The 220,010-nt window shown below is 73.7% G+C and carries 226 protein-coding genes, 6 tRNA genes, 2 pseudogenes and 1 riboswitch (2 of these 235 cut by a window edge); of the genes and pseudogenes, 125 read left to right on the top strand and 109 right to left on the bottom strand.

Annotated features, from left to right (window positions below; translation table 11 throughout):
* Positions 1 to 3,061 carry the 5' portion of an HAD-IC family P-type ATPase gene (locus ABZS80_RS05010; RefSeq protein WP_355054497.1) on the bottom strand. Its footprint begins 1,502 nt before the window's first position, so only the first 3,061 of its 4,563 coding nucleotides appear in the window; the start codon lies at positions 3,059 to 3,061; its stop codon lies beyond the left edge, outside the window.
* Positions 3,062 to 3,235: 174 nt separating this feature from the next.
* On the opposite strand from ABZS80_RS05010, the gene ABZS80_RS05005 reads away from it, so the two are divergent.
* The 6 genes from ABZS80_RS05005 (at position 3,236) to ABZS80_RS04980 (ending at position 7,268) form a co-directional block, all read left to right on the top strand.
* Positions 3,236 to 3,541, top strand: coding sequence for a hypothetical protein (locus ABZS80_RS05005; RefSeq protein ID WP_355054496.1), 306 nt, complete (start codon positions 3,236 to 3,238; stop codon positions 3,539 to 3,541).
* 55 nt (positions 3,542 to 3,596) lie between these two features.
* Positions 3,597 to 4,970 carry an MFS transporter gene (locus ABZS80_RS05000; protein WP_355054495.1) on the top strand — a complete coding sequence of 458 codons (1,374 nt, stop codon included), beginning with the start codon at positions 3,597 to 3,599 and terminating at the stop codon, positions 4,968 to 4,970.
* 51 nt (positions 4,971 to 5,021) lie between these two features.
* Positions 5,022 to 5,687, top strand: a complete 666-nt coding sequence (locus ABZS80_RS04995; RefSeq protein WP_355054494.1) for a GAP family protein — start codon at positions 5,022 to 5,024, stop codon at positions 5,685 to 5,687.
* Positions 5,688 to 5,697: 10 nt separating this feature from the next.
* Complete coding sequence (locus tag ABZS80_RS04990) at positions 5,698 to 6,405, top strand: NAD(P)H-binding protein (RefSeq protein WP_355054493.1); 708 nt, start codon at positions 5,698 to 5,700, stop codon at positions 6,403 to 6,405.
* Positions 6,406 to 6,442: 37 nt separating this feature from the next.
* Entirely contained in the window at positions 6,443 to 6,637 is a 195-nt protein-coding gene (locus ABZS80_RS04985; RefSeq protein ID WP_262284969.1) for a hypothetical protein, read from the top strand.
* Positions 6,638 to 6,719: 82 nt separating this feature from the next.
* Complete coding sequence (locus ABZS80_RS04980; protein WP_355054671.1) at positions 6,720 to 7,268, top strand: YbaK/EbsC family protein; 549 nt, start codon at positions 6,720 to 6,722, stop codon at positions 7,266 to 7,268.
* Positions 7,269 to 7,304: 36 nt separating this feature from the next.
* Here the strand turns inward: ABZS80_RS04980 and ABZS80_RS04975 are convergent, their stop codons facing one another.
* The 4 genes from ABZS80_RS04975 to ABZS80_RS04960 all read right to left on the bottom strand — a co-directional run bounded on the left by ABZS80_RS04975 (position 7,305) and on the right by ABZS80_RS04960 (position 10,726).
* Positions 7,305 to 7,937: a DsbA family oxidoreductase gene (locus tag ABZS80_RS04975; RefSeq protein WP_355054492.1), complete on the bottom strand. Its 633-nt coding sequence runs from the start codon at positions 7,935 to 7,937 to the stop codon at positions 7,305 to 7,307.
* Between the two features lie 20 nt (positions 7,938 to 7,957).
* Positions 7,958 to 8,383, bottom strand: coding sequence for a SufE family protein (locus ABZS80_RS04970; RefSeq protein ID WP_355054491.1), 426 nt, complete (start codon positions 8,381 to 8,383; stop codon positions 7,958 to 7,960).
* A 98-nt stretch (positions 8,384 to 8,481) separates the two neighbouring features.
* Entirely contained in the window at positions 8,482 to 8,901 is a 420-nt protein-coding gene (locus ABZS80_RS04965; RefSeq protein WP_151460556.1) for a CBS domain-containing protein, read from the bottom strand.
* 55 nt (positions 8,902 to 8,956) lie between these two features.
* On the bottom strand, positions 8,957 to 10,726 hold the full coding sequence (locus ABZS80_RS04960; RefSeq protein ID WP_355054490.1) for a proline--tRNA ligase: 1,770 nt from the start codon (positions 10,724 to 10,726) through the stop codon (positions 8,957 to 8,959).
* Between the two features lie 68 nt (positions 10,727 to 10,794).
* On the opposite strand from ABZS80_RS04960, the gene ABZS80_RS04955 reads away from it, so the two are divergent.
* Together ABZS80_RS04955 and ABZS80_RS04950 are read left to right on the top strand one after the other, a co-directional pair.
* Complete coding sequence (locus ABZS80_RS04955; protein ID WP_355054489.1) at positions 10,795 to 11,169, top strand: VOC family protein; 375 nt, start codon at positions 10,795 to 10,797, stop codon at positions 11,167 to 11,169.
* 28 nt (positions 11,170 to 11,197) lie between these two features.
* A complete protein-coding gene (locus tag ABZS80_RS04950) occupies positions 11,198 to 11,965 on the top strand; it encodes a class I SAM-dependent methyltransferase (protein ID WP_355054488.1) in 768 nt (255 codons plus the stop codon).
* A 251-nt stretch (positions 11,966 to 12,216) separates the two neighbouring features.
* On the opposite strand, the gene ABZS80_RS04945 is transcribed toward ABZS80_RS04950, so the two are convergent.
* Complete coding sequence (locus ABZS80_RS04945; RefSeq protein ID WP_355054487.1) at positions 12,217 to 12,399, bottom strand: DUF397 domain-containing protein; 183 nt, start codon at positions 12,397 to 12,399, stop codon at positions 12,217 to 12,219.
* Positions 12,390 to 12,488: pseudogene (locus ABZS80_RS04940) on the bottom strand (DNA-binding protein); the annotation flags it as partial. The pseudogene ABZS80_RS04940 and the gene ABZS80_RS04945, both read right to left, overlap by 10 nt.
* Positions 12,489 to 12,643: 155 nt before the next feature.
* Between ABZS80_RS04940 and ABZS80_RS04935 the strand changes: the two are divergent.
* Complete coding sequence (locus tag ABZS80_RS04935; protein ID WP_355054486.1) at positions 12,644 to 12,970, top strand: hypothetical protein; 327 nt, start codon at positions 12,644 to 12,646, stop codon at positions 12,968 to 12,970.
* A 55-nt stretch (positions 12,971 to 13,025) separates the two neighbouring features.
* Here ABZS80_RS04935 and ABZS80_RS04930 read toward each other — a convergent pair whose 3' ends face one another.
* Together ABZS80_RS04930 and ABZS80_RS04925 are read right to left on the bottom strand one after the other, a co-directional pair.
* Positions 13,026 to 14,660, bottom strand: coding sequence for a PQQ-binding-like beta-propeller repeat protein (locus ABZS80_RS04930; RefSeq protein ID WP_355054485.1), 1,635 nt, complete (start codon positions 14,658 to 14,660; stop codon positions 13,026 to 13,028).
* Positions 14,661 to 14,682: 22 nt separating this feature from the next.
* Positions 14,683 to 16,221 carry a hypothetical protein gene (locus ABZS80_RS04925; protein WP_355054484.1) on the bottom strand — a complete coding sequence of 513 codons (1,539 nt, stop codon included), beginning with the start codon at positions 16,219 to 16,221 and terminating at the stop codon, positions 14,683 to 14,685.
* Positions 16,222 to 16,457: 236 nt separating this feature from the next.
* Here ABZS80_RS04925 and ABZS80_RS04920 point away from each other — a divergent pair, with 236 nt between their 5' ends.
* The 3 genes from ABZS80_RS04920 to ABZS80_RS04910 all read left to right on the top strand — a co-directional run bounded on the left by ABZS80_RS04920 (position 16,458) and on the right by ABZS80_RS04910 (position 18,645).
* Complete coding sequence (locus ABZS80_RS04920; protein WP_355054483.1) at positions 16,458 to 17,228, top strand: SGNH/GDSL hydrolase family protein; 771 nt, start codon at positions 16,458 to 16,460, stop codon at positions 17,226 to 17,228.
* 2 nt (positions 17,229 to 17,230) lie between these two features.
* A complete protein-coding gene (locus tag ABZS80_RS04915; RefSeq protein ID WP_355054482.1) occupies positions 17,231 to 17,677 on the top strand; it encodes a hypothetical protein in 447 nt (148 codons plus the stop codon).
* A gap of 65 nt (positions 17,678 to 17,742) precedes the next feature.
* Positions 17,743 to 18,645, top strand: a complete 903-nt coding sequence (locus ABZS80_RS04910) for a sulfurtransferase (protein WP_355054481.1) — start codon at positions 17,743 to 17,745, stop codon at positions 18,643 to 18,645.
* Here ABZS80_RS04910 and ABZS80_RS04905 read toward each other — a convergent pair.
* The gene (locus tag ABZS80_RS04905; RefSeq protein ID WP_355054480.1) at positions 18,642 to 19,214 is read right to left on the bottom strand and encodes a TetR family transcriptional regulator; all 573 of its coding nucleotides are present in this window, start codon (positions 19,212 to 19,214) and stop codon (positions 18,642 to 18,644) included. The genes ABZS80_RS04910 and ABZS80_RS04905 overlap by 4 nt on opposite strands.
* A gap of 103 nt (positions 19,215 to 19,317) precedes the next feature.
* Here ABZS80_RS04905 and ABZS80_RS04900 point away from each other — a divergent pair, with 103 nt between their 5' ends.
* Positions 19,318 to 20,472 carry an FAD-dependent monooxygenase gene (locus ABZS80_RS04900; protein WP_355054479.1) on the top strand — a complete coding sequence of 385 codons (1,155 nt, stop codon included), beginning with the start codon at positions 19,318 to 19,320 and terminating at the stop codon, positions 20,470 to 20,472.
* A gap of 6 nt (positions 20,473 to 20,478) precedes the next feature.
* On the opposite strand, the gene ABZS80_RS04895 is transcribed toward ABZS80_RS04900, so the two are convergent.
* Complete coding sequence (locus ABZS80_RS04895; RefSeq protein ID WP_355054478.1) at positions 20,479 to 21,678, bottom strand: MFS transporter; 1,200 nt, start codon at positions 21,676 to 21,678, stop codon at positions 20,479 to 20,481.
* 112 nt (positions 21,679 to 21,790) lie between these two features.
* Between ABZS80_RS04895 and ABZS80_RS04890 the strand changes: the two genes are divergently transcribed.
* The 6 genes from ABZS80_RS04890 to ABZS80_RS04865 all read left to right on the top strand — a co-directional run bounded on the left by ABZS80_RS04890 (position 21,791) and on the right by ABZS80_RS04865 (position 30,675).
* The gene (locus ABZS80_RS04890) at positions 21,791 to 22,417 is read left to right on the top strand and encodes a TetR/AcrR family transcriptional regulator (RefSeq protein ID WP_151460546.1); all 627 of its coding nucleotides are present in this window, start codon (positions 21,791 to 21,793) and stop codon (positions 22,415 to 22,417) included.
* Between the two features lie 96 nt (positions 22,418 to 22,513).
* A complete protein-coding gene (locus ABZS80_RS04885; RefSeq protein WP_355054477.1) occupies positions 22,514 to 23,851 on the top strand; it encodes a biotin carboxylase N-terminal domain-containing protein in 1,338 nt (445 codons plus the stop codon).
* 75 nt (positions 23,852 to 23,926) lie between these two features.
* The gene (locus tag ABZS80_RS04880; RefSeq protein ID WP_355054476.1) at positions 23,927 to 24,847 is read left to right on the top strand and encodes a hydroxymethylglutaryl-CoA lyase; all 921 of its coding nucleotides are present in this window, start codon (positions 23,927 to 23,929) and stop codon (positions 24,845 to 24,847) included.
* Positions 24,848 to 25,138: 291 nt separating this feature from the next.
* Positions 25,139 to 26,671, top strand: coding sequence for an acyl-CoA carboxylase subunit beta (locus tag ABZS80_RS04875; RefSeq protein ID WP_151465673.1), 1,533 nt, complete (start codon positions 25,139 to 25,141; stop codon positions 26,669 to 26,671).
* Between the two features lie 82 nt (positions 26,672 to 26,753).
* Complete coding sequence (locus tag ABZS80_RS04870; protein WP_355054475.1) at positions 26,754 to 27,902, top strand: acyl-CoA dehydrogenase family protein; 1,149 nt, start codon at positions 26,754 to 26,756, stop codon at positions 27,900 to 27,902.
* A gap of 124 nt (positions 27,903 to 28,026) precedes the next feature.
* Positions 28,027 to 30,675 carry a helix-turn-helix domain-containing protein gene (locus ABZS80_RS04865; protein WP_355054474.1) on the top strand — a complete coding sequence of 883 codons (2,649 nt, stop codon included), beginning with the start codon at positions 28,027 to 28,029 and terminating at the stop codon, positions 30,673 to 30,675.
* A 227-nt stretch (positions 30,676 to 30,902) separates the two neighbouring features.
* Here the strand turns inward: ABZS80_RS04865 and ABZS80_RS04860 are convergent, their stop codons facing one another.
* Positions 30,903 to 31,394 carry a MarR family transcriptional regulator gene (locus ABZS80_RS04860; protein WP_355054473.1) on the bottom strand — a complete coding sequence of 164 codons (492 nt, stop codon included), beginning with the start codon at positions 31,392 to 31,394 and terminating at the stop codon, positions 30,903 to 30,905.
* A gap of 101 nt (positions 31,395 to 31,495) precedes the next feature.
* On the opposite strand from ABZS80_RS04860, the gene ABZS80_RS04855 reads away from it, so the two are divergent.
* Positions 31,496 to 32,077, top strand: coding sequence for a YceI family protein (locus ABZS80_RS04855; protein ID WP_355054472.1), 582 nt, complete (start codon positions 31,496 to 31,498; stop codon positions 32,075 to 32,077).
* A 255-nt stretch (positions 32,078 to 32,332) separates the two neighbouring features.
* Complete coding sequence (locus ABZS80_RS04850) at positions 32,333 to 33,811, top strand: glutamate--cysteine ligase (RefSeq protein WP_355054471.1); 1,479 nt, start codon at positions 32,333 to 32,335, stop codon at positions 33,809 to 33,811.
* Between the two features lie 750 nt (positions 33,812 to 34,561).
* Here the strand turns inward: ABZS80_RS04850 and ABZS80_RS04845 are convergent.
* A pseudogene (locus tag ABZS80_RS04845) lies at positions 34,562 to 35,425 on the bottom strand (hypothetical protein); the annotation flags it as partial.
* A 94-nt stretch (positions 35,426 to 35,519) separates the two neighbouring features.
* Between ABZS80_RS04845 and ABZS80_RS04840 the strand changes: the two are divergent.
* Together ABZS80_RS04840 and ABZS80_RS04835 are read left to right on the top strand one after the other, a co-directional pair.
* Complete coding sequence (locus tag ABZS80_RS04840) at positions 35,520 to 36,230, top strand: PASTA domain-containing protein (protein WP_355054470.1); 711 nt, start codon at positions 35,520 to 35,522, stop codon at positions 36,228 to 36,230.
* 101 nt (positions 36,231 to 36,331) lie between these two features.
* Entirely contained in the window at positions 36,332 to 37,267 is a 936-nt protein-coding gene (locus ABZS80_RS04835; RefSeq protein WP_355054469.1) for a PASTA domain-containing protein, read from the top strand.
* 3 nt (positions 37,268 to 37,270) lie between these two features.
* Here ABZS80_RS04835 and ABZS80_RS04830 read toward each other — a convergent pair whose 3' ends face one another.
* Both ABZS80_RS04830 and ABZS80_RS04825 read right to left on the bottom strand, forming a co-directional pair.
* Positions 37,271 to 37,720: a hypothetical protein gene (locus tag ABZS80_RS04830; RefSeq protein ID WP_355054468.1), complete on the bottom strand. Its 450-nt coding sequence runs from the start codon at positions 37,718 to 37,720 to the stop codon at positions 37,271 to 37,273.
* Between the two features lie 99 nt (positions 37,721 to 37,819).
* A complete protein-coding gene (locus ABZS80_RS04825) occupies positions 37,820 to 38,107 on the bottom strand; it encodes a hypothetical protein (RefSeq protein WP_151464085.1) in 288 nt (95 codons plus the stop codon).
* Between the two features lie 628 nt (positions 38,108 to 38,735).
* Between ABZS80_RS04825 and ABZS80_RS04820 the strand changes: the two genes are divergently transcribed.
* From ABZS80_RS04820 to ABZS80_RS04810, 3 genes are all read left to right on the top strand, one after another.
* On the top strand, positions 38,736 to 39,617 hold the full coding sequence (locus ABZS80_RS04820; protein ID WP_355054467.1) for a helix-turn-helix transcriptional regulator: 882 nt from the start codon (positions 38,736 to 38,738) through the stop codon (positions 39,615 to 39,617).
* A complete protein-coding gene (locus ABZS80_RS04815) occupies positions 39,587 to 39,808 on the top strand; it encodes a DUF397 domain-containing protein (RefSeq protein ID WP_151464083.1) in 222 nt (73 codons plus the stop codon). The genes ABZS80_RS04820 and ABZS80_RS04815 overlap by 31 nt, the downstream gene beginning before the upstream one ends.
* A 156-nt stretch (positions 39,809 to 39,964) precedes the next feature.
* Positions 39,965 to 40,363: a hypothetical protein gene (locus ABZS80_RS04810; protein WP_355054466.1), complete on the top strand. Its 399-nt coding sequence runs from the start codon at positions 39,965 to 39,967 to the stop codon at positions 40,361 to 40,363.
* Here the strand turns inward: ABZS80_RS04810 and ABZS80_RS04805 are convergent.
* The 4 genes from ABZS80_RS04805 to ABZS80_RS04790 all read right to left on the bottom strand — a co-directional run bounded on the left by ABZS80_RS04805 (position 40,331) and on the right by ABZS80_RS04790 (position 43,239).
* Positions 40,331 to 40,933, bottom strand: a complete 603-nt coding sequence (locus tag ABZS80_RS04805) for a hypothetical protein (RefSeq protein WP_355054465.1) — start codon at positions 40,931 to 40,933, stop codon at positions 40,331 to 40,333. The two genes, ABZS80_RS04810 and ABZS80_RS04805, sit on opposite strands and share 33 nt — an antisense overlap.
* A 236-nt stretch (positions 40,934 to 41,169) precedes the next feature.
* Positions 41,170 to 41,976: a WecB/TagA/CpsF family glycosyltransferase gene (locus ABZS80_RS04800; RefSeq protein WP_151464080.1), complete on the bottom strand. Its 807-nt coding sequence runs from the start codon at positions 41,974 to 41,976 to the stop codon at positions 41,170 to 41,172.
* On the bottom strand, positions 41,973 to 43,082 hold the full coding sequence (locus ABZS80_RS04795) for an NAD-dependent epimerase/dehydratase family protein (RefSeq protein ID WP_355054464.1): 1,110 nt from the start codon (positions 43,080 to 43,082) through the stop codon (positions 41,973 to 41,975). Before ABZS80_RS04795 ends, ABZS80_RS04800 begins: the two co-directional genes overlap by 4 nt.
* 71 nt (positions 43,083 to 43,153) lie before the next feature.
* A tRNA-Leu gene (locus ABZS80_RS04790) sits at positions 43,154 to 43,239 on the bottom strand.
* Between the two features lie 209 nt (positions 43,240 to 43,448).
* Here ABZS80_RS04790 and ABZS80_RS04785 point away from each other — a divergent pair.
* Genes ABZS80_RS04785 through pknB form a run of 7 tightly spaced genes read left to right on the top strand, consistent with a single transcriptional unit; the run spans position 43,449 to position 52,351 of the window.
* The gene (locus ABZS80_RS04785; RefSeq protein ID WP_151464078.1) at positions 43,449 to 44,237 is read left to right on the top strand and encodes a DUF3662 and FHA domain-containing protein; all 789 of its coding nucleotides are present in this window, start codon (positions 43,449 to 43,451) and stop codon (positions 44,235 to 44,237) included.
* 6 nt (positions 44,238 to 44,243) lie between these two features.
* Positions 44,244 to 44,729 carry an FHA domain-containing protein gene (locus ABZS80_RS04780; protein WP_088959602.1) on the top strand — a complete coding sequence of 162 codons (486 nt, stop codon included), beginning with the start codon at positions 44,244 to 44,246 and terminating at the stop codon, positions 44,727 to 44,729.
* Positions 44,726 to 46,165: a PP2C family serine/threonine-protein phosphatase gene (locus tag ABZS80_RS04775; RefSeq protein WP_355054463.1), complete on the top strand. Its 1,440-nt coding sequence runs from the start codon at positions 44,726 to 44,728 to the stop codon at positions 46,163 to 46,165. The genes ABZS80_RS04780 and ABZS80_RS04775 overlap by 4 nt, the downstream gene beginning before the upstream one ends.
* A 28-nt stretch (positions 46,166 to 46,193) precedes the next feature.
* A complete protein-coding gene (locus ABZS80_RS04770; protein WP_355054462.1) occupies positions 46,194 to 47,687 on the top strand; it encodes an FtsW/RodA/SpoVE family cell cycle protein in 1,494 nt (497 codons plus the stop codon).
* Positions 47,684 to 49,186 carry a penicillin-binding transpeptidase domain-containing protein gene (locus ABZS80_RS04765; RefSeq protein WP_355054461.1) on the top strand — a complete coding sequence of 501 codons (1,503 nt, stop codon included), beginning with the start codon at positions 47,684 to 47,686 and terminating at the stop codon, positions 49,184 to 49,186. The genes ABZS80_RS04770 and ABZS80_RS04765 overlap by 4 nt, the downstream gene beginning before the upstream one ends.
* A gap of 1 nt (position 49,187) precedes the next feature.
* Positions 49,188 to 50,534: a protein kinase gene (locus ABZS80_RS04760; protein ID WP_355054460.1), complete on the top strand. Its 1,347-nt coding sequence runs from the start codon at positions 49,188 to 49,190 to the stop codon at positions 50,532 to 50,534.
* Positions 50,531 to 52,351, top strand: coding sequence for a Stk1 family PASTA domain-containing Ser/Thr kinase (gene pknB / locus ABZS80_RS04755; protein ID WP_355054459.1), 1,821 nt, complete (start codon positions 50,531 to 50,533; stop codon positions 52,349 to 52,351). Before ABZS80_RS04760 ends, pknB begins: the two co-directional genes overlap by 4 nt.
* An 83-nt stretch (positions 52,352 to 52,434) precedes the next feature.
* Here pknB and ABZS80_RS04750 read toward each other — a convergent pair whose 3' ends face one another.
* From ABZS80_RS04750 to ABZS80_RS04735, 4 genes are read right to left on the bottom strand one after another with little or no spacing between them, the layout of a single operon-like run.
* A complete protein-coding gene (locus ABZS80_RS04750) occupies positions 52,435 to 53,085 on the bottom strand; it encodes an aminodeoxychorismate/anthranilate synthase component II (RefSeq protein WP_355054458.1) in 651 nt (216 codons plus the stop codon).
* Positions 53,086 to 53,090: 5 nt separating this feature from the next.
* Positions 53,091 to 53,369 carry a hypothetical protein gene (locus ABZS80_RS04745; RefSeq protein ID WP_355054457.1) on the bottom strand — a complete coding sequence of 93 codons (279 nt, stop codon included), beginning with the start codon at positions 53,367 to 53,369 and terminating at the stop codon, positions 53,091 to 53,093.
* 2 nt (positions 53,370 to 53,371) lie between these two features.
* Positions 53,372 to 54,802 (bottom strand): class E sortase, encoded by a 1,431-nt coding sequence (locus ABZS80_RS04740; RefSeq protein WP_355054456.1) that lies wholly within the window; start codon positions 54,800 to 54,802, stop codon positions 53,372 to 53,374.
* Positions 54,799 to 55,605 (bottom strand): DUF881 domain-containing protein, encoded by an 807-nt coding sequence (locus ABZS80_RS04735; RefSeq protein WP_151462592.1) that lies wholly within the window; start codon positions 55,603 to 55,605, stop codon positions 54,799 to 54,801. The genes ABZS80_RS04740 and ABZS80_RS04735 overlap by 4 nt, the downstream gene beginning before the upstream one ends.
* A gap of 231 nt (positions 55,606 to 55,836) precedes the next feature.
* On the opposite strand from ABZS80_RS04735, the gene ABZS80_RS04730 reads away from it, so the two are divergent.
* The gene (locus ABZS80_RS04730; RefSeq protein ID WP_151462593.1) at positions 55,837 to 56,100 is read left to right on the top strand and encodes a cell division protein CrgA; all 264 of its coding nucleotides are present in this window, start codon (positions 55,837 to 55,839) and stop codon (positions 56,098 to 56,100) included.
* 190 nt (positions 56,101 to 56,290) lie between these two features.
* Complete coding sequence (locus ABZS80_RS04725) at positions 56,291 to 58,489, top strand: (Fe-S)-binding protein (RefSeq protein ID WP_355054455.1); 2,199 nt, start codon at positions 56,291 to 56,293, stop codon at positions 58,487 to 58,489.
* A 68-nt stretch (positions 58,490 to 58,557) separates the two neighbouring features.
* Here the strand turns inward: ABZS80_RS04725 and ABZS80_RS04720 are convergent, their stop codons facing one another.
* A complete protein-coding gene (locus ABZS80_RS04720; RefSeq protein ID WP_355054454.1) occupies positions 58,558 to 59,235 on the bottom strand; it encodes a GPP34 family phosphoprotein in 678 nt (225 codons plus the stop codon).
* A gap of 107 nt (positions 59,236 to 59,342) precedes the next feature.
* On the opposite strand from ABZS80_RS04720, the gene ABZS80_RS04715 reads away from it, so the two are divergent.
* The 3 genes from ABZS80_RS04715 to ABZS80_RS04705 all read left to right on the top strand — a co-directional run bounded on the left by ABZS80_RS04715 (position 59,343) and on the right by ABZS80_RS04705 (position 62,828).
* On the top strand, positions 59,343 to 60,650 hold the full coding sequence (locus ABZS80_RS04715) for a hemolysin family protein (protein WP_355054453.1): 1,308 nt from the start codon (positions 59,343 to 59,345) through the stop codon (positions 60,648 to 60,650).
* Complete coding sequence (locus ABZS80_RS04710; RefSeq protein WP_355054452.1) at positions 60,643 to 61,647, top strand: hemolysin family protein; 1,005 nt, start codon at positions 60,643 to 60,645, stop codon at positions 61,645 to 61,647. The genes ABZS80_RS04715 and ABZS80_RS04710 overlap by 8 nt, the downstream gene beginning before the upstream one ends.
* Before the next feature lie 164 nt (positions 61,648 to 61,811).
* Positions 61,812 to 62,828, top strand: a complete 1,017-nt coding sequence (locus tag ABZS80_RS04705) for an NlpC/P60 family protein (RefSeq protein WP_355054451.1) — start codon at positions 61,812 to 61,814, stop codon at positions 62,826 to 62,828.
* A 73-nt stretch (positions 62,829 to 62,901) separates the two neighbouring features.
* Here the strand turns inward: ABZS80_RS04705 and ABZS80_RS04700 are convergent, their stop codons facing one another.
* Entirely contained in the window at positions 62,902 to 64,899 is a 1,998-nt protein-coding gene (locus ABZS80_RS04700; protein WP_355054450.1) for a peptidoglycan recognition family protein, read from the bottom strand.
* Between the two features lie 241 nt (positions 64,900 to 65,140).
* Positions 65,141 to 65,276, top strand: a riboswitch (cyclic di-AMP (ydaO/yuaA leader).
* A 13-nt stretch (positions 65,277 to 65,289) separates the two neighbouring features.
* Here ABZS80_RS04700 and ABZS80_RS04695 point away from each other — a divergent pair.
* Positions 65,290 to 66,327, top strand: a complete 1,038-nt coding sequence (locus tag ABZS80_RS04695) for an NlpC/P60 family protein (protein ID WP_355054449.1) — start codon at positions 65,290 to 65,292, stop codon at positions 66,325 to 66,327.
* 71 nt (positions 66,328 to 66,398) lie between these two features.
* On the opposite strand, the gene dcd is transcribed toward ABZS80_RS04695, so the two are convergent.
* A complete protein-coding gene (dcd, locus tag ABZS80_RS04690) occupies positions 66,399 to 66,977 on the bottom strand; it encodes a dCTP deaminase (RefSeq protein WP_355054448.1) in 579 nt (192 codons plus the stop codon).
* 78 nt (positions 66,978 to 67,055) lie between these two features.
* Here dcd and ABZS80_RS04685 point away from each other — a divergent pair, with 78 nt between their 5' ends.
* Positions 67,056 to 67,601, top strand: coding sequence for a pyridoxamine 5'-phosphate oxidase family protein (locus ABZS80_RS04685; RefSeq protein ID WP_355054447.1), 546 nt, complete (start codon positions 67,056 to 67,058; stop codon positions 67,599 to 67,601).
* Positions 67,602 to 67,689: 88 nt separating this feature from the next.
* Here the strand turns inward: ABZS80_RS04685 and ABZS80_RS04680 are convergent, their stop codons facing one another.
* Entirely contained in the window at positions 67,690 to 68,673 is a 984-nt protein-coding gene (locus ABZS80_RS04680; RefSeq protein ID WP_355054446.1) for a zinc metalloprotease, read from the bottom strand.
* Positions 68,674 to 68,897: 224 nt separating this feature from the next.
* Between ABZS80_RS04680 and ABZS80_RS04675 the strand changes: the two genes are divergently transcribed.
* From ABZS80_RS04675 to ABZS80_RS04665, 3 genes are all read left to right on the top strand, one after another.
* Positions 68,898 to 68,971 (top strand) — tRNA-Gly (locus tag ABZS80_RS04675).
* 293 nt (positions 68,972 to 69,264) lie between these two features.
* Positions 69,265 to 69,840 (top strand): winged helix-turn-helix domain-containing protein, encoded by a 576-nt coding sequence (locus tag ABZS80_RS04670; protein ID WP_355054445.1) that lies wholly within the window; start codon positions 69,265 to 69,267, stop codon positions 69,838 to 69,840.
* Positions 69,840 to 71,147 carry an MFS transporter gene (locus ABZS80_RS04665; RefSeq protein WP_355054444.1) on the top strand — a complete coding sequence of 436 codons (1,308 nt, stop codon included), beginning with the start codon at positions 69,840 to 69,842 and terminating at the stop codon, positions 71,145 to 71,147. Before ABZS80_RS04670 ends, ABZS80_RS04665 begins: the two co-directional genes overlap by 1 nt.
* Before the next feature lie 165 nt (positions 71,148 to 71,312).
* On the opposite strand, the gene ABZS80_RS04660 is transcribed toward ABZS80_RS04665, so the two are convergent.
* Positions 71,313 to 72,920 carry an alpha/beta hydrolase fold domain-containing protein gene (locus tag ABZS80_RS04660; RefSeq protein ID WP_355054443.1) on the bottom strand — a complete coding sequence of 536 codons (1,608 nt, stop codon included), beginning with the start codon at positions 72,918 to 72,920 and terminating at the stop codon, positions 71,313 to 71,315.
* 268 nt (positions 72,921 to 73,188) lie between these two features.
* Between ABZS80_RS04660 and ABZS80_RS04655 the strand changes: the two genes are divergently transcribed.
* From ABZS80_RS04655 to ABZS80_RS04645, 3 genes are read left to right on the top strand one after another with little or no spacing between them, the layout of a single operon-like run.
* Positions 73,189 to 74,112: a phosphotransferase gene (locus ABZS80_RS04655; protein WP_355054670.1), complete on the top strand. Its 924-nt coding sequence runs from the start codon at positions 73,189 to 73,191 to the stop codon at positions 74,110 to 74,112.
* Positions 74,109 to 74,396, top strand: a complete 288-nt coding sequence (locus ABZS80_RS04650; RefSeq protein ID WP_355054442.1) for a hypothetical protein — start codon at positions 74,109 to 74,111, stop codon at positions 74,394 to 74,396. Before ABZS80_RS04655 ends, ABZS80_RS04650 begins: the two co-directional genes overlap by 4 nt.
* Positions 74,397 to 74,404: 8 nt before the next feature.
* Positions 74,405 to 75,010 carry a hypothetical protein gene (locus ABZS80_RS04645; protein WP_355054441.1) on the top strand — a complete coding sequence of 202 codons (606 nt, stop codon included), beginning with the start codon at positions 74,405 to 74,407 and terminating at the stop codon, positions 75,008 to 75,010.
* Between the two features lie 42 nt (positions 75,011 to 75,052).
* On the opposite strand, the gene ABZS80_RS04640 is transcribed toward ABZS80_RS04645, so the two are convergent.
* The 5 genes from ABZS80_RS04640 to ABZS80_RS04620 all read right to left on the bottom strand — a co-directional run bounded on the left by ABZS80_RS04640 (position 75,053) and on the right by ABZS80_RS04620 (position 78,165).
* On the bottom strand, positions 75,053 to 75,829 hold the full coding sequence (locus tag ABZS80_RS04640) for a nucleotidyltransferase domain-containing protein (RefSeq protein ID WP_355054440.1): 777 nt from the start codon (positions 75,827 to 75,829) through the stop codon (positions 75,053 to 75,055).
* A gap of 42 nt (positions 75,830 to 75,871) precedes the next feature.
* Positions 75,872 to 76,360, bottom strand: coding sequence for a GNAT family N-acetyltransferase (locus ABZS80_RS04635; RefSeq protein ID WP_355054439.1), 489 nt, complete (start codon positions 76,358 to 76,360; stop codon positions 75,872 to 75,874).
* Positions 76,360 to 77,358 (bottom strand): aldo/keto reductase, encoded by a 999-nt coding sequence (locus tag ABZS80_RS04630; protein WP_355054438.1) that lies wholly within the window; start codon positions 77,356 to 77,358, stop codon positions 76,360 to 76,362. Before ABZS80_RS04630 ends, ABZS80_RS04635 begins: the two co-directional genes overlap by 1 nt.
* Positions 77,359 to 77,425: 67 nt before the next feature.
* Positions 77,426 to 77,812, bottom strand: a complete 387-nt coding sequence (locus tag ABZS80_RS04625; protein ID WP_355054437.1) for a VOC family protein — start codon at positions 77,810 to 77,812, stop codon at positions 77,426 to 77,428.
* Positions 77,809 to 78,165 carry a DUF1801 domain-containing protein gene (locus ABZS80_RS04620; protein ID WP_355054436.1) on the bottom strand — a complete coding sequence of 119 codons (357 nt, stop codon included), beginning with the start codon at positions 78,163 to 78,165 and terminating at the stop codon, positions 77,809 to 77,811. Before ABZS80_RS04620 ends, ABZS80_RS04625 begins: the two co-directional genes overlap by 4 nt.
* A 113-nt stretch (positions 78,166 to 78,278) precedes the next feature.
* Between ABZS80_RS04620 and ABZS80_RS04615 the strand changes: the two genes are divergently transcribed.
* Both ABZS80_RS04615 and ABZS80_RS04610 read left to right on the top strand, forming a co-directional pair.
* A complete protein-coding gene (locus ABZS80_RS04615; protein WP_355054435.1) occupies positions 78,279 to 79,172 on the top strand; it encodes a LysR family transcriptional regulator in 894 nt (297 codons plus the stop codon).
* Positions 79,173 to 79,203: 31 nt separating this feature from the next.
* Positions 79,204 to 79,806, top strand: coding sequence for an NUDIX domain-containing protein (locus tag ABZS80_RS04610; protein WP_355054434.1), 603 nt, complete (start codon positions 79,204 to 79,206; stop codon positions 79,804 to 79,806).
* On the opposite strand, the gene ABZS80_RS04605 is transcribed toward ABZS80_RS04610, so the two are convergent.
* A complete protein-coding gene (locus ABZS80_RS04605) occupies positions 79,751 to 80,047 on the bottom strand; it encodes a hypothetical protein (RefSeq protein ID WP_355054433.1) in 297 nt (98 codons plus the stop codon). The genes ABZS80_RS04610 and ABZS80_RS04605 overlap by 56 nt on opposite strands.
* A gap of 186 nt (positions 80,048 to 80,233) precedes the next feature.
* On the opposite strand from ABZS80_RS04605, the gene ABZS80_RS04600 reads away from it, so the two are divergent.
* Together ABZS80_RS04600 and ABZS80_RS04595 are read left to right on the top strand one after the other, a co-directional pair.
* The gene (locus ABZS80_RS04600) at positions 80,234 to 81,286 is read left to right on the top strand and encodes a MerR family transcriptional regulator (RefSeq protein ID WP_355054432.1); all 1,053 of its coding nucleotides are present in this window, start codon (positions 80,234 to 80,236) and stop codon (positions 81,284 to 81,286) included.
* A gap of 30 nt (positions 81,287 to 81,316) precedes the next feature.
* Positions 81,317 to 82,195, top strand: a complete 879-nt coding sequence (locus ABZS80_RS04595) for an LLM class flavin-dependent oxidoreductase (RefSeq protein ID WP_355054431.1) — start codon at positions 81,317 to 81,319, stop codon at positions 82,193 to 82,195.
* A gap of 4 nt (positions 82,196 to 82,199) precedes the next feature.
* On the opposite strand, the gene ABZS80_RS04590 is transcribed toward ABZS80_RS04595, so the two are convergent.
* The 3 genes from ABZS80_RS04590 to ABZS80_RS04580 form a co-directional block, all read right to left on the bottom strand.
* Entirely contained in the window at positions 82,200 to 82,634 is a 435-nt protein-coding gene (locus ABZS80_RS04590) for an ASCH domain-containing protein (protein WP_313723723.1), read from the bottom strand.
* Between the two features lie 92 nt (positions 82,635 to 82,726).
* Positions 82,727 to 83,746, bottom strand: coding sequence for a hypothetical protein (locus tag ABZS80_RS04585; RefSeq protein ID WP_355054430.1), 1,020 nt, complete (start codon positions 83,744 to 83,746; stop codon positions 82,727 to 82,729).
* Between the two features lie 40 nt (positions 83,747 to 83,786).
* On the bottom strand, positions 83,787 to 84,326 hold the full coding sequence (locus ABZS80_RS04580) for a phosphoribosyltransferase (protein WP_355054429.1): 540 nt from the start codon (positions 84,324 to 84,326) through the stop codon (positions 83,787 to 83,789).
* A 205-nt stretch (positions 84,327 to 84,531) separates the two neighbouring features.
* Between ABZS80_RS04580 and ABZS80_RS04575 the strand changes: the two genes are divergently transcribed.
* The 4 genes from ABZS80_RS04575 (at position 84,532) to ABZS80_RS04560 (ending at position 88,812) form a co-directional block, all read left to right on the top strand.
* On the top strand, positions 84,532 to 85,149 hold the full coding sequence (locus tag ABZS80_RS04575) for a septal ring lytic transglycosylase RlpA family protein (protein ID WP_355054428.1): 618 nt from the start codon (positions 84,532 to 84,534) through the stop codon (positions 85,147 to 85,149).
* A 100-nt stretch (positions 85,150 to 85,249) separates the two neighbouring features.
* Complete coding sequence (locus tag ABZS80_RS04570) at positions 85,250 to 86,377, top strand: PP2C family protein-serine/threonine phosphatase (protein ID WP_151462620.1); 1,128 nt, start codon at positions 85,250 to 85,252, stop codon at positions 86,375 to 86,377.
* A 138-nt stretch (positions 86,378 to 86,515) separates the two neighbouring features.
* Complete coding sequence (locus ABZS80_RS04565) at positions 86,516 to 88,372, top strand: acyl-CoA dehydrogenase (RefSeq protein ID WP_355054427.1); 1,857 nt, start codon at positions 86,516 to 86,518, stop codon at positions 88,370 to 88,372.
* A gap of 170 nt (positions 88,373 to 88,542) precedes the next feature.
* Positions 88,543 to 88,812, top strand: a complete 270-nt coding sequence (locus ABZS80_RS04560; RefSeq protein ID WP_088969138.1) for a DUF6458 family protein — start codon at positions 88,543 to 88,545, stop codon at positions 88,810 to 88,812.
* Positions 88,813 to 88,838: 26 nt separating this feature from the next.
* Here the strand turns inward: ABZS80_RS04560 and ABZS80_RS04555 are convergent, their stop codons facing one another.
* Positions 88,839 to 89,375 carry a histidine phosphatase family protein gene (locus ABZS80_RS04555; protein ID WP_355054426.1) on the bottom strand — a complete coding sequence of 179 codons (537 nt, stop codon included), beginning with the start codon at positions 89,373 to 89,375 and terminating at the stop codon, positions 88,839 to 88,841.
* A gap of 116 nt (positions 89,376 to 89,491) precedes the next feature.
* Here ABZS80_RS04555 and ABZS80_RS04550 point away from each other — a divergent pair, with 116 nt between their 5' ends.
* Positions 89,492 to 89,782 (top strand): DUF6458 family protein, encoded by a 291-nt coding sequence (locus ABZS80_RS04550; protein WP_151465410.1) that lies wholly within the window; start codon positions 89,492 to 89,494, stop codon positions 89,780 to 89,782.
* Between the two features lie 73 nt (positions 89,783 to 89,855).
* Here ABZS80_RS04550 and ABZS80_RS04545 read toward each other — a convergent pair whose 3' ends face one another.
* On the bottom strand, positions 89,856 to 90,533 hold the full coding sequence (locus ABZS80_RS04545; protein ID WP_355054425.1) for a hemolysin III family protein: 678 nt from the start codon (positions 90,531 to 90,533) through the stop codon (positions 89,856 to 89,858).
* Positions 90,534 to 90,609: 76 nt separating this feature from the next.
* On the opposite strand from ABZS80_RS04545, the gene ABZS80_RS04540 reads away from it, so the two are divergent.
* Genes ABZS80_RS04540 through ABZS80_RS04530 form a run of 3 tightly spaced genes read left to right on the top strand, consistent with a single transcriptional unit; the run spans position 90,610 to position 92,874 of the window.
* Entirely contained in the window at positions 90,610 to 91,221 is a 612-nt protein-coding gene (locus tag ABZS80_RS04540) for an allophanate hydrolase subunit 1 (protein WP_355054424.1), read from the top strand.
* Positions 91,218 to 92,141, top strand: a complete 924-nt coding sequence (locus tag ABZS80_RS04535; protein WP_355054423.1) for a biotin-dependent carboxyltransferase family protein — start codon at positions 91,218 to 91,220, stop codon at positions 92,139 to 92,141. Before ABZS80_RS04540 ends, ABZS80_RS04535 begins: the two co-directional genes overlap by 4 nt.
* Positions 92,125 to 92,874 carry a 5-oxoprolinase subunit PxpA gene (locus ABZS80_RS04530; RefSeq protein ID WP_355054422.1) on the top strand — a complete coding sequence of 250 codons (750 nt, stop codon included), beginning with the start codon at positions 92,125 to 92,127 and terminating at the stop codon, positions 92,872 to 92,874. Before ABZS80_RS04535 ends, ABZS80_RS04530 begins: the two co-directional genes overlap by 17 nt.
* A gap of 67 nt (positions 92,875 to 92,941) precedes the next feature.
* Here ABZS80_RS04530 and ABZS80_RS04525 read toward each other — a convergent pair whose 3' ends face one another.
* A complete protein-coding gene (locus ABZS80_RS04525; protein ID WP_355054421.1) occupies positions 92,942 to 94,774 on the bottom strand; it encodes an NHL domain-containing thioredoxin family protein in 1,833 nt (610 codons plus the stop codon).
* A 62-nt stretch (positions 94,775 to 94,836) separates the two neighbouring features.
* The gene (locus ABZS80_RS04520) at positions 94,837 to 95,487 is read right to left on the bottom strand and encodes a TetR/AcrR family transcriptional regulator (protein WP_355054420.1); all 651 of its coding nucleotides are present in this window, start codon (positions 95,485 to 95,487) and stop codon (positions 94,837 to 94,839) included.
* 87 nt (positions 95,488 to 95,574) lie between these two features.
* Here ABZS80_RS04520 and ABZS80_RS04515 point away from each other — a divergent pair, with 87 nt between their 5' ends.
* Positions 95,575 to 96,153 (top strand): TIGR03086 family metal-binding protein, encoded by a 579-nt coding sequence (locus tag ABZS80_RS04515; RefSeq protein ID WP_151465417.1) that lies wholly within the window; start codon positions 95,575 to 95,577, stop codon positions 96,151 to 96,153.
* A 50-nt stretch (positions 96,154 to 96,203) separates the two neighbouring features.
* Here ABZS80_RS04515 and ABZS80_RS04510 read toward each other — a convergent pair whose 3' ends face one another.
* The 5 genes from ABZS80_RS04510 to pdhA form a co-directional block, all read right to left on the bottom strand.
* Complete coding sequence (locus ABZS80_RS04510) at positions 96,204 to 98,948, bottom strand: hypothetical protein (RefSeq protein ID WP_355054419.1); 2,745 nt, start codon at positions 98,946 to 98,948, stop codon at positions 96,204 to 96,206.
* Positions 98,949 to 99,296: 348 nt separating this feature from the next.
* Positions 99,297 to 99,434 carry a hypothetical protein gene (locus tag ABZS80_RS04505; protein WP_165823299.1) on the bottom strand — a complete coding sequence of 46 codons (138 nt, stop codon included), beginning with the start codon at positions 99,432 to 99,434 and terminating at the stop codon, positions 99,297 to 99,299.
* A gap of 222 nt (positions 99,435 to 99,656) precedes the next feature.
* Positions 99,657 to 101,105 carry a dihydrolipoamide acetyltransferase family protein gene (locus ABZS80_RS04500; protein ID WP_355054669.1) on the bottom strand — a complete coding sequence of 483 codons (1,449 nt, stop codon included), beginning with the start codon at positions 101,103 to 101,105 and terminating at the stop codon, positions 99,657 to 99,659.
* 5 nt (positions 101,106 to 101,110) lie between these two features.
* Positions 101,111 to 102,100 (bottom strand): alpha-ketoacid dehydrogenase subunit beta, encoded by a 990-nt coding sequence (locus ABZS80_RS04495; protein WP_355054418.1) that lies wholly within the window; start codon positions 102,098 to 102,100, stop codon positions 101,111 to 101,113.
* A complete protein-coding gene (pdhA, locus tag ABZS80_RS04490) occupies positions 102,100 to 103,278 on the bottom strand; it encodes a pyruvate dehydrogenase (acetyl-transferring) E1 component subunit alpha (protein ID WP_355054417.1) in 1,179 nt (392 codons plus the stop codon). Before pdhA ends, ABZS80_RS04495 begins: the two co-directional genes overlap by 1 nt.
* A gap of 486 nt (positions 103,279 to 103,764) precedes the next feature.
* Between pdhA and ABZS80_RS04485 the strand changes: the two genes are divergently transcribed.
* Positions 103,765 to 104,538: a hypothetical protein gene (locus tag ABZS80_RS04485; RefSeq protein WP_355054416.1), complete on the top strand. Its 774-nt coding sequence runs from the start codon at positions 103,765 to 103,767 to the stop codon at positions 104,536 to 104,538.
* 34 nt (positions 104,539 to 104,572) lie between these two features.
* Here the strand turns inward: ABZS80_RS04485 and ABZS80_RS04480 are convergent, their stop codons facing one another.
* From ABZS80_RS04480 to ABZS80_RS04470, 3 genes are all read right to left on the bottom strand, one after another.
* Positions 104,573 to 105,793 carry a hypothetical protein gene (locus ABZS80_RS04480; RefSeq protein ID WP_355054415.1) on the bottom strand — a complete coding sequence of 407 codons (1,221 nt, stop codon included), beginning with the start codon at positions 105,791 to 105,793 and terminating at the stop codon, positions 104,573 to 104,575.
* A 67-nt stretch (positions 105,794 to 105,860) separates the two neighbouring features.
* Positions 105,861 to 107,519: a GTPase gene (locus ABZS80_RS04475; RefSeq protein ID WP_355054668.1), complete on the bottom strand. Its 1,659-nt coding sequence runs from the start codon at positions 107,517 to 107,519 to the stop codon at positions 105,861 to 105,863.
* 17 nt (positions 107,520 to 107,536) lie between these two features.
* Positions 107,537 to 109,378: a GTPase domain-containing protein gene (locus ABZS80_RS04470; RefSeq protein WP_355054414.1), complete on the bottom strand. Its 1,842-nt coding sequence runs from the start codon at positions 109,376 to 109,378 to the stop codon at positions 107,537 to 107,539.
* Positions 109,379 to 109,586: 208 nt separating this feature from the next.
* On the opposite strand from ABZS80_RS04470, the gene dnaK reads away from it, so the two are divergent.
* The 5 genes from dnaK to ABZS80_RS04445 all read left to right on the top strand — a co-directional run bounded on the left by dnaK (position 109,587) and on the right by ABZS80_RS04445 (position 114,366).
* Entirely contained in the window at positions 109,587 to 111,446 is a 1,860-nt protein-coding gene (dnaK, locus tag ABZS80_RS04465) for a molecular chaperone DnaK (RefSeq protein ID WP_355054413.1), read from the top strand.
* A gap of 49 nt (positions 111,447 to 111,495) precedes the next feature.
* Positions 111,496 to 112,254, top strand: a complete 759-nt coding sequence (gene grpE / locus ABZS80_RS04460) for a nucleotide exchange factor GrpE (protein WP_355054412.1) — start codon at positions 111,496 to 111,498, stop codon at positions 112,252 to 112,254.
* 79 nt (positions 112,255 to 112,333) lie between these two features.
* Positions 112,334 to 113,515, top strand: a complete 1,182-nt coding sequence (gene dnaJ, locus ABZS80_RS04455) for a molecular chaperone DnaJ (RefSeq protein ID WP_355054411.1) — start codon at positions 112,334 to 112,336, stop codon at positions 113,513 to 113,515.
* A gap of 31 nt (positions 113,516 to 113,546) precedes the next feature.
* Complete coding sequence (locus ABZS80_RS04450) at positions 113,547 to 113,987, top strand: MerR family transcriptional regulator (protein ID WP_355054410.1); 441 nt, start codon at positions 113,547 to 113,549, stop codon at positions 113,985 to 113,987.
* A 169-nt stretch (positions 113,988 to 114,156) separates the two neighbouring features.
* Positions 114,157 to 114,366 carry a hypothetical protein gene (locus ABZS80_RS04445; protein WP_355054409.1) on the top strand — a complete coding sequence of 70 codons (210 nt, stop codon included), beginning with the start codon at positions 114,157 to 114,159 and terminating at the stop codon, positions 114,364 to 114,366.
* A 122-nt stretch (positions 114,367 to 114,488) separates the two neighbouring features.
* Here the strand turns inward: ABZS80_RS04445 and ABZS80_RS04440 are convergent, their stop codons facing one another.
* From ABZS80_RS04440 to ABZS80_RS04430, 3 genes are all read right to left on the bottom strand, one after another.
* A complete protein-coding gene (locus ABZS80_RS04440) occupies positions 114,489 to 114,917 on the bottom strand; it encodes a hypothetical protein (protein ID WP_151465805.1) in 429 nt (142 codons plus the stop codon).
* A 170-nt stretch (positions 114,918 to 115,087) separates the two neighbouring features.
* On the bottom strand, positions 115,088 to 116,296 hold the full coding sequence (locus ABZS80_RS04435) for a cation:proton antiporter (RefSeq protein WP_355054408.1): 1,209 nt from the start codon (positions 116,294 to 116,296) through the stop codon (positions 115,088 to 115,090).
* 7 nt (positions 116,297 to 116,303) lie between these two features.
* A complete protein-coding gene (locus tag ABZS80_RS04430) occupies positions 116,304 to 116,804 on the bottom strand; it encodes a cation:proton antiporter regulatory subunit (protein ID WP_355054407.1) in 501 nt (166 codons plus the stop codon).
* Between the two features lie 33 nt (positions 116,805 to 116,837).
* Between ABZS80_RS04430 and ABZS80_RS04425 the strand changes: the two genes are divergently transcribed.
* The 15 genes from ABZS80_RS04425 (at position 116,838) to ABZS80_RS04355 (ending at position 130,234) form a co-directional block, all read left to right on the top strand.
* Positions 116,838 to 117,953, top strand: coding sequence for a hypothetical protein (locus ABZS80_RS04425; RefSeq protein WP_355054406.1), 1,116 nt, complete (start codon positions 116,838 to 116,840; stop codon positions 117,951 to 117,953).
* Between the two features lie 85 nt (positions 117,954 to 118,038).
* On the top strand, positions 118,039 to 120,630 hold the full coding sequence (gene clpB / locus ABZS80_RS04420; RefSeq protein WP_355054405.1) for an ATP-dependent chaperone ClpB: 2,592 nt from the start codon (positions 118,039 to 118,041) through the stop codon (positions 120,628 to 120,630).
* 104 nt (positions 120,631 to 120,734) lie between these two features.
* The gene (locus ABZS80_RS04415) at positions 120,735 to 121,115 is read left to right on the top strand and encodes a hypothetical protein (protein WP_355054404.1); all 381 of its coding nucleotides are present in this window, start codon (positions 120,735 to 120,737) and stop codon (positions 121,113 to 121,115) included.
* Positions 121,116 to 121,208: 93 nt separating this feature from the next.
* A complete protein-coding gene (locus ABZS80_RS04410) occupies positions 121,209 to 121,841 on the top strand; it encodes a DUF4178 domain-containing protein (protein WP_355054403.1) in 633 nt (210 codons plus the stop codon).
* A 3-nt stretch (positions 121,842 to 121,844) separates the two neighbouring features.
* On the top strand, positions 121,845 to 122,336 hold the full coding sequence (locus ABZS80_RS04405) for a DUF2617 family protein (RefSeq protein WP_355054402.1): 492 nt from the start codon (positions 121,845 to 121,847) through the stop codon (positions 122,334 to 122,336).
* The gene (locus tag ABZS80_RS04400) at positions 122,333 to 122,758 is read left to right on the top strand and encodes a DUF4247 domain-containing protein (protein ID WP_355054401.1); all 426 of its coding nucleotides are present in this window, start codon (positions 122,333 to 122,335) and stop codon (positions 122,756 to 122,758) included. The genes ABZS80_RS04405 and ABZS80_RS04400 overlap by 4 nt, the downstream gene beginning before the upstream one ends.
* Positions 122,759 to 122,786: 28 nt before the next feature.
* Positions 122,787 to 123,209 (top strand): DUF350 domain-containing protein, encoded by a 423-nt coding sequence (locus ABZS80_RS04395; protein WP_355054400.1) that lies wholly within the window; start codon positions 122,787 to 122,789, stop codon positions 123,207 to 123,209.
* On the top strand, positions 123,209 to 123,985 hold the full coding sequence (locus ABZS80_RS04390) for a hypothetical protein (protein ID WP_355054399.1): 777 nt from the start codon (positions 123,209 to 123,211) through the stop codon (positions 123,983 to 123,985). The genes ABZS80_RS04395 and ABZS80_RS04390 overlap by 1 nt, the downstream gene beginning before the upstream one ends.
* The gene (locus ABZS80_RS04385; RefSeq protein ID WP_355054398.1) at positions 123,982 to 125,550 is read left to right on the top strand and encodes a polyamine aminopropyltransferase; all 1,569 of its coding nucleotides are present in this window, start codon (positions 123,982 to 123,984) and stop codon (positions 125,548 to 125,550) included. The genes ABZS80_RS04390 and ABZS80_RS04385 overlap by 4 nt, the downstream gene beginning before the upstream one ends.
* A gap of 10 nt (positions 125,551 to 125,560) precedes the next feature.
* Entirely contained in the window at positions 125,561 to 126,589 is a 1,029-nt protein-coding gene (locus ABZS80_RS04380) for a hypothetical protein (RefSeq protein ID WP_355054397.1), read from the top strand.
* A gap of 69 nt (positions 126,590 to 126,658) precedes the next feature.
* A complete protein-coding gene (locus ABZS80_RS04375) occupies positions 126,659 to 127,399 on the top strand; it encodes a hypothetical protein (RefSeq protein ID WP_355054396.1) in 741 nt (246 codons plus the stop codon).
* A gap of 72 nt (positions 127,400 to 127,471) precedes the next feature.
* Positions 127,472 to 128,287: a hypothetical protein gene (locus ABZS80_RS04370; RefSeq protein WP_355054395.1), complete on the top strand. Its 816-nt coding sequence runs from the start codon at positions 127,472 to 127,474 to the stop codon at positions 128,285 to 128,287.
* A complete protein-coding gene (locus tag ABZS80_RS04365) occupies positions 128,284 to 129,093 on the top strand; it encodes an SDR family oxidoreductase (RefSeq protein WP_355054394.1) in 810 nt (269 codons plus the stop codon). Before ABZS80_RS04370 ends, ABZS80_RS04365 begins: the two co-directional genes overlap by 4 nt.
* A gap of 166 nt (positions 129,094 to 129,259) precedes the next feature.
* Positions 129,260 to 129,799 (top strand): orotate phosphoribosyltransferase, encoded by a 540-nt coding sequence (pyrE, locus tag ABZS80_RS04360; protein ID WP_355054393.1) that lies wholly within the window; start codon positions 129,260 to 129,262, stop codon positions 129,797 to 129,799.
* Positions 129,800 to 129,856: 57 nt separating this feature from the next.
* A complete protein-coding gene (locus ABZS80_RS04355) occupies positions 129,857 to 130,234 on the top strand; it encodes a metalloregulator ArsR/SmtB family transcription factor (protein WP_076468717.1) in 378 nt (125 codons plus the stop codon).
* Positions 130,235 to 130,439: 205 nt separating this feature from the next.
* Here ABZS80_RS04355 and ABZS80_RS04350 read toward each other — a convergent pair whose 3' ends face one another.
* Positions 130,440 to 131,228: a DedA family protein gene (locus ABZS80_RS04350; RefSeq protein WP_355054667.1), complete on the bottom strand. Its 789-nt coding sequence runs from the start codon at positions 131,226 to 131,228 to the stop codon at positions 130,440 to 130,442.
* Positions 131,229 to 131,386: 158 nt separating this feature from the next.
* On the bottom strand, positions 131,387 to 132,967 hold the full coding sequence (locus tag ABZS80_RS04345) for an LPXTG cell wall anchor domain-containing protein (RefSeq protein ID WP_355054392.1): 1,581 nt from the start codon (positions 132,965 to 132,967) through the stop codon (positions 131,387 to 131,389).
* Between the two features lie 181 nt (positions 132,968 to 133,148).
* On the opposite strand from ABZS80_RS04345, the gene ABZS80_RS04340 reads away from it, so the two are divergent.
* Entirely contained in the window at positions 133,149 to 133,631 is a 483-nt protein-coding gene (locus ABZS80_RS04340; protein ID WP_355054391.1) for a SigE family RNA polymerase sigma factor, read from the top strand.
* Positions 133,631 to 134,686 carry an LCP family protein gene (locus ABZS80_RS04335; protein WP_355054390.1) on the top strand — a complete coding sequence of 352 codons (1,056 nt, stop codon included), beginning with the start codon at positions 133,631 to 133,633 and terminating at the stop codon, positions 134,684 to 134,686. The genes ABZS80_RS04340 and ABZS80_RS04335 overlap by 1 nt, the downstream gene beginning before the upstream one ends.
* A 33-nt stretch (positions 134,687 to 134,719) precedes the next feature.
* Here the strand turns inward: ABZS80_RS04335 and ABZS80_RS04330 are convergent, their stop codons facing one another.
* On the bottom strand, positions 134,720 to 134,932 hold the full coding sequence (locus ABZS80_RS04330) for a hypothetical protein (protein WP_355054666.1): 213 nt from the start codon (positions 134,930 to 134,932) through the stop codon (positions 134,720 to 134,722).
* Positions 134,933 to 135,069: 137 nt separating this feature from the next.
* Between ABZS80_RS04330 and ABZS80_RS04325 the strand changes: the two genes are divergently transcribed.
* Together ABZS80_RS04325 and fbaA are read left to right on the top strand one after the other, a co-directional pair.
* Positions 135,070 to 135,453 (top strand): phage holin family protein, encoded by a 384-nt coding sequence (locus ABZS80_RS04325; protein WP_355054389.1) that lies wholly within the window; start codon positions 135,070 to 135,072, stop codon positions 135,451 to 135,453.
* A 162-nt stretch (positions 135,454 to 135,615) separates the two neighbouring features.
* Positions 135,616 to 136,638 (top strand): class II fructose-bisphosphate aldolase, encoded by a 1,023-nt coding sequence (fbaA, locus tag ABZS80_RS04320; protein WP_355054388.1) that lies wholly within the window; start codon positions 135,616 to 135,618, stop codon positions 136,636 to 136,638.
* Positions 136,639 to 136,692: 54 nt separating this feature from the next.
* Here the strand turns inward: fbaA and ABZS80_RS04315 are convergent, their stop codons facing one another.
* The gene (locus ABZS80_RS04315; RefSeq protein ID WP_355054387.1) at positions 136,693 to 137,907 is read right to left on the bottom strand and encodes a hypothetical protein; all 1,215 of its coding nucleotides are present in this window, start codon (positions 137,905 to 137,907) and stop codon (positions 136,693 to 136,695) included.
* 262 nt (positions 137,908 to 138,169) lie between these two features.
* On the opposite strand from ABZS80_RS04315, the gene ABZS80_RS04310 reads away from it, so the two are divergent.
* Positions 138,170 to 138,598, top strand: coding sequence for a DUF3151 domain-containing protein (locus tag ABZS80_RS04310; RefSeq protein ID WP_355054386.1), 429 nt, complete (start codon positions 138,170 to 138,172; stop codon positions 138,596 to 138,598).
* A gap of 48 nt (positions 138,599 to 138,646) precedes the next feature.
* Here the strand turns inward: ABZS80_RS04310 and ABZS80_RS04305 are convergent, their stop codons facing one another.
* Positions 138,647 to 141,010 (bottom strand): chromosome partitioning protein, encoded by a 2,364-nt coding sequence (locus ABZS80_RS04305; RefSeq protein ID WP_355054385.1) that lies wholly within the window; start codon positions 141,008 to 141,010, stop codon positions 138,647 to 138,649.
* Positions 141,011 to 141,086: 76 nt separating this feature from the next.
* The gene (locus tag ABZS80_RS04300) at positions 141,087 to 142,085 is read right to left on the bottom strand and encodes a diacylglycerol kinase family protein (protein WP_355054384.1); all 999 of its coding nucleotides are present in this window, start codon (positions 142,083 to 142,085) and stop codon (positions 141,087 to 141,089) included.
* A gap of 122 nt (positions 142,086 to 142,207) precedes the next feature.
* On the opposite strand from ABZS80_RS04300, the gene ABZS80_RS04295 reads away from it, so the two are divergent.
* From ABZS80_RS04295 to ABZS80_RS04275, 5 genes are all read left to right on the top strand, one after another.
* Positions 142,208 to 143,497 (top strand): adenylosuccinate synthase, encoded by a 1,290-nt coding sequence (locus tag ABZS80_RS04295; protein ID WP_355054383.1) that lies wholly within the window; start codon positions 142,208 to 142,210, stop codon positions 143,495 to 143,497.
* 192 nt (positions 143,498 to 143,689) lie between these two features.
* Positions 143,690 to 144,637: a type IV toxin-antitoxin system AbiEi family antitoxin domain-containing protein gene (locus ABZS80_RS04290; protein ID WP_355054382.1), complete on the top strand. Its 948-nt coding sequence runs from the start codon at positions 143,690 to 143,692 to the stop codon at positions 144,635 to 144,637.
* 40 nt (positions 144,638 to 144,677) lie between these two features.
* Entirely contained in the window at positions 144,678 to 145,925 is a 1,248-nt protein-coding gene (gene purD / locus ABZS80_RS04285; RefSeq protein ID WP_355054381.1) for a phosphoribosylamine--glycine ligase, read from the top strand.
* A 50-nt stretch (positions 145,926 to 145,975) separates the two neighbouring features.
* Entirely contained in the window at positions 145,976 to 146,503 is a 528-nt protein-coding gene (locus ABZS80_RS04280; RefSeq protein WP_355054380.1) for a SigE family RNA polymerase sigma factor, read from the top strand.
* Positions 146,496 to 147,326: a hypothetical protein gene (locus ABZS80_RS04275; RefSeq protein ID WP_355054379.1), complete on the top strand. Its 831-nt coding sequence runs from the start codon at positions 146,496 to 146,498 to the stop codon at positions 147,324 to 147,326. The genes ABZS80_RS04280 and ABZS80_RS04275 overlap by 8 nt, the downstream gene beginning before the upstream one ends.
* Positions 147,327 to 147,369: 43 nt before the next feature.
* Here the strand turns inward: ABZS80_RS04275 and ABZS80_RS04270 are convergent, their stop codons facing one another.
* The 3 genes from ABZS80_RS04270 to ABZS80_RS04260 form a co-directional block, all read right to left on the bottom strand.
* On the bottom strand, positions 147,370 to 148,935 hold the full coding sequence (locus ABZS80_RS04270) for an AMP-binding protein (RefSeq protein ID WP_355054378.1): 1,566 nt from the start codon (positions 148,933 to 148,935) through the stop codon (positions 147,370 to 147,372).
* Positions 148,936 to 149,116: 181 nt separating this feature from the next.
* Complete coding sequence (locus ABZS80_RS04265; protein WP_151465473.1) at positions 149,117 to 150,331, bottom strand: acyl-CoA dehydrogenase family protein; 1,215 nt, start codon at positions 150,329 to 150,331, stop codon at positions 149,117 to 149,119.
* 1 nt (position 150,332) lies between these two features.
* On the bottom strand, positions 150,333 to 150,785 hold the full coding sequence (locus ABZS80_RS04260; protein WP_355054377.1) for an SCP2 sterol-binding domain-containing protein: 453 nt from the start codon (positions 150,783 to 150,785) through the stop codon (positions 150,333 to 150,335).
* A 77-nt stretch (positions 150,786 to 150,862) separates the two neighbouring features.
* Here ABZS80_RS04260 and ABZS80_RS04255 point away from each other — a divergent pair, with 77 nt between their 5' ends.
* Positions 150,863 to 151,501 (top strand): TetR/AcrR family transcriptional regulator, encoded by a 639-nt coding sequence (locus tag ABZS80_RS04255; RefSeq protein WP_355054376.1) that lies wholly within the window; start codon positions 150,863 to 150,865, stop codon positions 151,499 to 151,501.
* Here the strand turns inward: ABZS80_RS04255 and ABZS80_RS04250 are convergent.
* Positions 151,476 to 152,141, bottom strand: a complete 666-nt coding sequence (locus ABZS80_RS04250; RefSeq protein WP_355054375.1) for a DedA family protein — start codon at positions 152,139 to 152,141, stop codon at positions 151,476 to 151,478. The genes ABZS80_RS04255 and ABZS80_RS04250 overlap by 26 nt on opposite strands.
* Before the next feature lie 160 nt (positions 152,142 to 152,301).
* On the opposite strand from ABZS80_RS04250, the gene ABZS80_RS04245 reads away from it, so the two are divergent.
* Together ABZS80_RS04245 and ABZS80_RS04240 are read left to right on the top strand one after the other, a co-directional pair.
* On the top strand, positions 152,302 to 153,546 hold the full coding sequence (locus ABZS80_RS04245; RefSeq protein ID WP_355054374.1) for a histidine kinase: 1,245 nt from the start codon (positions 152,302 to 152,304) through the stop codon (positions 153,544 to 153,546).
* A complete protein-coding gene (locus ABZS80_RS04240; protein ID WP_355054373.1) occupies positions 153,452 to 154,099 on the top strand; it encodes a response regulator transcription factor in 648 nt (215 codons plus the stop codon). Before ABZS80_RS04245 ends, ABZS80_RS04240 begins: the two co-directional genes overlap by 95 nt.
* An 8-nt stretch (positions 154,100 to 154,107) precedes the next feature.
* Here the strand turns inward: ABZS80_RS04240 and ABZS80_RS04235 are convergent, their stop codons facing one another.
* From ABZS80_RS04235 to ABZS80_RS04220, 4 genes are all read right to left on the bottom strand, one after another.
* On the bottom strand, positions 154,108 to 154,725 hold the full coding sequence (locus ABZS80_RS04235) for a DedA family protein (RefSeq protein ID WP_355054372.1): 618 nt from the start codon (positions 154,723 to 154,725) through the stop codon (positions 154,108 to 154,110).
* Positions 154,726 to 154,749: 24 nt separating this feature from the next.
* The gene (locus tag ABZS80_RS04230) at positions 154,750 to 155,049 is read right to left on the bottom strand and encodes a hypothetical protein (RefSeq protein WP_355054371.1); all 300 of its coding nucleotides are present in this window, start codon (positions 155,047 to 155,049) and stop codon (positions 154,750 to 154,752) included.
* 13 nt (positions 155,050 to 155,062) lie between these two features.
* Positions 155,063 to 155,953 carry a MaoC/PaaZ C-terminal domain-containing protein gene (locus tag ABZS80_RS04225; protein WP_355054665.1) on the bottom strand — a complete coding sequence of 297 codons (891 nt, stop codon included), beginning with the start codon at positions 155,951 to 155,953 and terminating at the stop codon, positions 155,063 to 155,065.
* A gap of 293 nt (positions 155,954 to 156,246) precedes the next feature.
* On the bottom strand, positions 156,247 to 157,605 hold the full coding sequence (locus ABZS80_RS04220) for a 3-oxoacyl-ACP reductase (protein ID WP_355054370.1): 1,359 nt from the start codon (positions 157,603 to 157,605) through the stop codon (positions 156,247 to 156,249).
* A 54-nt stretch (positions 157,606 to 157,659) separates the two neighbouring features.
* On the opposite strand from ABZS80_RS04220, the gene ABZS80_RS04215 reads away from it, so the two are divergent.
* From ABZS80_RS04215 to purB, 3 genes are all read left to right on the top strand, one after another.
* A complete protein-coding gene (locus ABZS80_RS04215) occupies positions 157,660 to 158,952 on the top strand; it encodes an acetyl-CoA C-acetyltransferase (RefSeq protein ID WP_355054369.1) in 1,293 nt (430 codons plus the stop codon).
* Between the two features lie 37 nt (positions 158,953 to 158,989).
* Positions 158,990 to 159,139, top strand: coding sequence for a hypothetical protein (locus ABZS80_RS04210; protein ID WP_355054368.1), 150 nt, complete (start codon positions 158,990 to 158,992; stop codon positions 159,137 to 159,139).
* 67 nt (positions 159,140 to 159,206) lie between these two features.
* Positions 159,207 to 160,640, top strand: a complete 1,434-nt coding sequence (gene purB / locus ABZS80_RS04205; RefSeq protein WP_355054367.1) for an adenylosuccinate lyase — start codon at positions 159,207 to 159,209, stop codon at positions 160,638 to 160,640.
* 7 nt (positions 160,641 to 160,647) lie between these two features.
* Here the strand turns inward: purB and ABZS80_RS04200 are convergent, their stop codons facing one another.
* On the bottom strand, positions 160,648 to 161,169 hold the full coding sequence (locus ABZS80_RS04200; protein ID WP_355054664.1) for a YbjQ family protein: 522 nt from the start codon (positions 161,167 to 161,169) through the stop codon (positions 160,648 to 160,650).
* A gap of 69 nt (positions 161,170 to 161,238) precedes the next feature.
* Positions 161,239 to 161,922: a DUF1986 domain-containing protein gene (locus tag ABZS80_RS04195; protein WP_355054366.1), complete on the bottom strand. Its 684-nt coding sequence runs from the start codon at positions 161,920 to 161,922 to the stop codon at positions 161,239 to 161,241.
* 165 nt (positions 161,923 to 162,087) lie between these two features.
* Here ABZS80_RS04195 and ABZS80_RS04190 point away from each other — a divergent pair, with 165 nt between their 5' ends.
* The 5 genes from ABZS80_RS04190 (at position 162,088) to ABZS80_RS04170 (ending at position 166,893) form a co-directional block, all read left to right on the top strand.
* Complete coding sequence (locus tag ABZS80_RS04190; RefSeq protein ID WP_355054365.1) at positions 162,088 to 162,288, top strand: hypothetical protein; 201 nt, start codon at positions 162,088 to 162,090, stop codon at positions 162,286 to 162,288.
* 104 nt (positions 162,289 to 162,392) lie between these two features.
* On the top strand, positions 162,393 to 162,656 hold the full coding sequence (gene purS / locus ABZS80_RS04185) for a phosphoribosylformylglycinamidine synthase subunit PurS (RefSeq protein ID WP_252417098.1): 264 nt from the start codon (positions 162,393 to 162,395) through the stop codon (positions 162,654 to 162,656).
* Positions 162,653 to 163,336, top strand: a complete 684-nt coding sequence (gene purQ / locus ABZS80_RS04180) for a phosphoribosylformylglycinamidine synthase subunit PurQ (RefSeq protein WP_355054364.1) — start codon at positions 162,653 to 162,655, stop codon at positions 163,334 to 163,336. The genes purS and purQ overlap by 4 nt, the downstream gene beginning before the upstream one ends.
* 19 nt (positions 163,337 to 163,355) lie before the next feature.
* Positions 163,356 to 166,130: a phosphoribosylformylglycinamidine synthase subunit PurL gene (purL, locus tag ABZS80_RS04175; RefSeq protein WP_355054363.1), complete on the top strand. Its 2,775-nt coding sequence runs from the start codon at positions 163,356 to 163,358 to the stop codon at positions 166,128 to 166,130.
* Positions 166,131 to 166,140: 10 nt separating this feature from the next.
* Positions 166,141 to 166,893, top strand: coding sequence for a 2-phosphosulfolactate phosphatase (locus ABZS80_RS04170; protein WP_355054663.1), 753 nt, complete (start codon positions 166,141 to 166,143; stop codon positions 166,891 to 166,893).
* A 120-nt stretch (positions 166,894 to 167,013) separates the two neighbouring features.
* On the opposite strand, the gene ABZS80_RS04165 is transcribed toward ABZS80_RS04170, so the two are convergent.
* Positions 167,014 to 169,047, bottom strand: a complete 2,034-nt coding sequence (locus ABZS80_RS04165) for a carboxypeptidase-like regulatory domain-containing protein (RefSeq protein ID WP_355054362.1) — start codon at positions 169,045 to 169,047, stop codon at positions 167,014 to 167,016.
* Positions 169,048 to 169,205: 158 nt separating this feature from the next.
* Between ABZS80_RS04165 and ABZS80_RS04160 the strand changes: the two genes are divergently transcribed.
* The 5 genes from ABZS80_RS04160 to amcA all read left to right on the top strand — a co-directional run bounded on the left by ABZS80_RS04160 (position 169,206) and on the right by amcA (position 173,961).
* Entirely contained in the window at positions 169,206 to 169,559 is a 354-nt protein-coding gene (locus tag ABZS80_RS04160; RefSeq protein WP_151461161.1) for a sterol carrier family protein, read from the top strand.
* Between the two features lie 170 nt (positions 169,560 to 169,729).
* Positions 169,730 to 171,316: an amidophosphoribosyltransferase gene (purF, locus tag ABZS80_RS04155; RefSeq protein WP_355054361.1), complete on the top strand. Its 1,587-nt coding sequence runs from the start codon at positions 169,730 to 169,732 to the stop codon at positions 171,314 to 171,316.
* A 58-nt stretch (positions 171,317 to 171,374) separates the two neighbouring features.
* The gene (gene purM, locus ABZS80_RS04150) at positions 171,375 to 172,529 is read left to right on the top strand and encodes a phosphoribosylformylglycinamidine cyclo-ligase (RefSeq protein WP_355054360.1); all 1,155 of its coding nucleotides are present in this window, start codon (positions 171,375 to 171,377) and stop codon (positions 172,527 to 172,529) included.
* 123 nt (positions 172,530 to 172,652) lie between these two features.
* A complete protein-coding gene (amcB, locus tag ABZS80_RS04145; RefSeq protein ID WP_355054662.1) occupies positions 172,653 to 173,756 on the top strand; it encodes a cyclophane-forming radical SAM peptide maturase AmcB in 1,104 nt (367 codons plus the stop codon).
* Positions 173,725 to 173,961: a multiple cyclophane-containing RiPP AmcA gene (gene amcA, locus ABZS80_RS04140; protein WP_151461157.1), complete on the top strand. Its 237-nt coding sequence runs from the start codon at positions 173,725 to 173,727 to the stop codon at positions 173,959 to 173,961. Before amcB ends, amcA begins: the two co-directional genes overlap by 32 nt.
* Positions 173,962 to 174,103: 142 nt before the next feature.
* On the opposite strand, the gene ABZS80_RS04135 is transcribed toward amcA, so the two are convergent.
* On the bottom strand, positions 174,104 to 174,322 hold the full coding sequence (locus tag ABZS80_RS04135) for a DUF3073 domain-containing protein (protein ID WP_091668151.1): 219 nt from the start codon (positions 174,320 to 174,322) through the stop codon (positions 174,104 to 174,106).
* Between the two features lie 303 nt (positions 174,323 to 174,625).
* Positions 174,626 to 175,708, bottom strand: a complete 1,083-nt coding sequence (locus tag ABZS80_RS04130; RefSeq protein WP_355054359.1) for a Glu/Leu/Phe/Val dehydrogenase — start codon at positions 175,706 to 175,708, stop codon at positions 174,626 to 174,628.
* 174 nt (positions 175,709 to 175,882) lie between these two features.
* Here ABZS80_RS04130 and ABZS80_RS04125 point away from each other — a divergent pair, with 174 nt between their 5' ends.
* Positions 175,883 to 176,722 (top strand): hypothetical protein, encoded by an 840-nt coding sequence (locus ABZS80_RS04125; RefSeq protein WP_355054358.1) that lies wholly within the window; start codon positions 175,883 to 175,885, stop codon positions 176,720 to 176,722.
* 255 nt (positions 176,723 to 176,977) lie between these two features.
* Positions 176,978 to 177,187 carry a BldC family transcriptional regulator gene (locus ABZS80_RS04120; RefSeq protein WP_007073996.1) on the top strand — a complete coding sequence of 70 codons (210 nt, stop codon included), beginning with the start codon at positions 176,978 to 176,980 and terminating at the stop codon, positions 177,185 to 177,187.
* A 91-nt stretch (positions 177,188 to 177,278) separates the two neighbouring features.
* Here ABZS80_RS04120 and ABZS80_RS04115 read toward each other — a convergent pair whose 3' ends face one another.
* Positions 177,279 to 177,656 (bottom strand): PPOX class F420-dependent oxidoreductase, encoded by a 378-nt coding sequence (locus ABZS80_RS04115; protein WP_355054357.1) that lies wholly within the window; start codon positions 177,654 to 177,656, stop codon positions 177,279 to 177,281.
* Positions 177,657 to 177,716: 60 nt separating this feature from the next.
* Here ABZS80_RS04115 and ABZS80_RS04110 point away from each other — a divergent pair, with 60 nt between their 5' ends.
* Entirely contained in the window at positions 177,717 to 178,496 is a 780-nt protein-coding gene (locus ABZS80_RS04110) for a class I SAM-dependent methyltransferase (RefSeq protein WP_355054661.1), read from the top strand.
* 50 nt (positions 178,497 to 178,546) lie between these two features.
* On the opposite strand, the gene ABZS80_RS04105 is transcribed toward ABZS80_RS04110, so the two are convergent.
* Positions 178,547 to 178,834, bottom strand: a complete 288-nt coding sequence (locus tag ABZS80_RS04105) for a hypothetical protein (RefSeq protein ID WP_355054356.1) — start codon at positions 178,832 to 178,834, stop codon at positions 178,547 to 178,549.
* 156 nt (positions 178,835 to 178,990) lie between these two features.
* Here ABZS80_RS04105 and ABZS80_RS04100 point away from each other — a divergent pair, with 156 nt between their 5' ends.
* Both ABZS80_RS04100 and ABZS80_RS04095 read left to right on the top strand, forming a co-directional pair.
* Positions 178,991 to 179,848: a 3-hydroxyacyl-CoA dehydrogenase family protein gene (locus ABZS80_RS04100; RefSeq protein WP_355054355.1), complete on the top strand. Its 858-nt coding sequence runs from the start codon at positions 178,991 to 178,993 to the stop codon at positions 179,846 to 179,848.
* A gap of 52 nt (positions 179,849 to 179,900) precedes the next feature.
* Entirely contained in the window at positions 179,901 to 180,644 is a 744-nt protein-coding gene (locus ABZS80_RS04095; RefSeq protein ID WP_355054354.1) for an enoyl-CoA hydratase/isomerase family protein, read from the top strand.
* A gap of 55 nt (positions 180,645 to 180,699) precedes the next feature.
* Here the strand turns inward: ABZS80_RS04095 and ABZS80_RS04090 are convergent, their stop codons facing one another.
* Positions 180,700 to 182,049: an ABC transporter substrate-binding protein gene (locus tag ABZS80_RS04090; RefSeq protein WP_355054353.1), complete on the bottom strand. Its 1,350-nt coding sequence runs from the start codon at positions 182,047 to 182,049 to the stop codon at positions 180,700 to 180,702.
* A 166-nt stretch (positions 182,050 to 182,215) separates the two neighbouring features.
* Here ABZS80_RS04090 and ABZS80_RS04085 point away from each other — a divergent pair, with 166 nt between their 5' ends.
* Positions 182,216 to 182,605, top strand: a complete 390-nt coding sequence (locus ABZS80_RS04085) for a hypothetical protein (RefSeq protein WP_151461150.1) — start codon at positions 182,216 to 182,218, stop codon at positions 182,603 to 182,605.
* A 38-nt stretch (positions 182,606 to 182,643) separates the two neighbouring features.
* Entirely contained in the window at positions 182,644 to 183,351 is a 708-nt protein-coding gene (locus tag ABZS80_RS04080) for a DUF2786 domain-containing protein (RefSeq protein ID WP_355054352.1), read from the top strand.
* Positions 183,352 to 183,402: 51 nt separating this feature from the next.
* Here ABZS80_RS04080 and ABZS80_RS04075 read toward each other — a convergent pair whose 3' ends face one another.
* The gene (locus ABZS80_RS04075) at positions 183,403 to 183,918 is read right to left on the bottom strand and encodes an SRPBCC family protein (RefSeq protein ID WP_355054351.1); all 516 of its coding nucleotides are present in this window, start codon (positions 183,916 to 183,918) and stop codon (positions 183,403 to 183,405) included.
* A gap of 207 nt (positions 183,919 to 184,125) precedes the next feature.
* On the opposite strand from ABZS80_RS04075, the gene ABZS80_RS04070 reads away from it, so the two are divergent.
* Entirely contained in the window at positions 184,126 to 185,196 is a 1,071-nt protein-coding gene (locus ABZS80_RS04070) for a hypothetical protein (RefSeq protein ID WP_355054350.1), read from the top strand.
* A gap of 11 nt (positions 185,197 to 185,207) precedes the next feature.
* On the opposite strand, the gene ABZS80_RS04065 is transcribed toward ABZS80_RS04070, so the two are convergent.
* A complete protein-coding gene (locus ABZS80_RS04065) occupies positions 185,208 to 185,525 on the bottom strand; it encodes a hypothetical protein (RefSeq protein WP_355054349.1) in 318 nt (105 codons plus the stop codon).
* A 136-nt stretch (positions 185,526 to 185,661) separates the two neighbouring features.
* Between ABZS80_RS04065 and ABZS80_RS04060 the strand changes: the two genes are divergently transcribed.
* Positions 185,662 to 186,156, top strand: a complete 495-nt coding sequence (locus tag ABZS80_RS04060) for an NUDIX domain-containing protein (protein WP_355054348.1) — start codon at positions 185,662 to 185,664, stop codon at positions 186,154 to 186,156.
* A 170-nt stretch (positions 186,157 to 186,326) separates the two neighbouring features.
* On the opposite strand, the gene ABZS80_RS04055 is transcribed toward ABZS80_RS04060, so the two are convergent.
* The 9 genes from ABZS80_RS04055 to ABZS80_RS04015 form a co-directional block, all read right to left on the bottom strand.
* Positions 186,327 to 186,488: a hypothetical protein gene (locus tag ABZS80_RS04055; protein ID WP_355054347.1), complete on the bottom strand. Its 162-nt coding sequence runs from the start codon at positions 186,486 to 186,488 to the stop codon at positions 186,327 to 186,329.
* A gap of 260 nt (positions 186,489 to 186,748) precedes the next feature.
* Positions 186,749 to 186,822, bottom strand: a tRNA-Phe gene (locus tag ABZS80_RS04050).
* Between the two features lie 73 nt (positions 186,823 to 186,895).
* Positions 186,896 to 186,969, bottom strand: a tRNA-Asp gene (locus ABZS80_RS04045).
* Positions 186,970 to 187,002: 33 nt separating this feature from the next.
* Positions 187,003 to 187,075, bottom strand: a tRNA-Glu gene (locus ABZS80_RS04040).
* Between the two features lie 155 nt (positions 187,076 to 187,230).
* On the bottom strand, positions 187,231 to 188,025 hold the full coding sequence (locus tag ABZS80_RS04035; RefSeq protein ID WP_355054346.1) for a polysaccharide deacetylase family protein: 795 nt from the start codon (positions 188,023 to 188,025) through the stop codon (positions 187,231 to 187,233).
* A gap of 84 nt (positions 188,026 to 188,109) precedes the next feature.
* Positions 188,110 to 189,045 carry a MerR family transcriptional regulator gene (locus ABZS80_RS04030; protein ID WP_355054345.1) on the bottom strand — a complete coding sequence of 312 codons (936 nt, stop codon included), beginning with the start codon at positions 189,043 to 189,045 and terminating at the stop codon, positions 188,110 to 188,112.
* Positions 189,035 to 189,640 carry an isopentenyl-diphosphate Delta-isomerase gene (idi, locus tag ABZS80_RS04025; protein ID WP_355054344.1) on the bottom strand — a complete coding sequence of 202 codons (606 nt, stop codon included), beginning with the start codon at positions 189,638 to 189,640 and terminating at the stop codon, positions 189,035 to 189,037. The genes ABZS80_RS04030 and idi overlap by 11 nt, the downstream gene beginning before the upstream one ends.
* Positions 189,637 to 191,118, bottom strand: a complete 1,482-nt coding sequence (crtI, locus tag ABZS80_RS04020) for a phytoene desaturase family protein (RefSeq protein WP_355054343.1) — start codon at positions 191,116 to 191,118, stop codon at positions 189,637 to 189,639. The genes idi and crtI overlap by 4 nt, the downstream gene beginning before the upstream one ends.
* A 29-nt stretch (positions 191,119 to 191,147) precedes the next feature.
* Positions 191,148 to 192,305, bottom strand: coding sequence for a polyprenyl synthetase family protein (locus ABZS80_RS04015; protein WP_355054342.1), 1,158 nt, complete (start codon positions 192,303 to 192,305; stop codon positions 191,148 to 191,150).
* Between the two features lie 64 nt (positions 192,306 to 192,369).
* Between ABZS80_RS04015 and ABZS80_RS04010 the strand changes: the two genes are divergently transcribed.
* Together ABZS80_RS04010 and ABZS80_RS04005 are read left to right on the top strand one after the other, a co-directional pair.
* A complete protein-coding gene (locus tag ABZS80_RS04010) occupies positions 192,370 to 193,296 on the top strand; it encodes a phytoene/squalene synthase family protein (protein WP_355054341.1) in 927 nt (308 codons plus the stop codon).
* The gene (locus tag ABZS80_RS04005) at positions 193,293 to 194,615 is read left to right on the top strand and encodes a deoxyribodipyrimidine photo-lyase (protein WP_355054340.1); all 1,323 of its coding nucleotides are present in this window, start codon (positions 193,293 to 193,295) and stop codon (positions 194,613 to 194,615) included. The genes ABZS80_RS04010 and ABZS80_RS04005 overlap by 4 nt, the downstream gene beginning before the upstream one ends.
* A 4-nt stretch (positions 194,616 to 194,619) precedes the next feature.
* Here the strand turns inward: ABZS80_RS04005 and ABZS80_RS04000 are convergent, their stop codons facing one another.
* Both ABZS80_RS04000 and ABZS80_RS03995 read right to left on the bottom strand, forming a co-directional pair.
* Positions 194,620 to 195,399 (bottom strand): hypothetical protein, encoded by a 780-nt coding sequence (locus ABZS80_RS04000; RefSeq protein ID WP_355054339.1) that lies wholly within the window; start codon positions 195,397 to 195,399, stop codon positions 194,620 to 194,622.
* A gap of 72 nt (positions 195,400 to 195,471) precedes the next feature.
* Positions 195,472 to 196,572: a serine hydrolase domain-containing protein gene (locus tag ABZS80_RS03995; protein WP_355054338.1), complete on the bottom strand. Its 1,101-nt coding sequence runs from the start codon at positions 196,570 to 196,572 to the stop codon at positions 195,472 to 195,474.
* A 92-nt stretch (positions 196,573 to 196,664) separates the two neighbouring features.
* On the opposite strand from ABZS80_RS03995, the gene ABZS80_RS03990 reads away from it, so the two are divergent.
* Entirely contained in the window at positions 196,665 to 198,149 is a 1,485-nt protein-coding gene (locus ABZS80_RS03990; protein WP_355054337.1) for an FAD-dependent oxidoreductase, read from the top strand.
* 3 nt (positions 198,150 to 198,152) lie between these two features.
* On the opposite strand, the gene ABZS80_RS03985 is transcribed toward ABZS80_RS03990, so the two are convergent.
* The 3 genes from ABZS80_RS03985 to ABZS80_RS03975 all read right to left on the bottom strand — a co-directional run bounded on the left by ABZS80_RS03985 (position 198,153) and on the right by ABZS80_RS03975 (position 200,305).
* Positions 198,153 to 198,917, bottom strand: a complete 765-nt coding sequence (locus tag ABZS80_RS03985; RefSeq protein ID WP_355054336.1) for a crotonase/enoyl-CoA hydratase family protein — start codon at positions 198,915 to 198,917, stop codon at positions 198,153 to 198,155.
* Positions 198,918 to 198,961: 44 nt separating this feature from the next.
* The gene (locus ABZS80_RS03980; protein ID WP_355054335.1) at positions 198,962 to 199,381 is read right to left on the bottom strand and encodes a hypothetical protein; all 420 of its coding nucleotides are present in this window, start codon (positions 199,379 to 199,381) and stop codon (positions 198,962 to 198,964) included.
* Between the two features lie 84 nt (positions 199,382 to 199,465).
* Positions 199,466 to 200,305: an NAD(P)H-binding protein gene (locus ABZS80_RS03975; RefSeq protein ID WP_355054334.1), complete on the bottom strand. Its 840-nt coding sequence runs from the start codon at positions 200,303 to 200,305 to the stop codon at positions 199,466 to 199,468.
* Positions 200,306 to 200,398: 93 nt separating this feature from the next.
* Between ABZS80_RS03975 and soxR the strand changes: the two genes are divergently transcribed.
* The 3 genes from soxR (at position 200,399) to ABZS80_RS03960 (ending at position 202,442) form a co-directional block, all read left to right on the top strand.
* The gene (gene soxR, locus ABZS80_RS03970) at positions 200,399 to 200,767 is read left to right on the top strand and encodes a redox-sensitive transcriptional activator SoxR (RefSeq protein ID WP_355054333.1); all 369 of its coding nucleotides are present in this window, start codon (positions 200,399 to 200,401) and stop codon (positions 200,765 to 200,767) included.
* Between the two features lie 130 nt (positions 200,768 to 200,897).
* Positions 200,898 to 201,539: a 5,6-dimethylbenzimidazole synthase gene (gene bluB, locus ABZS80_RS03965; RefSeq protein ID WP_355054332.1), complete on the top strand. Its 642-nt coding sequence runs from the start codon at positions 200,898 to 200,900 to the stop codon at positions 201,537 to 201,539.
* Positions 201,540 to 201,590: 51 nt separating this feature from the next.
* Positions 201,591 to 202,442 (top strand): DUF2231 domain-containing protein, encoded by an 852-nt coding sequence (locus ABZS80_RS03960; protein ID WP_355054331.1) that lies wholly within the window; start codon positions 201,591 to 201,593, stop codon positions 202,440 to 202,442.
* A gap of 67 nt (positions 202,443 to 202,509) precedes the next feature.
* Here ABZS80_RS03960 and ABZS80_RS03955 read toward each other — a convergent pair whose 3' ends face one another.
* The 12 genes from ABZS80_RS03955 to ABZS80_RS03900 form a co-directional block, all read right to left on the bottom strand.
* A complete protein-coding gene (locus ABZS80_RS03955; RefSeq protein ID WP_355054330.1) occupies positions 202,510 to 203,556 on the bottom strand; it encodes a LysM domain-containing protein in 1,047 nt (348 codons plus the stop codon).
* A gap of 15 nt (positions 203,557 to 203,571) precedes the next feature.
* Entirely contained in the window at positions 203,572 to 204,003 is a 432-nt protein-coding gene (locus ABZS80_RS03950) for a pilus assembly protein TadG-related protein (RefSeq protein ID WP_151461130.1), read from the bottom strand.
* Entirely contained in the window at positions 204,000 to 204,461 is a 462-nt protein-coding gene (locus ABZS80_RS03945; RefSeq protein ID WP_355054329.1) for a TadE/TadG family type IV pilus assembly protein, read from the bottom strand. Before ABZS80_RS03945 ends, ABZS80_RS03950 begins: the two co-directional genes overlap by 4 nt.
* A 5-nt stretch (positions 204,462 to 204,466) precedes the next feature.
* The gene (locus tag ABZS80_RS03940) at positions 204,467 to 204,958 is read right to left on the bottom strand and encodes a TadE family protein (protein ID WP_355054328.1); all 492 of its coding nucleotides are present in this window, start codon (positions 204,956 to 204,958) and stop codon (positions 204,467 to 204,469) included.
* Positions 204,958 to 205,167 (bottom strand): hypothetical protein, encoded by a 210-nt coding sequence (locus ABZS80_RS03935; protein WP_151461127.1) that lies wholly within the window; start codon positions 205,165 to 205,167, stop codon positions 204,958 to 204,960. The genes ABZS80_RS03940 and ABZS80_RS03935 overlap by 1 nt, the downstream gene beginning before the upstream one ends.
* 24 nt (positions 205,168 to 205,191) lie before the next feature.
* Positions 205,192 to 206,052: a type II secretion system F family protein gene (locus ABZS80_RS03930; protein ID WP_355054660.1), complete on the bottom strand. Its 861-nt coding sequence runs from the start codon at positions 206,050 to 206,052 to the stop codon at positions 205,192 to 205,194.
* The gene (locus tag ABZS80_RS03925) at positions 206,052 to 206,951 is read right to left on the bottom strand and encodes a type II secretion system F family protein (RefSeq protein ID WP_355054327.1); all 900 of its coding nucleotides are present in this window, start codon (positions 206,949 to 206,951) and stop codon (positions 206,052 to 206,054) included. The genes ABZS80_RS03930 and ABZS80_RS03925 overlap by 1 nt, the downstream gene beginning before the upstream one ends.
* A gap of 66 nt (positions 206,952 to 207,017) precedes the next feature.
* Positions 207,018 to 208,538: a CpaF/VirB11 family protein gene (locus tag ABZS80_RS03920; RefSeq protein WP_355054326.1), complete on the bottom strand. Its 1,521-nt coding sequence runs from the start codon at positions 208,536 to 208,538 to the stop codon at positions 207,018 to 207,020.
* Entirely contained in the window at positions 208,528 to 209,361 is an 834-nt protein-coding gene (locus ABZS80_RS03915; RefSeq protein ID WP_355054325.1) for a ParA family protein, read from the bottom strand. Before ABZS80_RS03915 ends, ABZS80_RS03920 begins: the two co-directional genes overlap by 11 nt.
* Positions 209,361 to 210,023, bottom strand: a complete 663-nt coding sequence (locus ABZS80_RS03910; protein WP_355054324.1) for an SAF domain-containing protein — start codon at positions 210,021 to 210,023, stop codon at positions 209,361 to 209,363. The genes ABZS80_RS03915 and ABZS80_RS03910 overlap by 1 nt, the downstream gene beginning before the upstream one ends.
* A complete protein-coding gene (locus ABZS80_RS03905) occupies positions 210,020 to 210,991 on the bottom strand; it encodes a hypothetical protein (RefSeq protein WP_355054323.1) in 972 nt (323 codons plus the stop codon). The genes ABZS80_RS03910 and ABZS80_RS03905 overlap by 4 nt, the downstream gene beginning before the upstream one ends.
* Complete coding sequence (locus ABZS80_RS03900) at positions 210,985 to 211,551, bottom strand: hypothetical protein (RefSeq protein ID WP_355054322.1); 567 nt, start codon at positions 211,549 to 211,551, stop codon at positions 210,985 to 210,987. Before ABZS80_RS03900 ends, ABZS80_RS03905 begins: the two co-directional genes overlap by 7 nt.
* A 590-nt stretch (positions 211,552 to 212,141) precedes the next feature.
* Between ABZS80_RS03900 and ABZS80_RS03895 the strand changes: the two genes are divergently transcribed.
* Positions 212,142 to 212,915 carry a prepilin peptidase gene (locus ABZS80_RS03895; RefSeq protein ID WP_355054321.1) on the top strand — a complete coding sequence of 258 codons (774 nt, stop codon included), beginning with the start codon at positions 212,142 to 212,144 and terminating at the stop codon, positions 212,913 to 212,915.
* 15 nt (positions 212,916 to 212,930) lie between these two features.
* Here ABZS80_RS03895 and ABZS80_RS03890 read toward each other — a convergent pair whose 3' ends face one another.
* From ABZS80_RS03890 to ABZS80_RS03865, 6 genes are all read right to left on the bottom strand, one after another.
* A complete protein-coding gene (locus ABZS80_RS03890; protein ID WP_355054320.1) occupies positions 212,931 to 213,560 on the bottom strand; it encodes a phosphatase PAP2 family protein in 630 nt (209 codons plus the stop codon).
* 161 nt (positions 213,561 to 213,721) lie between these two features.
* On the bottom strand, positions 213,722 to 214,198 hold the full coding sequence (locus ABZS80_RS03885) for a hypothetical protein (protein WP_151461117.1): 477 nt from the start codon (positions 214,196 to 214,198) through the stop codon (positions 213,722 to 213,724).
* A 55-nt stretch (positions 214,199 to 214,253) separates the two neighbouring features.
* A complete protein-coding gene (locus tag ABZS80_RS03880; protein ID WP_225853615.1) occupies positions 214,254 to 214,838 on the bottom strand; it encodes an FHA domain-containing protein in 585 nt (194 codons plus the stop codon).
* Positions 214,835 to 216,643 carry a serine/threonine-protein kinase gene (locus ABZS80_RS03875; protein WP_355054319.1) on the bottom strand — a complete coding sequence of 603 codons (1,809 nt, stop codon included), beginning with the start codon at positions 216,641 to 216,643 and terminating at the stop codon, positions 214,835 to 214,837. The genes ABZS80_RS03880 and ABZS80_RS03875 overlap by 4 nt, the downstream gene beginning before the upstream one ends.
* Before the next feature lie 161 nt (positions 216,644 to 216,804).
* Positions 216,805 to 217,227, bottom strand: coding sequence for a hypothetical protein (locus ABZS80_RS03870; protein WP_355054318.1), 423 nt, complete (start codon positions 217,225 to 217,227; stop codon positions 216,805 to 216,807).
* A gap of 39 nt (positions 217,228 to 217,266) precedes the next feature.
* Positions 217,267 to 217,695, bottom strand: a complete 429-nt coding sequence (locus ABZS80_RS03865) for a hypothetical protein (RefSeq protein ID WP_355054317.1) — start codon at positions 217,693 to 217,695, stop codon at positions 217,267 to 217,269.
* Between the two features lie 299 nt (positions 217,696 to 217,994).
* Between ABZS80_RS03865 and ABZS80_RS03860 the strand changes: the two genes are divergently transcribed.
* The gene (locus tag ABZS80_RS03860; RefSeq protein ID WP_355054316.1) at positions 217,995 to 218,888 is read left to right on the top strand and encodes a hypothetical protein; all 894 of its coding nucleotides are present in this window, start codon (positions 217,995 to 217,997) and stop codon (positions 218,886 to 218,888) included.
* Between the two features lie 104 nt (positions 218,889 to 218,992).
* On the opposite strand, the gene ABZS80_RS03855 is transcribed toward ABZS80_RS03860, so the two are convergent.
* Positions 218,993 to 219,064, bottom strand: a tRNA-Lys gene (locus tag ABZS80_RS03855).
* A gap of 122 nt (positions 219,065 to 219,186) precedes the next feature.
* Here ABZS80_RS03855 and ABZS80_RS03850 point away from each other — a divergent pair.
* Both ABZS80_RS03850 and ABZS80_RS03845 read left to right on the top strand, forming a co-directional pair.
* On the top strand, positions 219,187 to 219,486 hold the full coding sequence (locus tag ABZS80_RS03850; RefSeq protein WP_355054315.1) for a hypothetical protein: 300 nt from the start codon (positions 219,187 to 219,189) through the stop codon (positions 219,484 to 219,486).
* 36 nt (positions 219,487 to 219,522) lie between these two features.
* On the top strand, positions 219,523 to 220,010 hold the beginning of the coding sequence (locus tag ABZS80_RS03845) for an NAD-dependent epimerase/dehydratase family protein (protein WP_355054314.1). It continues 595 nt past the right edge of the window; the window shows 488 of its 1,083 coding nt (coding positions 1–488); its start codon is at positions 219,523 to 219,525; the stop codon falls past the right edge of the window.

Genomic DNA, 220,010 nt, shown 5'->3' with positions numbered 1-220,010 from the left:
GGTCGGCCGCCGGCGGGGTGGCCCGCAGCGCGGCGGCCAGGGTCTGCCGCAGCGGACCGTCCAGCCGGTCCGGCGGGGCGTACCGGTCGTGGCCGCCACCCACCCCGGCCAGCAGCAGCTTGCCCTCGGTGAGGGTGCCGGTCTTGTCGAAGCAGAGCACGTCGACCCGGCCCAGCGCCTCGATGGTCCGCGGGTTGCGCACCAGCGCGCCGTGCTCGGCCAGCCGCCGCGCCGCCGCCAGCTGCGCCGCGCTGACCAGGAACGGCAGGCCCTCGGGCACCGAGGCCACGGCCAGGTTCGCGGCGGTCGCCGCCGTCTCCACCAGGGGTACGCCCCGGAGCAGCCCTGCCCCGGCCACCGCGACGGCCGAGCCGGCGGCCAGCGGCAGGGCGGCGCTGGTCAGCTTCCCGAGCCGGGTCTCCACCCCGCTGGCCGGGGGCGCCTGCCGGGCCAGCGCGAGACTGCGCCCCGCCTCGGTCTCCTCACCGGTGGCCACCACCACGGCGGTGCCGCGGCCCGCGGCGACCGTGGTGCCCTCGTAGAGCATCGAGTGCCGCTCGGCGACCGCGGCGGCCACCACCGGCTCGGCGCTCTTGCCCACCGGCAGTGATTCCCCGGTCAGCGACGACTCGTCGGCCTCCAGCCCGTCGCTGGTCAGCACCCGGCAGTCGGCCGGGACGGCGTCGCCGGACCCCAGCGCGACCACGTCCCCGGCAACCAGTTCCTCGGCGGCCACCACCCGCTCGGCGCCGTCGCGCAGCACCCGGGCGGTCACCGCCGAGCGGGACAGCAGCTCGGCCAGGGACCGTTCGGTGTTGCGCTGATGCACCGCGCCGATCAGCGCCGAGCCACCCACCACGCCGCCGACCAGGGCGGCGTCGACCAGCGAGCCGAACGTCGCGGAGAGCACGGCCCCGGCGGCGAGCACCGGGGTGAGCGGGTTCGACAGCTCGTCCACGAAGGCGCGGAGCAGCCCGGCCGACCCGTGCCCGTCCCCGGTCACGGCGCGCCGGCGGCGGGCCGCCTCTTCGCCGGTCAGCCCCTCGGCGTGGGTGCCGAGCTGGTCGAGGACGGTCTCCACCGGCATCAGGTGCCAGGCGGTGAGCGCGGGCACCGGCGTGCGCGTCCGGTCCGGCAGCCGGTGGGCCCGCCAGACGCCGTGGGCGAAGGCGAGCGCGGCGGCGCCGTTCACCGCGGCGAGGGCGCGGGCGGGCAGCCGCTCCCGCTCGGCGGTGAACGCGCCCAGCGCCCCCAGCCCGGTGCCGGCCATCGCGATCCGGATGTTCTGCCCGGTCATCCGCCGGGCCACCCCGGTCGCGTCGATGAGCAGGGCGGGGATCCGCAGGTCTTCGCCGACCAGCAGATGCGCGCCCCAGGGCGGCAGGTCGTCCGGTGCGGAGACGCCCAGCCCGCAGTCGGCGGCGCCGAGCGCGGCCCGGTCGCCGGAGACCACCATCACCACCGCGCCCTCGCGTTGCAGGTCGCGGACCGAATCGGCGAGCCGGCCGCCGCCGGGCACGAGGGCGTCGGCGAAGTCGAACCGGCCGTCGTCGTCCCCGGCGACCACGAGCCGCAGGCCGGCGTGGCGGGCGGCGGTCGCCAGGGCGTCCACCCCCGGAACGGGCTCCGGCTCGACCCGCAGCACGGCGGCGAGCCGCCCGCCCTCGGCCAGCCCGAGCAGCCGGCCGCCCTCCCCGCGTAGCCGTGCGCTGTCCGGGGTGTCCCCGGGGTCGTGGGCGTCCAGCCGGTCCAACGGGCCGAGCCGCCAGCCGCCCGCGTTCCGGACGGCCTCCGGGGCGGCCGGGTCGAACAGGGCGAACGCCCGGCCGGCCACCTGACCGGTGTCCGCGCCGGGCAGCGGCGCCAGGTCGGCCAGCACGCCCCGGTCGGAGCCGAGGATCGCGGCGTCCAGCACCACCGTGTCGATCCGGTCCAGCTCGCGCAGCACGCTGCGGTCCATGGCGATCACCCCGCGCCGGGCGAGCATCGAACCGAGCTGAGCGGCGTACCCCTCGCGGCCGCTGCCCGGCGCCTTGGGCAGCGACGACAGGGCCAGCGCGGCGGCCCGCTTCCCGCCGGCCACCGGCAGCGCCGCCGCCCCGGCCGCCGCCCCCGCCGCGAGCATCCGGCTCACGTAGCGCTCGGCCGGGCCGTCCGGGACCGGGCACGGCCGTTCGCCGTCCGGCACCCGGGCGACCGCGCGGTCCGGATCGCCGGTCAGCCTCGGTTCGGCCTTCGCCCACGCGGCGAGCTGGGCCCGCGCCTCACCCCACTGCACCACCCGCTGCGCGCCGTCGAGCACGATGGCGGCCCAGCCGCCCGTGAGCCCCTGGACCACCGCCTCGGCGAGCGGGAAGATCAGGTCGGCGCGGGGGTCGGCGCGCAGGCCCCGGTCGGCGAGCGCGTGCAGCTTCGGGTGCAGGTCGACCGCGGCGAGGAAGCCGGCCACCTCACCGGGGACCGGGGCGAACGGCAGGATCCGGGTGGCCGCCGAGATGGTCAGGCCGAGCGCGTCCGAGGCCAGCGCGCCCATCGTCCGGGGCGTGCGCGGTCCCTCCTCGGGAGGGCGCGGCGGCGGGATGTCCGGGTCCGGCTCGTGCGGGCAGACCCGCTCGGTTCGCGACACGGTGGCGATCAGGTCGCGCAGCCTCGGCTTCGGCTCCTCGACCGCCACGACCACCCGGCCGGACGGGGCGTTGACCCGGGCCCACGTCACGCCGGGCATCGCCTCCAGCGCCGCCTCGACCTGCCGGGCCAGCCGGTCCCCGCCGTCCTGGCAGACGCCGTGCACCTCGATGTGGTGCCGGCCGTCGCGCGACCAGACCCGGCGCCGGGTCAGCCCGGCGAGGCGGGCCAGCCGGGCCGCCGCCGCGCCCACGGTCCCCGCCGCGTCGGCGACGCTGTCCGGCACGGCGTTCCTGGCCGTCTCCGGCAGGGCGGACCCGACGGTACGGGCGGTGTCCGGCACCGCGGTGGCGACGGTACGCGCGACCCGGGCCACCGCGTCGGGGACGGCGGCCGGCGACAGCAGGAGACCGGCGACGCGGCCCAGCGAGGTCATCGAGGCGTACGGCCGGGTTGCCGGCCCCGCTTCCCGGTGCTCCCGTCGCCGTACGCCATCTCGCCTCCCGCACCTCGTCCCGGCGAGCCCGACTTCCCGCCGCAGCGTCCGTTATGCCCCTCAGGGAGGGGAAGTTTCCGCCCTGCCCGGGGCATGGACGGGGAGGCCGGTGGAATGCCGCCAGAGATCGTTATCGTCGTCGGAACCGGGGAGGCGCGAATGAGCACGCTGACACGACATCTCAGCGGGTCGCGAGAGATGATCAACACCTACTGCCGGCGGGTGGAGATCCCGATGCTGGGCGAGGTGGCGGTGCCGCCGCCCGACAAGCTGGCCTACTACGCGGGGCTGGGCGTGCTCGCCGCGCTCCAGGTCATCGAGTGGCCGATGGCCCTGGTCATCACCGCCGGGCACGTCCTGGCCGACCAGCACTATTCGGGACTGGTGAAGGGGGTGGGTGAGGCCCTGGAGTCGGCCTGACGAGACGGGGCTCACGGTTGACCTCAATCCCGGTTGAGGTCCGAGGCTAGAGCCCATGCCGACCGTCACCGCCGCACCGCCGGCCCCGCCCGTACACCTCTGGTCGCCGCGGCTGCGGGCGATGACCGTGGGCAGCGTCGCCCTGGTGTCGCTGCTCGCCTTCGAAGCCCTCGCGGTGGGCACGGCCATGCCGACGGTCGCCCGCACCCTGGACGGGCTCGGCCTCTACGCGCTCGCCTTCGGCGGCCCGTTCGCCTCCGGCGTGATCGCCATGGTCGCCTCCGGCATCTGGTGCGACGCCCGGGGGCCGCGTCCGGCCATGTGGCACGGGGTCGCCTGGTTCGTGGCGGGTCTCGTGGTGGCGGGCGCCGCGCCCACCATGGAGGTACTGGTCGTCGGGCGGGTCGTGCAGGGTTTCGGCTCCGGGCTGCTCTCCGTCGCGCTCTACGTGATCGTCGGGCAGGCGTACCCGGAGGAACTGCGGCGGCGGGTGTTCGCGGCGTTCGCCGCGGCCTGGGTGGTCCCGTCGCTGGTCGGTCCGGCGCTGGCCGGGCTGATCGTCGAGCACCTGGGCTGGCGCTGGGTGTTCCTCGCGGTCCCGGCGGTCGCATTGCCGGCGGTGCTGCTGGTCCAGCCGGGCCTGCGGGCGCTGGGCGCGGCCGTGCCGACCCGGCCGCCGGCCGGTGCGCTGGCCCGGATCGCCTGGGCCTGCGGGGCGGGGGCGAGCGCCGCACTGCTGCACTACGGGGGGCAGCAGCGCGGCGCTCTCGCCGCCGGGCTGATCGGCGCGGCGCTGGTCGGGCTGCTGGTGTGCGTACCACGGTTGCTGCCGGCGGGGTTCCTGCGGGCCGCGCGGGGGCTCCCCACCGTGATCGGCCTGCGTGGCCTGGCCTCGGCGGCGTTCGCCGGGGCGGAGGTGGTGATCCCGCTGATGCTGTCCCGGGAGCGGGGCTTCACGCCGACCGCGGCCGGGCTGGTGCTGACCGTCGGCGCGCTCTCCTGGTCGGTGGGCTCCTGGATCCAGGGCCGGATCGCCGCGCCGCGGTCCGCCGCCACGCTGCCCCGGATCGGGCTGGCCTGCATCGCCGCCGGCACGGCCGGCGTCACGCTGGCCCTCCTGCCGGCCGTGCCGGTGGCGCTCGCGGTGCTCGCCTGGGCGGTCGCCGGCCTCGGCATGGGCCTGCTCTACCCGTCCCTGTCGGTGCTCACCCTCGACCTGTCGGCGCCGGCCGAGCAGGGCCGGAACAGCTCGGCGCTGCAACTGGGCGACTCGCTCTCCGCGGCCACCGTGCTGGCGCTGACCGGGGCCGTTCTGGCCGCCGGTTCGGCGCCGGGCCCGGCGAGCTACGCGACGACACTGGCGGTGGCGGCCGGCTGCGGGCTGCTCGGCGTGCTGCTCGCCGGCCGCGTGGTGCTCGCCCGCCGGTGATCCGCGCAAAGCGGCCCGGGCCGGAGGACGGGCCGGGAGGATGGGCGGGCGATGAACTTCCTGACCATCCTGCCGCTGGCCGTGGTGATGGTGGCCGGGACGCAGGTGGTCGCGGCGGTGCTCCTCGCGTCGGCCGAGCGGCCCCGGGCCGCCTCGCTCGGGTATCTCACCGGGGCGGGTGCGGTGGTCGTCGCCGGGGTGACGCTGAGCTGGCTGCTCACCAGGGTGCTCCGCGGTCCGGAGGCGAGAGCGGAGACCGACGTCGCCCGGTTCGAACGGACCGCGATCTGGATCGACTGGGCCGTGCTGGCGCTGCTGGTGATCCTCGCGGTGGTCGTCTGGCTGCGCCGGCACCGGACCGGGCCGCCCCGCTGGATGGAGCCGCTCCGCCGGGCCGGGCCGGGCTACGCCCTGCGGCTCGGGGTGGTGCTCTTCGCGACCGCCCCGAGCGACGACCTCACCATGGCGGCGGTCGGCGCCAGCGTCGCCCGGCACAACCTGGCGTGGTGGCACCTGCTGCCGTTCGTCCTGCTGACCCTCGGGCTGCTCGCTGTGCCCCTGCTCATCCTGCTGCTGGCCCGTGGTCGGGCCGCGACGGCGCTGCCCCGGCTCCGGCGCTGGGCCGACCGGCACGGCTGGGTGGTCAGCGAGGTGGTGATCGCGTTCTTCGCGCTGGTGACCGTGCTCGACCTGCTCGAGTCGAGCCGCCGCGGGTGAGTCGCCGCGGGTGAGTCGCCGCACAGCCGGTCACCTCGGGTCGGCCGTCGCCGGAGTGGAGTGGGTGGCGGCCGACCTGGCCACCGGCGCGGGGCTCGCGGCGGCCGTCGACGGGATGGAGGCCATGCTGCACCTGGCCTCCTCGCCGACCCGGCGCACCCACGAGATCGACGTGCTGGGCACCCGCCGGCTGGCCCTGGCCGCCGGGCACGCCGGGGTGGACCACCTGGTCTACATCTCGATCGTCGGCGTCGACCGGGTGCCGTTCGGCTACTACCGGCACAAGCTCGCCGCCGAGCAGGTGGTGGCGGCCGGGCCGGTGCCGTGGAGCGTGCTGCGGGCGACCCAGTTCCCGGAGTTCCTGGAGGAGCTGCTGCGGGGCGCGAGCCGGCTCGGGCCGGTGCTCGGGGACCCGAGGGTGCTCGCCCAGCCGGTGGACCCCGGCGAGGTCGCGGGCCGCCTCGCCGCCATGCTGGCCGCCGGGCCGTCCGGGCGGATCGAGGAGTTCGGCGGCCCGGAGGTGCTCCGCTACGACGAGGCGGCCCGCGCCTGGCGGAAGGCCCGGCGATCACACCGTCCGCTGCTGCCGGTGCGGATCCCGGGGCGGCTCGGCCGGGAGCTGCGTGCCGGCGGCCTCACCACCGCCGCCACCCCGACCGGCACCCGCACCTGGGCCGACCACCTCGCGGACACGTACGGGGGAACCGGCGGGAGATGAAACCTCTTGCGGTTCCGGGCCGCCCTACCGTGGCCGCATGCTGGTCTTCCTCACCACCGTGATCCTGTACGTCTTCGGCTTCGTCTTCCTCTACGGCGTGATCCGGCTCGGGGTCCGGCACGGCATCGAGGACGTGGAGACCCACCGCGCCCAGGCCCTGCGGGCCGAGGAGCTGGCGGCCCACCAGGACCGGACGTTCGCCCGCGAGAACGCCTTCCTCACCGGCAGTTGACCCCGTCACCTCGTCCGGCATACGGACCGGTCGGGACGTCGGCGAGCGGAGCCGTCCGGCGGGTGCGAGGATCGCAGCCGTGATGGGGACGCTGAAGACCGAGCCCGCCCGTACCCGACTGGACCTGCTGGCCGCGCCCGTGGCCGCCGCGATCGAGCGGTGGCCGGACGAGGCTCCGGTGGACGTGGACGACGTGCTGGTCGCCCCGATCGACGCCGAGCTGGCCGACACGGCGGCGTTCTGCGCGGCGTACGAGGTGGGGCTGGACGAGTCGGCCAACTGCGTCGTGGTCGCCGGCAAGCGGGGCGGCGAGACGCGCTACGCGGCCTGCATCGTGCTCGCCACCACCCGGGCCGACGTGAACGGCGTGGTCCGCCGCATGCTCGACGTGCGCAAGGCGAGCTTCGCGCCGATGGCCGAGGCGGTCGAGCTGACCGGGATGGAGTACGGCGGGATCACCCCGATCGGGCTCCCGGAGGACTGGCCGATCCTGGTCGACTCGCGCGTGATCGCCACGCCGCACGTGATCATCGGTTCCGGCGTACGGCACAGCAAGATCGCGTTGCCCGGGCCGGCGCTCGGCGCGCTGCCCGGGGCAACGGTCGTGGAGGACCTGGCCCGACCGGCCTAGGTCGTCACCCGCATCGATCTTGTTCCACGTGAAACATCACGCGGACGCCTCGCGCTGCGCCACCTCGTGCAGGGCGGCCAGCAGGGTTTCCGGCTCCTGGGCGCCGGTCACGGCGTACTTCCCGGCCAGCACGAACGTCGGCACGCTGGAGACGCCGAGCTGGTGCGCCTCGCTCAGGTCGGCGGCCACCTCCCGGCGGCCGAGGTTCGACTCCAGGTAGTCCCGGGCCTCGGTCTCGTCCAGGCCCACCTCGGCGGCCAGCTTGACCAGCGCGTCGGTCGACCCGACGTCGATGCCGTCGGAGAAGTGCGCCCGGTAGAGCCGCTCGACCAGCTCGGCGGCGCGGCCCCGCTCGGTGGCGAACCGGACCAGCCGGTGCGCCTCGAAGGTGTTCGCGGCCACGGCGCGGTCGAAGTGCATCTCGATCCCGGCGCCCTCGGCGATCCGGGTGACGTGGGCGGCCATGCCCTCGGCCTTGTCCCGGCCACCGAACTTCGCGCCCAGCGCCTCGATGAGCGGCTTCGGCTCGGTCACCGGCGTCGGGTCCAGCTGGAACGGCCGGAACCGGACGGTCACCTCGCCGTCGTACCGCTCCAGGGCCTGCTCCAGGCGGCGCTTGCCGATCCAGCACCAGGGGCAGACGACGTCGGCGTAGATCTCGATCTCCATGACCAGCGACAACCCGTCGATCAGGAGATCTGTTCCCGGACCTGGCGCTTCAGCCGGGCCAGGATGGCGGTGCCGCCGCGGATCCGCAGCGGGCTGATGGCCTGGGCCAGGCCCATCCGCTGGTAGAGGTCGTCCGGCACGGCCAGCACGTCCTCGGCGCTCGCCCCGGCCAGCCCCTCGGCGAGGATGCCGGCGAACGCCCGGGTGGTCGGCGCCTCCGGCGGGCAGTCGAAGATGGTGCTCACCGTCTTGTCCGGGTTGACCTCGGCGCGCAGGAAGAAGGCGGTCTGGCATTCGGGGACCTGCTCCAGGTCGCCGCGGTCCACGCCCTCGGGCAGCTGCGGGATCACGTCGGAGAACTCCAGCAGCATCTCCAGCACCACGTCGCGCGGGGCGGCGGCGAACTCGTCGACGATCTCGGCCAGCTTGCTCGGCATCTCGGACATCCCCCGAGGCTATCCCCGGCGGCCCGCCCCTCTCCGCGCCGACCCGGTTAGGAAGGGGCCCCTTCTCTACCGCAGGCGTTAAGAAGGGGCCCTTCCTTTCACACGTTCGGGGCGGCCTCGCTGATGTCGCTCAGCGCGGAGTTCGGGTCGAGCTGCATGGCCAGGTCGCCGAGGGAGACGATGCCGACCAGCTTGCGGTCGCTGTCGCAAACCAGCACCCGCCGGATGTTGCGCTCGCGCATCAGCGCGGCCGCCTCGCCCGCCGTGCAGTGCTGCTCGATCATCACCACCTCGCGGGTGACGATCGAACCGATCGTGGTGCTCCCCGGGTCGGCCCGCTCGGCGACGGCCCGCACCACGATGTCGCGGTCGGTCAGCACGCCGGCCAGGGTGGCTCCGTCGGTGACCACGACATCGCCGATGTCCGACTCCTTCATCACCCTGGCCGCCTCGTCCAGGGGAGTCTCCGCGGGCAGGTAGACCACCTGCTTGGTCATCACGTCACTGACCCGGTACATGAGAGCCTCCGAAACGCCTTGGTCGATCCGTCTGCGGTACCCCGTGGCGCGTCCGCTACACCCCGTCGCGACGCGCCCCACGCGCCTCGTCGAGCAGGCGCTCGACCAGGCCGTCCACTGGCAACTCGATCCGCTCGCCGGAGGACCGGTCGCGCAGCTCGACGTACCCCTCGGCGAGCCGGCGGCCGACCACGACGGCGCGCGGGATGCCGATCAGCTCGGCGTCGGTGAACTTCACCCCGGCCGAGACGTGGGTGCGGTCGTCGACCAGCACCCGCAGGCCCGCGGCGGAGAGGCGCCCGCCGAGCTCCAGCGCCGCGTCGAGCTGCGGCCCCTTCCCGGCCGCCACCACGTGTACGTCGCACGGCGCGACCTCGGCCGGCCAGACCAGCCCCCGGTCGTCGTGGTGCTGCTCGGCCACCGACGCGACCGCTCGCGACACACCGATGCCGTAGCAGCCCATGGTCGGCCGGACCGGCTTGCCCTCCCGGCCGAGGACATCGACGGCGAAGGCGTCGGTGTACCGGCGGCCGAGCTGGAAGATGTGCCCCACCTCGATGCCCCGGCGCGTGGTCAGCTGGCCGTCGCCGCAGGCCGGGCAGGGGTCGCCCGGGCGCACCTCGGCGGCCTCGATGATGCCGTCCGGAACGAAGTCCCGCCCGCACACCACGTCGGTGGCGTGCCGGCCCGGCTCGTTGGCGCCGGTCAGCCAGGTGGTGCCGGTGACCACCCGGGGGTCGACCAGGTAGCGGACGCCGTGCTTGGCCAGGATCTGCGGCCCGATGTAGCCCCGGACCAGTTCCCGGTGTGCCGCCCAGTCGTCGAAGACCGCGACGGTGGCCGGGGCGAGCGCCGCCTCGACCCGCTTCAGGTCCACCTCGCGGTCGCCGGGCAGGCCGATCACCAGCAGCTCCGCCTGCTCGGCACCGGGACGGCGGACGGCCAGCACCACGTTCTTCAGCGTGTCACCGGCGGTCCAGTCGGTCCGGCCGGCCAGCGCGCGAGCGTTGGCCAGGTCGACCAGGGACGCGATGGTCGGCGTCTCCGGGGTGTCGTGCACCTCCGTGGCCGGGTGCGCGTCCGGGTCGCCGGCCGCCGGCGCGCGCGTCACCACGGCCTCGGTGTTGGCCGCGTAGTCGCAGGCGGTGCAGCCGACGTAGGTGTCCTCACCGACCGGCGTGGCGGCCAGGAACTCCTCCGACGCCGAGCCGCCCATCGCCCCGGACATCGCGTGCACCACGGTGAAGTCCAGCCCGAGCCGGGTGAAGATCCGTCGGTACGCCTCGCGATGCCGGTCGTAGGCCGCCTGGAGCCCCGCCTCGTCCAGGTCGAACGAGTAGGCGTCCTTCATGAGGAACTCGCGCCCGCGCAGCAGGCCGGCCCGCGGCCGGGCCTCGTCCCGGAACTTGGTCTGGACCTGGAACAGCGTCACCGGGAAGTCCCGGTAGGAGCTGAACAGGTCCTTCACCAGCAGCGCGGCCATCTCCTCGTGGGTCGGGGCGAGCAGGTGCGCGGCGCCCTTGCGGTCTTCGAGGGTGAAGATATCGTCGCCGTACTCCGTCCACCGCCCGCTGGTCCGGTAGGGCTCTGCCGGCAGCAGCGCCGGGAAGTGCACCTCCTGGTCGCCGATCGCCGCCATCTCCGAGCGGACGATCTCGGTGACCCGTTCCAGCACCAGCTTGCCCAGCGGCAGCCAGGTGTAGCCGCCCGGTGCGGCGCGGCGGACGTAGCCGGCGCGGAGCAGGAGCCGGTGGCTCGGCACCTCCGCGTCGGCCGGATCCTCGCGCAGGGTCCGGAGCAGCAGGGTCGACATGCGCAGCAGCATTGAGGCAGCGTACGGCGACTGGGATCGGCAAGCGATCGTATTCGCCGCCGTGTGGGTAGTAGAGGGGGATGGATGAGAGGCCTCTGCTGACGATGACGACGACCGTGCTGGACGCGCCCGACGCGCGGGAACTGGCCGGGTTCTACGAACGGCTGCTCGGGTGGGCACGGGAAGAGGACGAGCCGGACTGGGTCGTCCTGGTCGCATCCGGGGGCGGCGCCGGGCTGGCGTTCCAGACCGAGCCCGCGTACGTGCGCCCGGTCTGGCCCGCGGGCCCCGGCGAGCCGCAGATGATGGCGCACCTCGACATCAAGGTCGACGACCTCGATGCGGCGTCGGCGTTCGCGGTGTCCCTGGGCGCCACGGTCGCGGACTTCCAACCCCAGGACGACGTCCGGGTGCACCTGGACCCGGCCGGCCACCCGTTCTGCCTGTACCTCTGAGCCGGCGCGAGCGGCCTACGCTGCGGTCATGACCATGACGCCGTCGGCCCGCGCGGTCAGCCAGTACGCGACGACGACCGGCAACCTCACGGCCCGGATCGCGCTGCACGACCACGGCACGAACCCGCAGGGCTGGTTCGCCTGGCTCGACGAGCGGTTGCCGCTGGCCGGCGACGTCCTCGAAGTGGGCGCCGGCACGGGGAAGCTGTGGAGCCAGGTGGACCACCGTGGCCGACGGCTGCGGCTCACCCTGACCGATTTCTCGGCGGCGATGTGCGCGCGGCTCCGCGACGTCCCCGGCGCACGCGTCGAGCGGTGCGACGCCAGCCGGCTGCCGTTCGCCGACGCCAGCTTCGACACCGTCGTCGCCAACCACATGCTCTACCACCTGGACGATCCCGCCACCGCGCTGCGCGAGTTCGCCCGGGTCCTCCGCCCCGGCGGACGCCTGGCCGCCGCCGTCAACGGCAGCGACCACCTTGCGGAACTCAACGCCCTCGCGGTAGCCGTCGGCCGCCCCGATCTGGCGCTTCCCTTCCACCAGAACGACTTCACGGCCGAGACCGGATCGGGGTACGTGGCTCGCACCTTCACCGGCGTCACGGTCGAACGCTATCCGTGCGACCTGGAGGTTCCCGCCGTGGAGCCCGTCCTCGCCTACCTCGCCAGCATGGCCGAGGAGCCACTCACGCCTGCGCAGCAGTCAGCCGCGCGCGACTTGGTCCAGGCCCGGATCGACGCCGAAGGCAGCTTCCGCGTGCGCAAGCACACGGTGCTCATCACCGCTGCACGCTGACAGGTCTGGGGACGCCGGGCCCTCCTCCGCTGAACACCTCGTCCATGCGGCTCGAGCGGTCGGCTGGTCGCAGCGCAGCTTCCAACCGACGGTCGATCGCCGGCTCCGGCGCGCTCCTCCGATGGTCGGCCGGACAGGGTGAGCTCGCGAGGCCCTTTGGAGCTGATGTCACAAACGACTCAGGCCATCACCGGCCGACTACTCGGTAGGGCATCGCGACCATGCCCTCGCGCGGTGGTTGGGCGGAGGGGTCAGGGGCGCTTGGTCTGGGTGATGAAGGCGCGCCAGGTGTCGGGGGTGAAGGTGAGGACCGGGCCGGACGGGTCCTTGCTGTCGCGGACACCGACCAGGCCGGGCAGGTTGTCGGCCACCTCGACGCACTCGCTCTGCCCGCTGCGGGTGGACTTGCGCCAGACAGCGCCGATCAGATCCATGACGTGATCACATCCTTCATCAGCTCGATCGACTGGCGGCGAGGAAGTGCCTCACTTCGGACGCTCTCCCACCTCGACAGCAGGAACGCCGCCACGGACCGCCTCGACGGCTTCCGAGCGTAGCGGTGTCCTCAGCAGACTGTCACGCAGTGAGCCGTCTCCCGTCCGGCCCGCTGCGGGGCCGCCCCCGAATCCCCCGATCGCCGGGGGCGGCCCCACCCCCGTGATGGAGAAGGAAGTCACCGTGAGCCTCCCCGTGCCGCGCCTCGGGCCGTACCCCGATCGGCCACGCCCCTATCCGCCGGACCGGCCGGCGCACCTGCCGATCCGGCCGCTCTGGGTGTGCCGGGCCTGCGGGCTGCCGTGGCCGTGCGCCCAGGCGCGCCTGCTGCTCAAGGCCGAGTACGACGACCACCCTGTCGACCTGGCCGTCTACCTGTCCGGGCTCTATCACGAGGCGACCCACGACCTGTTCCGGCTGAACCCGCAGGACGGTCCGAGCCCGCGCGAACTGTTCGACCGGTTCGTGGCCTGGGGTCCGTACCGGCGGGGGATCGTCGAGGATCGGTGACCGTACGCCGAGGGGCGGCCCACCCACTGGTGGCCCGCCCCTCCCGTGGTCCCGGTCAGCGCAGCACGGTGATCGCCCGGTCCGCGACGACGTGCTTCCAGGGCACGATCACCACGACCCCGTCCCGCTCCATGACCTTGGCGTCCTCGCCCTCGAAGCCGGCCGACGACGGTCCCTCGGCCACCGGGCTGACCGTGCCGGTCCCGGCATCGATGCGGACCAGGCGCGGCGGCACCTTCCGCCGGTCGCCGGTCTCCCAGGCCAGCAGCCCCTGCTCGTCCCGGCGGATCAGCTCGACCTTGCTGGGGCTGTGCCCGGACGAGATCCAGCGCTGCTTCCCGGTGGCCAGGTCGATGGCGATGATCTGGTTGGCCGCCCGCCCGGCGCCGGGCACGTTCTTCGGGAATGTCGGGTAGTAGAGCGTGTCGTCGTCGGCGAGGAACTGGTAGACGGCCGGACCGTCGATGGCGTTGGACCGGTTCGGCGGCACGTCCCACAGTTCGGTGCCGTCGATCGGGTCGGTGAACGACCCGGTTTCCCGGCCGGTCTTCGGGTCCCGCACCGTGTAGCTCTCGTGCCCCAGCCCGGGCAGGCCGATCAGCGGCTGCACGCTCAGCACGCCGTCGGTGACCTTCGCCTCCGGCAGCCGCTGCCGCCAGCGCACTTTGCCGGTGGCCGGATCCACGGCGTCCACCTCACCGCCGACGGAGCAGCCGTAGGTGACCACCACCAGGTCGGCGGCGGCCCGCATGTCCTTGAATCCGCAGCCCCGGCCGGGCAGCAGCTTCTCCCCGGTGGTGCGCCACAACTGCTTCCCGTCGGCGAGGGAGAACCCGATCATGGTGTCGTCGGAGCGGACGATCACCTGCTGGCCGGCGACGGAGAGGTCCGGCGCGGCCAGCGCGTCCCGGCCCTCGCGGGCCGGCGCCGGGAACTTCGCCTGCCAGGTCAGCTTGCCGCTGGTGAGGTCGAAGCCGGCGACGGTGTTGCAGGACTGTTCGGGCCCGACCGCCACCGCGCCCCGGCCCTCGGTCACCGCCTGGGCGGCGACGCAGAGCGAGGTGCCCTCCGGCGCGGGCGCGCCCCACGCCTGCCCGCCGTCGGAGAGCCGGTAGGCCAGCAGCCCGTCCCCCTGCGCCCGGACCACCGTCTCACCGGCCAGCCAGGCGCCGAACATGTCCTGCTGGTCGTAGGTGGTCAGGCCGGTGTCCTGCCGTTCGGGGAAGTCCAGCACCCAGGCGGTCTTCAGCTCGTCGTCGCCGCCCGAGCCGCCGCCGACCAGCCGGGAGACGCCCCAGGCGGTGCCGGCGCCGACGGCCAGCACGGCCACCAGCCCGCCGGCGATCAGCAGCGCCAGGCGCCCGCGCCGCCTGGGCGCCGGCGGGGTCGGGGCGGCCCCCGGCCAACCCGCCGGCGGGTACGCCGGCTGTCCGGCCACGGGGTACGCCGGCTGTCCGGCCTGCGGCCAGCCCGGGTGCCCGCCCTGCCCCGGCGGGGCCTGCGGCGGCTGCGGCCAGCCCGGCTGCGGAGCCGGTGGCGCCCCTCTGGCCGGGGCCTGTGGCGCGGCCGGCGGCGGGACCTGCGCCCCGGGCTGTGGCGGCGCGTGCGGCGGATACTGCGGCTGCGGCGGGACCGGCAAACCGCCCGGTGCTCCGGGCTGCGGCTGCCAGGGGGACTGCGGGTTGGTCATCGTTCGCTCCTCGGGTTCCCGCTCAACGCGCCTGTGCCCGCACGTACGCCGCCCAGCCCGTCTGGAACTGGGCCAGCGGGACGCCGAGCACCTGCCGGCTGGCCTGGTCGGCGGTGGCGCCCTGGTAGCGGGCGGTCACGAACTGGAACAGCTTCTGCTCGCCGTACTTCTCCGCGAGGTGGGTCATGGCCGCGTGCCCGAGCCAGTAGTGGAAGCTGGTCCGCCCCGAGAGGTCCCAGGCGGCGTTGCCCGGCAGCGTGCCCTCCCAGTCGCCGGAGCGGACGATCGACCGTGCCTGCGGGGTGCGGCCGCTGGACCGCAGCGGCTCACCCCGGTGGGCCAGGTACTCGGCGAAGCCCTCCACGATCCAGTTCTCGATGCCATCGAAGAAGTCCTGCTTGTCGGCGTCCTCCAGGCTGGCGACCAGGGAGTGGCCCACCTCGTGCCGGAAGATCTCCCGGGGCCCCCGCGTGTTGCCGGCGGCGAAGAACGACCGGTCGGCCACGTCGATGACGATCCGGCTGCCGCCGATGTCGATGTCCTGCTTCCGGTCGGCGGAGACCATGCCGATCGAGACGCCGGCCTCGGTGGTCTTCTCCTTGTTGATCCGGTAGAGCGAGCCCAGGTCCTGCTTCCCCTTGACCAGGCTGATGACGAAGCCCTTCGGGATGTCCGCGGTGACCCCGCCGGCCTGCCAGGCGGCGAAGTCGTCGGCCACCGCCGCTTCGGCGGCCGGTGCGTGCCGCTTCGCCTCGGCGGCCAGCGCGGCGTCGGTGATGACCAGGGTGTGCGCCGTGCGCTCGACGTGGATGTCGCGCCATTTGTCCCAGGGGCCGGGGTAGTAGACGGTCTTCGAGCTGCCCAGCGCGGCGGGCGCGCCGGTGACCGCGGTGACCTTGAGCGGGGCGCCCTGGCTCTCCCGGACGACCGTCCAGCGGTACCACTCGGCGACCGGCGTGAGGTCGTACCCCTCGAACTGGTGCACGAAGGACACGTCGAGCTGGAAGCTGACCCCGCGGCCGAAGCTGTCGGTGGTCCGCCCCTGCTGCGCGACGGTCCGGTACTGGCCGACCGCCAGCGGCAGCTTGCCCAGGTTGGTGAAGAGCCGGGTCTGGCCGCCGACCAGATCCTTCTTGGCCGGGTCGAAGGGGGCCAGGTAGCCCTTCAGATCCTTGTCGGCGAGGGCCTTGCTGTGCCGGGCCAGCAGGTCGTCCAGCTCCTGCTGCGTGACGGTCACCCCGTTGGCCGCGGCGGCGGCCTTCGGGGCCGCGTCCTCGCCGCGCTTGCTCAGCCCGACGCCCACGCCGATCGCCGTGCCGGCACAGAGGGTCAGCGCCAGCGCCCCGGCGCCCAGCCCGATCCAGAGGCCGCGCCGCGACTTCGGCGGCGGCGGGGCCGGCGGGTACGGCCCGAATCCCGGCTGCCCCGGCCCGCTCGGGTACGCCCCGGGCGGCCCGTAGCCGGGCGGGGCGGGGAAGCCCGGTGGCGGGGCCGGGTACGCCTGGCCCGGCGGGTGCGGCTGACCGTCGGCCGGGAAAGCGGCCGGGTGTCCCTGGGTCATGCGTTCCTCGTTCGCGCCGTCGGGAACCGGCCGCAGCGGCGGGCGCCTCACACCCCGGGCCGGATGACGGGCCACATCATCCCCGGTCCGGCGGACGGATTCTGCCCCGGATCCACCAAGCGGGACATTTGTCCCGATGACCTCCGCCACGTCGCGCGCGGGGGTCGGGCGGCGGCCGTCCGGTCGGTGCGAGACTGGCCGACGCAGCTCTGCCGGGTCAGTCAGAGGGAGGCGCAGTGCGCTGGCGCAACTTCGTGGCGGTGGGCGACAGCTTCACCGAGGGTATGGACGACGCGTATCCGGACGGCACCTACCGGGGCTGGGCGGACCTCGTCGCCACCCGGCTCGCCGCCGAGGCCGGTCCCGACTTCGGTTACGCCAACCTCGCCATCCGGGGCCGGCTGTTCCCGAGCATCGTGGCCGAGCAGGTGCCGGCCGCCCTGGCCATGAAGCCCGACCTGATCAGCTTCGCGGCCGGCGGCAACGACGTGTTGCGCCGTACCTTCGATCCGGACTCCTTCGTGCCCCGCTTCGACGAGGTGATCAGCCGGCTGCGCGCCGGGGGCGCCGACGTGGTGCTGTTCCGGTTCGCCGACGTGATGGCCCGGCTGCCCGGCCAGCGGCTGGTGGCCCCCCGGGTGACCCTGCTCAACCGGGTGGTCGGCGAGGTCGCCGCGCGGCACGGCGCCATCCTGGTCGACCTGTACGCCGACGACACCTACCTCAACCCGATGCTCTGGAGCACCGACCGGCTGCACCTGTCGGCGGCCGGGCACCGGAGGGTGGCCGGGCAGGTGCTCGCCGCGCTCGGCGTGGCCTGCGACGAGGAGTGGCTCATGGTGCCGCCGCACCCGGCGCCCACCCCCTGGCTGGCCGCCCGGGCCGCCGACCTGCGCTGGGCCGGCCGGCACCTGGCCCCGTGGATCAAGCGCCGGTTGACCGGCCGCTCCTCCGGTGACCTTGTCACGGCCAAGCGGCCGGTGCTCGGGCCGGTCACCCTCGACTGACCGTGCGGACCCTGCACGCCGCGCCCCTGCTGCGGCTCACCCTCGACGACGAGCCCCGGTCGGGTCACGCCGTGCTCGTGGGCGGCGACCGCGTCGAGGCCGTCGGGACGTTGGACGAGCTGGCCGGGGCGTACCCGGGGGTGCGGGTGCGGCGGTGGGCCGGCGCCCTCGGGCCGGCGCTGGTGCACGACGGGCCGCTGCCGCCCGCGCCGACCCCGCGCGAGCGGGTGCATGCCCTGTTCCGGCTCGGGGCCGCCGCGGTGCTCGCCGACCACGTCACCGACCCTGCGTTGCGGGCCGCCGCAGCGCGCAACGAGGTGGCGGTGCTCGCCACCGCCCGGCCGCCCGCGCTGGAGGTCGGCGGCCGGGCCGACCTGGCGGTGTTCGCGGTCGACGGCTCCTGCCTGGCCACGGTGGTGGCCGGACGGCTGGTGCACCGCCGCGCCTGACCGGTGTCGAGCCACCACACGGGATGGCCGGTCGCGGTCCGGTGATCCGGCGTACCTTGGGGATCATGCCTGTGCCGAGCGATCCGAATCCGCACCTCCAGTCGTACGCCGACCCGCAGCGCCTGGTCACCACGGAGTGGCTGGCCGAGCACCTGGGCGACGAGGGCCTCGTGGTGGTCGAGTCCGACGAGGATGTGCTCCTCTACGACACCGGCCACATACCCGGCGCCGTGAAGGTCGACTGGCACACCGAGCTGAACGACCAGGTGACCCGGGACTACCTCGACGCCGGGAGCTTCGCCGAGCTGTGCGCGGCCAAGGGCATCGGCCGCAACGACACGGTGGTCTTCTACGGCGACAACTTCAACTGGTGGGCCGCGTACGCCCTCTGGGTGTTCGCGCTGTTCGGCCACGCCGACGTCCGGCTGCTCGACGGTGGCCGGATGAAGTGGGTGGCCGAGGGGCGCGAGATGTCGAAGGACACGGTGACCCGGCCGCGCGCCGACTACCCGGTGCCGGAGCGGAACGACGCGCCGATCCGGGCGTTCCGCGACGAGGTGATGGCGCACGTGACCGCCGGCCGGCCGCTGGTCGACGTGCGGTCGCCGGGTGAGTACACCGGCGAGATGCTGCACATGGCGGCCTACCCCCAGGAGGGCGCGCTGCGCGGCGGGCACATCCCCGGCGCGGTGAGCAAGCCGTGGAAGGCCGCCGCGAACGAGGACGGCACCTTCAAGCCGGTGGACGAGCTGCGCGCGATCTACGTCGACCAGCTCGGGCTGAGCCCGTCGGACGACGTGGTGGCCTACTGCCGGATCGGCGAGCGGTCCAGCCACACCTGGTTCGTGCTGCACCACCTGCTCGGGTTCCCGCAGGTCCGCAACTACGACGGCTCGTGGACCGAGTGGGGCAACCTGGTCCGGGCCCCCGTCGTGCGGGGCGAGGAGCCGGGCAGCTTCGCCGGCTAGGCCGGCCGGCCGGTCAGGTAGCGCTGGAGGGTCGGGGCAACCCAGGCGACCACGTCCTCCGGTGCCATCTCCACCACCGGCGGCAGCCGGACGATGTACCGGGTGAAGGCCAGCCCGAGGATCTGGCTGGCCACCAGGCCGGCGCGGCGGCCGGTGGTCGCCGGATCGGTGTCGAAGTCGGCCACGGCCGCGGCGAGCTGGTCGGCGAAGAGCAGGCGCATCCGCTCGGCCGCTCCCGGGTTGGTGCTGGCGGCGCGGAGCAGCGCCGCGAGGGTCTCGTCCCCCTCCCAGCGGCTGAGGAAGTGGCGGACCAGCGTCTCGCCGAGCCGGTCGGGTGGCACGGCGGCCAGGTCCGGCAGGCGCAGGTCGAACTCGGCCGCCGCGGCGAAGAGCCCTTCCTTGCTGCCGTAGTAGCGCATGACCATCGACGGGTCGATGCGGGCGTCGGCGGCGATGGCCCGGATGGTGGCCCGCTCGTAGCCGTCGGCGGCGAAGCGCTCGCGGGCCGCGCGCAGGATGGCCGCCCGGGTGGCGTCCGAGCGGCGGGCGCGGGGTGCCGTGTCGGTCATGCCCACAACTGTAGGCCAACAAGCGTTGACATCGAAACCGGGACGCGCCTACCGTTGTCAACAAGTGTTGGCAAACAGTTGTGGGCAACCCTGGAGGTGGGCCATGCTGCCCGAGCGCACCGACGTCCTCGTGGTGGGGGCCGGACCGACCGGCCTGGCCGCCGCCGTCACCCTGGCCGGGCACGGGATGACCGCCACCGTGGTGGACCGGCTGCCCACCCCGCCGCTCACCTCGCGGGCGGCCGTGGTGCACGCCGGCACACTCGAAGTGCTGGACCGGATCGGCGTCGCCGCCCCGCTGGCCGCACGCGGGCTGCCGTCGACCCGGTTCACCGTCCGCGACCGGGACCGGGTGCTGCTCACCGTCCCCTTCGACCGCCTGCCGTCCCGCTACCCGTACGCGCTGCTCGTCTCCCAGGCCGAGACCGAGGCGGTGCTCGCCGACCGGCTCACCGGGCTCGGGGGGCGGGTGCTCAGGCCGTACGAACTGACCGGCCTCGACCTCGACGGCGCCGGCGCCACCGCGACCTTCGCGGGCGGCGAGACGGTCCGTGCCCGCTGGGTGGTCGGCGCCGACGGCATGCGCAGCCGGGTCCGCGAGCTGGCCGGCATCGGCTTCGGCGGGCCGGCCGACCCCGGCGAGTCGTTCCTGCTCGCGGACCTGCGGGTGGACAGCGCGCTGCCCCGCGACCAGGTCAACCTCTTCCTGGCCCGGCAGGGTCCCCTGGTCTGGGCGCCGCTGCCCGGCGGGCCGGTCCGGCTGGTCGCGGCGGTGGACGACGCGCCGCGTGAGCCCGAGGCACGGCACTTCCAGGCCCTGCTGGACGAGCGGGGCCCCGCCCGGCGCCCGGACCGGGTCACCGACGTGCTCTGGAGTTCCCGGTTCCGGATCCACCACCGGATCGCGAGCAGCTACCGGTCCGGCCCCGTGCTGCTCGCCGGGGACGCGGCGCACGTGCACAGCCCGGCCGGTGGGCAGGGCATGAACCTCGGCCTCCGCGACGCGGTCGCCCTGGGCGACGCCCTCGCCGCGGTGCTCGCCGGGGGTCCCGACACCCTCCTCGACGCGTACGCCGCCGCCCGCCGCCCGCTCGCCGAGGAGGTGCTCGGCTTCGCCGCCGGGCTCACCCGGCTCACCGCCGTCCCGCCGGCCGCCCGCCCGCTGCGCGACCTGGTGCTCCGGGCCGCCTCCGGGCTGGCCCCGGTCCGGCGGCGGCTCGCCGTGCGCCTGGCCGGGTTCGAGCCGACCGGCCGCTGACCCCGATCACCCGGTCCCGCGCAGCGTTCCCCACGCGCCGGCGGTGACCAGGGCGAACACGCCCGCCGCCGCAGCGATCACCGGCCCCACCCCGTACGCCTCGCCGGCCAACCCGGCCAGCGCCGCCCCGAGCGGTGCGGCGGCCAGGCCGAGCACCCGCTGCGCCGCGCCGACCCGCCCGAGCAGTTCCGCCGGCACGTGCCCCTGCCCGTACGCGGACCAGAGGCTGTTCCAGATCGTGGTGCCAGCGGCGAACGCGGCCAGCGCCACGCCCCCGGCCAGCGGGTCGCGGGCCAGGGCGAACCCGGCCAGCGCCACGGTCTGCCCGAGCAGCACCGCGCGCAGCGCGGGCAGGGTGCCGAACCGGGCCGCCACCCGCCCGGCGACGAGTGCCCCGAGCAGTCCACCGGCGACCACTCCCGCCGCGAACAGCCCGTACGCCTGCGCCGGCACCCGCAGCGCCCCGAGCGCGTAGAGCACCAGCACCGCCATCACGCCGCTGATCGCCAGGTTCGACCCGGCCGAGGCGAGGGCGATTCCCCACAGCACCCGGTCCCGGCGCACCCACCGCATTCCGGCCCACGCCTCCCGCCACACCCCGGTGCCGCCCGGCCGGGGCGGTGCCGCCGGCAGCGGGCGGAGGGCGACGACGAGGGCGGCCGCGAGGGCGAAGGTGAGCGCGTCCACGGCGAAGGGGAGCGCCGCGGCCAGGGCGAAGAGGACGCCGGCCAGCGGGGTGCCGAGGAGCCCGCCGGCCACCGCCGTGCCGGCCTGGAGCCGGCCGTTGGCGGTGGGCAGCGCGGCCGGCGACACCAGCGACGGCAGCAGCGCGAAGGCGGACGCGTCGAAGAGCGTGCCCAGGGTGGCGAGCAGGAACGCCGCGACGGCCAGCGCGACGATCCCGGCCCGGCCGGTGGCGACCAGCCCGGCGAGCGCGGCCACCACCACGGCCCGGGCCCCGTCCACCGCCGCCATCGTGCGGCGCCGGTCCCACCGGTCGGCGTACGCGCCGCCGAGCAGCCCGAACAGCAGCGGCGGGAGCTGCCCGGCCACGGTCACCGCGGCGATGGCCCGGGGGTCGCGGGTGAGCGCGGCGGCCAGCAGGGCCAGGGCGGGCGTACGCAGGGCGTCGCCGAACCGGGACGAGACGGCGGCGGACCAGAGCAGCCGGTAGTCGCGGCCGAGCATGGTGGCGGTAGCGGTCATGCCGATGGACCCTGCGACCTGAACCGGGTCGAGGGTCAAGCGGCGGGGGTGTGAGGCGACCGACGGGTAACCGAGGCTCCACCAGCTTGGGTGCGCGGTCTAGGCTGGCCCGGTGGCGGTGGAACAGCAGGCGCGGGGCGCGGCGAGCGGCGCGACGGGTGCGGGTCGGCGCCGGTCCCGGCGCGACGAGATCCTGGAGATCGCGGTCGGGCTCTTCGCGGCGCGGGGTTACCACGGTGTGTCGATGGACGACATCGGCGCCGCCGCCGGTGTCACCGGCCCGGCGCTCTACCACCATTTCGCCGGCAAGGAGGCCATGCTGGTCGCCGCGCTGATCCCGGTCAGCGAGGGGCTGCTGGCGGGTGGCCGGGAACGGGCCGCCGGGCACCCCGACGACCCGCGCGGCACGCTGGAGTCGCTGATCGACTTCCACGTCGACTTCGCGCTGGCCAACCCGGCGGTGATCGCCCTGCACCTGCACGAGCTGGACCGCCTCCCGGACGAGCCGCGCCGCCGGATCCGCCGGCTCCAGCGGATGTACGTCGAGGAGTGGGTGACCGTGCTGACCGCGCTGCACCCGGGGCTGCCGGACGGCGAGGCGCGGGTGCTCGCGCACGCCGCGTTCGGCCTCATGAACTCCACCCCGTTCCTCGGTGGTGAGGTGGACCGCCGCCGCCGTGCCGAGCTGCTGCGGGGCGCCACGCTGGCCGCGCTGCTCGCTCCCACGGATCCCGCCTGACGCCCGGCGCGCCTTAACGCCCGTTAAGCGCGCGCGTCGTCGGCGTGTTAAGAAGGGGCCCCTGCTATGCAAGAGGCGTTAAGAAGGGACCCTTCCTTGTTCGAATCGCTGTTGGTGGCCAACCGGGGCGAGATCGCGCGCCGGATCATCCGCACCGCGAAGAGGCTCGGGATCCGTGCGATCGCGGTGCACTCGGAGGCCGACGCCGGCCTGCCGTTCGTGACCGAGGCCGACCATGCGGTCTGCGTCGGCCCGGCCAATCCCGCGCTCAGCTACCGCAACGTCGAGGCGATCCTCGCCGCCGCGAAGGACACCGGCGCCCAGGCGATCCACCCCGGCTACGGCTTCCTGTCGGAGAACGCGGACTTCGCCCGTACCGTCGCGGCCAGCGGCCTCAGCTGGGTCGGGCCCGGCGCGGACGCGATCACCGCGATGGGCGACAAGATCAACGCCCGGAACCTGATGGCGGCGGCCGGGGTGCCGGTCGCGCCGGGCACCACCGAGCCGGCGGCCGACCTGGATGCGGCGGTCACCGCCGCCGCGGAGATCGGCTACCCGGTGATGGTCAAGGCCGCGGCCGGCGGCGGCGGCATGGGCATGGGCGTGGCGACCGACGAGGCCGCGCTGCGCACCGAGTACGACAAGGTCCGCTCGTTCGCCGAGCGGATGTTCGGCGACGGCTCGGTGCTGATCGAGCGGTACTTCCCCCGGGTACGCCACGTCGAGGTGCAGATCCTCGGCCTGGCCGACGGCCGGGTGGTGGCGCTCGGCGAGCGCGAGTGCTCGGTGCAGCGGCGCAACCAGAAGCTGGTCGAGGAATCGCCGTCCCCGGCGGTCTCGCCCGAGCTGCGGGAGCGGTTCCTGGCGGCGGCCGTGCGCGCCGGCGAGGCGGTCAACTACCGCAACGCCGGCACCGTGGAGTGCCTGCTCGATCCGGCCACCAACGAGTTCTTCTTCCTGGAGATGAACACCCGGCTCCAGGTCGAGCACCCGGTCACCGAGTACGTCTACGGCGTCGACCTGGTCGAGGAGCAGTTGCGGGTGGCCGCCGGCCTGGCCCCGACCTTCGACCCGGACGCGCTCGCACCGCGCGGGCACGCCATCGAGCTGCGGATCAACGCCGAGGACCCGAAGCGGTTCCTGCCCGGCCCGGGCGCGATCAGCACCTGGAACGAGCCGGCCGGCGAGGGCGTACGCATCGATTCCGGCTACGTCGCCGGCAACACGGTGACCCCGTTCTACGACAGCCTGCTGGCCAAGCTGATCGTCAGCGGCGCCACCCGGGACGAGGCGGTCGCGCGGGCGAGGGCCGCGGTGGCCCAGTTCGAGATCGCCGGCCCGAAGAACAACCTCCCCTTCTTCGCCGAGCTGCTGGAGAACCGGGAGTTCCTCTCCGGCGACTACGACACCGGCATCGTCTCCCGCATGCGCTGACGATCGGACCCCCATCGGCACAGGTGGGATGCTGGAGGAACCCAGCATCCCACCGTCACAGTGAGGTGACCCCTTATGGCGGAACTGCCGGACTTCGTCTCCATCCGGGAAGTCGGCCCTCGGGACGGGCTCCAGAACGAGGAGCCGATCCCCACCGACGCCAAGGTGCGGCTGCTCGACGTGCTCTCCGGCACCGGCGTGCGGCGGATCGAGGCCGTCTCCTTCGTGCACCCCAGGGCGATCCCGCAGATGGCCGACGCCGACGAGGTGTGGCAGCGGGCCGCCAAGGCCGACGGGGTGCGCTACTCGGCGCTGGTGCCGAACACCCGGGGCGCGCAGCGCGCCCTGGCCGCCGGCTTCAGCGAGATCGAGGTGGTGGTCTCGGCCAGCGACACCCACAACCGGCGCAACGTCAACCGGTCCACCGAGGAGTCGCTCGACGACATCGCCGAGCTGATCGACCTGCTGCACAGTGCGGGCGCGACCGCCGAGGTGATCGTGGCGACCAGCTTCGGCTGCCCGTACGAGGGTGACGTCGACCCGAAGCGGGTGGCCGGCATCGTCGACCGGGTCGTCCGGGACGGCGCGGACCGGGTCGCCTTCGGCGACACCACCGGCATGGGTACGCCCCGCCGCGTCCGCGAGCTGGTCACCGCCGTTCGCGACCGCAACGCCCACGTGCCGGTGCTGCTGCACTTCCACAACACCCGGGGCACCGCGCTGGCCAACATGCTCACCGCCATGGAGCTGGGCATCACCGAGTTCGACGCCAGCGTCGGCGGCCTCGGCGGCTGCCCGTACGCCCCCGGCGCCAGCGGCAACCTCGCCACCGAGGAGGCCGTGCACATGCTGCACGACATGGGCATCGACACGGGCATCGACCTGGCCGCCCTCATCGAGGCGGCCGAGCTGGCCGAGGAGTTCGTCGGCAAGAAGCTCCCGTCCGGCGTCCTCCGGGCCGGCCCCCGCACCCGCCTGACCCCGATCCCCTCCTGACCGGCCCACGCCGAACCGCCCACCCCAACCCCACCCCGGCCGGCAGCGTTGATCATGAAGTTATTGCCACGACACGCCGCGGCTGAGGGCAATAACTTCATGATCATCGGGGCGGCGCTCGGGCCGGCGGTGAGGGGCGGCGGTGAGGGGCGGCGGTGAGGGGCGGCGGTGAGGGGCGGCGGGGTGTGGCCGGGCGGGCAGGTCGCCGGAGGGGGTGGGAATGCGCTAGCCTAACGATCGTTCAGGTCGGTCGGCGCGCTCACGAGGCGCCCGGTGGCAATGGGAGTCGGCGTGACGCTCGACGGTGAGGCTCTGGAGCAGCTGCGCAAGCGCGCCAGGGCCGGCGGTGCGGACAAGTACCACGCGGCGAACGCCGCGAAGGGCAAGCTCTTCGCCCGCGAGCGGGTCGCGTACCTGGTCGACGAGGGCTCCTTCGTCGAGGACGGGCTCTACGCCAACGCGATGGCCGAGGGGCTTCCCGCCGACGGCGTGGTCACCGGCACGGCCACCATCGACGGCCGGCCGGTCTGCCTCATGGCGAACGACTCGACGGTGAAGGCCGGCAGTTGGGGCGCCCGGACCGTCGAGAAGATCATCCGGATCATCGAGCGGGCCTACTCGACCAGCGTGCCCATGGTCTACCTGGTCGACTCGGCCGGGGCCCGGATCACCGACCAGGTCGACCTCTTCCCCGGCCGGCGCGGCGCCGGCAAGATCTTCTGGAACCAGGTTCGCGCCTCGGGCGCCATCCCGCAGGTCTGCGCCCTGTTCGGGCCGAGCGCGGCGGGTGGGGCCTACATCCCGGCGTTCTGCGACGTGGTCGCCATGGTCGAGGGCAACGCCAGCATGTACCTGGGCTCCGACCGGATGGTCGAGATGGTGACCGGTGAGAAGACCACGCTGGAGGCGATGGGCGGGGCCAAGGTGCACTGCGCCGAGTCCGGCGTCGGTCACTTCCTCTGCAAGACCGAGAACGACGCCCTCGACGTGGTCAGGACGTACCTGTCCTACCTGCCGTCGAACTGGAAGCAGGAGCCGCCGGCCGCCGAGGCCGTGGACGCGCCGGAGAAGGCCGACCTGGCCGCGCTGGTCCCGGTGAGCGAGCGGCAGGCGTTCGACATGCGCCGGTACGTCAAGGGCCTGCTCGACGAGGGCAGCTTCTTCGAGATCCAGGCGCTCTGGGCCAAGGAGCTGACCATCGGCTTCGGCCGGTTGAACGGCGAGGTCGTCGGCGTGGTCGGCAACAACTCGATGTTCAAGGGCGGCGTGCTCTTCGTCGACTCGGCCGACAAGGCGACCCGGTTCGTGCAGCTCTGCGACGCGTTCAACGTGCCGCTGCTGTTCCTGTCCGACGTGCCCGGGTTCATGGTCGGCAGCGCGGTGGAGAAGCAGGGCATCATCCGGCACGGCGCCAAGATGATCACCGCGATCTCCGAGGCGACCGTACCCAAGATCTGCGTGGTGGTCCGCAAGGCCTACGGCGCCGGCCTCTACGCGATGGCCGGCCCCGGTTTCGAGCCGGACGCGACGATCGCGCTGCCCACCGCGAAGATCGCGGTGATGGGTGCGGAGGCCGCGGTCAACGCCGTCTACGCCAACAAGATCGCCGCGATCGAGGACGAGGCCGAGCGGGCCGCGTTCGTCGCCGCGAAGCGCGAGGAGTACGAGCGCGACATCGACATCGTCCGCCTCGCCAGCGAGCTGGTGGTGGACGCCATCGTCGAGCCGCACGAGCTGCGCGCCGACCTGGTCCGCCGGTTCGCCGCCGCGCGCGGCAAGGAGCGGCACTTCGCGAAGCGCCGGCACGGCGTGACCCCGGTCTGACCCGCACCGACCCGCACGACCCGACCCGGCGCCACGAGCGCCCGGCGGCCCGTCCACAGAGGCATCCCATCAGGAGGATCAGATGGACTTCCGGCTCAGCGAGGAACAAGAGGCGCTGCGGGAGAGCGTGCGGGACTTCGCCCGCGAGGTGGTCGCCCCGGCCATCGCCGAGCACTACGAGCAGCACACCTTCCCGTACGAGATCATCCGTCAGATGGGCAAGATGGGCCTGTTCGGCCTGCCGTTCCCCGAGGAGCACGGCGGCATGGGCGGCGACTACTTCGCGCTCTGCCTGGCCCTGGAGGAACTGGCCCGGGTCGACTCCAGCGTGGCCATCACCCTGGAGGCGGCGGTCTCGCTCGGCGCGATGCCGATCCACCGGTTCGGGACCGACGAGCAGAAGGCCCGGTGGCTGCCGAAGCTGCTCAGTGGTGAGGCCCTCGCGAGCTTCGGGCTGACCGAGCCGGGCACCGGCTCCGACGCGGGCGGCACGCAGACGAGGGCGGTGCTGGACGGCGACGAGTGGGTGATCAACGGTTCGAAGGCGTTCATCACCAACTCGGGCACCGACATCACCGCGCTGGTCACGGTCACCGCGGTCACCGGTGTCAGGCCGGACGGCTCGAAGGAGCTCTCGACCATCATCGTCCCGTCCGGCACGCCGGGCTTCACCGTGGCGCCCGGCTACTCGAAGGTCGGCTGGACCGCCTCCGACACGCACGAGCTGACCTTCGACGACTGCCGGGTGCCGGCGAGCAACCTGCTCGGCGAGCGCGGCCGGGGCTTCGCCCAGTTCCTGCGCATCCTCGACGAGGGGCGCATCGCCATCGCGGCCCTGGCCGTCGGCCTGGCTCAGGGCTGCCTCGACGAGTCGCTCAGGTACGCGAAGGAGCGCGAGGCGTTCGGCCAGCCGATCGGCAACTACCAGGCGATCCAGTTCAAGATCGCCGACATGGAGATGAAGGCGCACACCGCCCGGCTCGCCTACTACGACGCGGCCGCCCGGATGCTGGCCGGCGAGCCGTTCAAGCGGCAGGCGGCCATCGCCAAGCTGCACGCCAGCACCATCGCCGTGGACAACGCCCGCGAGGCCACCCAGATCCACGGTGGCTACGGCTTCATGAACGAGTACCCGGTGGCCCGCTTCTGGCGCGACTCCAAGATCCTTGAGATCGGGGAGGGCACCAGCGAGGTGCAGCGCATGGTCATCGCCCGCGATCTCGGCATGTGAGCGGCGCCCGCCCGGGCCGGTCGGGCCCGGGCGGGTCCACCGTCTGTCGGATATCGGCAGTGGACGGTCGGCTGCCCGACGATGGGCTGTGGAGCGTCCGACCCGATCCGTACTCTTCGTGCCCATGACTCCCGATCATGATCGTTCGCGGAGCCCGGGCGGTCGTACCCCGCTGCCCGACCTGTTGCGCGGGCATCGGCTCGCCGCCAGCCTCACCCAGGCCGAGCTGGCCAGCCGGGCCGGCGTCGGCGTGCGGACCGTCCGTGACCTGGAGCGGGGTCGCGCCACCCGGCCCCAGCGCACCACCGTCGACCTCCTCGCCGACGCCCTGGGCCTGACCGGTCCGGCCCGGCAGGCGTTCCTCACGGCCGCCCGTCCGGTCCAGGCCGTCGCGCCCGACCTGCCGGCCGGCGGTCCCGATGCCGCCGCGCCGCAGCCGCCGGCCAGCGGTTCCGACGCCGCCGCGCGGCGTCCGGCCGCGCGGCATCTTCCGGTCACCGGCTCCGCCGCCACCGATTCGGGTACGCCGATCGCGCTGCCCCAGCCGGTCCCGCTGCTCGGCCGGGACCGCGACGTCAACGAGGTGGCCGCCCTGCTCGCCGAGCGACCGGTGGTCAGCCTGGTCGGGCTGGCCGGTGTCGGCAAGACCGCGCTCGCCCTCACCGTCGCCTACGCGGCGGCCGCCGACCATCCGGCCGGCGTGGCCGGGGTGCTGGTCGGCGAGGGCTCCGACGCCGCGGACGTGCTCGCCGCCTCCGTCGCGGTGCTCGGCGTGAACCGGCTGGCCGACCTTCCCTGCCGGCTCGGCGTTCGGCCCGCGCTGCTGCTGGTGGACGCGGTGGAGCGGGCGCCCGGCCCGGTGGCCGAGGCCCTGCGCGCCCTGGTCGCGGCGGCGCCGACGCTGCGGGTGCTGGTCACCGGCCGGCGTCCGGTGGGGCTCCCCGGCGAACTGGTCCGGCCGGTCGCGCCGCTCGACGTGCCGCCGGCCGGTCAGGAGCCGGCCGACGTGGCGGAGCTGGCCCGCTGGCCGGCAGCGACCCTGTTCATCGCCCGGCTGGCCCAGGCACGCAGCGAGCCGCCCACCCGGGCCGAGCTGCCGGCGCTCGCCGCGCTGGTGCGCCGCCTCGGCGGGCTGCCACTGGCCATCGAGCTGATGGCCGCGCGCGGCCGGATCCTCGACGTCACCGAACTGCTCGACCGCTACGGGGATCGGGTCCTCGACCTGGCGGGCGGGCGCCCCGGCTGGGAGGCCGCCGACCTCGCCGCCGGCACGGTGACCCTGCGCGAGGCGGTGGCGACCAGCTATCACCTACTGGCGCCCGCGGAACGGGCGGCGCTGCGCCGGCTCTCCGCGTTCCGCAACCGCTGGTCGGTGGAGCTGGCCGAGGACCTGCTCGCCGACGGCGAGGAGCGGCGGGACGCCGTTCCCCTGCTGGACCGGCTGCGGGAGCTCGGGCTGCTCAGCGTCCGGGGCGCCGGCCCGTTCCGGTTCCGCCTGCTGGACGCCGTCCGCGACTTCGCCACCGAGCAGGCGGCCGTCGAAGGGGAGCTGACCGGGATCCGGCGCCGGCACGCCGTGGTGGTTGCCGGGCTCGTACGGCGTACCGCCCCGAACCTGGTCGGCGCGGAGCTGCCCGCCGCCGTCCACCTGCTCGACGAGGCGACCAGTGACATCACTGCCGCCCTGGCGCACGCCGCCGAGGACGATCCGGCGACCGCGCTGCTCCTGGCGGCGGCACTGCCCCGCTGGTGGCGGCTGCGCGGGCGGGACGTCTCCGGGCGCCGCTGGCTGCGCCGGCTGCTGGCCGACCCGCGGACCGCGGACGCGTCGCCGGTGCTGCGGGCCTGGGCCCTGCTCGGGACGGCCCGGCTCGCCGCCGAGCACGGCGCCGGCGGTGTGGAGCTGCCGGCCGCCCGCAACGCGCTGGCGATCTTCCGGGCGGCCGGGGACGTGACCGGGGAGCTGTCCGCCCGGTCGGTGCTGTGTGTGCTGCTCAGCGCCGCCGGCACGCAGGGGCAGGCCCGGGAGCAGGCCGAGGCGGCGCTGGAGCTGGCCACCCGGCACGGCCGGGTTCGCGAGATGGCCGTCGCCCACCAGCACCTCACCTGGCACGACGTACGGGCGGCGGACCTGGCCGGCGCGCGGCGCCGGCTGGCCACCGTCGACCGGCTGGCCACCCAGTGCGGGGAGCAGCGGCTCCGCCTGCTGGCCCGGGCCGATCTGGCCGAGGTGACCCGGCTGGAGGGCCGGTACGTCGACGCCGTCGAGCAGGGGTGGCGGGTGGCGGGCGGGCTCGTGGAGCTGGGCGAACCGGGGCGGTGGCGGCGGGTGGTCGGCACGGTCGGGCTCGCACTCGCCCTCGAAGGGCGGGCGGCGGAGGCGCTGGAGGTGGTGGCCGAGCTGCGGCCGGCGCACCCGATGCCGGGGCAGCGCCGGCCGCGGGGCGTGGAGACCCTCGACCCGGAGCGCCGGGACGTCCCGCCGGAGGGGGTGGTCTGCGCGTTGATCGAGGGCCATCTCGCCCTGCACCGGGGCGACCGGGAGCTGGCGGCGGAGTGGTTCAGCGCGGCGGCTGACTCGGCGGCCGGCGGTGGCGAGCGGCGGGACCTGGTGGAGGCGCTGGTGGGGCTGGCGGCGAGCACCACCGACGTGGCGGTGCTGGACCGGCTGGACCGGGCCTGCCGGACCACCGGGATCAGGCTGGTGCCCCGGGAGGAGGCCCTGCTCTACGCACTGGTGGCCCGCCGGGAACGCGCCGACCGGGCCGACTGAACCGGGCAGAGAAGAAGGCGCGGGGGTGGCGCGAGCGAAAAAGCCCCCTGGTGCTGCCCCTCGCTCATCGCTCGCGCCGGCACCCCCCGGTGCCCCCCCGCTGCCCGGAAGACTATCCAGCCTGCGCGGGTGATTTAGCCGTTATTGCGCTGGTACGCCCCGGCGTCCCGGCGGTTCTGCCGGTCTTTCTGCCGGTGACTCGCCGGTACGCCGGGCCCGTCCGCCGGTCAGCAGTCGGCGGGCGCTGGCTCGGTGCTGCCGGCGGTCGCCCCCGGGTGCACCGCGTCGCGCACCCGGCGCAGGCCGTCTAGGAGCGCCTCCAGCTGAGGCGGGGCGAGCTGGCCGGTGAACCACTCCTCGATGATCCGCAGGTGCCCGGGGAGGGTGTCGTCCAGCCGGCTCAGGCCGGCCGCGGTGACCACCGCGTACGAGCTGCGCCGGTCGGACGGGCAGGCCCGGCGGCGGAGGAGGCCGTCGCGCTCCATCCGGTCGACCACACGGGTGACCCCGCTGGTGGACAGGGAGGTCTGCGCCGCGAGGTCGGTCATCCGCAGCTGGTGACCCGGCGACCGGGTGAGCCGCATCAGCACCTCGAACTCGACCGGGGAGAGGCCGTGCTCCTCGAACTGGGCGGCGAACCGGGCCGACAGCCCGGCGCTGGCCTCGAAGAGGAGGCCGATGGCGGTGATCCGGGGATCGTCGAACACGTTCTGGTCCACGCTGCCATCCTAGCAGTCCTTGACACGGGGAATATTGCTATGCCTATAGTTGCTCAGTCAGTCGTTGGGCTACTAAACAATCTCCCCTGGAGGACACCAGCATGACCAGCAGCATCGAAGCGGTTACCCGCGACTGGGAGGGTCTCACCATCCCGACCGCCGGCACCTACCTGCTGGACGCGGCTCACAAGCGCGTCGGGTTCGTCGCCCGGCACATGATGGTCAGCAAGGTACGCGGTGAGTTCGCCGAGGCCAGCGCCACCATCACCGTGGCCGAGGACCCCACGCAGTCGTCGGTGACCGCCACCATCCAGGCGGCCAGCATCAACACCGCCCAGACCGACCGCGACGCGCACCTGCGCAGCGCGGAGTTCCTCGACGCCGAGCAGTTCCCCACCCTGGAGTTCCGCAGCACCGGCGTCAAGTCCCGCGACGGCAACGAGTTCGTGCTCTCCGGTGAGCTCACCGTCAAGGGCGTGACCCGCCCGGTCGACCTGGACGTCGAGTTCGAGGGCGTCGGCCGCAGCCCGTTCGGCCAGGACATCTTCGGCTTCTCGGCGTCCACCGAGATCGACCGTGAGGAGTTCGGCCTGACCTGGAACGTCGCCCTGGAGACCGGCGGCGTCCTGGTCGGCAAGAAGATCAAGATCGAGATCGAGGGCGAGGCCGTCCGCCAGGCCTGATCCTCCGCGTACGCCCTGAACGGGCCCGCACCGTCACCCGACGGCGCGGGCCCGTTCGTCGTACGCAGGGGGTGCGAATTGTCACGTGTTGTTCGCAGGTTGACCGCGGTGCCGCGGCCCCCGGCTGGGTAGGAGTCCAGACCTGCGCCCAGCCGCCCATCCGACGGCCCCGGGCGCACTTACGCACTCAACGTGAATGGTTCACAATGCGTTGCGGAACCGTACGGTTCCGTGGCGCCGGCGCCGGGAGGACAGATGGGCAGAGACGTCGAGCAGGGCGCCTTCTCCCGGGAGGACCGGGTCCGCTACCGGCAGAAGGTCCGGCGGTGCCTGGACGTCTTCGCCCTGATGCTGGACGACTTCGGGTTCGACGCCGACCGGCCGATGACCGGGTTGGAGATCGAGCTGAACCTGGTCGACGCCGCCGCCGAGCCGGCCATGCGCAACGACCAGATCCTGGCCGACATCGCCGACCCGCTCTTCCAGACCGAGCTGGGGCAGTTCAACCTGGAGCTGAACGCCTCACCCCGGCTCATCGAGGGCGCCGGCTTCGCCGACTACGCGCACGACCTGCGCAGCAGCCTGAGCCGCGCCGACGAGCGGGCCGCCAAGTCCGACGCGAAGATCGTGATGGTCGGCATCCTGCCCACCCTCACCGAGCGGCACCTGGTCGCCGACAACCTGTCCACCGACGAGCGCTACCGGGTGCTCAACGACCAGATCGTCGGGGCCCGGGGCGAGGACATCGAGCTGGACATCCGCGGCGTCGAGCGGCTGCGCACGCACACCGACTCGATCGCGCCCGAGGCCGCCTGCACCAGCCTCCAGTTCCACCTCCAGGTCGCGCCGGACAGCTTCGCGGACTACTGGAACGCCTCCCAGGCCATCGCGGGCGTGCAGGTGGCGATCGGCGCCAACTCGCCGTTCCTCTACGGCCGGCAGCTCTGGGCGGAGACCCGGATCGCCCTGTTCGAGCAGGCCACCGACACCCGCCCGGACGAGCTGAAGGCCCAGGGCGTACGCCCCCGGGTGTGGTTCGGCGAGCGTTGGATCACGTCGATCTTCGACCTGTTCGAGGAGAACGTCCGCTACTTCCCGCCCCTGCTGCCCATCTGCGAGGACGAGGACCCGGTCGAGGTGCTGCACGCCGGCGGCGTGCCCCAGCTCGGCGAGCTGCGCCTGCACAACGGCACCGTCTACCGCTGGAACCGCCCGGTCTACGACATCATGGGCGGCCGCCCGCACCTGCGCGTGGAGAACCGGGTGCTGCCGGCCGGGCCGACCGTGGTGGACATGCTCGCCAACGCGGCCTTCTACTTCGGCCTCGCCCGCGGCCTGGCCGAGGCGGAGCGGCCGATCTGGAGCCAGCTCACCTTCAGCTCCGCTGAGGAGAACTTCCACGCCGCCGCCCGGCGCGGCATCAACGCCGTGCTGCACTGGCCCGGGCTCGGCGACGTGCCGGTCACCACGCTCGTCCTCGACACGCTGCTGCCCACCGCCGCGGAAGGGCTGGACCGGTTCGGCGTCGCCCCGGCCGAGCGTGACCGCCTCCTCGGCGTGATCGAGGAGCGCTGCCGCACCGGCCGCAACGGCGCGGTCTGGCAGACCGAGACGGTGTGGGCGGCCGAGCGCCACCGCGGCCTGGACCGGAAAGCCGCCCTGCACCACATGGTCCAGCGGTACGCCGAGCTGCAACGCGGCAACGAACCCGTCCACACCTGGCCCGTCGACTGACCGATGCCGCTGGCCGCTTGATCGACTCCAGGTCGCGGGAGGTGGCGGTATCGGGCACCCGTCGACACCGCCAGATCGGCGATACGGCTTCGCCCTTGACGGTCAGCGGCTGCGGCGACGGGCCTTCGGTCCGGTGGTGGGGGCGGTCGCGCCGCTCTCCGCCGCGCTGTCACCCGCCCGCTCCGCCGTCGCGGATCCGGCCGGTTGCGGCTCGTCTCCGGTGGATTCCGGCCGGACCGGGTCGGTGCCCGCTCGCGCCGGGTCGGTGCCGGCCTGCGCGCCGGACTCGGGCTTCCGCTGGGGCGGGATGGCCCTGCCGCGTTTGACGGAAACGGTCTCCGGCACCGTGTCCCGGTTGGCCGCGACGCTCGGGACACCGGCTGTCGCCGTCCCGCCCGAGAACGGATCGGTGCCCGCGGCCGCCGGGGTCTGCCGCCGCCCCACGGACGTGACCTGCTCGTCCATCGGCTCGACCGACGTGGCCTCGGCCCCGCGTTCGTCGTCGACCTCGCGGCTGGCGCTCGGCGTGGCCGTTCCCGAGGCGCGCCGACCGAAGAACCGACGGGTCTGCCGTCCCGTGCCGGGCACCGCCCCGGCAGCGTCCGACGAATCGGTGGCCGCCTCCCGGTCGACGGGCGGCTCCCGGTAGGCAGCGGCGAGTTGGTCCGGCTCGTCCCTCGGCAACCGGTCCGCCTCCCCGGTGCGCTGGTGGGGCAGGCTCACGTCGGCTCGCTCGGCGGCGCGGTGGCCGGCCCGCTGGGCCAGCGCGGCCACCAGGGCCGAGCCGCCGATCCCGGCGATCACCGCGTACGGGGCGATCAGGTGGGCCGACACCTGCTCGGCGGCGATCCCGGCGAGCCTCGGCACGGCGAGCAGGTAGGCCAGCGCGACCAGCAGCGGGCCGGCCGCCCCGGAGGCCGCCGCCCCGACCCGTCGCTCCGGGGCGCGGACCGCCCGCCGGGCCGCCAGCACCCCGATCAGCAGCGCCGAACCGAGCGAGAGCAGTGCCCCCGGCCAGTAGAAGTAGTCGCGGATCCAGAACCGGCCGCTGTCCGCGCTGATCTGCCAGATGCCGAGCTGGGCGGTGCTCAGGCCACGGCCGGAGAGCACCCCGTCGACCACCGACACCACGGCGAGCAGCCAGAGCCAGCCGGTGGTGGCGATGAGGTTGGCGGCGGCGGCTCGGGTGTGCAGCGCCCACGTCGCGAGCAGCACCCCGAGCACCAGCCCGGCGGCCGCGTACCCGGCGGCCACGGCCTGCGGCGAGGACGTGTCCGGCACGCGCGCGGCCCGGGCCGGCACGGCCACCAGCAGCACGGTGATCACCGCGCCCACCCCGGCGGCGAGCGCCAGGCCGAGCCGCGGCAGGGCGCCCGCCGGCTCGTCGGCGCCGCGCAGCCGCTGGGCGCAGACCGCGCCGGCGATCACGGACGTCGCGGAGATCCAGGTCGCCCAGGCGAGGCTGGCCACCCAGGCCGCCTCGACGCGGGCGGCGCCGGCCGGCGCCCAGTTGATGATGCCGAGCCCGTAGCCGAAGCCGAGCTGCGCGGCGCCCGCACCGGCGGCGACGCCGAGCGCGGCGGCGGTCGATCCTCCCCAGCCCCGTCTGGCCATGCCGGGGAGCGTAGCGTCCCAAGGTCGGCGCGGCGAGTGGTGGCGTAGTCCGGATCGGCCGTGAGGGGCTTGGCGGCGCCGGATACGGTCGCCGGTGACTGAGGCGGGGGACGCGATGACGGACGAGGGGTACCCGGACCGGCAGCCCGGGGTACGCGCCGAACCGGGGCGGGACCGGACCCGGCTGCTCCTCGGTGGCGGCCTGGCCATGGCCCTGCTGGCGGTGATCGGGGCGAGCGGCGGCTGGGTCCTCGCCGGCGAGCCGGACGGGCCGACCCCGCCGCCCGCCGCGGGCCCCACCGCACCCGCGGTCGACGCCACCACGCCGACCGCCGCGCCGCCGAGCGCCGCCGACGACCGGCCGACCGGTACGCGCACCACGACCCCCGCCGGCCTGACCGTGCCGCAGGTGGTGGGCACCGACTTCGAGCAGGCCCGCCGGGAGCTGCGGGACCGCAAGCTCGGCTGGCGGCTGGTGTTCGGCAGCGGGTCCGGCCGTACCGTCCAGCGCACCTCGCCCGACCCCGGTACGCCGGTGAAGCGCGGTGTCACCGTCACCCTCTGGGTCGCCGGCGCGGCGCCGGCCGTCGCCGTGCCCGACCTGCTCGCCCAGGGCTGCGCCGGCGCGGCGGACGACCTGGTGGCCGCCGGTCTCTACCCCCGTTACCGCACCGGCCGCCAGGGTCCGGTCACCGCGCAGGACCCGGGACCGGGAAGCGCGGCCCGGTGGAACGACCCGGTGACCCTCACCTGCGGCGACGAGCCCTCCACCCCGCCGACCGCCAGTCCGCTGCCCTCGCCGTGACCGGCGGCCCGGCGCGCTGATGCCTGCCCAGGGTGGGGCGGACGGCTACCGTGGACTACGGAGGGCCAGGCCGCCCTGTCCCGGTGGGGAAAGGACGTGCGATGAGCGACGACCGCCAGGAGCCGCCCGCCGAGGATCCGGACGCGACCAGGGCCCTTCCTTCCGACCGGGGCGGCGCCGACCCGGACGCCACCCGCGCCACGCCACCCGACCGTCCCACCCCGCCCGAGGACGCCGACGCGACCCGCGCGCTTCCGCGCGACACCTCCGGCGGCGAGGACGCGGACGCCACCCGCGCGATGCCACGTGGGACGGCCGGGGGCGAGGATGCCGACGCGACCCGCGCCATGCCGTCGAACCCGTCCGGCGGTGGAGATGGCGATGCGACCCGCCCGATGCCCCGCGGGGACGGTGGCGCCGGAGCACGCCGGCCGATCGACGCCACCACCCGCCCGGAGCCGGTCAGCCCCGCCTGGTCCGGGCGCGCGGGAGTGCCGCCACCGAGGGCGGCCGGGTACCCGGAGCCCGGCGGCGAGTGGTACACGGAGGAGCAGGCGGGCCGTCGCTGGTGGATGCCGATCCTGCTGGGCGTCCTCGCGCTGGTGCTGATCGCGCTGATCGGGCTGGGTGTCTGGCTGGCGCTCCGCGCGGCGGACCGCGACGCCGAACCGGGCCTGTCGCCCTCGGCCGCGCCGACCGCCGCGCGGACCAGCGCGACGCCGAGCACGGCTGCGCCGAGCAGTTCGCCGCCGAGCAGCCCGCCGACCACGACGGCGGCCGCCGAGGTGCCGATGCCGCCGCTGGTGGGGCTGCCGGAGTCCGCCGCCCGGGCGGCCCTCGACCAACTGGGCGTGGATTACCGGGTGCGGTACCGGACGTCGGACCGACCGGCCGGAACGGTGATCGAGACCAGTCCGGGGGCCGGCGAGCCGGTGGAAGAGGGGGACCGGGTCAGCATCGTGGTGGCCCGGGCCGCGGAGCCGACGACGGACCCCACCACCTCGACGCCCTCACCCACGGCCACCGCCACGCCCTGAACGTCACCACTGGCGGCGCCGGGTGCCGACCAGGCCCAGCCCGGCCAGCGAGATGGCGAGGCCGAGCAGGCCGGAGTAGAACAGCGACCGGCTGAGGTCGGTGGCGGCCGACGGGCGCTCCGCGAGCGCGGCCTCCCCGGCCCCGGCCCCGCCACCGCCGTGGTCGGGGGTCGACGGGGCGACGAGGTCGCCGCCCCGCGCGCCGGCCACCGGTGGATCGACCCAGGCGGGCTCGTCCTCCTCCGGGTCCGTGGCCGGCCGGTTGCCCTCGCCGGCCACGGTGATCTCCGGAGCCGGGACCGGCTCCGTCAACTCCTGGGTCGCGGAGAAGGCGGGGTGGCGGACCACGAGCGCGAGTGCGGTCGCGGCGCCGAGGAACGCGAGGAGCCCAAGGGCATAGCCGATACGGGACCGGTGGTGCCGCCGCGCGGCGGGCAGATTGACCATGACCATCCCAGGTTCAGGGTCCGGAGCGCGCGGGGTGGAGCGTTTGCCGGGGTGGGCGTACCGATTCTATGGCGGCGGCACGCCCCCCGACCGGGATTCGTGAGGTCAGCCGACCCGGACCGGGGTCCGGGCCACCGGACGGCGGGCCGTCCGGACGGTGTGCGGGCGCGGGGCCGGCGCGGCCTGAAGGTGCCGCAGCCCCTCCTGCTGTACGAAGATCGACCGCCGGTTGACCGCGTCCCCCGCCGCGTTCAACTCGTAGCCGTCGAGCCAGAGCCAACCGTCGTAGGTCGGCCAGTCGAGCACCCGGATCACCCGGAACATGATCGGTCGGAGGAACTGGACACTCGCCGCGCGTGTCACGTGCAGTACGTCACCGGAGCGGGGAAGCACATGGGCTCCTGGGAAGGATCGGCCGGCGGGCGGGCCGGCGAGGCTGATCGGGGGGACAGGGCGGTCCGGTGACGGGGGATCTACCTCGTGGACCGGCTGATCAGTGGGTCGGTGCTGGTCGGGCCGTACCCGCGGTGGCGGACCGCCACCCGACCATCACCCGGCTGCTCCCGGTTACCGCTCCCGCCGCCACAACCAAGCTGGCGTGCAGCGGCGGGGTCTTCATCCCGGGGCAGGTCGCAGGGCGCGGGACGGCTCCCCTCCCGCCGTCCCGCGGCCCGTGGTGCGACCACGCCCGGAGATCATGCGAAGACGGTGAGTAACCCGTGCCATACCGACAGAGTGCATCAGCGACGTGCTTCATGCAAGTTGCACGTCGACTTTTGCCGATACGCGAGCAGGACACGTGAACGGGACGCTTGAAGCCTCAGGTCCCGGGGCGGCACACTGGACGCCGGTTTCGCCCGTCGCGGCCGGTCGACGACCGGCACCACCCCTGCCGCGAACGCTCGCCCGCCGTATGCCGGTCGCGCCCCCGGCGGGTGTGAAACCGGGCGCGACCGACCGGAGGTAGCCGGGTGCGCGCGAGGAGTGGGAATCCCCGTCCATCGACCCGTGGGGTGACGTCGTGAGCGAGCGGCGCAGTCCGACCATCCGGCGTCGACGCCTGGGGGCGGAACTCCGCCGGCAGCGCGAAGCTGCCGGCATCACCATCGAGACGGTCGCTGAGCAGTTGGAGTGCTCGGCCTCCAAGATCTCCCGTATCGAGACCGGTCACACCACCGCAACACCGCGCGACGTGCGGGACATGCTCCGCATCTACGGGGTGGTCGGCGCCGAGAGCGACGAGCTGGTGCAGATCGCCCGCGAGGCCCGGCAGAAGGGCTGGTGGCATCCGTACAGCACGGTGCTGGTCGGGGCGTACGTGGGACTGGAGGCGGCGGCCAGCTCGATCCGGGCGTACGAACAACAGGTCGTGCCGGGCCTGTTGGAGACCAAGGAGTACGCGGGGGCGATGATCCGGGCCGCTCGGCCGGACTTCACCGCCGAACAGGTCGAACAGCGGGTGCGTGTCCGACTGGGCCGTCAGTCGTTGTTGACCCAGGACGATCCGGTCGATCTGTGGGTGGTGCTCGATGAGGCGGTGCTGAGCCGGCCGGTTGGCGGCGACGCGGTGATGCGTGGCCAGCTCAAACGGCTGGTGGAGGTGGCCGAACTGCCGAACGTGACGTTGCAGGTCCTGCCCTTCGAGGTGGGCGCGCACGCCGGCATGGACGGGACCTTCACGATCCTCAGCTTCCCCGAACCGAGTGATCCCGATGTCGTGTACGCGGAGAACGCCACGGGTGGGCTCTTCCTCGAGAAGAGCGACGAGCTACAGAAGTACAGCTTCATCTTCGATCACATTCGAGCAGCGGCCATTCGCCCGGAGGAATCCATCGCACACATCGCAAAACTGGCAGAGGAGCCGTTGTGGAAATGGCGACCAAGGAGTTCCCCGTGGACCTGACGCAGGCGACGTGGTTCAAGAGCTCGAAGAGCGGGCCGAACTGTGACAACTGCGTGGAGGTCGCGTATGTGACCGGGGCGGTCGGCGTCCGGGACTCGAAGGACAGGACCGGCCCGGCCCTGGTCTTCGCCCCGGGTGACTGGCACGCCTTCGTCGCCGGCGCCAGGGGCGGTGCGTTCCCCGGGCACTGATCCGGCGGCCCGCCCCCCAGAAGCGTGGTCCCGCCCGGCAGCGTCGCCGGGCGGGACCATTCCGTCTGCCCTGGCCGGTTGCGCGCACCCGTCGCCAGTTCCGTTCCGCCTCGTTGAACCGCACAGATCGGCAACCGAGCGAGGCAGGCGAGACGGATGACGACGATCGGTTCAGAGAATCTGACCAACGGCCCGGGCAAGCCCGAGCGGTTCGGTGGCAAGTACCGCGGGGCGCGCCGGGACAGCGTCCTTACCGAGGTGGGCTCCGGCGACGCCGAGATCGGCCGGGACGCCGCCGCACCGGAACAGCCCGGCCCGCCGCTCTCGCTGCCGTCGCTCGACCCGAACCCGCTCACCGAGCCGTCCTTCCCGCCGACCGGCTGGCCGATGGAGCAGCAGGAGTCCCTCGTGGACCATCCGCTGCTGCGCGGCCTGCTGATGGAGCTGCCGCCGAAGGGCAGCGTGCCCCCGCCGGGCTGGCTGGACCGCTGGTTCGAGGCGACCCGGGCGATCCTGGAGCTGCTATACATGCAGGGGGCGGCCCGCCCGCGTTGACGCCGCGGCCGCGGGCGGCAGCGCCCGCTCGGCGAGGCGGTTGTGCCGCAGGGCGTGCCGTACCCCGATCGCGATCACACCGAGCACCGCGACGGTGATCGCGGGCCCGGTGACGGCCGGCCTCGCGAACAGGTCGACGCCCGCGGCCGGCAGCACCGCGTCGAGCGCCGCCAGCGCGGTCACCTGGAGCGGCAGCCCGATCAGCGGGTGCGCGGCGGCGGCCCGCAGGCCGTGCGGGGCCGGGGTGTCCGGCGCGGCGGCGAACGCGCCCGCGCCGGCCCGCAGCCACCGGACCCGGCGTACCGTGCAGACCGCGACGACCAGCGCGGGGGCCGCCGCGAGGGTGAGCCCGGCGCCGGCCCGGTCGAGCGCCGTCGTGCCGGCGCTCTGCAGGCCCACCGCCAGGACGGCCGCGGTCAGCGCCAGGCCGGTGAGGACCAGGGCGGACAACCATCCGGTACGCCGTCGCAGCGCGCGGGCGCGGTCCAGCCGGGGCAGCCCGTCCGCCACCACGCCGGCGGCCAGCCAGACGGCGGCGACGGGGAGCAGCACGGTGAGAGGCTCGTCCATGGTGCCCAGCCTGGCCCGGATCGACGCCCACCGAATCCGGGGCGGCACCCCGGTTCCTCCCGTACGCCTCCCGTAGGGGTCATCCCGTCGGCGTTATGGCGGATCCGGCATGTTCACAGTGTCTCCACCGCTGACCTAACCTCTTAACGATCGGTCAGTGCCGATCCCCTGAGCCAACCTCTCCCACCGGCGTCCGGCGGTCCCCCTCGGGGTGGCCGCCGGGCGTCGTTGCGGGCTCAGACGTCGAAGGTGGCCGGGCGTTCCGTGGCCGGGGCCGGCGGGGTGGCCTTCCACACGCCGGTCTTCTGCGCGGCCAGCCGCGCCAGGTAGGCGGGGTTGAGGATGACGTAGCGGCGCCAGAGCCGCTTCGGTTCGAGGCCGAGCCGCCAGAACCACTCCAGCCCGGCCCGCTGCATCCACGGCGGGGGGTTGCGCAGCAGCCCCGCGTGGTAGTCGAAAGCCGCGCCGACGGCCATCAGCGGCATGTCCAGCAGTGGCCGCATGGCGTAGGTGAAGACCTCCTGCCGGGGGCAGCCCAGCCCGACCAGCACGAGCCGGGCGCCGCTGGCCTTGATCCGATCGGCGATCTCGGCGTCCTCGCCCGGCTGGAGCGACCGGAACTTGGACGGCTCGACGCCGGCGATCTTCAGCGCCGGGAACTTCCGCTCCAGGGCCGGGACCAGGCGGGACAGGGTCGCCTCGGTGGAGCCGTAGAGGTAGACCGGCAGCCCCTCGTCGGCGAAGCGGGCGAGCACCCGGAGGGTGAGCTCCGGCCCGTAGACCCGGTCGGTGAGGCCGGCGCCGTGCAGCAGGTTGAGCGCCCAGCGCACCGGCTGCCCGTCGGGCGTGACCACGTCGAAGGAGTTGAGCCGGGCGTTGTGCGCCCGGTCGAGCACCCCGGTCATCACGCCGTGCACGGCGAGCGCGGTGAGGGCCAGCGGACGGCGGTCGTGCGCGGCGGCCACCACGGCCTCGGTCGCCCGGGCGTAGTCGGTCGCGTCGACGAGTACGCCGAGCACGTTCCGCTTGGTGCCGGTGGTCATGCCTTCGGCACCCACTTGTCGACGTTCGCCTCGTAGATCTCGCGGAGGATCATCCGCACGTCGTAGGTGATCTTCCAGTTCGGGTAGTGCTCCTCGAACCGGGCCATGCTGCTGACGTACCACTGGTGGTCGCCGGTGCGGGCCTGCTCGACGTAGTTGATCTTCGCCACCCGGCCGGTGATGTCCTCGGCGATCCGGAACGCCTCGATGTGCGAGGTGTTCGAGTGCCGGCCGCCGCCGAGGTTGTAGACCTGCGCCGAGCGCGGCTCGCGGAAGAACGCCTCGAACGCGGTGAGCACGTCCCGCGAGTGGATGGCGTCCCGGACCATCTTCCCCTTGTAGCCGAAGAGGTTGTACGTCCGGCCCTCCATCACGCAGCGCATCAGGTACGCCAGGAAGCCGTGCAGCTCGGCGGCGGAGTGCGCCGGGCCGGTCAGCGTGCCGCCCCGGAAGCAGGCGGTCTTCATGTCGAAGTACCGGCCGTACTCCTGGACCATCACGTCCGAGGCGACCTTGGAGGCGCCGAAGATCGAGTGCAGCGACTCGTCGATCGACATGTCCTCGGTGATGCCGTCGTACCAGTGATGGTCCTCGGGCAGCTCGTAGCGCGTCTCCAGCTCGATGAGCGGCAGGGTGTTCGGGCGGTCGCCGTAGACCTTGTTGGTCGAGCAGTGGATGAACGGCGCGTCGATGGCGTGCCGCCGGGTGTTCTCCAGCACGTTCAGGGTGCCGCCGGCGTTGACGTCGAAGTCGGTGTACGGCTCCTTGGCGGCCCAGTCGTGGCTCGGCTGGGCGGCGCTGTGGATCACGACGGCGATGTCCGAGCCGTACTTCTTGAAGACCTGCTCCAGGCCGTCCCGGTCCCGGATGTCCACGGCGTGGTGGGTGTAGGAGCGGCCCAGCTCGGCGGCGAGGCGGTCGAGGCTCCAGGCGGTCGAACCGTCCTCGCCGAAGAAGTAACGCCGCATGTCGTTGTCGATGCCGACCACGTCGAGACCGAGCCCGGCGAAGTGCCGGGCCGCCTCGGAGCCGATCAGACCGCCCGAACCGGTCACCAACGCGACAGTCACACGCCACTCCTGGTCCATCGGGGGCAGGGAAACCATCGGAGCATAGCGTGACGTCCGGCACGCCCCGATACGGAGCGAGGGCCCCGCTGACCGCGGAGCCCTCGTGATGGTGGGGAAGGGGGGAGTTGAACCCCCACGCCCTTTCGGGCACACGGACCTGAACCGTGCGCGTCTGCCATTCCGCCACTTCCCCGTGGCTTGACCTGCAACACCGTATCTCATCCCGCGCCCACCGCCTGCGGCGGGTGCCCGGACATATTACGCTGATCCCGGTCATCGCCACGAGCGATCACCGTTCGTGGCGGACGAAACTTTAGCACGATCGCGGGGCTGGTCACGAACGGGCCGCCGGCAGCCGGCCGAGCGGCGTGTGAGCTGCGGAGGCGGTGTCCGGATACCATCATGGCCTCGGGACCCGAGGAGGAGCCGGTGAGCGTGCTGCAACGCTTCGAGAAGCGTCTGGAAGGCCTGGTCGAGGGGGCCTTCGCCAAGGTCTTCAAAGGGGTGGTCCACCCCGTGGAGATCCTCAACGCCATGCAGCGGGAGGCCGAGGCGCACAAGGCGATCCTGGCCGGTGGGCGCACGTTGGTGCCCAACCGCTACGTGATCGATCTCTCGCCGTACGACCACAGTCGTCTGGCGCCGTACGCCGCCGCGCTGGCCCAGGAGCTGGCCCAGTCGCAGGCGGAGTTCATCGGCGAGCAGGCGTGGACGGTCTACGGCGACGTGATCGTCGAGGTCGAGCGTGGTGAAGGGCTGGACACCGGGATGTTCCGGGTCACCGCGGAGGTCTACACCGGCGGCGACGTCGCCCCGGTCTCCGCGCCCGGCGGCTACGACGCCGGCCCGGCCTACCCCGCCTACGACCAGGGCGGCGGCTACGGCCCGCCCCCGGGGCAGGGCGGCGGTCGCAACGTCCGCCTGGTCTCCGGCGACGGCCGCACCTACCCGCTCCAGATGGGCTCGACCGTGATCGGCCGCGGCGACCAGGCCAACCTGCGCCTGCCCGACGTCGGCATCTCCCGGCGCCACGCCCGGCTGGACTTCGACGGCGGCCAGGTCGTGCTGACCGACCTCGGCTCCACCAACGGCACGATGGTCAACGGCCAGCGCGTCTCGGCGGTCGCCCTCAACCCGGGCGACATGATCCAGCTCGGCACGACGACCCTGACCTTCCGCGTGGACGGCTGACCCGCGTTGCCGGAACTCGTCATCACCGTCGCCCGGTTCGGGTTCCTCATCCTGTTGTGGATCTTCGTGTTCACGGTGGTCGGGGTGATCCGCCGGGACCTCTTCGCGGGGGCCCGGTCGGGTCGCCTGGTGGCCGCGCCGCGCGCCGTCGGGGCGTCGACCGGGCAGGCGGCGAAGCCGGCGAAGGTGAAGCGGGGCAGGGCCGCGCACCAGCTGGTGGTCACCGCCGGCCAACTGGCCGGCACCCGGATCACCCTCGGGGAGGCCCAGATCACCATCGGTCGGGCCGAGGACTCCACGCTGGTGATCACCGACGACTACGCCTCGGCGCGACACGCCCGGCTCGTGCCGCGCGAGGGGCAGTGGTTCGTCGAGGACCTCGGATCGACTAACGGCACCTACCTGGATCGCGCTAAGGTCACCGGACCAACCCCCGTCCCCCTCGGCGTGCCGATCCGGATCGGCCGCACTTCCCTCGAATTACGGCCATGACTCTGACCCTGCGTTATGCGGCCCACAGCGACCGCGGTCTGATCCGAGACGGTAATCAGGATTCCGTCTACGCCGGGCCGCGGCTGCTTGCCGTTGCCGACGGCATGGGCGGCATGGCCGCCGGTGACGTCGCCAGCAACATCGTCATCGGTGCCATGGCGCCCTTGGACGAGGACGTCCCCGGGGACGCCCTCGTCGACGCGCTGCGTTCCGCCGTCGGCACCGCCAACCAACAACTCCGCGACACCGTGGACGCCAACCCGCAGCTGGAGGGGATGGGCACCACGCTGACCGCGACCCTCTTCTCGGGCAGCAAGCTCGGCATGGTCCACATCGGTGACTCGCGGGCCTATCTCCTGCGCAACGGCGAGTTTGCGCAGATCACCAAGGACGACACCTACGTCCAGATGCTCGTCGACGAGGGCCGGATCAGCGCGGAGGAGGCGAGCAGCCACCCCCAGCGCTCGCTGCTCACCCGGGCGCTGGACGGCCGGGACATCGACCCGGAATACAGCGTCCGGCAGGTGCTCCCCGGTGACCGCTACCTGATCTGCTCGGACGGTCTCTCCGGGGTGGTCAGCGCGGACACCATCGGCGACACCATGCGCGAATACACCGACCCGCAGCAGTGCGTGGAGCGCCTGGTGCAGCTTGCGCTGCGCGGCGGCGGCCCGGACAACATCACCGTGATCATCGCGGACGCCACCGACCAGGACATCGTCGAGGCGTCCCCGATCGTCGGCGGGGCGGCGGCCCGGGACCGCGGCATGGCCACCTCGGCCGACGTCTCCACCCCGGCGGCCCGCGCCTCGGCGCTGTCGGCTCCCCGTGCGCCCGCGCCCGAGGAACCGACGGACAACCGCGACGACGAGCCCGAGCGACACCGCCGGCACCCGCTGCGCACCGCGGCGATGCTGCTGGCGCTGCTGGTCATCGTCGGCGGCGGCCTCTTCGGCGGCTGGAGCTACACGCAGCGCCAGTACTACGTGGGCGCCACCGACGGCGGGCAGCTTGCCGTGTTCCGCGGGGTCCCCGGCCAGGTCGCCGGGCTCGACCTGTCGAACGTGCACGCCACGAGCGACGCGAAGCTCGACGACCTCACCCTGGCCGCCCAGGAGCAGGTGAAGCAGGGCATCCAGGCGCGGAGCGAGCCGGACGCCGAGCGCCGGCTGGCCGAGCTGACCAGCGACGACCCGGCCAACCCGAACCTGAAGCCGATCTGCCCGCCCAGCCCGACGGCCGGTCCGGTGAGCCCGACCCCGTCCCCGACCGGCGGCTCGCTGGCCCCGGCGGTCAGCGGCAGCGCCGTGCCGCCAGCCACCGCCACGGCCACCGCGGGGCCGACCCCGACGCCGACGCCGACCACCACGCCCGATGCCGTCCCCTCGGACACGGTTCCGCCGGTCGACCCGGCCGGCTGCCGGTCGCCCGAGTGAGCGCCGGCTCGATCCCGAGGACACATCCGTGACCGCAGCCGCCACACCGGCCGCCTCGCCCGCCTCGACGGGCGAGCAGCCCGGTGTGCGCCTGGCACGGTCCCGGCGCAACGCCGAGCTGTCCCTGCTCCTGCTCGCCATGGTCCTGGTGGCGGCATACGCGGCGACGGTCGAGGCGAACGTGCTGGACACGGTCACCCCGGACTTCTGGATCCCGGCCGCCGCGCTGGGGCTGGTCTTCCTGGGCCTGCACCTGGTGATCCGCTGGTTGGCGCCGTTCGCCGACCCGGCGCTGCTGCCGGCGGTCGCCCTGCTCAACGGCATCGGCGTCGGTTTCCTGCGTCGCTACGACCTGGCTCAGTCCCCTCCCGAGCAGCGGGAGACCCTGGCCATCTTCGCCGGCACCGGCGGGCAACAGCTCGCCTGGACGCTGGGCGCGGTGGTGCTCGCCGCCGGCCTGCTGGCGATCATGCGGGACCACCGCTCGCTGTCGCGCTATGCGTACACCCTGGGATTGGCCGGCATCGTGCTGGTGATGATCCCGGCGGTGCTGCCGGCACGGTTCTCCGAGAGGAACGGCGCGAAGCTTTGGATCATCGTGCCCGGGCTGGGGCAGATCCAGCCGGGTGAGTTCGCCAAGCTCGCCCTGCTCGCCTTCTTCGCGTACTACCTGGTCCGCAAGCGCGAGGTGCTCTCGCTGGCCAGCCGCCGGGTGCTCGGCGTCGACTTCCCGCGCGGGCGGGACCTCGGCCCGGTCCTCGTCGTCTGGTTGATCAGCCTCCTGGTGCTGGTCTTCGAGAAGGACCTGGGCACGTCGCTGCTCTACTTCGGCATGTTCGTGGTGACGCTCTACATCGCCACCGAACGGGTGAGCTGGCTGCTCATCGGTCTGATCCTGTTCTTCGGCGGCGCCTATCTGGCGTACGCGCTGGGCAGCACGGTGGGCGGTCCGTTCGCCAACTTCTACGACCGGGCGCAGATCTGGCTGGACCCGTTCGCGGAGCCGTACGACCGGGGCTACCAGCTGGTCCAGGGTCTGCTCACGCTCGGCACCGGCGGCCTGTTCGGTGCCGGTCCGGGTGGCGGGCAGCCCACCCTGCTGCCCGAGGTGCAGACCGACTTCATCTTCGCCGGCATCGGTGAGGAGATCGGCCTGTTCGGCCTCTCCGCGCTGCTGGTGGTCTATCTGCTGATCGTCGAGCGGGGGCTGCGGGCCGCGCTGGCGGTCCGGGACTCGTTCGGCAAGCTGCTCGCCGGCGGCCTGGCCTTCACCCTGGGCCTGCAGGTCTTCGTCATCGTCGGCGGGATCAGCAAGCTCATCCCGCTGACCGGCCAGACCACCCCGTTCCTCTCCGCCGGCGGTTCGTCCCTGATGGCGAACTGGCTGCTGATCGCGGTGCTGCTCCGGGTCTCCGACGGCGCTCGCCGACCGGTGACCGGCGGTGGCGGTCCGGCGGCCCGGCCCTCGGGTGGCCCGCCGGAGCAGTTGCACGGTGCCCCCACGGAGGTGATCCGGCCGTGAACGCACCCCTGCGCCGCGTCGGCGTGGTCGTCATGATCCTGTTCGGGTTGCTCTTCGCCAACCTGAACTGGATCCAGGGCTACAAGGCCGACGAATACCGCAACAGCGACTACAACGGCCGGGTCCAGGTCGCCGAGTACGACCGCAAGCGCGGCAACATCGAGGTCGGTGGCACCGCGGTCGCGCTCAGCAAGGAGACCGACGGCAAGCTGAAGTTCCAGCGCACCTACCCGGGCGGCGCGATGTACGCGCACGCGCTGGGCTACAAGCCGGTCAACCTGGGCGACACCGGCATCGAGCGGCTGGAGAACGACTTCCTCGCCGGCACCAGCGACCAGCTGATCGCCAACCGGATCAAGGACATGTTCACCGGCGATCAGACCGGTGGCGGCAACGTGCTGCTGACCCTCTCCAAGCGGGCCCAAGAGGCGGCGTACAAGCAGCTCAACGACAACCAGGTCGGTGCGAAGCGCGGCGCGGCCATCGCGATCGACCCGCGGACCGGGGCGGTGCAGGCGCTGGTCTCCATGCCGAGCTTCGACCCGAACCCGCTGGCCAGCCACGACACCAGCAAGGCCACGGCGGAGTACAACAAGCTCGACAAGGACAAGGACCGCCCGCTGGCGAACCGCGCGCTCGCCGAGACCCTGCCGCCGGGCTCCACCTTCAAGATCGTGGTGGCCGCGGCGGCGCTGGAGAACGGCGTCACCCAGCAGACCGACATCCCGGCCGGGTCGAGCTACACGCCGCCCACCTCAGGCACGCCGATCCGCAACGCCGCCCCGTCGATCTGCCCGGAGGCCCAGGTCAGCCTCCGCGAGGCGGTGACCGAGTCCTGCAACACCGGCTTCGCCAAGCTCGGCGTCCGGCTCGGCGCGGACAAGATCAAGGAGAAGGCCCGCGCGTTCGGCTTCGAGCAGGACGACCTCACGGTCGGCGAAGCCGGCGAGAAGGGCGGCCTGCCCGTGGCGGCCAGCCGCACCGGGGACATGCAGAACCCGGATGGCGGCACCGACCCGGCCGCGCTGGCCCAGTCCTCGATCGGCCAGAACAACGTGCGGATGACCCCGCTGCAGGGCGCGCTGATCGCCGCCACGGTCGCCAACGGCGGCAGCCAGATGCGGCCGTACCTGGTCAAGCAGCTGCTCGGGCCGGACCGCACCACCGTCTACGACGCCGCCAAGCCGCGCGAGCTGCGCCAGCCGGTCAGCGGTCAGGTCGCCGGCGACCTGCGGGACATGATGGTCAACGTGGTCAAGGAGGGCACCGGCCGGAAGGCCGCCTTCGAGGGCTACACCGTCGGCGGCAAGACCGGCACCGCCCAGTCCGGCCCGAACACCCCCGACCACGGCTGGTTCATCGGCTTCGCCCTGGATAAGAACGGCACCCCGGTGTCGGCCGTGTGTGTCGAGCTGGAGCAGGCGGGCAGCGGCGGCAGTGCCGAGGCGGCCCGCATCGGCGGCCGGATCATGGCGGCGGCCATCGCGGAAGGCCGCTGACATGCTCAGCCCGGGTGTGCAGCTCGGCAACCGCTACCGCCTCGACGAGCGGATCGCCAGCGGTGGCATGGGCGACGTCTGGCGCGGCACCGACCAGGTGCTGGGCCGCACGGTCGCGGTCAAGAGCCTGCTCCCCGCCCTGCTCGACGAGCCGGGCTTCGCCGAGCGGTTCCGCGGCGAGGCGCGCACCATGGCCACCATCAACCACCCCGGCGTGGTCGACGTCTACGACTTCGGCAGTGACCAGCAGATCGCCTTCCTGGTCATGGAGTACGTGGAGGGCGACGCGCTCTCCTCGACGCTCAGCCGGGTCGGCCGGCTCACCCCGGCCCGGACCATGGCCCTGCTCGCCCAGGCTGCCGACGCGCTGCACGCCGCCCACGAGAAGGGCATCGTGCACCGCGACGTGAAGCCCGGCAACCTGCTGGTCCGGCCCAACGGCACGCTGGTGCTCACCGACTTCGGCATCGCCCGCTCCGACCTGGTTGGCCAGCTCACCGCCGCCGGTTCGGTGCTCGGCACCGCCTCCTACATCTCCCCGGAGCAGGCCACCGGCGCCGTCGCCACGCCCGCCTCCGACGTCTACGCGCTCGGCGTGGTCGCGTACCAGTGCCTGGCCGGCCGGCGGCCCTTCGAGGGGGACAACCCGCTCGAGATCGCCATGAAGCACGTGCGCGAGGCGCCTCGGCCGCTCCCCGCCGACATCCCGTCGCAGGTCCGGGCCATCGTCGAGCGAGCCCTGGCGAAGGACCCGGCGGCCCGATGGCCGAGCGCCGCCGCCCTGGCCGGTGTCGCCCGGCAGGCCAAGCTCGCCCTGTCGCAGCAGGCGCGGGGCGGCCACCCGATCTCCGGCGTACCCGCTTCCCCGGCCGCGCCGGTCGCGCGGGCGCAGGTCCCGACGGCCACGCGCCCGCAGCCCCGCCCGCCCGCGGTGGCCGCCCGCCCGCCGGTGGCGCCCCGCCCGACCGCCGTGGCGCCGGCCCCGCAGCCGCGCCCGCCGGTCGCGCCGCGCGGCGCGGCGGCCGTCCCGCCGCCCCGGCAGCCCCACCCCCTCGGGTACGCCCGCCCGCCGGTCGCGCCCGCCCCGCGCCGGTCCCACGCCGGGCGGTGGCTGCTGGCCATCGTGCTGGCCGTGCTGGTCCTTGCCTGCTCCGGGATGATTTCGTACAGAATCCGGAACAATGCAGCGGCCGGCGACCCCGGCGCGCTTGCTCCGGTGAGCGTGACCTCCGGCGCGGTGCGGGCCCACGGGGGCGACTATCCGGTTTTCACGTCGTACCGTCGTGAGGTACGGCTCCGGCCGGCTGGCGGCGAGACGACGACGAGCGAAGGACGAGAGACGCGATGACAGCGCAGGCCCGCCTGCTCGGTGGCAGGTACCAGGTCGGCGAGCTGCTCGGCTACGGCGGCATGGCGGAGGTGCACCGCGGTCGCGATCTCCGGCTCGGTCGGGATGTCGCGATCAAGATGCTCCGGGCCGACCTGGCCCGGGACGCGACCTTCCAGATGCGGTTCCGCCGGGAGGCGCAGAACGCCGCCTCGCTGAACCACCCGGCCATCGTCGCCGTGTACGACACCGGCGAGGAGACCGCCCCGACCGGCGAGACGCTGCCGTTCATCGTGATGGAGTTCGTCAACGGGCGGACCCTCAAGGAGGTGCTCGGCGTCGAGGGCCGGCTCCAGCCACGCCGGGCGCTGGAGATCTGCGCCGACATGTGCGCGGCGCTGGAGTTCAGCCACCGGCACGGGATCATCCACCGGGACATCAAGCCCGGCAACGTGATGCTCACCCAGACCGGCCAGGTCAAGGTGATGGACTTCGGCATCGCCCGGGCGCTGGCCAGCGGCGCCACCACGATGACGCAGACCAGCGCGGTCATCGGCACGGCGCAGTATCTTTCCCCGGAGCAGGCGCGTGGCGAGGCGGTCGACGCCCGCTCCGACGTCTACGCGGCCGGGTGCGTGCTGTTCGAGCTGCTCTGCGGGCACCCGCCGTTCGTCGGGGACAGCCCGGTCAGCGTCGCGTACCAGCACGTGCGGGAGACGCCGCCCACGCCGAGCACCATCAACCCGGACGTCAACCCCGCCGTGGACGCCATCGTCCTCAAGGCGCTCTCCAAGAACCCGCTGAACCGCTACCAGAGCGCCGGTGAGATGCGGGCGGACCTGCTCCGCGCCGCCGCCGGCCGGCCGGTGCTGGCCACCCCGGTCATGCCGGCCGAGGAGACCATGCCGATGGCGCCGGCCGCGGCCGGTGGCTACCAGCAGACCCAGGTGATGGGCCCGCAGACCCGCCAGCAGGCGCCGGCCCGGGTCGGCGACGCGCGGAAGCGGAAGAGCTCTTCCTGGGTGATCGCCACCTTCGCGGCGCTCGGCGTGCTCGCGGTGATCGCCCTGGCCACCGCGCTCTGGCTCAACCAGACCGGCGCCGAGAAGGTGAACGTCCCGCAGCTGCAGGGCCGGACCCAGGCAGAGGCGCAGGCCGCCCTCACCCAGGCTGGGCTGCGGTTCACGCCCGGCGACCCGGTGCAGAACACCACGTGCGACAAGGGCACCGTGGTGGGCCAGGATCCGGCCTTCAACCAGCGGGTGGAGAAGAACACCGCGGTCACGGTCCAGATCTGCGGCGGCCCGAAGCAGGTCACCATCCCGGACGGGCTGGTGAACTCCCAGTTCGCGAACGTGAAGCAGCAGCTGGAGAACCTGGACCTCAAGGTCGATTCCGACGACGTCGACAGCAGCTTGCCCAAGGGGACCGTTGTCAAGGTCGACCCCAAACCGGGCAGCACGGTCCCCGCGGGGACCGAGGTGAAGGTCCAGGTCTCCCGGGGCAACGTCAACGAAGTGCCGGACGTCGTGGGCCTCTCCGAGGACGCGGCGGTGAGGCTGCTGAAGAACGCCGGTTACGAGGTGCGGACGCTGGACGGCGAGGAGGTCGCTCCGGACAAGGCCGGCAGGGTCAGCCGACAGAACCCCAAGGCCGATTCGAAGCTGCCTCGTGGTGAGCGGGTGACGATCTTTGTCGACGTCGCCGCGCCTGAGCCGACCGACAGCGCCAGCCCGGGCACTCCCTCGCCGGGCACGACGCCGACCACCCCCGGCGGCGGCGGCGGTGGGTTCCCGTTCCCGACGGTGACGCCGCCGACGAGGTTCAGCCAGCCCTGACCACAGGGCTCCAGTTTGGCGAGGTGGTGGTGTCCGGTCGTTCCGGGCACCACCACGTCGCGTAGCTGGGCGTGACGGACTCCTCAGGCCGCGGCGAACGCGGCCCGGCGGCGGGCGTCGACCTCGGCGGCCAGCTCCGGGGCCCGCTCCAGCGCCTCCGGATAGCCGCAGACGGCCAGCCAGTTGGCCAGCATGAGGTGGCCACCCTCGGTCAGCACCGACTCCGGGTGAAACTGGACGCCCTCGATCGGGAGCGTGCGGTGCCGCATGGCCATCACCACGCCGGAGGCGGTCCGGCCGGTGACCTCCAGCTCGTCGGGCAGCGTCTCGGGCAGCACGGCGAGCGAGTGGTAGCGGGTGGCCGTGAACGGGTCGGGCAGGCCAGCCAGCACGCCCACCCCCTGGTGCCGCACCTCGGAGGTCTTGCCGTGCAGCAGCTCCGGCGCCCGGGTCACGGTCGCGCCGAACGCCGCACCGATGGCCTGGTGACCGAGGCAGACCCCGAACAGGGGGAGCTTGCCGGCATACTCCCTGATCACGTCGAGGCAGATGCCGGCGCGGTCCGGGCTGCCCGGCCCGGGCGAGAGCAGCACGCCGTCGGCGCCCGCCCGGCCCACCTCGGCGACGTCGATCTCGTCGTTGCGCCGCACCTCGCAATCGACGCCGAGCTGGCCGAGGTACTGCACGAGGTTGAAGACGAACGAGTCGTAGTTGTCGATCACGAGGACGCGCATCGGGGTCACCTGCTCGGGGTGGAGGGCGGGGCGTTGTTCGACTCGGTGCTGTACGGGATGTCCTCCTCGGCCGGCCGTTCACTGGGCTCGGTGAGCCCGCCGCCGTCGTCCCCCGGCACCCCGGAGTCCTGGGTGACCTGCACGTCGTCGAAGGGTAGGAGGGGTTCGGCCCAGGGGAAGACCACGAACCAGAGCAGGGCGACCGTGGCGGCGGCCAGCAGCACCGAGCCGATCAGCTTTCCGGGGAGCCCGAGCGGGAGCTTCCGCCAGATCCATGCGTACACGGTCAGCCCTCCAGCTCGGCCGGGCGTCCCGCCGCCTTGGCCTGGGCGTGGTCCAGGCGGGCGTGGATGATCAGCCGCTGGTAGTTGTCGAACTTGGGGTTGCAGGTGGTCAGGGTGAGCAGCTTCTCGGTGGCCTTCTGGCCCGGCTTGCCCGGCACCGGCGCGACGACCTCCACCTGGGAGGGCTTGACGATCCGCTGCTGGTAGACGCGGTAGACGAGCCAGTCGGTCTTGGTCTCGACCACGATGGCGTCGCCGGACCTCAACTCGTCCAGGCGCCAGAACGTGGAGCGGATGCGGTGGCCGGCGACGGAGAAGTTGCCGACCTCGCCCGGCATGGCGCTCTTCGGATAGTGGCCGGGCGCGTACCGGATGTCGTCAGGGCTGACGCCCTCGACCACCACCCAGTGCTTGCCCAACGTCGGGAGGTAGAGCCCGGCGACCGGCTTGCCCTCCGCCGGCGGCTTCGGTTTGGTGCTGGGACCGGCGGACGGGCTGGGCCCGACCGTCGGGTCCGCCCCCCACTCCTGGGCGAGCTGGCTGCTCAGGTCGTTCTGGTGGGCGTCGACGATCACCGCCTTGCCCCAGATCTCGTAGCCGGCGAAGAGCAGCACCACCAGGCCGAAGGTGATCAGAACCTCGCCGGTGCCGCGCACGATCCCCCGCAGCCGGGAACCGACGGTGGGCCGGGTCAGCTCGGAGTAGACGCTCTTGTACCCCTCACCGGTCTGCTCGGGCCGGAGCTGCACGACCCGCTCCCCGCGGCGGGGCTGCGGCGGCTCGGCCGGGGTGCCGGCCGGGTCGCCGTCGCCGGTGTCCGGGACCGGAGGCACGGCGCCCATCAGCGCGGTGTGGTCCAGTGCCGCAGGGCTGGCCGGCGGGCGGCTGACGGCCGGGATCAGCGCGGTCGCTCCCGGGTCCGCGGGGCCGGTGGCCGCCGGACGCGCCGCCTCGCCGCGGCGGCGTTCGGCCGGGTTCCCGGCCCGGTGGCGCTCGCGCCGATCGCCGAGCGGTGGGATGAACGCGGTCGGCGCGTCACCGGGGCTGGAGGGCCTGACCTCGGCGGTCGGCGGGTCGAGCCGGCGCCCGGGAGCGGGCCGGTGCTGGTCCGGAGCGGGGCCCGGGGAACGCCGGTCGTGGGCGGCGGCGGGGCTTTGCGGCACCGCTGGCGGCGGTGACACCGGCCGGGCGCCGGGGGCCGGCGGCTGGCTCCGGTCGCCGGGCCAGGCCGGAGAGGGGGAGGCCGGCGGGCGTGGGCGCGCCGTCCGCTGGTCGGTGATCGGGGGCGGCGCGCCATGGTCCGGCCAGGGCAGGTCGAGCGGGGGGCGGGGCGGCGCAGGCGCCGGCCGGTCGACCTGCGGGAGGAAGGCGGTCGCGTCCTCGCTCTGGTCGCGATGGCGCCCGTCCCGCTCCCGGGGATCGTCCCGGGTCACCGCGGCACCTTGGCCGACTGCAGCGCGGTCGAGTCTTCGAATGCCGGCACGGTGACCGTGGAGACGGTCTCGGAGTAGCCGAGCTGGTAGTGGTCGACGGCTTCCCTGAACAACCGGACTCCCTCGGACGCGGCGAGTTCCCGCTGGAAGGCGGCGGGGTCGCCGATGGCCACTATCTTGAAAGGAGGGGAGTACACCCGGCCGTGCAGCAGCAGAGTGTTACCGACGCAGCGTACCGCGCTGGTGCTGAGCACGCGGACGTTCATGATTGACATGGCCTCCGCGCCGCCCGCCCAGAGCGCGTTCACGACGGCCTGGACGTCGCTCTGGTGGACCACCAGGTCGTCGTTGCTCGCACCCTTGGGCAGGGCCTGGTCGGCACGCCGCGGCGCGTCGTTCAGCTCGATGGTGATGCCGTTGCCGGTGAGCGCGGTGAACCCGGCGGCCTGCCGGCTGGCGGCGGCCCGGTCCTGCTGTGCCTTGATCGGGCCGTCGGCGCCGGCCAGGGCGCCGGTCTGCTCCTCGACCTCGGCGCGCAGCCGGGCGGCTTTCGCCTCGCTGGCCGCGACCTCCTCGCGCCGGTCCTCGATCAACTGGGTGAGCTGGGGACGCCGGTCCTCCCGCAGCGGGGTGCCGCCGGCGGTGGTCGCGGTCGTGGTGAAGAGGAGGCCGGCCGCGGCGGCGATCAGGGGTACGCCGATCGACCAGCCCGGGCGGCGCTGACGCGGCCGGCGCGGCAGCAGGCCGACCACCGCGCGCCGGAGGACCTTCTGCCAGGAGGCGGCGCCGGACGTGTACTCCACCGGGCGTTCCCTTTCCCGTCGTCTCGTTCCGGCCCGCGACGGCGCGGACCGGTCTGCTCGACCCGAAAAGTCCCGCCCTTTTCGGTCACTCGGTGCACCGGCCTGACCCCATTCGTGGCCTGGAGGGTCCGGCGGGACTACGCTAGCTGTCGAACATTATTGGCCATGGACCGTCGCCCCCGCGCCCGGTTGTCAGGCCGGACGAGGTCGTACCCCCCTCTGGAGAGCGTCGTGCCCAAGTCTCAGGTCCGCAAGAAGAAGGTGTACACCCCGCCGACGGACGTGCGTCCGACGGCGACGGCGGCGACGCGCAAGCCTAGCCCGGTCTGGCTGCCGATCACCGCGGTCGCGCTGATCGTGGTGGGCATCGGCTGGCTGGTGATCTACTACCTCTCCGAGCAGGCGTACCCGGTCGCGACGTGGGGCTACTGGAACCTCGCCGTGGGCTTCGGCGCGATGGTCTCCTCGCTGATCCTGCTCTCCCGCTGGCGCTGATCCCGCCGGCTCCACCGCCCCTGCCGCACCGGGCGTAGGTCACGCCGGGACGCCCCTGAACGGCGCCCGGCGCCCGCTGCCCCTAAGGTGTCGGCAGGGCGGCGTGGCCGATGCGAGATGACTCACGTTACTGCTGGGTAACCTTGCGCGTAGGCTGCACTGACAAGCAGCAGACCGGGAGGCCAACTCGATGGGCAGCGTCCAGATCGTCACCACGATCCTCGCGGCCGCCATCACCGCCGTGGCGGTGGGGCTTGCGGTGCGCGCGGTCATGAAGATGACGGCCGTCATCCGGCTCGGGCAGCCCGCGCCGGAGCGGTTCACCGACAAGGGCGCCCGCACGAAGAAGATGCTGGTCGAGACCGCCGGCCACACCCGCATGCTCAAGTGGGGCGTGGTGGGCGCGGCGCACTGGTTCGTGATGGTCGGCTTCATCGTGCTGTCGCTGCTGGTGCTCGAGGCGTACTTCGAGGTGGTCACCCCGGGCGGCGGGCTGCCGATCATCGGGCACTGGACGATCTTCGGCCTGGCCACCGAGTGGATCGGGATCCTGGGCCTGGCCGGCATCCTCGTGCTCATGGGCATCCGGCTGCGCAACCGGCCCACCCGGCCGGGCGGCCGCTCCCGGTTCACCGGCTCGACCATGTGGCAGGGCTACTTCGTCGAGTGGGTCGTGCTGCTGGTCCTGATCTTCGGCTTCGTGATCCGCGGCTTCAAGGTCGCCACCGACCACTTCGAGTACCCGGTCTGGGCCACCCCGCTGAGTCACGCGGTCGGCGCCGCGCTCCCGGCCTGGACGGCCGGCGTCAGCGTGGCCGCCCTCATCAAGATCGCCATTTCGATGACCTGGCTCATCGTGATCTCCCTGAACGTCACCATGGGTGTCGCCTGGCACCGGTTCCTGGCGTTCCCGAACATCTTCTTCAAGCGCGAGCCCGAGAAGGCCGCCGGCTCCGGCCTGGGCGCGCTCCGGCCGATGATGAGCGACGGCAAGCCGCTCGACTTCGAGGAGGCCGACCCGGAGAAGGACCAGTTCGGCGTCGCCCAGGTCGAGCAGTTCACCTGGAAGGGCCTGCTGGACTTCAGCACCTGCACCGAGTGCGGCCGGTGCCAGTCGCAGTGCCCGGCCTGGAACACCGGCAAGCCGCTGTCGCCGAAGCTGCTCGTGCTGAGCCTGCGCGACCACGCGTACGCCAAGGCGCCGTACCTGCTGGCCGGCGGGGGCAAGGACCTGACCGGCGAGGAGAAGGCCACCGCCGCGCAGCTCGCCCACATGGACGTGCTGGCCCTCGCCGAGGCCGACCGGCCGCTGATCGGCACCGCCGAGGAGGGCGGCGTCATCGACCCGGACGTGCTCTGGTCGTGCACCACCTGCGGCGCCTGCGTCGAGCAGTGCCCGGTGGACATCGAGCACGTCGACCACATCGTCGACATGCGCCGCTACCAGGTGCTGATCGAGTCGAGCTTCCCGTCCGAGGCCGGCGTCATGCTCCGCAACCTGGAGAACAAGGGCAACCCGTGGGGCGCCCCGCAGAACACCCGCGAGGACTGGACCAAGGGCCTCGGCTTCGAGGTGCCGCGGGTCGGCGAGGTCGACGACTTCGAGTACCTGTTCTGGGTCGGCTGCGCCGGCGCGTTCGAGGACCGGGCCAAGAAGACCACCCGCGCGGTGGCCACGCTGCTCAACGAGGCCGGCGTCTCCTTCGCCATCCTCGGCGAGGGCGAGACCTGCTCCGGCGACCCGGCCCGGCGGATCGGCAACGAGTTCGTCTTCCAGATGCTCGCCCAGCAGAACGTCGAGACGTTGAACGAGGCGTTCGAGGGCCGGGAGAAGAGCAAGCGGAAGATCGTCGCCACCTGCCCGCACTGCTTCAACACCCTCGGCAACGAGTACGGCCAGCTCGGCGGCGAGTTCGAGGTGGTGCACCACACCCAGTTGCTGGCCCACCTGGTGGCCGCCGGCAAGCTCACCCCGGTGCAGCCGGTCGACGGCGGGGTCACCTACCACGACCCCTGCTACCTGGGCCGGCACAACCGGGTCTTCGCCGCCCCGCGTGAGGTGCTCGGCGACTCGATCCAGGGCGAGCTGACCGAGATGCCGCGCAACAGCGAGCGCTCCTTCTGCTGCGGCGCCGGCGGCGCCCGGATGTGGATGGAGGAGAAGATCGGCAAGCGGATCAACGTGGACCGGGTCGAGGAGGCCATGTCCACCGGGGCGAAGACCATCGCGGTCGGCTGCCCGTTCTGCTCGACGATGCTCAACGACGGTGTCAACGGCAAGGGCGCCGGCGAGCAGGTCGAGGTGGTCGACGTGGCCAGCGTGCTGCTCCGCTCGGTGAAGCCGGACGCCCCGGCGGGCGAGAAGGAGACCGAGGCGGTCGCCGGCTGAGGCGTACCCCCGACAGGGCTGAACCACGACGGCGGCGGCACCCACCCGGGTGCCGCCGCCGTCGTCGGTCAGGAGACCGTCGTGGCCGCGATGGCGGCCGTGGTGGCGGCGGTCGTCGCCACCAGCACCGCGGCCTGCGTCTCCTCGATGGCCTTCTTGGTGGCCGCGGAGGCCCAGTCGCCCGCCGAGATCTCGGCCAGGCGGCCCTTGACCCGATCCCTGGGCAGCTCGCGGAAGAGCTTCCGGTCCAGGCCGACCGCCCGGGTCAGGGTGAGCAGCGCGGCCGTCCGCGCGTCCACCGGACCGTCGGCGGCCAGCGCGGCGCGCAGCCGCTCCCGGGCCGCCGTCTCCACGGCCGGCTCCGCGCCGGTGGGCGAGGGATAGCGGGTACGCGGGAACACCCACAGCACCCGCTCCGACTCGCGGCGCAGCACCCCGGCGTCGACCAGCCCGTCGAGCACCCGGTCCGGCAGGCCCTTGGCCAGCCTGCCGATCCAGTCCTTCGGCTTGCGCGGCCGGTCCCCGCCGACGGTGGCGAGCGCCTGGTCCAGCAGCGGCACGCCGGTCGGGGCGGGGTCGGCCACCCGCAGCCGGCCGCCGGTCACCTCGACCCGGCCGGCCAGGGCCAGCTCCAGCAGGACAGCCCCGGCGAGCCCGTAGTCCAGGTGCGGCCGGCCGAGCCGGTTGGTGCCGGCGTCGTCGTAGGCGAGCAGGACCAGTTCGTCGGTGAGCAGCAGGCGGTTCATGCGATCCACGCTACGTCCGGGTCGCCAGCCCGCCGGTCGCCGGTTCGTGCCCGCTGCCGGCCCGTGGAACAATCGCGCTCATCGACGGCCTGCTGCTTACCGCGCTGTTGCCCCTGGTCGGCTTCGTGCTGCTGACCGCCGGCAACGCGTTCTTCGTCGCGGCCGAGTTCGCCCTGGTCACCGTCGACCGGGCGGAGATCGACCGGCGGGCCGGCGAGGGCGACGGCCGGGCCGGCACGGTACGCCGGGCGTTGCGCGAGCTGTCCTTCCAGCTCTCCGGCGCCCAGCTCGGCATCACGATCACCGCGCTGCTCACCGGCTATCTGGCCGAGCCGGCGCTGGCCCGCCTCTTCGCTCCGCTGCTGCGCCCGGTCGACGGGGCGGAACGGTTCACCGGGCTGCTCGCCCTGGCGCTGGCCACCCTCATCTCGATGCTCTTCGGCGAGCTGGTGCCCAAGAACCTCGCGCTGGCCCGGCCGATGCCCACCGCGCTCGGCACCGCCGGGCCGATGCGGACCTTCTCCCGCACCTTCGGCTGGCTGATCCGGTTGCTCAACGACTCGGCCAACCGGCTGGTCCGGCGGCTCGGCGTGGAGCCGCAGGAGGAGCTGGCCAGCGCCCGGTCCCCGGAGGAACTGGGGCTGCTCGCCGCCATCTCCGCCCGGGCCGGTGCGCTGCCGCCGGACACCGCCATGCTGCTGCGCCGCACCATCCGGTTCGGTGACAAGCGGGCCGCCGAGGCGATGACCCCGCGGGTCGACGTGATCGCGCTGCGGGCCACCGCGACGGTCGCCGAGCTGCTGGACCTGTCCCGGCAGACCGGCCGGACCCGCTTCCCGGTCTACGAGGAGACGCTGGACCTGGTCACCGGCGTGGCCGGGGTGCCCGACGCGCTCGGCGTGCCGCTGGCCAGCCGGGCCGCCACCACGGTCGCCGCGGTGGCCCGCGAACCGGTGTACGTCCCGGAGAGCCTCGACCTCGACGGGGTGCTGGCGGCGCTCAAGGACGCCGGCGCCGACCTGGCCATCGTGGTCGACGAGTACGGCGGCACGGACGGCGTGGTGACCGTGGAGGACCTGGTGGAGGAGCTGGTCGGGGAGATCGCCGACGAGTTCGACCCGGCCGCGGTGGACGATTTCGGGCCGGTCGAGCTGACCGTGCCGGGCGGCGAGCGCACCGTGCTGGTGGACGGCGTGCTGCGTGAGGACGAGCTGGTCGAGCAGACCGGCTTCCGGCTGCCCGAGGGGCCGTACGAGACGCTGGCCGGCTTCCTGATGGCCCGGCTCGGGCACATCCCGGTGCCGGGCGAGACGGTCGACGAGGCCGGGTACGAGTTCACCGTGGTGGAGATCGACCGGCACCGGATCGAGCAGGTCCGGGTGGTGCGCCCCGAGGAGCCCGACGACGGTGAGTGAGCTGCTGGTGGCCCTGGTGCTGCTGCTCGGCAACGCCTTCTTCGTGGGCAGCGAGTTCGCCCTCATCGCCTCCCGCCGTACGGTGCTCGAACCGCTGGCGGCGACCTCGAAGCGGGCCCGGTGGGCGCTGTCGGCGATGAACCAGATCCCGCTGATGATCGCCGGGGCGCAGCTCGGCATCACGGTCTGCTCGCTCGGCCTCGGCGCGATCGCCGAGCCGGCCCTGGCCCACCTGCTGGAGGCGCCGTTCGAGGCGCTCGGCCTGCCCGCCTCGGCGGTGCACCCGGTGGCCTTCGTGATCGCCCTCGGCGTGGTGGTCTTCCTGCACACCGTGGTCGGCGAGATGGTGCCGAAGAACATCACCCTGGCCGGCCCGGAGCCGTCGGCCCTCTGGCTGGGCCCGGCCATGCTGGCCTTCTGCCTGGCCACCAAGCCGCTGCTGCTGGCCATGAAGTGGTCGGCCCGGCAGGTGCTGTGGCTGTGGCGGGTGGAGGCGACCGACGCCGTGAAGACGGTGTTCACCGCGGAGGAGCTGGCCGGCCTGGTCTCGCAGGCGCGTACCGAGGGGTTGCTGGACGCCGAGGAGCACGCCCGGATCACCGGCGCGCTGGCCCTGCACAGCCGGACGGCAGCGGACGCCCTGCAACCCTGGTCGACGGTGACCACGGTGGCCGAGGACGTCTCACCGGCGTCGTTGGAGGTGCTGGCCACCCGCACGGGCCGGTCCCGCTTCCCGGTGGTGCAGCGGTCCACCCGCCGGGTGCTCGGTTTCGTCCACGTGAAGGACGTGCTGGGCTACGCCGGCGCGACCCGCCGGGCGCCCGTGCCGGCCGACATCTACCGGCCGCTGGCCGTGGTGCCGCCGGACCGTACGCTGGCCGACCTGTTGCTCTCGATGCGCCGCGAGCGCCGGCACATGGTGCTGGTGAGCGACGGACGTCGACCGCTCGGTGTGGTGACACTCGACGACGTATTGACAGCAATCGTTGGCAAGTGAATGAATACCCTTGGTGTGCAAGCGGTTGCGCAGACGTGATTGAACTGAAGGTCGCCTTGATTCCACCCCGGTGCCTTCCCTAATGTGGGGCACCGACCGCTGTGGGTCGTCTGCCTCGATCTTCCCTCTCGCGAGGCGCCCGGCGGTCGGTTGCAAAGGAGTCCGTGCCGGTGGCAACCATGCCCCCTCAACGTCACGCCCCGAGCCAGCCGCCCGGCCGGCCCGCCGGGTTCAGCCGGGTGGTACGCCGTCTCCTCACCGTGGTCGCGGCCGTCGCGGTCGGCGCCGGCATGCTGGCGGCCCCGGCGCACGCGGCGCCGTCGGTGGACGAGATCGACGCCCAGATCGACAAGCAGTGGGAGAAGCTCGAACCCACGATCGAGCAGTACAACAAGGTTCGCTCCCAGCTCAAGGTCAACAAGAAGAAGTCCGCGGACCTGCAGAAGAAGATGGTGCCGCTGGAGCTGGAGTCCGCGCTCGCCATGAACAAGGTCGGCGACATCGCCGCCCGCTACTACATCCAGGGCCCGTCCCAGGAGATGGGCGCCCTGCTGGTCAACAGCAGCCCGGGCACCCTCGCCGAGCAGCTGGTCATGCTCGACCGGCTCGCCGACGACCAGCGCAAGCAGATCGCCGGCGTGCTCGCCGTCCGGGACAAGTACAACCGGCAGAAGCAGAAGCTGGACGCGCTGATCGAGACCGAGCAGAAGCAGGAAGCCCAGCTTGCGGGGACGAAGAAGCAGATCGACTCCGAGATCAAGCGGCTCACCAAGATGCTGCCGGTGACCTCGATCCGACCGGCGGGCTGCCCGAAGATCGACGGCGTGGTCAGCAGTGCCGCGCGCACCGCGATCAAGACGGCGTGCGCGCAGGTCGGCGACCCGTACGTGTGGGGCGCCACCGGCCCGAACTCGTTCGACTGCTCCGGCCTCACCCAGTACGCCTACAAGTCGGCGGGCATCTCGCTCACCCACTTCACGGGCGCGCAGTGGAACGAGGGCCGCAAGGTTTCCCGCTCCGACGCCAGACCGGGTGATCTCGTCTTCTTCGGCAGCGACCTGCACCACGTCGGGCTCTATCTCGGCAACGGCGTGATGGTGCACGCGCCACGGACCGGCAAGCCGGTCCAGGTGTCGAGCATCAGCACACAGCCGCTCGCCGGTTTCGTCCGGGTCACCTGACCCGCCCCCCAAGCGACGAGAAGGCCCCCGGTCCATTTGGACCGGGGGCCTTCGCCGTCGAACGTCGCCGCTGCTACCTGGGCGCGCCGATCGGGGACGGCAGGATCAGCACGTCGTCGAGGTTCGCGAACATGATCCGGTGGCCGAACTGGATCTGCACGTACCTGGTGTCGCCGCGGACCACCGTGCGGTCACCCGGGGCCGAACCGTCGAACGACACCGCCCGGTAGTACTCGCTCGGCAGGACGCCGCCGAGCGCGTACCGCTGGCCGGCCGAGAACGTGTACTGGAGCGGGGAGACGCCTTGGAACGGGATGGTGGCCGGGTAGGCCTCCTTCTCCGGGTAGGCCCGCCCGTACACCGGGATGGTGGCCTTGCCCGGCTTGGGCGTCACCACGAAGCCCGTCGACCATTTGGCCGTGGGCGCCGAGGCCGGGTTGAGGAACCAGGCCTTCTGGCCGAGGTACCAGATCGCCGTCCAGTCACCCTGCACGTCCGCCACGGCGTACGTCTGACCGGCCGAGGCGCGGGCGCCGTGGTCGGAGATGTACATCGTGTCCGGCGTGCCGTCCGGCCGCAGCCCGAAGTCGTTGACCAGCGGGGCGGTCGCGCTCGGCGCGGTGCGCAGGACCACCGCCGACGAGCCGCGCAGCGGGCACGGCGCGGCCGGCGGGGTGGGCTTCGGGACGCCCGGCGGCTGCTGGTTGCAACCGACGAAGGCGGGCTGGTTGGTGGCGAAGTCCGGGTCGATGGTGACCAGGCCGGTGTGCGCGTTCCCGAGGGACCGGAACGGCGCCTTCATGAGGTCGAAGTAGTGCGACCAGTCCCAGTACGGGCCCGGGTCCCAGTGCATGCCACGCACGGTCGAGGCGACGGTGCCCGGGACGTTGTCGTGGCCGATGATGTGCTGCCGGTCCAGCGGGATCTGGAACTTCAGCGCCAGGTGGCGGACCAGCTTGGCCGAGGCCCGGTACATCGCCTCGGTGTACCAGGTGCCGTGCCCGGCGAAGCCCTCGTGCTCCAGGCCGATGGACTTGGCGTTGACGTACCAGTTGCCGGCGTGCCAGCCGACGTCCTTGGCCTTGATGTGCTGGGCGACGTAGCCGTCCACCGAGCGCAGCGTGTAGTGCCAGCCCAGGTAGTCGGCCCGCTTCACCAGGTCGACGCTCGGGCCGAAGTAGCCCTCGGTGTCGTGGATGACGATGTATTCGATCTTCTGCTGGGCCGGCCGGTTGCCGAGGTCGTGGTTGCCGTAGTCGCCCGGGTCCGCGCTGAGCTGCTCGTAGGGGGCGGGAATCCACTCACAGGCCAGCCGGACCGGGCACTCCAGGCCGTCCGGCCGCTCGGCGCGGCGCAGCCCGAGCCGGTGCAGCCCCGACTGGTCCGGCTTCACCGCGGTGGCGGCCAGGGTCACCCGCTGGCCGTCGTCGGTGGTCCGCGCAGCGCCGAGGCCGAGCTGGTCGTAGACCTCGTCGGCGAAGGCCGCCGCCGCGTCCTCGGTGTCCGCGCCGGAGTAGCGGGCCACCGCGCCGTACCAGGCCGCCGGGTCGGTGGCGGCGCCGACCGGCGAGCCCAACTGCTTCTGGTACGAGGCGAGCAGCGCCGCCCCGCCCCGGATGTTCGCGGCCGCGTCGGTGCGTAGCGTCTCCTCGGCGAGGCCGGTGAGCGCCGCGGCGGCGTCGAGCGTCTGCAGGGACGCCTGCGGGAGCACGTCCTCCGCCGGTGCGGCCGCGGTGGCCGGGTCGAGGGTGAGCGGGCGCGAGTCGTCGCCCCGCGGGTCCTCGTCCTCGTCGACGTGGCCGCTGGCCGGGGTCGCGAGGACGTGCTGGGCGTCGGTGAGGTGCATCGGGCCGTAGCCGCCGCTGGTGCTCGGCTGGCCCGGGTGGGTGTCCCAGCGCGACTCCAGGTACGAGACGCCGAGCAGGACGCTCTGCGGCACGCCGTACTCCGCCGCGGCGGCGGCATACTGGTCCTGACGGTCGGTGCTGGGTTGGGCGCTGAGCGGTTGGGCGGCCACCGGGCCGGTTGCCACCAGTGCGGTGGCTGCCGCGACGGCTGCTGCCAGCAGCATCCGTCTGCCCGACGGTGGGGGTGAGAGGTGCATCGAACCTCCAGACAGGGATGGGGGTCACTGCGTCCCCACCCTCGCCCCGCGCACGGTCCGGGTCAATACCTTTCCGAGAGGTAATCTCCGCTGAAAGAATCTTTCGGGTACGGAGTGTCACGGCGTCTCGGGTTGCGGAACGATAACGGTGCTCTCTACTCTGGTCAATCGTCGGCCGCGAGCTTCACCGTCCAACCCGGGTGGTGACGGTCCGACACCGCCGAGTCGCCTCCGGGCGAGCCGGGGACCCAGGTACCTGGGGTGAATCCGCAGCCACTGCGGTAGGGCGCCTCCCTTCCCGCCCGAACCCGTCAGCTAACCCGGTAGGCGGCCAGGAAGAAGGAGTACGGAAGCCCGGTGGCACACCATGCCCCGCGGCCACCGTCGGTCCGGTCGGTCGACCGGTCGACGGCGGTGCCGCGTTCCCGCTGGTCCCGTTTCACCACCGCCCTCGCCGCCCTGGCGGGCACCGCCGTCGTCCTGACCGGCGGCGCCACGGCGGCACACGCCGAACCGTCGGTAGCCGAGATCGAGCGCCAGATCGACCAGGACTGGAACAAGCTCGAACCGATCATCGAACAGGTCAACGCCACCCGCGAGCAGCTCGCCGCCAAGCGGAAGCAGGCCGCCGCGCTGGGCAAGCAGATCGCCCCGCTCCAGGCCCGGGTGGACGCCGCCCTCGGTCAGGTGGGCGGGCTCGCCGCCGACGCCTACAAGGGCGACAACAACCTCTCCACCGTCAACGCGCTGCTGGGCAGCCGCTCCCCGAGCGAGCTGGTCGACGGCCTCGCCCTGCTCGACCGCTTCGCGAACCGCCAGCAGGAACAGGTGCGCGCCGTCGCCGAGCTGCGCGACCAGTTGGCCGCCAAGAAGCAGCCGCTGGACGAGATGATCACCGAGCTGTCGCGCACCGAGGCCCAGCTCGCGGCCAAGAAGAAGCAGATCGACGCCGAGATCGTCAAGCTCCAGAAGCTGCGCCTCAAGGTCTACGGCAACGGCGGCGGTGGCCCGCTGCGACCCGCGCCCTGCCCCGCCGGCTACCCCGGCGGTCCGGCCGGCACCGCGGTCAAGTTCGCCTGCGCCCAGATCGGCAAGATCTACGTCTGGGGCGCCGCCGGCCCGGACCACTTCGACTGCTCGGGCCTCACCATGGCGGCCTGGGCGAAGGCCGGCGTCTCGCTGCCGCACAACGCCCGGCAGCAGCACGACGTGACCCGGCGGGTGAGCCGGAGCGAACTGCGCGCCGGTGACCTCGTCTTCTACTACAGCGACCTGCACCACGTCGGCATGTACGTGGGTGACGGCTGGGTGGTGCACGCCTCCCAGTCCGGCAAGCCGATCACGATGAAGCGCGTCGACGACGGCCAGATCAACAGCTACGGCCGCCCGGGCTGAGTGGTAAGGAGGGGCCCCTTCTTAACGCCTCCGGTAGAGGAAGGGACCCCTCCTAACAGTCGCTCGGTGCTTCAGCGGGTTGGCCAGGTGCGCCAGTTCTGCCAGGAGCGGCTCGGGGTCGGGCCCCGCTGGCCCTGGTAGCGCGAGCCGTACACCGCCGAGCCGTACGGGTGCTCGGCCGGCGAGGAGAGCCGGAAGATGCACAGCTGGCCGATCTTCATGCCCGGCCAGAGCGTGATCGGCAGGTTCGCCACGTTGGACAGCTCCAGCGTGACGTGACCGGAGAAGCCCGGGTCGATGAAGCCCGCGGTCGAGTGGGTGAGCAGACCGAGCCGGCCCAGGGAGCTCTTGCCCTCCAGGCGCCCGGCGAGCTGGTCGCCCAGCGAGATCACCTCCAGCGTGGAGGCGAGCACGAACTCGCCCGGGTGCAGCACGAACGGCTGACCCTCGGGCACCTCCACCATCGAGGTGAGCTCGTCCTGCTGCACGGACGGGTCGATGTGGGTGTAGAGATGGTTGTTGAAGACCCGGAACAGCCGGTCCAGACGTACGTCGATGCTGGACGGTTGCACCAGCGTGGGCTCGAAGGGCTCCAGCGCGAGCGTGCCCGCCTTGATCTCGGAGACCAGGTCGCGGTCGGAGAGCAGCATCGGAACACCATAGCGACCGGTACGGGTGACCTGCGTGTCGCACTACATCTTCGTACACCTGTTCGATAGAATGTCCGCATGGCTTCCTGGTCCGAATTCGCCGCCGACGAGCCCCGACTCGCCGACGAGATCCGCCTCCTGTTGCAGCAGTACGGCCCGGGTTTCGGCTACCTCGCCACGGTCCGCGCCGACGGCGGCCCGCGCGTGCATCCGGTGTCCCCGGTCATCACCGACGACGGGCTCTGGTGCTTCGTCATCGACTCGCCCAAGCGCCGCGACCTCGAACGCGACGGCCGCTACGCGCTGCACTCCTTCCCGCCGGAGGAGAGCGACGACGAGGCCTACGTGGCCGGCCGCGCCCACCCGGTGACCGACCCGGCGACCGTCGCCCGGGTGGCCCGGATCGGCCGGGCCGCGCCACAGGGCGACTGGCGGCTGTTCGAGTTCACCGTCGAGGTGGCGATGCTGACCCGGCGCGACCAGGTGGCCCGCCCCGGCACCGGCCGGCCCGAGGTGCGCGTCTGGCTCGACCCGCGGGCCAACGCCCCGGCCCGGCGTGACCCGCTCGCCCCGGAAGGCCGGCGCGGCCGGCACGGCTTCGACACCCGCCGCCCGGCGGCCTGACTTCGTACCCGAGGGGCTCCTGCCCGAACAGAGCCGGCGCCGGCCCCGTCCGAGGACGGGACCGGCGCCGGCGTGCGCTGCGTGGCGGTCAGGCCGCGCGGTAGGCGTTCCAGGCGGTCAGCATGCGGCTCGCCTGACCAGCGGTGAACTGGTACATGCACGAGTCGTAGGTGTAGTCCATGAAGTTGGTGATCGGGTCCTTGCCCGTGGCGGTGCAGGTGTCGCGACCGGTCGGGCACTCGTAGGCCGGTGAGGCCTCGGCCGGAGTGTCGGAGACGCTGTCACCCGAGCCCGAGCAGCCGCCCTGGAAGGTGTGGTAGAGGTTCAGCCAGTGGCCGACCTCGTGGGTGCCGGTGTCGCCCTGGTTGTAGTTGGTCGCGGTGCCACCCGGCAGCGACTCGCTCAGCGCGACCACACCGTCCATGCTGTTCAGCTTGCGCTGCGGGAAGGTGGCCCAACCGAGCAGGTCGTCGCTCAGCTCGCCCAGGTAGAGGTTGAGCGTGTTCTTGCCGCCCTCGCGCAGCGAGGTCTTCATGGAGCGCTCGGCGGAAGAGCCCTCGACGATCGGGTACCAGGCGGCGTTGGTGACGTGGTGCACCTTGGTCAGCTGGAAGCTGAAGGCGGTCGCGGCGCCACCGGTGCCACCGCTGTACGCGTTGTTCAGCACGGCGATCTGCTGGGTCACCATCGAGTCCGGGATGTTGCCGCCGGCCCGGGTGCTGTCCCGCTGGATGACGTGAACCACGACGGGGATGGTCACGGTCGCCAGCGGGGTCGCTCCGGCGCCGACGCGGAAGTTCGCCCGCTCACGCAGGGCCGCCGTGAGGTCGGCGTCGCGCTCGCGGACCTGCTTGGCGGTCAGCTCGTTCGGGTCCAGCTTGGCGTGTCCGCCCTTCTTCACCCGCGCGTCCGAGTGGACGTCGGCCGGCTCGGCGCAGGAGCCGGACGGGGCGGCCGAGAAGGCCGAAGCTGCGGGGACGACGCCTACGGCGGCGGTGCTGAGCAGCAGCGCGAGGGTCGTCGACGCGACGCCGGCGGTACGCCGGGTCAGCAGGTTGGGACGAAGTCCCATGGGCCCACCTCTTTCTGCGGGCATGACAGGGGGTATGTCACGCCCGGTCGGAGAACGTGGAGGAGACGTTACATCCGATCGAAGGATTTGAGAACGACCATATGTTGCCGTGGGGAAACTTCCTGCTGGTAGTCCGGGGAGCGTCGCGCTCGGTCGATGCATCGGCGGCTGCGGGGGTGCCTGGGTGCAGGGAGGTGGTGACCTCCTGTACAGTGGTGCCGCCTGCGGGTGTAGTTCAATGGCAGAACATCAGCTTCCCAAGCTGACAGTGCGGGTTCGATTCCCGTCACCCGCTCCACGATCGAGGCCCTGGTCGGGACGCGAGTTCCAGCCAGGGCCTTCGGCGTTCCTCCGCCCAGGAGCACCCGATGGTCCATCCACGGGCCACTAGGCACGCTTCTTGCCCGCCTTCTTGCCCTTGGCCTTCGGTTTGTCCGAGGTGCCGGCCACCGCCTTCTGGCTTTCTTCCGTTCCGCCTCCACCGCGGCGCTCACCGCCTGGGCGAGGACCCGATCCGCCTCCGAGGTTGGTTCGGTGATACGTCAAAGACATAGCTTGGCCAAGAAGTGTTGGCCAAGCTATGTTGGGTCAATGTCGTCCGGTCAGAAGAAGCAACTCACCGACCCGCAGGCGCTGCGCGCGCTCGCCCATCCCATCCGGCTCAAGCTTCTCGAACTGCTCACCGTCGACGGTCCGGCCTCCGGGCGAAAGCTGGCCGATCGGACCGGCGAGTCCACGGCATCCATCAGCTATCACGTCGGCCAGCTGGCCAAGTGGGGCCTCGTCGAGCCCGCACCCGACCTGGCTGAAGGACGCGAACGGCCGTGGCGAGCAACCAGCCGAGGGATCACCTGGTCAGCAACCGGTGACGGGTCACCGGAGTTCGCCGCCGCCTCCCGGGCGCTGCGAGAGCAGTTCATCGCCCAGCGGCTCGCCGCCCTGGACTCATACCAACGCCACCAGGACGACTTCGACACCGCCTGGCAGGAAGCGGCCTGGGTCGGCGAAGACATCGGCTACCTCGACCCCGACGAACTCGTAGAGGTAACCGAGCGCATCAAAGCCCTCATCGGCGAGTACACCGCCGCCACACGACCCCGCACGGCGAACGCCCGCCGCGTCGCCTTCTTCGGATACGCCGTCCCCACGGACGACGGTCCAAGCTGATGCTGCACACACCGGGACTACTCGCTCTGTTCGTCGCGAAGCTGCTGTCCACCTTCGGCTCCTGGCTCACCCTCCTGGCGCTGCCGTGGTTCGTCCTGGTGACCACCGGCTCGCCGGCGAAGATGAGCGCGGTCCTGGCCGTAGAGTTCCTCGGCGTCGCGACACTGGGCCTACCCAGCGGCAAGGTCGTGGCCCGGCTCGGTGTGCGGCGCACCATGCTGATCTGCGACGCGGCGCGCGTACCGCTGATGGCGCTGATCCCGCTGCTGCATCAGACGGGGTGGCTGAGCCTGCCGGCCCTGCTGGCGGTCTCGTTCAGTCTCGGTGCGTTCACCGCTCCCTACGTCTCCTCGCAGCGGCTCATCCTGGCCGACCTCCTCGGCCCGACACGGGGCACCGACGAGAAACTCCTCGCTCGCGCCAACAGCCTGATAGACGGTGCGACCAGAATCGCCGCCCTCGCCGGACCCGCCCTCGGCGGCCTGCTCATCGCCCTGCTCGGACCAGCCCAGGTCCTCTGGATCGACGCCGGCACGTACCTCGTCTCCTTCGTCATCCTGGCCGCCTTCGTCCGGCCGCCCGCCACCGTCGTGGCAGGCACGGAGTCCTCTCGTGCGAGCCACCAGCAGGCCGCCACGTTCACGGGCATCCGCCACGCGCTTCGCCACCGCGCACTTCGGCTCTTCGTGCTCGCCCTGACGCTGGTGACCATCTCGGTCCCCGCCATATTCATCTGCCTACCAGTGCTGGTCATGGATGACCTGGGAGGCGACCCTCGAACGCTAGGGCTACTCATCGCGGCAAACGGCGCCGGCCTCGCCATCGGCAGCCTGGTGGCCGTCACCGGCCTGGGCCGGATGAACAACACCGCCCTCACCGCCGCCGCCATGCTGCAATGCGCCCCGCTGTGGCTACTACTCGTCGATCAGACATTCGTCATGGCCAGCGGGCTGTTCCTAGTAGGACTGGCCACGCCGTTGCTAGCCGCAACGATCAACACCCGCGTCACCCTACGCACCCCGGCACCTATCCGACCTCACGTCATGACCGCAGTGACGACCACCGAAAACCTGGGAGCATTCGTCGGATACACCGCCGCCGGACCGGCGTTGCAACTCAGCGGGCTACGCACAATCTTCGCCGCGATCGCAACCCTGGCCGCCCTCGGCGCGATCACCTTCGCCATGGCCCTACGCGCCGACCACTCACCACCAGCCGTGCCGAGACAGCGCCCTCGTGAACCCAGGCAACACCGCCACACGTCGGCGATCCACGAGCCTGCGGCCAGGACGGAACGCAATCCTTGACCGGGCAGTGGTTCTTGTTCAGAGAGGCGCACAAGCGAACCGGCCAGTGCGCTCATCTAGCCGCGATGCCCGACGGCGCCGGCGCCGGACCGTCCGCGGGCCGGCCCACATACCGATGTACGGGCTAGGCCAGCAGCTGGACGATCCGCGACATGGCAGCCAGCGTCACCCGATGACTTTGGGCCCTCGCATTGGCGCACCATCCAACGGATGTGCGGCCGACGCCTCCCCGAACGCCTGGCGCAGGTGCAGGGCGACCTCCTCTTGCGCGTGCGCGGCCTTGTCCAGCACCGCGGCAAGGCCGAAGAAGTCGTGCATCACTCCCCCGTAACGGACCGACGTGGCCCGCACGCCGGCGGCCCCCAAGCGGGCGCACCACTCATCGCCCTGGCTCTGCAGCACGTCGCGGTCGGTGGTGACGATCAGTGTCGGCGGCAGACCGGCGAGGCCCTGCGCGGAGAGCGGGAGCAGATCGACCCTGGGGTCTTTCAGGCTGTCGGTCACGCCACGGAAGGCGTGCATCATCATCCAGGACAGCAGTGGACGATTCAGCGGCCGGGCGTCTGCGGCGTCCCGCATGGACGCGCCGTACTGAGCGGTGGTGGTCAGCGGGCAGACGAGCACCTGCGCCACGGGCAGTGGCTCACCTGCCTGCTTGAGCTGACCGCAGGTCGCGGCCGCCATGTTCGCCCCGACGCCCTCGCCACCGATGGCGATGCGTGACGGGTCGCCGCCGAGCCCGGTGGCGTTGGTCCGGAGCCACCGGTAGGTGGCCAGCACGTCCTCGTGGGCGGCCGGGAACACGTGCTCGGGAGCCTTGCGATACTCCGGCGACACCACGATTGCGCCCGTCCGGTTGACCAGGGCGCGGCAGGACGCGTCATAGTCGTCGTTGGTGAACAGGATCCAACCGCCACCGTGCACCCACATCACGACGGGCACCGGATCGGAGGTCTGGCCGAGCGGCTTGTAGACGCGTACCACCAGATCACCACCCGGGCCGGGCACGGTGACGTCCGCTGCCGATCCGACCTCCTCGGGGTCCGTCGGCCGCCCGTCCTGCTGCAGGATCTCCATCGCCGCGTCGGCGAGGCTCGGCTGCTGGCGGGCCTGCTCAAGGGTGAGGAGCTCGTACGGGGCCAGTACCAGTCGGGACCAGGTGTCGAGGATCCGCTGCGCCTGGGTGTCGAGCAGCCAGGAGGCGTCGGTCGACAGGACGTTGCTGCGGCCGGATACCCGGTCGCGTACCTTGTCCACGAACCCGGCCGCCACGTGCATGAGCCTGCGACGGCGTCCGGTGGGCGGGACGGTGGGATGCGAGCGGGCCGGGACCGACCGCTTGGCGGCGAGGTACTGCTCGCCGAGCCGACCCATCTCCTCCGCGCCCACCGCCCGACGCAGCGCCGGCAGGAACTCCCGTTCCTCCTTCTCGATGTGGTGCCGGACATCGCCGATCAGCTTGTTCAGTGCCCGCTCGAATTCGCCGCTGCCGGGATCCGCATGGTCAAGCAGGACGAGCAGCCTCTTGAGGGCCTGGTGCTCGTCCCGCCCCTCCTCGGCGTCCGCGGCGGCGCCGATCTCGGCCAGCGCCGGATACAACACCTCCTCCTCGGCGTGGGCGTGCAGGGCGCGGCCGTAACTCACCTGGTCGACCAGCATGCGCCGGTCACCGCGTCCGGCCTCGAGGTGCTCGAAGAGGCGGTTCGCCACCACATGCTCGTCGGCGATCAGGTGGTCGAGGTCGCCCGGCAAGGTCGCGTACGGCAGCGTCATCGGACACCTCCTCCTCCACACTTACCGCAACTGGCACCGCCTTCGCGGAATAACCTGGCATGTCGCCAAGAACCCGAACGGGCGGGTGATCGAGTATCCGGATCTGCCGCGGTCCGCGCGCATGTCGCACCTCGGTTGACGGACACAGACCTCGGGGCTCCGCCCCGAACCCCGACGTTCGTCGGAGTTCATCTGGCCGAGCAGGTATGCGACATCGACCCGGGTAAAGCGGGTGCATCGACGAACTGCCCGCCCTAGATTGCGCGGGGTGGACCTGTCACATCTCGGGGCGCCGATCGGTCCGATGATCCGTGTCCACGGCGGGTTCGCCAACCGGATGTACCGACTCGACACCGACCAGGGGTCATTCGCGGTGAAGGAGTTGAACCTCCTTGATCGCCGCTGGACCTACCGCGCCGAGGATGTGTACAGGTTCGAGCGGGCGGCCTTCGCCGCCGGCATCCCGATGCCGGAGCCGATCTCGGCCAGCCACCAGACGCTCGTCCACCGGTGGGTCGAGGGCGAGAAGGTGCCCGAAGCGCCGGTGTCGCCGGCGTACGCGTCCGAGATCGGTGAAATTCTCGCGCGCATCCACGCGCTCGACGTCGCGTGGACCCACGTCCCGATCGAGGACCTGACGCCACGGGACTGGCCCGAACTGGCCGAGCGGGCGACGGCGACGGGACAGCCGTGGGCCGACGAACTCGCCTCCCAGGTCGAGACGTTCCTCGCGATTGCCCACTTCGTCGACACCTGCGAGCGACCAGGCCCCATCGTGCTGACCCACCGGGACATCCATCCGTGGAACCTCCTCGCTCGCGAGGGCCGGCCGGTGGTGCTCGACTGGGAGCTCTCGGGGATGCTCGACCTGTCCGGTGAGCTCGGCTCGACAGCGCTGAGCCTCGCGAAGGGACCCGGCTTCGACGACATCAAGCTCGGCATCTTCCGCTCGGTCCTCGACGGCTACGTCGCAGGAGGCGGAGCGCTGCCGCCGTCGGGTCCAAGCTGGTTCGTGTTCATGATCACCGGCTGGCTGGGGTTCACGAGGTGGAACATCCTCCGCTGCCTCGCCGGTGTCGAGGCCGGCACCGGCCCGGACCTCGCGCTGTCGCACGAGTCCGTGCGCAACGGGGTGCGCGGCCTCCCCGAGCTGTTCGGCCGACTTCCCGAGCTTGACGCGCTGCTCAGGTGACCTGCTATTCACGCCGCGGCATCGGCACCAGGCTGCTGGAGGAGGTCTACGCGGCCGCCCGAGGGCACCGCCGGAGCCTGGTCGAGATCGAGACGGTTCGGGCGCTGCCGGGCGGCGTTGCCCGCGACGAGGCCGGCTACCAGTACCTCACCAACCGCGCCCACCAGCCCGGCATGACCAGCATCAGGTCCCGGTGCCAGGTCGCCGACCATTCGGGCGGTGACGAGGCGGCGCTCGCCGAGGGCGGATGGCAGAGTGTCGCCGGTGGTCTGCCGACGCGATGATGAGCCGCATGGGGTTTGGTTTCAAGACCGCGTGGCTCGCCGTGCGGGAGCGGAGCCCGGAGGAGGTCGCCGACGCGCTGCGGTTGGCCGACCGCGAGCGTCTCTCCTGGGACGAGGGCGTCGACCGCGCGTACGTCTCCGGCGTGTTCGTGGCCGGTCCCGTGGCCGGGTGGACCCTGGCGCACGGCCGGCGCGATCTCGCGACGTTCGACTACAGCGTCACCGATCCGCGGTTTCCGGAGTGGTTCGCAGCCCTGAGCGCGCGCCTGGGTGAGATCCAGTTCTTCGTCAACGAGCGGGGTTGGTCCTCCCACGGATGGGTGCGGGCGGTCGACGGGGTCGTCGTGCGGGCGTTCGCCACCTTCGACGGATACGTTCCGCTGTTCATCGGTGACGTCACGCCGGCCGAGCGCGAGGTCGGCAAGGGCCTCCGGGGCTGGGGGGACAACTGGCGGGACTGGCAGGAGGAGGACTGGGACGACTGGTACGAGTCGGCGCCCCACGAACACGACGTGCTCAAGCTGGCGGCCCTGTGGAGCCTCAACCCCATGCTGGTCGACAGCGCACAGGTCGGCGACGGGGGGATCTACGGAATGCCCGTCCAACGGCGCTGACCTGCGGGACGATGCCGGAGTGCCCCGGCCGGTGCCGGTGGGTCAGCCGCCGAAGCGATGCCAGGCGTCGTCGGCGACCGCGATGACGCTGTCGCACGCCGCAGCTAGGTCGGCGCTGCTGAACCGCCTCGCCTCGCCCGCACGCCAGCCGACAGCCCGCCACGCGAGCTGGGCGTACTCCGGAAACAGGTCGGCGAGGTAGGCGCCGGCTGCCGCCTTCGAGATGACGTCGCCGTGGGCCAGCGTGTGGTGCAGCCGCGCGGGTCCGAGCACGAACCAGCTCACGATGCCGCCGTCCACGACCTCGGTCGGATCTCCGTCGGCGAGGTCCGCCGCGAACGTCGTCACCGTCGCCTGCCAGTACTCCCGTAGGTTGTCGAGGTTGTACCGGCGGAGCTGCTCCGGGTCGACCCGTACGCCCAGCTCGGCGACGGCGGGGCCACGCACCGGGATGCCGTGTCGGCGCAGGGTCAGCCAGAGGACCGGGGTCAGCTCGCCGCACGGAGTGTCGGTCCGGAACCTGCCGTCGACCACGAACGGGACGGGCCGCCGGTCGGCGGGCCAGGAGCGGGTCAGCGCGGGTTCGAGGTAAACCCCATCGAAGTGTGGCGATTCTGGCATCCCGGCGTGAACCGCCGCGAGCTGGGCCAGGTCGTCGCGGCTCGGGGGGCGCGACGTCAGGATCACCGTGTCGACGTCGCTGCGGCCGGGCTGCCAGGCGTCGAGGGCGGCAGACCCGACGAGGTAGAGGCCGCCCACGTACCCGGGCAGGGTCTGGTCGACCGCGTGCAGATAGCGCCGGGTCAGCTCCTCGATCACTCCGGTGACGGTAGCCGCCGAGCGCCGGCCGGGCAGGCCTGGTCAGCTCGTGAGGTCGAGGACGTGCCGGAGGGAGGGCTTGCCGTGGAGCAGGAGCTCCTCGACCGGCACGAACCCGGTCCGCCGGAGCACCGCCAGGGAGGCCGGGTTCGCCAGCGCGGCCGAGGCGACCAGCTGGCGCAGCCCGTACTCGTCGCGGGCCAGCGCGCAGACCCGGCGGACGCCCTCCTGGGCCAGGCCGCGTCCGCTGGCCCGCTCGGCCACCCGGTAGCCCAGCTCGGCGCTGCCGTCGGCGACGTCGACCAGGTTGAACCGGCCCAGCACCGTCCCGTCCTCCTCGTCGACGAGCACGTGGAAGTGGCACTCCCCGGTGTCCTGCTCGGTCAGCAGACCCGCGAGCCGGTCGGTGAACTCGGCGAAGTAGGCGTCGCCGCGGTCCGCCACGAACCGGGCGAAGTACGCCCGGTTCACCTGCTCGAAGTGGAGCAGGGCCGGAGCGTGGCGGATGGCGAGCCGTTCGAGTGCGGGCATCAGGCGACGCTAGCAACCCGCAGGTCGGCCAGCAGTTCCTCCACGGCGGCGAACTCGTCGGGCCGCAGCGGGCCCTGGGCGAGCGCTCCGGCGTTCTGCTCGACCTGGGCGACGGTACGGAACCCGGGGATCGGGACGGTGGCCCCGCTGCGGGCCCAGAGCCAGGCCAGCGCGCCCTGCGTCGGCGTACGGCCACCGGTGGCGAACACCTCCCGCAGGGCCTCCACCCGCGCCAGCCACTCGGGTGCCCCGGCGCCGTCGCGGAAGTACGTCATCCAGTCGTAGCTCTGCGAGCGCACGTCGTCCCGCGGCACGGTGCGGCCGTCGGCGTACTTGCCGCTGAGCAGGCCCATGGCGAGCGGCCCCCGGTTGATGCTGGCCAGCCCGGCCCGCTCGCACAGCTCGATCATCGCCGGCCGGTCGGCCAGCACCGACATGTCGTGCTGGACGGCCGCGCAGTGCGGGCCGGCGGCGGCGAAGGCCGCGGCGCGTTCCGGGTCGTCGGTGCTCCAGCCGTACGCCCGGATCTTGCCGGCGGTGACCAGGTCCTCCAGGGGTGCGACGAGGTCCAGGGCCTCCGCGACCGGCAGGTCGCCGAGGTGGAGCTGGTAGAGGTCGACGTGGTCGGTGCACAGCCGCCGCAGCGAGCCGTCCAGGCAGCTGCGCAGGTACGCGACGCTGCTGTCGGTGCCGAGCGCCTCCCTGGTCCGCTCGTCGAAGGTGAACCCCCACTTCGTGGCGATCACCACCCAGTCCCGGTCGGCGCCGAGCGCCCTGCCGAGCACCACCTCGCTGTGCCCGGCGCCGTAGCTGCTCGCCGTGTCGAAGAAGGTGACGCCCAGGTCGAGGGCCCGGCGGACGGCCCGGGTCGACTCGGCGTCGTCGACCCGGCCCCAGCCGTACTGGTTGGTGCCGCCGGCGTACGGGCCGCCGATCGCCCAGCAGCCCATGCCCAGCGCGCTGACCTCGATGCCGCTCCGTCCCAACGTGCGCTTCATGATCCGCTCCCCGGTCCGCGTCGTGGTTCCGCCGGTTGCCACTCTGCGGCTTCGAGCGAACTGGAAGTCAAGACCCCGGGTACCACCGCAGCTCGACGGTGTTGCCGTCCGGGTCGCGGACGTAGATCGAGGTGGCCGTGCCCCGCGCGCCGAAGCGCGGCACGGGACCGGTCAGCACCGTGAACACCCCGGAGTCGACCACCTCGGCCCAGTCGAGCGGCTCGACCACGAGGCAGAAGTGGTCCACGTTCGACCCGTCCGGTTCGCCGCGGACCAGGTCGATGATGGTGTCGGCGTTGACGCGGACCGAGGGGAAGGGCACCTCGCCGGCGCGCCAGCGGTCGACGCGCACCGGTGCCAGGCCGAGGGTGTCGCAGTAGAACGCCAGGGACCGTTCGACGTCGGTGACGGCGAGGACCAGGTGGTCGAAGCCGGTCACCCGCACGGCGCTCACCGGGTCTCCAGCGCGTACGCGTCGCGCAGCCAGCCGGTGAACAGTTCCGGGTCGATCTCGTCGACGGCGCGCAGCTTGACGGAGGCCATCCGGCGCGCGCCCGGGACGAGCCGCCCGGAGTCGTCCGCCACGTCCTGCCCTCGCCACAGCCCGAACGTGGCGTACGCCGGGTACGCCTTGAGCAGGCAGACGGGGGTCTGGCCGGGCCGGTCGCCCAGCCCCCACACCGGGTGGCCGTGCCACAGGGCGCCGGTGGCCTCCGGCAGCGCGGCCTCGATGACGGAACGCAGCTTCTCTGCGGTCTCGCGCAATGGCGCGTCGGGGCCGGTCAGATAGGTGGTGACGGGATCCATGTGGTCCTCCTGTGCGCGGTGGGAACACCGTCAACACTCGTCCTCGGCGCCGGCCGGACCAAGACGCGATCGGGCTACGATCGTTGACCAGGATTCAACGATGGGGGTCGTCCGTGCTGGAGCGGTACGAGGTCGAGACGTTCCTGACCCTCGCCGAGGAGCTGCACTTCGGGCGGACCGCCGAGCGGCTGCGGGTGACCACCGGGCGGATCAGCCACGTGGTGCGGAAGCTCGAACGCCGCATCGGCGCGCCGCTTTTCGAGCGCACCAGCCGGGTGGTCCGGCTCACCCCGATCGGCGCCCGCCTCGCCGACGACCTGCGTCCGCTGGTCGCCGGCATCGAGGAGGCCGTCCAGCGCGCCGTTGACGCCGGGCGCGGGCTCACGGGCGAACTGCGGGTGGCGTACGTCGGTGAGTCGACCGCACCGGTGCTGCTCCGGGCCGTCACGCTGTTCAGCGAGCGCCACCCGGACTGCGTCGTGCACGTCCACGAGGCCCCGCTCGCCACCACCCGGTCGAGCCTGCGGGACGGCACGATCGACGTGCTGATCGCCGCGTACCCCTTCGACGGCATGGCGAACGGCCCGGCGCTGCTGCACGAGGCCCGGGTGCTCGCGGTGGCCGCGAACCATCCACTGGCCGGCGCGGAGGCGGTGTCGCTGGAGGTGCTGGCCGACCACCCGGTGGTGCAGTACCCGGCGGTGACCTCCGCCGCGTTCAAGCGGGACCGCACCCCGGACCGGACCCCGGCGGGGCGGCCGGTGCCACGCGGCCCGGTCGGGGGCACCTTCTCGGAGATGCTGGCCCTGGTCGCGATGGGGCGCGGGGTGCTGCCGGTGGGCGAGCAGACGCGGCACTACCACGCCCGCCCCGACCTGGCCTACGTGCCGATCCGCGACGCGCCGCCGATCCGGCGCGGTCCGGTGTGGCTGGCCAGCAACAGCACCACCCGCGTACGCGAGTTCGTCCGCGCCGCGGTCGACGCCAACCCGGCACCGGCGGCCTGAGGCTGTCGGACCCGGCTGGCAGCATGACGGCGTGCGGGACGAGATCCGGGCGCTGGTCGAGGCGCTCACGCCGGGCGACGAGCAGGAGGCGCGGCACCGCGCGACGACGCTGGCCTGGCTGGCCACGACGGAGGACATCTTCCGCCGGGTGAAGCCGCGCACCCCCTCGCCGCACCTGGTCGCCTACTTCCTGCTCCGCGACGAGACGGACGGCGCGGTGCTGCTGGTCGACCACCGCAAGGCCGGGATGTGGCTGCCCAGCGGCGGCCATGTCGAGCCGGGCGAGCACCCCGCGCAGACGGTACGCCGGGAGATGGTGGAGGAGCTGGGCGTGCCGGCCGTCTTCGCGCCGGACCTCGGCGAGCGCCCGGCCTTCCTCACGGTGACCGGGACCGTCGGCCCGCCGGAGGAGCGGCACACCGACGTGAGCCTCTGGTACGTGCTGGCCGGCAGCCGCGACCAGAAGCTGATCCCCGACCCGGCGGAGTTCCGGGGCGTCCGCTGGTGGACGCCGCGCGAGGTGGCCGAGGCCGTGCCGGGCACCGTCGAGCCGCACCTTGGCCGGATGCTGGCGAAGCTCAGCCGAGGCGCACGGTCAGCGGGCGCGGGTCCCGGCGCGGCGGCACCGCGGTGAGGAGCAGCACGAGCGCGCTGGCCAGGCCGAGCAGGAAGAACAGCGAGAGGCCCAGGCGGCAGCGCAGGCCCGCCCGGAGCAGGTCGGCCGCCTCGCGCAGGGTGGGTCGGGTCCGCCCGGCGGGCGCGCCGTCCAGCAGGAGGCCGAGGATCTCCTCGCCGCGATCCCGGCGGTAGGCGCGCGGATAGCCGAGCAGCAGCCGCCGGTAGCGGCGGGCGAGGGGGTCCCCCGTCGGTGGCATGGCCGTCCCCTTCAGGTCGTTGGGGCGGTGGGCCGCGGGCGGCCCGGGACGCGGGTCAGGCGGTGCGGGGGCGGATCGATACATCGTCAATGGCTTGACCCTGCCCCTGCGGCAAGGTCCAGCGTGGTCCGTGCCGGTCGCCGCGACCGGCACGAGGAGCGCGACCGGCGCGAGGAGGATGGGTCCGTGGAGCTGCTGACCATCGGGGCGTTCGCCCGCGCGGCACGCCTGACGCCGAAGGCGCTGCGGCTCTACGACGAGCTGGGGCTGCTGCCCCCGGCCGCCGTCGACCCGCACTCGGGCTACCGGTACTACGCGCCGGCCCAGCTCGACCGGGCCGGGCTGATCGCCGCGCTGCGCCGGGCCGGCATGCCGCTCGCCGAGATCCAGCACGTCTGCGGCCTGCCGCCGGACGCCGCCGCCGAGGCCGTCGACGCCTGGTGGCGGCGGGTCAGCGCTGACACGAAGGCCCGCGGTCGCGCCGTCGCGCTCCTCCTCGACCAGCTCACCGAGAGGGGCACCACCATGTCCGACACCACCTTCCGGTACGCGGTCCGCTGCGAGACCGGCACCGCCCGGGACTCCAACGAGGACACCGCGTACGCCAGCGGGACCCTGCTCGCCGTCGCGGACGGGATGCGGGGGCCGGGCGGGGCCGCCGCCAGCACCGCCGCCGTGGACGCGCTGCGGCCCCTGGAGCCGGCCGACGCGCCGGCCACCGAACTGCTCGCCGCGCTGGCCGACGCGGTCGCCGCCGCCGACCGGGCGGTACGCGCGCACGCCACTCCCGCCCACCAGCCGGTCACCACACTCACCGCGATCCTGCGGCGCGGCACCCGGCTCGCTCTCGTGCACGTCGGGGACACCCGCGCGTACCTGCTGCGTGGCGGCGAGCTGTCCCGGCTCACCCAGGACCACACCTACGTCCAGACGCTGGTGGACCAGGGGAAGCTCAGCCTGGCCGAGGCCGGGGCGCATCCCCAGCGGGCCCTGCTGGCCCGGGCGCTCGGGGCCGGCGACGTCGAGGCGGACCTCGCACTGCGGACCGCCCTGGCCGGCGACCGCTACCTGCTCTGCTCCGACGGGCTCGCCACGGTGGTCGACCCCGAGGCGTTGCACGCCGCGCTCGCCGGGGCCGACGACCCGGAGACCGCCGTCGGGCGCCTGGTCGACCTCGCGTACGCCGCGGGCGCCCCCGACAACATCGCCTGCGTGGTCGCCGACCTGGTGGCGGGGTAGTCCCCCGACCCGGGTCGTACCCTGGCGATCATGCGAATTGGCATCGTGATCCTGCCCGACCAGCGCTGGTCGGAATCCCGGCGGCGCTGGCGGCAGGCGGACGAGTGGGGCTTCGACCACGCCTGGACCTACGACCATCTGGGGTGGCGCGACCTGGTCGACGGGCCCTGGTTCGACTCGATGACCACGCTGACCGCCGCCGCGACGGTGACCTCCCGGATCCGCCTCGGCACCCTGGTGGCCTCGCCGAACTTCCGGCACCCGGCCGCGTTCGCCCGCCAGGTGACCGCGCTCGACGACGTGTCCGAGGGGCGGGTGCTGCTCGGCCTCGGTGCCGGCGGCATCGGCTTCGACTCGGCGGTCCTCGGCGGGGAGACCCTGCCGCCCCGGCAGCGGGTCGACCGGTTCGCCGAGTTCACCGAGCTGCTCGACCGGATCCTGCGAGAGGACGGCACGACCTGGCGCGGCGAATGGTTCGCGGCGGTCGACGCGCGGAACAATCCCGGCTGTGTCCAGCAGCCCCGGGTGCCGTTCGTGGTCGCCGCGAACGGGCCCCGCTCGATGCGGCTGGTCGCCCGCTTCGGGCAGGGCTGGGTGACCACCGGCCTCGGCGGCGACGACCTGGAGAGCTGGTGGTCGACCGTGGCGGAGCTGTCCGCCCGGCTGGACGGCACGCTGGAGCAGGCGGGGCGCGACCCGGCGACCCTGGACCGCTACCTGTCGCTGGACTCGGCGCCGGTCTTCTCGCTGCGCGACGCGGACTTCTTCGCCGAGCAGGTGGCGCGGGCCGCCCGGCTGGGCTTCACCGACGTGGTGACCCACTGGCCCCGGGCCAGCAGTTGGTACGCCGGCGACGAGGCGGTGCTGACCGAGGCGGCGGGGCTGCTGCCGGAGCTGCGCCGGCTCTGACCGGTCAGGTGCCGAGGTCGCCGGTGCTGATGCCGCCGTCGCCGGCGGAGACCAGCCGGAACCGGATGCACACCACCTGGCTGTCGTCGTCGACGGGGAAGCCCACCCGCGCCCAGTAGCGGCGGTGGCCCTCGCGCCACTCCTCGATGGACCGGTCCCCCTCGCCCTCGGAACGGGCGAAATCCCAGGACACGTCGGCGAAGCGGACCACCTCGACGTCGGTGACCTCGACCACGCCGATCAGCTTGTCGTCGTCGTCCACCAGGACGAGGCGCTCGCCGACGTGTTCCAGTTCCTCGTTCTCGGTGGCGTACTCGTCGGTGAGCAATCCGGCCGTGGCGGTCTTCACGCCGGAGAGCACGAGGGTGTTGAGGGTGGTGCGCAGCTCGCCGGGAGTGCCGAGGGCGAGCGTGCGGAGTCCACCGATGCGGGGCCACATCCTGCCGAGGCTAACCGCCGGCCGCCGGCCCGTCGCGGGATTTCGCCCGCCCCCACGGCTGGTCCGGATCTGCGACGCCGTCGAGGACGTCCTCAGAGGAGCTGGCCGGCGTAGCCGGCGGCGGCGAGCACCCGGGCGTCCCCGGTCGCCGCGTGCGCCTCCAGCACCGCGTCGGCCAGCTTCACCACGTGCGCGTCGCCGTGGCGGGCCGCCCGGGCGAACACCTCCGCCGGCCCGCCTGCCGACACTGCGGGTGCGGGGGCCGGCGTGGGTGGGGCGTACACCGAGGTCACGGCAGCCGTGGCCGACCAGGCCGCGGCGACGCTCGGCGCCCAGAGCGCCGGGTCCAGGGCCGGTAGGGTCCGCAGCACCGCGGTCGGCGCGGTCACCGCGTGCACCAGCATCACCGGGTTGCCGTGCCCGAACCGCAGGTAGTCCAGCGCGGTCCAGTGCACCAGGTCGGTGAGGGTCCGCTCGGCCCCGGCCGGGTCGGCGGGCGGGTGCAGCGCTGTGACCGCGCCAGGCCATTCGGGTACGTCGGTCAGCCGGCTGAGCCGGTCCCGGATCCCGCCGGTCTGGGTCGGGATGCGGGGCACCGCCGCGAGCGCGGCCGGCACGTCGGACCGCCCGGTGAGGGGGCCGGCGCCGGGCACCGGCTGCCAACGGGCGGCCCAGTAGCCGAGCCCCTGGCCCAGCTCGGCCAGTCGCTCCGGGTTCTCCCCGCCGGTACGCAGCACCCGCACCGCGTGCCCGACCCGGATCACCCCGTGGGTGGCCCCGGCCGCGATGCCCGGCAGCAGGCGGGGCCACCAGTCGCCGAGCACCTCGCGCCAGGGTCGGTCCCGCAGTTCCCGGTCGAAGTGGGCGAGCCAGTCCCCGGCCCGTTTCGGGTCGCCCAGGGCGGCCCGCCAGTCGTCGATCGGCCGCAGGCCGCGGGGCAGTTCGTCCAGCCGGCGCAGGTAGTCGTCGAGCCAGCGGTGGACCCGGGTGCCGTGGCCGTGGCGGACGAGCGCCTCGACCGCCATGGGTCCGTGGTTGGAGAGCCAGCCCTCGAATTCCGGGCCGGTCCGGTGCAGCCGTTGGTACGCCTCGTCCAGGATGCCGTCGTCCATGCGTCGATCATCGGAGTTGAAGTGCCCTTGAGGTCAACCCTCAGCGCAACCGGTCTCCGGTGAGCAGTGCGCGTACCCGGAGCCGCTCGGCGACCGGCGCCGGACAGGTCGCGACGAGTGCCGCCGTCCCGACGAACTCGGCCCCGCTGTCCCGGACGAGGTGGTGCAGCGCGTCGAGTTGCGCCCCGGTGGCCACCCAGTCGTCGGCGAGCAGCACCCGGTCGGCGGGGCCGAGGCGGCGGGCGTCCACGCCGACCCGGAGCTGCCGGCCCCGGTAGTCGGGGGGTGTCTCCGCCCAGCGCATCGGCCCGATCCGGCGCCGCTCCCCGCCGTCCTTGTACGCCGGCAGGAACCCGGCGCCGGCCGCCACCGCGACCAGCGGGCCGAGCAGCAGCCCGGTCACCTCCGGCGCGATCACGACGGTCGGCCGGGCGGCCGGGAAGAGGCCGGCCAGGGCGGGCCCGACCCCGGCCAGCACCTCGGGATCCCGCCACCAGGCGGAGAGGTCGCTGACCAGATGGCTGCTCCCCGGGCCGGGGTCGACCCAGCGGAACAGCTCGACCAGGCGTCGGCTCAGCACGCCTCCATCCTGGGGCACCGGCACGAGGCGATGCCACACCGGCCCCGGCCAGCACTCATTCCTCTGTTCGGTGGAGTGGTGCTGGCCTGATCGGCTACACGTACCAGGGTAAATGCGGGCATAGCACCATGATCACGTTGACTTCCGAAGTGCTTCTCTCGTTACGGTCCGAGCCGGTTTGTTCAGTAGACGAAAGGACCGGGCGGTGGCTGGTAGGCACCTTCGTACCCGCAAGTTCTCCTCGCCGGCCGGCATCGCCGCCACCGCGGCCGTCGGCGTGGCGCTCGCCGTCGGCGGCACCGTCGGCGCGGTCCAGCTCACCTCGGCCGAGCCCGCCTCGGCTCCGGCCGCGGTCGAGGCCCTGCCCAGCACGCTCGCGCCCAGCTCCGCGTCCCCTTCCGCATCGCCGAGCCTCAGCCCCTCGCCGAAGGCCACCCCGAGCCCGACCGCGACCCGGACCCAGGCGGCGTCCCGGAGCAAGGCCCGCACCGCGAGCCCGAAGCCGACCGCGAAGAAGACCACGACCGCCGCGAAGGTCGTGGACAGCGGCTCCTGCGGCGCGTCCTTCTACGACGAGGGGCAGATGACCGCGAACGGCGAGACGTTCAACCCGGACGCGCTGACCGCCGCGCACAAGACCCTGCCGTTCAACACGAAGGTCCGGGTGACCAACCCGGCCAACGGCAAGTCGGTCGTGGTCCGGATCAACGACCGCGGCCCGTACATCGACGGCCGGTGCATCGACCTCTCCCGGGCCGCCTTCGCCGCGATCGCCTCCACCGACCTCGGCGAGCTGACCGTCAGGTACGAGGTCCTCGGCTGACCGGGTGACCGGCGGCGATCGGGTCGGCGGAGGGATCCGGCCGGCCAGAACATCCTCGGACGACGGGCCAGGTTCATTCACCCGTTCACGTCCATCAGGCATGCTGTCCGATGTACGCACGCAACCCTTCCAGTCGGGCCGCGGCCCGCTGAGCCCCGGATCCCGCGCCGGCCTCGGCGCGGCCCTCGCGCTGCTCGCGATCGTCTCCGCCGTCGAGCTGGCGGACGGTCGGCCGGCGCACTACGTCGCGCTCATGGTGGCCGCCCCGTTCCTCGCCGCCGCGCTCGCGTCCTGGCGGGTGGTGCTCGGGGTGGGGCTGCTCGCCACCGGGATCGGGGCCGCGTTCGCCCTCGCCGAGCAGACCATGTCGCTCGTCACCGCGGTCAACGTGGCCGGCATCGCGCTGGCCACCGCGATCGCCGGCGCCGTGGCGGGGGTCCGCGAGCGCCAGTCCGAGCGGATCGCGGAGCTGTCCCGGCTCGCCTCGGTCGCCCAGCAGGCGGTGCTCCGGTCGCTCGGCCCGCAGGTCGGCACCCTGGCGGTGGCCGCCCGCTACATCTCCTCCACGGCGACCGCCGAGATCGGCGGCGACCTGTACGAGGCGATGGACACCCCGTACGGCGTCCGCATGATCATCGGTGACGTGCGCGGCAAGGGGCTGGACGCCGTCCGGCTGGCCAGCATCGTGCTGGGCTCCTACCGGCACGTGGCGTACGAGCGGGCGGACCTGCGCGCGGTGGTGACCGACCTGGACCGGGCGGTGGCCCGCAACGTGGGCGACGAGGACTTCGTCACCGCCGCGCTGGTCGAGGAGCGCGGCGGCACCCTCACCATCGTGAACTGCGGCCACCCGCCACCGCTGCTGCTGCGCCGGGGCGCGGTCATCCCGCTCGAACCGCCGGCGCCCGCGCCGCCGCTCGGCTTCATGCCGGTGGTCCGGCCCCGAGTGGAGCGGCTGGAGCCGGGCGACCGGCTGCTGCTCTTCACCGACGGGCTGGGCGAGGCGCGCCGGGACGGGGAGTTCTTCCCGACCGCCGACCGGGCCTGGCGGCTGCTCGGGCACGGCACCGTGGCCGACGGTCTGGCCTCGCTGGAGACCGCCCTGGTCGAGTGGGTGCACGGCCGGCTCGACGACGACATCGCGCTGGTCCTGATGGAATACACCGGGCCGCGCAGCGCCGCCGCGGCGCCCGTGCCGAGCTGGGAGGTCGGCGCGGCCGAGAGCTGAGCCGACGGTCACCGTCGGGTGAACCGGAAGTGTGTAATCGCTGTCACTTCCGAGATCGGCTTGTCGTTGGCTACCGGCGAGTAATACAGTCTGGAGTTACTGATCGGTAACACCTGTCCGGAAGCGGGGCCAGCGAGCATGACCCACTACAAGAGCAATCTTCGGGACCTCGAGTTCAACCTGTTCGAGGTCTTCGGGGCGGACCGGACGTTCGGCCAGGAGCCGTACACGGACCTGGACGTCGACACCGCCCGGAGCTTCCTCTCCGAGGTCGACCGCCTGGCCCGCGAGGACCTGGCCGCCAGCTACTCGGACAGCGATCGCAACCCGCCGGTCTTCGACCCCGCGACGCACACGGCCCCGCTGCCGGAGTCGTTCAAGAAGTCCTACCAGGCGTTCATGGACTCGGAGTTCTGGCGGCTGGACCTGCCGGAGGCCCTGGGCGGCACCAACGCCCCGCGCGCCCTCTGGTGGTCGCTCGCCGAACTGGTGCTCGGCGCCAACGCCCCGATCTGGATGTACGCCTCCGGCCCGTCCTTCGCGCACGTGCTCCACGTCGAGGGCACCGAGCAGCAGAAGAAGTGGGCCCGGCTCTTCATCGAGAAGCAGTGGGGCTCGACCATGGTGCTGACCGAGCCGGACGCCGGCTCGGACGTCGGCGCCGGCCGCACCCGCGCCATCCCGCAGCCGGACGGCTCCTGGCACATCGAGGGCGTCAAGCGCTTCATCACCTCGGGTGAGCACGACCTGACCGACAACATCGTCCACTACGTGCTGGCCCGTCCGGTCGGCGTCGAGGGCGTCGGCGGCCCGGGCACCAAGGGCCTGTCCCTCTTCGTCGTGCCGAAGTTCCACTTCGACGAGGAGACCGGCGAGCTGGGCGAGCGCAACGGCGTCTTCGCCACGAACGTCGAGCACAAGATGGGCCTGAAGGTCTCCAACACCTGCGAGGTGACCTTCGGCGAGCACGGCGTGCCGGCCAAGGGTTGGCTGCTCGGCGAGAAGCACGACGGCATCCGGCAGATGTTCATGATCATCGAGTACGCCCGGATGATGGTGGGCACCAAGGCGATCGCCACCCTCTCCACCGGCTACCTGAACGCGCTGGAGTACGCCAAGAACCGGGTGCAGGGCGCCGACCTGGTCCAGCAGGCCGACAAGGCCGCACCGCGGGTGACCATCACGCACCACCCGGACGTGCGCCGCTCCCTGCTCATGCAGAAGTCGTACGCCGAGGGCCTGCGCGCGCTGGTCTGCTACACGGCCACCTGGCAGGACCGGGTGGCGATCGCCGAGGCCGCCGGTGACGAGAAGGCCACCAAGCTGGCCAAGCGGGTCAACGACCTGCTCCTGCCGCTGGTCAAGGGCGTCGGGTCGGAGCGGGCGTACGAGCTGCTCGGCCACGAGGCGCTGCAGACCTTCGGCGGCTCCGGCTTCCTCCAGGACTACCCGCTGGAGCAGTACGTCCGGGACGCCAAGATCGACACCCTCTACGAGGGCACCACCGCGATCCAGAGCCTCGACCTGCTCTTCCGGAAGATCGTCCGGGACAACGGCAAGGCGCTCATGGCGGTCGCCGGCGAGATCCAGGAGTTCATCGCCTCCGAGGCCGGCAACGGCCAGCTCAAGGAGGAGCGGCAGGCGCTCGGCAAGGCGCTCGGCGAGATCCAGAACATCCTCGGCGTGATGATGGGCTGGCTGACCGAGGCCCAGGGCGGCGACGCCCGCGCCCTCTACAAGGTCGGCCTGAGCAGCCGCCGGTTCCTGCTGGCGATCGGCGACCTGGTGGTCGGCTGGCTGCTGCAGAAGCAGGCGGACGTGGCGTTGAAGGCGCTCGGCGGCGAGGTCTCCGCCACCGACAAGGCGTTCTACACCGGCAAGGTGGCCGCCGCCCGGTTCTTCGCCCGCGAGGTGCTGCCCCGCATCGGCGCCGACCGGCGGATCATCGAGGGCACCGACCTGGAGATCATGGACCTCCCGGAGGAGGCGTTCTGATCCCCCGCGGGATGTTTCTGCCCTGACGACCGGCGGTCGGCGAGCACACAGCTCGCCGGCCGCCGCCGTGTTTTCACCCCGTGGCCGGTAGGCCGGCCGCCTGGCGGGTAACCGTCGCGGACCACGACAGGGCACGCCCAAGGGCCATCGCACGGGGGAGTGCAGCGCACATGGGCATTGGCAGCGCCATCTTTCTCATCGCGCTCGGCGCGATCATGACCTTCGCCATCCGGGCCAACGTCTGGTGGATCGACCTGCGCGCGGTCGGCTGGGTGTTCATCCTGGCCGGGCTGGCCGTGCTGCTCACCACGCTCTGGTTCTGGCAGGACCGCCGCAAGCGGGCACGCACCCTCATCGTCGAGGAGAACCGGCTCTCCCACCCCACCGCGATGATGCCCCCGCCGCCGGACCCGCCGCCGCCCACGGCCCCGCCGTCCTGACCGGCTGAGCCCGCCGCCCGGCGGGCTCAGCCGCGTGCGGTGTGCCGTCCGGTGATGGGTGCCCCGCTCGGCCCGAGCTCGGCCCAGCGCACGGTCGGCCGGTGCACGACCAGGTCGGTGGTGCGCAGCCCGTCCGGATCGGCCCGCTCCGGGTCGAGTAGCGCGGAGAGCAGCGAGATGCCCGGGTTGTGGGCGATCAGCAGCACGTAGCGGGCCGTCGGGTCGACCGCCCGTACCACGTCCAGCAGCGCCTCCGGGTGCGCGTCGTACGCTGCCGGCTCGTAGCGGACCACCGGCGCCGACCCGGCCGGGCCTCCCTCCGGCGGTGATCCCGTCGCGCCCAGCGCCACCCCGTGCCAGGTCTGCCGGGTCCGCCGGGCGGTCGAGCAGAGCACCACGTCGGGGAGGAGCGCGTGCCGGGCCAGCCACGCGCCGGCCGCGGCCGCGTCGGCGTGGCCGCGTGCGGTCAACGGCCGCTCCTCGTCCGGGATCTCCTGGGACTGCTCGGCCTTGGCGTGTCGCAGCAGCACCAACGTCCGCTGCTGGTTCCTGCCGTCCGTCATCCGCTCAGCTTGCCTGATTGGCGATCTCAGCGCCTGGGTATGTCGATGTGTGCCGCTACCTCATCCATGGCCGCGGCGGGCAGGAAACGCCAGCAGGACGCCAAGGAGGCGACGTCATGGGCATCGGTGCCAGCATCTTCCTCATCGCGCTCGGCGCGATCTTCGCGTTCGCCATCGACGCCAACCTGGGATGGCTGAACCTGAACGTGGTGGGCTGGGTGCTCATGCTCGCCGGAGTGGCGGGCCTGCTCACCACGCTCTACTTCTGGAACAGCCGCCGCCGGGTCGTGGCCGCCCCGGTGCGGGAGCGCGTCGTCGCCGAGCCGGTCGTGCCGGTGCAGGACGACCGGGTCGTGCGCGAGGAGTACCGCGAGGTGCGCCGCCCGGGCTCGGGCTACCCGGTCTGACCGGCACCACGAACCGCCGAGGGCCCCGCGACGGCGCGGGGCCCTCGCCCGTCTTCCCGACCGGCGCCGGCGATCAGGCGAACAGCGCGAAGTAGATCGCGATGTGGTGGCAGATCGCCGCGAGGAGCGTGCAGGCGTGGAAGAACTCGTGGTGACCGAAGACGGTGGGCCACGGGTTCGGCCGGCGCAGCGCGTAGAAGACCGCGCCGACGCTGTAGATCGCCCCGCCGACCGTCAGCAGCACCAGGGCGGTGACGCCGCCGGCGTGCAGGATCTCGGGCAGCATGGCCACGGCGACCCAGCCGAGCGCCAGGTAGAGCGGGGCCGAGACCCAGCGCGGCGCGTGCGGCCAGATCAGCTTGATCGCCACCCCGGCCAGCGCCCCGCCCCACACCAGGCCGAGCATGATCGTGGCGTGCCGGGTGTCCAGCAGCAGCGTGCAGAACGGCGTGTAGGTGCCGGCGATGAACACGAAGATCATCGAATGGTCCATCCGGCGCATGATCTGGTAGCCCCGCTCGGACCAGACCCGGCGGTGGTAGAGCGCGCTGGTGCCGAACAGGCCGCACACGGTCAGGCTGTAGATCAGGCAGCTCAGCAGCGGGGCCCAGCCGGGGCGTGCGGCGGCGATGGAGCACAGCACGAGGCCGCAGACCAGCGCGGCGAAGAACGCGTAGGTGTGCAGCCAGCCGCGCATGCGGGGTTTCCCGATGTCGGCCGGCTTGAGCCGGAGCGGTGCGGAGGTGGTCACGTCAAACAGGTTACGGCACCGTAGGTTACTTGCAAGTAGTGTGGACCGTCACGGTCGCCGACGCGAGGATGACGGGATGCGGATCCGGCCCGTCGGCGCCCACGCCCTGCTGCTCGACTGCGACGGCCCCGAGCAGGTCGAGGCGTGGCGGGCCGAGCTGTGGCGCCGCCGGGCGGCCGGCGAGCTGAACGCCGTCGAGATCGTCCCGGCGGCGGCCACCGTCCTGGTCGACGGCGTCCCGGACCCGGCAGCGGCCGCCGCGCGGATCGCCCGGTGGAGCCCGGGACGCGTGGCCACCGCCGCCGGCGCCGCCGAGGTCCGGGTCCCCACCGTGTACGACGGCGCGGACCTGCCCACCGTCGCCGGACACTGGGGCGTCGACGTGCCCGCCGCGGTCGAGCGGCTGCGCGGGACCGAGTTCCGGGTGGCCTTCTGCGGCTTCGCGCCGGGATTCGCGTACCTCACCGGGTTGCCGGCCGAGCTGGCGGTGCCCCGGCTCACCACCCCGCGCACCCGGGTGCCGGCCGGCTCGGTGGCGCTGGCCGGCCCGTACGCGGGGATCTACCCGACCGCCTCGCCCGGCGGCTGGCTGCTGGTCGGTCGCACCGACCTGGTCCTCTTCGACGTGCACGCCGACCCACCCGCCCGACTCACCCCGGGCACCCGCGTCCGGCTGGTGAGCGCGTGATCGAGGTGCTCCGGGCCGGTGCCCTCACCACCGTGCAGGACCAGGGCCGCCCCGGCTGGGCACACCTCGGCGTGCCCCGCTCGGGCGCGCTCGACCCGGCCGCCCTGCGGCTGGCCAACCGGCTCGTCGGCAACCCGGAGCACGCCGCCGGCCTGGAGATCACCCTGACCGGCTGCGTCCTGCGGTTCGGCCGGGCCGTCACGGTGGCACTCACCGGCGCGGCGGTGGACGTGCTGGTCGAGTGCCGGCCCGCCGAATACTCGCCCGGTGGCCGACCCGCCGGGCGCCGACCATCCGACGCGTCCTCCGGCGTCGAGCGCCGGCCCGGGGACACGGGCCGGCCACTGTCGCTGCCCGCCGGGGCGACCCTGCGCATCGGTCCCGCCCACACCGGGGTGCGCAGCTGGCTCGCCGTCTCCGGCGGGATCGCGGTCGCGCCGGTGCTCGGCAGCCGGGCCACCGACACGCTCTCCGGCCTCGGTCCGCCCCCGCTGCGGGACGGCGACCGGCTGCCCCTCGGCGCCACGACCGGCCCACCGGCCCCCGTGGACCTCACCGTCACCCCGGCCGTGCCGGCCGGGCTGCGGCTGACCCTGCGCCCCGGCCCCCGGCAGGACTGGTTCACTCCCGCGGCACTCGACCTGCTGCTCCGCACCGCGTACGCGATCAGCCCCGCCAGCAACCGGGTCGGCGCCCGACTGGTCGGCGCGGCCCTGCCCCGCGCGGTGGCCGGCGAGCTGCCCAGCGAGGGCCTCGTCCTCGGCGCGGTGCAGGTGCCGCCGGACGGCCAACCGCTGATCTTCCTGGCCGACCACCCCACCACCGGCGGATACCCGGTCATCGGGGTGGTGGAGGACGTGACCCCGCTCGCGCAGGCCCGCCCAGCGACTACGGTGACGTTCCATGGACCTCAACGCTGACCTCGGTGAGGGATTCGGCATCTGGCGGCTCGGCGACGACGAGGCGCTGCTGGGGCTGGTCACCTCCGCCAACGTCGCCTGCGGTTTCCACGGCGGTGACGCGTCCACCATGCACCGGATCTGCGCCGGCGCCGCGCGGCGCGGGGTCGCCGTCGGCGCCCAGGTCGGCTACCGGGACCTCGCCGGCTTCGGCCGGCGGCACATCGCGTACGACTTCGCCGCCCTGCGCGACGAGACGATCTACCAGCTCGGGGCGCTGGACGGCTTCTGCCGGCTGACGGGCACCCGGGTGCGCTACCTCAAGCCGCACGGCGCGCTCTACCACGCGGCCGCCTGCGACGAGGTCCAGGCCGCCGCGCTGGTCGCCGCGGTCAGCGGGTACGACCACGAGCTACCGGTGCTCTGCCCGCCCGGCTCCGTGCTCGCCCAGCTCGCCGTGGGCGCGGGCCTGCGGGTGGTCGCCGAGGGCTTCGCCGACCGGAACTACCTGCCCAACGGGCAACTGGTGCCCCGGAGCGCCGCGAACGCGCTGGTCACCGACCCCGACGAGGTGGCCACGCGGGCGGTCCGGATGGCCACCGAGCGGATCGTGGTGGCCGTCGACGGCACCGTGGTGCCCTGCCCGGTCGAGTCGATCTGCCTCCACGGCGACACCCCCGGCGCGGTGCGCTGCGCCGAACTGGTCCGGGCCGCCCTCATCGACGCCGGGGTCACCCCCACCCCGTTCGCCTGAAAGGAAGGGCCCCTTCTTAACGCCTCCGGTAGAGGAAGGGACCCTTCCTAACGCTTGGCGCGGAGGCTCAGGCGTCCAGGCCGCGCAGCACCAGCGGCAGGCGGGTCGTCCCGCCGGCCACCACGCGGACCGGGACGCCCCAGTCCTGGCGGGTGAGGTGGCAGGCCGCGTGCTCGACGTCGGCGTCGCAGGTGGCCGCCTGGGCGGTCACCTGGAGCACGCCCTCCGCCACGTCGCCGTTGAGCACCAGCCGACGGGACAGGTCCGTGCTCGTCCCGGCACCCTCGACCAGCAGCTCCGGCGGGGACGCCGAGACCACCACCCGGGTCGACGGCCCGTACGTCTCGTCCAGCTTCTGCCCGGGGGCGGGCGTGAAGACCACGTCGAGGGTCAGCTCGCCGGCCGCCACGTCGGTGGGCTTGCGCTCCAGCTTGTGCCGCGGCCCGTCCACCGTGTTCGCGCCCGCCGCGGTCAACGCGCCCGGGGCCAGCCGGGTCAGCCGGTGCGCGGCCGACTCGACCACCAGCACCTCGCCCTCGGCGGTCAGCACCAGGTCGCTCGGCTCCGCCAGCCCGTCGGCCACCGTGGCGACCTGCTCGGTCGCCGGGTCGAAGCGGCGCACCGCCCCGTTGTAGGTGTCCGCGATCAGCACCGAGCCGTCCGGCAGCGCGCACACCCCCAACGGGTGCTGGAGCAGCGCCCGGTCCGCCGGGCCGTCCACGTGCCCGAAGTCGAACAGGCCCTGCCCGACGGCGGTGCCCATCACGCCGTTCTCCACGTAGCGGATCGCGCTGGTCTCGCTGTCGGCGACCCAGAGCCGGGCGCCGTCGGCCGAGACGGAGAGGCCGGAGGGCTGGGCCATCCAGACGTCCGGCAGCGGGCCGTCGCGCAGCGCCTCCACGGTGGTCCCGGCGTACATGCCGGCGGTCCGCTTCGCCGGGTCGAACCACCAGAGCTGGTGGATGCCGGCCATGGCGACGATGACGCGGTCGTCGTACCAGGCGACGTCCCAGGGGGAGGAGAGGTCGGCCGCGCGGGCGTCGTGCGCGTGGTCGTCGACCGTCGAGCGCCACTGCCGCCCGGTGCCGGCGACCGTGACCACCTCGCCGGTCTCCAGCCGCACGCCGCGCAGGAGGTGGTTGACGGTGTCCGCGACGACCAGGTCGTAGCCGGCCAGCTCGGCCACCTGCGGGGGCAGCAGGCAGAGCCCCTGCGGCTCGGAGAACGTGGCCTCCCCCGCCGGCCCGTCGGCGTGGCCGCGGCTGCCCGTGCCGATCCGCCGCACCACGGTCTCCCCGTCCGGCGCCAGCTCGACCAGGGAGTGCCGGGCCGAGTCGGAGACCAGCAGGTTGCCGCCGTCGAGCACCACGGCCTTGCCGGGGAAGCGCAGCGCGGTCTCCGGCTCGGCCGGCGGCACGTACGGGCCCTCGCCCCGGTGCAGGGTGCCCTTCGCCTCGTGGGTGGCGATCAGGTCGTCGATCAGCCGGGCCAGCCCCTCGGCGTGCCCCTCGCCGGCCATGGTGGCGACCACGTAGCCCTCGGGGTCGACCACCGACAGGGTCGGCCAGGCCTTGGCCGCGTACTGCTGCCACATGTCCATCTCGGGGTCGTCGAGCACCGGGTGGTGCACGCCGTACCGCTCGACGGCGGCGGCGAGGGCCGCGGCGTCCTTCTCGTGTTCGAACTTCGGCGAGTGCACCCCGATCACGACCAGGACGTCGCCGTACTTCTCCTCGAGCGGGCGCAGCTCGTCGAGCACGTGCAGGCAGTTGATGCAGCAGAAGGTCCAGAAGTCCAACAGGACGATCTTGCCGCGCAGGTCGGCCAGGGTGACGTCCTTGCCGCCGGTGTTCAGCCAGCCCCGGCCGCGCAGCTCGGGGGCCCGTACTCGTGCGCTCATGCCCCCATCGTGCCGCACCCTCGGCGGCGGCCGGCCCGATGGGGCGGTGAAGAGCGACACGGTCAGCGGTCGGAGCGGCTTCGCCAGCGGGCCACCAGGTCCTCCTGCCGGGCCGGGACGCCGGGGAGCGGGGCCTCGACCGGATTGTGCAGGGCCTGGAGCAGCAGGGCGAGATAGCGGTGCCGCAGCGCGACCCCACGGTCGGCGCCGGGGAGGTCGACCAGCATGACGGTTTCCAGCAGCAGCACGATGTCGGCCCCGCTGACGTCGTCGCGCAGGTCGCCCGACTCGCGTACCCGGTCCAGGAGGGTGTCGGCCAGCCGGGTCGCCTGCTCGGCCATGCGGCTCAGCTCGGGGGTGGGGGCGAACGTGCCGGCCAGCCGCTGCGCGAGCGCCTGGCCGCCGCCCTCGACGACGCGGTGCAGGCAGGTGACGTAGGCGTCCCAGGGCGGGGCCTCGGCGGAGAGTGCGTCCTCCAGGTCGGCGATGTAGCGGGCCAGGCCGTCTGATGCGAGAGCGCGGAGCAGGTCCTGCTTGCCGGGGTAACGCCGGTAGAGGGCGCTGATGCCGACGCCCGCGCGGGCGGCCACGGCCGAGACGGGCGCGTCGGGGTCGGCCAGGAAGACCTCGCGGGCGGCGTCGAGGATGCGGGTGTCGTTGCGGGCCGCCTGGGCGCGGCGGCCGCTGAGCGGGCCGGTCTCGGGTTCGGACATGGGTCGACGATAGCAGTGGAACGGATCGTTCCGTTCTGCTAGGCTGAAACGGAACGAAACATTCCGTTCCCCGAAAGGACCGGCCTCGTGAGCTTCCCCGTCCTCACCACCGCCCTGGACCTCCTCCGCCGTGCCGCCGAGGGGGTGCCGGCCGACCGGCTCGACGACCCGACCCCGTGCGACCGGTGGACCGTCGGGCAGGTGCTCATGCACGCCGCCGGCGACCAGCACGGGTGGGCGGCGTCCGTCGGCGCCGGCGCGCTGCCGGCGTACAACCCGTTCGACCCGCCGCGCGGCCACGACGAGGGCGTCCAGAGCGTCGTGCGGAGCGCGGTCGAGGCCGCCACCGCGGCGTGGGCGGGAATCGACCCGGCGGCCGGTCCGGTCGGCACGCCGCTGCCGCCCGCGCCGACCATGGACCCCCAGCTTGCCGCCGCGGCCTGCGCGCTGGACGCCGCGGTCCACGCCTGGGACGTCGCGGTGGCCACCGGGCAGCCGGCGCCGCTCACCGCCGAGCTGGCCGAGCAGCTCATGCCGGCGGCCCGGGCGACCGCCGAGCCGCTGCGCGGATTCGCGTACGCCGCCGCGCTGCCCGTGGAGCCCGGTGCCGACCCGGTCACCGCCCTGCTGGCGTACCTCGGTCGCGACCCGCACTGGCACAGGTGACGACGACGGCGGGGCCACGGATCACCGTGGCCCCGCCCTCGTGGGAGTTGCTACTGGCCGGCCGGCTTGAGGCAGAGCACCCGGTTGGACCCGTCGCCGGGAAGGACCACCTGGGGCTGCGCCGGGTCGGCGCACTTGTCCTTGCTGTCCACCTTCGACACCACGGTGAACGCACCCTGCTCGCCGCAGTCGACCGCCACGGCCGTCGTGTCGGACTGCTTGACGCAGGAGCCCACCGCCGGGTCGAAGCCCGCCGGCTTGTCGTCCCCGCCGATCTTGCCGAGCAGGGTGAGCAGGCCGAGCGGCACGGCGAGGATGAGCACCGCGGCGATCAGCACCACGGCCAGCACCCGACCGTTGCGCACCTTCGGCGTGGGCGCCTCGGTCTTCGGCTCCGCCTCCGGCTTGAACGCCTCGAAGCGGCCCTGGTCCGGGTCGCCGCCCGGTGCCGCCTGCGGCCAGGCCGGCGGGCCCTGCTGGGGCGGCGGCGGGAACGCGGGCGGGAAGCCGCCGGGCTCGCCCACCGGGCCCTGCCCTGGGACGCCGACCGAGGCGCGGCCACCGGCCGGCCCGCCGAACGGGTCACCGGACCCGCCGAACTGGTCGCGGGCAGGCGGGCCGAACGGGTCCTGGTGGCCAGCAGGAGCGCCGAACGGGTCGTGCGGGCCGCCGGGGCCGCCGAACGGGTCGTGCGGGCCGCCCGGGCGCTCGCCGTTGTGCGGGTGCACCCCGTTGACCGGCCGGCTGTTGCCGGGCTGGTCCATGAAGGACGGCACGCCGGGCGGGAACGGCGGCGGGCCGGCCGGCGAGGACGGCGGGGCCGAGTGCACCGGGGGCGCCTCGGCGTATCCGTGCGCGCGGTCCGACTCGTCCGTCCGGGGGTGCGGCCCCGGCTCACCGAAGCCGTTCGGGCCGTCCTGGCCGGGCGCCTCCTCCGGCTCGGGTCGCGCGGGCCGGCCGTAGACGCGCGGCAGCGGGCCGGCATTGCCGCTCGTGGGCAGCGGCTGGTCGGCCGGCGGCGTGACGCGGCTGGTCATCGGCACCGAGGCGCTGGCCGAGACGGCACCGCCCGCGCCGGCCTCCGGCGAGGTACGCGGCCCCGGCACCACCGGCCCGGCCGGTGACTGCGGCTCCTCGTGCACCGGGCCGGGCGCCCCCCAGCCGGCATCCGCGGCCGGCTCCGGCTCGTACGCCTGCGGGTTGCGGTCGCCCGGCTCGCCGCCCGGGGTGAACGACGCGTAGTCGGCGGGCGGCGTGGCGGCCAGGGCGGCGCCCGGCACCCGCTGCTCCTGCGGGGGCAGCGGCACCGCGTTGGCCGGGGAGATCCCCGGGCCGGGCGCCGGCTGGTAGATGGGACCGTCGTCGGCGCGGGCCGGCTCCCAGCCGGGCGACGCCGACTGCTCGGGCTGGGCCTCGCCGGTCCGGCCCCAGGCCTCGCCGGGCGCCCACGGCTCGGCCTCTGGGAGCGGCGTACGCTCGCGCGTCCACTGCCCCGGGTTGTCCTGGTTGCCGCTCCAGGCGGGCGGCGAGTCGGGGGACGGGACGGACGCGCTGGCCCGGGCCGGCGCCTCGGCCGGCGCCGGGACGGCGGCGGAACCCCAGCCGGGCTGCCCCGGCTCGTCCGCCGGTCGCTCCGGCTCACGCTGCTGCGGCACCGCCGCGCCGCCCCAGGCGGCGGCCGGCCGCTGCTCCTCGGACGCGCCCCAGGCGGCCGGCTGCGGCACCTCGGGAGCTCCGGCGGACCGGCCCGCCGCCCAGCCGCCGGAGCGGTCCGGATCGTCCTGCGCCGTCGAGCCGTTCTGCCAGCCGCCGGCGTGGCTCTGCTCGTCGGCCTGCGCGGCGTTCCGGCCGTTCTGCCAGCCGCCGGAGTGGCTGTGCTCGTCGTTCTGCGCCGGGCCGTTCGGCCAGCTCGCGGCCTGACCCTGGTCGTCCTGGGCGGGCCAGGCGCCCTCGGGGCGGACGGCGCCCGGGACCGAGACCTTGGCGGCGGCGCGGGCGGTCGGCTCGGCCGGCGTCCAGCCCTGCTCGCCCTGCTGACCCCAGGCGGGCTGGTCGTCCTGCTGCTGCGCGGCGGCCCCGACGGCCCACCCGCCGGAGTTGTCCTCCTGCGCCGCGCGCCAGCCGCCGGAGCGGCCGGGGTCGTCCTGCTGGCCGGTCGCCGGGTTCCACCCGCCGGGCCGGTTCGGGTCGTCCTGGCCGGTGGGGGTGGCCCACGACTCGTTCGGGACGGTGGCGGGCGCGGGCACCTGGGCGGCGCCGCGGGCACCCGGCTCGCCGGCCTGCGCCCAGGCCGGCTGCTCGCCGGACGGTGCCGGGGCACCCCAGGCCGGCGGCGTCGACTCGGTGGGGTTGTTCGGCGGGGCGGCGGCCCAGGCGGGCGGCCCCGGCTCGGCGCCGCGGTGGGGGTCGGCCTGCTCGGGCGCGCCCCAGGCGGGTGCTCCCTGATCGGGTGCCCCCCAGGCCGGGGCGGACTGCTCGGGAGCGGCCCAGGCGGGCTGCGAGGCGGGGCTCCAGCCGCCCGGCTCGGCGGGCGGCGGCACCTGTGCGGTGGCTCGGCCGGCGGCGGGCTGGCCGCCCGGCGGTGTCCAGGCGGGGGGCTGGTCGTCGGCCGCGGCCCAGGCGGGGGCCGGCTGAGCGGGCCGACCGGCCGGCGGGGGCGGGGCCCAGCCGAGGTCGGGTGCGCCGTACCCGTTGTCCTGCTGCGCCGGGCGGTCGCCGTACGGCACCGGTCCGCCGGCGCCCGGCGACACCTCGCCCGGCTCCTGGCCGGGGCGGTGCGGGGCCTCGGACGTCATGGGTGCGCCTCCTCCATCACATGTCGGCCGCCGATGCCGATCGGGACCGTCGGCATGGCTGCCGGAGTCGCCGGCAGGTACCGGCCGTGCGGGCTCCCCGCACCGTATCCGGTGGCCGCCCGGAGGCGCCCGGGGGAGCACGAGCCGTCACCGAACGTCACCGGACGGTATCGATCGGTTGCTCTGTCGGCGATCGGTCCGGGGGCGGGCGGTTGGCGACCGAGCCCCACCGTACCGGGCGGTGCGGCGAGGCGGAATCCCGGTGTCAATCGACGTGAAACGCCGAAGACCCGCCCGGTCGCCCGGGCGGGTCTTCGAACTGGAGGAGGTGAGGAAAGTAGGGGAGCGTCAGCTCATGTGACGCTGGGCGATGGCGAGAAGCTCCTCGCGGACGGCCGGCGAGTTGGCGGAACGCAGCGCGTGCTCGATGGCACGGGCGCGGCGGTTGGCGTCGCGGCGGTTGCGGATTCGCTCGATCATGCTCATCTGGGTCTCTCCTCCTGGCTATTCGGTTGTCAGCCCCTTGATGTCTCTATTGAACCCCAGAACGCCGCGAACTTCCATCGATTATTAGGTGAGCTGAGCCACGTGCCTAAGGATCGTAGGTCAAGAGCCCTGTCGAGCCGACGTTTCGTTCCCCAACGGCAACGGCCGGTGTGCCGGGCGTTCACCCGTGCACACCGGCCGTGGCCTGGTGCGATGCGACCGTCAGGTCCAGGCGAGCAGCGCCGCCTCCGGGTCGGCCAGGAAGTCCCCGATGTCGCGGAGGAACTTCGAACCGAGCTCACCGTCGATGATCCGGTGGTCGAAGGAGAGCCCCAACGTGGTGACCAGGCGCGGCTTGACCTTGCCCTTGTGTACCCAGGGCAGCTCCCGCACCGCGCCGAAGGCGAGGATCGCGGACTCGCCCGGAGGCAGGATCGGGGTGCCGGTGTCGACACCGAAGACGCCCACGTTGGTGATGGTCAGCGTGCCGCCGGACATGTCGGCCGGAGACGTCTTCCCCTGCTTGGCCGTCTGGACGAGCGCGGTCATCGCGTCCGCCAGCTCGCGCAGCGAGAGCCGGCCGGCGTCCTTGATGTTCGGCACGATCAGACCGCGCTCGGTGGCCGCCGCGATGCCCAGGTTCACGTAGTCCTTGACCACGATCTCGTCGCCGGCCCAGGTCGAGTTGACCATCGGGTGGCGCTTGACCGCCAGCAGCACCGCCTTGGCGACGAGCAGCAGCGGCGAGACCCGCACGTCCCGCCACTCGCGGCGCTCGCGGAGCCGGTCCAGGGCCTTCATGGCCCGGGTCACGTCCACGGTCAGGAACTCCGTGACGTGCGGGGCGGTGAACGCCGAGCGGGCCATGTTCTCCGCGGTGAGCTTGCGTACCCCCTTGACCGGGATGCGCTGCTCGCGGTCGGCGCCGAAGCTCGCGGCCGCCGTGGCCGGCGCCGCGACCGTCAGCGGCTCGGCCGCCGCCGGGGCCGACGCCGCCCGCTGGACGTCCTCCCGGGTGATCGAGCCCAGCGGGCCCGAACCGGTCAGCGTGGCGAGGTCGACGCCGAGGTCCTTGGCGAGCTTGCGGACCGGCGGCTTGGCCAGCACGGCGCCGGTCACCCGGCCGTTGCCGTTGACCGCCGGGGCGGCCGGCGCCGGGACCACCGGCGCGGGAGCGGGCTGGACCGGGGCGGCCGGGGCCGCCGCCTGGGCCGGGACGCCGCCCTTGCGCGGCCGCCGCTTGGCCGGCGCGTTCCGCGGGCCGTAGCCGACCAGCACCGCCGTACGCCCACCCGGCGCCACGCCGCCGATCAGGCCCGGCTCGACCATGCCCTCCTCGGGCGCGACCTCGACGGCGGCCAGCGAGGCCGCCGACGGGGTTGGCCGGGAGGCGTCATCCTTCGACTGCTCGATCGGCCCGGCGGTCGGGTCGGTGTCGATCGCGATGATCGGGCTGCCGACCTCGACCGTGGTGCCCTCCGGGTGGAAGATCGCCTGCACCCGGCCGGCCCACTTCGCCGGGATCTCGACCGCCGCCTTGGCGGTCTCCACCTCGACGATCGGCTGGTTCAGCTCGATGTCGTCGCCCACCTTGACCAGCCAGGCGAGGATCTCACCCTCGGTCAGGCCCTCGCCCAGGTCGGGGAGGTTGAACGTCTTGATCCGTGACATGCCGCTCACCAGCCGAAGGTGCGGTCGACGGCGTCGAGCACCCGGTCGAGGTCGGGCAGGTACTCCTCCTCCACCCGGGCGGCCGGGTAGGGGGTGTCGAAGCCGGTGACCCGCAGCACGGGGGACTCCAGGGAGTAGAAGCACTCCTCGGTGATCCGGGCGGCGATCTCCGACCCGAGGCCCAGGTTGCCCGGGGCCTCGTGGACGACGACGCAGCGGCCGGTGCGCTTCACCGACTCGTACGCGGCGGTCAGGTCCAGCGGGGAGAGCGTGCGCAGGTCGATGACCTCCAGCTCCCGGCCGTCCTCGGCGGCGGCGGTGGCCGCGTCCAGGGCGGTGCGCACCATCGGGCCGTACGCCAGCACGGTGGCGTCGGTGCCCGGCCGGGCGACCCGGGCGGCGTGCAGCGGGTACGCCCCGGTCAGCGGGGCATCCAGCTCGACCGGACCCTTCTCCCAGTAGCGCCGCTTCGGCTCCAGGAAGACGATCGGGTCGTCGGAGGCGATCGCCTGCTGGATCATCGAGTAGCCGTCCTGCGGGTTCGCGCAGGTGACGACCTTCAGGCCGGCGGTGTGCGCGAAGTACGCCTCGGGCGACTCCGAGTGGTGCTCGACCGCGCCGATGCCACCGCCGTAGGGGATCCGGATGACCATCGGGATCCGTACCTTGCCCTGCGAGCGGTAGTGCATCTTCGCCACCTGCGACACGATCTGGTCGTACGCCGGGTAGACGAAGCCGTCGAACTGGATCTCGCAGACCGGCCGGAAGCCGCGGATGGCCAGGCCGACCGCGGTGCCGATGATGCCGGACTCGGCGAGCGGGGTGTCGATGACCCGCTGGTCGCCGAAGTCCTTCTGGAGGCCGTCGGTGATGCGGAACACGCCGCCGAGCTTGCCGACGTCCTCGCCCATGATGACGACCTTCGGGTCGTTCTCCAGGGCCTTGCGCAGGCCGGCGGTGAGGGCCTTGCCGAGGGTGAGCGTCTCCGTGGCCATCAGTGGGCGCTCCCCTCGAACGACTCCAGGTACTTGCTGAACTGGGCCCGCTGCTCGTCGAGCTCGGGGGAACCGTTGGGGTAGACGTGGTCGAACATGGTCACCGGTTCCGGGTCGGGCATGGCGAGCACCCGCTCGCGCAGGTGCACCGACTCGGCGCGGGCCTGCTCGTCGACCTCGGCGAAGAACGACTCGTCGACGATCTGCTGCTTCGTGAGGAACGCCTTCATCCGGGCGATCGGGTCCTTTGCCTGCCAGGCCTCGACCTCGCTGGCGATCCGGTAGCGGGTCGGGTCGTCGGAGGTGGTGTGGGCACCCATCCGGTAGGTGTACGCCTCGATGAGGCTCGGGCCCTGGCCGTGCCGCGCGTTGTCCAGCGCGTGCCGGGTCACCGCGTACGACGCGAGCACGTCGTTGCCGTCCACCCGGACGCCGGGGAAGCCGAAACCGCCGGCCCGCTGGTAGAGCGGGACGCGGGTCTGCCGCTCCAGCGGCTCGGAGATGGCGTACTGGTTGTTCTGGCAGAAGAACACCAGCGGGGCGTTGAAGACGCTGGCCCAGACGAACGCCTCGTTGACGTCGCCCTGGCTGGTGGCGCCGTCACCGAAGTAGGCGATCACCGCCTCGCCCTCGTCGCTGCCGGTCTTCCCGTCCATGGCGACACCCATGGCGTAGCCGGTCGCGTGCAGGGTCTGCGCCCCGATGACGATCGTGTACATGTTGAACTTGAACTCGTTCGGGTCCCAGCCGCCCTGGTCGACGCCGCGGAACAGGCCGAGCGGCATGATCGGGTCGATGCCCCGGCAGTAGAGGACGCCGTGCTCCCGGTAGGTCGGGAAGGCCATGTCCTGCGTACGCAGCGCCCGGCCGGAGCCGACCTGCGCCGCCTCCTGGCCCAGCAGGCTGGCCCAGAGGCCCAGCTCGCCCTGGCGCTGGAGCGCCGTGGCCTCGGCGTCGAGCTTCCGGACCAGCACGAGGTCGCGGTAGAGCCCGCGGTACTCCTCGTCGGTGAAGTCGACGCGGTACTCGGTCCCGTCCGGGCCGAGCGCGCTCTCGATCCGCTCGCCCTCGGGCGTGAGCAGCTGCACGAGCTCAGGTTCGCCCGTGGCGGCGGCGCGCTTGGTACGGGGTGCGGCCCGCTTGCTGCGGGTGGCGGCCCCGGCATCGCCCTTTGCCATCCGTCTCTCCCTGTCTGGTCTGCGCCGGCGCCGGGGGGTGACCCGTGCCGCGCACATCGTGCGCCCGACCCGGCTGGTGCCGAACCGGTCCCTGGCGGCCGCGCCTAGCCCCGGTGAGGGTTGCCGCGCGGCGTGAGCCGGGTCCGTTTGAGGAGCCCGACCCGGGAGCGCCGGCGCCGTACCGCACCAGCCGCGGGGTGCGCGGAGGTGGCGGCTGCGTTGCCGTCGTGCCTGAATGATTGCAGAGGAGGTGAGCGGGCCCACAGTACGGCCTCCTCCACCGGCGACGTTCCGTCGTGTTCGCACGCATAGACACATTTGTCTGGTGAGTCGCTGTCGAGGGACGGACAATTTGTGTGTCGACACGCTGTGGTGGCTGGTGAACTGAGCGTCACTGGTCCAAGCTGGCGGTGGTCCCCGCGAGGCATTTGTCCGTTTAGCCTGCGCCGGGATCCCGCCCTGTCGACACGTACGAGGAGTGTGCCGGTGTCCGAGCCGCCAGAGGGTCCTCCGGGAGTTCCGTTCCTCGGCCGGCACCGGGCGGTGCCGCAGTCCCGCTACCGGCGGGTGGTCGGCGCGCACCGGGCGCAGGGCCTGGGCGGCCCGAGCCGGGGTTACCTGTTCACCGTGGCGCTGCTGGCCGGCACCGCCTCCATGCCGATCCTCGCCGCGATCAGCGCGGGGTCGGCCACCGTGGGCAACAGCGCCCTCCCGGACAGCAGCACCCCGTTCATCCCGACCCCCTCGGTCGGCCCGGTGGTGATCCCGCTGCCCGAGGGGACCCAGTCCCCGCTGCTGCCCACCCCGTCGCCGGTCGCCGGAGCCACCACCGTGCCGCCCGCGACGCCGGTGCTCCCGGCCGCCCCGGCCCTGCCCGACGACAGGGACCTCGGCTCCCGCCACCGGTCCCGCCCGGCCGCTCCCGCGCCGGTGCCGACGCCTCGCCCCATCCCCACCACGCCGGCCGGCCCGCCGCGCCCGTCGCCGGTGCCCTCGCCGTCGCACCCGGAGCCGAGCCCCAGCCCGACCGCCGAACCGACCCCGACCTCCGAGCCGTCGCCGACCTCCGAGCCCACCACGACCTCGGAGCCGTCGCCGACCGACGACCCGGACTCGACGACCGCGCCGCCCGACGGCACGCCGTCCCCGACCGGCACGCCGCCGGAGGAGTCGCCCACGCCGACGCTCAGCCCGCGCGACGACCCGCGCCCGAGCGCCACGGCGTCGGGCACCACGGCCCCGACCGCGTCGGGAGCCTGATCCGGCCAGCGGCCGTTCCCGACGGCCCGGCGGGTCAGGCCGGGTCGTCGGTGAGGCGGTGGCGGTTCGCCTCGATCCAGGCGTCCAGCGCCGCCGGATCGTCCGGGTCGACGCCGTCCGCCATGAGCTGGGCGACGGCGGCCGTGGCGGGGCTGCGGCGCTCGCCCGTGCTGTAGAGCCGGGCGAACTCGGGAACCATCTCCTCGATCGCCTCGTCCGTGCGGGCGGCCGCCGCCGGGGCCAGCCCTCGCTGGCGGGCCGCGTACGCCGCCCAGCCGCGCAGCACCCGGGGCAGCATGGCGGCGTCGTCCATGTCGAGCACGGCCCGCCGGTGCACCCAGTCGAGCAGGAACAGCTCGGCGACCGTCGGGCTCCACCGCATCGGGTCGGCGTCCGGGAAGCTCGCCGCGTGGTCCAGCAGCAGCCCCAGGCAGAAGTGCAGCGAGGCCAGCTCCCCGTCGGCCACCCGGTCCAGGCCGAACCGGACCGCCTCCGGCGAGCCGAGGAAGGCCCGCACCAGCCGGGTCCGTGCCTCGTCGGTGAGCGCCGGGACATCGGCCGTCGCCGCGGGCGCCGGGCCGGGCAGCGCGGCCAGCCGCGCACCCACCAGCGCCCGGTCGGTGGCCAGCGAGCCCTGCGCCGGCAGCTCGCCGAGGTCGTCGGTGATCGCCAGGTGGCGGCTCACCTCGACGCGCATCCGGGCCGGGTCCTCGGTGCGGAACCAGGTGAACTCGTCCTGGGTGCAGATCTCGCGGGCCTGCTCGACGATCCGGGCGGCCGGGCCGCCCACGAACACGTCCTTGGTGATCCCGATGTTGTGGTCGACCAGGGCCACCAGGGCGTGCTCCGGGCCACCCTCGTCGTCGTCGTAGGCGAAGGTGGCCAGGTAGGAGGTCTGGTCGCCGTACACGTCGCCGTACGACCAGGCGCCCGTGAGGTGCACCCGGCCCAGCTGGCCGGCCCACGCCGGCGCGTACGCGCCGGGTCGGACCCGGCCGGCGCCCTCGGCGTCGGGCACCAGGGTGGCGAAGACGGCGCGGATGGTGGTCGCGGCGGCGCTGCGGCGGCGCGACGTGGCGGTCAGGAAGCCGGCCACGAACTCGCGGACGGCCTTGTCCCGGTCGGTCTCGGCAACGGCGTAGACGCTGCCGAGCAGCGCGGCGCCGAGCATCTCCGCGTCCAGGGCGGAGTCGAGCCTCGTCACGTCGCGAGCGGCGTGCAGCACCGCCTCGTAGGGGGTCTGTGGCGTGGCCATGCACCGACCCTACGCCGCCCGGCCCGCCCGGACACCGGTCAGCACGCCGGGCATTCCGCGCCGGGGCTCAGCCCCGGGCCGCCTCCCGCAGCGCCTCGCGCGCCTCGCCGTAGCGGGCCAGCACCGCCCAGACCGGGTTCAGCACGTGCTTCTCGCCGACGCTGCCCACCGACGTGAGCAGCCGCTGCTCGGCCCGGCGCCGGGCGCGCCGCGCCGCCCACCGGATCACCGGCCGGGTCAGCGCCGCCACCAGCAGCCCGGCCAGCAGGCCGCCGAGCAGCAGCACGGTGGGCCAGGGCACCTCGCCGAGTTCCGGGTAGTCGAGGGCGGGCAGGCCGAGGATGCGCAGCGCGTAGCCCAGCAGCAGCCAGGCCAGGCCGGCCAGCGCGGCGAGGGTGACCAGCCACTGGAGCGCGCCGACCACCCGCCACCAGGTCGGCCGGTGGTCCATGCCCAGGTCGGTGGCGGCCACCGCGTGGTCCAGCGCGTCCGGCAGGTCGGCCAGCCGGGACCGGGCCGCGGCGGTCACCGCGGCCGGCCAGGGTGCCGGCAGGTCGGCGGCGGAGCGGTCGGCCACCGCGCGGATCGCCAGGTTGAGCGCCGAGCGCTGCGCGGCGGTCGGATCGGGTACGGAGGTGGCCGCGACCAGGCTCTCCGCCGGCGCGTCGGCGCCCCCGCCGGGCAGGTGCAGCCGGCGCAGCGGGTCCGGCCGCAGCTTCCGCCAGCCCCGGACCAGCGGCCAGCCGGTGCTGCCGACGGCCCGGTGCCGGTACGCCCCCTCCACCGCCTCGGCCACCGTCGGCACCCCGGCCGCTCCGGCCAGCGCCGTGGTGAGCTCCCGTGCCGAGGCGTCACCCGGCCCGGCGCGCGGCGGCTCCGGCCCGACCAGCGGGTCGAGCCCGGCCACCACGGCGTCCACGTCGCCGGCCAGCCGGCGCAGCGCGGCCTGCCGCTCGGCGACCGTGCGCTCCAGTTCGGCGCGGAGCCCGTCCAGCCCGGCCGGGTCCACCGCCACCGTGGGCAGCAGCGGCACTCCCTCCAGCCCGTCGGCGTCGAGCAGCCGGCGCAGGTCGCCGAGGACCCGGGGCAGCTCGGCCGGGGGCAGCCGGTCGGCCTGGTTGAGCACTACCACGGTCACGTCGCGGTGCCGGTGGAACTCGCGCAGGTAGCTGGTGTGGATCACTCGGTCGGCGTACTTCTGCGGGTCGACCACCCAGACCACCAGGTCGACCAGGCCGAGCAGCCGGTCCACCTCCAGCCGGTGGGTCCGCTGCACCGAGTCGAAGTCGGGCAGGTCCAGCAGGACCAGCCCGTGCAGGCCGGACTCGTCGTCGCCGTCCAGCGGGCTCTCCCGGACGAACCGGTGCCGCGGCAGCACCCCGATCCAGTCGAGGAGCCGGGACGCGCCGTCGAGCTGCCCCCAGACGCAGGCGTGCGCCACCCCGGTGGTCGGCCGGCGGACGCCGACCGGGGAGAGGTCCAGCCGGGCCAGGGCGTTGAACAGGCTCGACTTGCCGCTGCCGGTCGCACCGGCCAGCGCGACCACGGTGTGGTGGCCGGAGAGGGCCAGCCGGGTGCCGGCCCGCTCGACCACGGTGTGCGCGGCGACCAGTTCGGCGTCGGGCACCTGGCCGTCGACCGCGCCGAGGAAGCGCTGGAGGGCCTGGAGCCGCGCGATCAGGACGTCGGGGTCGACCCGCTGCCCGCCCCGGAACGCCTCCCGCATCCGGCCGACGATGTTGCTCACGCGCGCCCACCCTCGTCGGCGGCGGGCAGCACCGCGCCCGCGGTGCCGGAGAGGCCGGCGCGGTGCCGGGCCTTCTCCACCTCGCCGGCCGACCGGCGCAGCGCGGCGCCGGTGTCGGCGGCCGGGCGCGCCTCGGCGGTGCGGGCGAGGAACCGCTCGGCCTCTTCCGCCAGCAGCGCGCCGATCCGGTCCAGCAGGTCCACCCGCGCCTTGCTGGCGAGGTTGCGGACCGCCTGGTCGCCGAAGATCGCCTGGAGCACCGCCTGGGCGGCGACCGTGGTGCCCGCGCCGGTGGCGACCTCCAGCCCGGTCGGGATGAAGGCGGTGGCCGCGAAGACCGCGATCATGACGGCCAGGCCGGTGGCGTTGACCGCGTACGCGGCGGTGCGGGCCACGAAGCGGCGGTCGCCGCCCTCGGCCCGGACCAGTTCGAGCACGCCGCGCTGCCAGTCGCGGACCAGGCGCTCGGCGCGCTCGGGAAGATCGGCCGACGGGTGCGCCAGCTCGGGTTCGAGCAGCGCCGCCCCGGCCGGGTGCGCCTTCCACCCGGTGTACGCGTTCTCCGCCGCCTCGGCGGACACCCCGCGCAGCAGCGTGACCAGTTGCGACTCGATGGCGTTCCGCAGCTCGGCGGCCGGGGCCGGACGGCCGGTGACCGCGGCCACCACCCGGTCGCGCAGCCGGCCGATCCGCGCCTCCAGGCTGCGGAAGAACTCGCCGGTGCCGACGAACTCCTGCCAGCGGGCCAGCACCTCGCCGCGCAGCAGCCGGCCGTCCTTGAGCCCCTGGTCGACCGTCCGCTCCGCCCCCCGGTACGCCGCCCGGACCCGCTCGTCCAGCGCGTCGGCGGCGGTTACCTGCTCGTCGGCGGCGTCGGCCAGCGCGTCGACGGTGGGGTGCAGCGCGGCCAGCGCGCCGTCGAGGGTCTGCCGGACCACCGCCGAGCGGGCCTCGGCGTCGGCGGCGAGCCGCGCGAACCAGGCGGCCAGCGGGGCGGTGACCCGGTCGGGGAGCAGGCCCTGCCCGTCCACCCAGGTCTCCGGCAGGACGAACAGCGGCGCGGCGCCCAGATCCTGCGCGGCGAGCATCTCGGACAGGTGGGCGGCGATCTCGTCGGCCGCCTCCGGGGGCACCCGGTCGAGGACCATGGCGACGGCCGTGCCCCGGGCCCGGGCGCTGCGCAGCAGCTCCCACGGGACGGCGTCGGCGTAGCGGGCGGCCGTCGTGACGAAGAGCCAGAGGTCGGCGGCGGCCAGCAGCTGACCGGCGAGCGCCCGGTTGGCGTCGACCACCGAGTCGATGTCGGGCGCGTCGAGGAAGGCCAGCCCGGCCGGGAGCGCGGGGGCGGTGACCAGCTGGAGCGTGCCCGGGTTCTCGCTGGGCTCCGTAGTGCGGGTCAGGCCGGGCAGCAGCTCGCCCTGGCGGAACCAGGCCGCGTCGGCCGGGTTGCAGACCAGCACCGGCGAGCGGGTGGTCGGGCGGAGCACCCCGGCGGCGCTGACCCGCGCCTGGACCAGGCTGTTGACCAGCGTCGACTTGCCGGCGCCGGTCGAGCCGCCGACCACCACGAGCAGCGGGGCGTCGAGACGGGCGAGCCGGGGCAGCAGGTAGTCGTCGAGCTGGTCGGTGAGGCCGGCGGCGGTGCGGCGGGCGGGCTCGGCCGAGGGCAGGGCGAGGGGGAACCGGGCCGCCCCGATCGCGGCCCGCAGGCCGGTGAGTGCGGCGGGCAGACCTTCCGCGGCATCGGCGGGCAGGTCCCCACCGGTGTCGTCGGGGCCGGTGCGGGCGGCGACGGCGGGCGCGCCGGCATGGGTGGCGGGATCGCCGTGCGTCGTCACCGCTAAAGCGTGCCCGACCGACGCAAGGTAAGACAACCGGACGGTAATAACGGTCAGGTTGCGTCGGGTCGGCTCAACCTGGACTTGCGGATCGCCCCGGGCGTGGCACTATTGAGTCAAGTTCACTCAACTTGTGGTGCGGTCGCTGCGGGCGACCCGCCGGGCAGGCCCGTTGACCTGCTCACCGTTACGAAGCGAGGAAGCGAACATGGCACGTGCGGTCGGCATCGACCTCGGCACGACGAACTCCTGCGTCAGCGTTCTCGAGGGCGGTGAGCCCACCGTCATCGCCAACGCGGAGGGCTCGCGGACGACCCCCTCGATCGTCGCGTTCGCCCGCAACGGCGAGGTGCTCGTCGGTGAGGTCGCGAAGCGCCAGGCGGTGACCAACCCGGACCGGACCATCCGCTCGGTCAAGCGGGAGATCGGCACCAACTGGACCGTCGACATCGACGGCAAGAAGTACACCCCGCAGGAGATCTCGGCCCGCACGCTGATGAAGCTCAAGCGGGACGCCGAGGCGTACCTGGGTGAGCAGATCACCGACGCGGTCATCACCGTGCCGGCCTACTTCAACGACGGCCAGCGCCAGGCCACCAAGGAGGCCGGTGAGATCGCCGGCTTCAACGTGCTGCGGATCGTGAACGAGCCGACCGCGGCGGCCCTGGCGTACGGCCTCGACAAGGGCTCCAAGGAGCAGACCGTCCTGGTCTTCGACCTCGGTGGCGGCACCTTCGACGTCTCGCTGCTGGAGCTGGCCGAGGGCGTCATCGAGGTCAAGTCCACCAGCGGTGACAACCACCTCGGTGGTGACGACTGGGACCAGCGCATCATCGACCACCTGGTGAAGACCTTCCGCGGCGAGCACGGCATCGACCTGTCCCAGGACAAGATGGCCATGCAGCGGCTCAAGGAGGCGGCCGAGAAGGCCAAGATCGAGCTGTCCGCCGCCACCACCACCAACATCAACCTGCCGTACATCACCGCCGGCTCGGCGGGCCCGCTGCACCTCGACGTGACCCTGAGCCGCGCCGAGTTCCAGCGGATGACGCAGGACCTGCTGGACCGCTGCAAGGGCCCGTTCGAGCAGGCCGTCAAGGACGCCGGCATCAAGGTGTCGGACGTCGAGCACGTCATCCTGGTCGGCGGCTCGACCCGGATGCCGGCCGTGACCGACCTGGTCAAGCAGCTCACCGGCAAGGAGCCCAACAAGGGCGTCAACCCGGACGAGGTCGTCGCCGTCGGCGCCGCCCTGCAGGCCGGTGTGCTCAAGGGTGAGGTCAAGGACGTCCTGCTGCTCGACGTGACCCCGCTGAGCCTGGGCATCGAGACCAAGGGCGGCATCTTCACCAAGCTGATCGAGCGCAACACCACCATCCCGACCAAGCGCTCCGAGGTCTTCACCACGGCCGACGACAACCAGCCGTCGGTGCTGATCCAGGTGTTCCAGGGCGAGCGCGAGATCGCGGCCTACAACAAGAAGCTCGGCACCTTCGAGCTGACCGGCCTCCCGCCGGCGCCGCGCGGCGTGCCGCAGATCGAGGTCACCTTCGACATCGACGCCAACGGCATCGTCAACGTGCACGCCAAGGACCTGGGCACCGGCAAGGAGCAGAAGATGACGATCACCGGCGGCTCCTCGCTGCCGAAGGACGACATCGAGCGGATGCGCCGGGACGCCGAGGAGCACGCCGACGAGGACAAGCGCCGGCGCGACGAGGCCGAGACCCGCAACCTGGCCGAGGCGCTCCAGTGGCAGACCGAGAAGTTCCTCGCCGAGAGCGGCGACAAGCTGCCCGCGGAGAACCGCGACCAGCTCAACGAGGCGCTCGGCGAGCTGCGCAGCGCGCTCGGCGGCCAGGACATCGACAAGATCAAGGCCGCGCACGAGAAGCTGGCGCAGGTCTCCCAGCAGGCCGGCTCGCTGCTCTACTCGCAGCAGCAGGGCGAGCAGGGTGCCCCGGGCGAGGCCGGGCCGGGCGCGGGCGCGGGTGCGACCGGTGGCGCCCAGGCCGGCGGCCCCGACGACGTGGTCGACGCGGAGATCGTGGACGAGGACAAGAAGTGACCTTCGGTCCCGGACACGTTTCCCACCGCGAGAGGGATGAGGTAGCCGCATGACGGAGAAGCCACGAGCCGCCGACCCGGGGTCCACCGGGTCGGCGCCGGGTGGCTCCGCGACCGCCGGCCAGGGCGCTGGCGAGGAGCCGCGCGTCGTCATCCGCGACAAGCGCAAGATCGGCAAGGCCACCGAGCAGGCGGTGTCCGACACGTCGGCCGCCGACGCCGCGCCCGACGCGCCCGCCGAGGGGCTGGTCGAGGAGGCCGAGGTCGTGGTCGACGAGATCGAGGGCGAGGCCGACGCCCCGGTCTCCGGTCCGCCGGTGGTCGACGCGCCGGCCCAGCCGAGCGAGGAGTCGACCGCCGAGAAGGCGCCGCTGGGCGGCGAGGTGGAGTCGCTCCGGGCCGAGCTGGACGAGCGGACCCGCGACGTCCAGCGGGTGTCGGCCGAGTACGCCAACTACCGCAAGCGGGTCGACCGGGACCGCAGCCTGGTCCAGGAGCAGGCGACCGGCACGGTGCTGACCGCGCTGCTGCCGATCCTCGACGACCTGGACCGGGCTCGCGAGCACGGCGACCTGGTGGGCCCGTTCGGCAGCGTGGCCGAGCAGCTCACCACCGCGCTGACCAAGTTCGGCCTGACCGCCTTCGGCGAGCAGGGCGACCCGTTCGACCCGACGCGGCACGAGGCGGTGGCGCACCAGACCTCCGCCGACGTGACCGAGCCGACCTGCGTGCAGGTCATGCGCCGGGGTTACCAGCTCGGCGAACGGCTCCTGCGGCCCGCCCTGGTCGCGGTCGCCGAGCCCGAGTAGTGCCGACCCGTGACGTCCCGCCCGCCCACGCCGGGCGGGCGGGACGACCGGGGTACGTCCCGTGGAAGGGGGTGGACCGGTGAGTTCCAAGGACTGGATCGAGAAGGACTACTACGCCGCGCTGGGCGTGGAGAAGTCCGCCTCCTCGGACGAGATCAAGAAGTCGTACCGGAAGCTGGCTCGGGAGTCGCACCCGGACCACAACCCCGGTGACCCGAAGGCCGAGGAGCGGTTCAAGGCCGTCTCCGAGGCGTACGCCGTGCTGGGCGACGAGAAGAAGCGCCGCGAGTACGACGAGATGCGGTCGCTCTTCGGCTCGGGCGCCTTCCGGCGCAACGCCCGTGGCGCGGGCCAGCCCGGCGGCATGCCGTTCGACGTGTCCGACCTGTTCGGCGGGGCGGGCGGCAGCGAGGCGCGGTTCGGCGGCGGCGGGCTGGGCGACCTGTTCAGCTCGATCTTCACGGGCGGGGGCGCCGGCGGCGCGGCCCGCCCGCGGGGCCCGGCCCGGGGCCGGGACGTCGAGACCGAGGTGGCGCTGGACTTCCCCGACGCGGTTCGCGGTGTCACCCTCCCGTTGACGCTGCGCGCCCCCGGGGTGTGCGAGACCTGCCACGGCAACGGGGCGAAGCCGGGCACCCAGCCGGTGGCCTGCCCGGTCTGCCACGGCGCCGGGGTGACCACCCGCAACCAGGGGTCGTTCAGCTTCTCCGAGCCCTGCCGCAACTGCCAGGGCGTGGGCACCGTCGTCGAGGAGAAGTGTCCGGAGTGCCACGGCACCGGCGGGGTCACCAAGACCCGCACGCTCAACGTGCGCTTCCCGGCCGGAGTGGCCGACGGCCAGCGCATCCGGCTGGCCGGCCGGGGCGAGCCCGGCGAGCGGGGCGGCCCGGCGGGTGACCTGTTCGTGCACGTCAAGGTCCGCCCGGACGAGCTGTTCGGGCGCACCGGGGACGACCTGACCCTGACCGTGCCGATCACGTTCGCGGAGGCGGTGCTCGGCACCGACCTGCGGGTGCCGACCCTGGACGGGACGGTGACGCTGCGGGTGCCGCCGGGTACGCCCAGCGGGCGGGTGCTGCGCGCCCGGGGCAAGGGCGTCGTACGCCGGGACGGCCGCTCTGGTGACCTGCTGGTCACCCTCGACGTGGTGGTCCCCGCGACGCTGTCGGACGAGGCGCGGGCGGCGCTGGAGACGTTCGCCGCGCAGACCCCGCCGGCGGCGCGGGAACATCTCGACGCGCGGGTGCGTCGATTCAGTTGACCGGGTGACGAGGCAGCGGAGGTGAGCGGGGATGTCACAGGAGTTCGTCGGCTCGGGTGACCCTGCCTACGAGGCCAAGGTTCTGATGATCTCGGTGGCGGCCCGGATGGCGGGGATGCACCCGCAGACGCTGCGCCAGTACGACCGGCTGGGCCTCGTGCAGGCCGGCCGGGCGGCCGGCGGCGGTCGCCGGTACAGCGTCCGGGATGTGGTGCTGCTCCGCGAGGTGCAGCGGCTCAGCCAGGACGACGGGATCAACCTGGCCGGGGTGAAGCGGATCATCAACCTGGAACGGTTGCTGGAGGAGGCCCAGGCGCGGGTGGCCCGGCTGGAGGCGGAGCTGGACGCCGCGTACCGCCGGATCGCCGAGCTGGAGTCGCTGGGCGGGTTCTCCCGCGGTGACCTCGTCCCCACCAACCGGACCTCCACCGCGCTCGTCGTCTGGCGCCCCCGCCGCACCCCCGACCGCTGACCCCACGAACCACAGGCCGGCGCGCGCCCACCCCGGGCCGCGCCGGCTTTTTCCGTGCGCCGGCGGGGGCGGCGGTTGGGGCGAAAGCGGAGTGCCGCAGGGACGGATTGGCTAGCCTGTGAATGCGGCCAACCGACTCAATTCGGACTCCGAACTGGCAGGGGGAGCCATGGCGGAATCGGCGAAGAAGGTGGCGGAACGGGCGGAGGAACGGCTGGAGCAGGTGGCCCAGAACGTCCGGGAGCAATTCGACCGGGTCACCGAGGGGCGCTTCACCGACAAGGTCAAGGAAGGGCGCTTCGCCGACCAGGTGGACCACGGCGTCGACCGCGCCAGGGACGACGAGCGGCGCAGGAAGCAGGGCGGATCGACCGGCTGAGCGATCCGTGACGTGCGGGCCGGGACCCACGGGGGGTCCCGGCCCGTTCGCGCCAGAGGACCGTGCGGGCCGGGACGCGGTGACGCTGGCAGGGGGTCCCGGCCCGTTCGCCGCGGCAAAACCTAGAGCCGGCGGTTCTCCCGCACGAGGCCACCCTCGCACCAGTCGCGGTAGACGAAGAGGTCCGGCCGGGCGAGCAGCACGCGGCTGTTGTGCGCCCAGTTGCGCATCAGCTCGTCGCCGGCCCGCTCGGCCTGCTCCACGAGCTTGCGGAAGCGGCGCTTCGGGTGGGCCCGGAAGTTCGTCCGGATGCCGTCGGCGGCGTAGATGTAGAGGCAGTGCAGGGCGAACCGGCGGGCCGGACAGGCCGGATCCATGGCCAGGTCGAAGAGGGTCTGCACCAGGTGGTCCCCGGCGACCAGCAGGTCCCAGTCCGGGGGCATGGAGGTCAGCGGGACCGAGTCCGGCTGGTAGGCCCACGACCTCAGCTCGGCGGGCGAGGGGTCGACGGGGTTGGCGAAGCCGTGGAACGTCTCTTCCTGCACGCTCACCGGCCGACCTTCCGCTTGCGCTGGCGGGGGCACCGGCCACCCGCGGACCCTGGCTGCTGGGGCGACACGTTAACGCGGTTTCGCCGGGTGGCGGTAGACCTTCCCGGAATCAATTCGGCAACCGTTGGCCGGGCCGGGTCGGCCGTACGGCCGACCCGGCCCGGCCGAGGTCAGTCGGCCACTCCCACCGGCACCGGTTGCCGGGCGGCCATGCGCCGGCGCAGCCAGCGCTTGAACCAGGGCAGGTCGGGCAGGCGGGCCAGCATCGGCCCGGTTACCACGGTGATCAGCACGTACGCGGTGGCGAGCGCCGCCAGCCGGGGCTCGACCGGGTGCGCGGCGGCGACGGCCAGGCCGGCGATGACGATGGAGAACTCGCCGCGCGGGGTGAGCGCGAAGCCCGCCCGCCACCGGCCGGGCTCGGCGATCCCGGCCCGGCGGGCGGCCAGCCAACCGGTGGCCAGCTTCGTCCCCATGGTGACCACGGCCAGCAGGAACGCCGGCAGCAGCACCGGCGGCATGTCCAGCGGATCGGTCACCAGGCCGAAGAAGACGAAGAACACCGCGGCGAAGAGGTCCCGCAGCGGCGACAGCAGCTCGGTGGCGTGGTGCGCCACCGGCCCGGAGAGGGCGATGCCGACCAGGAACGCGCCGACCGCGGCGGAGACCTGGAGTTTGGCCGCGGCCCCGGCGACCAGCAGGGTCAGGCCGAGCACCCCGAGCAGGAGCGCCTCGGGGTCCTTCGCGGAGAGCGCGGCGGAGATCAGGTGGCCGTACCGGATCGCGACGGCCAGCACGACGACCACGGTGAGCACCGCGACGGCGAGCGCGATGCCGCCCTTGACCAGGCCGACCCCGGCGAGCAGCGCGGTGACCAGCGGCAGGTAGAGGGCCATGGCCAGGTCCTCGATCACCAGGACGGAGAGGATCACCGGGGTCTCCCGGTTACCGACCCGGCCGAGGTCGCCGAGCACCTTCGCGATCACGCCGGACGAGGAGACCCAGGTGACGCCGCCGAGCACCACGGCGGCCACCCAGCCCCAGCCGAGCAGCAGGGCGAAGGCGAAGCCGGGCAGCGCGTTGAGCACCGCGTCGATCAGGCCGGCCGGCGCGGCCGAGCGGAGGTTGCCCACCAGCTCGTTGGCGCTGTATTCCAGGCCGAGCATGACGAGCAGCAGGATGACGCCGATCTCCGCGCCGACGGCGAAGAACTCCTCGCTGGCGTTGAGCGGCAGCAGGCCGCCGTGACCGAAGGCGAGTCCGGCGAGCAGGTACAGCGGGATGGGTGAGACACCGAAGCGGCGGCTGAGCCGGCCGAGCAGGCCGAGCAGGAGCAGCAGCGCGCCGACTTCGACGAGCAGCGTGGTGGTTTCGTGCATCCGCGCCTCAGCCGTCCGGGTCGGCTTCGGCGAGGATCGCGGTGACCCCGTCGAGCCCTTGCCGGGTGCCGACCACGACGACCACGTCACCTGCCTGGAACCGGAAGGTGGGATCGGGCGAGACGTTCACCTCGCCCTCACGCAGCACCGCGACGATGGAGGCGCTGGTGCGGGTCCGTGCCTTGGTGTCACCGAGCCGCTTGTTGACGTAGCGGGAGCCGGCCGGGATGAGGACCTGCTCGGTGAGCAGCCCGGCGGCCTGCTCGCGCAGCCCGGCGAGCTGGCCGAGCATGAGCGACGCGCCGAGGATGTCGGCCAGCGCCTCCGCCTCGTCGTCGGTCAGCGGTATGTCGTGTTGACAGGAGTCGGGATCGTCCGGGTCGTAGAGGACCAGGTCGCGGCGGCCATTGCGGTGGGAGACCACGCCGAGCCGGCGGCCGGATTCCGTCATCAGATCGTGACGGACGCCGATCCCGGGTAGGGCAGTCTGTTCGACACGTACTCGCACCCGCGCAAGGCTACCGTGCGGAGGAGGGGCCCCATGATCGGTCGCCGCGTGCTCCCGACCATCGGTCTGCTGCTGGTGCCGGCCCTCGCCGCCTGCTCGATCGGCGACGTCCGCCGGAACCCACCCGACCGGTCGTCCGCGTCCCCCCGGCCCGCGCCGACCGCGCCGGTGCCGTCGCGGGCCGTCGGCTTCGACGAGGTACGCCACGTCCGGGTCGCCGTCGACCGCCGGTACGACCGCCCGTTCGTGGAGTTCGCCGACGCCGAGCACGGGTACGCCCTCTTCGTCGCCGCCTGCGACGCCCCGCCGCCCCGTGGCGGCTGCCCCGCCGCCCTGCTCTACGCCACCATGGATGGTGGCCGCACCTGGCGAGCCCTGCGGCACCCTCATCCGGTGGCGGTGAGCCAGCAGCTCTACGCCGTACCGGGGGCGCTCGTGCTGCTCGCCGAGCCGTACGGCTGGTACACCTCGACCGACGGCGGGGTCACCTTCGCCCACACCACCGGCGGGGAACCGGCGGCGCTGGTGGCGGCCCGGGGTCGCTTCCAGGTGGCCGAGGGGCTCGGTGCGGTGGCCGAGTGGGACGGCGCCACCCTGCGGCCGTTGCCCGCCCAGCCGGCCGTACCCGGGCTGAACACCGTCGGCGGCTCGGGGGACCTGGTGGTGGCGGCCGGCGCGCGCGACGGCCGGCCGTTCGCCGCGGTGTCGCGGGACGGGGGCCGGCACTGGGTGTCGACGCCGCTGTCCTGGCGGGGCGACGAGGTGGGGGTGCTGCGCGTGGTGATCGCCCCGGACGGCGGCGCGTGGCTGGTCGGGGAGCGCCCGGACCGGACCGGCTTCCCGGCGCTCTGGCGGCTGGTGGGTGGCCCCGAGTGGGCGCCGGTCGGCGCGGTCGGGCATCCCGCGCAGGCCCGCTCGGTGGCGCCGCTCGGCGCCGAGCTGGTCGCGGTGACCGTCCCGGACGGGGTGGGCGTGGTGGCCGGCGGCCGCTACTACCGGGTGGACTGGCCGCTCACCGGGGAGCATTACCTCACCGTCCTGGACGACGGCACGATCGCCGCGCGTGGCCCGGACGACGTGGTGCTCGGTACGGGCTGGACGGCCAACCGGCGCTGGGTCAGGGTGGTGCTGGACCAACAAGCGTCGTGAGGGGCGTCACACCGCTGGAGTTGAGCGGAATAGACTCAACTCTGGTTGTGTCCTTTCCAGTGGACACGCCGATCCGGGGGAGCCCATGAACACGGAACGACTCACCACCAAGAGCCGCGAGAGCATCACCGGTGCCGTCGCGCTGGCGAACCAGCGCGGGCACGCCACCGTGGAGCCCTGGCACCTGCTGCTGTCGCTGCTGGACACCGAGGGCTCGACCGCCGCCGGCCTGCTGCGCGCCGTCGGGGCCGACCCCGCCGAGCTGCGCCGGGTCGCCCAGCGTTCGGTCGACGCCCTGCCCGCGGCGCGCGGCTCCAGCATCGCCGAGCCCACCCTGGCCCGCGAGTTCGTCAACGCCATCGGCGCCGCCGAGCAGATCGCCCGGCCGCTGGGCGACGAGTACACCTCCACCGAGCACCTGCTGGCCGGCCTGGCGCGGGTGGGTGGCGCGGTCTCCGTCGCGCTGAAGAACTCCGGCGCGACCGAGGAGAACCTGGTCGCCGCCTTCCCGACCGTGCGCGGCGGGGACCGGCGGGTCACCACGGCCGACCCGGAGCAGACCTACCAGGCGCTCGCGAAGTACGGCGTCGACCTGACCGCCAGCGCCCGTGAGGGGAAGATCGACCCGGTCATCGGCCGCGACTCGGAGATCCGCCGGGTCATTCAGGTGCTGTCCCGGCGTACCAAGAACAACCCGGTGCTGATCGGCGAGCCGGGCGTCGGCAAGACCGCCATCGTCGAGGGCCTGGCCCAGCGGATCGTCGCGGGTGACGTGCCGGAGTCGCTGCGGGACAAGAAGCTCGTCTCGCTCGACCTCGGGGCCATGGTGGCCGGCGCGCAGTACCGCGGCCAGTTCGAGGAGCGGCTGAAGTCGGTGCTGGAGGAGATCAAGAACTCCGACGGCCAGGTCATCACCTTCCTGGACGAGCTGCACACCGTGGTCGGTGCGGGCAAGGGCGAGGGCTCGATGGACGCCGGCAACATGCTCAAGCCGATGCTGGCCCGCGGCGAGCTGCGGATGGTCGGCGCCACGACGCTGGACGAGTACCGCGAGCACATCGAGAAGGACCCGGCGCTGGAGCGCCGCTTCCAGCCGGTGCTGGTCGGCGAGCCGACCATCGAGGACACCATCGGCATCCTGCGCGGCCTCAAGGAGCGCTACGAGGTGCACCACGGCGTGCGGATCACCGACGCCGCGCTGGTCGCCGCCGCCGCCCTCTCCGACCGCTACATCACCGACCGGTTCCTGCCGGACAAGGCGATCGACCTGGTCGACGAGTCCGCCTCCCGGCTCCGGATGGAGATCGACTCCCGCCCGGTCGAGGTGGACGAGATCGAGCGGGCGGTGCGCCGGCTGGAGATCGAGGAGATGGCGCTGGCCAAGGAGCCGGACGCCGCCTCGGCCGAGCGGCTGGCCCGGCTGCGCAAGGAGCTGGCCGACAAGCGTGAGCAGCTCACCGCGCTCTCCGAGCGCTGGCAGCTGGAGAAGAGCCACATCACCAAGCTCTCCACCGCCAAGGAGGAGCTGGAGCGGCTCGGCGGCGAGGCCGAGCGGGCCGAGCGCGACGGCGAGCTGGAGCGCGCCGCCGAGCTGCGCTACGGCCGGATCCCCGCCCTCCAGACCGAGCTGAAGCAGGCCGAGGAGGAGCTGGCCCGGCTCCAGGCCGACGGCGCGATGCTCAAGGAGGAGGTCGGGGCGGACGACATCGCCGCGGTGGTCGCCTCCTGGACCGGCATCCCGGCCGGCCGGCTGCTGGAGGGCGAGACCGCCAAGCTGCTCCGGATGGAGGAGACGCTGGGTTCCCGGGTCGTGGGCCAGACCGAGGCGGTCACCTCAGTCTCCGACGCGGTCCGCCGCGCCCGGGCCGGCGTCGCCGACCCGGACCGCCCGACCGGCAGCTTCCTCTTCCTCGGCCCGACCGGCGTGGGCAAGACCGAGCTGGCCAAGGCGCTCGCCGGATTCCTCTTCGACGACGAGCGGGCCATGGTCCGCATCGACATGAGCGAGTACGGCGAGAAGCACTCCGTGGCCCGCCTGGTCGGCGCCCCGCCCGGCTACGTCGGCTACGAGGAGGGCGGCCAGCTCACCGAGGCGGTGCGCCGCCGGCCGTACTCGGTGATCCTGCTGGACGAGGTCGAGAAGGCGCACCCGGACGTCTTCGACGTGCTGCTCCAGGTGCTCGACGACGGGCGGCTCACCGACGGCCAGGGCCGCACCGTCGACTTCCGCAACGCGATCCTGATCCTCACCTCGAACCTGGGGTCGTCGGTGATCAGCGATCTGACGCTGGCCGAGGAGCAGCGCCGGGAGGGTGTCCTCGCGGTGGTCCGGTCGCACTTCAAGCCGGAGTTCCTCAACCGCCTCGACGACATCGTGGTGTTCGCCGCCCTCCAGGGCACCGACCTGCGGGCGATCGTGGACATCCAGCTCGACCGGATGCGACGCCGTCTCGCGGACCGCCGGTTGTCGCTGGACATCAGCGACGCCGCCCGGGTGTGGCTGGCCGAGCACGGGTACGACCCGATCTACGGTGCCCGCCCGCTGCGCCGCCTCGTGCAGTCGGCGATCGGCGACCAGCTCGCCAAGGCCCTGCTGGCCGGCCAGATCCGCGACGGCGACACGGTGCAGGTCGACCTGTCCGACACGAAGGACGGCCTGACGGTCACGACGGCCTGAGAGCTGCGTTGATCAAGAAGTTTGCGTCGGCTGCGGCACATCGGCCGACGCAAACTTCTTGATCAACAGGGTCGGTGGTGGCCGGCCGGGGAAAGAGTGAGGGCATGGTGTTCGGGATCGGGGAGAAGGACCGGGAGTTGGACGCGGCCGTCGAGGAGCTTCGGCGGGCCGACACCCTCGCCTTCGGCGGGGTGGGCATCGCCGGGCAGATCCTGCCGGCGACCGACGCGTACCGGCACCTGGAGCGGGCGCTGCGGGAGCATCCCGAGGCGGCCCGGAAGAAGGTCGACCGGCTGCTGAAGCACGGGTCACCGGCCGGGAAGGCGTACGCGGCCACGCTGCTGGACACGGTCGACCCGGCGGCCGGCCGGGCGGCCTGGGAACGGCTGCGCGATGACGACGGCGAGTTCACCACGTTCAGCGGGTGCCTCATGGACCGCGCCACCCTGCGCGAGTACGCCGCCGAACGCCTCGCCGGCACCTGACCGTAGCTGACCGCTCACTCAACGAACGTCACTTCGGCGCGCGTGCGTCGGGTTGTTACCGTCTCCGCCGAAACACCTTGGGGGGAGACGGCCGTGAACGGTTCGCTGGCGTACGTGGTGGCCACGTTGGGGTGCCTGGTCGGGGTGGCCGGCGTGGTGATCGCCGTGATCGCCCTGCGCAGGGCCCGGTCCGCGCCACGCCCGAAGGCCACCCCCGGTGATCCCTTCCGCGACCGGGACGCCGACGCGCTGCGCGGCGACCCCCGCGCGCTCAAGCCCGGCGACATCGTGGAGATCCGCCAGGTGCCCTACACCGTGCGCGGCTCGGTGCACCTGGTCGAGGGCGGCTGGAGCTGGGCGGAGCACCTGCTCGACGACGCCGGCGGGGTGAAGCGCTGGCTCTCCGTCGAGTCGGAGCCGGACCTGGAGCTGGTGCTCTGGACCAGCGAGCCGTCGGCCACCGTCACCCCCGGGGCGCCGACGCTGGAGATCGCCGGCCGCCGCTACAACTGGGACGAGTCCGGCCAGGCGAAGTTCACCGCCACCGAGGGCACCGGCCTCGACCCGCGCGGCACCATGCGCTACCACGACTACCAGGCGCCCGGCGGGGCCCGGCTCTCCTTCGAGGCGTACGGGGAAGCGGGCTGGGAGGTGAACCTCGGCGAGCAGGTGCGCCGCGCCGAGGTGATGATCTACCCGCAGGGTGGCCCGGAGAAGGTGGGCTAGGACGTGCTCGTCGCCCTGCAGGCCCCGTACGTCGACACCCGCGCCGCCGACCTGAGCCTCGACCTCGGCGGCCCCGAACGCCCAGCCCTGCACGTGCGCGAAGTGACCCTGCCCGGCGGGTTGCGGCTGCGGTTGCGCCTGCTCGGCGCCTCGCACCAGGTGGTCTGCGGCGACCTCACCGAGACGGTCGCCTGCCTGCCCGGCCGCCCCCCGCACCTGCCGGACGCCCTGCACGACGAGACCGCCGGCTACCGGTTCACCGCCACGGTGCTCCGGCCGGCGGGCGACGGCCTGCGTACCCGGGTCGCCGCGCTCCGCGCCGACCTGGCCGACGACCCGTACGCGCTGGTCGGGGTCTTTCCCGGCGACGAGGACGCGGTGACCGCGCTCGCCGTCCGCCCCGAGCCCCCGGCCGGCTCGGTGTCCTGGCGCACCTGGCACGCGTATCCGCAGACCAACGAACTGGTCCTGACCGAGACGGTGGTGGCGCTGTGACGTATCGACGGTGGTTCGTCGTGGGGGTGGCGTTCGCCGTCATCGGCGCCGTGGTCGCCGCCTTCGCGATCTTCTACGGCAACTTCTCGCCCCGGGGCTACGTGGAGGACCGCTACAGCCGCGCGACCAGCCGGGACCTCGGCTCCGACGCGGTCGCGTACACGTCGAACCGGACGCCCAGCCAGGTGTCGAAGGAGATCACCGACGCCTGGCAGCCGGCCGACCAGTACGTCGACGGCAGCGGGGTCTACCTGCGCTACGACGACGACTCGGTGGTGATCCTGCCGCTCGCCGCCGGTTCGGTGATCCTGCTGGAGCGGATGACCACCGCGTACCCCCGCTACCACTCCCGGGTGGGCAGCCACTGGGGCTGGGGGCGAGGCAGCACGGTCCGCGGCGGCGGACCCGGCTCCGGCAAGTGACCTGACCCGACGAATCCTGGAGTCCCCTGTGCAGACCCTCCTCACCGATCTGCTCGTCACGCTGGCCTACGGCGTGGTCGGCGTCGCCCTCATGGCCGTCGGCTACGTGCTGGTCGACCTCGCCACCCCCGGCAAGCTGCACGAGCTGATCTGGGCCGAGCGCAACCGCAACGCCGCGCTGCTGCTCGCCTCGAACCTGGCCGGCGTGGGCATCATCGTGGTGGCCGCGATCGCCGCTAGCGCGGACGACTTCGCGCTCGGCCTGGTGGGCGCGGCCGCGTACGGGATCCTCGGGCTGGTCATCATGGCCGCGTCGTTCCTGCTGCTGGACATGGCCACCCCCGGCAAGCTCGGTGAGATCCTGGTCGACCCGGAGCCGCACCCCGCGGTCTGGGTCTCCGCAGTCGTGCACCTGGCGACCGGCGCGATCATCGCCGCCGCCATCAGCTGATGGCAGCCGGCAAGCGGGCGGCGAAGAAGAAGAAGACCGCCTGGGTCGCCTGGCTGGCCGTCGCCCTGGTCGTCGCCGGCTGCGTGGCGGTGGGGGTCCTCAACACCGGCGGGGACACCACGGTGCCGGCGCCGGCCGCCGACGAGCGCGCCGACAGCGTGGCCGTCCTCCAGCGCACCAGCGCCGAGCAGGGCCTCTGCTACGGCTGGGAGTTGGTGGACTACTACGACTACGGCGCCGCCCCCCGCAACGTCGGCTCCAACCTGGGCGACGGGGTCGCGGTCGAGGAGAATCCGGGCTGCCCGCGCTGGGTGCAGGTGACGGCCAACATCGGGTACGTCTCGGAGAGCAGCGAGAGCAACGACTTCGCGCGGATCGAGGTGACCGGCTCCCCGGACATCGACTCGGCCGACCTCTGGCAGGTCGAGAGCGGGCTGGGGCGGCTCGGGCTCACCGAGGACGTCTTCGTCGACGACCCCGGCTGGGCGGTCACCCGGGCCGCGGTGATGCTGCCGCTGCTCGCCGTCGAGGCCGGCCTGGCCGAACCCGCCGACACCCCGGTGCCGGCGGCGGCCAGCCCGTCCCCGCTGCCCGACGCCGGTAGCGACTACCTGCGGGACCGGTGGGGCTGGCTGCTCGCCACCGTCGGGCTGCTCCTGCTCGCCGCGCTCTTCGTCACCGTGGGCGTGGTGCAGCGCCGCCGGCAGCTGCGGGTGGTCGTGCCCGCGCAGCGCGCCGGGGCGGGCGCCGCCGGGCGTACCCGGGAGAAGGCGTGACCACCGACGCGCCGGCGCGGCCGCGGTGGCGCCCGGCCCGCGCGGCGGTCCTGCTCGCGGTCTTCGTCTGCGCGGCCTGCGGCCTGGTGTACGAGCTGGCCCTGGTCGCGCTCGGCAGCTACCTGATCGGCGACACGGTCGGCCAGGCGTCGATCGTGCTCGGCGTGATGGTCTTCGCCATGGGCGTCGGCGCGCTGGTCGCGAAACCGTTCCAGTCCCGGGCGGCGGCCGCGTTCGCCGCTATCGAGCTGGCCCTGGCCCTGCTCGGCGGCCTCTCCGTGCTCGGTCTCTACGCCGCCTTCGCCTGGCTCGACCTCTACGGGCCGGCGCTGGTCGGCACCGCGTTCGTGCTGGGCCTGCTGATCGGCGCCGAGATCCCGCTGCTCATGGTGCTGTTGCAACGCATCCGTGAGCAGGCCGCGGGCAGCGCCGTGGCCGACCTCTTCGCCGCCGACTACGTCGGCGCGCTGCTCGGCGGGCTGGCCTTCCCGTTCCTGCTGATGCCCGTCTTCGGCCAGCTCAAGGGCGCCCTCGTGGTGGGCGCCGTGAACGCCGTGGCCGGCCTCGCCCTGGTCTGCACGGTCTTCCGCGCCGACCTCGGCCGCCGGTCCCGGGTCGCGCTCGGCGCCGGCGCCGTCGTGGTCGCGCTCTGCCTCGGGTACGCCTGGGTGACCGCGCACGACTTCGAGGTGACCGCACGGCAGCAGCTCTACCGCGACCCGGTGGTGCACGCCGAGCGCAGCCGCTACCAGGAGATCGTGCTGACCCGGTCGGTGCGCGAGGTCGGCCACGCCGACACCGACCTGCGGCTGTTCCTCAACGGTGACCTCCAGTTCAGCTCGGTCGACGAGTACCGCTATCACGAATCGCTGGTCCACCCGGCGATGCGCGGGCCGCACGGCAACGTGCTGGTGCTCGGCGCCGGGGACGGGCTGGCGTTGCGGGAGATCCTCGCGTACCCGGACGTGCGCCAGGTGACCCTGGTCGACCTCGACCCGGCCGTGGTGCGGCTGGCCCGTTCCGAGCCGCAGCTGCGGGACCTGAACCGCGACTCACTCGCCGACCCCCGCGTCCGGGTGCTCAACGTCGACGCGTTCGGCTGGCTGCGGACCGCCACGGAACGCTTCGACGTGGTCGTCGCCGACCTGCCCGACCCGGACGAGACGACCACCGCCAAGCTCTACACGGTCGAGTTCTACGCGCTGATCCGGCCGGCGCTGGCCCCCGGCGGCCGGCTCGTGGTGCAGTCCGGCTCGCCGTACTTCGCGCCCCGGTCGTACTGGTCGATCGAGCGGTCGATCCGGGAGGCGGGCTTCGCCACCGTGCCCTACCACGTGGACGTGCCGAGCTTCGGCGACTGGGGCTTCGTGCTCGCCGCGCCGGGCGGCACGCCGCCCACGTTGGGGCTGCCCGCCGACGCGCCGGCGCTGCGCTTCCTCACCCCGTCGGTGCTCGCCGCGGCGGCCACCTTCCCCGCCGACCGGGCCCGGGTGGACGTGCCCGCCTCGACGTTGCTGCAGCCCAGGGTGCTGGAGTACGCCCGCGCGGAGTGGCGCGGCTACTAGCGTCGTAGCCATGCCCGCCCGTCCGTCCCGCTGGTCGCGACCGCCCCGGGCACTGGAGGCGCCGTCGTACCTTCAGGCGTTCGTGCTGGCCGGGGTGGTGACCGTGCTGGTCACCCGGGCGTACCTCCAGGCGACCGGCTTTCCGCAGCTCGGCGGCGGCGGGCTGCACATCGCGCACGTGCTCTGGGGTGGACTGCTGATGACCGCGGGCCTGGCCGTGGGGCTGATCTTCCTCGGCAGCGTGGCGCGCATCCTGGGCGCCATCCTGGGTGGGATGGGCTTCGGGCTCTTCATCGACGAGGTCGGCAAGTTCGTCACCGCCGGGACGGACTACTTCTACGCCCCGGCCGCCAGCATCATCTATGTCGCCTTCGCCCTGCTGGTCCTGCTCACCCAGGCGCTGCGCGGCCGGACCCGGCTCTCCGGGCCGGAGCGCACGGCGAACGCGCTGTACACCGTGGTCGGGGGTCTCACCACCGGCCTCACGGCCCGGCGCCGGGCGGCGGTGCTGCGGATGGTCCAGGGTTGCGGGCCGGAGGTCGAGGGGGCGGTCACCCGGCTGCTGGACGTGGTGCCTCGACGGGAAACGCCCGCACCCCGGTTCTGGCACCGCTGGGTCGCCCTGGCCCGCCGCGCGCTGGTCTGGATGACCACGCACCGGTGGGTGGTGTCCATCGTGGTGCTCTACGTGGTCGGCGAGCCGTTCGTCGTCGTGCTGCGGGTCCTGCTCGACGCGATCACCGGCCACCTGCCCGACCAGGACGAGTGGGGTGCCCTGCTCGGGGTGTCGGCCTCCGCGCTGATCACCGCGGTGTTGAGCATCCGGGGCGCCCTGCTGCTGCCCAGCGACCAGACGCGGGCCTTCCGGCAGTTCAAGCTCGCGCTCCTCGTGGACCTGCTGTTCGGGCAGATCTTCAGCTTCACGGTCAACCAGTTCGGCGCGGTCTTCGCGCTCGGCGTGGATCTCTTCCTGCTCGCGGTGGTGACCGCCGAGTACCGCCGGCTGCAACGGGAGGCCGGGGAGGGGTCCACGAGCTGACCTTCGGCGCGCGGCATCAATGGGTCGGGGCCGCTACTGTGTGGGCCTGATCTAGAGAAGGAGAGAGTCATGACCGATTCCTCCCCGGCGCCGGGCCGAGCGCGTCCGGGCCTGGTGGCGGCATCCTTCTATCTGCTGCTGCTCTTCGCGCTCACCCAGTTGATCGGTCTGATCGTGACCGTCGCGGTCAGCAGCCGGTTGAAGGAGGGCTTCGAGCGGGCGTTCGAGGGCACGACGACGGGCGCCCAGGACGTCGGCACCTTCGTGGTCGCCTTCACCATCGGGACCGCCGCCCTGCTGCTCGTCCTCGCGCTGGCCCTGGTCGTCCTGGGCCTGTTCAACAACCGGGGCCGCAACGGCACCCGGATCGCCACCTGGGTGCTGGGCGGCATTCTCATCTGCTGCCTCGGCGGCACCCTGATCAGCGGTGCCACCGGTGCCATGGGTGGCAACACCGGAGGCGACGGGCCCTCCGCCGAGGAGCTCCAGCGCAGCCTGAACGACGCCCTGCCGTCCTGGTACGGGCCGGTGAGCACGACGCTCGGGGTGCTCGGGCTGATCTCGCTGCTGGCCGCCCTGATCCTGCTGGCGCTGCCCAAGGCCAACGAGTTCTTCCGCAAGCCGAAGCAGGGCTGGGAGCCCCCGGTCCCGGGTGCCGCCTACCCGGCGGAGCCCGGCTACCCGCAGACCCCGGGCTACCCGGCCACCCCCGGCTACCCCGGTCAGCCGGCTCCCGGGCAACCGGGCCAGGCCGGCCCGTCGCCGGAGTCCGGGGAGCGCCGGGAGGGCGAGCCACCCTCGGCAAGTTGACGTCCGGATAAGAGCGACGCCGACGATCCCTCCGAGTAGGTTGCAAGCCGACGCCTACCGGAGGGATTCGTCGTGTCGTACCCCCATGAGGCCCCGCCCCGCCGGCCGGGCGCGGTGGTCTCGGCGGCGGCGCTGCTGCTGCTGATGGCGGTGGGCGCCGTGGTGTACGCGGTCGCCACCCTGCTGGTCACGGCGGGCACGGTGGCCCGCTTCCGGGAGGCGGCGCGGGGGACCGACGCGGGCGGAAGCGAGATCGACGGGGTGGCGTCGCTGCTGCGCGCCTCCACGGTGCTCTCCGCCGTGCTGGGCGTGCTGGTGGCGCTGCTGCTCGTCGGGCTGGCCCTCGGGTTGCTCGCCGGCCGGTCCGGCGCGCGGGTGGCCACCTGGGTGGTCGCCGGGCTGGGGCTGTTCTGCGGCTGCTGTGGCCTGGCGGTGCTGGTCGGGCAGCGGACCGCGCCGCTCCGGCTCGGCGCCGACGACCGGGTCACCGCCGACCTGCTGGCCCTGGTCGGTGACGCCTACCCGTCCTGGTGGATCCCGGTGAACGCGGCGCTGTCGGTGGCGCAGATCCTCGGCTACCTGGTGGTGGCCGCGCTGCTCACCCTGCCGTCGGCCGGGGCCTTCTTCCACCGCCGGGCGCCGCGCCCGCCGGCCGGGCCAACTCCACCGGCCGGTCCGGTCCCGGCCGGCCCGGGGTACGGTCCGCCGCCGCCGGCCCCGGCCCCGCCGGCCGGTCCGCCCACGCCGGGACCCGGCGCCCCCGCCTCGGCCGCCCCCGCCCCGGCCTACGGGCACCCCTCGCCCTGGGGGCCTCCAACCGGCACGCCCCCCACTCCGCCGCCGTCGGCCCCGCCCTGGCCGACCCCACCCCCCGAGGACCGCCCGTGACCGACGCACCACCCCCCGCACCGCGCCGGGCCCTGATCACCGGCGCCAGCCTGGGCATCGGCGAGGCGTTCGCCCGCCGGCTCGCCGCCGACGGCTGGGACCTCGTCCTGGTGGCCCGGGACGCGGGCCGGCTCGACGCGCTGGCGGCCGAGCTGACCGAGCGGCACGGCCACCGGGTCGAGACCGTCGCCGCGGATCTGTCCACCGACGACGGCTGTGCCGCCGTGGAGGGCCGGCTGACCGCCGAGCCGCCGGTCGAGCTTCTGGTGAACAACGCGGGGATCAGCCTCAACACCCCGTTCGTCCGGTCGACCGTCGCCGACGAGGCACGACTGGTCCGGCTCAACGTGCTGGCCGTGCTCCGGCTGACCCACGCGGCTCTCGGCCCGATGACCCAGCGGGGCCACGGGGCAGTGATAAATGTCTCTTCCGTCGCGGGTTTCGGTGTCCCCATGCCGGGATCGACCTACTCGGCCAGCAAGGCCTGGGTGACGAATTTCAGTGAATCGATCGGCCAGTCGGTCGCCCCGCTCGGCGTACGCGTGATGGCGCTCTGCCCCGGCTACACCCGCACCGGCTACCACGAGCGGGCCGGCATCGACATGTCGCGCACCCCGGCGTGGATGTGGCTGCGGGCCGAGGACGTGGTCGACGAAGGGCTGCGTGACCTGCGCAAAGGCAAGCCGGTCAGCGTGCCGAACTGGAAGTACAAGCTGGCCGTGGCCGGGCTGCGGCACGCGCCCCGACGGCTGCTGCGCGGCGCCTCCCGGGACACCCGCGGGCGGGTCGGCCGGCCCGGCGGCTGACCGCGCGCCGACCCCTCGGAGGTCCCGTCGCCGGGATGCCCGCCCGCTGACCGGGGTGGACGGTCGCACAGCGTAGTCAGCCATCGCCACCCGTCGGTCGCCCGCAGGGTTGACCCGGGTGGACCCCACGCCCGGCTCCCAGACTTGCGAAGTACCCTCTATCGCCATGGGGGACCACGACGACCTGCGTAAATTCATCACTGACCTGGCTGTGGTCCACGGCCGGGTGGTGCTCTCGTCGGGTCGGGAGGCGGACTGGTACGTCGATCTGCGTCGCGTCACGCTCCATCACCGGGCGGCGCCGTTGATCGGCCGGGTGATGGGCGACCTGACCGCCGACTGGGCGTACGACGCGGTGGGCGGCCTGACCCTCGGGGCCGACCCCGTGGCCACCGCGATGCTGCACGCGGCGGCCGGGACCGACCGCCCGCTGGACGCCTTTGTGGTCCGCAAAACGGGTAAGGCGCATGGCCTCCAGCGACGGATCGAGGGGCCGGACGTGGCCGGCCGCCGGGTCCTGGCGGTCGAGGACACCTCGACGACGGGCGGCAGCGTGTTGACCGCCGTCGAGGCATTGCGCGAGGCCGGGGCCGAGGTGGTGGGTGTGGCGGTTATTGTTGATCGAGGCGCCGGCGACGCGGTGCGAGCCGCCGGACTGCCTTATCGGGCGGCCTATACGTTGGCTGACCTCGGCCTTGTGGCGTAAAAGTCTGCCGATTCGGATCTGCTGATATGCAGGCGGATCGATGCTGCTGGTGGAAGGATGGAAAACGTGGGAACTGCGTTGGCTGAAATGACCATGCCTCAGATCTCGCCGCTTGCCGGCGAGCCGATCGAACGTGCCGACGCCGAGCGGCTCGCGGGGGTCCTCAAGGCCCTCGCGGACCCCGCCCGGCTGCGGCTGCTCAGCCTGATCCAGTCGGCTCCCGAGGGGGAGGCGTGCGTGTGTGACCTCACCGCGCCGCTCGGCCTCTCGCAGCCGACGGTCAGCCACCACCTGCGCATCCTCACCGAGGCCGGCTTGCTGGAGCGGGAGAAGCGCGGTGTCTGGGCGTACTACCGGTTGGTGCCGACCGCGATCGCCACGATCGCGGATCTGCTCACCCCGCCGCGGAAGCGGGCCACCAAGAAGGCCCGCTGAATCCGGACGTGTCCGAGAGGGTGGCCGCCTCACCTGAGTGCGGCGACGGGTGGCGTGCCAGGGGTGGCGCCACCACCGGACGGTGACGGCTGCCCGTCATCCGTGCCACCCGCAGGTCGACAGGTCGTAGTCGAAGGCCGGCCCCCACGAGGGGGCCGGCCTTCGGTGTGTCCGAGGTCAGCGGCGGTGCCGGCCGGGTGTCGGGTCAGCGGCGGTGCTGGCCGCCGCGCCGGTGCTGCTGCTGGTCGTCGTCGCCGTCGATGGCGTCCCGGACCGCGTCCACGGCGCCCGCCGCGCTGGCCGCGGCGATCACCGCGACGGCCTCACCGCGCTTGCGGGCCCGCCGGTCGCGGAGGAACTCGAAGAAGATCGGCAGCACCGAGATCAGGATGATGAGCGCGACCACCGGCAGGATGTACCGGTCGATCTTGTCGCCGATCGCGTCGTAGATCTGGTGGGCCAGCAGGTAGCCGATCAGCAGGATGCCGTCCACCCAGAGGATCGCCCCGACCACGTTCCACAGGAGGAACTGCCGGGCGGGCATGCCGAGCACGGCGGCCACCGGGTTGAGGAAGGTCCGCACGATCGGGATGAACCGGGCCAGCACCACGGCCTTCGCCGGGCCGAACTTCTGGAAGTAGTACTCGGCCTTCTCCACGTACTCCCGCTTGAACAGGCGGGAGTTGGGGCGGTCGAACATCCGCTTGCCGTAGCGCGCGCCGAGCCAGTGGCCGAGCTGGGCGCCGGCGATCGCGCAGAGCGGGCCGCCGATCAGCAGGCCGGCCAGCGAGAGCCGGGTGCCGTTGCCGAAGATGGCATCGGCCACCGGAGAGGCGGCCACCCCGGCCAGGAAGAGCAGCGAGTCGCCCGGGAAGAAGAAGCCGACCAGCAGGCCGGTCTCGGCGAACAGGATCGCCCAGACGCCGACCATCCCGAAGGTGTGGATGAGGTCCTTCGGGTCGAGCGGGTTCAGGGCCACGCTCTCGGAGAGCATCCGGGTCTTCTCTGCTGTGTCCACGGCCACAAAGGGTACCCGGGCGCTGTGCGGCGCCTCGCCGGACCGGGCGTACTGGTCACCGCCGGGACCCGGACATGCCGGTGCCCCGCCGACCGGAGGGTCGGCGGGGCACCGTCGTCGCGGTGGTGCTTCCGTCAGGCGACGAAGCGGGTCCGCCGGCGGCGGGACACCACGTAGCCGGCCGCACCGGCGGCGAGCAGCAGCGCGCCGACGCCCGCGATCAGCGCGGTGGAGGAACCGGTGATCGGCAGCGTGCCGCCGTCACCCTCGCCACCGCCACCCTGGCCGCCCTCGCCACCCGGCGCGGCGTTCACCACGACCTTGGCACTGTCGTTGGCCGGCTTCAGGTCACGGTAGAAGCCACCGTCGCACTCGCACGGCACGTTGATCTTCACGAGGCCGGTCGCGTTCGCGATGACCTTGTCGATCCGCAGCGCGAAGTCGAGGTTGACGCTGTCCCCGGCCTTCAGGAACGAGTCGAAGTAGCAGCGGTAGTGCTGCGCCCCCGGCTTGCCGGGCTCGCCCCACTCGTCACCGTTCACCGGGAAGCAGTTCTCCGGCACCGTGACCGCCGTGGTGCCCTTCGGCACGTCCAGGGTCAGGTAGGTGACCGAGCTGCCGGACCGGCTGTAGTCGAGCGTCGCCGGGCCGTTGTTGCGGAGACCCACGGTCGCCTTCACCGTCGCGCCGGCCTTGCCGGTCACCGAGGCGCCGAGCGCCTCGAGGTCGGTGCTGTTGTTGCCGGTCACCGTCACCTGGAGGTTGGTGCCGTTGTTCTCCGGCCTGGGGTCCGCCTGGAAGCCCCGCGCGGTGGCCTTGCTGCCGGCCTGGGCCAGGGTCAGCTCACCGTCGGTGCCCGGCTCGCCGATGGTCGCGTCGTAGTGGTCCACGTAGCCCTGGAAGTCCTCGAACTCGTCCGGGGTCATCCAGATGATCTCGCCGTACTTGAAGCCGGGGGCGAGGCTGTCCGCGCCGAGCACGTACGGCAGCGACGCGGTGACGGTGCTGCCCGCCGGCAGGTCGTCCTTGAACCGGCAGGTCCGCAGCTCGTCGCCGACGTAGGTGCAGTTGCTGTAGTGCTTGCCGGCGTTGAGGCCGTAGTCGTTGTAGAAGATGACGGCGGCGCCCTTGGCGGTGCTCTTACCCGCGTTGCTGACCTTCAGCGGGGCGGTGAAGCTCTTGCCGGGCGCGACGGACACCGCGGTCTCCGGGCCGGCCGCCAGGTCGACGCCCTCGCCGACGCGGACCTTCGCGTCGTGGGAGACGGCGTCGAAGCCCGTCGCGGTCAGCGTCACCTTGAGCGTGCCGGCGTCGCCGTCCTGCGCCTTGTCGGTGGCCTTGATCTGCACCGCGGAGAGCCCGGCCACGCCCCACTCGTCGACCTCGACCTCGTAGGGCGTGGTGCAGACGAGCACGTTCTGCGAGGGGCTGGTGCAGTCGTTGCCCGTGTCCTCCTCCTCGCCGACGGTCACCTTGCCGGCCAGGTCGGAGAAGTCGTAGCGGATGGTGAGGTCGTGCAGCACGACCGGGGCCGAGCTGTGGATGGTGCTGTATTCGATCTTCCCGTCCGAGCCGGTCGCGATCGTCGTGTCACCGAAGTAGATGCCCAGCTTGGCCTGGGACTCCTCGGCGAAGGCAGGGGTGGCGGAGGCGGCGACGAACGCGCCTGCGACGCCCAACCCGGCGAGCCAGCGCCGGGTGGAGTTGGTGAGCATGGTGGGGGGTTCCTCCCGTGGGGGTTGATCAGGTGGAGCCCGTGGAGCTTAGAGAACCCTTAAGTCGCCGCGCTGTCCCAGGTGACGCCACCCGGCAGATATTGACCGAACGGTTGATCGGGGGTCGTGCAATGTTCCGCCGGCCCGTACCCGTCAACAGGGCGGGACACCGGGAGGTGCAGTGACGTACGAGGAGTTCGCCGACGCGCGGCTGGGCGCCCTGTTGCGGTACGCGGTCATGCTGACCGGGGATCCGCACCAGGCCCAGGACCTGGTGCAGGAGACCATGGTCCGGGTCCAGCTCAACTGGCGCCGGGTCGCCCGCAGCGACGCGCCCGAGCGGTACGTGCGCCGGATGCTCACCAACCAGTTCATCGACTGGCGGCGCGGCTCGTGGGCGCGCCGGGTGCTGCTGCGCGGCGAACCGGACGAGGGGTTGCCCGCCCCGACCGACCACGCGCAGTCCGCCGTGGACCGGGACCAACTCTGGTCCTGGTTGTCCCGGCTGCCCCGGCGGCAGCGGGCCACGCTGGTGCTGCGCTACTACGAGGATCTGCCCGACGCGGAGATTGCGGAGATCCTCGGCTGCGCCGTCGGCACCGTCCGCTCCTGCATCTCCCGCGCCCTGGCCACCCTCCGAGCCGAGTACGTGGAGGTCTGCTGATGATCGAGGACGACCTGCGGGCCGCCTTCGCGCGGCGCGAGGAGATGACCCCGGCGGTCGGCCCGGTCCGGCTCGCCATCGACCGGGCCGTGGTCCGCCGCCGGCGCCGCCGGCTCCGGCTCCGGCTCGCCGGGACGGCGTTGGCGGTGGTGGCCGCCGCCCTGGCCGGCTTCACCGCGGTCGCGCCGCGGCCGCCGGACCGCCCGAACCTGCTGGCCCCGCCATCGCCGACGCCCACCGGGGCGCTGAACATGCTGCTGGTCGGTGTGGACGGGCCGGCGGACCGGCAGTACCGGCTCGCCGACTCAGTGCTGCTCGTGCACGTCCCGGCGGATCGGAGTCGGCTCTATCTGATCTCGCTGCCGCGTGACCTGGAGGTGTCGATTCCCGGCCGTGGCCGGGACAAGCTCAACTCCACCTTCCTGGTCGGTGCCGGCGAGCCGCATCCGGACCTGGTCCGCGGCTACGCCGTGACCAGGCAGGTGGTCAGCGACACCACCGGCGTACGGATCGACGCGGGCGCCGTGCTCACGTACCAGACGACCCGCGAGCTCACCGACGCGGTCGGCGGCGTACCGGTCTGCCTGCCCGCGGCGGTGCGCTCGGTGCACACCCAGCGGCGGTTCCCGGCCGGCTGCCAGCAGCTCGACGGCACCGCGGCGGTGGACCTGCTGCGGCAGCGCTACGGCCTCCGGGACGCCGCGCTGGACCGGGACCGCAACGCCGGCCGGTACGCGGCCGGGCTGCTCCGGCGGATCCAGGAGCAGGACGTGCTGACCAACCCCGTGCTGCTCAACCGGCTGATCACGAAGGTCGGCCCGAGCCTGGTGACCGACACCGGGGAGCTGTCCCTGCCGGCGCTGGTCTCGGCGGCCGGGACGGCGGCCGACGCCGAGCCGGTCGCGGTCGGCCTGCCGGTCCGCTACCAGGAGAAGCCGCCCTACGGGTTCCGGCTCGACCCCGCCCTGGCCCCGGGTCTCCTCGACGCGTTGCGCGCCGATCGGCTGGGCGAGTGGACGGCGGCCCACCCGGACCGGGTCACCGCCCTGCGCTGAGGCGGGCGGGGCCGACGGCCCCGCCCGCGTGGCTCAGCGGTAGTCGTCCTCGTCTGCGGTGACCACCCGGGCCTGCTCCATGGCGTCCCAGTCGTCGACCTCGAGCCCCCGCTGCGGCTCGCCGTCACCCTCCTCGGGGGTGACCACCGTGGCCTGCTCGACCGCGTCGGCCGGCTCCGCCTCCAGGTCGCGCTCCTCCGGAGCGAGGTGGTGGCTCGGGGCGAAGTCCTCCTCGGGCTGACCCATCGTCCCTCCCTGGAACTCGGTGCGGACGGTCACCACCACACCGTACGGCTTGGCCCGGGTCCCCGCTCGGCAGCGGGTGGAACAGTGGATCGGCAATTGTGCCGTCCGGGGCGCGCACCCGGTGCCAGGATGGTGAGGTGGGCTTCCTGATCCGGCTGGCGATCACCGCGGTCGCACTGTGGATCACCACGCTGGTCGTGCCCGGCGTGGAGGTGACCGGCCGGAACGGGGCGAACACCGCCCTCACCCTGATCGTGGTGGCGCTCATCTTCGGCGTGGTCAACGCGGTGCTCAAGCCCGTCATCAAGGTGTTCGGCTGTGTGTTCTACCTGCTCACGCTCGGCCTGTTCGCGCTCGTGGTCAACGCCCTGCTGTTCCTGCTCACCGACTGGATCGCCGGTGTGCTGCGCCTGCCGTTCCAGGTGGACGGCTTCTGGGCCGCTTTCTGGGGCGCCATCGTGATGGCGGTGGTGAGCTGGCTGATCAGCGTCGTGGTGCCGGACCGCCTGGAGGAACGGTGAGCGGTTCCCGGGTCGGTGGTGTCCACCGCGCGCTCCTACGGGATACTTCCCGCGGTGGACAGCGCGGTCCGGCGCACCCATGGACGTCAGCGGCCGGAACGGTCGCCTCTATGGAAGACAGCGGCCTGCACGGCCGAGAGCGGTAAGTAAGGAGCGTTCGACATGCCCATCGCTTCCCCCGAGGCTTACGCGGAGATGCTGGACCGGGCCAAGGCCGGCCGGTACGCGTACCCCGCGATCAACGTGACCTCCTCGCAGACGCTGAACGCGGCGCTCAAGGGCTTCGCCGACGCGGAGAGCGACGGCATCATCCAGGTCTCGACCGGTGGCGCGGAGTACCTGTCCGGCCCGTCCGTGAAGGACATGGTGACCGGCGCGGTGGCGTTCGCGGCGTACGCGCACGAGGTGGCCAAGAAGTACCCGGTGAACATCGCGCTGCACACCGACCACTGCCCGAAGGACAAGCTGGACAAGTTCGTCCGGCCGCTGATGACGATCTCGCAGGAGCGGGTGAAGAACGGCCAGGAGCCGCTCTTCCAGTCGCACATGTGGGACGGCTCGGCCGTGCCGGTGGCGGAGAACCTGGAGATCGCCGAGCAGCTGCTCGCCGAGGCCGCCAAGGGCAAGATCGTCCTGGAGATCGAGGTCGGCGTCGTCGGCGGCGAGGAGGACGGCGTCGAGAACGCCATCAACGAGAAGCTCTACACCACCGTCGAGGACGGCCTGGCCATGGTCGACGCGCTCGGCCTCGGCGAGAAGGGGCGCTACATGGCGGCGCTGACCTTCGGCAACGTGCACGGCGTCTACAAGCCGGGCAACGTCAAGCTCCGCCCCGAGGTGCTCCACCACATCCAGGTGGCCGTCGGCGCGAAGTACAACAAGGAGAAGCCGCTCAGCCTGGTCTTCCACGGCGGTTCCGGCTCGCTGCTGTCCGAGATCCGCGAGGCGCTGGACTACGGCGTGGTGAAGATGAACATCGACACCGACACCCAGTACACCTTCACCCGGCCGGTCGCGGACCACATGTTCCGCAACTACGACGGCGTGCTGAAGGTCGACGGCGAGGTCGGCAACAAGAAGATGTACGACCCGCGCGTCTGGGGCAAGGCCGCCGAGGCCGGCATGGCCGCCCGCGTCGTCGAGGCCTGCGAGCACCTGCGCTCCACCGGCACCACCATGAAGTGACCACCGCCTGAGCCGGAGGCCGGCACCCGACCGGGGTGCCGGCCTCCGCGCGTCTCAGCCGGCGGTGAGCACCCGGACCGCCTCGCGGGCGTCGTCGGTCAGATGGATCGTGGCCGACAGGTCGCCGAACGGGGACGCCGCGAAGAGCGGTCGCAGCAGCGACTCCACCGGCAGCTCCGTCGTCCAGTAGGTCCGGTCCAGGAACACGTACGCGCCGCTCGCCCCGTCGGTGCCGTAGTAGGTCTTCGTGGCCGCCTGGAACACCTCCTGCACGGTGCCGGCCCGGCCGGGCGCGAAGACGATCCCGCCCCGGGCCAGCCGCAGGATGGTGTCCTCCCGGATGGCGTTCGAGAAGTACTTGGCGATCCGCCCGGCGAACAGGTTCGCCGGCTCGTGCCCGTACAGCCAGGTGGGGATGGCCAGGCCGCCCGAGCGGGCCCACTCGGTGCCGGGCGCCGCCGGGCGGGGCGTCGGCAGGGACGGGCCGGCCGCGTACCGGGCGCGGACCTGCAACGCCGCGGCGGTGTAGCGGTCGTGGTCGGTGAAGTCGGGCGCGGTGGACAGCAGGTCGATCGCCGCGGTCAGCTCCTCCGCCGGCCAGGCCGCGAGGAACGCGCCCAGGTTCGCCGCCTCCATCACGCCGGGGCCGCCGCCGGTCACCACGAGCCGGTCGGCCCGCGCCAGCTCCCAGCCCAGCACGGCCGCCATCCGGTACGCGGCGCTGCCGCGCGGCACCGCGTGCCCACCCATCACGCCCACCACCGACTGCGGCCCGTGCACGGCCAGCCAGGCCCGGGTGGCGTCGGCCAGGGCGTTGTCCACCCCGTGGTCGTGCAGCCGCTGGCCGAGCGCCTCCCGCACGTCGGGCAGGGCGCCGCCGTGCGACCGGAAGTGCGCGTACACCCGGGTGTCGTACATCCCGGCGAAGCCACCCTCGGCGAAGCCGGCGGCCAGGTCGTCGGCGGTGTAGAGGTGGGACGGCTGCGTCGGGTAGGGCAGGCCGGAGAAGGGTGGGACGACGTTCGCGCCCCGCCGGACCAGGTCCGCGCCGACCTCGCGGTCGGCGAACCGGCAGCCCACGAAGAGCGTGCCGGCGACCTCGACGCCGCGCAGGTCGGGGACCGGGTCCAGGTCGAGGCGGAGGCCCTGCACGGTCACGCCGGCGAGGGTCCCCTCGGCCAGCCGCCGGTCGAACTCGGTACGGGTCTCGATCTCGTCGGTCTGGGTGTCGTGCGGCTCGATGACGTCCGCGGGTGGTGGGGTCGGCACCAGATCATCCTGCCCCCGGGCGGCAAGCCGCCAAACGTGGGGAGCACGGACAGGAGCCCGGTGGCCAGGCCGCCGGGCTCCTGCACTACCCGGTCCTGGGGAGGTTCCGGATCTGTAGTTGTAGTGGAAAAACCCCCGCCCCGGCATGGGCCGCGGGTACGTGGGCGGCACACCGCAGGCGTGACGAAACCCTCAGCCGTTCAGCCGACCGGCTCGCCGGACCCCCTCGCGTACCCCAGGGCGAAGCGGGTTGAATGGGGCGATGCAGAACCTGTTGCCTGAGCCACCGGCCACCCTGCTCCCCGCCAACGAGGAGGCCGACGCCGCGCTGGCGGCCGCCGTCGAGCAGGACACCGACGAGGCGTACGCCGAGGTCGCGGCCCGCTTCCCGACCTACAGCGCGGGCTGGGCGGCGCTGGCCACCCGGGCGTTCGACGCGGGCCAGGTCATCCCGGCGTACGCGTACGCCCGCACCGGCTACCACCGGGGCCTCGACCAGCTCCGCCGCAGCGGCTGGAAGGGCCACGGCCCGGTGCCCTGGTCGCACCGGCCCAACCGGGGCTTCCTCCGCTGCCTCTACGTGCTCTCCCGGGCGGCCGGCGAGATCGGCGAGGCGGACGAGGCGGCGCGCTGCGCCCAGTTCCTCCGCGACTGCGACCCGGCCGCCGGGGACGCCCTGGCCAGCCGCTGACGCACGCGACGGCCGGTTCCCCGCGCGGGAGCCGGCCGTCGCGCCCGTCTACAGCCCCTCCGCCACCGAGGCGGCGATCTTCAGCCAGGCGTCCCGGGTGGCCGAGGAGAGCTGCCCGTACCGGATCGGCTCGCCGGTGTCGATGAGCCGCTCGTACGGCGCCAGCAGCACCGCCCGGGTCCGGGCGGCGAAGTGCTCCTGGATGGCCGGCAGGTCGATCTCCTTGCGGGACGGCGGCATCGACACCACCGTCACGGCCTGCCGGACCAGCCGCTGCCGGCCGCTCTGCTCCAGGTGGTCCAGCATCCGCGCGGCCGTCTCGGCCGAGTCGTTCCGCGCCGACATGGTGACCACCAGCTGGTCGGTGGCGTCCATGGCGGCCTGCCAGTTCTGCGCCCGGACGTTGTTCCCGGTGTCCACGAAGATCAGCTTGTAGAAGCGGCTCACCACCTCGCGGATCTCGGCGAACGCGGCGGCGGTCAGCATCTCGCCGCCGGTCGCCGACTCGTCCGAGGCGAGCACGTCGAACATCCCCTCGCCCTGCGAGCGGACGTACTGGGACAGGTCACCGACCCGGCCGTGCGGCCCCTGGAACTGGCCCAGGTCCCGCAGCATGTCCCGCACCGTGCGGGAGTGGAAGTCCTGCTGCGCCCGCATCCCGAGGGTGCCCTGGGTCTCGTTGTTGTCCCAGGCCAGCACGTACCCGCCACGCTTCTGGCCGAAGGTCATGGCGAGCAGCAGGATGGCGACCGTCTTGCCGGCCCCGCCCTTCGGGTTGACCACGGTCACCTGGCGCAGCCCGCCGAAGTTGCGGCGCACCATCTCGATGTCGCGCCGCATCTCCTGCTCCTGCCGCCCCGGCGCGAGCCGGACCAGCCCGATCTTGTTGACCACCGCCCGCACGCCCATCGTGGCGACCGGGTCGACCGGCCGCGCCTGCCGCCGCCGGGCGAAGTCCTCCGCCGTCGGCGGGGCACCGCTCGCCGGTGTCCAGACCTGCTCCGGGTACGCGCCCGGCGCCGGCTGCTGCGGCATGGGTTGGCCCGGCCCGGCCGGGTGGGGGCCAGCTTGGCCCGGCCCGGCGGGGTGCTGGCCGGGCTGGTGCGGTCCGGGCTGCGGCGGTGCGGGCGGCTGCTGGGGTGGGCCCGGCTGCGGGGGTGGGCCGGCCTGCTGGGGCCAGGCCGGCGGGTACCAGCCCGGTGCGCCGGCCTGCGGCGCCGGCTGCCCGTAGCCGACCGGACCGGGCGGGTACCCCGTCCCGTCGCCGTAGGGCTGCTGGAGGGGCACACCCGGCGAGGGCGGGAACGGGCCGAGCCGGGGCGACGGGCCCTCGGCCGGGCTGTCGGGAGCGCCCTGCGCGGCCCCGACCGCCGGCGCGGCCGTGTCGGGAGCGGCGGTGTCGGGAGCGGCCGTGCCGGGAGCGGTCGGACCGGGAGCGGTCGGGCCGGCATTGGGCTGCGTCGGGTCGGCGCTGTCGGCCGGGCTTTCCGGGGCGGTGTGGTTCGGTCCCCCGGAGTGGGCCGGGGCGGTGGCCTCCGGCGGCGTGGGGTGGGTCGGGGTCGCCGGGGCGGTGGCGTTCGGCTCGGGCGGGTGGACCGGGGTGGCCGGTCCGGCCTGGGTGGCCGGCGGAACCGGCCCCGGGTGCGACGGCGGCGTGGGCGCCTCGCCGGTCGAGCGCTGCGGAGGCTGGGCCCAGGGGGACTCCGGCCGGTCGCTCGGCGGCGTGCTCGCCCGGTGCTCACCGGAGGGCACCGGTGCTTTGGCGGGCGTTCCGTCGGCGCCGGTCGAGGCCTCCGTCGAGGTCGCGCCCGCCTCCGGGATGGCCGTCGGCAGGGGGCCGGCTGTACCGCCCGCGCCGGCCGCTCCGAGGGAGCCGACCAAGTCCGGGCCGCCGGCCCTCGCCGGATCCACGGCGCCATCCGGGCCGCCGGCCCTCGCCGGGCCGTCGCCGCCGTCCTGGCGGGCGGCCGTCACGGGGGTGATCTCGGGGTCCGTCCCGATGCCGACCTCCGGGCCGACCGCACCGTTCGGGTCGGTGGCGTGGCTCAGGTGGGCGGCGGTCGTCCGTGGCGTGGGGATCTCGGGCGCGCGGGCCGGGGAGGCGGCCGGTTGGTCGAGGGTGAACGGGAGGTCCAGGTCGACCGGGGCCGGCGCCGCGTGGGGCGACGAGTCGCCCGCCCGTGCCTCGTCCCCCGCCGCGTCGACGGCCGGGGGCGCTGGCTCGGGCGAGGACGGTGCGGGCCAGGCCGGCGGGACGGGCCAGGCCGCCACGTTGGGCTGTGCCGGTGCCGCCCACGGCGGGGCGGTGACGATCCCGTCGGTCTGCTCGGGCGGCCAGAGCGGTTCGATGTCCCGCTCCGGCACCTGCGGTTGACCTGGCACGTGGGCCCGGTCGGCGTTCTCGTGCACCACGGTTCCTCCCCATTCCTCCCGCCGAGGATAGGCCGTCCGGCCAGCCGGGTGGCCCGAGCGGGGGGATCGACGGGGGTCAGGCCGTCCAGACCGCCCAGGCGCCCGGCTCGGTCCACCAGGACCGCTTCCGGCTCAGCTCGCCCTCGACGCCGTCGTCGAGGAAGGGCACCTTCTTGTCGCGGGGCACGACCGCCGCCGCCCGGCCGCGGGCCCGGCGCACCTCCAGCCGTACCCTCTTCCGGCCCCACAGGGACCGGGTGACCACGGGCACGGCGACCGCCACCTCGACCCGGCCGTCGGACGGGTCCGGGTCGGCCAGCAGCACCACGTCGTCCAGGCGCGCGTACCCGCCGGCGTTGCCGATCGCGCAGGCCATGATCGGCTCCTCGCCGGTGCTCAGCAGCGTGCCGTCGACCTCGATGCGGGCCCGCCAGTGCAGCGGCCGGCCCTCGTCGTCGGCCGCGCCGAGCAGCGCGCCGTCCAGGGTCACCGAGCCACCGTCGTTGCGGAGCAGGTCCAGCCGGCGGGTGGTGCCGTCCAGCACCGCGGCGGCCACCGCCGCCGGATCCCGGGGCAGGCCGAGCTGCGCGGCCAGGTCCCGCGCCGTCCCGGACCGGGCCGGGTCGAGCGGGAGTACGCCGACCGGCGGCAGGTCCGGCACGGTCCGGTTGTCGGGCAGGTCGGCGGGGCGGCGGCTGGGCGGCGGAGCGTACCGCCGGACCAGCCGGCGCAGCACGGCGCGCAACTGCCCGTCACTGGCCGTGGCGACGACCAGCCGGGTCTTGGAGTCGGGGTCCGGCCAGGTGAGGCCGTCGGCGCGGGGTGGGCCGTCGAGGCGGGCCAGCACCTCGTCGATCTCCGCGTCCGAGCGGGCGGTGACGGTCTCCACCCGGGCGCCCCGGGCGGTCAGCGCGTCCACGCAGGCCAGCACCGGTACGCGCGGTGTCTCGCAGCGCTCCTCGGGCTGCTCGCCGGCCGCCTCCGAGGCGCCACCGCAGCAGGCTCCACCGCTGCCGCAGCCTCCACCGGGAGCGTCCCGCTCCGAGCCGAGGGTGAGCAGCACCACGTCGTACACGAAGGAGCCTCCTGCTTCTCGACGAACCCCTGCCGGTCCCGCCGTCACTACTTGTTAGCCTGACACCCCGGGCTCGCCAACCGGTCGCCACCTGGCACCCGAGCCTTCTGGAGGCGGAGAAGATGCCAGCGATCGTGCTCATCGGCGCTCAGTGGGGCGACGAGGGCAAGGGCAAGGTTACCGACCTGCTGGGTGAGCGGGTCGACTACGTCGTGCGCTACTCCGGCGGCAACAACGCCGGCCACACGGTGATCACCCCGGACGGCCAGAAGTACGCGCTGCACCTCATGCCGTCCGGCGCGCTCTCGCCGAGCGCGATGATCGTCATCGGCAACGGCGTCGTGGTCGACCCCAAGGTGCTGCTGGAGGAGATCGACGGTCTCGCCGAGCGGGGCGTGGACGTGTCCCGGCTGCGGATCTCGGGTGACGCGCACCTCATCATGCCGCACCACCGGGCGCTGGACCGGGTGGTCGAGCGCTACCTGGGCAGCTCGCGGATCGGCACCACGGGCCGGGGCATCGGCCCCGCGTACGGGGACAAGGTCGCCCGCATGGGCATCCGGCTCCAGGACCTGCTGGACCCCGGCATCCTGCGCAAGAAGCTGGAGCTGGCGCTCCGCGAGAAGAACCAGCTGCTGTTCAAGGTCTACAACCGCAAGGCGATCGACGTCGACGGGACGATCGAGGAGTACCTGGGCTACGCGGAGCGGCTCAGGCCGTACATCGCGGAGACCCGGGTCATGCTCTGGGACGCGCTGGACCGCGGCGACACGATCCTGCTGGAGGGCGCCCAGGCGACCATGCTCGACATGGACCACGGCACCTATCCGTTCGTCACCTCGTCGAACCCGACGGCGGGCGGGGCGTGCGTGGGCGCGGGCATCCCGCCGACCGCGATCACCAAGGTCATCGCGGTGAGCAAGGCGTACACCACCCGGGTGGGTTCGGGCCCGTTCCCGACCGAGCTGTTCGACGACAACGGCCAGCACCTGCGCAAGATCGGCCACGAGTACGGGACCACCACCGGCCGTGAGCGCCGCACCGGGTGGTTCGACGCGGTCGTGGCCCGGTACGCCTGTCGCCTCAACGGCGTCACCGACCTGGTCATCACCAAGCTGGACGTGCTGACCGGCATGGCCAAGGTGCCGATCTGCGTCGGCTACGAGATCAACGGCGAGCGTTTCGACGACATGCCGATGACGCAGACCGACTTCCACCACGCCACCCCGATCTACGAAGAGCTCGACGGCTGGTGGGAGGACATCACCAAGGCCCGCACCGAGGCCGAACTCCCGGAGAACGCCCGCCGCTACATCGCCCGCATCGAAGAACTCTGCGGCACAAAGGTGAGCATCGTAGGCGTAGGCCCCGGCCGCGAAGAAAACGTAATCCGCCACCCCCTCCTCCCGTAACCCCCCCCACCCCACCCACCCCACCACCCACCCACCCGCGTCTGGCCCGCCAGCGTGATCATGAAGTTATTGCTCCGACACGCCGAGTTCGGTGGCAATAACTTCATGATCAATCCGGGCGGCTGCGGTCTGTGTCCACAGGGTTGTCCACAGGGGTCGTAAGTCCGCTTTGGGCCGTGGATTGTCGGGGTTGTGGATGCTCTGGCGATCGTGCGGCGGGTTGCCGCGGCTCGGGACGGTGTGGTGACGCTGGCTCAGGCGCGGGCGGCGGGCTTCAGCGTGCACGAGGTGCAGCGCATGTGCCGGGCCGGTCGGTGGCGGCCCCTGGCTCGCGGCGGCTACCTGATCGACGCGGACGCCTACGACGGCATCCCGCGACGCGCACGGATCAGAGCCGCGGTCGCCTCGTTCGGTCCGGGCGCCGCCGCAGTGCTCGGCACCGCCGCCGAGCTGCACCGCATCGAGGGGCTGCCGCGCAGCGACGTGATCCACCTGTCGGTGCCCGGCCCTGCGTCGCGACCGGTCCGTGCGTCCCACCCCGAGGTGGTGGTGCATCAGCTCGTCATCGGGCCTGGGCAGTTCCTGCGCGTGGCCGGGATCATGGCGACCAGTCCGCTGCGCACGGTGGTCGATCTCGTGCTGCGGGAGGGTCGGTACCAGGCGGTCTCGCTGTTGGATTCCGCGCTGAATCGACGCCTGCTCGCTCCCGGCGATCTCGAACGGATCCCGTCGCTGCTCAGGGGGCGACGCGGCGCCGTCGCCGCACGCGGCTACCTCGCCGAGGCGAACGGCCTCGCCCAGTCGCCGCTGGAGACGCGTACCCGGCTTCGCTGCGTCGACGGCCGAATCCCGCCGGACGCACTTCAGGTGGAGGTCCGCGACGGCGACGGTTACCTGCTGGGCGTCGGTGACCTGGCCTGGCGTGCAGCGCGGGTCATCGCCGAGGCGGACGGCCGGCGGGTGCATGGCGGGCCGAGCGCGCTCTTCGCCGATCGGCACCGGCAGAACCGCCTGGCCAACGCCGGCTGGACGGTGCTGCGCTTCACCTGGGCCGACACCCTCCGCCCCGACTACATCCCCTGGGTGGTCCGGCAGGCCGTCAACGCACGGAGACCACGATCCGGGCAGGCGACCTCATGATCGACGGGGTGGGGTGGGGTGGTCAGTAGGATGCGGGGTCGTGCGGGTTCTTCTTGTGGGTGGTGGAGGGCGGGAGCATGCGCTCGCGCTCGGACTGGCCGGCGATCCCTCTGTCTCGGCGCTGGTCGCGGCTCCCGGTAATCCGGGGATCGCGGCCGTGGCGGAGCTGCGGGACGTGAACGGCGCCGACCCGGCGGCTGTGGCGGCGCTCGCCGTCGAGGTGGCGGCGGATCTGGTGGTGATCGGGCCGGAGGCGCCGCTGGTGGCCGGGGTTGCCGACGCGGTGCGGGCCAAGGGCATCGCGGCGTTCGGCCCGTCGGCCGAGGCGGCCCGGCTGGAGGGCTCGAAGACCTTCGCCAAGGATGTGATGATCGCGGCCGGCGTGCCGACCGCCCGGGCGTTCACCTGCGTCGACGCGGAGAGCGTCGGGAAGGCGCTGGACGAGTTCGGTGCCCCGTACGTGGTGAAGAACGACGGGCTGGCCGCCGGCAAGGGCGTCGTGGTGACCGATGACCGCGCCGCGGCAGAGCGGCACGCCGAGGAGTGCGGCCGGGTGGTGATCGAGGAGTACCTGTCCGGTCCCGAGGTCTCCCTCTTCGTGGTCACCGACGGCGAGGCCGCCGTGCCGCTGCTGCCCGCCCAGGACTTCAAGCGCGTCGGTGACGGCGACGCCGGGCCGAACACCGGCGGCATGGGCGCGTACGCGCCGCTGCCCTGGGCCCCGGCCGGCCTGGTCGACGAGGTGATGCGCGACGTCGTGCACCCGACGCTGGGGGAGTTGCGCCGCCGGGGCACCCCGTTCGCCGGCCTGCTCTACGTGGGCCTCGCGATCACCGCCGCCGGCCCGCGGGTGATCGAGTTCAACGCCCGCTTCGGCGACCCGGAGACCCAGGTGGTGCTCGCCCTGCTGGAGACGCCCCTGGCTGGGCTGCTGCACGCCGCCGCCACCGGCACGCTGGCCGCGCACCCGCCGCTGAGCTGGCGCGACGGCGCGGCGGTCACCGTCGTGGTGGCGGCCGAGGGCTATCCGGCGGCGCCGCGTACCGGTGACGTGATCACCGGCGCGGACCGCGCCGGGGTCATCCAGGCCGGCACCCGCCGCGACGCCGACGGCAGCCTGCGCTCCGCCGGGGGCCGGGTCCTCTGCGGTACGGCCACCGGCCCGACCCTCGCCGCCGCGCGGGACGCCGCCTACCAGGTGTTACGGGGCATCGAGCTGGCCGGGTCGCACCACCGCTCGGACATCGCCAGCCTGGCCATCGAGGGCCGGATCACGATTCCCGGCTGACCGGGCAACCCCGCACCTCCTCGCCGCCGTTTGAGTCGTGAGGTGAGGAGGTGGTGGGATTGCCGGCCGACATCGAGGGTTATCGCGAGTACGTCGCGGCACGCCTGGATCCGCTGCGCCGTACGGCGTACCTGCTGTGCGAGGACTGGCACACCGCCGACGACCTGGTGTCGACGGCGCTGGTGAAGCTGCTGCGGCACTGGCGGCGGGTCTCCGCGATGGACAACCCCGACGCGTACGTCCGGCGGACCCTGCTGCGGACCTGGCTGGACGAACGGCGGCGGCCTTGGCGGCGGGAGGCCGCCTGGGCCGAGGTACCCGACCGTGCGGTGCGCGCGGCGACCGAGGCAACGGCCGACCGGGTCACCATTCTCGCTCTCCTCGCCGACTTGCCCCCGCGCCGTCGGGCGGTGCTCGTGCTGCGCTACTTCTGCGATCTGTCCGTCGAGGAGACCGCGCACGAACTGGGGTGCAGCGTCGGGACGGTGAAGAGTCAGTCCGCACGGGCCATCGAGGCGCTTCGGGGCCGCCTGGTCACCGCGCGGACCAAGCCGCGGGAGGCGGAGGAGCATGGATGAGATCGGCAAGGAGCTGCGTGCGGTGGTGGCCGACCCGCCACCGACCCGGATCGACGTCGACGGGCTGATCCGCGCCGAGGGGCGGCGTCGTCGGCAGCGGACCTGGGTGTGGAGCGGCACGGGTGCGGCCGCCGCAGCGGCTGCCGTGCTGGGGGTGCCGGCCCTGGTGGTCGGCGGGGGCGCTCCCTGGCCGGCGCCGGCCGGCCTGCCGAGCGCCTTTCCCTCGCCCGAGGTCAGCCTCTGCGCCGGCGTCAGTCCGAAGCCGAGTGGCCCGCAGCCGCCGCTGCAGTCGTACGGCACGGTTCGCGTCCGGCCCACCGAACCGCCGGTGGACGGGGTGAGCCGGCTGACCGGTGCCCTGCGGGAGGCGCTGCGGGATCGGCTTCCGGCCGGTGTGCGGGTCGAGTCGGCGCAGCCCGGCTGCACCGAGCCGCAGTTCCAGTTCCATCCGAGTTACCGGGAGTACGAGGCGGGTGGCTGGTTGCGGCAGGGCGAGCACAGGGGACTCCTCCTGCTTCAGCTGCGGCCGACCGCGCGGGACCAGATGCCACCGAGCTGCGAGCACGCGGTGAACCCGCAGGACTGCACGGTGGTCGGCCATCCGGACGGCACGGCGACGGTCCGGAGCACGCTACCGGGGGAGCCCGGCCAGCGGCAGCTGACCGTGCTGGTGCTGCGGCCGGACGGCACCGCGGTGCTCGGCGTCACCAACAACTTCCAGGACGGCCCGGAGGGCAGCACCACCACGGCGCCCGAGCCGCTGCTCACCATGGACCAACTCGACGAGCTGGCCCGATCGCCGGGGCTGACCCTCTATCCGTGAGGTCCGGGGCGGCCTGCGCGCACCCGCCCCGCCGCGAACCCGCTCAGCCGTAGTAGCGGCGGAGTTCGCGGCTGAGCACCTTGCCGGTGGCGTTGCGCGGCAGGTACTTCACGAACACCACGTCCCTCGGCACGGAGAAGCGGGCCAGGTAGTGCCGCACGTACTCGCGGACGGCTTCCGGGTCGAGCGTCTCACCGGGGTGCAGGGCGAGGAACGCGGCGAGCCGCTGGCCGTACTCCGGGTCCGGTACGCCGATCACGGCGACCTCGCGGACCTGCGGCAGCCGGGCGATCAGGTCCTCCACCTCGGACGGGAAGACGTTCTCCCCACCGGAGACGATCATGTCGTCGGCCCGCCCGTCGACGAAGAGCAGCCCGTCGGCGTTCATGCGGCCCAGGTCGCCGGTGTCGAGGAGGCCGTCGCGGCTCTCCCGGCCGGCGCCCGTGGTGTAGCCCTCGAAGAGCATCTCGTTGCCCACGAAGATCCGGCCGACCCGCCCGTCGCGGACCGGTTCGCCGGCGTCGTCCACGATCTCCACGCGGGTGCCGTGCGGCGGGCGGCCCGCCGTGGTGGGTGCCGCGCGCAGTTCGGCCGGGCCGGCGATGGAGGCCCAGGAGACCTCGGTCGAGCCGTAGAGGTTGTGCAGGACGTCGCCGAAGCGGTCCATGAAGGCGGTGGCCAGGCCGCCCGGCAGGGCGGAGCCGCTGACCGCGACCACCTTGAGCGGCGGCCGGGGCTCGGGCGGCGGCGCCTCCATGAGCCGTTGCAGCATGACCGGTACGGCGAAGAGCGCGTCGCAGGGCTGCGCGGCCAGGGCGGCCAACGTGGTGGCCGGGTCGAACCGGCGGTGCAGCACGATCGTGGCGCGCAGCGCGAACGACACCTGGAGGGCGGCGTACCCCCAGGTGTGGAAGATCGGCGCGGCGATCAGCACGGTGTCGTGCACGTGCAGCGGGATCCGGTCGATGATGGACACCAGCGGGCCGAAGCCGTGGGGTGTGGGCCGGCGGGCGCCCTTGGGCGCGCCGGTGGTGCCGGAGGTGAGCACGATGGTCCGGCCGTCCCGTTCCGGCGGCTGGAGCTGGTCCCCGGGCAGCGCGCCGGCGATCAGCTCCTCCTGGCGGCGCTCGTCGACCCGGTGCAGGTCGGCGGGAAGGCCGAGGACCCGCTCGGCGAACTCGGCGTCGTGCACCAGCACGCGCAGGCCCTGTTCTTCGGCCACGGTGGCCAGTTGGGCCGCGGAGAGACCGGTGTTGACCAGGACGGCGTCGGCGCCGAGCAGCATGGCGGCGACGATCGCCTCGATGAGGCCGTGGTGGTTGCGGCAGAGCACGCCGATCCGGTCGCCGGCCTGCACGCCGAGCCCGGCCCGCAGCGACCGGGCCAGCCGTTCCGACCGGTCCAGCAACTCCTGGTAGGTCAGGGAGGTGCCCTGCTCGTCGACGACGGCGATGCGCCCCGGGTCGCGGGCGGCGGCCTGGCGCAGCTCACCGGCGAGGCTCCAGCCCCAGCGGCGCAGGGCGTTGAGTTGGGAGGCCACCCGGATGGGGCGGCCCGGGTTGAGCAGTCCGCGTCGGGTCAGCGTGGCGACGATGAACGGCAGGTCCAACTCGCAACCTCCTTCGCGTTCGTGTTCTCCCGATCATGCACCGGCGGCGGCGCGGGGCCTAGCCCACGTGATCAAGTGCCCAGCCAGCGGAATCCGAAGCGCGGACCGGCGGCCCGACCCGCGACGGCGGTACGCCCGGCACGGCGGTGCCGTCGCGGGTCGGGTCGGGGTCCGCCGGCGATCAGCGGATCTGCATGCCGGAGATGGCCCGGGAGATGACCAGCCGCTGGATCTCGGAGGTGCCCTCGAAGATGGTGTAGATCTTGGCGTCCCGGTACCACCGCTCGACCGGGTGGTCGCGCAGGAAGCCGGCGCCGCCGAGGAGCTGGACCGCCCGGTCGGTGACGGAGACGGCCACCTCGCCGGCCTTGAGCTTGGACATCGAGCCCTCACCCGCGGTGAACGGCCGGTTGTTGCGGCCCATCCAGGAGGCCCGCCAGACCAGCAGCCGGGCGGCGTCGATCTCCATCTTCATGTCGGCGAGCGCGAACGCGACCGCCTGGTTCTCGATGATCGGTCGTCCGAACTGGACCCGTTCCTTGGCGTAGTCGAGGGCGTACTCGTACGCGGCGCGGGCCACGCCGAGCGCCTGCGCGCCGACGGTCGGGCGGGACAGTTCGAACGTGCGCATGGCCGCCTGGCCGGTGGCCCGCTGGCCGGTGCGGGCCCGGGCCAGCCGCTCGTCGAGCGCCTCCTTGCCGCCGAGCAGGCAGCGCCCCGGAACCCGGACGTCGTCGAGGAAGACGTCGGCGGTGTGCGAGGCGCGCAGCCCGAGCTTGCGCAGCTTGCGGGTGGCGGTGAGTCCCGGCGTGCCGGGCGGCACGACGAACGCGGCCTGCCCCCGCGAGCCCAGGTCGGGCTCGATCGAGGCGGTGACCACGTGCACGCCGGCGATGCCGCCGTTGGTGGCGTACGCCTTCTGGCCGTTGAGCACCCACTCGTCGGTGGCCGCGTCGTAGACCGCGCGGGTCCGCATGGACCCGACGTCGGAGCCGGCCTCCGGTTCGGTGGTGCAGAACGCGGCGACCGCCGGCTGGTCGACGTCGCCGAAGCACTGCGGCACCCACTCGACGAGCTGGTCGGGGGTGCCGGCGCCGTAGATGGCGGCGACGGCCAGCGAGGTGCCGAAGATGCTCAGGCCGATGCCGGCGTCACCCCAGAACAGCTCCTCGCTGGCGATCGGCAGGGAGAGTCCGGTGGGGTCGGCCCAGCAGGTGGCGAGGAACTCGAAGCCGTACAGGCCGACCTTCGCGGCCTCCTGGATGATCGGCCAGGGAGTCTCCTCCCGGGCGTCCCACTCGGCCGCGGCCGGGCGCACGACCTCGGCCGCAAAGCCGTGCACCCAGTCGCGAAGGTCCCGCTGTTCCTCGTTCAGGTCGAGCGAGAACTCGGCCATGTCAGGCCTTGGGGATGTCGAACAGGTTGGCGATGTTGGCGGCGAGGCCCAGGTCGCCCTTGGCCTTCAGCTTGCCGGTCATGAACATCATGACCGGGTTGCCACCACCCGAGACGATCTTCAGGAACTCGACCGGGCCCATGGTGAGGCTGAGCTTCGGGTCCCGGGTCGGGGTCTCCGAGACGGCGCAGGTGCCGTTCTCGATGACGATCTCGTAGGTGTCGGTGCCACCGTCGGGGCGACCGGTGATGTTCCAGTGGATGACCGCGTTGGTGGAGCCGGCCCGGTCGGCCCGGAACAGCGTCGGCATCCGGTTGAAGACCTCGCTCAGGATCTTGCCGCGCATGTCGCCGGACATGATCTCGGCGATCTTGTCGTCGGGGGTGGACTTGACCAGCTGCGCGAACTCCTTCGGGCCGACGTTCGCGAAGTTGGCCGGGTCGAAGTCACTCATGGGGGATGCACCTCTCGGGCGAGCCGACTTTGGTTACTCAGGCGTAACCCTACGCACGAGTAGGTATGCTCGCAAGGGTGTCCAGCACACCGACCTTCAAGCGCCTCCCCCGGGCCGTGCGCGAGCAGCAGATGCTCGACGCGGCGGTCAAGGTCTTCTCCCGCCGGGGCTTCCACGCGGCCAGCATGGACGAGATCGCCGACGACGCCGGCATCTCCAAGCCGATGGTCTACGCGTACCTGGGCACCAAGGAGGAGCTCTTCGTCGCCTGCCTGCACCGGGAGGGCACCCGGATGATGGAGGCCATCGCCGGGGCGGCCGCTCCCGACCTGCCCGCCGACGAGCGGCTCTGGCGCGGGCTGCGCGCCTTCTTCGGCTTCGTGGGCGCGCACCGGGACGGCTGGGCGGTGCTCTACCGGCAGGCCCGCGGCGAGCAGCCGTTCGCCGCCGAACTGGCCACCATGCGCGGCCGGCTGGTCGAGGTGGTCGCCGGCATGCTCGACCACGCGCTGCGCGCCAAGGGGCGCGAGGTGGGCGCCACCGACCTGGAGGTCGTCGCGTACGCCCTGGTCGGTGCGACCGAGTCGCTGGCCGACTGGCTCGCCGACCACCCGGAGGCGGACCCGGAGAAGACCGCGACCCGGATGATGAACGTGGCCTGGCTCGGCGCCGACCAACTGCTGCGCGGCATCACCTGGCACCCGCCGGCCGGGTGACCCGGGCCCGCATCCGCCGGCCGCGCGCCCAGCGCACCGCCTCGACGATCGCGGTCAGGGTCAGCGCCAGCCCCAGCCCGAGCAGCAGCCCGCGGATCGGGTCCCGCTCGAAGGCGAGCCCGCCCAGGTAGCCGACCAGTGCCGAGTAGCTCCCCCAGGACACGGCGGCCAGCGCGTCGAAGGCCAGGAACCGTCGCCGGGGGTACCGGACCGCCCCCATGGTCAGGGTGACCGCCGTCCGTCCACCCGGGACGTAGCGGGCCACGGTGAGGATCAGTCCGCCGCGCGTCGCGATGCCCCGCCGGGCCCGCTCCAGCGCGGCCCGCCGCCGGCTCCCACGACCGCTCCGGCCCGGCGCCGCGTCGGGACCGGCCGCCGGGAGCCGGGCCAGCAGCCGGCCGCCGCCGTGGCGGCCGATCGCGTACGAGACGTGGTCGCCGACGAGCGCGCCCAGCGCGGCCACCACGACCACCAGCGGCAGGTCGGGCTGGCCGGTCGCGGCGAACACCCCGGCCGTGATCACGGCGGTCTCGCTCGGCACCACCGGGAAGAAGCCGTCGACCACCGCGACGGCGAACAGCGCCAGGTAGACCCAGGGCGAGGACATGGTCTGGTGGAGCAGGTCGAGCACGGAATCCATGGCCCCGATGCTGGTCGCGCCGGCCGTCCCCGCCATCTGCCGTCGGTCGTCCGGCGACGGTCACTTTCGTCGCGTCGTACCCCGACGGGCCGTCGGGGTCGGCCCCCAACCCTCCCGGAGGTACGCCCCGTCGCGCGCCCGCCCGGCCTAGGCTCGCCGGGTGACCACCCGCGCCGCCCTGCTCCGGCGGGCCGAGCGGCACACGCCGCTCCTGCTCGCCGCGCTGGTCGCCGCCGGCACCTGGGCGTCGGCCACCGGCGCCCTGGGCGTCCGCTCGCCGCTGCCCCGCCTGCTGGTGCTGGTCGTGGCGCTGGTCTCGGGCGCCGCCGCCGTCGCGGCCCGCCGCTGGCCGCTGGTCGCCGCGGCGGCGGTCGGCTGGCTCGTCCTGGCCGCCTGCCCGGCCGCCGTCCTGGCCTCCTGGCGGGCGGGGGTCGCGCTGCGCGGTCGGCGGCTCACCGCGTACCTGCTCGGTGCGGGAGTCGTCGCCCTGCTCGGGGTGGCCGTCGGCGTCGCGGTCGGCGGGGAGCGCCGGCTGACCACCGCCACCGGCGCCAACGCCGCGGCGCTCTTCGCCTGGGTGGTGGTCTTCCCGCTGGTCGCCGGCCTGTGGATCGGCGCCCGGCGGGACACGCTGGCCGCCCTGCGGGACCGCGCCGAACGCCTGGAACGCGAGCAGGAGGCGCGCGCCGACCGGGTACGCGCCGAGGAGCGGGCCCGGATCGCCCGGGAGATGCACGACGTGGTGGCGCACCGGGTCTCGCTCATGGTGGTGCACGCCGGTGCGCTGGAGGTGACCGCCGCCGACCCGGCCACCGTGGAGGCGGCCGCCCTGATCCGCTCCACCGGCCGGGCGGCCCTGACCGACCTGCGCGAGGTGCTCGGCGTGCTGCGCCAGCGGGCCGGCGACGGCACGCCGCTCCCCCCGGCCGGCCTGGACGCGGTCGACGAGCTGGTCCGCGAGTCGCGGGCGGCCGGCCTGCGGGTGGACCGGCGGGACGAGGGGACGCCCGGGCCGGTGCCCGGCGGGGTGGCCCGGACCGTGCACCGGGTTGTCCAGGAGGGGCTGACCAACGTACGCAAGCACGCGCCGGGCGCGGAGGTCACCGTCCACCTGCGGCACCTGCCCGACGGGATCGAGGCCGCCGTCCGCAACGGCCCGTCCACCCGGCCCGGCTCCGCCCTGCCCGGCGCGGGGCTCGGGCTGGTGGGGCTGCGCGAGCGGGTCGAGCTGGCCGGCGGTCGGCTGTCGGCGGGGCCGACCGCCGACGGCGGCTTCCTGCTGCGGGCACTGGTGCCGATGGAGACGCCCCATGATCCGCACCGTGATCGCCGACGACGAGCAGCTGGTCCGCGCCGGCCTGCGGCTGATCCTGGAGGCCGCGCCGGACATCGTGGTGGTCGGTGAGGCGGCCGACGGGGCCGAGGCGATCGCCGCCGCCGCGCGGCTGCGCCCCGACGTGGTGCTGCTGGACGTGCGCATGCCCGGCACCGACGGCCTGGCCGCCGCACCCCGGATCGTCGCCGCGGGCCCGAAGGTCGTCATGCTCACCACCTTCGACCGGGACGAGTACGTGCACGCGGCCCTGCGCGCCGGTGCGGTCGGTTTCCTGCTCAAGGACACCCCGCCCCGGGAACTCGCGACCGCCGTGCGGACCGTCGCGGCCGGCAACGCCATGCTGGCCCCGACGGTGACCCGGCGGCTGATCAGCTCGTTCGCGGAGCGCGGCCCGGCCCGGCGGGAGGCCGCCCGGCAGCGGCTGGCCCGGCTCACCGACCGGGAGGCGGCGATCGTCCGGGAGGTGGCCCGGGGCGACGCGAACGCCGACGTGGCCCGCCGGCTCGGCACCAGCGAGGCGACCGTGAAGACCCACGTCAGCCGTGCCCTGGCCAAGCTCGACGTGGCCAACCGGGTCCAGCTCGCCATCCTGGTCCACGACGCCGACCTGCTGGAGGAGTGAGGCCGCGGTCAGCGGCGTGCGGATGCCCGGGTGCGGGCGCGGCGGCGGGTCCAGCGGGCGAGCTCGAACAGGCCGGTGGCCGCCAGCGAGAGGCCCACCCCGGCGAGCAGGCCGTGGACCGGGTTGTGCTCGAAGGCCAGCCCGCCGAAGTAGCCGAGCAGGCCGCAGTAGGTGCCCCAGGTGCCGCAGGCCAGCGCGTCGTACATGACGAAGGAGCGGAACGGGTAGCGGACCGCGCCCATGGTCAGGGTGACCGCGGTCCGGCCGCCGGGGACGTACCGGGAGGTGGTCAGGATGATGCCGCCGCGCCGGTCGACCGCCCGGCGGGCCCACTCGGAGCTCGCCCGGCGCCGGCTGTCGGCGGGCAGCCGGGCCAGCCGGCGCGCGCCGCCGCCGCGCCCGATGGCGTAGGAGATGTGGTCGCCGAGGAGCGCGCCGAAGGCGGCGGCCACGATCACGCCGACCACGTTGGGCTCCCCGCCGGCCGCGAAGACCCCGGCGGTGATCGCCACCGTCTCACCCGGCACCGCCGGGAAGAACGCGTCGACCGCGGTGACCACGATGATCACCAGGTACGCCCACGGCGAGGTCACCGTCTGGTGCAGCAGGTCGAGCACGTCCCCCATGCCCCCATGCTCGGGCCTGCGGTGTTAGCAGGGGACCCTTCCTATACAAAAGGCGTTAACAAGGGGCCCTTCCTTCTCCTCGGCGGTGGGGCCGTGCGAGGTGAGGAGCACCGGCGTGGCCAGCTCGGCGGCCACCGCCGCCGGCCAGTCGGCGGGTGCCTCGTCGAGGACCGGGCGGGCCCGGAGCAGCCGGGCCGTGAGCGCGGCCTGGCGGTCCAGGTCGCCGGCCGGGCCGGGGACCAGCCGGTCGGCGGTGTCGTAGCGGCGGCAGATCCCCAGGCCCGGGCCGGCCAGGTCGAGGTGGGTGAGGTCAGGGGGACCCAAGCCCCCTCTTTCCTCAGCGGACGGTGCCCACCAGGTGCGGCCGGCCCTGCCGCGCGTCGTGCAGCGCGAAGTCCCAGGTCGCGCCCGTGGCGGTGGCGCTGAAGGCCACCGTGGACGGCAGCGGCACGGGCAGCTTGAACGCCACCTCCACCGTGTAGGCGTCCGGCAGCCGGCTCTCCAGCGCGGCCACGCACCGGGCCTTGCTCCACATGCCGTGGGCGATCGGGCGCGGGAAGCCGAACAGCCGCGCACCCAGCTTCGAAGTGTGGATCGGGTTGTGGTCGCCGGAGACCCGCGCGTAGTCGGTGCCCACCCGGGGCGTCACCCGCCACTGCGCCGAGGCGGCCGGCGTGCCCGGGCGGTCACCCGGATCGCGCCGCGGGCCGCCGCCCGCCGCGCGCTCGCGCCCGAGGTACGTCGAGACGCCCCGCCAGACCTCCTCCCCGCCGACCGAGCCGACCAGCACCACGTCGAGCTGCCGGCCCCGCTCGTGCGGGCGCAGGTTCTCGGCGTACGTGCGGAAGTCCACCGTCTCGCCGGCCTCGACCGGCCGGTGCACGGTGATCCGGTTCGCCACGTGCACCACCCCGGTCAGCGGGATGGGGAACTCCGGCGCGGTCATCAGCCGCAGCGACAGCGGAAAGCCCAGCACGTGCAGGTACGTCGCCGGCAGCCGGTCGGCGAGCCGGAACCCGCAGACCCGGTCGTAGTCCGCCAGGTGGGCCGGGTCGACCGTCACACCGGAGACGCCCAGCTCCACGACGGGCACGTCCGGCCGGCGCCGGCCGCCCATGCCGGGCAGCGCGCCCAGCAGGGCCCGCCGGTAGAGCGCCCCCGGCGCCGGCAGCCGCGGCAGGTCGAGGCGCAGGCGGCCGTCCGGCCCGGTGCGCTCCGGCGCGGTCAGGGTGGCCGCGCCGCCCGACCTGACCGCCGCGGCCGCCCCGGACAGGTCGCGGGTGCGGTCGTCGGCCAGCGCGGACAGGTCCCGGGTGCGGTCGTCGGCCAGCGCGGACAGATCCTGGGTGCGGTCGTCGACCAGCGCCGACAGATCCTGGGTCGCCTCGACCGGCGGCTCCGGGACGTCCCGGGCGGCGAGCGCCGCACGGGCCGAGGTCAGGTCCTGGGTCGGCCCCTCGATCAGCTCGTGCACCGACAGCTCCTCGGCCGGCTTCTCCGGCCGCTGCTTCCGCCGCGCCATCACGCCCCCAGCAGGCTCTGGCCGCAGACCCGGACCACGTTGCCGCTGACCGCGCCGCTCGCCGGCCAGGACAGCCAGCCGATCGTCTCGGCCACGTCCACCGGCAGGCCGCCCTGGGCCATGCTGTTCATCCGCCGGCCCGCCTCCCGGATCATCAGCGGGATCCGGGCGGTCAGCCGGGTCTCGATGAAGCCGGGTGCGACCGCGTTGAGGCTGATGCCCCGCTCGCGCAGCACCGGGGAGAGGGAGTCGACCAGGCCGATGACCCCGGCCTTGCTGGTCGCGTAGTTGGTCTGGCCCCGGTTGCCGGCGATGCCCGCGATCGAGGAGACCGAGACGATCCGGCCGCCGGCCGGGATCAGGTCACGCTCCAGCAGCACGTCGTTGATCCGTTCCTGGCTGGAGAGGTTCACGTCGATCACCGAGTCCCAGCGGTCGGCGTCCATCCGGCCGAGCGTCTTGTCCCGGGTGATGCCGGCGTTGTGCACCACCACGTCGACCCGGCCGTGCCGGCTCGCCAGGTGCTCGGCCAACCGGGTCGGCGCGTCCGGCGCGGTCAGGTCGAGCTGCACGGCGCTGCCGCCGATCTCGTTGGCGACCGCAGCCAGCTCGTCGCCGGCGGCCGGGATGTCCAGCGCGACGACCGAGGCGCCGTCCCGGGCGAGCACCCGGGCCAGCGCGGCGCCGATGCCCCGGGCCGCCCCGGTGACCAGGACCACCTGGCCGTCCAGCGGCCGGTCCCAGTCGGCCGGCGCGGTGGCGGTCCCGGCGCCGACCCGGATCACCTGCCCGGAGACGTACGCGGACCGGCCGGACAGCAGGAAGCGCAGGGTGGACTCCAGGCTGACCGGGGTGCCGGCGTCACCGTCCTTCGTGACGTGGACGAGCTGGGCCGTCACGCCCCGGCCGAACTCCTTGCCGATGCTGCGGGTCAGCCCCTCCAGCGCGCGCTGGGCCGTGGCCTCCCGGGGCGAGCCGCACTCGGCCGGCGGGGTGCCCAGCACGATCACCCGGCCGCTGGGCAGCAGCGCCCGGGCCTGCGGGTGGAAGAAGTCGTAGAGCTGGCGTAGGCCGGTGGAGTCGGTGATGCCGCTGGCGTCGTACACCAGGGCCGCGAAACGGGCGGTGGCGTCGGTGGCGGAGGCCGGGTCGACCAGCTCGACCCCGGCGGCGGTCAGCACCTTGCCCACCGGCTCGGCGAGCCGGCCGCCGGTCGACGAGCCGAGCAGGACCGGCCCGGGAACGAGCGGGTCGCCCGGCGCGTGGCGGCGCAGGCGAGGCGGGTCGGGCAGCCCCAGGCGCTTGACCAGCGCGCGGCCGGCCCCCGATTGGACGAAGCTCGCGTACCTGTCGGTCATAGGCGTAGCCTACTGGCGAGTAGGGTTGGGGCAACAGCTTCGAGGAGGCCGATCGTGCAGAGTGTCCGGCGGGTCGCGGTGATCGGCGGCAACCGCATCCCCTTCGCCCGCTCCAACTCGCGTTACGCCCAGGCGTCCAACGCGGACATGCTCGGCGCGGCGCTCGACGGGCTGGTCGCCCGGTTCGGGCTGGCCGGGCAGCGGGTCGGCGAGGTGGCGGCCGGCGCCGTGCTCAAGCACTCCCGGGACTTCAACCTCACCCGCGAGGTCGTGCTCGGTTCCCGGCTCGACCCGCACACCCCGGCCTACGACATCCAGCAGGCCTGCGGCACCGGGCTGGAGGCCGCCATCCTCGTCGCCAACAAGATCGCCCTCGGGCAGATCGAGGTCGGCATCGCCGGTGGCGTCGACACCACCTCCGACGCGCCGCTCGCGGTCAACGAGGACCTGCGCCGGACGTTGATCCAGCTCAACTCCGCCCGGACCCTCGGCGAGCGGCTGAAGCTCGCCGCCAAGCTCCGCCCGCTCCAGCCGTTCAAGCCGGAGATCCCGCGCAACGCCGAACCACGGACCGGGCTGTCGATGGGCGACCACGCCGCGAAGACGGCGCTGAGCTGGAACGTCGACCGGCAGGCCCAGGACGAGTTGGCCCTCCGCTCGCACCAGCGGCTCGCCGCCGCGTACGAGAAGGGGTTCTTCGACGACCTCATGACCCCCTACCTGGGGCTCACCCGCGACCAGAACCTGCGCCCGGACACCAGCCTGGAGAAGCTCGGCTCGCTGAAGCCGGTCTTCGGGGTCAAGGGTCCGGACGCCGAGCGGGCCACCATGACGGCCGGCAACTCCTCGCCGCTCACCGACGGGGCGTCCACGGTGCTGCTGGCGTCGGAGGAGTGGGCGCGGGAGCACCACCTCCCCGTGCTGGCCTGGTTCTCCTGGTCCGAGACGGCGGCGGTCGACTTCGTGCACGGCGACGAGGGCCTCCTGATGGCCCCCGCGTACGCGGTGCCCCGGATGCTGGCCCGGGCCGGGCTGACCCTGCAGGACTTCGACTACTACGAGATCCACGAGGCGTTCGCCTCGCAGGTGCTGGCCACCCTGGCGGCCTGGGAGTCGCCGGAGTTCTGCAAGGAGCGGCTCGGCCTGGACGCGCCCCTCGGCTCGATCGACCGGGACCGGCTCAACGTCAACGGCTCCTCGCTGGCCGCCGGGCACCCGTTCGCGGCCACCGGCGGCCGGATCGTGGCGACCCTGGCCAAGCTGCTCGACCAGAAGGGGAGCGGGCGCGGCCTGATCTCGATCTGCGCCGCCGGCGGGCAGGGCGTGACCGCGATCCTGGAGCGGTGAGCCGGAAGCGACCGTCGAGGGGCTGGTCACCAACCGGATGGGATGGATCGTCCCGCCAGGGCCCGGTGGGGAAGGGAAGGCCTGGCGGGCGATCCGCAACGCCGGGGACGACCCCGCCCCGCCGTTGACCCCGGACCAGCTCACCGCCCTGGCCGCACACCCCGACCTGCTCGGCCTGCTGCCCTGACCGGCCTCGGATCGGGGACCGGCCCCGCCCTCGGGTCGAGCGGAGTCCTGGCGCGGGGTACGGGAGAATGGCTGCCGTGACGACGATCCCGAACGTGCTCGCCAACCGCTACGCCTCGCCCGAGCTGGTCGCCCTCTGGTCGCCGGAGGAGAAGGTACGCATGGAGCGGCGGCTCTGGCTCGCCGTGCTCAAGGCCCAGCGGGACCTCGGCGTGCCGGTGCCGGACGGGGTGGTCGAGGCGTACGAGCGGGTGGTCGACGACGTGGACCTGGCCTCGATCGCGGAACGCGAGCGGGTCACGCGGCACGACGTGAAGGCCCGGATCGAGGAGTTCAGCGCCCTCGCCGGTCACGAGCACGTGCACAAGGGGATGACCTCCCGGGACCTCACCGAGAACGTCGAGCAGCTCCAGGTCCGGGCCTCGCTGGAGCTGATCCGGGACCGGGTGGTCGCCACCCTGGTGCGGCTGGCGTGGCACGCCCACGAATACTCGGGCCTGGTGATGACCGGCCGGTCGCACAACGTGGCCGCGCAGGCCACCACACTGGGCAAGCGCTTCGCGTCCGCCGCGGAGGAGCTGCTGATCGCGTACGAGCGGCTGACCGACCTGATCGACCGTTACCCGCTGCGGGGCATCAAGGGGCCGGTGGGCACCGCCGCCGACCAGCTCGACCTGTTCGACGGCGACGCCGGCAAGGTGGCCGAGCTGGAGCGCCGGGTGGCCGCGCACCTGGGCTTCGCCCGGGTGCTGGACAGCGTCGGCCAGGTCTACCCGCGTTCGCTGGACTTCGACGTGCTGTCCGCGCTGGCCCAGGTCGCCGCCGCGCCGTCGTCGCTGGCCACCACGATCCGGCTCATGGTGGGCCAGGAGCTGGTCACCGAGGGCTTCAAGCCGGGCCAGGTGGGCTCCAGCGCGATGCCGCACAAGATGAACACCCGCTCGTCGGAGCGGGTGAACGGCTTCGCGGTGATCATCCGGGGTTACCTGTCGATGGTCGGCGAGCTGGCCGGCGACCAGTGGAACGAGGGGGACGTCTCCTGCTCCGTGGTCCGCCGGGTGGCCCTGCCGGATGCCTTCTTCGCCGCCGACGGGCTGTTCCAGACGTTCCTCACGGTGCTGGACGAGTTCGGGCCGTACCCGGCGGTGATCAACCGCGAGCTGGAGCGCTTCCTGCCCTTCCTGGCGACCACCAAGATCCTGGTCGCGGCGATCCGCCGGGGCGTCGGCCGGGAGGTCGCGCACGAGGTGATCAAGGAGCACGCGGTCGCCGTGGCGCTGGCCATGCGGGAGAAGGGCACCGCCGAGAACGACCTGTTCGACCGCCTCGCCGCCGACGGCCGGCTGGGCCTGAGCCGGGCCGAGATCGATGCCCTGGTCGCCGACCGCAACGCCTTCGTCGGCGCCGCCGGCGCCCAGGTCGACCGGGTGACCGCGCGCATCGCCAAGATCGTGGAAGCCCACCCGGAGGCCGCTGCCTACTCTCCGCCCCCCATCCTCTGATCCGGAGTCAGGACCCCGGGGTGGGGGTTTCGCCGGCGGTCCGGAGGTTGGGGGCGCTGGCCGGTTCGGCGATGCCGCCGGGCGCGGTGGCGATCTCCGGGTCGTGGGCGGTCTCGGCCGCGATCATCGGCTGGTCCGGCGGCATGACGTCGGGCGTCTTGGGTACGACGATCACCGCCGTCCCGTACGCGCAGATCTCCATCCACATCTCGCCACAGTCCCGGCTGTCGAAGCGCATGCCGATCACCGCGTTCGCGCCGAGCCGCATGGCCTCCTCGCCGAGCCGGGCAACCGAGTCGGTACGCCAGCGGGTGAGGTTGTCCGGCGCCATCGGGTCGTAGGCGCCACCGCGCAGGTTCTTGACCCCTTCGCGGTACGGGTTGCGGGTCCGCGCCATCGAGGAGACCACTTCGCCGAGGATCTGGCGGATCTCGTAGCCGGGCAGTTGATCCGTCGTCACGACCAGCACGGTTCCGATGCTGTCAGCCGTCGGGCGGCCCGTTCGTGAGCCGTGTTCACCTGATCGGATGCTGCAAAACGGCGCGGCGCGGACGGTCGGGGTGCCACCGACCCATCCGCGCCGCACCGGCGCTAACCGTCAGACACCGGCCGTCGAGGTGATCCAGGCCCGGTTATACGCGACACTGCCGTAGTTCTGGATGCTGGAGCCGTCGGCGGTGGAGGCGACGCCGACCTGCCGGCCGTTGTAGAACTCCGGGCCGCCCGAGTCGCCCCGCCAGGCGTTGCCGTTGATCCGGGTGCTGCGGATCGCCTGGCCGCCGTAGGCGTCGGTGGCGTTGGTGCTGGTCACCTGCACGTTGGCGGTCTTGAGCTGGGGGGAGGCCCCGCAGCCGCTGTAGCAGGTCATGCCCCAGCCGTAGATCGAGTTGGTGGAGCCGACGGGCGGGTTGCTGCTGGCCAGCGTCACGGTGGAGGTGCTGACCGCGCTGGACAGGCGGAGCAGGGCCAGGTCGTTGCGGGTGTAGGAGGCGCTCACCGTGCGGGTGGCCCCACCCGAGGCGTAGTAGACGCTGCCGACCCGGACCGACATCGAGCCGCTGACGCAGTGCCGGGCGGTGAGCACCCACTGGGACGCGATCACGCTGCCGGAACAGGTGAACGAGCCGTTGCTGAACACGGCGGCGGCCCACGGGGCGGACGAGACGGTGCTGCCACCGATGATCGGCTGCGGGCCGGCCGGTGCGGCGGAGGCGCCGGACGCGGTGGCGAGCACTCCGGCGAGGGTGCTGGTCAGCACGGCGAGCAGGGGACGGAGACGCATGTCGGGGACTCCTTCTGCGCGGGGGGCCCGGGATCGCCGGGCAGGTGGTGGTGCCGCCGGGGCGGGGTGGACCCAGCGGTGGGAGTCGACTAACTCATCGACGTATGACGATGCATGCTAAGGGCGGGGCGATGCCCGTCACAAGAGTTAAATCGAAATCAAGCGATGTTACGGCGCATCGCGGGCGATCCGTCGACCCGCCTGTCGGAAACCGGTCCGATCGGCGAATATCTGCGGGAAAATGCCTGGTGGGAGCCTTGGCGTCCGGAGCCGCCCGCCGCGGCGGGCAACGAATTCATATCGACGCCGCAACGAACGCGTATCGGCCCTCCGTCCGGGCGGCTGGTTACGCCGATCACTGCCTGACCGGGCACCGGCCGGTGCGGGCGGGACGGTATCTGGCAGGTAGGCTGGCTGCGCTCGCCCGTAGTGGGCCGGCACCCAACTGCGTACACAGTCAGGAGTGCCCCGTGCCTCGCGTCGTCGTCGACGTCATGCTCAAGCCCGAGATCCTCGATCCTCAGGGCCAGGCCGTCGCAAACGCGCTGCCCCGGCTCGGCGTCAGTGACGTCGCCTCGGTCCGGATCGGCAGGCGGATCGAGATCGAGTTCGCCGGTGAACCGGACCTGGACCGGGCCCGGGAGATCGCCGACAAGCTGCTCGCCAACCCGGTCATCGAGGACTTCACCGTCCGCCTGGTCGAGGCCGACGAGACCGCGGACGCCCGCTCGTGACCGCGCGGGTCGGTGTGGTGACGTTCCCCGGCTCGCTCGACGACGGGGACGCGGCCCGGGCCGTCCGGATCGCCGGCGCCGAACCGGTCCGGCTCTGGCACGGCGACCCGGACCTGCACGGCGTGGACGCCGTGGTCCTGCCCGGTGGCTTCTCCTACGGTGACTACCTGCGCTGCGGCGCGATCGCCCGGTTCGCCCCGGTGATGGGCTCGATCGTCGACGCCGCCCGCGGCGGCCTGCCGGTGCTCGGCATCTGCAACGGCTTCCAGATCCTCTGCGAGGCCCACCTGCTGCCCGGCGCGCTCACCCGCAACCAGCACCTGCACTTCCGCAACCGGGACCAGGTCCTCCGGATCGAGGCCACCGGCACCGCCTGGACCAACGCGTTCCAGCCCGGCCAGGAGGTGCTCATCCCGGTCAAGAACGGCGAGGGCTGCTACGTCGCCGACCCGGCGACGCTGGACCGGCTGGAGGCCGAGGGCCGCGTCGTCGCCCGTTACGTCGGCGGCAACCCCAACGGATCGCAGCGCGACATCGCCGCGATCACCAACGAGGCCGGCAACGTGGTCGGCATCATGCCGCATCCCGAGCACGCGGTGGAGGCGCTCACCGGCCCCTCCCTGGACGGTCTCGGCTTCTTCACCTCGGTGCTCAAGCACCTGGTGGGGGCCCCGGCGTGAGCGTGAGGAGCGAGAGGTCATGACCACCCATCCGGACCCGGCCCTGCGGGAGACCCCGGGCGTGGTGCCGCAGGCCGGCCCGGCCGACGACTGGGCCCTGGGCGTGGACACCGTGCCCCGGGCCGCCGGCACCCCCGAAGAGCTCCAGCCCTACGCCGAGCTGGGCCTCCGCGACGACGAGTACGACCGGATCCGGCACATCCTGGGCCGCCGGCCCACCCAGGCCGAACTCGCCATGTACTCGATCATGTGGAGCGAGCACTGCTCCTACAAGTCGAGCAAGGTGCACCTGCGCCAGTTCGGTGAGAAGGCCCCGCCGAGCGACCGGCTGCTGGCCGGCATCGGCGAGAACGCCGGTGTCGTCCAGGTCTCCGACGAGCTGGCGGTGACCTTCAAGGTCGAGTCGCACAACCACCCGAGCTTCGTCGAGCCGTACCAGGGCGCGGCAACCGGCGTCGGCGGCATCGTCCGCGACATCCTCGCCATGGGCGCCCGTCCGGTCGCCATCATGGACCCGCTGCGCTTCGGCGCGGCGGACCACCCGGACACCGCCCGGGTGCTCCCCGGCGTGGTGGCCGGCGTCGGCGGCTACGGCAACTGCCTGGGCCTGCCCAACATCGGCGGCGAGGTGGTCTTCGACCCCTGCTACCAGGGCAACCCGCTGGTCAACGCGCTCTGCCTGGGCGTGCTGCCGGTCGACCGGCTGCAGAAGAAGGACGCCACCGGCCCGGGCAACGTCGTGGTGCTGATGGGCGCCAAGACCGGCCGGGACGGCATCGGCGGCGTGTCGGTGCTGGCCAGCGCCACCTTCGACGAGGGCAGCGAGCAGCGCCGCCCGTCCGTGCAGGTGGGCGACCCGTTCATGGAGAAGCTGCTCATCGAGGCGTGCCTGGAGCTGTACGACGCCGAGCTGGTCGTCGGCATCCAGGACCTCGGCGGCGCCGGCCTGACCTGCGCGCTCACCGAGACCGCCGCGTCCGCCGGCACCGGCATGCGGGTCTGGCTGGAGCGGGTGCCGCTGCGCGAGCCGTCGATGGAGCCGCACGAGATCCTGGCCAGCGAGTCCCAGGAGCGGATGCTGCTGGTCGTCTCCCCGGACAAGCTGGAGGCGGTGCTCAAGACCGCCGAGAAGTGGGGCGTGCTCGCCACCGTCATCGGTGAGGTCACCGCGCCGTCCCCGGACGGGCAGCCGGGCCGCCTGCTCATCACCTGGCGGGACCAGATGGTGGTGGACGTGCCGCCGGGTTCGCTGGTCGACGACGGCCCGGTCTACGCCCGCCCCATGCGCGAGCCGGCCGACCTGATCCTGCTCCAGGCCGACCGGGCCGAGACGCTGCCCCGGCCGAGCGACCCGGACGCCCTCCGGGAGACCCTGCTCCGCATGATCGCGTCGCCGAACCTGGCCGACAAGACCTGGGTCACCGAGCAGTACGACCGGTACGTGCTGGGCAACACCGTGCTCGCCCAGCCGGAGGACTCCGGCGTGATCCGGATCGACGAGCGGACCGGCCTGGGCGTCGCCCTCTCCGTCGACGGCAACGGCCGGTACGCCCGCCTCGACCCGTACCACGGGACGAAGCTCGCGCTGGCCGAGGCGTACCGGAACGTGGCGGTGACCGGCGCGAAGCCGATCGCCGTGACCAACTGCCTCAACTTCGGCTCCCCGGAGGACCCGGGCGTCATGTGGCAGTTCGCCGAGGCCGTGCGCGGCCTGGCGGACGGCTGCCTGGAGCTGGGCATCCCGGTGACCGGCGGCAACGTCAGCTTCTACAACCAGACCGGCGCGGCGGCCATCCACCCGACCCCGGTGGTCGGCGTGCTGGGTGTGCTGGACGACGTCGCGGAGCGGGTGCCGATGGGCTTCGTGCCGCGGCCGGCCGGCGACCACGACCAGCTCTTCCTGCTGGGCGAGACGCACGTCGAGCTCTCCGGTTCGGAGTGGGCCTGGGTCACCCACGAGCACCTGGGCGGCATCCCGCCGCAGGTCGACCTGGCCCGTGAGCGGCAGCTCGCCGAGCTGCTCGCCGAGGCGGCCCGGGTCGGGCACCTCAGCTCGGCCCACGACCTCTCCGACGGTGGACTCGCCCAGAGCCTGGTCGAGTCCAGCCTGCGGCGCGGCGTCGGTGCCCGGGTCGTGCTGCCGGAGCACTTCGCCGGCGGCTCGATGCCGTTCGTCTTCCTGTTCAGCGAGTCCGCCGGCCGCGTGCTGGTGTCGGTGCCGCGCGGGCACGAGAAGGCGTTCACCGCCCTCTGCGCCGAGCGCGGTGTGCCGTGGGAGTTCATCGGGGTCACCGACCCGGCCGCCGGCGCCCTCGAGGTGCACGGCCAGTTCCGGATCGGCCTCGACGAGCTGCGCGAGGCGCACACCGCCACCCTGCCGCGCCTCTTCGGCGGCGCGGAGGCGGCCCGGGTGGAGGTGGAGGCCACCCGCACCGGGACCACCACCGTCCTGCCGGCCACCGCCGAGCAGCCGATCGACGTCGCCCCGGCCGAGGTCGCCGCCGAGCCCATCGCGCAGGCCGGCGCCGCTCCGGCGGAGGCCGCGACCGAGGCGAACACTGCCGCCGAGGCTGGGGACGAGGCGACCGCGTCTGCGGACGTCGCGGACGCTCCGGTGGCCGACGAGGCCGCGGCGGCCGAGGCTCCGGCGGACACCGCCGAGGCTCCCGCCGCCGAGGCTCCGGCGGATGCGGCCGACATCACGGCCGACGCTGCCGAGGCGACGTCCGACCCGGACGGCTCCGCGACGGCCACCGGTGACCCGGACCAGCGTCCCGCGCCGGATCAGCACTGAGGCCCTGGCCTTGGCCGTCTTCGCTCAACCCGGCGCCGGCGCCCGGTTCGACTGGGGGCTGAGCGGGGCCGCGGAACTCGGCCGGGTCTGCGCCGCCCTGGTGGTGGTGGACGTGCTCTCGTTCACCACCGCCGTGGAGGTGGCGGTGAGCCGCGGCATGCGGGTGCACCCGTTCCCCTGGGGCGAGCAGGCCGCCGACTACGCCCGCCGGATCGGCGCCGTTGCGGCGGTGGGCCGCCGGAAGACGAACCCGGAACACCCGTGGTCGCTCTCCCCGGCGGCGCTGCGGACCGCGCCGGTCGTCGCCGACCTGGTGCTGCCGTCGCCGAACGGCTCGGCCATCAGCGCCGCCGCGAGCGCCACCGGCGTGCCGGTGGTCGCGGCGTGCCTCCGCAATGCGCCCGCCGTCGGGCGCTGGCTCCGGGCCCAGGGGTACGGCTCGACCGACGCCCCCGTGGGCGTGGTGGCCGCCGGTGAACGCTGGCCGGACGGGTCGCTGCGCCCCGGCGTGGAGGACCAGCTCGGGGCGGCCAGCGTGCTGGACGCCCTCGCCCGGGTCCCCGGCGGGCTCTCGGTGGAGGCGGCCGTGGCCCTGGCCGCCCTGGCCAGCACGCCCGACGTGCCGGCCGCGGTGCGGGGCTGCGTCTCCGGCCGGGAACTCGTCGAGGGTGGCTTCGCCGAGGACGTGGCCGTCGCCGTCGAACTCGGCGTCTCCGACGTGGTGCCGGTGCTGCTGCGCCAGGGGTACTTCGCCGCGGCCTGAGCCGCCTCCGTCCGGTCGGCGTGGCGTCGGGCCGACATGTCGTTCAGCGTGGAAGTGGCCGCCCGGCTCAGCCGGGCGGCCACTCTCGTTCTGCGCGGTGGGGCGCTCACGCCCCGGCCGTCAGTCGTCCAGCCAGTCCAGGCGGCGACCGCTGCGGTCCTGCGGGGCGTCGGGTCGGCCCCGGCCGGCCTCGGCCGGGTCGGCGTAGTAGCCGCCGCCCTGGTCGTAGCCACCGCCGCGCTGCTGCGGAGGCTGCTCCTGGCCGTAGCCGCCCTGCTGGCCGTAGCCACCCTGCTGCGGCTGGCCGTAACCCTCGCCGCCGCCGTAGCCGCCGCGCTGGTCGTAACCGTCGTAGCCGCCCTGCTGGCCGCCGTCGTACGCGCCGCCCTGCTGGCCGGCGTCGTACGCGCCGCCCTGCTGGCGACCGTCGTAGCCGCCCTGCTGGCCGGCGTCGTAGCCACCGGTCTGGCCGCTGTCGTAGCCACCGGTCTGGCCGTTGTCGTAGGCCCCCGCCGCGCCGTTGTCATAGCCGCCGGCCGGGCCGTTGTCGTAGCCGCCCGCCGGGGCGCCGTAGCCGCCACCGGTGCCGTAGCCACCCTGCTCCGCGCCACGGCCATACTGGCCCTGGCCGGGCTGGTCGTAGCCCCGGCCCTGCTCGGGCTGGTAGGTGCTGGTCGGGTACGGGTCGGCCGGCGGCGCGTACTGGGTGCTGTCACCCGTGTAGCGGCCGGTCGGCTCGTCGTAGCGCTCGTTGCCGTAGCCGCCGCCCTGAGCGGGCGGGTAGCCGGCGGCCCCGACGCCGTACTCGGGGCTGCCGTAGCCGCCGCCGGAGGACGGGGCCGTGCCGTAGCCGCCGCCGGAGGAGGGGGCGTTGCCGTAGCCGTTGGCTGCGCCGTAGCCGCCCGGACCGGGAGCCTCGTCGCCGTAGCCGCCGTATCCGGGCTGCCCCGCTCCGACGCCGTACGAGGGGCCGGGCGGCGCGCCGTACGGGTCCGGCGGGACGTCGTCCACGACCGGGCGGTGCATCATGGTCGGCGCGTCGCTGAGCGAGGTGCCGCCGGCCATGGTCGGTGCCGGCCCGGCGCCCATGCCGTTCACCACGCGGGTCTGGTCGTCCGCGCCGTGGTAGGCGCCCCGGGCACCCGGGACGGCGGCCGCTCCGGCCGGGCCACCGGGGCCGGCCGGCCCGTTCGGGCCGTCACCGTCGCCGTCGCCGTCCTCGTTCTTGCGCCGCATGTAGAGCAGCACGATGGTGCCCACGCCGACGGCGACGAAGAGGCCGCCGAGCAGGATCAGCAGCCAGGAGCTGAAGCCGCCCGAATCCTCGTTGGCGGCCGGCTGCTGCGCGGCGGGCGCGTCGCTGGCCGGCTCGTCGGTCGCCTCGTCGGTGGCTTCCTCGCTCGGCAGGGCCTCTTCGCTGGCCGAGGCGCTGGGGCTCGGCGAGGCCTCCACCTTGATCGGCACGCCGATCCGCACACCGGTCACCGACTGGCCGGCCGACGCGTTGATCGACTTGGTGCCGGGGTTGGCGTCACCCTTGGTGGCGCCCAGGTCGATCCGGCCCGGTGCGATCGGGTCCGAGGCGGAACCGCTGAAGCGGAAGTTGCCGCTGCCGTCCGTGTTCGTCTGGCGCTGCTTGCCCCGGCTGTCCCGGAGCATGACCAGAGCATTCTCGACGGGATCGCCGTTGTCCGCGACGACGACCTTGCCGGAGATGGACTTGACCGTCTGCGGCTGATCCGGGGTCGGCGGCGCGGCGGCCCGGACCGTGACGCGGAGGTTGCGGGGATTGTCCCCGGTGACCGTGATCCTCGCCTGCGCGCCGTTGGCCGCGGGCGCGTTGGCCGCGGCCGACAGGGTCAGGGTCACCGGCTTGGGCGCCGGGATGCCCCCGAAGTCGATCGGCCCACACCCGCCGCAGGTGACCCCGTCGGGCAGGCCGGTCACGTCGATGTCCGCGGACGTCTCGCCGGCGTCCGGCCGCACCACGACGCTGACGGTGCTGCTCCGGCCGGCGTCGATGGTGACCGAGTTGTCGGCGGTGCTGATCTTGGCGGCCGAGGCCGATGTGGCGGGGACGGCGAGCAGCCCGCCGAAGACCAGCGCCACGACCACACCGGCCCGCTGCTTCCAGGCACGTCGGTGTGTTGACACGTCCACCGCCTTCCGGGTCTGATCTCCCCGCCAGCCGGTCCGGCCGGGTGATCACTCACGGTACGAATACGCCGTCGGCAACTATGCCTTGTCTGGCCGGGCTATCTCTACCCAGGGCCAGCGTCGAGCGCGTTGCGGTGGGGTCGTATCGTCCCGTCGTGTCCTCTCCGCACACTTATTCCGCCGCGGTAGCGGCGACGTTGACGGCGCTGGATGAGGGGCGTACGCCCGATCGGCCGGTGTACCGGGAGGCGGTCCGTACCCTTTTGGCCGCCCTCGCGGAGCGCGCCCCCGGCCGATCGGTGGAGGTGCGGGTTCCACCCTACGGCGCGGTGCAGTGCGTGGCGGGGCCGCGACACACCCGCGGAACACCCCCGAACGTGGTGGAAATGGACCCGCCGACCTGGCTGGCGCTGGCCACCGGCCGCCTCGAGTGGGCCCAGGCCGTCACCGAGGGTCGCGTACGGGTGTCCGGCATCCGCGCGGATCTCTCCGAGCACCTCCCGCTCTAGCTGCGGCGAGAGGGGTCGTTCGCGATCACGCTCAGCGGGCGTCCCGTGACTGTCGGTATCGACTGCTGTTCGCGTACACTGTGAGGCGACGACGGTCCCCGGCCCACGGTGCGGAGCTTGCCCCCCGACCTCCGCCAGGCCAGTCCAGACCCCAGCAAAGGGAGCGGCAGGTGCCCCGAGGCGATGGCCGGCTGAGCCACGACCTTGACCCCCAGCGACCCGGCCCCCAGGACGCGTGCGGCGTCTTCGGTGTCTGGGCGCCGGGGGAAGAAGTCGCGAACCTGACCTACTTCGGGCTCTACGCCCTCCAGCACCGCGGCCAGGAGGCCGCGGGCATCGCGGTGAGCGACGGGTCGGGCGTGGTGGTCTACAAGGACCTCGGCCTGGTCGCCCAGGTCTTCGACGAGCCCACCCTGGCGAGCCTGCGCGGGCACGTGGCGATCGGGCACGCGCGCTACTCGACCACCGGCGGGTCGACCTGGGAGAACGCCCAGCCGACCATCCGGGCCACCACCGCCGGCACCACGATCGCGCTGGCCCACAACGGCAACCTGGTCAACACCGCCGAGCTGCAGCGCGAGGTGGCCGAGCGCGGCCTGGACTCCGACGGCTCGACCAACGACACGTCGCTGGTCACCATGCTGCTGGCCAGCCGCCCCGACCTCTCCGTCGAGGCGGCCGCCCTGGAGGTGCTGCCCCAGCTGCGCGGCGCGTTCAGCTTCGTCTTCATGGACGAGTCGACCCTCTACGCGGCGCGCGACCCGCACGGGGTCCGCCCGCTGGTGCTCGGCCGGCTGGAGCGCGGCTGGGTGGTGGCGAGCGAGACCGCGGCGCTGGACATCGTCGGCGCGAGCGTGGTCCGCGAGGTGGAGCCCGGCGAGCTGATCGCCATCGACGAGGACGGGCTCCGGTCCAGCCGGTTCGCCGCGCCGGAGCCCAAGGGCTGCCTCTTCGAGTACGTGTACATCGCCCGTCCGGACGCCACGATCGCCGGGCGGAACGTGCACTCCGCCCGGGTGCAGATCGGCCGCCAGCTCGCCAAGGAGCACCCGGTCGAGGCCGACCTGGTCATCCCGGTGCCCGAGTCGGGCACCCCGGCCGCGATCGGCTACGCCGAGGAGTCCGGCATCACCTACGGCCAGGGCCTCATGAAGAACCCGTACGTCGGGCGCACCTTCATCCAGCCGTCGCAGACCCTGCGCCAGCTCGGCATCCGGCTCAAGCTCAACCCGCTGCGGGAGAACGTGCGCGGCAAGCGCCTGGTGGTGGTGGACGACTCGATCGTCCGGGGCAACACCCAGCGGGCGATCGTGCGGATGCTGCGCGAGGCCGGGGCGCTGGAGGTCCACGTCCGGATCTCGTCGCCACCGGTCAGCTGGCCCTGCTTCTACGGGATCGACTTCGCGACGCGGGCCGAGCTGCTGGCCAACGGGCTGGACAACGAGGGCATCCGGCGGTCGATCGGGGCCGACACGCTGGGTTACGTCTCGCTTCCCGGTCTCATCGCCGCGACCGAGCAGCCGAAGACCCGGCTCTGCCGGGCGTGCTTCGACGGGGAATACCCGATCGAGCTGCCGGCCGGGAACCTGATCGGCAAGCACGTGCTCGAAGGGGTGGGCCGCCGGGTCACCGCCGAGGCGTCCGAGCCCACCGCCCCACTGAAAGACGGCTACTTCAGCTCGACGCGTCCGACGCCGGGCCCGGACCTGAAGCCGTCGGCCGCCACTCCGGGCGGCGCAGCCACCCACCGCCCGTAGCACCACCGACGCGGGGCGGCCCTCCGGCCGGCCCGCGGGAACCACAAAGGGGAGAACCGTGACCCACGTGTCCGAGCGCAGCGGCGCAGGATCCAGCCCGACGGGCGCCGGCGGCGACCGCCAGCCCTGGTCGGCCGGGGCCGGCCGTACGCAGCGCAAACGCGCGGTCTCGTACGCCGATGCCGGGGTGTCGATCGAGGCGGGCGACCGGGCCGTCGAGCTGCTGAAGTCGAAGGTCCGGCAGACGCGGCGCCCGGAGGTCATGGGCGACCTGGGCGGCTTCGCCGGCCTGTTCCGGCTGGACACGAAGAAGTACAAGAACCCGATCCTGGCCTCCTCCACCGACGGCGTGGGCACCAAGCTGGTGATCGCCCAGCAGCTCGACATCCACGACACGGTCGGCATCGACCTGGTCGCCATGGTGGTCGACGACCTGGTGGCCTGCGGCGCCGAGCCGCTCTTCCTGCTCGACTACATCGCCACCGGCGAGGTCGTTCCGGACAAGGTGGCCGAGATCGGCGCGGGCATCGCCGACGGCTGCCGCTACGCCGGCTGCGCCCTGCTCGGCGGCGAGACCGCCGAGCACCCGGGTGTGCTGCGCCCCGACGAGTACGACATCTCCGCCACCGGTGTCGGTGTGGTGGAGGAGAGCGACATCCTCAGCTCGGAGCGGGTCGAGGTCGGCGACGTCGTCATCGCGATGCGCTCCTCCGGCCTGCACTCCAACGGCTACTCGCTGGTCCGGCATGTGCTGCTGGGGGCCGGTCGGATGCGGCTGGACGTGGTGATCGACGACTTCGGCCGGCAGCGGACCCTCGGCGAGGAGCTGCTCACCCCGACCAAGATCTACGCGCAGGACTGCCTCAAGCTGATCGCCGAGGCCGAGGTGCGGTCGCTGGCCCACGTCACCGGCGGCGGCATCCCGGGCAACCTGGTCCGGATCCTGCCCGAGCATGTCGACGCGGTGGTCAACCGCTCCACCTGGAAGCCGCAGCCGATCTTCGACCTCATCCAGTCGAAGGGCCGGATCGAGGACCCGGAGATGGAGGCGACGTTCAACATGGGCGTCGGCATGTTCGCCATCGTCTCCCCGGAGGACGCGGACCGTGCCCTGGCCACCCTGACCGGCCGCGGAGTCGACGCCTGGCAGGCCGGCGAAATCATCGAGGGCTCGGGCAACGTGCAGATGATCGGCCAGCACACCCGCGGGTGATCACTCTCCGGTGATCATCCGGGCACCTGATCGGGGGTTCACCCGAGTAGCCACCGCCGCCTAGCCTGAAGGGCGGTTCAGGCTAACGGGGGAGGGGTGATGGCTGCGCGTACGCACACCGGAATGCGGGGCATCGCCGCCGTCCCCTCGTACGTGGTGATGCAGCCGACCACGCTCTGCAATCTCGACTGCGTCTACTGCTACCTGCCGCTGCGGGCGGTGGACCGGCGGATGCCCGTGCCGGTCGCCGAGGCGGTGGCGGCCTCGGTGAACCCCTGGGCGGCCGCGGGGCGCTTCTCGGTGGTCTGGCACGGCGGGGAGCCGCTCGCAGCCGGCCGGGAGCACCTGGCGGCCCTGCTGGCGCCGTTCGGGCCGGAGGTGGAGCACCACGTCCAGACCAACGCCACGCTGATCGACGACGCCTGGTGCGCGTTCTTCGCCGAGCACGGGATCCGGGTCAGCGTGAGCGTGGACGGCCCCCGAGACCGCAACGGGGAGCGGGTCACCCGGGGCGGCCGGCCGGCGTACGACCGGATCCTGGCCGGCGTGGCGGCGCTGCGCCGGCACGGGCTGCCCTTCTCGGCGCTCGCCGTGGTCTCCCGGCCGGAGCCGGGGCTGGCCACCGAGCTCTACGACTATTTCCTCGACCTCGGCTGTGACGTGCTGGGGATCAACATCGAGGAGACCGAGGGCGTCAACACCCGCACGAACGCCCGGGACGCGGCCGCGGTGACGGGATTCTGGGCGGAGCTGGTGGGCGCCTGGCGACGGGATCCCCGGATCCACCTGCGCGAGGTCGAGTGGTCGCTGCGCTACGCGGGCGCCGTCCTGGCCGGCACGGCGGAGGACCTGCTGCCCCGCCGGCTCGACCCGATCCCCACGGTCGCCCAGGACGGCTCGGTGGTGGTGCTCTCCCCGGAGCTGGCCGGCTTCACCGACCCGCACTACGGCGACTTCAGCAGCGGCAACGTGCTGAGCACCCCGCTGGCCGAGATCCTGGCCGGGGCCGGGCGGACGCCCTGGGTGGGCGAGTTCCTCACCGGCGTGGAGGCGTGCCGGTCGTCCTGCCCCTACTTCGGCTTCTGCGGCGGGGGCCACGCGGCGAACCGCTACTTCGAGCTGGGGCGTTTTGACGGTACGGAGACCGAGCACTGCCGCAACAGCAAGATCCGCCTACTGGAGGGAGTGTTGGAGCATGCCCGAGACCACGAGTCACCGGCAGCCTGAGCGCGTCGGAGGAGCCGAGCCCGATCCCGTCGCGGACCGGGTGCGGGAGGCCGCCGGCGGACTGACCGCACTTCTCCACGAGGCGGAGGCCGCGCGCCTGCTGCGGGCGGAGGTGTCGGGCGGCGACGGCGCCAGCGCGGTATGCGCCTGGAACCACTTCGAGAACATCCCGACGTTCTACAACTGGAACAACCGGCCCCGCTGAGGGCACGCGTCCGCGATCAGGGGCCCGCCGGTCGGCCGGAGGGCTCCGGAAGGGCGTGGCCCCTGATCGTCGGTGCGCCGCGTTGGCAGGGCACATGCGTGAGCACGCGGGAAGTCACCGCGTGCTCAGATGCGACCGGAGGTCAGCGGGTCGGACGGGCCCAGGTGTCCGGGTCGTCGTCGGCGTGATCCTCATCATCGTCGTCGACATACTCTTTGTAGTCGTCGTCGAAGTGCTGCTCAGACTTCCCACCAGCACCCGCCAACTCGCGCTGCAAGGCGGTGAGGTCGGTGTTCGGGGAGTGGTACTTCAACTCCCGCGCCACCTTCGTCTGCTTGGCCTTAGCACGGCCGCGCCCCATGGCTCGACCCCCTCGCACAGAATGCGGGGCAGCCCGAAGGCGGGCCCCGATGACGTCAGGCATCTCTCGTGGCTCTTACGGTACATGGGGATGCCACCGTTCGGCACCTCGGGTTACCGTCAACCGGCCCTGCGCGTCGCAGTGAGCCGGCCGTCACAAAGTGTACCCGGTAAGGAGCGGACAGCGGGAGTGGCCGTGACAGCGGTCAAATCGGCACGAAGCACCCCAACGTCCAGCTTAACGCCGGTGCCGGCGGCGCGGCGGCCCGGGGGCGGGGCCGGTGGCCCGCCCCCGGGGTGACGCTCAGCGCAGGTGGATCGTGCGCAGCCGGCCGACCTCGGCCATGCGGCGCTCGGCGAGCCGGTCCGCGGCCACCGCCGGCGGGACGCCCTCGTCGTCGGCGAGTCGCAGGATCTCGCGGGTGGTGTCGAAGATCCGGGTGGCCCGCAGCTTGGCCCGGTCGAAGTTGAAGCCCTCGATCTCGTCGGCCACCTGGATGACGCCGCCGGCGTTCACCACGTAGTCCGGGGCGTAGAGGATGCCCCGGTCGGCGAGGACCTTCTCGATGCCCGCGTGGGCGAGCTGGTTGTTGGCCGCACCGGCGACCACCTTCGCGCGCAGCACCGGCACCGTGTCGTCGTTCAGGGCGCCGCCCAGCGCGCACGGGGCGTACACGTCGATGTCGGAGGCGACCAGCGCCGCGGTGTCGTCGACCAGCGTGACCTGCGGGTGGGTGGTGCGCACCCACTCCAGGGCCCGGGGGTTGACGTCGGTCGCCACGACCTCGGCCCCGTCCTCCAGCAGGTGGCCGGTCAGGTATTTGCCGACCTTGCCCAGGCCGGCCACGCCGACCCGCTTGCCGGACAGCGTCGGGCTGCCCCAGACGTGCTCGGCGGCGGCCCGCATGCCCTGGAACACGCCCCAGGCGGTCAGGACCGAGGAGTCGCCCGCGCCGCCGTGCTCCACGCTGCGGCCGGTGACGTAGCTGGTCTCCCGGGCGATCACGTCCATGTCGGCGACGTAGGTGCCGACGTCGCAGGCGGTGTAGTAGCGGCCGGCCAGGGACTCCACGAAGCGGCCGTAGGCCCGCAGCAGCGCCTCGCTCTTGATCTGCTCCGGGTCACCCCAGATGACCGCCTTGCCGCCACCGAGGTCGAGGCCGGCCAGAGCGTTCTTGTATGCCATGCCGCGGGAGAGGTCGAGCACGTCGGCGAGGGCGTCCGCCTCGCTGGCGTACGGGTAGAACCGGGTGCCGCCGAGCGCGGGGCCCAGCGCGGTGGAGTAGATCCCGATGATCGCCTTCAGCCCGGACTGCTTGTCCTGGCAGAACACGACCTGTTCGTGACCGCTCGATCCCGGGTCGTCGGTGCTGGCGAATACGCCCATGGCTGACTCCTGTGTCGGTGTGCGCCCTTGTGGGGCGCGGACCCTGATGGCACGCCGGCGGGATGCTGCCGGTGCTGCTGAGCCTAATATCGGCCGCAGCCGTACTGTCGCGCACGTCACGACGCCTCGTGACGGCGGCGGCGGAGAAGTCCCGTCTCGTGGGAGGATCGCGCCGTGCCGTCGCTCTTCGCTTCATACCTGCGCGTGTACGAGCCGCTGACCGCCTTCGATCGGGATCGCCAGTCGTTCTGGCGCCGCTACGTCAACGAGGGCCGGGCGGTCGCCCCGCTGGAGGGGCCGGTCCGGCAGCGGACGGCGGTGATCGAGGCGCTGGGCGCGGGCTGGACCCGGCTGCCCGACCTGCCCGACGAGGCGTACGTCCTGGAGACCGACGACACGCTGCTGGTCTGCCCGTGGAACCTGCGGATCCGGGTCGCCGAGGCGGCGCTGAGCGCCCGGGACGGCGTGCCCTCGGTGCTCGCCGACGCGTTCGTCCCGCCGGTCCTGGCCGGCCAGGCGAAGGCGGTGGTGGAGGACTGGCGCAGCGGGGCGCGGGTGCTGGAGCACGGGGTGCCCCGGGTGCACGAGCAGATCGCCACCTGGGGAGTGCCGCTGCGCTGGTTCGTGCTCTTCGACTCGCAGGAGCGGCACCTGGTCACCGAGCCGGAGCGGCGGGCGCTGCGCTACCGGACGGAGATCTCCAAGGCGCGCCGCCGGTCGTCGCGGGCGCTGTCGGTGCTGCGCAAGTCGATCGGCGAGGCCCCGATCACCGAGGCGGTCGAGGAGGCCGCCCGCTGGCTGGAGGAGTTCCACCCGCGCTCGGTGGTGGAGCTCGACTACGGCGGTCTGGTGCAGCTGCTGCCCGACGAGACGCTCGCCGCCGACGACTCGCCCGAGCTGGTCGCGACGGGGCTGGCGGGGCTCTCCCGGGGCGAGGCGGAGGAGGCCTCCGCGGCGTACGACAAGCTGGTCGCCCGGTGGCGCGCGGTGCAGCTCCTGGAGCGTTGCAACTAGCGTCGGGTTTGCCCAGGTTGAGCCCTCTCGATGCGAGAGTGTCTCGTAGTTGACGCATCACGAACCGTGATCATGAGTCCCATTAAGGTAGCTTCTGCGGCATAAAAGTCGTAAAAATCGGGCATGGTTCATCCGTCCGTCTAGGGACCTTCAGCCGTTCGGCCCATGTCGGACATCGGGGACTAGCCGGACCATGGGAGGCGCGTCGGCCGGCGGGACCCCGGCCGATGTCTATACATGTGGAGGAGTGACCCGATGGCATCGCGAACGCACGAACCAGAGCCGCTACTCACACCGGCCGAGGTGGCGTCGATGTTCCGTGTCGACCCGAAGACGGTGACCCGGTGGGCCAAGGCTGGCAAGCTCAGCGCCATCCGGACCCTGGGCGGCCACCGCCGTTACCGCGAGTCGGAGGTTCGGGCCCTGCTGCAGGGGCAGATTCCCCAGCAGCGCCAGGGGGACTGACGACCCGGACGATTCTCAGGCGTTCCGATCAGGGGCGGTGGGACGTCGCGACAGCGACGATCCGCCGCCCTCAGTCGTTTCCAGGGGCGGCTCAGTCGAGCACGATGCGCAGGCCGACCGTGCCGCTCTCGCCCCGGCGCAGCCGGCTGCCCAGCAGGCTCAACCGGCCGATCAGCCGGTACTTCTGCTTGAGCAGCCCCCGGATCCGCCGGGTCGACTCCGGGCCGCTCACCGTCGCGTGCCCCGGCACCGCCTCGCCGTGCGGCCGGCCGCGCACGTCGCACGGGGCCACCGTGACCCGGCTGTCGCGCCGGATCCGCTTCACCTTGCCGGAGTCCGACACGGTCCACACCGCCAGCGCCTCGCCGTCGCGCACCGCCCACACCGGAGTCGGCACCGCCCGTCCGTCCTTGCGGAACGTCGTGAGCAGCACGTACTTCTCCGCCGCCAAGCGGTCCAGGTCTGTCACGCCGCTCAGGATACGGCCGCGACAGGCCGGCCGAGCCCGGATAGCGTGATCGCCGTGAGCGTGAGCGGGGAACCCACGATCGGCGACGTGTTCGGCGAGATGATCCGCGACGCGTACGCGGTCAGCACCGGGATCGGGCCCCGGCCGCTGGTCGGCGGGCGGCTGCCCCGGCCGGTCATCGAGATCATCGAGCGGGACGACGGGCTGGTCAACGGCGCGCCCACCGAGCACTACCTGGACCCGCCGGAGCGGTGGCAGGCGTACGACCACCGGGCCGTCGACCGGGTGCACGGCCAGGTGCTGGACATCGGCGTCGGAGCCGGCCGGATCGCGCTGCACCTCCAGGAGCGCGGCGTGCCGGTCACCGGGCTGGACACCTCGGCCGGGGCGCTGCGGGTCAGCCGGCACCGGGGCGTACGCGACCTGGTGCTCGGCACCGTGGACGAGCACGTCGCCGACGGCCGGCGCTACGACACGTTCTTGTTGCTCGGCAACAACCTGGGGCTGTTCGAGGGGCGGGAGCGGGCCCCCGCGCTGCTGGCCGCGCTCGCCGCGCTGGCCCGCCCCGGCGCCCAGGTCATCGCGCACGGCACCGACCCGTACGGCACCACCGATCCGGTGCACACCGGCTACCACGAGCTGAACCGGCGGCGGGGGCGGCTGGGCGGGCAGCTCCGGCTGCGGCTGCGCTACCGGCTGCTCGGCACCGAATGGTTCGACTATCTGGTGTGCTCGGTCGAGGAGTTCGCCGAGCTGGTCGAGGGCTCTCCGTGGCGCCTGGCCGACGTGGACACGCACGACCACCCGTACTACCTCGCGACGCTGCGACTGAAGCGTTAGGAAGGGCCCCTTCTTAGCCCTGAGGCGATAACAAGGGGCCCTTCCTTCGGTCAGACCTGCACGGTGGGGGTGGTGTGCTCCGGCGGCAGGCCGCCGTCGCCGTCGACCACCTCGTCCGGCGTGCCGTCCTCGTCGATGTCGACCATGGTGATGTCCACCTTGCCGTCGCCGTCGGTGTCGAACTGGAACAGGTCGGCCTTTCCGTCGCCGTCGGTGTCCACCACCCAGACGTCGGTCTTCCCGTCGTTGTTGGTGTCCGCGCGGAGCAGGTCCACCCGCTCGTCGCCGCGGGTCTCCACGGTTTCCGTGCTCTCCGTGCTCTCCGGTGCCTGGCTCATCTCGATCCTTCCCTCGGCGTTGACGGCCGTCTGTACCCGATCCGGCGCGCCCCCACTCCTGCCCGCGGGCCGGCCCTGCATAGGGTCGCACCCAGGAACGAGCGAGCGGCCCGGCACGGCGGAGACCCCGCCACCGGCCGCGGCGGAGGGACATCGATGAGTGGTCGTTTTGTGGTCGTCGGGGCCGGCACCATGGGTCTCGGGATCGCGTACGTGGCGGCCGGCGCCGGGTACGCGGTCGAGCTGGTCGAGGTGGACCCGGCACGCGGCGCCGATGCCGTGCGGCGGCTCGGCGAGCTGTGGGAGCGCGGCGTGCAGCGCGGCAAGCTGACCGCCGAGGCGGCGACGGCGAACCGCGAGCGGGTCACCCTGCGCGCCGGCCTCGCCGAGGTGGCCGAGGGCCCCGACGTGATCGTGGAGGCGGTCCCCGAGCGGCTCGACCTCAAGCGGGCCGTGCTCGCCGACGCCGAGGGCCGCCGGCCCGCCCTGCTCGGCAGCAACACGTCCAGCATCCCGATCGCGGAGCTGGCCGAGGGGCTGGAGCGGCCCGCCGACTTCGTCGGGCTGCACTTCTTCAACCCGGTCTGGGCGATGGCGCTGCTCGAGGTCGTGGTCGGGCCGGCCACCGCGCCGGAGACCACCGACGCGGCTGTCGCGCTCGCCGGGCGGCTGGGCAAGGACCCCGTCGTGGTACGCGACCTGCCCGGCTTCGCCACCTCGCGGCTCGGCGTGACCCTCGGCCTGGAGGCGATCCGGATGGTCGCCGACGGGGTGGCCAGCCCGGCCGACATCGACAAGGCGATGGTGCTCGGCTACCGGCACCCGGTCGGCCCGCTGGAGCTGACCGACCTGGTCGGGCTGGACGTCCGGCTCGACATCGCCCGCACCCTCCAGGCCGCGTACGGGGACCGGTTCGCGCCGCCGCCGCTGCTGGAGGAGATGGTGGCCGCCGGCCGGCTGGGCAAGAAGTCGGGTCAGGGCTTCTACACCTGGGAAGACGGGGTCAAGCGGTGAGCGCGATGAGTGAGCTTGCGAGCCCCGCAGTGGCGAACGAGAGGCCGGCACGGTGAGCGGGCTGCGGGTCGAGGAGCTGCCGGACCGGCTGGTCGTCACCCTGGACCGGCCGGAGAAGCGCAACGCGATCGACGCGGACCTGATCGGCGAGCTGCACGTCGTCTGCGCCGAGCTGGAGGCACGGCCTCGGTTGCTGTTGCTCACCGGCGGCACGGACGGCATCTTCGCGGGCGGCGCCGACATCGCCCAGCTCCGGGAACGCGGCCGGCTGGACGCGCTGGCCGCCATCAACCAGGCCGCCTTCGCCCGGATCCGGGCGCTGCCGATGCCCACCGTGGCCGCCGTGGACGGCCCGGCGCTGGGCGGCGGCGCCGAACTGGCGTACGCCTGCGATCTGCGGGTGTGCACGGCGCGTGCGGTGTTCGGCCAGCCCGAGGTGCGGCTGGGCATTCTGGCCGGCGCCGGCGCGACCTACCGGTTGCCCGCCCTGGTCGGGGAGGCCCGGGCCAAGGAGCTGCTCTTCACCGGGCGGCGGGTGGACGCCGACGAGGCGCTGCGGATCGGGCTGGTCAACCGGGTGGTGGCCGAGCCGGCGGAGCTGCTGCCCACCGCGCACGGCCTGCTCGACGAGATGGCCAAGGGTTCGGCGCTGGCGCTGCGGCTGACCAAGCTGGCGGTGGACGCCCCGGCGGCCGCCCACCCGCAGCTCGACCTGCTCAGCCAGGCGGTGCTCTTCGAGGACGAGGAGAAGCACCGGCGGATGACCGAGTTCCTGGAGCGGCGCCGCTCCCGGTGACCGTGGACACGACGAGGGCCGCACCGGTTCGCCCGGTGCGGCCCTCGTCGTTGTCTCACTGCCGGATCTGCACCCCGGCGTCGGCGAGCGCGGTGATCACCCGCGCGGACTCACCGAAGCCGATCACCAGCACGGCGTCCGCCCCGTAGTCCTTGATCTCCTTGGCGCCGGCGGAGAAGTCCACCGGCGGAGGCGACGCGCCCTCCGGGGGCACGTAGGAGAGCAGCTTCACCTTGTCGGCGCCCATGCCGGCCCGCTCCAGCTCGGAGCGGACGTTCTCCTGGAGGCCCTCGCCGTAGGAGTCCTTACGCGCGACGATCGCGATCTTGTGCGGTCCGTCGCGCATTATCACGTCGGCAAGCGCCCGACCCTGGAGGCCGTCCGGCGGCGCGGTGCGGAAGTAGAGGCCCTTGTCGTCCACCTTGCTCAGCCCGGCGTCGGTGTTCGACGGGGAGAAGAGGATCCGGCCGGCGGCCACCACGTCGGGCAGCACGGCACGGGAGATGCCCGAGGCGCCGGCGCCGATGATGACGTGCGCGCCCTGCTGGACGTGCGAGGCCACCGTCGCCTTCGCGATCTTCGGGTCGGTGCCGTCGTCGCCGTCGATCCAGGCCACCGGCTCGCCGAGCGCGCCGCCCGCCGCGTTCACCTCGCGGATCGCCAGCGCCGCGCCGGCCGCCATCGGCGGGTACGCCAGGGCCAGGTCACCGGTCTTCGGCAGCAGCCCGCCGAGCACCAGCGGGGAGCCGTCCTCCTTGTAGGCCTTGCCCGGACGCGACTTCTTGCCCTTCGGCGGCGTCTTGGTGCTCGCCCCCGACTCGTCACCGGCGCCGACGAACTCGGTCTTGCCGTCGTCGACCTGCCGGTCGCCGAAGTGCAGCGTCGCGTAGCTGGCGGCGGCCGGCTCACCGACGTCGGTGAACCCGGCCCGCGTCAGCGACACCCCGCGGTACTCGATGTCCTGGCCCGCTCGGGCCAGCTGCAGGCAGGTCGCGACCTCGTCGCAGCGCTGACCGCTGGTGGTCGCACCGACGATCTGCTTGGCGATCTCGCCCGGCTCGGTCGTGCCGGCGAGCTGTGCGGCCAGCACGCTTATCACGATCGCGTCGTAGGTCTCCGCCGAGTAGAGGTAGTCCTTGAGCTCCGGATCTACGGTGCGTAGCCGTTCCTTGAAGCTCTCGGGCAGCGGCGTGAGCGGGGTGGTGCCCTTCATGCCGTTGAGAAGGTCCGCGCGGTCCTTCAGAGCGTCGACGTACGAGTTCTGCATGTTGCCGTCGGTGCCGTAGAGGCGCACCTGGGTGGCGGTGGCCTCTTCGGGCTTGTCGCTCCCGCAGGCGCTGGTGGCGAGCAGGAGCGCCGCGCAGGCCGTGGACAGGGCCGCACGCGACGCGCGAGATTTGAGCATGGTCGTCCTTCCTCCGGCGAAGGTCCGCTGCGCACATTAGCGTGCCGGCGCGGAGAGCGGGACCGTGGAGGTGGGTCCGTCGGCACCCCGACTGCTGGTATGACTCTGCGTGACGGCTGGGCTGTTCCGGTGTCACCGCTTGACCCTCCGAACTACTGTTCCGCAGGTGACCGACGAAGCACAGCAGACGCTGGACGATGCGACCGCCGTGCTCCGGTCGGCGCTGGCCGGGGACGGCGACGGCGTGGTGGGCACCTTCGACGCCGTCGTGGACCGCTCCGGGCTGGCCGGGGCGTACGGGGTGGCCTGGTGCCTGGCCGCCACCATGGTCGGCGACGAGGCCCCGGTGGGCCGCGCCGCGCTCGACTTTCCCGGGATCGACCAGGCCGACTACGACACGCGGTGGGTGGCCCGCTTCGTCAGCGCGTACGCCAATGACGACGCCGACACCGGCGAGGCGCTGTTCGGCGCCGCGGCGGCCGACGGGCTGCTGCCCGACTGCCTGCTCACCCTCGCCGGGTCGACGGTCGCGACGCTGCGCAGCCGGGCGGCCTGAGTCGCCTTCGCGGCCCCGGCCTGTGATAGCTCTGGTGCATGTCCGAGGCGATGCTCAGCAAGGTCCGCAAGCTGCTCGCCCAGGCCGAGGACCCGGCCTGCACGCCCGCCGAGTCGGCCGCCTTCATGGCCAAGGCCACCGAACTGATCGCCCGCTACGGTGTCGACCGGGCGCTGCTCGCCGCCCGCGAGCCGGCCACCGACCCGGTCGGCGACCGGGTGGTCGAGGTGGTCGCCCCGTACGCCCGGGACAAGGCGACACTGCTCGCGGCGGTCGCCGACCCGCTGCGGTGCCGCTGCGTACGCCGTCGGCAGGGCAGCGGCTTCGACCTGCACCTGTTCGGCTTCGCCAGTGACCTGGAACGGGTCGAGCTGCTCTTCACCTCGCTGCTCGTGCAGGCCGCGCACGGTCTCGCCGGCACCGCCGTACCGGCCGGAGAGCATCCGGCCGCCTTCCGGCGTACCTGGCTGGCCGGGTTCGCGCACGTGGTCGCCGAACGGCTGCGGACGGCCGAGGCCGGGGCGGTCGCCGAGTCCGGGGCGCCCTCGGTGGCGCTGGTGCTCGCCGACCGCTCCGATCGCGTCCAGCGCCGGCTGGCCGAGGTGTACCCGCGGCTGCGCACCGCTCCGCGACGCCGGCTGGCCGGCAGCGGCTTCGGCCCGGGTGCGGCCGCCGGGCGCCGGGCCGACCTGGGCGGCACCGGCGTGACCGGGACCGGCTCCTCGGCCAGGGGCATCGACCGCTGACGCCGTGCCCCGGCGGCCGATCCGCCTTGAGTGATCCGGCCGGGCGCCCGGTCAGTCGGTGGTGCGGGCGACCGTGGCCAGGTAGCGGCAGAGGAGTTCGTGCCAGCCGGCGGTGAGCGCCTTGCGGTAGCCCTCGGCGGCCTCGCCGTGCCGGTCGAAGTAGCGGTGCTCGACGTCGACGCGGGTCAGCTCCGGCCCCTCGGGCTGGAAGAGGACCTCGACCTCGCTGGCCCGCGCCGGATCCGGCACCGGCACCCGGTCCGGCCCGAGCTGCCAGGTGAAGACCAGCCGCCGGGGCGGATCCCAGGTCAGCACGCGGCCCCAGTCGCCGCGGAAGCCGTACGGGCCGATCTCGTAGAGCATGCCGCCGGCCCGGGGCTCGATGCCCAGTTCGGCCAGCGCCTCCGGCCCCGACCAGGTGTATTCGCGCACCCACCAGTCGGTCAGGGAGCCGGTGAACACGGCGTACGCCCGGTCGGCGGAGGCGGGGGCGAAGAGTGTGCTGCGGAGGGAGAATCGGTCGAATTCCTGGCGGACCTCATCCGGATCGGCCATCCCCTGTCCCATAGGCCCGGACCATACCGGCTGATGCCCCGCTGTGCAGCTTTCATCTTCGCCCGCTTCCGGACAGCGGGAGACCCGTTTTCCGACAGCGCCGGGCCGTCCTCGCCGCCTCCGTTCACGGGCGTACGGGACCATCAGGGATGTCCTGCCGGAAACCGGGTAACCGCGGCTGATTCGGCCCGGCCGGCGGGCCAGCGGGGAGCGGGGAGCATGAGCGAGAACGGACCGACCGAGCGGGACCCGACGAGCGGGCGGCCCGCCCGCCAGGGCGGCGGGCAGTCCGAGCCGGACGTCCTGCTCGACATCCCGGAGCTGACGGTCGACCAGATCCGGCTCTCCGTGAAGGGGCTCGACGCCGACCTGTCACTGCGCGCCCGGCTGGCCAACCTGCTGCAGCTCGACGCCGGGGTCCGGGTGCACCTGGACGACGTGGAACTGGACGTCGCCGGCGTCAGCGCCGAGGCGCTGCTCAAGGTGCGCCTGGAGAAGCTGGTGCAGATCCTGGACCGCGCACTCACCACCATCGACCGGAACCCGCACCTCATCGAGGCGCTCGCCCGCGCCGCCGAGGGCGACGACGAGAACCGGGCGACCCGCCAGCTCGCCAGCGCACCCGTCCTGGACGAGCGCGGGCAACGCATCGGGAGGGTCGGTGCCGTGGCCGACCGCGCCCTCCGGGAGGGCCTCGGCCGGCCCGCACCGCCCTCCCCAGCGACGCCGGCCGGGACCCGTGCTCCCGAGCCGCCGACCGGCGACCAGGGGCAGCAGAAGCCCTCCGGCGCTCCGCCTGCCGGCGGTGGCGGGCAGCCGTCCGGTCGTGGGGGTGCCGGCAAGCCCCAGCCGGGCGGACCGTCGACCGGCCAGGGTGGCCCGTCCCGCGAGGGTGGTCAGGGCGGTGGCCCGTCCCGCGAGGGTGGTCAGGGCGGTGGCCCGTCCCGCGAGGGTGGTCAGGGCGGTGGCCCGTCCCGCGAGGGTTGGCAGCCCGGCGAGGGCGGCCCGTCCCGTGAAGGCGGCCCGTCCCGTGAAGGTGGGCAGGCCGGCGGCGAGGGTGCCGGCCAACCGTCCACCGGCCCGGCGAAGGCACCTGGCGCGGGGGCCGGGGAACGGGCCCAGCCGGGAAAGCCGCCCGCCGGCAAGCCGGAGGAAGCGGAGAAGGGGTCGGGCGGCCCACCCGGACCGGCCCAGCTCGCCGGCCAGGCCGGGGAGACGCTGTTGCAGGCCGGCCGGAGCGTCTGGGAGGCGATCCAGAACGGCATGGGCCAGCACCGGCCGAAGCGGTAGCCCCGGGAGGCTCAGCGCAGCGGGGCCGGGGGCCGCCACCAGGCCGTACGCCGGAGCAGCAGCAACCCCGCGACCGGCGCGAGCGTCACGGCGAGGGCGACGCCGCTGGTCAGGTCGCGCGGCGTCCAGAGCAGGTTGTCCCCGATCCCGTTGGCGTGCGCGGTGAGCGAGCAGGCCACCAGCAGTCCCACGGCCGCGAGCGCGGCCCCGACTCGCCGTCCGCGCCCGCCCCGCGTCGTCCCGGCGTCCCGCCGCACGGGCCGGGTGACCACCGCGACGGGCGCGGGAAGCGGCGCCACCGGCTCGACGATGGCGGGTCGGATGCCCACCGTGGTGGACGGCGCCCCGGCCGGGCGCCGACCGGTCAGCCGCGCCTGAAGGCTGGACGGTCTACGACTGCCCGACGAGGAGATCCGCCGCTCCGTGGTTAGCGCGGCAACGCCACGCTTCTGGTTTGATCACCGGATGGGTTATGTCGGTTCCTACACCTGGCAACTTCGACAGTTGGTCGGGTCTCGACTGCTGCTCATGCCCGGAGCACAGGTCGTTCTCCTCGACGCGGCTGAGCACGTCTTGTTCCAGCGACGTCGTGATTCTGGTTTGTGGGAGATACCGGCAGGGGCCGCCGAGCCAGGAGGAAGCTTCGTTGGTACCGCGATCGTTGAGGTCCGAGAGGAGACCGGACTCATAGTCGACAGCTCCGATCTCGCTGCCTTCGGTTGCCTATCTGAGCCGGATGCTCACGTCATCACCTATCCCAACGGGGACCGGATGCACTGCTTCGCCATGTGCTTCGAAGCGCGACGATGGTCGGGCGTGATCGAGCCGGAGAGCACGGAGGTGCTCGAAGTGGCTTTCGCTGACCCCGCAACGCCACCCGGCCCGCTGCAAGCACAGACCCGAGTTGTCCTGGAAATGCACGCCGCGTATCGCCTGACTGGCCGGTTCCAAGCCAGGTGACGCCTGGACTCACGGGCCATCGGTGGGCCAGTAGCCATGGCATGCATCGGGCACGAGCGGGCGCGAGAGGCAAACGGGTAGGCCCCTGGGTGCAGGCGTTTCGGGCATCACGACCAGTTGAGCACGCTCTTCCAAACTGGCGCTCCTGGTCCAGCGGAACGGACGGCCAGTTACTTGTACAGCCACAAGGCGGCACAGCCGAAAGACAGCGCCAGCAGAACGGCCGATGCGAGCAGCAGCACGATTAGTGCGGGCAGTTCTTTCCGCGCCGTCGGCGCAGACGGCTCCGTAGGCGGACTGCCGTCGGCGGGCTCGGGGTCGGGGTCGGGCACGTCGTGATCATGTCAGACCCGCAGTAGCCGACGCCGGCGGACAGGATTTTTGATCTCTGCAAGGCAGGGGTCGGCGACGCGCTCTTGGCCGACCGGCATGACGAGGGGTCGTGCAATCCCCGTGCAACAAGGGGCGGCCATCAGAGGGATTCGGGGGTCAACGAGGGTCAGACCGGACAGCCGGGTTTCCGGGGTGAAAAGCAGAACGCCGACCGGCGTTTCCGCTGGTCGGCGCTCCTGTAGCCCGGCGAAAGGCTATGTGGCCAGGGGCGGGGTCGAACCGCCGACCTTCCGATTTTCAGTCGGACGCTCGTACCAACTGAGCTACCTGGCCGTGCTGTCGGCTCATGCTACCGCACAGGCCGATACGCAGAACGCCGCGCATGAAGGCGCGGCGTCAGCGCTTGCGGTCCTGACGGGACTTGAACCCGCGACCTCCGCCTTGACAGGGCGGCGAGCACTCCAACTGCTCCACAGGACCTAGCTGGTGTTGCATCCGGCCTGAGCCGGACCGTGCCCCCAACGGGATTCGAACCCGTGCTACCGCCTTGAAAGGGCGGCGTCCTGGGCCGCTAGACGATGAGGGCGGCCCCGCCATCATTGCACACTCGCAACTTCAAGCGGACTTGCTCCCATCCGGCCCCGCCGGAGGCATGAGAAGCATAAGCCATGCCTCCTCGGCCGGCCAAACCGGTATGGCCACGGGCGCAGAGCCGGACGAAACCGCAGGTCAGAGGCGATGTCACCGTAGCCGGGAGATCCCGTACCGCCGCTTGAGGTCCGGAATCAGGTGCCGGCAGGCGGCCATCGTCTGGGTCCGGTCGCCGCCCGCGTCGTGCATCAGGACGATCGAGCCGTGGTGGGTCGCCGCCGACACCCGCTTGATGATCGTCTTCGCCGCCGGGTGGTTCCAGTCCTGCGGGTCGACGCTCCAGTGCAGCGGGCGCAGCCCGAGCTGGCGGGCCACCGTCAGCTCCTCCGCCGTCCAGCGGCCGCCCGGCTGGCGGAACCAGGTGATCGGCGCGCGCGGCACGGCGGCCCGGATGGCCTCGTTGGTGCGGACCAGGTCGGCCCGGATCTCGGCGAGTGGTCGGCGGCCGAGGTTGATGTCGTGCCGCCAACTGTGGTTGCAGAGCTGGTGCCCCTCGCGGGCGATCCGGGCCACCAGCTGCGGGTAGCGCTTGGCCTGCTTGCCGACCAGGCAGAAGGTCGCCGTGACGTGGGCCGCCCGGAGCTGGTCGAGGATCTGCGGCGTGAACCGGGGGTCCGGCCCGTCGTCGAAGGTGAGGGCGACCCCCCGGCTGCCGCTGGAGCGGTGCAGCCCGGCGGGCAGGGTCTTCGGCACCGGGCGCAGCTTCGGCTTCGGCGGGGTGGTGCGGCTCGGGCTGGGCCGTGGGCTCGGCGTGGGCGACGGCGTTGGGGCGGCCGAGGCGGACGGTGGAGCGCCGGCCGGGGACGGTGTCTTGCCGGGCTCGCCGCAGCCGGTCACCAGGAGGACCAGGCCGAGGGCGAACGCCGGCACGGCGCGTGGACGCATCGTCGCTCCGAGAGGGGGTCGGGTCGGGCGGACTTCCGACCGTAGTGGACGTCGCGCCGAATCGGGAGGCCCCTCAGCCCGCCGTCACTGGTCCAGGGAGTCCCGTACGGCCACCGCCAGCGAGACGGCCTCGGCGAGGTTCACCGGCCGGACCACCCCGGCCGGGAGCGTGTCGGCCCGCCAGCCCGGCCCGGCGGCGAGCACCAGCAGCGGGCGGCGCGGGGCGGCGAGCACCGCGGTGAGCTGGTCCGGATCGGCCGTGACTCGCGTGTGCGACCAGAGCACCACGGCCGCCGGGCCGGTGCGGTTGACGGCCTCGACCAGGGCGGCCATCGGCACCCGGGCGCCCAGCATCCGGTAGCCCACCCCGGCCTCGGCCAGCGCGGCGCCCAACGCCTCCAGCGGCAGGGTGTGTTGTTCCTCATCGGCGCACGCGAGCAGGATCCGGGCCGGCCCGGCCACCGGGTGTGCCCGGGCCACGGTGGCGAACGCCTCGGAGACGCAGCGGGAGATGAGGTGCTCCACCTCGATCAGCCCGCCGGTGGCGGCGTGCCGTTCGCCGATGCCGGCGAGCACCGGCCGCAGCAGCCCGTCCCAGGTGGGCACCACGCCGTCGGTGCCGAGGGCGTGCGCGACGGTCGCGCCGATCGCCACCGAGTCCAGCCGCATGGCGGCGCGGGCCACACCGCGGGCGACCGGTCCGGCGCGGCCGACCGGGATGGTCGTCCCGCCGCCGTCCCGGACCGCCGTGGCCCGCCGGTTCAGCCCGAGCCGCCCGGGCGGGAGGACCGCCGGTGCCTGCCGGGCCCAGCGGGCGGCCTCGGCGGGGGCGACCCCCTCCGCGGTGAGTCGCCGCATGATGTCCAGGCGCGCGAAGTCGGCCGGCGTGTAGCGCCGGTGGTGCCCCGGCACGTGCTCGCTGGGGCCGAGGCCGTAGCGCTGGTGCCAGGTGCGCAGCGTGGTGACGGCGACCCCCAGCCGGCGCGCGACGGCTCCCGCGCTCAGCGCCTCATCCGCCACCCGACCGCTCCGGTGCCTCGTCGGCCGGCGCACCCGCCCGGGCCACGTCGGCGGCGGGACGGGCCGGCCGCAGGAGCCGGTTCACCACCCCGCCGAGCCAGGGTGCGTACGCGCGGGGGTCGACGTCCAGGTCCGCCTCCAGCTCGCGGGGGTCGACCCAGCGCAGGGTGGCGACCTCGTCGGGGTCGGGCCGGATGGGCAGGTCGGCCGGTACGTCGGCGCGCAGGACATGGTCGTACTCGAACTCGACCCGACCGGTTGCGGGGTCCTCGGCGTAGTAGAGGTAGACCCCGACCTCGGTGAGGTCGACCGGGTCGACGCCGAGTTCCTCGGCGAGCCGGCGGTTGGCGGCCTCGACCAGCGACTGGCCGGGCAGCGGGTGGCCGCAGCAGGCGTTGGCCCAGCGCAGCGGGAACCGGGTCTTGATGGCGGCCCGCTGTTGCAGCAGGATCCGCCCCCGCGGGTCGACCAGCAGCACCGAGAAGGCCCGGTGCAGCCGGCCGGGTGGCTGGTGGGCGGCGGCCACGGTGGTCTCGCCGAGCACGTGCCCGCCGTCGTCGACCAGCTCGACGAGGTGATTCTCCCGGGCCGTCATGCGGTGGTCCCGGTGATGCGCGCGGCGGCGAGCTTGCCGCTGATGAGGACCATCGGCACGCCCACCCCGGGCTGGGTGCCGGAGCCGACGAAGACCACGTTGCCCAGCGTCCGGTGCAGGTTGGGCGGGCGGAAGGGACCGGTCTGGAACAGGCTGTGCGCGGCGGCGAACGGGGTGCCGGCGGCCATGCCCTGCGCCGCCCAGTCGGCGGGGGTCACCGTGCGCAGCACCTCGATGCCGTCCCCGAAGCCGACGTAGCCCCGCTCCTCCAGCGTCGCCACGAGCTGGTCGGCGTAGCGGCGGGTCAGGTCGCCCGGCCAGTGCAACGGCGCCCGGTCGAGGTTGGGCACCGGGGCCAGCACGTAGTAGGTGTGCCGGCCGGCCGGGGCCACCGACGGGTCGGTCCGGCTCGGGTTGGTCACCAGCAGGGACGGGTCGGTCATCAGCTCGCCCCGCCGGATCACCTCGTCGAACGTGCCCTTCCAGGACCGCCCGAAGTGGATGTTGTGGTGGGCGATCCGGCGGTAGCCCTGCGCCGAACCGACGTGCAGCACCACGCAGGAAGGCGAGTAGGTGAGCCTGCGCTGCCGGCTCGCCGGCAGCAGGTCCCGGTAGGCGACCGGCAGGTCCGGGTTGAGCACCATGACGTCCGCGGGGACGAACTCGCCGTCGGCGGTGACCACGCCGGTGGCCCGGCCGTGCGCCGTCTCGACCCGGGTCACCGTGGTGCCGTAGCGGATCTGCACGCCGTGCTTCTCCGCGGCGCCGGCCATCCCCCGGGAGACGGCGTGGATGCCGCCGCGCGGGAAGCACACCCCGGCCACCGAGTCGAGGTACGCGATGACCGCGTAGATGGCCAGCGCGTCGTGCGGCGCGAGGCCCGCGTACATGGCCTGGAAGGAGAAGATCCGCTGGGTACGCGGGTCCCGGAAGAACTGGTTGATCTTCGTCTGGAGCCGCCGGAACGCGCCGTTGGCCAGCAGCCGGAGCAGGTTCCCGGTGAGCAGGTCGGTCGGCGCGTCCAGGTTGCGCTCGATGAAGTCCGCCCGCTCCCAGCGCCACAGGTCGCGCGCGTAGTCGACGAAGCGCAGGTAGCCGTCCGCCTCGCGGGGGCCGCAGACCCGGGCGATCTCGGCGGCCATCCGGGTGGTGTCGGTGATGACGTCCAGCGTCGACCCGTCCGGGTACCAGGCCCGGTAGGCCGGGTCGAGCGGGGTCAGGTCGAGCCAGTCGGTCAGCTCCTCGCCGACCGCGCCGAGCGCCTCGGCGATCAGGTCGGGCATGGTGAGCACGGTCGGCCCGGTGTCGAACTCGTACCCGTCGACGCCGAGCCGGCCGGCGCGCCCGCCCGGCACCGGCTCGCGTTCCAGCACGGTCACCTGCCGGCCGCTGCCGGCCAGGTGCAGCGCGCAGGCCAGCCCGCCCAGCCCCGCGCCGACGACCACCACCCGGTCGGTACGCCCGCTCACGGTGCGCATCCCGGCTCCCTTGTTCGTGAAGTTGCCCATCATGCCCGCCTCGTGGTGGCGGCGGTCGCGAGGCCGGTCAGCGCGGTCCGCGCGGTGCCGTCGATCGGCGCGTCGTCGAGGGCCACCTGCGCCTCGGTCACGCGGTCGGCGATCATCCGTTCCACCCGGGCCACCGCCCCGGTGTCGCGGACCAGGTCGGCCAGCCGGGCCACCTCGCCCGCCCCGGTGACCGTGCCGGCCCGTTCCAGGGCGCGGCGCTGGGCCGGCGTGCCGAGCTGCCGGGCCAGCATCAGCAGCACCGTCGGCTTGCCGGTCCGCAGGTCGTCCCCGGCCGGCTTGCCGGTGGCGGCCGGATCACCGTAGACCCCGAGCAGGTCGTCGCGGAGTTGGAACGCCTCGCCGACGGCCAGCCCGTAGTGGGTGTAGGCGGCGATCAGCGGCGTGTCCGCCTCGGCCCCGGCCAGGGCGGCGCCGAAGAGCAGCGGTCGCTGGACGGTGTAGCCGGCCGTCTTGTAGCGGGCCACCCGCAGCGCCCGGTCGACCGACCAGTTCGCGGCGTCGTGCTCGCCGAGCACGTCGAGGAACTGCCCGGCGACGGTCTCCACCCGCATCTGGTCGTAGCAGCGGCGCACGTCGAGCAGGCGGGCCGGCGGCACGGCGGCGTGCGCCATGAGCCGGTCGGCCCAGACCAGGCAGAGGTCGCCGATGAGCACGGCGACGGCCTCGCCGTAGCGCTCCGGGTCGCCGGTGTGCCCGGCGGCCCGGTGCCGCCGGGCCGCGGCCCGGTGCGCGGTGGGCCGGCCGCGCCGGGTGTCGGAGGCGTCCATCACGTCGTCGTGCACCAGCGCGAAGGTGTGCAGCAGTTCGAGCGCGGCGAGGGCCGGCAGCACCGCGGGCAGCGGGGCGTCGCCGCCGGCCACTCCGCGCCAGCCCCAGTACGCGAAGGTCGGCCGGACCCGTTTGCCGGCGGCCAGCACGCAGTCGCGGGCCGTCGCGGCGAACCCGCCCATCGCCGCGTCGATCTCGCTGAGCGCGTCGACCTCGGTGGCCAGGAACGCCGTCAGGGTCTCGTCGACGCCCGTCACCAGGTCGTGTGTGAACGCGGCCAGGACGTCGCGGACCGGGTCGTCTGTCGCTCCGGGCTGTGCCGGCGCGACGAAGCGGGGCGGACTGCCGGCAACTGCGTCGTTGGCCATGTGCGCGAGCGTACCCTAGGGTTACGAGTTGCGTCGATTGCTGCGTCGAATCTGAGGAGGGCCGGTGGACACGGATCTCACCGCTGCCTATGAGCGCTGCCGCGAGCTGCACCGGCGTCACGGCCGTACCTACTATCTCGCCACCCGGCTGCTGCCTGCCTGGAAACGGCGGCACGTGCACGCCTTGTACGGCTTCACCCGCTACGCCGACGAGATCGTCGACCGGACCGAGGACCTGCCGCCGGCCGAGCGCGCGGCCCGGCTCGCGGAGTGGTCCGCCCGGTTCGTCGCCGGCCTGCACGGCGAGCCGGTCGACGACCCGCTGCTTCCCGCCGTGCTGCACACCATCGCCGTCTTCGACCTGGACCGCGACGACTTCGCGTCGTTTCTGGGCAGCATGACGATGGACCTGACCGTGACGTCCTACCCGACCTACGACGACCTGCTCGACTACATGGAGGGCTCGGCCGCGGTCATCGGCACCATGATGCTGCCGATCCTGGGCAGCTCCGATCCGGCCGCCGCCCGGGAGCCGGCCCGCCAGCTCGGCTTCGCCTTCCAGCTCACCAACTTCATCCGGGACGTGGCCGAGGACCTGGACCGGGGGCGGACCTACCTGCCGGACGAGGACCTGGCCGCGTTCGACCTCACCCGGGAGGACCTGCTGGCCGCCCGGGCCGCCGGCCGCGGCACCCCGCGGCTTCGCGAGCTGATCGAGTACGAGGTGAACCGGGCCCAGGCCCACTACGAGGCCGCCGCGCCCGGCATCCCGCTGCTCGCCCCGGCCTCGCAGGCGTGCATGCGCACCGCGTACGCGCTGTACGGCGGCATCCTCGACGAGGTGGCCGCCCAGGACTTCGACGTGTTCAGCCGGCGGGCCCGCGTACCCGGGCGGCGGCGGATGGCGGTGGCCGCGCAGGCGCTGGTCACCCCGGCCGGCGCGCCGGTGCGGATCCCCGGCCCGGCGCTCCGGCCGGCCCTGGCGGCGTGAGCGACCGCACTGCCGTCGTGCTCCTCACCCGCGACCTGCGGGTGCACGACCACCCGGCGCTGGCGTCGGCGTGCTCGGCCTTCGACCGGGTGGTGCCGCTGTACCTGCTCGACCCGGCACTGCAACGGCTCTCCCCGAACCGCACCCGGTTCCTGCACCAGAGCCTCGCCGAGCTGCGCGAGGCGCTCCGGAGGCGCGGCGGCGACCTGGTGGTCCGGCGCGGCGACCCGGTGGCCGAGACGGTCCGGCTGGCCCGCGCGGTCGGCGCGGAGGGGATCGGCCTCTCCGCCGACGTGAGCCGGTACGCCCGGCGTCGCGAGCGCCGGCTGCGCGAGGAGTGCGAGCGGCACCGGATGTTCCTCCGGCTCTTCCCCGGCCTCACGATCGTCGGGCCGGGTGACCTGCGGCCCGCCAGCGGGGACCACTACCGGGTGTTCAGCCCCTACTTCCGCGCCTGGCAGGGCGCGACCGTGCGGGAGGAACTGGCCGCACCGGAGCGGGTACGGCTGCCCGACGGCGTCGATCCGGGCCGGCTGCCCGACCCGCCCCCGGGCGAGTCCCCCGACGCGGCCGCCGGCGGGGAGAGCATCGCCCGGCGCCGCCTCAGCGGGTGGCTGCCGACCCTGGGCCGGTACGACGACATCCACGACGACATGGCCGGCGACCAGACCTCCCGGCTCAGTCCCTACCTGCGCTTCGGCTGCCTCTCGCCGCTGGCCGTGGCGAACCGGGCCGGCGACCGGAGCGGGCCGTTCGTCCGGCAGCTCTGCTGGCGGGACTTCCACCACCAGGTCGCCGCCGCCTTCCCCGACCTGTCGTCCCGGGCCTACCGGCGGGGGGTGACGGAGGACTGGCGGTACGACCAGCGCGCGCTGGACGCCTGGACCGAGGGGCGCACCGGGATGCCGATCGTGGACGCCGGCATGCGGCAGCTCCGCGCCGAGGGCTGGATGCACAACCGGGCGCGGCTCATCACCGCCGGCTACCTGACCCGGCACCTCCGGCTGGACTGGCGGCCCGGGGTGGCCGTCTTCTTCCGCTGGCTGCTCGACGGCGACGTGCCCGACAACTCGGGCAACTGGCAGTGGGTGGCCGGCACCGGCAACGACGCCCGGCCGCACCGCGGTTTCAACCCGGTCCGCCAGGCCGAACGCTACGACCCGGACGGCGCGTACGTCCGCCGGCACGTGCCGGAGCTGGCCTCGATCGAGGGGAAGGCGGTGCACCAGCCGTGGCGGCTGCCCGAGCGGGCGCGCGCCGCGCTGGACTATCCGCCCCCGCTGGAGGTCCCGGGCACCGCCCCGGTCTGGCTGCGGTGACGGCTCACTCCCGCCACACGGTCAGCTTGATCACGGCGCCGCCGTCGCCCGCCTGGTTGACCACCTGCAACCACCCGGGGTGCCCGTTCGAGGTGGTGAAGCAGAACTGCTGGCCACTGCCGACGTAGTGATGTGGTGCGCTCGTCCGGCGCGCCTCGCGGTAGGTCGCGCAGCGAGCCGCGGCGCCCTCCTCCGGGCCGGCGTAGGTGTCGTCGTACAAAGCGCTGTGCCGGGCGCTGGAATAGAGGATGTAGCCCCAGTCCAGGTAGAGGTCGACCGTCGCGTCCTGGGCGTACCGCTTGACGGCGCGGCCCTCGTCCACGTCTACCCCGGTCTTCTGGTCGAGCTGCACCACGTCGCTGAAGATCACGGCCGCGGACGCGCCGGTGCCGCGGCCCGGGGTCGAGCCGCTCGGAGCGCCCGTCGGGCCGGCCGGCGTGGCGGCAGCGGTCGTGGCCGGCGCCGGGAGCGTGGTCGTCGTGCCGACCGGTGTGGTGGTCGCGGCGGTCGGCGTGGCGTCCCGCCGATCCTGGTGCAGCCCCCAGCCGGCGGCGCCGAGCACCAGCAGCGCCACCGTGGCCAGCCCGGCCGTCCGCCAGCGCCGGCGCCAGACCTGGTATGCCACCAGCGCGGCCAGGGCGACCAGGCCCAGCACGATCCACAGCGGGTCCGAGCGGATGGCCTGCACCAGGGCGACCAGCCCGGCCACGGCGGAGACCACGTTGGCGGCCACCCCGGAGTGCTCCGTCAGCCGGGTGGCCGGCGCGGGTGCTTCGTTCTCCACGAGGAACGGAGCGTAGCGGCGACTGACGCAGCGTGACAGGGTCACCACGCGTGTCGGTCAGTCCACTTCCCGTCAGAGACAGGAGTGCAACGCCTCGACCAGCTCCTCCACCCGGTCGTGGTCGGCCAACCGCCCCGTCGTGTACGCGAAGGTGTAGCCGCGCTCCGGGTCGGCCCAGGCGCTGCTGCCGCCGATCCCGCCCATGCCCCAGCTCCCGTCCGGCTCCCACTGCATGCCCAACGTCCAGTACGCCCGCCGGTCCAGCACCAGGTCCGGCCCGTCGTACTGCACCCGGGTCGCCTCGGCGACCAGCTCGGGGCTGAACCGGCGTACCCCGTCGAGGGTGCCGCCGGCGAGCAGGCCGGCGTAGAGGCGGGCCAGGGCGGACGCGGTGGCGTGCAGGTTCACCGCGGGGATCTCCGTGCCGCGCCAGAGCGGGTCGTTCACTACCGCCACGTCCAGGCCGCCGGCCGGGTTTCCCACCGCGCGGGCGCGCAGCGACCCCGGTTCGCCCAGCATCCGCAGCGGCCAGTCCGGGTCGGCGTACGACACGTCGGCGCAGCGCCGCTGGTCCGTCGCGTCCAGGCCGAAGGCCAGGTCGAGGCGCCACGGCCCGGCGATCTCCTCGGCCAGGAACCGCCCCACCGGCCGCCCGTCCACCCGGCGGACCAGCTCGCCGACCAGGTGCCCGTACGTCCAGGCGTGCTCGCCCGCGACGGTGCCCGGCGTCCACTCCGGATCGGCGGCGGCCAGGTCGGCGCAGAGCAGCCCCCAGTCGGTGAGCGCCGCGACGGGCCGGGGCACCGGGAACGCGGGCAGCCCGGCGGTGTGGGCGAGCACCTGCCGCACGGTGGCCGGGGCGCGGAACCCGGGCCAGTACGCCGACACCGGCGCGTCGAGGTCGACGCGGCCCCGGTCGACGAGGAGCAGGAGGCAGAGCGCGACCACCGGCTTGCCCACCGAGTAGACGTTCACCAGGGTGTCCGGCCGCCACGGCGCCTCGGCCCCGACGGCCGGGACGGCCACGCCGGGCGGGACGGCGGCGCGGGTGCCGCCGACCAGGTCGACGACCGGCGCGCCCTCATGCCAGACGGCCAGCGCCGCGCCGGTCTCCCGGCCGGTGGCGAACAGGTCGTGGAAGCAGTCCCGGACCGGAGCGAAGCGTGCCTGCATCCGGCCACCGTAGGCGGTGGGGATGATCACCGGCGCGGGAATTCCGGCCCGACGCGGTGGCCGGTGGCCCGGCGGTGCGGAATGCTGGCGGGGTGGCGGAGTCGGAACTGGTGGACGTGGTCGTGGTCGGGCTGGGCGTCGGCGGCGAGGAGGTGGCCGGGCGACTCGCCGAGGCCGGCCTCACCGTGGTCGGGATCGAGCGCGACCTGGTCGGCGGCGAGTGCCCCTACTGGGGCTGCATCCCGAGCAAGATGATGATCCGGGCGGCCAACGCCCTCGCCGAGGCCCGCCGGGTCAACGAGCTGGCCGGCAGCGCCGAGGTGCGGCTCGACTGGGCGCCGGTCGCCAAGCGGATCCGCGAGGAGGCCACCGACACCTGGGACGACCGGGTCGCCGTGGACCGGTTCACCGGCAGGGGCGGCCGGTTCGTTCGGGGCAGCGGCCGGCTCGACGGCCCGAACCGGGTCCGCGTCGGCGACCAGGTGTTCGAGGCCCGGTACGGGGTCGTCCTCGGCACCGGCACCCGCCCGTCGGTCCCGCCGATCGACGGCCTGGCCGACACCCCGTACTGGACCAACCACCAGGCCATCGAGGTCGAGGAGCTGCCGGCGTCGCTGCTGGTGCTGGGCGGCGGCGCGATCGGTCTGGAGCTGGCCCAGGTCTTCGCCCGGTTCGGGGTCCGGGTGACCGTGGTCGAGGCGGCCGACCGGGTGCTCGCCGTCGAGGAGCCGGAGGCCTCCGAGATCGTCGCCGGGGCGCTGCGCGCCGACGGGGTGGAGATCCACACCGGGGTCAAGGCCGAGCGGGTCGCCCACGACGGCACGAGCTTCACCGTCCACGCCGGCGACCGTGCGTTCAGCGGCGAGAAGCTGCTGGTGGTGACCGGCCGCCGGGCGCACCTGGAGGAGCTGGGCCTCGATTCGGTCGGCATCGACTGCACGCAGCGCTACCTGCCGGTGAACGGGCGGATGCACGCCGCCGACGGGATCTGGGCGGTCGGCGACCTCACCGGCGAGGGCGCCTTCACCCACATCGCCATGTACCAGGCGGGCATCGTCGTCGCCGACGTGCTCGACCACATTCGACGGTTGAAGGGCGGGCCGGACGCCAGTGGCACCGCCAGCGTGGTGGGCGGCGCGGCCGGCGTCGTCAGCGCGGTCGGCGGGGCGATGAGCACGGGTGGCTCGACCGTGGCGCCGGGCAGCGTGCCGGTCGCCGACTACCGCGCGCTGCCCCGGGTCACGTTCACCGACCCGGAGGTCGGCGCGGTCGGCCTCACCGAGCAGCAGGCCCGCGCCCGCGGCATCAACGTCCAGGTCGGCTGCACCGACCTCACCTCGTCCACCCGTGGGTGGATCCACAAGGCCGGCAACGCCGGCTTGATCAAGCTGGTCGCCGACGCCGACCACGGCGTGCTCATCGGCGCCACCTCGGTCGGCCCGGCCGGCGGCGAGGTGCTGTCCGCGCTGGTCGTGGCCGTGCACGCGGCCGTCCCGGTCAGCCAGCTCCGGCACATGATCTACGCGTACCCGACCTTCCACCGCGCCATCGAGGACGCCCTGCGCAACCTGAAATAGCCGTCAGTTCGCCGGCGTGCCGTGCCGGCCGGCGCCGGCGGTGAACCGGTTCGCGCCGTGCATCCCGTCGGTGACCAGGGACTCCATCCCTAAGGCGAGTTCGGTGGCCAGCGCCTCCGGCTCGGGCAGGCCGGCGCCCGACAGCACCGCGGCCCGGTCGTTGCGCAGGCAGGTCTGCGGGTGCCGGGCGATCTCCGCGGCCAGCCGCTCGGCCTCCGCCCGGGCCGCGCCCGGCGCGACCAGCCGGTTCACCAGACCCATCGCGTACGCCTCGTCGGCGGGCACCGGGCGGCCGGTGAGGATCAGGTCCATGGCCCGGCTCTCGCCGATGAGCCGGGGCAGCCGCACCGTCCCGCCGTCGATCAGCGGCACGCCCCAGCGTCGGCAGAACACCCCGAGCGTGGCGTCCGACTCGGCGACCCGCAGGTCGCACCAGAGCGCCAGCTCCAGGCCGCCGGCCACCGCGTAGCCGGAGATCGCGGCGAGCACCGGCTTGGACAGGCGCATCCGGGTGGGGCCCATCGGGCCGTCACCCTCGGGTTCGACCCGGTTGCCGCGCGGCGTGCCGATGGCCTTCAGGTCGGCGCCGGCGCAGAACGTGCCGCCCGCGCCCCAGAGCACGGCGACCGCCGCGTCCGGGTCCGCCTCGAAGGCGCGGAACGCGTCGGCCAGGGCCCGGGCGGTCGGGCCGTCGACGGCGTTGCGGGCCTTCGGCCGGTCCAGGATCACCGTGGTCACCGGTCCGGCGTGCTCGACGCGTACCCCCATCGGTTCAGCATGCCCTCGACGGCGGCCGCCGCGCCAGATCCCCGCTATTCCGCCCGCCGGCGGGCCAGGGTGGCGCCGAGGGCCGCGCCCACCACGCAGGCCACGCCGGCCAGTTGCGGCCAGGCCAGCAGCTCGCCCAGGAGCAGCACGCCGACCACCGCGGCCACCGCCGGCTCCAGGCTGAGCAGCACCGCGAACACCACGCCGCCCGCCCGCCAGCCGGGCCAGCGGGTGGGGCGGGTGACCGCCAGGAGCACCAGCGCGCCGAGGCCCAGCCGGAGGGTGGTCGTACCGCCGGCGCTGGTGGCGGCGAAGAGTTGCTTGGCCACCGCCGCGCCGACCTGGGTGGAGACCATGCCCAGCAGCATCAGCAGCGGCGGGGGCACGGCCTCGGGCCGGCCCAGCGCCGCGACGAGCCGGGCCGCCGGGGCGGCCGAGGGGGTACGGGAGGCATGTGCGTACACCCGCACCACGATGGACTTCGGCGGCGCGCGCCGCGAGGGATTTGCCCGACGGCGGACGTGCCGCAGCGCAGGCTCCCGGTCGGGTCAGGCGAAGTCGGCCGCGTGGTCGGCGGCCCAGTGGGCGAACGTCCGGGCGGGGCGGCCCAGCACCGCCGCCACGTCGCCGGTCACCTGCTCCGGAGTCTCCGCCATGGCGGCCCAGCCGGTGAGCGCCGCATCCGCGAAGGCGGCGCTGCCCATCGCTGCGGCCAGCATCGGGCGCACCGCCTCGGCGGGCACGTCCTGCCACCGCAGGTCGCGGCCGATCGCCGCACCGATGAGGCGCACCTGCTCGGCCTGGGTGACCGTCTGCGGGCCGCTGAGCACGTAGGTCCGCCGGTCGTGCCGGTCGGTGGTCAGCGCCTCGACCGCCACGGCCGCGATGTCGTCCTCGTGGACCATCGAACGGGCCGCCGCGCCGTACGGCCAGCGCACCACGCCCTCGGCGCGGATCGACTGCGCCCAGGCCAGCGTGTTGGTGGCGATCCCGGTGGGGCGCAGCATCGTCCAGGGCAGGCCCGACGCGACGATGGCGCGTTCCACCAGGGCCCAGAACGAGCCCGGGTCGGCCTCGGCGGAGGCGGCCGACACGTACACCACCCGGGGCGACCCGGCACCGGCGAGCACGGCGGCAACCCGCGGAGCGAGCTGCGCCGTCGTGGCCGGGTCGACGAACGGCCAGATCAGGAACACCGCGCGGACACCGTCCAGGTGCGGGCGCACCGTCTCCGGATCGGCCAGGTCGGCGGCCACCACCTCGACACCCGCCGGCAGGCCCGCGCGGCTCGGGTCGCGGGTGACGGCCCGTACGCCGTGGCCCGCGGCAGCCAGCCGCTCGACCACGCGCCGCCCGACGTTGCCCGTCGCACCGGTCACCAGGATCATCGTCGCCTCCAGGGAATTCTCGGGAACTCGATGGAGCCGACCGTAGAACCTCAACAATTGTTGAGGTCAACATCCGGTGGGCATACTCGGGGCGTGAAGCAGGACACGTCCTTCGACTGGCACGAGCCCGGCCTGACGATCGGCCAGGTCGCGCAACGCAGCGGCGTCTCCGCGTCGGCGATCCGGTTCTACGAGGCGCAGGGCCTCATCAGCAGCGACCGCACGGCCGGCAACCAGCGCCGCTACCACGGCGACGTGATGTGCCGCCTGGCGATGATCGAGGCGTGCCAGCGGGTCGGCCTCACCCTGGCCGAGGTGGGCCGGGCACTCGCGGCGCTGCCACCGGGGCACGCGCCGAACGCCGAGGACTGGCATGCGCTCGCCGAGCGACTGCGCACCGAGGCGCAGTCGCGCATCGACCGGCTCAGCCAGGTGCTGCGCGAGCTCGCCCCACCCGCCTGACCTCGCCCCCGAGCCACCCTCGCTCCGGCGGCGCCGCTCTCGTAGCATCGGCGGCGGCAACGATCAGGTGAGGTGCCCCGCGTGCGCGGGGAGAATCGGGAAGCCGGTGGAGCGCAGCGGGAGCCTGCCTGTGGACCTGTACGACGTCATCCACCGCCGCCGCGACGTGCGCGCCGAGTTCACCGGGGAGCCGGTGCCGGACGACGTCCTGGATCGGATCCTCACCGCCGCGCACGCCGCGCCGAGCGTGGGGAACTCGCAGCCCTGGGACTTCGTCCTGGTGCGTGACCCGGAGACCCGGCGCCGGTTCCACGCGCACGTCCAGGTCGAGCGGGACACCTTCGCGGCCACACTGGACGGTGCGGCGGCCGAGCGGTTCGCCCGCATCAAGATCGACGGGGTGCTGGAGTCGACGCTGTCGGTCGTGGTCACGTACGACCCGCAGCGGGGTGGGCCGGCGGTGCTCGGCCGGCACGCCATCGCCGACGCCGGCCTCTACTCGGTCTGCCTGGCCATCCAGAACCTCTGGCTGGCCGCCACCGCCGAGGGGCTCGGCGTCGGCTGGGTCTCCTTCTACCGGGAGCCGTTCCTGGCCGACCTGCTCGGCATCCCGCCCGGCATCCGGCCGGTGGCGTGGCTCTGCGTGGGCCCGGTGAGCCACCTCCAGACCGTTCCCGACCTGGTCCGGCACGGCTGGCGTACGCCCCGGCCGCTCGCCGCCGCCCTGCACACCGACCGCTGGCGGGCGGACGAGAACCACCCGATGGGGTGATCCGTCACCGCCGCCCGGTTTGGGACCTCTCCTGCCGGGAAGTCGGACCACGTGCGCGAACTATTGACGAAGATCGAGCAGAGCACCCGACTCGACCGGGTCGGTGACCGGTTGCAGCGCGCCGTCCAGGGCACCCTGCGTCCCCAGCGGGTCCGGGACTTCCTGCACGGCGTCTGGCTGGGGCATCCGCTGCACCCGGCCATGGTGCAGGTGCCGGTCGGCGCCTGGATCTCGGCCGCCGTCGTGGACCTGATGCCCGGACAGCGCCGTGCCGCGACCGCGCTGATCGGGGTCGGTACGGCCAGCGCGCTGCCCGCGGCGGTGGCCGGGCTCAACGACTGGGCGGCCCTCTCCCGCGACCAGCGCCGGATCGGCCTCGTGCACGCCGCCGCGAACAGCGTCGCGCTGTCGCTCTACGCCGGCTCGCTGGCGGCCCGGCTGAACGGGCGGCACAACATGGGCCGCGCGCTCGCCTACCTGGGGCTGTCGGCGGCGAGCGCCGGGGCGTACCTCGGTGGGCACCTCGCGTACAAGCAGGGCGCGCAGGTCAGCCAGAGCATCTCGGAGCTGCACCTGGTCAGCGAGGGGTGGCACCCGCTCGGCGACATGTCGAGCCTGCCGCAGCGGCAGCTCCTCACCCGGGAGATCGACGACGTCTCGGTGATCCTCTACCGGCACGGCGACGACGTCACCGTGATGCTGGAGCGCTGCCCGCACCAGAGCGGCCCGCTCGGTGAGGGTGAGGTGCAGGAGATCGACGGCCACGCCTGCGTGGTCTGCCCCTGGCACGGCAGCACCTTCCGCCTCAACGGCGGCGAGGTCGTGCACGGCCCGTCCGGCAACGACCAGGTCGTCCTCCCCACCCGCGTGGTCAACGGCCGCCTGGAGGCCCGCCTCCCCTGACGGCCGGCGGAACCTTCGACGGCAGCGGTCCCACCGGGGGCCGCTGCCGTCCACGATCGACCCGGGGTCAGTCCCTGCGGTGGCGACCGCTCACGAGGGCCCGCACGCCGGAGACCGGCCGGCGCCGCAGCCCGAGGAGCGCGCCGATCTGCGCGCCCACGATGGCCGCCACGGCCAGCACCGCGGAAATGGCCAGCGGGCGGTTGATCCCGTCCTCGGGGGTGGCCCGGGAGGCGCCCGCCGACATGGCCGGCGGCTGCCCGGCCGGCGCCTCGACCGTGGGCGTGGTGTCCCGTCCGGTGGGGTGCGGGGAGGGCTTGCCCTTCGGCGTGGTGGCGGACGAACCGCCGCCGCCCGGCGTCGCCGCCTTGCCCAGAGCCGACCGGGACGGGCTGGTCGAGGTGTCCACGAGCCGGCCGGTCGCGTGCCGGCGGGCCCCCGCGTCCACCGATCCCTCGGGCAGCTTGATCAGCTGCCCCGGGCGGATCCGGTCCGGGTCGGCGAGCCGGTTCAGCCGGGCCACCTCGCGGTAACGGTCGAAGTCGTCCAGGTAGCGTTCGGCCACCTCGCCCAGGTAGTCGCCCTTCGCCACCCGGTACACCGCCGGGTCGGTGGTCACCGAGGCGGCCCGCACGGGCGGGGCGGCGAGCGCGGGGCCGGCCTGCGGGGTGACCACCGCCGGCGCGGCGGCGACCGGCTGCGGCGCGGCCAGGGTGGCGGCGCTCGCCACGGCCGGGCTGGCCGCCAGGATCAGCGCGACCGAGCCGACCAGCGTGGCCGCGGCCCGCTGCTGGCGGCGCATCCCGGGCAGGCGGGGCGCCGGCCGGCGCAGCGTCGCCGCGAGGAGTTCCACGAGTACGGAGAAGGCGAACGTGGCCCAACCGAACCAGCCCACCACGGCCAGCGCCCGCAGGAAGAGTTGCCCGTCGTCGCGGCTGGTCAACGTTGTGCCCACCTCGGCCAGGGCGGGCAGGTGGTCGGGGAGGGGGTTGCCGGCGAAGGCCAGGAGGGCGACCGGCCCACCGGCCAGCACCGCGCAGAGCACGACGAGGGCGCCGAGCCCGGTGAGGACCTGGCCGGTCCGCCGGACGGCCGAGCGTTGCGATGCAGCCATGGCTGCCTTCCCTTCCTACGGGGCTCCGGTGAGCGCCCGCGCGGTGGCCTCACCGGTGACGGTGGCGGTGTTCTGGAAGCCGAAGAGACCGAGCAGGTCCCGGCGGTAGGTGATGCGGACGCGTACCTGGATCTGCCGTTCGCCGGCGACCACCGGGAAGGTGACGTCGTGGTCGCGGACCCCGCCGGCGGCGGTGAGGTAGCCCGCGACGGCCTTCCGGGCGGCCACCTCGTCGATCTGCTTGGGGCCGCCCTCGATGGCGCTGGCCCGGTCGATCATCTGCCCGCCGCTGCGGGCCGCCTCGGCGGCCAGGTTGTCCGCGCGCTGCAACGAGCGGAGCTGCCCGGCGCCGTCGTACGCCAGGCTGATGATCACGAGTACGCCGATCATCGCCACGGCGAGGAAGAGGCTCACCCGGCCGCTCTCCGCGGCGCGCCACCCGGTCATCCGCGGCTCCGGTAGGTGTCCAGCGGGGAGGTGAAGCTCGCCGAGACGGTCTTGCCGTCCAGCACCAGCGGCAGCCCGGGTGCCCGCAGGTCGTCGAAGGAGACCGTGCAGGTCACCCGGACCGTGACGGTCGCCGGCACCCCCGGTGCGCCGCCGTACGCGTTCCGGAAGGTGGTCGCGGCGCCGCCCACCGAGCCACTGAGGCTCAACACCGGTGGCGCCGTGCAGCGCAGCCCCGACCAGTCGAGCTGGCGGCGAGCCGCGTCGGTGGCGTCGGATTCGCCGGTGCGCGGGTCGCGGGCGATCGAGGCGGCCCGGGCCGCGTCGTGGGCGGCCGACTCCACCGCCTCGTCGGCGACGGCCGTCCGTCCGGCCACCCCGGCCAGCACCATCAACCCGATGAAGGCGGGGGCGAGCACCGCCACCTCGATCGAGACGGAACCCCGGTCGCGTGCCACCCGCCTCACCCCGTCGTCCAGCGTTCGGCGGTGCCGTGCGCGGTCTGCCGGACCGGGAAGTCGACCCCCGGGATCACCGACAGGGACCGCCCGCTGACCGTGCAGGTGACCTCGGTGGGGGCGCCCCCGGTCGTGATGATCTCGCAGGTGGGGCCGGGGTTCTGCCAGCCGACCAGCCAGTCCCCGGCGGCGCGGAGGAAGGTGGTGGCCCGGTCCCGGCCCGCCTCGGGCGGGGCTTGGAAGGCCCGCTGGGCGTTCACCCCGGTCTGCGCCGCGTTGAGGGCGGTGGACCGGGCGACGAACCAGACCGCGAGCTGGATCGAGGCGAAGAGCAGCACGAGGATCGCCGGCATCACCACCGCCAGCTCGACCGGGTTCGCTCCCCGCTCGGACCCGCCCGTGGCGAGCCTTCTCCGGAGGACGGTGGTGATCCGCCCCGGGCCGCGCCGGCCGGCGGGCGCCGGCCGGCTCCGGTCCGTACGGGCGGGGCTGGGCATCACGGGGCCTGCGGCGCCGTGTTGTTGGGGATGGCGTTCATCCAGTTGTTGGCCTTGGCCAGGGCGAGCGCGGTGACCGCCATGGCCACCGCGACCAGGCCGAAGATGATCACCGCGGTCGGCACCGGGCTGTCGCCCCGCTCGGTGTCCCGCCGCAGCTCCGCCAGGCGGCTGCTCACCGCGGCGTAGACGTAGGTGTAGAGGTGCATGCGCTTCTCCTTCTCGGGGTGGGTTCACAGGCGGGCGAGGAACGGATAGACGGCGAAACCGAGCAGGACGAAGACCAGCAGCGAGCCGGGGATGTCCAGCCGGCTGGTCACCCCCTCGGCGCGGGCCAGGTTGTCGGTGCGGATCTGGTCGCGCAGCGAGTCGGCGCGGCTGCGCAGGGTCTCGTGGACCTGGGCGCCCTCGCTGCCGGAGGAGCGCATGATGGCCCCCACGTCGCCCAGCTCCGGGATGCCGATCCGGTCGGCCAGTTCCTGGAGCTCGTCCCAGGGGGAGTGCATCTGGAGCTGGGCGATCCGCAGCGCCTCCCGGATGCGGTCGAAGACCCAGCCGTCGCAGACCGCCGCCGCGCGCTCCAGCGACTGCACCGGGCCGTGCGCGGCGGAGAGCTGCAACGCCACCAGGTCCAGGTAGGTGCAGACGGCCTGACGGAACTCGTCCCTCGCGGCGTCCGCCCTGGCCAGCACCGCGCGGTGCGCGAGCAGGCCGGCGACCAGTGCGAACCCCAGGCTCCCGAGCACCGGTACGGCCAGTGGCAGCGCCACCCCGCCCAGGAAGAGCACGGCCGAGGCGACCGCCGGAGTGGCGAACCCGACCAGCGCGGACAGCACCACGGACAGGGCGTACTGCTCGGGGGTCCGGTCGAGCAGGGCGAGCTGCCGGTGCGGGGGGCGCAGCCAGCGGGAGACGCCGCCCAGCCAGTCCGGTCCCCGCCCGGCCACCGGGGCCTGGCCGGGCGGCTGGTGCAGCCGGCGCAGCGCCGGGCCGAGCGCCGGGGTGGCCGGCAGTGCCTCGCGGACCACCAGGAACAGGCCCAGCCCCACCAACGCGCCGCCCAGCACGGCGATCGCCAACTGCCCGTTGACCATCATGCGATCGCCTCCTCGGGGTCGGGCACCGGCAGGAAACGCGCCGGGCGGGGCGGCTGGCTCATCGACCGCACCCAGACCAGCAGCCCGACGAAGGCCGCCCCGAGCACCGCCATGACCAGCTGCCCGAAGACCGTCCCGTAGGGCCGGACGTAGTCGCTGTTGACCAGCCCGTACGCGAGCGTGGCCAGGGTCATCCCGGTGAGGAAGCGGACCGCGAACCGGGGCTGCGTCCGCTTCGCCTCGACCTCCCGCCGGGTGGCCACCTCGGCCGAGGCGGCGCTGGCGATCGAGCCGAGCACGTCGCCGAGGCGTTCGCCCCGGTCGGTGAGGTGCAGGATCAGCGCCGCCACGACCTGGTCGCAGACCGGGTCGGCGATCTCGTCGGCGAAGGCGAGCAGGGCGGACCGTGCCAGCCAGCCGGCCTGGAGGCGGGCCGCCAGGGTGCGCACCTCGTCCTGGATCTCCTCCGGCGCGGTGGCGATGGTGCCGATGATGGCCTGCTGGAGGCCCTGCCCGGTGCCGGAGATGTCCTTGAGCCGCCGGGTCCACTCGCCGACCGCCTCGATCCGGGCGATGGCCCGCTGCTCGGCCCGGCCCACCGCGAACAGCCACGGCACCCCGGGCACCGCCAGCGCCACCAGCAGGCCGACCACCGGCAGCCCGGTGAGCAGGAAGGCCAGCGCGCCGACCACCACGGCCGCGCCGAGCAGGAGTTGGTAGCGGTGCTGCTCCCGGCGGCTCGCCCCGGAGCCGGTCCAGAGCCGGCTCAGCCCCGGCCCGGAGCCCGGGGTCGATCCGGCGGGCCGGCGGGTGCCGACCAGCGCGACCACCGCGAGCACCAGCCCGGCCACGCACGCCGCCCCGGAGACCAGCGCGATGAGCTCGATCGTCGTCATGCCGGGCTCGCCTTCGTTCGCGACTGCGGGGCTCGCAAACCCGGCTCACTCCTCGCGCTCACGGGTTCACCGCCGCCCGAGCCGGGTGTGCCGGGGACGCCGCCAGGCGCCCGTGCCGGCCTCGATGAACCGGGTGAGCAGCCGGGCGTCGTAGCCGACCCGCAGCAGCTGGTCGCGGATCCGTTCGGGGAGGTGGCGGGGCACCGCCCGGCCGTCCGGCCCCGGGCCGAAGACGCTGGTGGTGGTGATCCGGTTGCCCTCGCCGACGCCGATGACCTCCTCGACGTGCGACACGAAGCGGTGCTTGCGGCCGCCGATGGCGCTCTCGTCCTCGACGGTGACGTAGACGATCAGGTCCAGCGCGTTGCCGGCCATCCGGCGGGCCTGGTCGACCGTCATCTCCCGGCCGTGGGCCAGCGCCAGCTCGATGATCCGCTCGCCCACCCCGGCCGGGGTACGCGCGTGGATCGTGCACATCGACCCGCGGCTGGTGGTCATCGCCTGGAGCATCGGCACGATCTCCCGGGACCGCACCTCGCCGACGATGATCCGCAGCACGCCCATCCGCAGCGACACCGGGATCAGGTCGGCGATGCTGACCTCACCGGCCGGTCGACCGTCCAGCCCGCGCTCGCCGTGCCCCTCCCGGGACTCGAAGCTCATCACCGCCCGGTGCTTGTGCGCGTGGCGGGCCGGCAGCAGCTCCCGGCTCTCCTCCAGCAGCACGTACGGCTCGTCCGCCGGGATCTCGTCCATCAGCGCCCGGATGACCGTGGTCTTCCCGGCCCCGGCGAGCCCGGCCACCATGATGTTTAGCCCGGCCCGCATGGCGGCGCGGAGGAAGTCGCGCAGCAGCGGGTCGATCATCTCGTCCAGGTCGGGCCGGCCACCGGCGATGTCCTCCAGGCTCACCGCGAGCGTGTTGTGCTTGCGGATCACCGCGTACGGGCGGTGGCTGACCAGGAACACCGCGGCGAGCCGGCTGCCGTCGGGCAGTTGCAGGTCGAGCGTCGGCTTGGAGGTGGAGAGCGACCGTTCGGTCGCCCCGGCCCGGCGGGCCGCCGCCTGGAGGATCTCCACGAGTTCGTCGTCGCTGTCGGCGATCGGCTCGGCCCAGTCGACGCCGCCGCCGTGCCGGGTGATGCGCACCTGGTCGCAGCCGAGGATGTGCACCTCCTCGATGGTGTCGTCGACCAGCAGCGTCTGGAGCCGGCCCAGGCCGACCAGTTCGGCGGTCACCTGGTCGAGCAGCAGCCGCTCCTCGTCGGCGGCCATCGGCGTCCCGGCGCGGCGCACCGAGTCCGCGTACGCGGAGACCACCGCGACGGCCAGCCGGGCCCGCTCGACCTCCTCGGCGTCCGCGTCGAACTCCCGGCCGCGCTGCCAGAGGGTGAGCCGTTCGCTGAGTTCCCGCCGCAGCTCGCGGACCACCGCGAAGTCGATCCGGGGACGGGGCGGCGGCGCGACCGGCGCGGCGGGCGGCGGATGCAGCGGGTGCCGCCCGTTCGGCGGGACCAGCGGGGGAACCGTCGACGTGGCGCCGGGCTGCTGCCCGCGCGGGTCGTGGGAGACGGGCTCAAACCGCACCGGACACCCCCGGCGTGCTCGGCGCGGTCACCGGGCGCGGGGCGGGGGCGCCCGGCCAGGCCAGCCGGGCCCGCCGCCGCTCCAGCAGCGCCCGGACCGGCACCTCCAACTGGCCGGCCGCGCGCAGGAGGGGCCGGTTGGCGCGTACGGTGCCGCCGTGCCCGAGCACCGCGGCGGTACGCGGGTCGTGCGGGAGGCGGGCGATCACCGGCAGCCGCAGCGCCTTGCTGATCTCGCTGGTGCCATGCCCGTCCCCGACCACCAGCAGGCGCACGGTGCCCGGGGGGACCCGGTGCTCGGCGAAGTCCCGCTCGATGGCCTTGATCGTGGCGCGGGTGGCGGACAGGTCGGGCAGGTGCGCCCGGGTGACCAGCAGCACCACGGCCGCGGCCCGCAGCACCGGCCACGGTGGACCGGCGACCTGCAACCGGCCACAGTCGACCAGCACGTCGTACGGCGGCACGCCCTTCTCCAGGCCGGTGAAGAAGTCGGCGAAGCGCTGCCAGAGCGGGGTGACGCTGCCGGCCTGGGCCGGGTCGACCACGCCGGGCAGCAGCAGCCGTTCCCGCTTCGGCGCGTCCAGGTCGACGAGCTGCGACCAGAACGCGCTCTCCAGGTTGCCGTCCCGCAGCTCCCCGACGGCCAGCTCGCCGAGGCCGCGCGGGCCGTCGAGCGCCCCGCCCAGGTAGCCGGCCAGGACCGAGCCACCCGCCGGGTCGCACTCGGCCAGCACGAGCCGCCGGTGCCAGCTCAGCGCGGCGGCCAGCGCGGTCGTGGTGACGCCCGGCGAGCCCTTCGCCGACACCAGGGCGATGACCGCCATCAGGCCGCCCCGGTGAGCACGAGCGCGATCCGGTCGTCCGCGGCCAGCGCCACCACGGCCGGCACGTCCCGGACGGCCAGCGCCAGGTAGACCACCACGTCGTTGTTCTCCGGCGCGGCGGTGTCGATCACCGTGGCCTCGAACCGGGTGCCGCCGCCGCGCGGGGTGCCGCCGCTGCCGGAGCTGTTGTCCGGGGTGCTGACCAGGAGCACCTTGTCGCCGGGGTGCAGTTTGCGGGCGGGCACCTGGCTCGGCTTCAGCCCCAGCGCGATCTGCTGCTGCCCGGCGCCGAGCAGTGGCGCGTCGGTGAGCTGGGCCGGGGTCAGCAGCGTGCCGGGGGTGAGCCGGACGGCCGCGCGCAGGGCCAGCACCTCCTTGATCCGGTCGGCCCGCACCGGCTGGAGTTCCCGCCCGCCCGACACCCGCACCGGGACCAGGTCGTCGGCGGTGAGCTGCCGGCCGACCTCGACCGGCCGGGCCACCGCGAGGTAGCTGCCGGTGGACCGGACCGAGGTGACCGCGAACGCCGCACCCAGCCCGCCGAGGGCGATGAGCAGCACGGCCAGGCCGAGCAGGCCGGGGCGGATCCGCCGCTGCCGGACCACCTTGGGCGGCGCCACGGGCGCGTCCAGGGGAGTGCCGTTCCGCGTCGCCACACTCATCGCGTCACCACCTGAAGTTCGTTGATCTGCACGGGAACGGTTCCGCTGACCCGGCTCTGCGCGATCTCGCCGCTCTCGCCGCCGCCGGACCACTCGACGGTCCAGAACGTGGTGGCGCTGACCTCGTACGTGCGGGCTCGGGCGTAACCGCTGTCGTAGCCGCAGTCGGGCGACGTCAGCCCGGCCCGCGGACCGTCGGAGGCGTACGGCGTGCCGGGGCCCGTGCAGGTGACCTCGGTGCCGTCGCCCATGTCCCAGACGATCCGGGTGACCCGGGCGGTGATCTCGACGGTCACCCCGCGGTCGGAGGCGGAGGCGTGCAGCGGCCCGAAGTAGGACGCCCCGCCGCTGGCCCACATCCAGACCGGCAGCCCCACCAGGCCGGGGCCCTTGCTGCGCCGAGGCGCCACCGCGACGCGGGGCGGCAACAGCGAGATCGAGGCCAGCGCCCGGCGGGCCAACTCCTCCGGGTCGGGCGGCGCGCCGTAGCCGGGGGGCGGCCCGTCGCGCAGCACCACGGTCTGCGCGCCCACGTCACCGCCGTTGCAGGTCTGCACGTACCACTGCTGGCCCTCGGGCGCTTCGGGCTGGGGTTCGGCCAGCTTGTAGTAGCAGCCGTCGCCGTTGTTGAACCAGCCGAGCACGTCGTCGTAGCAGGGGATCACCCGGCCGTTCCACTGGCACTTCGCGGCGGCGCCGCCGCCGTCCCCGCCGCCACCGCCGGGGTTGCCGCCGCCGCCCGGCCCGCCCGGGGTGCCGGGCTCGTCGTCCCAGACGTTGCAGTCGTTCTGCCCGGGCGGGCACTCGCCACCGGGGTCGCCGGCCCGGGCGGGCGCGCCGGTCAGCAGCAGCGCGGGCGCGCCGGTCAGCGCGAGCAGCAGTGCCAGGCCGGCGGTGAGCAGCAGCCGCCGGGGCGTCCCGGCCCGGGCCGGGCGGGCCGGGACACCCCTTCCTCCCCAGGTCAACACGGCTGGTCCTGGTGGCCGGCGCCGGCGCTGACCAGCCACCGGCCGTCGGGGTAGCGGGTGGCCGTGGCGGTCGCCAGGTAGCGCCCGCCGCGGGTGCCGGGGACGACCCGGCGGTCCTTGGCGTAGACGAGGCGGTAGCCGGTGGCGTCCAGGCAGTCCTGGATCTCCACGGTGGGCGGATCGGCGGCCAGGTCGACCGACACCACGGTGGGGTCGGACACCAGTTTTCCGGTACGCATCGCGCCGTGCTCCTTCGCGTCACGAATTGCCATCCGCACCCGGGTCAGCAGCGGATCCGCCACGAATCGGGCCAGTGCGGGATGCCCGGGATCGCTGCGTGCGCTCGCCGCCCGGGACGCGTCGAGATAGCCGGAATAGGCGGCGAGAGCGGCTTTTCCGGCCGCCACCTCCTCGGCGGTGGAATGCGCCGCGGGAGCGGCGGCACCCGCGGTCAACGGGCGGGTCGCCGCCTCGGGCTCGCTGCCGCAACCGGCGGTCGCGGTCAGCAGAGCAAGGCTGAGCAGGCAGATTTCCCATCGGCGGGATTGCCGTGTGCGCAACGCCGGGCCCTCCTCGGTGGCGGCCCGGAGTGGTCGCGTCAACGCACTCCGGGCATGCGGAAGCGCGCCCGGATGTGTACGTCCGGGCCACAACTGCTACCGCTGCATTTACCTCGACTGATCTTTAACGAATTCGAAAGCTGTTGTCTCCGGTCGGCCTCCGACGCCAATTGTTCGGGGGTTGCGTCGTACCCAAGGGGCGAGCATAGGCTGACGTCCGCCGAGGCAACAGAGGCAATTCATCCGAACACTGTGAGTGATGACAGGTGGTGGCGGCCGGTGGGTGTCCGGACGACGACGAACGGCCCGCACCCGGGTCGGCCGGTGGCAGGAGTGCGTTCACCCGCACGCGACACCCGGTGTCCCGGGCGCGCGTCATCGGGCGGTGGAATGGGGGTCAACCGTCCCTCTGGTCCGATCCGTCCCCCCGGCCCCCGGACCGCCCGACGGCCGCCGGGCGCCGCCCGCCCGGACCGGGCCACCCGACCGCCGGACGCCGGTTTCCGCGCCATCCGTGACACGGCGAGAGATCAGGACTCACTCTGCGTGCTCCAGAGTGGAAGCAGGCGCGGCCGTTCGGGGGAGCCGGCGTGACCGCCGAACGGGTCCGCGCGACCGCACCGACGGCCCCCGCCCGCCGTCCGGGCGTGCGGCTGCTGGCCGCCCTGGCGGTCGTCCCGCTGCTGCGGTTGGCGGTCGCGCGGTACGCCGTACCCCCGGGGGTGCCCGACCGGACGGGCTGCGACGGCTGCGGCGCGCCGATCGGCCTGGACCGGCCGCTGCCGGCGCTCGGGCCGGCGGCCCGCTGCCCGTCCTGCCGGGCCCGGGTCGGCGCGGCGCCGCTGGTGGTGGAGGTGGCCCTGGCCGCCGCGGTGGCGGCGGTGGTGCTCACCGGCGGGCCGGCCGGCACGCGGGCGGCGGTCGCCTGGTGGCTCGCCTGCGCGGTGCCGCTGGCCCTGGTCGACGCGGCGGTGCACCGGCTCCCGGACCGGCTGACCTGGCCGGCGGCGGCCGGGGTGTGGGTGCTGCTCGGTGCGGCGGCGCTGGCCGGGCCCGGCCCGGCGCCCTGGCTGCGGGCCACCGCGGCCGGGCTCGCCCTGGGCGTGGGCTTCGCGGCGACCACCCTGCTGCTCGGCCGGCGCGGGTTCGGCCTCGGCGACGCCAAGCTGGCGCTCGGCGCCGGGGCACTGCTCGGCTGGTACGGCTGGCCGGCGCTGGTGGCGGGGCTGGTGCTGGCGGTCACGCTGTCCGCGGTGGCCGCCCTCGCGCTGTTGGCCGCCCGCCGGGTCCGGTGGTCCAGCCACCTGCCCTTCGGCCCGTTCCTCATCCTCGGCACCGCCGCCACCCTCGTCCTGACGACGTGAGCGCAGGCGAGCGGGTCAGCGCCGCGCGGGCCGGACGGCCGGGCGGGTCGCGCCCCGGCGGACCCGCCGGCGCAGGACGTCGGCCACCGGGCGGGCCAGCACCGGCGTGAGCAGGGTGCCGACCAGGACGCCGAGCAGCAGGCCGGCCGCCACGTCGTGCGGGTAGTGCACGCCCACGAAGGTGCGGGAGAACGCGGCCAGCACGGCGAGCGGGACGGCCACCAGGCCGATCCGGCGGTGCAGCAGCAGTGCGGCGGCGGCCAGCGCGCCCGCGATGGTGGCGTGGTTGCTCGGGAACGACCAGTCGCCGGCCGGCGGGCAGTGCCCGGCCACGATGACCAGGTCGGCCGGGCTGCGGCAGGGCCGGTCCTCGGCGATCAGGGTCTTCAACCCCTCGCTGGAGGCGTACGCGCAGACCACCGCGACCGGGGCGGCCAGGGCCAGCGCCCGGCCCCGGAGGTCACCGCCGACCAGTCGGGCCAGCGCGGCCAGCACCAGCAGGATGCCGAGCAGGACGATCGCCCCCTCGGTGAAGTGCAGCGCGAACCAGTGCACCGGTTCCGGTGTGCGGTCGGCGAACTCGACGATGTCGTGGTACCAGTCGGCACTGACATCCGGGACGTCTGTCACCAGGGCGTCGGTCATGAATCACCTCACCAACTGTTCATACTCCGCTCACCTTGAGGATGGTGGGGGAATGACTGTCGGGGCACCGAAGTCTCAGGCGCCTCTCAGCCGGGTCTGATTCGGTGGCCACGACGTACCGACCTCGGGAGGACCCGCGCCGCACAGCCCTCAGGGCGCGCTCAGGCGGGCGGGGCCGGCTGACTCGGCACGCCCGACATCCGCCCGACGATCTCCTCCAGCGCCTCGAAGGCGTACGCCCAGTTGTGGCACTTGAAGCTGCGCAGCCCCTCGATCGGGGTGCGGCAGTCGGCGCAGTGCACGCCGGGGATGGCCTCGGGCACCTCGGTGTTGACGTACTTGCGCTCGCCGAGGATGACCCGCGCGATCATCCCCCGGTCGTGCACACCGTGCAGCGCCGACGAGACGATGTCGTACCAGTTCACCCGGCGACCGCACTTCGGGCAGTCCGGCTCGTCGCCGCTCACCCACAGCGGGGCGCCGATGCTGCGCGCCGGCATGTTCAGCAGCTTCTCCAGCCGGCGCACGTCCGACTCCGGGGTGGTCCAGCAGTGCCGGCCCGGCAGCGAGGCGGGCGAGTCGTAGACGGCGCGGAACACCACCGGGTCGACCTCCACGGTCTCCCGTCCACCGGTCATCGGTACCTCCTCGGCTCGGCTGGTCCCACCGTCGTACCAGGTGAACGGCCCCGCGTCAGCTCACCGCGCCCCGGCGGACCGCCTCGGCGGCCAGCCGCGCCCGGCGCCGGTCGTCGTTGCTGACCAGGCCGAACTTGTCGTACAGCCGGGTCAGGTGCTTCTTCACCGCGCTCTCGCTGACGCCCAGCGTGCCGGCCAGCACGCGCACCGCCGGCGGCTCCGGGAAGGTGTCGCCGCCGGCCAGGTACGGGCGGCACAGCGCGTCGAGCAGCTCACCCTCCCGGCGGGTCAGCACCGGCGGGGCGGGCGGCGCCTCGACGCCGACGGTCCGCGTGCCGGTGTGCTGCCCGGGGGCCCGGAACACCAGCCGCGCCGGCCCGACCTCCACCCGGTCGCCGTCGTGCAGGGTGCGGGCCTCGCGCAGCGGCGCCCCGTTGACCGTGGTGCCGTTGGTGCTGCCCAGGTCGCGGATGATCCAGCCGGACGGGAAGCGCTCCACCAGCGCGTGCAGCCGGGAGACCAGCCGGCTGTCGATGGGCAGCTCGTTCCCGGGGGCCCGGCCGATGGTCAGCGTGTCCACACTGAGCGGGACGAGGCGCACCGGCCCAGTGCCGTGCACCTCGAACCAGCCGCCGGTCACCGGTCGCACCACGGCTCGGTGGTCGCCGAGGTCACCGCGCCGGAGCGGGCGACGGTCACCGCCGCCGTGGCGGTGACGCACCGCCCCGCCGACGGCCACGGCTCGGTCCACAGCTCGTACGGCTGGCCGGTGGCGCGCTGCCGCGCCCGCGGCCCACCCGCCCGCACGGCCAGGTCGACGGTCCAGGTGCCGCCGCCCGTCGACACGTTGTCCCGGTACTGCTTCCACACCCACACGTACGCCATCGCGGCCCGGCAACCTGGCGACCAGTACTGCTTCACCGAGATGGCACGCAGCCCGCCCGCGTACCCGTAGGCGGACGCGCCGATCTGGTAGGCGTCGGCGTAGCACCGGCCGGGCGGCGCGTCGTCCTGGCCGGCCCGGCGCGGTCCCGCCGTGCCCGCCAGCGTCGTGGTCACCCGCCGGCCGGCCACGGTCAGCTCCAGCACCGCCCGGACCGGCCCGGCCACCCGGGGCACGACGACCAGCCCCACGTCGCAGCCGGCCCCCGGTGCCAGCCGGCGCGACCCGCACGAGTCCTCGACGATCCTCAGCTCACCCCGGGACGGGCCGCCCAGCGTCACCGCGCCCAGGGTCACCGGGTGGTCGGCGCGGTTACGCACCCGCACCAGCCGCTCCGCCGACTCGGCGTGCAGGGTCAGCTCGCCCAGCTCCACCCGCTCGGGCAGGGTCACCGGGGCGGGCGGGGGCGGCGCCTGCGCGTACCCGGTGGCCAGCACCGTCGCCACCGCCACGACCAGGCCGACGGTCCGGCGCAGCGCGTGCCGGCGTACCAGGGAGGGCCGCGCCACCGTGGCGGAGAGGGCGAGGGCCGCGCGGCGGCGGGCGGACAGCGACGGCGCCGGGCCGACCGGTGCGACCGGCCGCGCCCCGGCGTCGGCGGCCACGTCCCCCGGAACGAACGGGGTCACCGGCAGCCCGGCCGCGGCCTGGGCGGCCCGCAGCTCGCCGGCGAACTCCGCCACCGACGCCGGCCGCCGCGCCGGATCCTTGGCCAGCGCGCGCTCCAGCGCCGCGCACACCCCGTCGGGTACGCCCAGCGGGCGCAGGTCCGGCACCGGGTCGGCGGCGATCCGGCGCAGCAGGGTGCCCGTGGACTCCCCGGCGGCGGGTGCGAAGGCCGGCGTGCCCCGGATCCAGTGCAGCACGGTCGAGGCCAGCGCGTAGACGTCGGCGGCCACCGAGGCCGGCTCGCCGCGCAGCACCTCCGGGGCGGCGTGCAGCACGCTCGCGGTGACCGTGCCCCGCGTGCCGTGGCGCTCGGCGCCGGCCCGGGCCTGGCCGAAGTCGGCCAGCTTCGGCTCCCCGTACCCGGAGATCAGGATGTTCTCCGGCTTCACGTCACGGTGCAGGACGCCGGCCCGGTGCGCGGTCTCCAGCGCGCCGGCCACCGCGATCCCGCCGGCCACGGCCGCCCGCCAGTCACCCGCCGTCGCGAGGCGCAGCCGGTCGCCCAGCGAGCCGCCCTCCTCGTACGCCATCAGCAGGTACGGGTTGCCGGCGGCGGTCCGGCCGGCCTGGTGGAGGGTGACGATGTGCGGATGGTCGGACAGCCGGCCCAGGGCGCGCAGTTCCCGCTCGAAGCGGACCCGCGACGGCCCGGCCCAGTCGGCGGCGAGTACCTTCACCGCCACCCAGCGGGAGTAGTCGGCCTGCCAGGCCCGGTAGACGACGCCGAACCCGCCCCGCCCGACCTCGACGGCATCAATGCACCCGGCGATCCCCAGGTCGACGCCGGCGCCCGGCTCGGGGCGGTGCGTCACCGGCTGCTCGCTGTGGACCATCGCCGCTGAATGTTACCGATGCGTCCGGACGACACCCGCCGCTCGGGTCCGCCCTCCCCTGTGGACGCCGACGGCCCGTGCCCCGACCAGGGCACGGACCGTCGACGCGTTGCCACCGGGGCCGGCCGCGCGACCGGCCGGCCCCGCCCCCCTTCCGCGGATCAGAAGTCGTTGTAGAACTTGTAAGCCGCGCACTCGCTCTCGTGGCCGTCCTTGTAACGGCAGAACAGGAAGCCGATGTAGCGCTTCTCCGGCAGGTCGTACTTGCCGCCCTCGCTGGCCCGGTGGGTGGCGCAGTTGCCCTCCCCGCCCCGGGTGAAGGTGTACAGCGTCGGCCCGTACCCGTCGTCCAGGTTGACCCACATCTTCACGGCGTAGCCGTCGGCGTCCGTGTCGCAGATCTTGATGATGTCGCCGTGCTCGGTGAAGTAGGCCTCACCGCTGTAGTCGAAGACGCCGCCGCCGAACGCGTCACCGGTGTTCATGACGTGGTAGGAATCCGACGCCATGGCCGGGCTCTGCAGGCCGACGACGAGCGCGGTCGCTGCCGCCGCCATCGTCAGCGCGGTGCGGGTGAACTTCATGTGGTCCTCTCGGGGTGCGCGGTGGGATGACGGGCGGGGTCAGCAGACCGTGCTGGTCGACCCGCCCGTCGAGTTCAGGTAGCCGGTGACGTGGGTGCAGTGCGCGGCGGTGTTCGCCGGCTTGCCCCACAGCTCCGCCCGGGTCGTGTTGTTCAGCTCGCCCACCCCGTAGTCCGTGCCGCTGTCCGACTCGTCGACGACGTGGACGTACAGGTCCCAGTTCGAGTGGCTGGCCCGGTACTGCTCCCAGACGTAGATGTAGGCGTAGTTGTAGCCACAGCCGTAGTACTGCTTCACCGACGCGGCCTGCACGCCGCCGACCGTGAGCACGCGGGTCGTGCCGATCTGGCGGACGCTGGAGCAGCTCGCCGGCGTGCTGGCCAGCGCCGGGGAAGCGTCGACCACGGCGACGGCGCCGGCGGCGAGGGCCACGGCCGCGGTGGCGAGGGTACGGCGGAGCAACGACATGGAAACCCTGCTTTCTCTCGAGATCCCGTCGTCAGAGAGAAAACCAGGGACGGTGCACGGCCAACAGGTGACGAAGCGGGGAGGGTTTGCTCCCCTCCGCCCGCCCGCGTCATCGATGCGCACGGCGACACCGGCGACAGTGGACGGTGTTCGCGGGGCGGCGCGGAGCGGCCGGACCTGACACCATTGACGTCGCTCGCTGAGGCCGGCACGTGGGGCCGCGAGCACCCGCGATGGGACGCCCGTCGTGGCCGCACAGGAAATCGGGGGAGAATTCGTTGCGTACCAGAATGTCCACTGTGCTCGTTGCGGTCCTCGGCGCGACGGCCGCGCTGTCGGTGGCGGCAGGGCCCGCCCAGGCCGCGTCCGCCCGCTCGACCGCCACGGTCGCCGACCGGCTCGTCCTCGAACCGACCGATCGCGGCTACCGCGGCTCCCTCAAGGTCGACCTGACCTACCGGGGCGCGGAGCCGGGCCGCGCCACCTACGTGATCACGGAGCCGATCCCCGGTTCCTACGAGAACGTCGAATGGGGCGTCAGCTGCTACAGCAGTGGCGACCTGCTGCCCGACCACCGGACCCGGGTCGAGTGCGACGTGCCGGGCGGCGAGCTCGCCCCCGGCGAGCGGCGGTCCTTCACCCTCGACTTCCGGGTGCTCACCAGCCTCCAGTCGCACGCCATGAAGGCCGGTAACGGCAGGTTGGCGGTCAAGGTCGGCGGCGAGGTCGTTGCCGATGAGCCGTTCTCCACCCGCTTCCGGTCCACCAGCGGCACGCTCGCCGACCCCCAGCCCTACGTCCAGGACTCCCAGCCTGACGTGTCCGTGAGCATCACCGGCGGACTGACCCTGGCCCGGCGGCCGGACGGATTCTTCGAGGGCCGGCTGCCGGTGACCGTCCGGTACAACGGCGACGCCCCGCACGACCAGGTGTGGTTCGAGCCGGTGAGTCTGCCGGATGGCATCTGGGAGCCGTGGACCGAGGAGTGCGGCCTCAACTGTGTGCCGGGCGGTGCCTTCATGGAAGGCGAGGAGCGCACCTTCACGCTGATCTTCAGCACGGCGAGTGAGCTGGCGGCCGGTGACCTGGGCGAGGGAAGCATCGCGTTCCGCGCCCTGTCCCGCTACCCCAACGACCTCAACCCGGGGGACAACGTCATCACCTTCCCGGTGACCGTGGCCGGGGCGGCCTGAGGTCCGACCCGCACGGCCGCCCACGCCGAGGCCCGCCCACCTGGGCGTGGGCGGCCCACTGGCCGGGCTCATGTCACGCCCTACAACGCCACCTTGCGCTCGGGTGGGCCGCCAGGGACTCGAACCCTGAACCTATGGATTAAAAGTCCACAGCTCTGCCATTGAGCTAGCGGCCCGTCCGACCAGGCTACCGGAACCCGCCCGCGCGGGCCTTCCGGCTTCCGCCACCTGTCGATCTTCAGACTCCCACCGTCGGCGGACGGGCATGACGACGCCGCGCTGGGGAACCGGGATACGCATGAGGGCGAGCAGCACGGCCGCGGTGGCGGCGTCCAGCGAGGTGGCCGGGGACGACGGGGTTCGCCGCCCCGGTGGCGAGGTCCACGCCTGGCTGCCGGGCCAGAATCAGACGGTCTGCGGGCTCCAGCTCAGCCGGACGCGGCTGCGCCGCTTCCCCCATGTGCCGTTCGACTATTCGAACACCGACGTGCTCACCGAGGCCGACCCCGAGGGTTACGTGTGCCCCCGTTGCCTGGCCGCCACGCAGGGGCGGCGCGAGGGCGAGAAGAGCTGGGCGCGGACGAACCCCCGTCCGTGAGCGGTTGCTGCCCGCTTCAGCGGGTACGGCACCGGTATGCGCATCGTGATCGTGGGGGCCACCGGCAACGTGGGCACGGCCCTGCTGCGCCGGCTGCGGCGGGAGTCCGGGGCGGAGCTGGTCGGGGTGGCCCGCCGGCTGCCCGGGCCGGACGCCGGTGAGCCGTACGACGGGGTGGAGTGGCACTCCTGTGACGTCGGGGCGCCGGACGCGGTGGAGAAGCTGGCCGGGGCGTTCGCCGGGGCGCGGGCCGTGGTGCACCTGGCCTGGCAGATCCAGCCGAGCCACGACCAGCGCACCCTGCACCGGACCAACGTCGGCGGCAGCCGCGCCGTGTTCGAGGCGACCGTCCGGGCCGGTGTTCCCGCCCTCGTGTACGCCTCGTCGGTCGGCACCTACGCGCCCGGTCCGAAGGACCATCCGGTGAGCGAGAACTGGCCGGCGACCGGGGTGGAGACGTCGTCGTACAGCCGGGACAAGGCCGAGGTGGAGGCGTTGCTGGACGGTGTGCGGCGGGAGCGCCC

This window comes from Micromonospora sp. NPDC005305, assembly GCF_040607315.1.
GTDB lineage: Bacteria > Actinomycetota > Actinomycetes > Mycobacteriales > Micromonosporaceae > Micromonospora.
This window is presented reverse-complemented; position numbering and strand designations above follow the sequence as displayed.

What these genes read in the sequence shown, in the direction of transcription:
- ABZS80_RS04310 (WP_355054386.1), top strand. Translation starts at nt 138,170, where the DNA reads ATGCAGAACCTGTTGCCTGAGCCACCGGCCACCCTGCTCCCCGCCAAC.
- ABZS80_RS04590 (WP_313723723.1), bottom strand. Translation starts at nt 82,634, where the DNA reads ATGTGGCCCCGCATCGGTGGACTCCGCACGCTCGCCCTCGGCACTCCC.
- ABZS80_RS04295 (WP_355054383.1), top strand. Translation starts at nt 142,208, where the DNA reads ATGCCAGCGATCGTGCTCATCGGCGCTCAGTGGGGCGACGAGGGCAAG.
- ABZS80_RS04425 (WP_355054406.1), top strand. Translation starts at nt 116,838, where the DNA reads ATGATCGGTCGCCGCGTGCTCCCGACCATCGGTCTGCTGCTGGTGCCG.
- ABZS80_RS04135 (WP_091668151.1), bottom strand. Translation starts at nt 174,322, where the DNA reads ATGGGGCGCGGCCGTGCTAAGGCCAAGCAGACGAAGGTGGCGCGGGAG.
- ABZS80_RS04635 (WP_355054439.1), bottom strand. Translation starts at nt 76,360, where the DNA reads ATGCCCGCACTCGAACGGCTCGCCATCCGCCACGCTCCGGCCCTGCTC.
- ABZS80_RS04835 (WP_355054469.1), top strand. Translation starts at nt 36,332, where the DNA reads ATGAGCGACGACCGCCAGGAGCCGCCCGCCGAGGATCCGGACGCGACC.
- ABZS80_RS04445 (WP_355054409.1), top strand. Translation starts at nt 114,157, where the DNA reads ATGGCGGAATCGGCGAAGAAGGTGGCGGAACGGGCGGAGGAACGGCTG.
- ABZS80_RS04560 (WP_088969138.1), top strand. Translation starts at nt 88,543, where the DNA reads ATGGGCATTGGCAGCGCCATCTTTCTCATCGCGCTCGGCGCGATCATG.
- ABZS80_RS03865 (WP_355054317.1), bottom strand. Translation starts at nt 217,695, where the DNA reads ATGTCGTTGCTCCGCCGTACCCTCGCCACCGCGGCCGTGGCCCTCGCC.
- ABZS80_RS04955 (WP_355054489.1), top strand. Translation starts at nt 10,795, where the DNA reads ATGGATGAGAGGCCTCTGCTGACGATGACGACGACCGTGCTGGACGCG.
- ABZS80_RS04190 (WP_355054365.1), top strand. Translation starts at nt 162,088, where the DNA reads ATGTTACGGCGCATCGCGGGCGATCCGTCGACCCGCCTGTCGGAAACC.
- ABZS80_RS04075 (WP_355054351.1), bottom strand. Translation starts at nt 183,918, where the DNA reads ATGGGACAGGGGATGGCCGATCCGGATGAGGTCCGCCAGGAATTCGAC.
- ABZS80_RS03910 (WP_355054324.1), bottom strand. Translation starts at nt 210,023, where the DNA reads ATGAGTGTGGCGACGCGGAACGGCACTCCCCTGGACGCGCCCGTGGCG.
- ABZS80_RS04035 (WP_355054346.1), bottom strand. Translation starts at nt 188,025, where the DNA reads ATGCGTCCACGCGCCGTGCCGGCGTTCGCCCTCGGCCTGGTCCTCCTG.
- ABZS80_RS04960 (WP_355054490.1), bottom strand. Translation starts at nt 10,726, where the DNA reads ATGCTGCTGCGCATGTCGACCCTGCTGCTCCGGACCCTGCGCGAGGAT.
- ABZS80_RS04530 (WP_355054422.1), top strand. Translation starts at nt 92,125, where the DNA reads ATGGACCTCAACGCTGACCTCGGTGAGGGATTCGGCATCTGGCGGCTC.
- ABZS80_RS04700 (WP_355054450.1), bottom strand. Translation starts at nt 64,899, where the DNA reads ATGCTGCTGGCAGCAGCCGTCGCGGCAGCCACCGCACTGGTGGCAACC.
- ABZS80_RS04850 (WP_355054471.1), top strand. Translation starts at nt 32,333, where the DNA reads ATGGGCAGAGACGTCGAGCAGGGCGCCTTCTCCCGGGAGGACCGGGTC.
- ABZS80_RS04510 (WP_355054419.1), bottom strand. Translation starts at nt 98,948, where the DNA reads ATGACGTCCGAGGCCCCGCACCGCCCCGGCCAGGAGCCGGGCGAGGTG.
- ABZS80_RS04415 (WP_355054404.1), top strand. Translation starts at nt 120,735, where the DNA reads ATGGTGTTCGGGATCGGGGAGAAGGACCGGGAGTTGGACGCGGCCGTC.
- ABZS80_RS04250 (WP_355054375.1), bottom strand. Translation starts at nt 152,141, where the DNA reads ATGGATTCCGTGCTCGACCTGCTCCACCAGACCATGTCCTCGCCCTGG.
- ABZS80_RS04760 (WP_355054460.1), top strand. Translation starts at nt 49,188, where the DNA reads ATGCTCAGCCCGGGTGTGCAGCTCGGCAACCGCTACCGCCTCGACGAG.
- ABZS80_RS04080 (WP_355054352.1), top strand. Translation starts at nt 182,644, where the DNA reads ATGTCCGAGGCGATGCTCAGCAAGGTCCGCAAGCTGCTCGCCCAGGCC.
- ABZS80_RS04380 (WP_355054397.1), top strand. Translation starts at nt 125,561, where the DNA reads ATGCCCGCCCGTCCGTCCCGCTGGTCGCGACCGCCCCGGGCACTGGAG.
- ABZS80_RS04945 (WP_355054487.1), bottom strand. Translation starts at nt 12,399, where the DNA reads ATGGATCTGATCGGCGCTGTCTGGCGCAAGTCCACCCGCAGCGGGCAG.
- ABZS80_RS04995 (WP_355054494.1), top strand. Translation starts at nt 5,022, where the DNA reads ATGAACTTCCTGACCATCCTGCCGCTGGCCGTGGTGATGGTGGCCGGG.
- ABZS80_RS04895 (WP_355054478.1), bottom strand. Translation starts at nt 21,678, where the DNA reads ATGACCGCTACCGCCACCATGCTCGGCCGCGACTACCGGCTGCTCTGG.
- purB (WP_355054367.1), top strand. Translation starts at nt 159,207, where the DNA reads ATGGCTGCCGTGACGACGATCCCGAACGTGCTCGCCAACCGCTACGCC.
- ABZS80_RS04505 (WP_165823299.1), bottom strand. Translation starts at nt 99,434, where the DNA reads ATGAGCATGATCGAGCGAATCCGCAACCGCCGCGACGCCAACCGCCGC.
- ABZS80_RS04520 (WP_355054420.1), bottom strand. Translation starts at nt 95,487, where the DNA reads ATGTCCGAACCCGAGACCGGCCCGCTCAGCGGCCGCCGCGCCCAGGCG.
- ABZS80_RS04275 (WP_355054379.1), top strand. Translation starts at nt 146,496, where the DNA reads ATGGATGAGATCGGCAAGGAGCTGCGTGCGGTGGTGGCCGACCCGCCA.
- clpB (WP_355054405.1), top strand. Translation starts at nt 118,039, where the DNA reads ATGAACACGGAACGACTCACCACCAAGAGCCGCGAGAGCATCACCGGT.
- ABZS80_RS04540 (WP_355054424.1), top strand. Translation starts at nt 90,610, where the DNA reads ATGCGGATCCGGCCCGTCGGCGCCCACGCCCTGCTGCTCGACTGCGAC.
- ABZS80_RS04670 (WP_355054445.1), top strand. Translation starts at nt 69,265, where the DNA reads ATGTCGTCCGGTCAGAAGAAGCAACTCACCGACCCGCAGGCGCTGCGC.
- ABZS80_RS04345 (WP_355054392.1), bottom strand. Translation starts at nt 132,967, where the DNA reads ATGCTCACCAACTCCACCCGGCGCTGGCTCGCCGGGTTGGGCGTCGCA.
- ABZS80_RS04375 (WP_355054396.1), top strand. Translation starts at nt 126,659, where the DNA reads ATGACCGATTCCTCCCCGGCGCCGGGCCGAGCGCGTCCGGGCCTGGTG.
- ABZS80_RS05000 (WP_355054495.1), top strand. Translation starts at nt 3,597, where the DNA reads ATGCCGACCGTCACCGCCGCACCGCCGGCCCCGCCCGTACACCTCTGG.
- dnaK (WP_355054413.1), top strand. Translation starts at nt 109,587, where the DNA reads ATGGCACGTGCGGTCGGCATCGACCTCGGCACGACGAACTCCTGCGTC.
- ABZS80_RS03925 (WP_355054327.1), bottom strand. Translation starts at nt 206,951, where the DNA reads ATGACGACGATCGAGCTCATCGCGCTGGTCTCCGGGGCGGCGTGCGTG.
- amcA (WP_151461157.1), top strand. Translation starts at nt 173,725, where the DNA reads ATGCCCGAGACCACGAGTCACCGGCAGCCTGAGCGCGTCGGAGGAGCC.
- ABZS80_RS04950 (WP_355054488.1), top strand. Translation starts at nt 11,198, where the DNA reads ATGACCATGACGCCGTCGGCCCGCGCGGTCAGCCAGTACGCGACGACG.
- ABZS80_RS04355 (WP_076468717.1), top strand. Translation starts at nt 129,857, where the DNA reads ATGGAAAACGTGGGAACTGCGTTGGCTGAAATGACCATGCCTCAGATC.
- ABZS80_RS04665 (WP_355054444.1), top strand. Translation starts at nt 69,840, where the DNA reads ATGCTGCACACACCGGGACTACTCGCTCTGTTCGTCGCGAAGCTGCTG.
- ABZS80_RS03975 (WP_355054334.1), bottom strand. Translation starts at nt 200,305, where the DNA reads ATGATCCTGGTGACCGGTGCGACGGGCAACGTCGGGCGGCGCGTGGTC.
- ABZS80_RS03995 (WP_355054338.1), bottom strand. Translation starts at nt 196,572, where the DNA reads ATGCAGGCACGCTTCGCTCCGGTCCGGGACTGCTTCCACGACCTGTTC.
- ABZS80_RS04965 (WP_151460556.1), bottom strand. Translation starts at nt 8,901, where the DNA reads ATGTACCGGGTCAGTGACGTGATGACCAAGCAGGTGGTCTACCTGCCC.
- ABZS80_RS04435 (WP_355054408.1), bottom strand. Translation starts at nt 116,296, where the DNA reads ATGCACGAAACCACCACGCTGCTCGTCGAAGTCGGCGCGCTGCTGCTC.
- ABZS80_RS04855 (WP_355054472.1), top strand. Translation starts at nt 31,496, where the DNA reads ATGACCAGCAGCATCGAAGCGGTTACCCGCGACTGGGAGGGTCTCACC.
- ABZS80_RS04565 (WP_355054427.1), top strand. Translation starts at nt 86,516, where the DNA reads ATGACCCACTACAAGAGCAATCTTCGGGACCTCGAGTTCAACCTGTTC.
- ABZS80_RS04550 (WP_151465410.1), top strand. Translation starts at nt 89,492, where the DNA reads ATGGGCATCGGTGCCAGCATCTTCCTCATCGCGCTCGGCGCGATCTTC.
- ABZS80_RS04830 (WP_355054468.1), bottom strand. Translation starts at nt 37,720, where the DNA reads ATGGTCATGGTCAATCTGCCCGCCGCGCGGCGGCACCACCGGTCCCGT.
- ABZS80_RS04235 (WP_355054372.1), bottom strand. Translation starts at nt 154,725, where the DNA reads ATGGGGGACGTGCTCGACCTGCTGCACCAGACGGTGACCTCGCCGTGG.
- ABZS80_RS04585 (WP_355054430.1), bottom strand. Translation starts at nt 83,746, where the DNA reads ATGGACGACGGCATCCTGGACGAGGCGTACCAACGGCTGCACCGGACC.
- ABZS80_RS04720 (WP_355054454.1), bottom strand. Translation starts at nt 59,235, where the DNA reads ATGAACCGCCTGCTGCTCACCGACGAACTGGTCCTGCTCGCCTACGAC.
- ABZS80_RS03890 (WP_355054320.1), bottom strand. Translation starts at nt 213,560, where the DNA reads ATGACCGACGCCCTGGTGACAGACGTCCCGGATGTCAGTGCCGACTGG.
- ABZS80_RS04570 (WP_151462620.1), top strand. Translation starts at nt 85,250, where the DNA reads ATGCTGTCCGATGTACGCACGCAACCCTTCCAGTCGGGCCGCGGCCCG.
- ABZS80_RS04925 (WP_355054484.1), bottom strand. Translation starts at nt 16,221, where the DNA reads ATGACCCAGGGACACCCGGCCGCTTTCCCGGCCGACGGTCAGCCGCAC.
- crtI (WP_355054343.1), bottom strand. Translation starts at nt 191,118, where the DNA reads ATGCGCACCGTGAGCGGGCGTACCGACCGGGTGGTGGTCGTCGGCGCG.
- ABZS80_RS04090 (WP_355054353.1), bottom strand. Translation starts at nt 182,049, where the DNA reads ATGCTCAAATCTCGCGCGTCGCGTGCGGCCCTGTCCACGGCCTGCGCG.
- pknB (WP_355054459.1), top strand. Translation starts at nt 50,531, where the DNA reads ATGACAGCGCAGGCCCGCCTGCTCGGTGGCAGGTACCAGGTCGGCGAG.
- ABZS80_RS04450 (WP_355054410.1), top strand. Translation starts at nt 113,547, where the DNA reads ATGTCACAGGAGTTCGTCGGCTCGGGTGACCCTGCCTACGAGGCCAAG.
- ABZS80_RS04220 (WP_355054370.1), bottom strand. Translation starts at nt 157,605, where the DNA reads ATGACCGACAGGTACGCGAGCTTCGTCCAATCGGGGGCCGGCCGCGCG.
- ABZS80_RS04210 (WP_355054368.1), top strand. Translation starts at nt 158,990, where the DNA reads ATGGGATGGATCGTCCCGCCAGGGCCCGGTGGGGAAGGGAAGGCCTGG.
- ABZS80_RS04605 (WP_355054433.1), bottom strand. Translation starts at nt 80,047, where the DNA reads ATGCCACCGACGGGGGACCCCCTCGCCCGCCGCTACCGGCGGCTGCTG.
- ABZS80_RS04260 (WP_355054377.1), bottom strand. Translation starts at nt 150,785, where the DNA reads ATGAGTGACTTCGACCCGGCCAACTTCGCGAACGTCGGCCCGAAGGAG.
- ABZS80_RS04985 (WP_262284969.1), top strand. Translation starts at nt 6,443, where the DNA reads ATGCTGGTCTTCCTCACCACCGTGATCCTGTACGTCTTCGGCTTCGTC.
- grpE (WP_355054412.1), top strand. Translation starts at nt 111,496, where the DNA reads ATGACGGAGAAGCCACGAGCCGCCGACCCGGGGTCCACCGGGTCGGCG.
- ABZS80_RS04330 (WP_355054666.1), bottom strand. Translation starts at nt 134,932, where the DNA reads ATGGGTCAGCCCGAGGAGGACTTCGCCCCGAGCCACCACCTCGCTCCG.
- ABZS80_RS03940 (WP_355054328.1), bottom strand. Translation starts at nt 204,958, where the DNA reads ATGCCCAGCCCCGCCCGTACGGACCGGAGCCGGCCGGCGCCCGCCGGC.
- ABZS80_RS04100 (WP_355054355.1), top strand. Translation starts at nt 178,991, where the DNA reads ATGAGTGGTCGTTTTGTGGTCGTCGGGGCCGGCACCATGGGTCTCGGG.
- ABZS80_RS04390 (WP_355054399.1), top strand. Translation starts at nt 123,209, where the DNA reads ATGGCAGCCGGCAAGCGGGCGGCGAAGAAGAAGAAGACCGCCTGGGTC.
- ABZS80_RS04660 (WP_355054443.1), bottom strand. Translation starts at nt 72,920, where the DNA reads ATGACGCTGCCGTACGCGACCTTGCCGGGCGACCTCGACCACCTGATC.
- ABZS80_RS04350 (WP_355054667.1), bottom strand. Translation starts at nt 131,228, where the DNA reads ATGCTCTCCGAGAGCGTGGCCCTGAACCCGCTCGACCCGAAGGACCTC.
- ABZS80_RS04015 (WP_355054342.1), bottom strand. Translation starts at nt 192,305, where the DNA reads ATGGCCAACGACGCAGTTGCCGGCAGTCCGCCCCGCTTCGTCGCGCCG.
- ABZS80_RS03950 (WP_151461130.1), bottom strand. Translation starts at nt 204,003, where the DNA reads ATGACCGGGTGGCGCGCCGCGGAGAGCGGCCGGGTGAGCCTCTTCCTC.
- ABZS80_RS03915 (WP_355054325.1), bottom strand. Translation starts at nt 209,361, where the DNA reads ATGGCGGTCATCGCCCTGGTGTCGGCGAAGGGCTCGCCGGGCGTCACC.
- ABZS80_RS04975 (WP_355054492.1), bottom strand. Translation starts at nt 7,937, where the DNA reads ATGGAGATCGAGATCTACGCCGACGTCGTCTGCCCCTGGTGCTGGATC.
- ABZS80_RS04265 (WP_151465473.1), bottom strand. Translation starts at nt 150,331, where the DNA reads ATGGCCGAGTTCTCGCTCGACCTGAACGAGGAACAGCGGGACCTTCGC.
- ABZS80_RS04495 (WP_355054418.1), bottom strand. Translation starts at nt 102,100, where the DNA reads ATGGCCACGGAGACGCTCACCCTCGGCAAGGCCCTCACCGCCGGCCTG.
- ABZS80_RS04630 (WP_355054438.1), bottom strand. Translation starts at nt 77,358, where the DNA reads ATGAAGCGCACGTTGGGACGGAGCGGCATCGAGGTCAGCGCGCTGGGC.
- ABZS80_RS04120 (WP_007073996.1), top strand. Translation starts at nt 176,978, where the DNA reads ATGGCATCGCGAACGCACGAACCAGAGCCGCTACTCACACCGGCCGAG.
- ABZS80_RS04785 (WP_151464078.1), top strand. Translation starts at nt 43,449, where the DNA reads ATGGCCTCGGGACCCGAGGAGGAGCCGGTGAGCGTGCTGCAACGCTTC.
- ABZS80_RS03955 (WP_355054330.1), bottom strand. Translation starts at nt 203,556, where the DNA reads ATGGCTGCATCGCAACGCTCGGCCGTCCGGCGGACCGGCCAGGTCCTC.
- ABZS80_RS04645 (WP_355054441.1), top strand. Translation starts at nt 74,405, where the DNA reads ATGGGGTTTGGTTTCAAGACCGCGTGGCTCGCCGTGCGGGAGCGGAGC.
- ABZS80_RS04970 (WP_355054491.1), bottom strand. Translation starts at nt 8,383, where the DNA reads ATGTCCGAGATGCCGAGCAAGCTGGCCGAGATCGTCGACGAGTTCGCC.
- ABZS80_RS04060 (WP_355054348.1), top strand. Translation starts at nt 185,662, where the DNA reads ATGGGTTATGTCGGTTCCTACACCTGGCAACTTCGACAGTTGGTCGGG.
- ABZS80_RS04815 (WP_151464083.1), top strand. Translation starts at nt 39,587, where the DNA reads ATGGCGACCAAGGAGTTCCCCGTGGACCTGACGCAGGCGACGTGGTTC.
- ABZS80_RS04475 (WP_355054668.1), bottom strand. Translation starts at nt 107,519, where the DNA reads ATGCGGGAGGCGTTCCGGGGCGGGCAGCGGGTCGACCCCGACGTCCTG.
- ABZS80_RS04905 (WP_355054480.1), bottom strand. Translation starts at nt 19,214, where the DNA reads ATGACCGACACGGCACCCCGCGCCCGCCGCTCGGACGCCACCCGGGCG.
- ABZS80_RS04500 (WP_355054669.1), bottom strand. Translation starts at nt 101,105, where the DNA reads ATGTCACGGATCAAGACGTTCAACCTCCCCGACCTGGGCGAGGGCCTG.
- ABZS80_RS04595 (WP_355054431.1), top strand. Translation starts at nt 81,317, where the DNA reads ATGCGAATTGGCATCGTGATCCTGCCCGACCAGCGCTGGTCGGAATCC.
- ABZS80_RS04240 (WP_355054373.1), top strand. Translation starts at nt 153,452, where the DNA reads ATGATCCGCACCGTGATCGCCGACGACGAGCAGCTGGTCCGCGCCGGC.
- ABZS80_RS04775 (WP_355054463.1), top strand. Translation starts at nt 44,726, where the DNA reads ATGACTCTGACCCTGCGTTATGCGGCCCACAGCGACCGCGGTCTGATC.
- pdhA (WP_355054417.1), bottom strand. Translation starts at nt 103,278, where the DNA reads ATGGCAAAGGGCGATGCCGGGGCCGCCACCCGCAGCAAGCGGGCCGCA.
- ABZS80_RS05005 (WP_355054496.1), top strand. Translation starts at nt 3,236, where the DNA reads ATGCCGCCAGAGATCGTTATCGTCGTCGGAACCGGGGAGGCGCGAATG.
- ABZS80_RS04725 (WP_355054455.1), top strand. Translation starts at nt 56,291, where the DNA reads ATGGGCAGCGTCCAGATCGTCACCACGATCCTCGCGGCCGCCATCACC.
- ABZS80_RS04070 (WP_355054350.1), top strand. Translation starts at nt 184,126, where the DNA reads ATGAGCGAGAACGGACCGACCGAGCGGGACCCGACGAGCGGGCGGCCC.
- ABZS80_RS04525 (WP_355054421.1), bottom strand. Translation starts at nt 94,774, where the DNA reads ATGAGCGCACGAGTACGGGCCCCCGAGCTGCGCGGCCGGGGCTGGCTG.
- ABZS80_RS04750 (WP_355054458.1), bottom strand. Translation starts at nt 53,085, where the DNA reads ATGCGCGTCCTCGTGATCGACAACTACGACTCGTTCGTCTTCAACCTC.
- ABZS80_RS03985 (WP_355054336.1), bottom strand. Translation starts at nt 198,917, where the DNA reads ATGGGGGTACGCGTCGAGCACGCCGGACCGGTGACCACGGTGATCCTG.
- ABZS80_RS04910 (WP_355054481.1), top strand. Translation starts at nt 17,743, where the DNA reads ATGCCTGTGCCGAGCGATCCGAATCCGCACCTCCAGTCGTACGCCGAC.
- purL (WP_355054363.1), top strand. Translation starts at nt 163,356, where the DNA reads ATGACCACCCATCCGGACCCGGCCCTGCGGGAGACCCCGGGCGTGGTG.
- idi (WP_355054344.1), bottom strand. Translation starts at nt 189,640, where the DNA reads ATGACGGCCCGGGAGAATCACCTCGTCGAGCTGGTCGACGACGGCGGG.
- ABZS80_RS03870 (WP_355054318.1), bottom strand. Translation starts at nt 217,227, where the DNA reads ATGAAGTTCACCCGCACCGCGCTGACGATGGCGGCGGCAGCGACCGCG.
- ABZS80_RS04335 (WP_355054390.1), top strand. Translation starts at nt 133,631, where the DNA reads ATGATCGAGGACGACCTGCGGGCCGCCTTCGCGCGGCGCGAGGAGATG.
- fbaA (WP_355054388.1), top strand. Translation starts at nt 135,616, where the DNA reads ATGCCCATCGCTTCCCCCGAGGCTTACGCGGAGATGCTGGACCGGGCC.
- ABZS80_RS03875 (WP_355054319.1), bottom strand. Translation starts at nt 216,643, where the DNA reads ATGGTCCACAGCGAGCAGCCGGTGACGCACCGCCCCGAGCCGGGCGCC.
- ABZS80_RS04800 (WP_151464080.1), bottom strand. Translation starts at nt 41,976, where the DNA reads ATGACCACCGGCACCAAGCGGAACGTGCTCGGCGTACTCGTCGACGCG.
- ABZS80_RS04810 (WP_355054466.1), top strand. Translation starts at nt 39,965, where the DNA reads ATGACGACGATCGGTTCAGAGAATCTGACCAACGGCCCGGGCAAGCCC.
- ABZS80_RS03850 (WP_355054315.1), top strand. Translation starts at nt 219,187, where the DNA reads ATGAGGGCGAGCAGCACGGCCGCGGTGGCGGCGTCCAGCGAGGTGGCC.
- dcd (WP_355054448.1), bottom strand. Translation starts at nt 66,977, where the DNA reads ATGCTGCTCTCCGACCGCGACCTGGTCTCCGAGATCAAGGCGGGCACG.
- ABZS80_RS04555 (WP_355054426.1), bottom strand. Translation starts at nt 89,375, where the DNA reads ATGACGGACGGCAGGAACCAGCAGCGGACGTTGGTGCTGCTGCGACAC.
- ABZS80_RS03885 (WP_151461117.1), bottom strand. Translation starts at nt 214,198, where the DNA reads ATGACCGGTGGACGGGAGACCGTGGAGGTCGACCCGGTGGTGTTCCGC.
- ABZS80_RS04870 (WP_355054475.1), top strand. Translation starts at nt 26,754, where the DNA reads ATGGACTTCCGGCTCAGCGAGGAACAAGAGGCGCTGCGGGAGAGCGTG.
- pyrE (WP_355054393.1), top strand. Translation starts at nt 129,260, where the DNA reads ATGGGGGACCACGACGACCTGCGTAAATTCATCACTGACCTGGCTGTG.
- ABZS80_RS04805 (WP_355054465.1), bottom strand. Translation starts at nt 40,933, where the DNA reads ATGGACGAGCCTCTCACCGTGCTGCTCCCCGTCGCCGCCGTCTGGCTG.
- ABZS80_RS04880 (WP_355054476.1), top strand. Translation starts at nt 23,927, where the DNA reads ATGGCGGAACTGCCGGACTTCGTCTCCATCCGGGAAGTCGGCCCTCGG.
- ABZS80_RS04195 (WP_355054366.1), bottom strand. Translation starts at nt 161,922, where the DNA reads ATGCGTCTCCGTCCCCTGCTCGCCGTGCTGACCAGCACCCTCGCCGGA.
- ABZS80_RS04680 (WP_355054446.1), bottom strand. Translation starts at nt 68,673, where the DNA reads ATGGGACTTCGTCCCAACCTGCTGACCCGGCGTACCGCCGGCGTCGCG.
- ABZS80_RS04980 (WP_355054671.1), top strand. Translation starts at nt 6,720, where the DNA reads ATGGGGACGCTGAAGACCGAGCCCGCCCGTACCCGACTGGACCTGCTG.
- ABZS80_RS04865 (WP_355054474.1), top strand. Translation starts at nt 28,027, where the DNA reads ATGACTCCCGATCATGATCGTTCGCGGAGCCCGGGCGGTCGTACCCCG.
- ABZS80_RS04105 (WP_355054356.1), bottom strand. Translation starts at nt 178,834, where the DNA reads ATGAGCCAGGCACCGGAGAGCACGGAGAGCACGGAAACCGTGGAGACC.
- ABZS80_RS04685 (WP_355054447.1), top strand. Translation starts at nt 67,056, where the DNA reads ATGGCTTCCTGGTCCGAATTCGCCGCCGACGAGCCCCGACTCGCCGAC.
- ABZS80_RS04130 (WP_355054359.1), bottom strand. Translation starts at nt 175,708, where the DNA reads ATGGGCGTATTCGCCAGCACCGACGACCCGGGATCGAGCGGTCACGAA.
- ABZS80_RS04795 (WP_355054464.1), bottom strand. Translation starts at nt 43,082, where the DNA reads ATGGTTTCCCTGCCCCCGATGGACCAGGAGTGGCGTGTGACTGTCGCG.
- ABZS80_RS04900 (WP_355054479.1), top strand. Translation starts at nt 19,318, where the DNA reads ATGCTGCCCGAGCGCACCGACGTCCTCGTGGTGGGGGCCGGACCGACC.
- amcB (WP_355054662.1), top strand. Translation starts at nt 172,653, where the DNA reads ATGCGGGGCATCGCCGCCGTCCCCTCGTACGTGGTGATGCAGCCGACC.
- ABZS80_RS04930 (WP_355054485.1), bottom strand. Translation starts at nt 14,660, where the DNA reads ATGACCAACCCGCAGTCCCCCTGGCAGCCGCAGCCCGGAGCACCGGGC.
- ABZS80_RS04620 (WP_355054436.1), bottom strand. Translation starts at nt 78,165, where the DNA reads ATGGATCCCGTCACCACCTATCTGACCGGCCCCGACGCGCCATTGCGC.
- ABZS80_RS03935 (WP_151461127.1), bottom strand. Translation starts at nt 205,167, where the DNA reads ATGCACCTCTACACCTACGTCTACGCCGCGGTGAGCAGCCGCCTGGCG.
- ABZS80_RS03930 (WP_355054660.1), bottom strand. Translation starts at nt 206,052, where the DNA reads ATGGTCAACGGGCAGTTGGCGATCGCCGTGCTGGGCGGCGCGTTGGTG.
- ABZS80_RS04480 (WP_355054415.1), bottom strand. Translation starts at nt 105,793, where the DNA reads ATGGCCACGCCACAGACCCCCTACGAGGCGGTGCTGCACGCCGCTCGC.